Origin of the sequence: Nocardioides jejuensis (assembly GCF_004337475.1) — a bacterium.
Classification (GTDB): Bacteria; Actinomycetota; Actinomycetes; order Propionibacteriales; family Nocardioidaceae; genus Nocardioides; species Nocardioides jejuensis.
In genome coordinates this window covers 113,211-287,825 of record NZ_SJZJ01000001.1, presented here as the reverse complement: position 1 = coordinate 287,825, position 174,615 = coordinate 113,211, and the positions used below count along the sequence as shown (strand labels likewise).

General features: G+C 69.7%; 173 protein-coding genes and 2 tRNA genes (1 of these 175 cut by a window edge). 118 read left to right on the top strand and 57 right to left on the bottom strand.

Going from position 1 to position 174,615, the window contains the following annotated elements; genetic code table 11:
* From EPD65_RS01375 to EPD65_RS01365, 3 genes are all read left to right on the top strand, one after another.
* Positions 1-224: Nif3-like dinuclear metal center hexameric protein (locus EPD65_RS01375; protein ID WP_207891365.1), on the top strand; the 224-nt coding region annotated here is incomplete at its 5' end.
* Between the two features lie 38 nt (positions 225-262).
* Positions 263-1,003 (top strand): zinc ribbon domain-containing protein, encoded by a 741-nt coding sequence (locus EPD65_RS01370; protein ID WP_243640376.1) that lies wholly within the window; start codon positions 263-265, stop codon positions 1,001-1,003.
* A gap of 2 nt (positions 1,004-1,005) precedes the next feature.
* Positions 1,006-1,749: a histidine phosphatase family protein gene (locus EPD65_RS01365; protein WP_243640375.1), complete on the top strand. Its 744-nt coding sequence runs from the start codon at positions 1,006-1,008 to the stop codon at positions 1,747-1,749.
* A 172-nt stretch (positions 1,750-1,921) separates the two neighbouring features.
* Here EPD65_RS01365 and EPD65_RS01360 read toward each other — a convergent pair whose 3' ends face one another.
* The 5 genes from EPD65_RS01360 to EPD65_RS01335 all read right to left on the bottom strand — a co-directional run bounded on the left by EPD65_RS01360 (position 1,922) and on the right by EPD65_RS01335 (position 7,241).
* Positions 1,922-3,337, bottom strand: a complete 1,416-nt coding sequence (locus EPD65_RS01360; protein WP_131581175.1) for a DEAD/DEAH box helicase — start codon at positions 3,335-3,337, stop codon at positions 1,922-1,924.
* A gap of 238 nt (positions 3,338-3,575) precedes the next feature.
* Entirely contained in the window at positions 3,576-3,860 is a 285-nt protein-coding gene (locus EPD65_RS01350) for a hypothetical protein (protein ID WP_131581171.1), read from the bottom strand.
* Positions 3,861-3,983: 123 nt separating this feature from the next.
* A complete protein-coding gene (locus EPD65_RS01345) occupies positions 3,984-4,220 on the bottom strand; it encodes a DUF3107 domain-containing protein (RefSeq protein WP_243640373.1) in 237 nt (78 codons plus the stop codon).
* 36 nt (positions 4,221-4,256) lie between these two features.
* Positions 4,257-4,856, bottom strand: coding sequence for a TetR/AcrR family transcriptional regulator (locus EPD65_RS01340; RefSeq protein WP_131581220.1), 600 nt, complete (start codon positions 4,854-4,856; stop codon positions 4,257-4,259).
* A 123-nt stretch (positions 4,857-4,979) separates the two neighbouring features.
* Positions 4,980-7,241, bottom strand: a complete 2,262-nt coding sequence (locus tag EPD65_RS01335; RefSeq protein ID WP_131581169.1) for an immune inhibitor A domain-containing protein — start codon at positions 7,239-7,241, stop codon at positions 4,980-4,982.
* Positions 7,242-7,468: 227 nt separating this feature from the next.
* Between EPD65_RS01335 and moeZ the strand changes: the two genes are divergently transcribed.
* From moeZ to nudC, 5 genes are read left to right on the top strand one after another with little or no spacing between them, the layout of a single operon-like run.
* Positions 7,469-8,698: an adenylyltransferase/sulfurtransferase MoeZ gene (gene moeZ / locus EPD65_RS01330; protein WP_131581167.1), complete on the top strand. Its 1,230-nt coding sequence runs from the start codon at positions 7,469-7,471 to the stop codon at positions 8,696-8,698.
* 57 nt (positions 8,699-8,755) lie between these two features.
* Positions 8,756-9,598 carry a hypothetical protein gene (locus EPD65_RS01325; protein ID WP_207891364.1) on the top strand — a complete coding sequence of 281 codons (843 nt, stop codon included), beginning with the start codon at positions 8,756-8,758 and terminating at the stop codon, positions 9,596-9,598.
* A gap of 48 nt (positions 9,599-9,646) precedes the next feature.
* Positions 9,647-12,895, top strand: a complete 3,249-nt coding sequence (locus EPD65_RS01320) for an ATP-dependent helicase (RefSeq protein ID WP_243640372.1) — start codon at positions 9,647-9,649, stop codon at positions 12,893-12,895.
* Positions 12,895-16,086, top strand: a complete 3,192-nt coding sequence (locus EPD65_RS01315; protein WP_131581165.1) for an ATP-dependent helicase — start codon at positions 12,895-12,897, stop codon at positions 16,084-16,086. Before EPD65_RS01320 ends, EPD65_RS01315 begins: the two co-directional genes overlap by 1 nt.
* 22 nt (positions 16,087-16,108) lie before the next feature.
* Positions 16,109-17,026 carry an NAD(+) diphosphatase gene (nudC, locus tag EPD65_RS01310; protein WP_131581163.1) on the top strand — a complete coding sequence of 306 codons (918 nt, stop codon included), beginning with the start codon at positions 16,109-16,111 and terminating at the stop codon, positions 17,024-17,026.
* 9 nt (positions 17,027-17,035) lie between these two features.
* Here nudC and EPD65_RS01305 read toward each other — a convergent pair whose 3' ends face one another.
* Positions 17,036-17,278 (bottom strand): mycoredoxin, encoded by a 243-nt coding sequence (locus tag EPD65_RS01305; protein WP_131581161.1) that lies wholly within the window; start codon positions 17,276-17,278, stop codon positions 17,036-17,038.
* A 103-nt stretch (positions 17,279-17,381) separates the two neighbouring features.
* Here EPD65_RS01305 and EPD65_RS01300 point away from each other — a divergent pair, with 103 nt between their 5' ends.
* The 4 genes from EPD65_RS01300 to EPD65_RS16130 all read left to right on the top strand — a co-directional run bounded on the left by EPD65_RS01300 (position 17,382) and on the right by EPD65_RS16130 (position 20,364).
* The gene (locus tag EPD65_RS01300) at positions 17,382-19,421 is read left to right on the top strand and encodes an ATP-dependent DNA helicase UvrD2 (protein WP_131581159.1); all 2,040 of its coding nucleotides are present in this window, start codon (positions 17,382-17,384) and stop codon (positions 19,419-19,421) included.
* Between the two features lie 157 nt (positions 19,422-19,578).
* Positions 19,579-19,779, top strand: a complete 201-nt coding sequence (locus EPD65_RS01295) for a hypothetical protein (RefSeq protein ID WP_131581157.1) — start codon at positions 19,579-19,581, stop codon at positions 19,777-19,779.
* A 112-nt stretch (positions 19,780-19,891) separates the two neighbouring features.
* A complete protein-coding gene (locus EPD65_RS01290) occupies positions 19,892-20,173 on the top strand; it encodes a WhiB family transcriptional regulator (protein ID WP_131581155.1) in 282 nt (93 codons plus the stop codon).
* A gap of 53 nt (positions 20,174-20,226) precedes the next feature.
* Positions 20,227-20,364 (top strand): hypothetical protein, encoded by a 138-nt coding sequence (locus EPD65_RS16130; protein ID WP_165872838.1) that lies wholly within the window; start codon positions 20,227-20,229, stop codon positions 20,362-20,364.
* A 29-nt stretch (positions 20,365-20,393) separates the two neighbouring features.
* On the opposite strand, the gene EPD65_RS01285 is transcribed toward EPD65_RS16130, so the two are convergent.
* Together EPD65_RS01285 and EPD65_RS16125 are read right to left on the bottom strand one after the other, a co-directional pair.
* Positions 20,394-21,314, bottom strand: a complete 921-nt coding sequence (locus EPD65_RS01285) for a hypothetical protein (protein WP_131581153.1) — start codon at positions 21,312-21,314, stop codon at positions 20,394-20,396.
* 123 nt (positions 21,315-21,437) lie between these two features.
* A complete protein-coding gene (locus EPD65_RS16125; protein ID WP_165872837.1) occupies positions 21,438-21,596 on the bottom strand; it encodes a DUF5679 domain-containing protein in 159 nt (52 codons plus the stop codon).
* Between the two features lie 153 nt (positions 21,597-21,749).
* Here EPD65_RS16125 and EPD65_RS01280 point away from each other — a divergent pair, with 153 nt between their 5' ends.
* The 3 genes from EPD65_RS01280 (at position 21,750) to EPD65_RS01270 (ending at position 24,483) form a co-directional block, all read left to right on the top strand.
* Positions 21,750-22,553, top strand: a complete 804-nt coding sequence (locus EPD65_RS01280) for an enoyl-CoA hydratase/isomerase family protein (protein WP_131581151.1) — start codon at positions 21,750-21,752, stop codon at positions 22,551-22,553.
* Positions 22,554-22,875: 322 nt separating this feature from the next.
* The gene (locus EPD65_RS01275) at positions 22,876-23,928 is read left to right on the top strand and encodes a PHP domain-containing protein (protein WP_131581149.1); all 1,053 of its coding nucleotides are present in this window, start codon (positions 22,876-22,878) and stop codon (positions 23,926-23,928) included.
* 18 nt (positions 23,929-23,946) lie between these two features.
* The gene (locus EPD65_RS01270; RefSeq protein ID WP_131581147.1) at positions 23,947-24,483 is read left to right on the top strand and encodes a M48 metallopeptidase family protein; all 537 of its coding nucleotides are present in this window, start codon (positions 23,947-23,949) and stop codon (positions 24,481-24,483) included.
* Between the two features lie 16 nt (positions 24,484-24,499).
* On the opposite strand, the gene EPD65_RS01265 is transcribed toward EPD65_RS01270, so the two are convergent.
* Both EPD65_RS01265 and EPD65_RS01260 read right to left on the bottom strand, forming a co-directional pair.
* Positions 24,500-25,078, bottom strand: coding sequence for an NUDIX hydrolase (locus EPD65_RS01265; RefSeq protein ID WP_131581145.1), 579 nt, complete (start codon positions 25,076-25,078; stop codon positions 24,500-24,502).
* Positions 25,075-26,394: a zinc-dependent metalloprotease gene (locus EPD65_RS01260; RefSeq protein WP_131581143.1), complete on the bottom strand. Its 1,320-nt coding sequence runs from the start codon at positions 26,392-26,394 to the stop codon at positions 25,075-25,077. Before EPD65_RS01260 ends, EPD65_RS01265 begins: the two co-directional genes overlap by 4 nt.
* Before the next feature lie 23 nt (positions 26,395-26,417).
* Here EPD65_RS01260 and EPD65_RS01255 point away from each other — a divergent pair, with 23 nt between their 5' ends.
* The 5 genes from EPD65_RS01255 to EPD65_RS01235 are packed head-to-tail and all read left to right on the top strand — an operon-like array spanning position 26,418 to position 31,823.
* Complete coding sequence (locus EPD65_RS01255; RefSeq protein WP_131581141.1) at positions 26,418-26,906, top strand: molybdenum cofactor biosynthesis protein MoaE; 489 nt, start codon at positions 26,418-26,420, stop codon at positions 26,904-26,906.
* A gap of 17 nt (positions 26,907-26,923) precedes the next feature.
* Positions 26,924-27,160, top strand: a complete 237-nt coding sequence (locus tag EPD65_RS01250; protein ID WP_131581139.1) for a hypothetical protein — start codon at positions 26,924-26,926, stop codon at positions 27,158-27,160.
* Positions 27,153-28,298 (top strand): YlbL family protein, encoded by a 1,146-nt coding sequence (locus tag EPD65_RS01245; RefSeq protein ID WP_131581137.1) that lies wholly within the window; start codon positions 27,153-27,155, stop codon positions 28,296-28,298. Before EPD65_RS01250 ends, EPD65_RS01245 begins: the two co-directional genes overlap by 8 nt.
* Positions 28,282-28,827, top strand: a complete 546-nt coding sequence (locus EPD65_RS01240) for a PPA1309 family protein (RefSeq protein ID WP_131581135.1) — start codon at positions 28,282-28,284, stop codon at positions 28,825-28,827. The genes EPD65_RS01245 and EPD65_RS01240 overlap by 17 nt, the downstream gene beginning before the upstream one ends.
* Positions 28,824-31,823, top strand: coding sequence for a UPF0182 family membrane protein (locus EPD65_RS01235; RefSeq protein ID WP_131581133.1), 3,000 nt, complete (start codon positions 28,824-28,826; stop codon positions 31,821-31,823). The genes EPD65_RS01240 and EPD65_RS01235 overlap by 4 nt, the downstream gene beginning before the upstream one ends.
* Before the next feature lie 2 nt (positions 31,824-31,825).
* On the opposite strand, the gene eda is transcribed toward EPD65_RS01235, so the two are convergent.
* Both eda and EPD65_RS01225 read right to left on the bottom strand, forming a co-directional pair.
* Positions 31,826-32,473, bottom strand: a complete 648-nt coding sequence (gene eda / locus EPD65_RS01230) for a bifunctional 4-hydroxy-2-oxoglutarate aldolase/2-dehydro-3-deoxy-phosphogluconate aldolase (protein WP_131581131.1) — start codon at positions 32,471-32,473, stop codon at positions 31,826-31,828.
* Positions 32,474-32,500: 27 nt separating this feature from the next.
* On the bottom strand, positions 32,501-33,136 hold the full coding sequence (locus EPD65_RS01225; RefSeq protein ID WP_131581129.1) for a GDSL-type esterase/lipase family protein: 636 nt from the start codon (positions 33,134-33,136) through the stop codon (positions 32,501-32,503).
* Positions 33,137-33,216: 80 nt separating this feature from the next.
* Here EPD65_RS01225 and EPD65_RS01220 point away from each other — a divergent pair.
* From EPD65_RS01220 to EPD65_RS01175, 10 genes are all read left to right on the top strand, one after another.
* Positions 33,217-33,290: transfer RNA gene (locus EPD65_RS01220), tRNA-Met, on the top strand.
* 84 nt (positions 33,291-33,374) lie between these two features.
* On the top strand, positions 33,375-34,931 hold the full coding sequence (locus tag EPD65_RS01215) for an adenylate/guanylate cyclase domain-containing protein (RefSeq protein ID WP_165872836.1): 1,557 nt from the start codon (positions 33,375-33,377) through the stop codon (positions 34,929-34,931).
* Positions 34,932-35,125: 194 nt separating this feature from the next.
* Positions 35,126-35,458, top strand: a complete 333-nt coding sequence (locus EPD65_RS01210; RefSeq protein ID WP_131581125.1) for a type II secretion system protein — start codon at positions 35,126-35,128, stop codon at positions 35,456-35,458.
* 87 nt (positions 35,459-35,545) lie between these two features.
* Complete coding sequence (locus EPD65_RS01205; protein WP_131581123.1) at positions 35,546-36,646, top strand: type IV pilus twitching motility protein PilT; 1,101 nt, start codon at positions 35,546-35,548, stop codon at positions 36,644-36,646.
* A 3-nt stretch (positions 36,647-36,649) separates the two neighbouring features.
* Entirely contained in the window at positions 36,650-38,377 is a 1,728-nt protein-coding gene (locus EPD65_RS01200) for a GspE/PulE family protein (RefSeq protein WP_131581121.1), read from the top strand.
* 1 nt (position 38,378) lies between these two features.
* A complete protein-coding gene (locus EPD65_RS01195) occupies positions 38,379-39,584 on the top strand; it encodes a type II secretion system F family protein (protein ID WP_131581119.1) in 1,206 nt (401 codons plus the stop codon).
* A gap of 1 nt (position 39,585) precedes the next feature.
* A complete protein-coding gene (locus EPD65_RS01190; RefSeq protein ID WP_131581117.1) occupies positions 39,586-40,065 on the top strand; it encodes a type II secretion system protein in 480 nt (159 codons plus the stop codon).
* Positions 40,059-40,733 carry a PulJ/GspJ family protein gene (locus tag EPD65_RS01185; protein WP_131581115.1) on the top strand — a complete coding sequence of 225 codons (675 nt, stop codon included), beginning with the start codon at positions 40,059-40,061 and terminating at the stop codon, positions 40,731-40,733. Before EPD65_RS01190 ends, EPD65_RS01185 begins: the two co-directional genes overlap by 7 nt.
* The gene (locus EPD65_RS01180; protein WP_131581114.1) at positions 40,730-42,838 is read left to right on the top strand and encodes a hypothetical protein; all 2,109 of its coding nucleotides are present in this window, start codon (positions 40,730-40,732) and stop codon (positions 42,836-42,838) included. Before EPD65_RS01185 ends, EPD65_RS01180 begins: the two co-directional genes overlap by 4 nt.
* A complete protein-coding gene (locus EPD65_RS01175; RefSeq protein WP_131581112.1) occupies positions 42,835-43,623 on the top strand; it encodes a prepilin peptidase in 789 nt (262 codons plus the stop codon). Before EPD65_RS01180 ends, EPD65_RS01175 begins: the two co-directional genes overlap by 4 nt.
* 222 nt (positions 43,624-43,845) lie before the next feature.
* Here EPD65_RS01175 and EPD65_RS01170 read toward each other — a convergent pair whose 3' ends face one another.
* From EPD65_RS01170 to EPD65_RS01160, 3 genes are read right to left on the bottom strand one after another with little or no spacing between them, the layout of a single operon-like run.
* Entirely contained in the window at positions 43,846-45,090 is a 1,245-nt protein-coding gene (locus EPD65_RS01170) for a sugar ABC transporter permease (RefSeq protein ID WP_131581110.1), read from the bottom strand.
* Positions 45,087-45,890 (bottom strand): ATP-binding cassette domain-containing protein, encoded by an 804-nt coding sequence (locus EPD65_RS01165; RefSeq protein WP_243640371.1) that lies wholly within the window; start codon positions 45,888-45,890, stop codon positions 45,087-45,089. Before EPD65_RS01165 ends, EPD65_RS01170 begins: the two co-directional genes overlap by 4 nt.
* On the bottom strand, positions 45,887-46,960 hold the full coding sequence (locus EPD65_RS01160; RefSeq protein ID WP_131581106.1) for a sugar ABC transporter substrate-binding protein: 1,074 nt from the start codon (positions 46,958-46,960) through the stop codon (positions 45,887-45,889). Before EPD65_RS01160 ends, EPD65_RS01165 begins: the two co-directional genes overlap by 4 nt.
* A 179-nt stretch (positions 46,961-47,139) precedes the next feature.
* Between EPD65_RS01160 and EPD65_RS01155 the strand changes: the two genes are divergently transcribed.
* The 4 genes from EPD65_RS01155 (at position 47,140) to EPD65_RS01140 (ending at position 50,160) form a co-directional block, all read left to right on the top strand.
* On the top strand, positions 47,140-48,306 hold the full coding sequence (locus tag EPD65_RS01155; RefSeq protein ID WP_131581104.1) for an ROK family transcriptional regulator: 1,167 nt from the start codon (positions 47,140-47,142) through the stop codon (positions 48,304-48,306).
* Between the two features lie 37 nt (positions 48,307-48,343).
* Positions 48,344-48,535, top strand: coding sequence for a hypothetical protein (locus EPD65_RS01150; RefSeq protein WP_131581102.1), 192 nt, complete (start codon positions 48,344-48,346; stop codon positions 48,533-48,535).
* 29 nt (positions 48,536-48,564) lie between these two features.
* Positions 48,565-49,371, top strand: a complete 807-nt coding sequence (locus EPD65_RS01145; protein WP_131581100.1) for a DUF3152 domain-containing protein — start codon at positions 48,565-48,567, stop codon at positions 49,369-49,371.
* A gap of 105 nt (positions 49,372-49,476) precedes the next feature.
* Positions 49,477-50,160: a GTP cyclohydrolase II gene (locus tag EPD65_RS01140; protein ID WP_131581098.1), complete on the top strand. Its 684-nt coding sequence runs from the start codon at positions 49,477-49,479 to the stop codon at positions 50,158-50,160.
* A 13-nt stretch (positions 50,161-50,173) separates the two neighbouring features.
* Here the strand turns inward: EPD65_RS01140 and EPD65_RS01135 are convergent, their stop codons facing one another.
* Positions 50,174-51,100 (bottom strand): alpha/beta fold hydrolase, encoded by a 927-nt coding sequence (locus tag EPD65_RS01135; protein WP_165872835.1) that lies wholly within the window; start codon positions 51,098-51,100, stop codon positions 50,174-50,176.
* A 130-nt stretch (positions 51,101-51,230) separates the two neighbouring features.
* On the opposite strand from EPD65_RS01135, the gene EPD65_RS01130 reads away from it, so the two are divergent.
* A complete protein-coding gene (locus EPD65_RS01130) occupies positions 51,231-52,601 on the top strand; it encodes a DUF2252 family protein (RefSeq protein WP_131581094.1) in 1,371 nt (456 codons plus the stop codon).
* A gap of 30 nt (positions 52,602-52,631) precedes the next feature.
* On the opposite strand, the gene EPD65_RS01125 is transcribed toward EPD65_RS01130, so the two are convergent.
* On the bottom strand, positions 52,632-53,201 hold the full coding sequence (locus tag EPD65_RS01125) for a DinB family protein (RefSeq protein WP_131581092.1): 570 nt from the start codon (positions 53,199-53,201) through the stop codon (positions 52,632-52,634).
* A gap of 84 nt (positions 53,202-53,285) precedes the next feature.
* Entirely contained in the window at positions 53,286-54,623 is a 1,338-nt protein-coding gene (locus EPD65_RS01120) for an FAD-dependent oxidoreductase (RefSeq protein WP_131581090.1), read from the bottom strand.
* Between the two features lie 78 nt (positions 54,624-54,701).
* On the opposite strand from EPD65_RS01120, the gene EPD65_RS01115 reads away from it, so the two are divergent.
* From EPD65_RS01115 to EPD65_RS01090, 6 genes are all read left to right on the top strand, one after another.
* Positions 54,702-55,634, top strand: a complete 933-nt coding sequence (locus EPD65_RS01115) for a LysR family transcriptional regulator (protein ID WP_243640370.1) — start codon at positions 54,702-54,704, stop codon at positions 55,632-55,634.
* Between the two features lie 111 nt (positions 55,635-55,745).
* Positions 55,746-56,939, top strand: a complete 1,194-nt coding sequence (locus EPD65_RS01110; RefSeq protein ID WP_131581088.1) for a phospholipase D-like domain-containing protein — start codon at positions 55,746-55,748, stop codon at positions 56,937-56,939.
* Positions 56,940-57,127: 188 nt separating this feature from the next.
* A complete protein-coding gene (locus tag EPD65_RS01105) occupies positions 57,128-58,654 on the top strand; it encodes a Re/Si-specific NAD(P)(+) transhydrogenase subunit alpha (protein ID WP_131581086.1) in 1,527 nt (508 codons plus the stop codon).
* Positions 58,655-58,657: 3 nt separating this feature from the next.
* A complete protein-coding gene (gene pntB / locus EPD65_RS01100; RefSeq protein WP_131581084.1) occupies positions 58,658-60,073 on the top strand; it encodes a Re/Si-specific NAD(P)(+) transhydrogenase subunit beta in 1,416 nt (471 codons plus the stop codon).
* Between the two features lie 189 nt (positions 60,074-60,262).
* On the top strand, positions 60,263-61,522 hold the full coding sequence (locus EPD65_RS01095; protein ID WP_131581082.1) for a choice-of-anchor P family protein: 1,260 nt from the start codon (positions 60,263-60,265) through the stop codon (positions 61,520-61,522).
* A gap of 89 nt (positions 61,523-61,611) precedes the next feature.
* Positions 61,612-62,001 (top strand): hypothetical protein, encoded by a 390-nt coding sequence (locus EPD65_RS01090; RefSeq protein WP_131581080.1) that lies wholly within the window; start codon positions 61,612-61,614, stop codon positions 61,999-62,001.
* A 13-nt stretch (positions 62,002-62,014) separates the two neighbouring features.
* Here EPD65_RS01090 and EPD65_RS01085 read toward each other — a convergent pair whose 3' ends face one another.
* From EPD65_RS01085 to EPD65_RS01075, 3 genes are all read right to left on the bottom strand, one after another.
* Positions 62,015-63,565 (bottom strand): MXAN_6640 family putative metalloprotease, encoded by a 1,551-nt coding sequence (locus EPD65_RS01085; RefSeq protein ID WP_131581078.1) that lies wholly within the window; start codon positions 63,563-63,565, stop codon positions 62,015-62,017.
* A gap of 104 nt (positions 63,566-63,669) precedes the next feature.
* On the bottom strand, positions 63,670-65,238 hold the full coding sequence (locus tag EPD65_RS01080) for an MXAN_6640 family putative metalloprotease (protein ID WP_131581076.1): 1,569 nt from the start codon (positions 65,236-65,238) through the stop codon (positions 63,670-63,672).
* Positions 65,239-65,287: 49 nt separating this feature from the next.
* Entirely contained in the window at positions 65,288-65,686 is a 399-nt protein-coding gene (locus EPD65_RS01075; RefSeq protein WP_131581074.1) for an FAD synthase family protein, read from the bottom strand.
* A 105-nt stretch (positions 65,687-65,791) separates the two neighbouring features.
* Between EPD65_RS01075 and EPD65_RS01070 the strand changes: the two genes are divergently transcribed.
* From EPD65_RS01070 to EPD65_RS01040, 7 genes are read left to right on the top strand one after another with little or no spacing between them, the layout of a single operon-like run.
* Positions 65,792-66,829: an extracellular solute-binding protein gene (locus EPD65_RS01070; RefSeq protein ID WP_131581072.1), complete on the top strand. Its 1,038-nt coding sequence runs from the start codon at positions 65,792-65,794 to the stop codon at positions 66,827-66,829.
* 7 nt (positions 66,830-66,836) lie between these two features.
* On the top strand, positions 66,837-68,513 hold the full coding sequence (locus EPD65_RS01065; RefSeq protein WP_165872834.1) for an ABC transporter permease: 1,677 nt from the start codon (positions 66,837-66,839) through the stop codon (positions 68,511-68,513).
* Positions 68,513-69,607 carry an ABC transporter ATP-binding protein gene (locus EPD65_RS01060; protein WP_131581068.1) on the top strand — a complete coding sequence of 365 codons (1,095 nt, stop codon included), beginning with the start codon at positions 68,513-68,515 and terminating at the stop codon, positions 69,605-69,607. Before EPD65_RS01065 ends, EPD65_RS01060 begins: the two co-directional genes overlap by 1 nt.
* A gap of 13 nt (positions 69,608-69,620) precedes the next feature.
* The gene (locus EPD65_RS01055; RefSeq protein ID WP_243640369.1) at positions 69,621-70,904 is read left to right on the top strand and encodes a DUF445 domain-containing protein; all 1,284 of its coding nucleotides are present in this window, start codon (positions 69,621-69,623) and stop codon (positions 70,902-70,904) included.
* Between the two features lie 29 nt (positions 70,905-70,933).
* Entirely contained in the window at positions 70,934-71,308 is a 375-nt protein-coding gene (locus EPD65_RS01050) for a hypothetical protein (protein ID WP_131581066.1), read from the top strand.
* Positions 71,305-71,592 (top strand): RNA-binding S4 domain-containing protein, encoded by a 288-nt coding sequence (locus EPD65_RS01045; protein ID WP_131581065.1) that lies wholly within the window; start codon positions 71,305-71,307, stop codon positions 71,590-71,592. Before EPD65_RS01050 ends, EPD65_RS01045 begins: the two co-directional genes overlap by 4 nt.
* Before the next feature lie 15 nt (positions 71,593-71,607).
* Positions 71,608-71,979 (top strand): FKBP-type peptidyl-prolyl cis-trans isomerase, encoded by a 372-nt coding sequence (locus EPD65_RS01040; protein ID WP_131581064.1) that lies wholly within the window; start codon positions 71,608-71,610, stop codon positions 71,977-71,979.
* Positions 71,980-72,162: 183 nt separating this feature from the next.
* Here EPD65_RS01040 and EPD65_RS01035 read toward each other — a convergent pair whose 3' ends face one another.
* The 4 genes from EPD65_RS01035 to hisN form a co-directional block, all read right to left on the bottom strand.
* The gene (locus EPD65_RS01035; RefSeq protein ID WP_131581063.1) at positions 72,163-74,766 is read right to left on the bottom strand and encodes a DUF4153 domain-containing protein; all 2,604 of its coding nucleotides are present in this window, start codon (positions 74,764-74,766) and stop codon (positions 72,163-72,165) included.
* Positions 74,763-75,473 (bottom strand): response regulator transcription factor, encoded by a 711-nt coding sequence (locus EPD65_RS01030; RefSeq protein WP_131581062.1) that lies wholly within the window; start codon positions 75,471-75,473, stop codon positions 74,763-74,765. Before EPD65_RS01030 ends, EPD65_RS01035 begins: the two co-directional genes overlap by 4 nt.
* Positions 75,474-75,558: 85 nt before the next feature.
* Complete coding sequence (locus EPD65_RS01025; protein WP_131581061.1) at positions 75,559-75,990, bottom strand: CBS domain-containing protein; 432 nt, start codon at positions 75,988-75,990, stop codon at positions 75,559-75,561.
* A gap of 36 nt (positions 75,991-76,026) precedes the next feature.
* Positions 76,027-76,887: a histidinol-phosphatase gene (hisN, locus tag EPD65_RS01020; protein ID WP_131581060.1), complete on the bottom strand. Its 861-nt coding sequence runs from the start codon at positions 76,885-76,887 to the stop codon at positions 76,027-76,029.
* A gap of 90 nt (positions 76,888-76,977) precedes the next feature.
* On the opposite strand from hisN, the gene EPD65_RS01015 reads away from it, so the two are divergent.
* Positions 76,978-77,442, top strand: coding sequence for a DUF2231 domain-containing protein (locus tag EPD65_RS01015; protein ID WP_131581059.1), 465 nt, complete (start codon positions 76,978-76,980; stop codon positions 77,440-77,442).
* A gap of 10 nt (positions 77,443-77,452) precedes the next feature.
* On the opposite strand, the gene rsgA is transcribed toward EPD65_RS01015, so the two are convergent.
* From rsgA to EPD65_RS01000, 3 genes are read right to left on the bottom strand one after another with little or no spacing between them, the layout of a single operon-like run.
* Positions 77,453-78,448 (bottom strand): ribosome small subunit-dependent GTPase A, encoded by a 996-nt coding sequence (gene rsgA, locus EPD65_RS01010; protein WP_131581058.1) that lies wholly within the window; start codon positions 78,446-78,448, stop codon positions 77,453-77,455.
* Between the two features lie 10 nt (positions 78,449-78,458).
* Positions 78,459-79,721 (bottom strand): 3-phosphoshikimate 1-carboxyvinyltransferase, encoded by a 1,263-nt coding sequence (gene aroA, locus EPD65_RS01005; RefSeq protein WP_207891362.1) that lies wholly within the window; start codon positions 79,719-79,721, stop codon positions 78,459-78,461.
* 29 nt (positions 79,722-79,750) lie between these two features.
* Complete coding sequence (locus EPD65_RS01000; protein ID WP_131581057.1) at positions 79,751-81,667, bottom strand: sigma-70 family RNA polymerase sigma factor; 1,917 nt, start codon at positions 81,665-81,667, stop codon at positions 79,751-79,753.
* Positions 81,668-81,867: 200 nt separating this feature from the next.
* Here EPD65_RS01000 and EPD65_RS00995 point away from each other — a divergent pair, with 200 nt between their 5' ends.
* From EPD65_RS00995 to EPD65_RS16710, 6 genes are all read left to right on the top strand, one after another.
* Entirely contained in the window at positions 81,868-82,608 is a 741-nt protein-coding gene (locus EPD65_RS00995) for a hypothetical protein (RefSeq protein ID WP_131581056.1), read from the top strand.
* A gap of 98 nt (positions 82,609-82,706) precedes the next feature.
* The gene (locus EPD65_RS00990) at positions 82,707-83,429 is read left to right on the top strand and encodes an SOS response-associated peptidase (protein WP_131581055.1); all 723 of its coding nucleotides are present in this window, start codon (positions 82,707-82,709) and stop codon (positions 83,427-83,429) included.
* Between the two features lie 20 nt (positions 83,430-83,449).
* The gene (locus tag EPD65_RS00985; RefSeq protein ID WP_131581054.1) at positions 83,450-84,085 is read left to right on the top strand and encodes an alpha/beta hydrolase family protein; all 636 of its coding nucleotides are present in this window, start codon (positions 83,450-83,452) and stop codon (positions 84,083-84,085) included.
* Between the two features lie 106 nt (positions 84,086-84,191).
* Positions 84,192-84,803: a sigma-70 family RNA polymerase sigma factor gene (locus tag EPD65_RS00980; RefSeq protein WP_131581052.1), complete on the top strand. Its 612-nt coding sequence runs from the start codon at positions 84,192-84,194 to the stop codon at positions 84,801-84,803.
* The gene (gene rsrA, locus EPD65_RS00975) at positions 84,800-85,081 is read left to right on the top strand and encodes a mycothiol system anti-sigma-R factor (protein WP_131581050.1); all 282 of its coding nucleotides are present in this window, start codon (positions 84,800-84,802) and stop codon (positions 85,079-85,081) included. Before EPD65_RS00980 ends, rsrA begins: the two co-directional genes overlap by 4 nt.
* 77 nt (positions 85,082-85,158) lie before the next feature.
* On the top strand, positions 85,159-85,233 hold the full coding sequence (locus EPD65_RS16710; protein WP_369759046.1) for a 50S ribosomal protein bL37: 75 nt from the start codon (positions 85,159-85,161) through the stop codon (positions 85,231-85,233).
* A 71-nt stretch (positions 85,234-85,304) separates the two neighbouring features.
* Here the strand turns inward: EPD65_RS16710 and EPD65_RS00970 are convergent, their stop codons facing one another.
* The gene (locus tag EPD65_RS00970; protein WP_243640368.1) at positions 85,305-86,105 is read right to left on the bottom strand and encodes a DUF2785 domain-containing protein; all 801 of its coding nucleotides are present in this window, start codon (positions 86,103-86,105) and stop codon (positions 85,305-85,307) included.
* A gap of 76 nt (positions 86,106-86,181) precedes the next feature.
* Here EPD65_RS00970 and EPD65_RS00965 point away from each other — a divergent pair, with 76 nt between their 5' ends.
* Positions 86,182-87,684 (top strand): sensor histidine kinase, encoded by a 1,503-nt coding sequence (locus EPD65_RS00965; RefSeq protein ID WP_131581046.1) that lies wholly within the window; start codon positions 86,182-86,184, stop codon positions 87,682-87,684.
* Positions 87,685-87,702: 18 nt separating this feature from the next.
* On the opposite strand, the gene EPD65_RS00960 is transcribed toward EPD65_RS00965, so the two are convergent.
* Positions 87,703-87,954, bottom strand: coding sequence for a WhiB family transcriptional regulator (locus tag EPD65_RS00960; protein ID WP_107699106.1), 252 nt, complete (start codon positions 87,952-87,954; stop codon positions 87,703-87,705).
* A 182-nt stretch (positions 87,955-88,136) separates the two neighbouring features.
* On the opposite strand from EPD65_RS00960, the gene EPD65_RS00955 reads away from it, so the two are divergent.
* Complete coding sequence (locus EPD65_RS00955; protein ID WP_131581044.1) at positions 88,137-88,544, top strand: hypothetical protein; 408 nt, start codon at positions 88,137-88,139, stop codon at positions 88,542-88,544.
* Here the strand turns inward: EPD65_RS00955 and EPD65_RS00950 are convergent.
* Both EPD65_RS00950 and sodN read right to left on the bottom strand, forming a co-directional pair.
* A complete protein-coding gene (locus EPD65_RS00950) occupies positions 88,474-89,058 on the bottom strand; it encodes a sigma-70 family RNA polymerase sigma factor (RefSeq protein WP_131581042.1) in 585 nt (194 codons plus the stop codon). The two genes, EPD65_RS00955 and EPD65_RS00950, sit on opposite strands and share 71 nt — an antisense overlap.
* A gap of 145 nt (positions 89,059-89,203) precedes the next feature.
* Positions 89,204-89,596, bottom strand: a complete 393-nt coding sequence (sodN, locus tag EPD65_RS00945) for a superoxide dismutase, Ni (RefSeq protein ID WP_131581040.1) — start codon at positions 89,594-89,596, stop codon at positions 89,204-89,206.
* A gap of 54 nt (positions 89,597-89,650) precedes the next feature.
* Between sodN and EPD65_RS00940 the strand changes: the two genes are divergently transcribed.
* The 8 genes from EPD65_RS00940 (at position 89,651) to EPD65_RS00905 (ending at position 97,375) form a co-directional block, all read left to right on the top strand.
* Positions 89,651-90,007: a S24/S26 family peptidase gene (locus tag EPD65_RS00940; RefSeq protein WP_131581038.1), complete on the top strand. Its 357-nt coding sequence runs from the start codon at positions 89,651-89,653 to the stop codon at positions 90,005-90,007.
* A gap of 106 nt (positions 90,008-90,113) precedes the next feature.
* A complete protein-coding gene (locus EPD65_RS00935) occupies positions 90,114-91,301 on the top strand; it encodes an NAD(P)-dependent malic enzyme (RefSeq protein ID WP_131581036.1) in 1,188 nt (395 codons plus the stop codon).
* Positions 91,302-91,323: 22 nt separating this feature from the next.
* A complete protein-coding gene (locus EPD65_RS00930) occupies positions 91,324-92,292 on the top strand; it encodes a zinc-binding dehydrogenase (protein ID WP_131581034.1) in 969 nt (322 codons plus the stop codon).
* Positions 92,289-92,984 carry an SDR family oxidoreductase gene (locus EPD65_RS00925; protein ID WP_131581032.1) on the top strand — a complete coding sequence of 232 codons (696 nt, stop codon included), beginning with the start codon at positions 92,289-92,291 and terminating at the stop codon, positions 92,982-92,984. The genes EPD65_RS00930 and EPD65_RS00925 overlap by 4 nt, the downstream gene beginning before the upstream one ends.
* 170 nt (positions 92,985-93,154) lie before the next feature.
* A complete protein-coding gene (locus EPD65_RS00920; RefSeq protein ID WP_131581030.1) occupies positions 93,155-94,648 on the top strand; it encodes an MDR family MFS transporter in 1,494 nt (497 codons plus the stop codon).
* Positions 94,649-94,815: 167 nt separating this feature from the next.
* Positions 94,816-95,355, top strand: a complete 540-nt coding sequence (locus EPD65_RS00915) for a PadR family transcriptional regulator (RefSeq protein WP_131581028.1) — start codon at positions 94,816-94,818, stop codon at positions 95,353-95,355.
* Positions 95,352-96,014 (top strand): ABC transporter ATP-binding protein, encoded by a 663-nt coding sequence (locus tag EPD65_RS00910; protein ID WP_131581026.1) that lies wholly within the window; start codon positions 95,352-95,354, stop codon positions 96,012-96,014. Before EPD65_RS00915 ends, EPD65_RS00910 begins: the two co-directional genes overlap by 4 nt.
* Positions 96,011-97,375, top strand: coding sequence for an FtsX-like permease family protein (locus EPD65_RS00905; protein WP_131581024.1), 1,365 nt, complete (start codon positions 96,011-96,013; stop codon positions 97,373-97,375). The genes EPD65_RS00910 and EPD65_RS00905 overlap by 4 nt, the downstream gene beginning before the upstream one ends.
* Before the next feature lie 15 nt (positions 97,376-97,390).
* On the opposite strand, the gene EPD65_RS00900 is transcribed toward EPD65_RS00905, so the two are convergent.
* Positions 97,391-98,476 (bottom strand): alpha/beta hydrolase, encoded by a 1,086-nt coding sequence (locus EPD65_RS00900; protein WP_207891361.1) that lies wholly within the window; start codon positions 98,474-98,476, stop codon positions 97,391-97,393.
* Complete coding sequence (locus tag EPD65_RS00895; RefSeq protein ID WP_131581022.1) at positions 98,473-99,120, bottom strand: TetR family transcriptional regulator; 648 nt, start codon at positions 99,118-99,120, stop codon at positions 98,473-98,475. Before EPD65_RS00895 ends, EPD65_RS00900 begins: the two co-directional genes overlap by 4 nt.
* Before the next feature lie 155 nt (positions 99,121-99,275).
* Between EPD65_RS00895 and EPD65_RS00890 the strand changes: the two genes are divergently transcribed.
* The 3 genes from EPD65_RS00890 to EPD65_RS00880 are packed head-to-tail and all read left to right on the top strand — an operon-like array spanning position 99,276 to position 101,866.
* The gene (locus EPD65_RS00890; protein ID WP_243640367.1) at positions 99,276-100,388 is read left to right on the top strand and encodes a ferredoxin reductase; all 1,113 of its coding nucleotides are present in this window, start codon (positions 99,276-99,278) and stop codon (positions 100,386-100,388) included.
* A gap of 32 nt (positions 100,389-100,420) precedes the next feature.
* The gene (locus EPD65_RS00885) at positions 100,421-101,602 is read left to right on the top strand and encodes a fatty acid desaturase family protein (RefSeq protein WP_131581020.1); all 1,182 of its coding nucleotides are present in this window, start codon (positions 100,421-100,423) and stop codon (positions 101,600-101,602) included.
* A 48-nt stretch (positions 101,603-101,650) separates the two neighbouring features.
* Positions 101,651-101,866, top strand: coding sequence for a hypothetical protein (locus EPD65_RS00880; RefSeq protein ID WP_131581018.1), 216 nt, complete (start codon positions 101,651-101,653; stop codon positions 101,864-101,866).
* Positions 101,867-101,934: 68 nt separating this feature from the next.
* Here the strand turns inward: EPD65_RS00880 and EPD65_RS00875 are convergent, their stop codons facing one another.
* Together EPD65_RS00875 and EPD65_RS00870 are read right to left on the bottom strand one after the other, a co-directional pair.
* Positions 101,935-102,114, bottom strand: coding sequence for a DUF6104 family protein (locus EPD65_RS00875; RefSeq protein ID WP_131581016.1), 180 nt, complete (start codon positions 102,112-102,114; stop codon positions 101,935-101,937).
* An 80-nt stretch (positions 102,115-102,194) separates the two neighbouring features.
* The gene (locus EPD65_RS00870) at positions 102,195-105,863 is read right to left on the bottom strand and encodes a multifunctional oxoglutarate decarboxylase/oxoglutarate dehydrogenase thiamine pyrophosphate-binding subunit/dihydrolipoyllysine-residue succinyltransferase subunit (RefSeq protein ID WP_131581014.1); all 3,669 of its coding nucleotides are present in this window, start codon (positions 105,861-105,863) and stop codon (positions 102,195-102,197) included.
* A gap of 232 nt (positions 105,864-106,095) precedes the next feature.
* On the opposite strand from EPD65_RS00870, the gene EPD65_RS00865 reads away from it, so the two are divergent.
* On the top strand, positions 106,096-107,169 hold the full coding sequence (locus tag EPD65_RS00865; protein WP_131581012.1) for an acyltransferase family protein: 1,074 nt from the start codon (positions 106,096-106,098) through the stop codon (positions 107,167-107,169).
* Positions 107,170-107,220: 51 nt separating this feature from the next.
* On the opposite strand, the gene EPD65_RS00860 is transcribed toward EPD65_RS00865, so the two are convergent.
* Positions 107,221-107,293 (bottom strand) — tRNA-Arg (locus EPD65_RS00860).
* An 83-nt stretch (positions 107,294-107,376) separates the two neighbouring features.
* On the opposite strand from EPD65_RS00860, the gene argS reads away from it, so the two are divergent.
* From argS to thrB, 5 genes are read left to right on the top strand one after another with little or no spacing between them, the layout of a single operon-like run.
* Positions 107,377-109,068 (top strand): arginine--tRNA ligase, encoded by a 1,692-nt coding sequence (gene argS, locus EPD65_RS00855; RefSeq protein ID WP_131581010.1) that lies wholly within the window; start codon positions 107,377-107,379, stop codon positions 109,066-109,068.
* Positions 109,068-110,456, top strand: coding sequence for a diaminopimelate decarboxylase (gene lysA, locus EPD65_RS00850; protein ID WP_131581008.1), 1,389 nt, complete (start codon positions 109,068-109,070; stop codon positions 110,454-110,456). The genes argS and lysA overlap by 1 nt, the downstream gene beginning before the upstream one ends.
* A 47-nt stretch (positions 110,457-110,503) precedes the next feature.
* Complete coding sequence (locus EPD65_RS00845) at positions 110,504-111,790, top strand: homoserine dehydrogenase (protein ID WP_131581006.1); 1,287 nt, start codon at positions 110,504-110,506, stop codon at positions 111,788-111,790.
* On the top strand, positions 111,790-112,854 hold the full coding sequence (gene thrC / locus EPD65_RS00840) for a threonine synthase (protein WP_131581004.1): 1,065 nt from the start codon (positions 111,790-111,792) through the stop codon (positions 112,852-112,854). Before EPD65_RS00845 ends, thrC begins: the two co-directional genes overlap by 1 nt.
* Before the next feature lie 7 nt (positions 112,855-112,861).
* Positions 112,862-113,782 (top strand): homoserine kinase, encoded by a 921-nt coding sequence (gene thrB, locus EPD65_RS00835; protein WP_131581002.1) that lies wholly within the window; start codon positions 112,862-112,864, stop codon positions 113,780-113,782.
* 6 nt (positions 113,783-113,788) lie between these two features.
* Here the strand turns inward: thrB and EPD65_RS16120 are convergent, their stop codons facing one another.
* The gene (locus EPD65_RS16120) at positions 113,789-113,929 is read right to left on the bottom strand and encodes a hypothetical protein (RefSeq protein WP_165872833.1); all 141 of its coding nucleotides are present in this window, start codon (positions 113,927-113,929) and stop codon (positions 113,789-113,791) included.
* A 190-nt stretch (positions 113,930-114,119) separates the two neighbouring features.
* Here EPD65_RS16120 and EPD65_RS00830 point away from each other — a divergent pair, with 190 nt between their 5' ends.
* From EPD65_RS00830 to rho, 5 genes are all read left to right on the top strand, one after another.
* Positions 114,120-115,577, top strand: a complete 1,458-nt coding sequence (locus tag EPD65_RS00830; RefSeq protein WP_131581000.1) for a hypothetical protein — start codon at positions 114,120-114,122, stop codon at positions 115,575-115,577.
* 188 nt (positions 115,578-115,765) lie between these two features.
* A complete protein-coding gene (locus tag EPD65_RS00825) occupies positions 115,766-116,308 on the top strand; it encodes a DMP19 family protein (protein ID WP_165872832.1) in 543 nt (180 codons plus the stop codon).
* A gap of 171 nt (positions 116,309-116,479) precedes the next feature.
* Positions 116,480-117,268 (top strand): hypothetical protein, encoded by a 789-nt coding sequence (locus EPD65_RS00820; protein WP_131580996.1) that lies wholly within the window; start codon positions 116,480-116,482, stop codon positions 117,266-117,268.
* Positions 117,269-117,567: 299 nt separating this feature from the next.
* The gene (locus EPD65_RS00815) at positions 117,568-118,479 is read left to right on the top strand and encodes an ABC transporter (protein WP_131580994.1); all 912 of its coding nucleotides are present in this window, start codon (positions 117,568-117,570) and stop codon (positions 118,477-118,479) included.
* Between the two features lie 215 nt (positions 118,480-118,694).
* Positions 118,695-120,365 (top strand): transcription termination factor Rho, encoded by a 1,671-nt coding sequence (gene rho, locus EPD65_RS00810; RefSeq protein ID WP_243640366.1) that lies wholly within the window; start codon positions 118,695-118,697, stop codon positions 120,363-120,365.
* A 34-nt stretch (positions 120,366-120,399) separates the two neighbouring features.
* Here the strand turns inward: rho and EPD65_RS00805 are convergent, their stop codons facing one another.
* On the bottom strand, positions 120,400-121,107 hold the full coding sequence (locus EPD65_RS00805; RefSeq protein ID WP_131580992.1) for a FadR/GntR family transcriptional regulator: 708 nt from the start codon (positions 121,105-121,107) through the stop codon (positions 120,400-120,402).
* A 120-nt stretch (positions 121,108-121,227) separates the two neighbouring features.
* On the opposite strand from EPD65_RS00805, the gene EPD65_RS00800 reads away from it, so the two are divergent.
* The 19 genes from EPD65_RS00800 (at position 121,228) to EPD65_RS00715 (ending at position 136,432) form a co-directional block, all read left to right on the top strand.
* A complete protein-coding gene (locus EPD65_RS00800) occupies positions 121,228-121,770 on the top strand; it encodes a gluconokinase (RefSeq protein WP_243640365.1) in 543 nt (180 codons plus the stop codon).
* The gene (locus tag EPD65_RS00795) at positions 121,770-123,158 is read left to right on the top strand and encodes a GntT/GntP/DsdX family permease (RefSeq protein ID WP_131580990.1); all 1,389 of its coding nucleotides are present in this window, start codon (positions 121,770-121,772) and stop codon (positions 123,156-123,158) included. Before EPD65_RS00800 ends, EPD65_RS00795 begins: the two co-directional genes overlap by 1 nt.
* Before the next feature lie 110 nt (positions 123,159-123,268).
* Positions 123,269-123,475: a 50S ribosomal protein L31 gene (rpmE, locus tag EPD65_RS00790; RefSeq protein WP_131580988.1), complete on the top strand. Its 207-nt coding sequence runs from the start codon at positions 123,269-123,271 to the stop codon at positions 123,473-123,475.
* A gap of 90 nt (positions 123,476-123,565) precedes the next feature.
* Positions 123,566-124,636: a peptide chain release factor 1 gene (gene prfA, locus EPD65_RS00785; protein WP_131580986.1), complete on the top strand. Its 1,071-nt coding sequence runs from the start codon at positions 123,566-123,568 to the stop codon at positions 124,634-124,636.
* Positions 124,633-125,490 (top strand): peptide chain release factor N(5)-glutamine methyltransferase, encoded by an 858-nt coding sequence (prmC, locus tag EPD65_RS00780; protein WP_131580984.1) that lies wholly within the window; start codon positions 124,633-124,635, stop codon positions 125,488-125,490. The genes prfA and prmC overlap by 4 nt, the downstream gene beginning before the upstream one ends.
* Before the next feature lie 5 nt (positions 125,491-125,495).
* Entirely contained in the window at positions 125,496-126,170 is a 675-nt protein-coding gene (locus tag EPD65_RS00775; protein WP_243640364.1) for an L-threonylcarbamoyladenylate synthase, read from the top strand.
* Entirely contained in the window at positions 126,170-127,324 is a 1,155-nt protein-coding gene (locus EPD65_RS00770; RefSeq protein WP_131580980.1) for a glycosyltransferase family 4 protein, read from the top strand. The genes EPD65_RS00775 and EPD65_RS00770 overlap by 1 nt, the downstream gene beginning before the upstream one ends.
* On the top strand, positions 127,321-127,806 hold the full coding sequence (locus tag EPD65_RS00765) for a hypothetical protein (protein WP_131580978.1): 486 nt from the start codon (positions 127,321-127,323) through the stop codon (positions 127,804-127,806). Before EPD65_RS00770 ends, EPD65_RS00765 begins: the two co-directional genes overlap by 4 nt.
* Positions 127,803-128,069 (top strand): AtpZ/AtpI family protein, encoded by a 267-nt coding sequence (locus EPD65_RS16485; RefSeq protein ID WP_243640363.1) that lies wholly within the window; start codon positions 127,803-127,805, stop codon positions 128,067-128,069. Before EPD65_RS00765 ends, EPD65_RS16485 begins: the two co-directional genes overlap by 4 nt.
* Entirely contained in the window at positions 128,066-128,866 is an 801-nt protein-coding gene (atpB, locus tag EPD65_RS00760; RefSeq protein WP_243640362.1) for a F0F1 ATP synthase subunit A, read from the top strand. Before EPD65_RS16485 ends, atpB begins: the two co-directional genes overlap by 4 nt.
* A 90-nt stretch (positions 128,867-128,956) precedes the next feature.
* Positions 128,957-129,163 (top strand): ATP synthase F0 subunit C, encoded by a 207-nt coding sequence (locus tag EPD65_RS00755; RefSeq protein WP_131580974.1) that lies wholly within the window; start codon positions 128,957-128,959, stop codon positions 129,161-129,163.
* Between the two features lie 38 nt (positions 129,164-129,201).
* Positions 129,202-129,744 carry a F0F1 ATP synthase subunit B gene (locus tag EPD65_RS00750; protein WP_131580972.1) on the top strand — a complete coding sequence of 181 codons (543 nt, stop codon included), beginning with the start codon at positions 129,202-129,204 and terminating at the stop codon, positions 129,742-129,744.
* Positions 129,741-130,544 carry a F0F1 ATP synthase subunit delta gene (locus tag EPD65_RS00745; protein WP_131580970.1) on the top strand — a complete coding sequence of 268 codons (804 nt, stop codon included), beginning with the start codon at positions 129,741-129,743 and terminating at the stop codon, positions 130,542-130,544. Before EPD65_RS00750 ends, EPD65_RS00745 begins: the two co-directional genes overlap by 4 nt.
* 69 nt (positions 130,545-130,613) lie before the next feature.
* A complete protein-coding gene (gene atpA, locus EPD65_RS00740) occupies positions 130,614-132,254 on the top strand; it encodes a F0F1 ATP synthase subunit alpha (protein ID WP_131580968.1) in 1,641 nt (546 codons plus the stop codon).
* Between the two features lie 3 nt (positions 132,255-132,257).
* Positions 132,258-133,163 carry a F0F1 ATP synthase subunit gamma gene (locus EPD65_RS00735; protein ID WP_131580966.1) on the top strand — a complete coding sequence of 302 codons (906 nt, stop codon included), beginning with the start codon at positions 132,258-132,260 and terminating at the stop codon, positions 133,161-133,163.
* Between the two features lie 5 nt (positions 133,164-133,168).
* Entirely contained in the window at positions 133,169-134,626 is a 1,458-nt protein-coding gene (gene atpD / locus EPD65_RS00730) for a F0F1 ATP synthase subunit beta (RefSeq protein ID WP_131580964.1), read from the top strand.
* Positions 134,626-135,024, top strand: a complete 399-nt coding sequence (locus EPD65_RS00725; protein WP_131580962.1) for a F0F1 ATP synthase subunit epsilon — start codon at positions 134,626-134,628, stop codon at positions 135,022-135,024. The genes atpD and EPD65_RS00725 overlap by 1 nt, the downstream gene beginning before the upstream one ends.
* A 92-nt stretch (positions 135,025-135,116) precedes the next feature.
* Positions 135,117-135,554: a DUF2550 domain-containing protein gene (locus tag EPD65_RS00720; protein ID WP_131580960.1), complete on the top strand. Its 438-nt coding sequence runs from the start codon at positions 135,117-135,119 to the stop codon at positions 135,552-135,554.
* On the top strand, positions 135,554-136,432 hold the full coding sequence (locus EPD65_RS00715) for a catalase family peroxidase (RefSeq protein WP_131581197.1): 879 nt from the start codon (positions 135,554-135,556) through the stop codon (positions 136,430-136,432). The genes EPD65_RS00720 and EPD65_RS00715 overlap by 1 nt, the downstream gene beginning before the upstream one ends.
* Positions 136,433-136,436: 4 nt before the next feature.
* On the opposite strand, the gene EPD65_RS00710 is transcribed toward EPD65_RS00715, so the two are convergent.
* On the bottom strand, positions 136,437-137,030 hold the full coding sequence (locus tag EPD65_RS00710; RefSeq protein ID WP_131580958.1) for a cob(I)yrinic acid a,c-diamide adenosyltransferase: 594 nt from the start codon (positions 137,028-137,030) through the stop codon (positions 136,437-136,439).
* A gap of 66 nt (positions 137,031-137,096) precedes the next feature.
* Here EPD65_RS00710 and EPD65_RS00705 point away from each other — a divergent pair, with 66 nt between their 5' ends.
* The gene (locus EPD65_RS00705) at positions 137,097-137,474 is read left to right on the top strand and encodes an STAS domain-containing protein (RefSeq protein ID WP_165872831.1); all 378 of its coding nucleotides are present in this window, start codon (positions 137,097-137,099) and stop codon (positions 137,472-137,474) included.
* A gap of 18 nt (positions 137,475-137,492) precedes the next feature.
* A complete protein-coding gene (locus EPD65_RS00700; RefSeq protein ID WP_131580954.1) occupies positions 137,493-139,490 on the top strand; it encodes a protein meaA in 1,998 nt (665 codons plus the stop codon).
* Positions 139,491-139,553: 63 nt separating this feature from the next.
* Here the strand turns inward: EPD65_RS00700 and EPD65_RS00695 are convergent, their stop codons facing one another.
* From EPD65_RS00695 to EPD65_RS00685, 3 genes are read right to left on the bottom strand one after another with little or no spacing between them, the layout of a single operon-like run.
* A complete protein-coding gene (locus EPD65_RS00695) occupies positions 139,554-140,591 on the bottom strand; it encodes an ABC transporter substrate-binding protein (protein ID WP_131580952.1) in 1,038 nt (345 codons plus the stop codon).
* A 60-nt stretch (positions 140,592-140,651) separates the two neighbouring features.
* Entirely contained in the window at positions 140,652-141,536 is an 885-nt protein-coding gene (locus EPD65_RS00690) for an ABC transporter permease (RefSeq protein ID WP_243640361.1), read from the bottom strand.
* Complete coding sequence (locus tag EPD65_RS00685; RefSeq protein WP_131580950.1) at positions 141,526-142,341, bottom strand: ABC transporter ATP-binding protein; 816 nt, start codon at positions 142,339-142,341, stop codon at positions 141,526-141,528. Before EPD65_RS00685 ends, EPD65_RS00690 begins: the two co-directional genes overlap by 11 nt.
* A gap of 149 nt (positions 142,342-142,490) precedes the next feature.
* On the opposite strand from EPD65_RS00685, the gene EPD65_RS00680 reads away from it, so the two are divergent.
* The 4 genes from EPD65_RS00680 to EPD65_RS00665 all read left to right on the top strand — a co-directional run bounded on the left by EPD65_RS00680 (position 142,491) and on the right by EPD65_RS00665 (position 145,769).
* A complete protein-coding gene (locus tag EPD65_RS00680; RefSeq protein WP_207891360.1) occupies positions 142,491-144,062 on the top strand; it encodes a sensor histidine kinase in 1,572 nt (523 codons plus the stop codon).
* The gene (locus EPD65_RS00675; RefSeq protein WP_131580947.1) at positions 144,059-144,718 is read left to right on the top strand and encodes a response regulator; all 660 of its coding nucleotides are present in this window, start codon (positions 144,059-144,061) and stop codon (positions 144,716-144,718) included. The genes EPD65_RS00680 and EPD65_RS00675 overlap by 4 nt, the downstream gene beginning before the upstream one ends.
* A 69-nt stretch (positions 144,719-144,787) precedes the next feature.
* Positions 144,788-145,153, top strand: coding sequence for a hypothetical protein (locus tag EPD65_RS00670; RefSeq protein WP_131580945.1), 366 nt, complete (start codon positions 144,788-144,790; stop codon positions 145,151-145,153).
* 91 nt (positions 145,154-145,244) lie between these two features.
* On the top strand, positions 145,245-145,769 hold the full coding sequence (locus EPD65_RS00665; RefSeq protein ID WP_131580942.1) for a ferritin: 525 nt from the start codon (positions 145,245-145,247) through the stop codon (positions 145,767-145,769).
* Positions 145,770-145,797: 28 nt separating this feature from the next.
* Here EPD65_RS00665 and EPD65_RS00660 read toward each other — a convergent pair whose 3' ends face one another.
* Positions 145,798-146,322, bottom strand: a complete 525-nt coding sequence (locus EPD65_RS00660; RefSeq protein WP_243640360.1) for a DUF952 domain-containing protein — start codon at positions 146,320-146,322, stop codon at positions 145,798-145,800.
* A gap of 170 nt (positions 146,323-146,492) precedes the next feature.
* On the opposite strand from EPD65_RS00660, the gene EPD65_RS00655 reads away from it, so the two are divergent.
* A complete protein-coding gene (locus EPD65_RS00655) occupies positions 146,493-146,909 on the top strand; it encodes a pentapeptide repeat-containing protein (RefSeq protein WP_131580937.1) in 417 nt (138 codons plus the stop codon).
* Here EPD65_RS00655 and nucS read toward each other — a convergent pair.
* Entirely contained in the window at positions 146,906-147,604 is a 699-nt protein-coding gene (gene nucS, locus EPD65_RS00650; RefSeq protein WP_131580934.1) for an endonuclease NucS, read from the bottom strand. The two genes, EPD65_RS00655 and nucS, sit on opposite strands and share 4 nt — an antisense overlap.
* 99 nt (positions 147,605-147,703) lie before the next feature.
* Between nucS and EPD65_RS00645 the strand changes: the two genes are divergently transcribed.
* On the top strand, positions 147,704-148,786 hold the full coding sequence (locus tag EPD65_RS00645; RefSeq protein WP_131580932.1) for a 3-hydroxyacyl-CoA dehydrogenase family protein: 1,083 nt from the start codon (positions 147,704-147,706) through the stop codon (positions 148,784-148,786).
* A gap of 64 nt (positions 148,787-148,850) precedes the next feature.
* Here the strand turns inward: EPD65_RS00645 and EPD65_RS00640 are convergent, their stop codons facing one another.
* On the bottom strand, positions 148,851-149,585 hold the full coding sequence (locus EPD65_RS00640; RefSeq protein ID WP_131580929.1) for an MBL fold metallo-hydrolase: 735 nt from the start codon (positions 149,583-149,585) through the stop codon (positions 148,851-148,853).
* Positions 149,586-149,623: 38 nt separating this feature from the next.
* Here EPD65_RS00640 and EPD65_RS00635 point away from each other — a divergent pair, with 38 nt between their 5' ends.
* Positions 149,624-150,397, top strand: coding sequence for an alpha/beta fold hydrolase (locus EPD65_RS00635; RefSeq protein ID WP_207891359.1), 774 nt, complete (start codon positions 149,624-149,626; stop codon positions 150,395-150,397).
* Between the two features lie 24 nt (positions 150,398-150,421).
* Here the strand turns inward: EPD65_RS00635 and EPD65_RS00630 are convergent, their stop codons facing one another.
* Positions 150,422-150,964, bottom strand: a complete 543-nt coding sequence (locus EPD65_RS00630; protein ID WP_131580923.1) for a CGNR zinc finger domain-containing protein — start codon at positions 150,962-150,964, stop codon at positions 150,422-150,424.
* A 39-nt stretch (positions 150,965-151,003) separates the two neighbouring features.
* Here EPD65_RS00630 and EPD65_RS00625 point away from each other — a divergent pair, with 39 nt between their 5' ends.
* Complete coding sequence (locus tag EPD65_RS00625; RefSeq protein WP_207891358.1) at positions 151,004-151,966, top strand: DMT family transporter; 963 nt, start codon at positions 151,004-151,006, stop codon at positions 151,964-151,966.
* A gap of 6 nt (positions 151,967-151,972) precedes the next feature.
* Here EPD65_RS00625 and EPD65_RS00620 read toward each other — a convergent pair whose 3' ends face one another.
* From EPD65_RS00620 to EPD65_RS00585, 8 genes are all read right to left on the bottom strand, one after another.
* On the bottom strand, positions 151,973-153,046 hold the full coding sequence (locus EPD65_RS00620) for an AI-2E family transporter (protein ID WP_131580920.1): 1,074 nt from the start codon (positions 153,044-153,046) through the stop codon (positions 151,973-151,975).
* Between the two features lies 1 nt (position 153,047).
* Positions 153,048-154,244, bottom strand: coding sequence for a coiled-coil domain-containing protein (locus EPD65_RS00615; protein WP_131580918.1), 1,197 nt, complete (start codon positions 154,242-154,244; stop codon positions 153,048-153,050).
* The gene (locus EPD65_RS00610) at positions 154,180-155,568 is read right to left on the bottom strand and encodes an adenylate/guanylate cyclase domain-containing protein (RefSeq protein ID WP_165872830.1); all 1,389 of its coding nucleotides are present in this window, start codon (positions 155,566-155,568) and stop codon (positions 154,180-154,182) included. Before EPD65_RS00610 ends, EPD65_RS00615 begins: the two co-directional genes overlap by 65 nt.
* 19 nt (positions 155,569-155,587) lie before the next feature.
* A complete protein-coding gene (locus EPD65_RS00605; protein ID WP_131580913.1) occupies positions 155,588-156,952 on the bottom strand; it encodes a flavin monoamine oxidase family protein in 1,365 nt (454 codons plus the stop codon).
* Positions 156,953-156,957: 5 nt separating this feature from the next.
* The gene (locus tag EPD65_RS00600) at positions 156,958-158,022 is read right to left on the bottom strand and encodes an alpha/beta hydrolase (protein WP_131580911.1); all 1,065 of its coding nucleotides are present in this window, start codon (positions 158,020-158,022) and stop codon (positions 156,958-156,960) included.
* Positions 158,019-159,539 carry a flavin-containing monooxygenase gene (locus tag EPD65_RS00595; RefSeq protein WP_131580908.1) on the bottom strand — a complete coding sequence of 507 codons (1,521 nt, stop codon included), beginning with the start codon at positions 159,537-159,539 and terminating at the stop codon, positions 158,019-158,021. The genes EPD65_RS00600 and EPD65_RS00595 overlap by 4 nt, the downstream gene beginning before the upstream one ends.
* A 29-nt stretch (positions 159,540-159,568) precedes the next feature.
* Positions 159,569-159,967, bottom strand: coding sequence for a hotdog fold domain-containing protein (locus EPD65_RS00590; RefSeq protein ID WP_131580906.1), 399 nt, complete (start codon positions 159,965-159,967; stop codon positions 159,569-159,571).
* Positions 159,968-160,055: 88 nt separating this feature from the next.
* Positions 160,056-161,495, bottom strand: coding sequence for an APC family permease (locus EPD65_RS00585; protein WP_131580903.1), 1,440 nt, complete (start codon positions 161,493-161,495; stop codon positions 160,056-160,058).
* Between the two features lie 123 nt (positions 161,496-161,618).
* Between EPD65_RS00585 and EPD65_RS00580 the strand changes: the two genes are divergently transcribed.
* Genes EPD65_RS00580 through EPD65_RS00550 form a run of 7 tightly spaced genes read left to right on the top strand, consistent with a single transcriptional unit; the run spans position 161,619 to position 169,363 of the window.
* The gene (locus EPD65_RS00580; RefSeq protein ID WP_131580900.1) at positions 161,619-162,269 is read left to right on the top strand and encodes a hypothetical protein; all 651 of its coding nucleotides are present in this window, start codon (positions 161,619-161,621) and stop codon (positions 162,267-162,269) included.
* Positions 162,262-163,614 (top strand): glutamine synthetase family protein, encoded by a 1,353-nt coding sequence (locus EPD65_RS00575; protein ID WP_131580897.1) that lies wholly within the window; start codon positions 162,262-162,264, stop codon positions 163,612-163,614. The genes EPD65_RS00580 and EPD65_RS00575 overlap by 8 nt, the downstream gene beginning before the upstream one ends.
* Positions 163,614-164,420 carry a gamma-glutamyl-gamma-aminobutyrate hydrolase family protein gene (locus EPD65_RS00570; protein WP_131580895.1) on the top strand — a complete coding sequence of 269 codons (807 nt, stop codon included), beginning with the start codon at positions 163,614-163,616 and terminating at the stop codon, positions 164,418-164,420. Before EPD65_RS00575 ends, EPD65_RS00570 begins: the two co-directional genes overlap by 1 nt.
* Positions 164,417-166,006 carry an AMP-binding protein gene (locus tag EPD65_RS00565; RefSeq protein ID WP_131580892.1) on the top strand — a complete coding sequence of 530 codons (1,590 nt, stop codon included), beginning with the start codon at positions 164,417-164,419 and terminating at the stop codon, positions 166,004-166,006. The genes EPD65_RS00570 and EPD65_RS00565 overlap by 4 nt, the downstream gene beginning before the upstream one ends.
* Entirely contained in the window at positions 166,003-166,773 is a 771-nt protein-coding gene (locus EPD65_RS00560) for an enoyl-CoA hydratase/isomerase family protein (RefSeq protein WP_131580889.1), read from the top strand. Before EPD65_RS00565 ends, EPD65_RS00560 begins: the two co-directional genes overlap by 4 nt.
* Entirely contained in the window at positions 166,770-167,867 is a 1,098-nt protein-coding gene (locus EPD65_RS00555; RefSeq protein WP_131580886.1) for a Zn-dependent alcohol dehydrogenase, read from the top strand. Before EPD65_RS00560 ends, EPD65_RS00555 begins: the two co-directional genes overlap by 4 nt.
* 32 nt (positions 167,868-167,899) lie before the next feature.
* Positions 167,900-169,363 (top strand): aldehyde dehydrogenase family protein, encoded by a 1,464-nt coding sequence (locus EPD65_RS00550; RefSeq protein WP_131580884.1) that lies wholly within the window; start codon positions 167,900-167,902, stop codon positions 169,361-169,363.
* Positions 169,364-169,426: 63 nt separating this feature from the next.
* Here the strand turns inward: EPD65_RS00550 and EPD65_RS00545 are convergent, their stop codons facing one another.
* Positions 169,427-170,035, bottom strand: a complete 609-nt coding sequence (locus EPD65_RS00545; protein WP_131580881.1) for a TetR/AcrR family transcriptional regulator — start codon at positions 170,033-170,035, stop codon at positions 169,427-169,429.
* A 251-nt stretch (positions 170,036-170,286) separates the two neighbouring features.
* Here EPD65_RS00545 and EPD65_RS00540 point away from each other — a divergent pair, with 251 nt between their 5' ends.
* Genes EPD65_RS00540 through EPD65_RS00530 form a run of 3 tightly spaced genes read left to right on the top strand, consistent with a single transcriptional unit; the run spans position 170,287 to position 173,871 of the window.
* Positions 170,287-171,750, top strand: coding sequence for an MFS transporter (locus EPD65_RS00540; RefSeq protein WP_131580878.1), 1,464 nt, complete (start codon positions 170,287-170,289; stop codon positions 171,748-171,750).
* Between the two features lie 27 nt (positions 171,751-171,777).
* Positions 171,778-172,470, top strand: coding sequence for a transporter (locus EPD65_RS00535; RefSeq protein ID WP_131580875.1), 693 nt, complete (start codon positions 171,778-171,780; stop codon positions 172,468-172,470).
* 33 nt (positions 172,471-172,503) lie between these two features.
* Positions 172,504-173,871, top strand: a complete 1,368-nt coding sequence (locus EPD65_RS00530) for an NAD(P)/FAD-dependent oxidoreductase (protein WP_131580873.1) — start codon at positions 172,504-172,506, stop codon at positions 173,869-173,871.
* A 59-nt stretch (positions 173,872-173,930) separates the two neighbouring features.
* Here the strand turns inward: EPD65_RS00530 and ccrA are convergent, their stop codons facing one another.
* A protein-coding gene (gene ccrA, locus EPD65_RS00525) for a crotonyl-CoA carboxylase/reductase (RefSeq protein ID WP_131580871.1) crosses the window boundary here: on the bottom strand, positions 173,931-174,615 show its 3' portion. The gene runs 653 nt beyond the window's last position; the window shows 685 of its 1,338 coding nt (coding positions 654-1,338); its start codon lies off the right edge, out of view; the stop codon is at positions 173,931-173,933.

The window sequence follows — 174,615 nt, the reverse complement described above, 5'->3', positions numbered from 1 at the left end:
TCGCGGGCTCGGACGTCGACGTCTACGTGACCTCCGACCTCCGCCACCACCGCGCGGCGGAGTTCGTGGAGGCCGGCGGCCCTGCGCTCATCGATGTAGCCCACTGGGCAGCGGAGTGGACGTGGCTTCCGGTGGTCAGCGGCAAGCTGCAGGCGGCGTTGGGCGATACGGTGGAGACCCGCGTCAGCGCGATCCGCACGGATCCGTGGACTGCGCGGATCTGAGCTTCCCTCTCACAACTCAAACCCTGCAGGAGATTCCGGTGAAGGCCGACCCCGCCATCCAGGCCCAGCTTCTCGACGTCGCTGACCTCGACGCCCGCATCTCGCAGCTGACGCACCAGCTGAAGACGCTCCCCGAGATCGCCGAGCTCGCGACGCTCGCGGCGGAGGAGTCGGAGCGCACCAACCGGATGCGCGACGCGAAGATCCGCGTCGACGACCTGACCAAGGAGCAGAAGAAGGCGGACGCCGACGTCGAGCAGGTCAAGGCCCGCCGCGAGCGCGACCGGAGCCGGCTCGAGCAGGGCCTGATCACCGATCCCAAGCAGATCCAGGCGATGTCGCACGAGCTGGAGTCCCTCGAACGCCGCATCGGCGTCCTCGAGGACGAGGAGCTCGAGGTCATGGAGATGCTCGAGGCCGCTCAGATGGAGCTCACCAAGGCCGAGGCGGCTGTGGGTGAGTCGGTCGAGCAGCGCGAAGTGCTCGAGGCCCGCCGCCTGGAGAAGTCCGTCTCCGTCGAGCGCGAGCTCGATGGTGCGCAGCGTCGCCGTGCGGAGGCTGTCGTCGGTGTCGACGCGCCGCTGCTCGCCCTGTACGACCGGCTCCACGCGTCGCGCGGCATCGGCGCGGGCGCGCTGCGGGCCCGCACCTGCGGGGGCTGCCAGCTGACCCTCAACCCGGGCGACCTCGCCGAGCTGGCCAAGGCGCCGCTCGACGAGGTGCTGCGGTGCCCCGAGTGCGAGCGGATCCTGGTCCGCACCTCCGAGTCGGGCATCTGAGCGTGACCCAGGGGCAGACTGCCGGGCTCGACGGCTCGACCTCGTCCGCGCCGTCGCGCGGCTGGGGCCGTCCCGGCATGGCCCCGACCCGCATCGTCCTGGTCCGCCACGGCGAGACCGACCACACCACGGACAAGCGGTTCTCCGGCGGTCTGGCCTCGGCGAACCCGCCGCTCAACGAGCTCGGCCGCCGGCACGTGTGGGAGACGGCCGAGTGGCTCGCGACCGTCGGCGAGCAGGTCGACGTCGTCCTGTCCTCACCGGTACGCCGCACCCTGGAATCGGCGGAGATCGTCGCCGAGGTGCTCGGTCAGCGCGAGGTGCTGGTCGACGACGGCTTCGCCGAGATGGAGTTCGGCACCTGGGACGGGATGACCTTCCTGGAGGTCGCCGAGAAGTTCCCGGACGAGCTGAAGGCATGGTTCGGGGACCTCGACCACGCCCCGGGCGGGGGAGAGTCGTTCCGGACCGTGCAGGCACGCGTGCTCGCCGGTCTGGAGCGCGTCATCGAGGCCCACGCCGGCAAGACGGTCGTGCTGGTCAGCCACGTCACGCCGATCAAGACGCTGGTCGCCCAGGCGCTGGGCGCGCCCCTCGAGGCGCTCTACCGGATGGAGCTGCAGCCGGCGTCCGTCACGGTGCTGAGCTGGTTCCTCGGCGGGTCGGAGGGCGATGAGCTGATGGCCTCGATGCGGGTGTTCAACGCCACGCCCGGTGCGCACTGGGACGGCGCCTTCCCCCTCTGACGCCGGGAGGGCGGCGCGGGCGCGCGCCAAACTGTCAGATTGACAGTTTCGCCTGACGTGACACTTCCGTCCTGTCACGTGCTGCCAAAGTGTCAGATTGACAGTTTGGCAGCAGCACGAACGACGAAGGCCGCGCCCCCGGTGGGAGCGCGGCCTTCGTGTGCGGTCGGTATTACTCGGCGGCGGGAGCCGCAGCAGCGGCGCCCTGACCACCGGTGCCCGAGGGGCGACGGCGACGACGGTTGCGATTGCGGTTGGCCGACGGAGCCGCGGCCTCGCCCTCGGCAGCCGGCGTCGTGGCCGGTGCGGTGGCGGGGGCGGTCGTGCCGCCCTCGACCTTCTCGCCGCTGCGGGTACGCGTGCGGTTGCGGTTGCGGTTGCCCGCCGGACGGTCGCCGGAGCGCTCGCCCGCGGCGGAGCCACCGCGGCCGCCACCCTCGGTACGCGGCTTGCGCTCGACGGGCGCGGCAGCCTTGATGCGACCCTTCGTGCCCTCCGGGATGCCCTGGTCGTGGAAGAGGTGCGGCGAGGTGGAGTAGGTCTCCACCGGCTCGTCGAACGGCAGGTCGAGCTCCTTGTTGTGGAGCTTCCAGCGCTGCAGGTCGGCCCAGTCGACGAACGTGATCGCGGTGCCCGTGGCGCCGGCGCGACCGGTGCGGCCGATGCGGTGCACGTAGGTCTTGTGGTCCTCGGGGCAGGTGTAGTTGATGACGTGCGAGACGCCGCGGACGTCGATGCCGCGGGCGGCGACGTCGGTGGCGACGAGGATCTTGACCTTGTCCTCGCGGAACTTGTCCATCGCCTTCTCGCGGGCCACCTGCGCCATGTCGCCGTGCAGCGGCGAGGCGTTGAAACCACGCTCGGTGAGGTCGTCGGCGACACGCTGCGCCTGGCGCTTGGTGCGGGTGAAGACGACGACCTTGTCGACGTCGTCGGCCTGCAGGACGCGACCGATGATCTCCGGCTTGTCGAGGTCGTGGACCTGGTAGACGTACTGCGCGGTCGCCGGCACGGTCTGCTCGTCGGCGGCGGACTCGGCGCGGATGTTCATCGGGTGGCGCATGTGCATGCGGGCCAGGGTGATGATCGCGGACGGCATGGTGGCCGAGAAGAGCATCGTCTGGCGGGTCTCCGGGGTGCCGCGAAGCAGGCGCTCCACGTCGGGGAGGAAGCCGAGGTCGAGCATCTCGTCGGCCTCGTCGAGGACGAGCGCCTTGACGTGGGAGATGTCGAGGGCGCGCTTGTTCATCAGGTCGATGAGGCGGCCCGGGGTGCCGACGACGACGTCGACGCCGGACTGGAGGGCCTCGAGCTGGCCGTCGTAGCCCACGCCGCCGTAGACGGTGAGGACGCGGACACCGCGGTCGGAGCCGGCGAGCTCGAGGTCGTTGGAGACCTGGAGCGCGAGCTCACGGGTCGGAGCGACGACGAGCGCCTGCGGCTTGCCCTGCGCCATGCCGGCGTACGCCGGGTCGTCGACCGTCACGACGCGCTGGATGATCGGGATGCCGAACGCCAGGGTCTTGCCGGTGCCCGTGCGGGCCTGGCCGATCAGGTCGGTGCCCATCAGGGCGACCGAGAGGGTCATCTCCTGGATCGGGAAGGGCTCGATGATGTTCTTGCGCTCAAGGGCGTCACAGATCTCGGGCAGCACGCCGAGGTCGCGGAAAGTGGTCACGGTTTTCAGTTCTTCCGGTTGGGAGGTCGAGCGGCCGACTCCATTACCGGGTCAACCGCGCACATACGTGCGTGAGTCTACCGACAACGCCGACGCCCCCTGCATCGTCGGATGCAGGGGGCGTCGGGGACTGCTGAATGCGTGAGTGTCAGGCCCGCTTGCGGCCGGTGATACCGGCTGCGATGACGACCAGGACAGCAGCGACGACAACCTGCCAGAGGTGGCGCCACCAGTCGACGCCGTTCGTGCAGTTGTTCATGTCGGAGCAGTTGAAGATCGCGGCGTAGACATAGCTACCGATGAACATGCCGCCGATGCCGCAGACGACCGTCAGCCAGAGCGGGATGTTGTCACGGCCGCCCGGGGCAACGAGCTTGCCGAGGACGCCGAGGATGGTGCCGCCTACAAGCGCCGCGATGATGGTCCCGATCATTGAACGATCCTTTCGCCGGGGACTCGCCCCCGTTGGCGAGCCCTGCTGCCCGTCACATTGCCCTCATGTGGCTGAGGATGCAACGGCTTGCGACAGCGTGGCGTCAGCGACGCACCGGCTTGCTCAGGAGCGGAAGCCGACGTGCCCCGCGACGCCGCCACCGAAGTCGACGTACGCCAGGGTCGCGACCGGAACGACAACGCGGCGGCCCTTGCCGTCGGTGAGCGACAGGATGCCGCCGTCGGCGATCGCGTCGTTGACCAGCTTCTCGACCGCAGCCGCCGTCTCGGTGGTCTCGATGATGACCTCGCGAACGACGTTCTGGATACCGATCTTGACCTCCATGAGGTCCTCCTTCATCTGTGCTGCGTGAGCTGGTCTGCGTGTGGGGGTGTGTCAGTGGAGCGGGTAGCCGCCGATGCCGCGCCAGGCGAGGCCGGAGACGAGGGCGGTGGCCTGCTCGCGGGAGAGCGAGCCGGGGTCGTTGAGCCAGTAGCGGGCGCTGACCTGGCCCATGCCGACGAGGCCGACGGCGAGCAGGTGCGCGGCCTCGGCGGGGAGCCCGGTGTCCTCGGCGATGACCTCGGTGATGGCGGCCGCGCACTCGGTGGTGACACGCTCGACCTGCTCACGGACGGCCGGCTCGCTGGTCAGGTCGGACTCGAAGACCAGACGGAAGGCGCCGGTGTCGGCGGCGACGTAGTCGTAGAAGGCGGCCATGGTGCCGGCGACGCGGAGCTTGTTGTCCTGCGTGGAACGCAGCGCCTCGCGGGTGCGTTCGATGATCGCGTCGCAGGCGGACTCGAGGAGCGCGAGGTAGAGCTCGAGCTTGCCCGGGAAGTGCTGGTAGAGCACCGGCTTGGAGACGCCGGCCCGCGCGGCGATGTCGTCCATGGCGGCGGCGTGGTAGCCCTGCGCCGCGAAGACCTCGAGCGCCGAGTCCAGCAGCTGGGCCCGACGGGCATGACGCGGAAGCCGACCACCTCGGGGACGCATGTCCTCGATCTCCTCAGCCGTCACGACGACCCTCCCGTTCCCACGTTGTTGCTGCAGCCTACAAGCCGCGTGAGTGCGACGACGCAGGAGACGGGCGGGTCGTCCGGATGTGTGTCCGGCGGATCAGACCGCCGGGTTCTGGACCAGGACGGTGAGCGAGTCACCGCTCTGGCTCATCACCCTCGCCGAGACCCCCGAGCCCGGCAGCTTCGTCGAGCCCTGCGGGTTGGTCGGGTCGTAGTAGGCGTCCTCGCCGCTGTCCTTGAACGTCGAGATGCCTGCGTTGGCCGGCGCGCAGGCCGCGAGGGTCTGCACCTCGCCGCTCACGAGCTTCTGCTTGTGCAGGCAGGTCTCCGGCACCGGGGTCAGTCCGAACGTCGCGTCGAATGGCTGGCGACGGTTGCTCGGCTTGGTGCCGTCCGGGAATCGGAAGGCCTTGGGGTGGGCGTCGACCGGCAGCACCGCACCGTGGCCGGGCGCCGCGGAGGTGTTGTTGTTGGCGTAGGACAGGTCGACGTACCAGACCAGCATGCCTGGCTGGTCCTTGAAGAACTCGACCCAGTTCGGCCGGGTGACGCCCTCGGAGAAGTTGTACGGGCCCTCGGCCTGGGTCTTGTCGTAGCCGACGTACTGGCGGTTCTCGAGCCAGAAGTACTGCGGGCTCACCTTGCTGTCGGTGCCGGTCGACGCCGTCCAGCCCTTGACCGTCCAGCCGTTGTCGCCGCTCTCCGCGCCGTCGGTCAGGACGTTGGTGCCGTCAACAGCGACCGAGATCGTGTCGAGGAATGCGCCTGCCTCGTTGACGCCACCGTCCGTGGCGTACCGGAACCGGAAGAGGGTCGGCTGGCCGCCGGCCTGGTACGTCGCCGAGAGGGTCGTCCAGTCACTCGAGCCGGTCACGGGCGTGGCGGCGTCGTGCCAGGTCGCGCCGCCGTCCGTGGAGTACTCGGCGAACAGGTAGTCGTAGTCCTGCTCGATCTGGTACCAGGCCTGGGCCGAGACCGTCACCGTCTGACCGGCGGGGACCGACCGGGTCAGCGTCTGGTTGAGATTGTCGTCGCGACCGCTCCACCAGGCGTGCGTGCCCTCCGGGGGCGTGGTGTACGTCGTTGTGGTCTCCTTGTCGGGAAGGTTCACCTTGACGGCCTGGTCGCTCTCGTTCTTGGGCGTGGCGGGGTTGTCGTACTGGTGCTGCGACGGGCCGAGCTTGAAGCGGCCGGACTGTCCCGAGTTGACCGTCGAGTAGTCCAGCCAGCCGAGCTCCGCCTTCTCCTCGGGGCCCATCAGGCCCGGCGTCGTGCCGATGCCATCGGTGCCGCCGTGGTTGAGCCAGGAGCCGCCGCTCATCAGGGTCCAGAACGCCGTGGAGTTGTCGCCGCCCGCGGTGTCGTAGTAGTCGGGCAGGCCCAGGTCGTGGCCGAACTCGTGGGCGAAGACACCGAGGCCACCGTTCTCCGGCTCGACGGTGTAGTCACCGATCCACAGGCCCGTGTCACCGATCTGGGTGCCGCCGAGCAGGTTGCCCTGCGGGCCGGAGCGGCCGTAGCCCGTCGCGACGTACCAGCGGTGGGACCAGATGGCGTCCTCGCCGAGGGCGCCGCCACCCGCCTCCTCACCCTGGCCCGAGTGGATCGCCTGGAAGTGGTCGATGTAGCCGTCGGGCTCGTTGAAGTTGCCGTCGTTGTCGTGGTCGTAACGGTCCCACTGGTCGAACTGGGCCAGGTAGCTCTTGATGTCGGCGTCGCTCTTGCCGGCGGCCTTCTGCTGCGCATACCAGGAGTTGCCGGTGTCGGCGATGAACTGCCAGGCCCGCTTGTCGTCGTCGTTGGCGCCGTACGACGCGGCGGTGCCGGGCACGTCGACCCAGTCCTCGGTGGTCAGCGAGACGTCGTACTTTCCGGCGGAGAGCTGCTTGTAGTAATCGTGGAACGAGTCGCCGCTGCCCATGAACATGTCGTCGTAGTGCGCCTTGTTGTAGTCAGGCACCCACGTCGTGGAGTTGTCCTTGGTGCGGTCAGGCGCCGCGATGTTGTTGTGCGGGAAGTCGCTGAACTGGCCCAGGAAGGTCAGGATCTTGTCGGTCCGGTTGACCGGGAACTCGTAATACGTGCTCGCGCCGTTGCCCTTCTTGAGCTGGAGCGTCGCACCGCCGCCCTTGCGCGCCTTCGGGGTACCTCCGTTGCGGAGCGTGGCGAGCGCCTTGGCGCGCAGCTTGTCCTGCTTCTTCGTGAGCGGACCGGGACGGTTGTCGTTCTGCTGCGACGAGGCGGCGGGTGCGCCGCTCGAGGTGTCGGAGCCGGTGGTGGCGTGGGCTGCCGGGACGATCGCGGCGCTCAGCACGAGCGCTGTGGTCCCGGCCAGCAGACCTGGAGCGAACTTCTTCACGTGTGTGCCTTCCGAGGTGTTTGTCCGCCCCCGTCAGGCAAGGCGGGAGCAGCGGCGGGTTGCGCCTGCTGCGACTTTGGTCTGGGTCGCCTGTACTGTCCAGACATCTGCTGGTTGCGATTCGGTCACGGGACCGGCGCTCGCGGACCGTGGGGAACAATGGGTCCGTACGACGTGTTGGCCACATCCGCACGTCGCTGACGTTTTTTCGACCCGAGGAGCCTTGCGTGTCCATCCCCGCACTCGTGGAGCCGGCAGCTGAGCTGACCGTCGACGAGGTCCGCCGCTACAGCCGTCACCTGATCATCCCGGACGTCGGCATGATCGGTCAGAAGCGCCTGAAGAACGCCAAGGTCCTCGTGATCGGCGCGGGCGGCCTCGGCTCCCCGGCGCTCATGTACCTCGCGGCCGCCGGCGTCGGCACGATCGGCATCGTCGAGTTCGACGAGGTCGACGAGTCGAACCTGCAGCGCCAGATCATCCACGGCCAGTCCGACGTCGGCCGCCCGAAGGCGACCTCGGCTGCCGAGTCGGTCGCCGAGATCAACCCGCTGGTCAACGTCATCGTCCACGCCGAGCGTCTCGACAACGACAACGTCAACGAGATCTTCACGGGCTACGACCTGATCGTCGACGGCACCGACAACTTCGCGACGCGCTACATGGTCAACGACGCGGCGTACTTCCTGGGCATCCCGTACGTCTGGGGCTCGATCTACCGCTTCGACGGCCAGGCCTCCGTGTACGCCGCCGGCCTGCGCAACTCCGACGACCCGGTGATGCGCGAGGCTGCGGCCGAGGCGCCCTGCTACCGCTGCCTCTACCCCGAGCCGCCGCCGCCGGGCATGGTCCCGTCGTGCGCCGAGGGCGGCGTCCTGGGCGTGCTCTGCGCGAGCATCGGCTCGATCCAGGTCAACGAGGCCATCAAGATGCTGACCGGCATGGGCGACCCGCTCGTCGGCAAGCTGATGATCTACGACGCGCTCGAGATGGAGTACCGCAAGCTCAAGGTCCGTCGCGACCCGAACTGCGCGCTCTGCGGCGACAACGCCACGGTCACCGAGCTGATCGACTACGAGTCGTTCTGTGGTGCGGTCTCCGAGGAGGCGGCCGACGCTGCTGCCGGCTCGACGATCTCGGTCCACCAGCTCAAGCAGTGGATCGACGACCGCGACGACTTCGAGCTGATCGACGTGCGCGAGCAGGTCGAGTGGGACATCAACCGGATCCCCGGTGCCGTCCTGATCCCGAAGGGTGACTTCCTCAACGGCTCCGCGCTGGAGAAGATCCCGTCGGTCGACTCGGGCAAGCAGATCGTCCTGCACTGCAAGTCGGGCGTCCGCTCGGCCGAGGTGCTCGCGATCCTCAAGGGCGCGGGCTACTCCGACGCCGTGCACGTCGGCGGTGGCGTCGTGGCCTGGGTCAACCAGATCGACCCGTCGCAGCCGTCGTACTGATCGAGGACTGCAGCAAAGAACGCCGCGGAGGCGCGGCACGAGGGGTACTTTCTCCTCGTGCCGCGCCTTCGTCGTTTTGTCCTCCCTGTCCTGTTCGCCCTTGTTGCCTCCGGGGCGCAGGTGGGCGCGGCGGACGGCGCGTCGCGGTGGGCTCCGTCGTCGACGGCGGCGATCCATCCCGGCGTGCAGATGTTCACCGGCGATGCGCAGTGCACGGCGAACTTCGTCTTCACCGACGACGCGCACCGCGTCTATGTCGGCTACGCCGCCCACTGCGCGGGCACCGGCGACTCCAACGACATCAACGGCTGCACCACCCGCAGCCTGGCCATGGGCACCCCCGTCACCTTCGGCACCGGCGCGGGGCTCCTGACCTCGGGCACCACGACCGGTAGCGGGCGGCTGGTCTACAGCTCGTGGCACACGATGCAGGCCCGCCACGAGAAGAGTGCGATTCGCTGCGCCTACAACGACTTCGCGCTGGTCCGGGTCGACGCCGCCTCGGTCGGCAAGGTCAACCCGTCCATGCCGAAGACCGGTGGGCCCGTCGGCCTCGACACCGACGGCGTACCGGTCGGCAGCACGCTCTACACGTACGGCGCATCGAGCATGAAGCTCGGCGGCAACGGGTCGGCCCGCACCGCGCGCAAGACCGCGACCGAGGGAAGCGGCTGGGAGCACGTCGTACGCGGCGGCACCGGCATCCCGGGCGACTCCGGGTCGGGCTACCTCGGGCCGGACGGCCGGGCGGTCGGCGTCCTCTCCACGCTTGCCTTCGGGCTGTCGGGCACTAGCAACGGCGTCGGCGACCTGAGCCGCGAGCTCGCGTACGCCCAGGCGCACGCGGGGATCAGCGGCCTCCGCCTGGTCCCGGGCACGGTGCGTTTCCACACCTCGTGACGGCCTGCGCCGACGGATCTGTCGGTCGTGTCTGACAGGGTTGGTCCCGTGCTCGACACCGCGCCCACCTACCGTCTCGTGCCGCCGTCCACCGGTGGCCCGACGGTGCTGCTCGATGCGGCGCAGCAGCGCGTCGTCGACCACGCGAGCGGTCCGCTGCTCGTGCTCGCCGGCCCGGGCACGGGCAAGACCACCACACTCGTCGAAGCGATCGCGACGCGCATCGAGCGCGACGGCGTGCGGCCCGAGGCGATCCTGGCGCTGACCTTTTCGCGCAAGGCCGCCGAGCAGCTGCGTGACCGGGTGACGGCGCGCATCGGGCGCACGACGACCGCGACGATGTGCTCGACGTTCCACTCCTTCGCGTACGGCCTGATCCGGGCGTATGCCCCCAAGGAGCTCTACGACGCACCGCTGCGCCTGCTCTCCGCGCCCGAGCAGGACGTGGTCCTGCGCGAGCTGCTGGCCGACCACCCCGAGTCGGTGCAGTGGCCCGACGCGCTGCGCCGGGCGCTCGGCACGCGGGGCTTCGCCCGCGAGGTGCACGCGGTGCTCGGCAGGGCGCGCGAGAAGGGGCTCTCGCCCGACGAGCTCAGCGCGCTGGGCCGCGACCATGACCTGCCGGCGTTCGTCGCGGCAGGCGCCTTCCTCGAGCAGTACCTGACGATCCTCGACGCGCAGGGAGCGACCGACTACGCCGACCTGATCCGACGGGCTGCCCTCGAGGCACAGGCCCATCGCGCGGAGCTGCGTGAGCGCTTCACGCACGTCTTCGTCGACGAGTACCAGGACACCGACCCGGGCCAGGTCGCACTCCTGCAGGCGATCGCGGGTGACGGGCGGTCGCTGACCGTCGTCGGCGATCCGCACCAGTCGATCTACGCCTTCCGCGGTGCCGAGGTGCGAGGGATCCTCGAGTTCCCGACCGCCTTCCCGCAGGCTGATGGCTCGCCCGCGGAGGTGGTCGCGCTGGCCACGACGCGGCGCTTCGGCCCACGGCTCCTGCGAGCGAGCCAGGCGGTTGCCAGCCGGCTGTCGTTGCAGGGCACGATTCCGATGGAGGCACGCGAGGCCTTCCTCGCGCCGCGGGCCGTCGCGGGACCTTTCGGCGACGGTCTGGTCGAGGTCCGCACCTACGACACCGAGCGGGCGGAGGCCGAGCACCTCGCCGACCTGCTGCGGCGGGCACACCTCGAGGACGGCATCGGCTGGGACGAGATGGCCGTCCTGGTCCGCTCCGGCCGGTCCTCGATTCCTGCCCTGCGGCGTTCGCTCGCAGCCGCTGGCGTGCCGGTCGAGGTCGCCTCCGACGACCTCCCGCTCGTGCGTGACCCTGCGGTCCTCCCGCTGCTCGACGCGCTCCGTGCCGTCGTCCATCTCGACGACCAGGACCCCGAGTCGGTGGAGCACGTCGGCGCGGCGCGGGCGGAGGCCCTGCTGACCGGCCCGCTCGGTGGGCTCGACGCCGGTGATGCGCGTCGGCTCGCTCGCGTGCTGCGGGCCCGGGAGAAGGCGCTCGCAGCCGAGGCGGGCGTGCCGGCGCGACCCTCGCGCGAGCTGATCCGCCTCGCGGTCGTCGAGCCCGGCTTCCTCGTGGGGCTCACCGGGCCTGAGGCGACGCGCGCGCGTGCCCTGTCCGAGCTCCTGGTGGCCGCTCGGGCACAGACGGTTGCCGGCGCCACTGCCGAAGAGGTCCTCTGGACCCTGTGGGACGGCACGGGCTGGTCGGCCCGCCTGCGCCGCGGCGTCGAGGTGGGCGGCGGCTCGGCGCGCCGGGCACACCGCGACCTCGACGCGATCTGCGCCCTCTTCGAGGCGGCGGCCCGGGTCGAGGAGCAGCGCGACCACACCGGCGTCGCGACGTTCCTGGCGACCCTGGTTGCGCAGGAGCTTCCCGGCGACACGATGGCCGAGCGGGGCGTCCGCGGCGCCGCAGTGCGGCTGCTGACCGCCCACCGGTCGAAGGGCCTCGAGTGGCGCCTCGTCGTCGTGGCGCACGTCCAGGAGGACGGGTGGCCCGATCTGCGGCGCCGGTCGTCGCTGCTCGGCGCTGACCTGATCGGCGCGGACGCCTCGGGCGCTCCTGTGCTGCAGCCACCGGTCACGACCCGTGAGCTGCTCATGGAGGAGCGCCGGCTCTTCTACGTCGCCTGCACCCGTGCCCAGGAGCGGCTCGTCGTCACTGCGGTGAAGTCCAGCGACGACGACGGCGACCAGCCGTCCCGCTTCCTCTCTGATCTCTTCCCGCTCGACGTGGTCCGCGAGCGACGCGACAGCCTGCCGATCCACCACCTCGCGGGGCGGCCCCGGCGCCCGCTGTCGCTGGGCGGACTGGTTGCCGAGCTGCGTCGCACGGTCACTGATCCCGATCTGGCCGAGCCTCTTCGCGAGGCCGCTGCACGGCGCCTCGCGCGGCTCGCCGGCGACGGCATCGTGATCGCGGACCCGTCGAGCTGGTGGGGCACCCGGGCTGCGTCGTTCAGCGAGCAGCCGCTGCGGGCCACCGAGGAGCCCGTGCCGGTCTCGGCGAGCATGCTCGAGAGCATCCTGACCTGCCCGATGGCCTGGTTCCTCGAGCGTGAGGCGGGCGGTGCCGGAGCCGCTCACCAGTCCGCCAACCTGGGCCAGCTCGTGCATGCCGTCGCGGAGCGGGTGGCGACCGGTGACCTGGCGCCGGACCTCGGCGTTCTCATGGAGCACGTCGACGCGGTCTGGGGCCGGCTCGCGTTCCGCACGCCGTGGTCGTCGGCGCGCGAGCACGAGCGGGTCCGCGGCGCCCTGGTGAAGTTCCTGGCATGGCACTCCGGCAACCCGCGTGAGCTGCTGGGCACCGAGGCCCGTTTCTCCGCCGAGGTCGAGATCGCCGAGGGGGAGCGCGTCCGGCTGACCGGCTACGCCGACCGTCTCGAGCTCGACGCCGCAGGCCGGGTGGTCGTCGTCGACCTCAAGACCGGCCGCAGTAAGCCGACCGGCCCGGCGGTCGAGCGGCACACCCAGCTCGCGCTCTACCAGTACGCCGTCGACGCAGGCGCGATCGAGGGCGTCACCGCCGGCTCGGGCGGCGCCGAGCTGCTGCAGCTCGGTCTCGAGGACGGCCTGCCCGAGGCACAGGTGCAGCGCCAGACGCAGCACTCTGCTGACGGCCCGGAGCGGGCGCGTCTGCGTGACCAGCTCGCGCTCGCCGCCTCGCTGGTCCGCGCCGAGGAGTTTCCTGCGGTGATCGGCCCGCACTGCGAGCGGTGCGCGTTCACCGCGATCTGCCCGGCGAAGTCCGCAGGATCGGTGGTGACCCAGTGATGTCGATCGAGTCTCCCGAGGACCTCCAGCGCCTCATGCGCACCGACTACGCACCCAGCGCACAGCAGTGGCAGGCCATCTCGGCGCCGCTGGAGCCCGCCGTGGTCATCGCCGGTGCCGGATCGGGCAAGACCACGCTGATGGCGGCGCGCGTCGTCTACCTCGTCGCGTCCGGGCAGGTCCGGCGAGAGGAGGTGCTCGGCCTGACCTTCACCACCAAGGCCGCCGCGGAGCTCCGGGTCCGGATCCGCGAGGCACTCGAGCGGGCGGGCGTGATGGAGCCGAGCATTGGCGATGACGGTGAGCCGGAGGACGTGCTCGAGCCGACCGTCGCGACGTACAACGCCTATGCCTCGACGCTTCTCAGCGACCACGGGCTCCGGATCGGTCACGAGCCGGACACCCGGGTGATCACCGACGCCGCGCGCTACCAGCTCGGTGCACGCGTGGTCGACCGCTACACCGGCGACGTGCGGCTCCTGTCCGATCACCCGCCGACCGTCATCCAGGGTCTCCTCGCGCTGGACGGAGCCATGACCGAGCACCTCGTCAGCCCGGACGACGTGCGCCGCGTCGACGCACGTGCGCGCGAGGGATTCGGCGAGGCACACGCTCGGGCGAGCGCCGAGCTGGCGGACGGCAAGCGGGTCAAGACGCACGTCGATGCGCTGGCCGGGGTGCTCAACGTGATCGAACGTCGCGAGGAGATGCTCGGCCTCGTCGCGTCGTACCGGCGGCTCAAGCGCGACCTGGGCCTGATGGACTTCGCCGACCAGATCGAGTTCGGGGCGCGTCTCGCGGTCGAGCAGCCCGAGGTCGGCGAGATCGAGCGGGCGCGCTTCAAGGTGGTGCTCCTCGACGAGTACCAGGACACCTCCGTCGCGCAGGCGATCATGCTGAGCCGGATCTTCGGCGACGCCCACCCGGTGACCGCCGTCGGCGACCCCAACCAGGCCATCTACGGGTGGCGTGGCGCGTCCGTCTCCAACATCCTCAACTTCGCCGAGGCCTTCCCGGCGATCACCGGACCCTCCGGTGTCGCGGTGCACCCACTGACGGTCAACCGTCGGTCCGAGCGCCGGATCCTCGACGTCGCCAACGGCCTGGCGCAGCCGCTGCTCGAGAAGTTCGACCAGGTCGCACCGCTGGAGGCTCCGGAGAGCGCTGGCGACGGAGTGGTCGAGGCGCGCACCTTCGTGACGTACGCCGACGAGCTGGCGTGGCTCGCCACCGAGGTCGCCGCCGCCCACACGGGGGAGCGGCACGGGCTCTGGTCCGACATCGGCGTGCTGGTCCGTGACAACGCCCATGCGGCGGATGTCTTCGACGCGCTGACGACGGCCGGTGTCCCGGTGGAGATCGTCGGCCTCTCCGGCCTCCTGCGCCTGCCGGAGGTCGCGGAGATCGTGGCGACCCTCCACCTGCTCCACGACGTCACCGCCAACGCCGCTCTGCTCACGCTGCTCACCGGCCCGCGGTGGGCCATCGGTGCGCGCGACCTCAAGCTGCTCGGCCAGCGCGCGTCGGAGATTGCGGGGCGCGGCGGCCGCCAGGTTGCCGGTGGCATCGACGAGCAGCTGACCCAGATCGCCGACGGCGTCGACCCTGCCGAGGTCGCCTCGCTGGGCGATGCGCTCGACGATCCCGGCGAGCTGGCCTACAGCGTCGAGGCGCGGGAGCGGTTCGCGCTGCTCTCCGCCGAGCTCCGCGTGCTGCGGATGCACGCCAGCGACCCGCTGCTCGACGTCGTACGCCGGATCATCGACGCCTCAGGGGTCGACGTGGAGCTCGCGGCGGCCGTGAGCCCCGCCGCTGCCGCGCGGCGCGACAACCTCGATCTCTTCGTGAAGGCGGTTGCCGATTTCCAGGCGGTCGACGGCGACGTCTCGCTTGCCGCGCTGCTGGCCTACCTCACCGCGGAGGACGACCAGGGCAACGGCCTCGACGTCGCGACGCCGACCGAGGCCGACTCGGTCAAGCTGCTGACCGTCCACCGCTCCAAGGGCCTCGAGTGGGCCACCGTCTTCTGCGTGGGCGTCTGCGAGACCCGCTTCCCGTCCAACCGCTCCCGCACGCTGTGGACCTCCTCGCCGTCGGTGCTCCCCGCTGAGCTCCGTGGCGATGCGATCGACCAGCCGATGCTGGACGGCTGGGACAAGAAGGCGCTGGACACCTATCGCGAGGCCACCCGGGCGCACGGGGCGGAGGAGGAGCTCCGACTCGGCTACGTCGCCTTCACCCGCGCGGCCCGCCGCTTGGTGGTGAGCTCCTACCAATGGGGCACCCGCAAGACGGCGTACGGCCCGTCGGCGTACCAGCGGGTGGTGCGTGACGCGCTGGTCGCGTGGGGGCTCCCGCCGGAGGGCTGGCTGGACGTGCCTGCCAAGGGTGAGACCAACCCCCTCGACGAGATCGACCCGAGCGTCTCGTGGCCGTTGACCGGCGTCGGCCGCGAGGCACAGCTGCGCCGGGAGGCGGCCGCCCGCGTCCGCTCCGTCGACCTGACCTCGCCGGAGGAGGAGCTCGACCTCGTGCACGCATCGGTCGTCCAGGAGTGGGACGCCGAGCTCGAGCGGCTGATCGCGGAGGCGCATGCGGAGCGGTCGACCGAGATCTCCGTCCCGATGCCGTCGTCGCTGTCGGCGACCTCGCTGAGCAGGATGCGCGACGACGTCACCGCGTTCGCGCGCGACCTGGCGAGGCCGATGCCCCGCAAGCCGTCCGCTGCTGCCCGCTTCGGCACGCGCTTCCACGCGTGGGTGGAGGCGCGTTTCGGCCAGCAGCAGCTGATCGGCCTCGACGAGCTGCCGGGGGCGGGCGACGCCGAGATCGACGAGGCCGAGCTCCGGGAGCTGGTCGCTGCCTTCGAAGCAGGGGAGTTCGCCGAGCGTGTGCCGCTCGCGGTCGAGCCGCCGTTCGCGCTGGTCCTCGACGGTCAGGTCGTGCGCGGCCGGATCGACGCGGTCTACGCCGAGCCCGACGGTGGCTACCTCGTCGTCGACTGGAAGACCAGCAAAACCGAGACGGCAGACCCGCTCCAGCTGGCCGTCTACCGGCTCGCGTGGGCGGAGCTCACGGGGGTGCCGCTGGAGAGCGTCCGAGCGGCGTTCCACTACGTCCGGACCGGACGCACGGTCGTGCACGACGACCTGCCCGGTCGAGGTCAGCTCGAGGCGCTGCTCCGGCCGTGACCGGTGCTGCCATGATCGACACGTGAGCGACCAGACCGCACCCGCGCAGCCGAGCCTGACCAGCCACGACCGCCTCGGTCACCTGCGTGGCGACGCCGCCCGGCTCGGCGAGCTGTGGGCGGACCCGACGACCCGTGTCCTCGTCGTCAGCGGCGGCCTCATGCTCGGGCGCGACGACGCCCCCGCCTGGATGACGCCGGCCGAGGCCGACGCCCACGGCGAGGGGACCCGGATCCTGCTCGGCGACCAGGAGGGGGCGCATTACTTCGCCCTGCACGTCGGATGGCGCGACGATGCGCTCGCGTGGGTCGGCATGCGCGAGATCGGTCGCCACTTCCTCGTGGACGGCTGGGACACCCGCCTCGTCTTCCACGCGCTGGGCATGTCCGAGTGGCTCAGCCGTACGCGGTTCTGCGCCCGCTGCGGTGGGGCGCTTGAGCCGGAGCTCTCCGGTCATGTGCTGCGGTGCACGAGCTGCGCGCGCGAACACTTCCCGCGCATCGAGCCGGCCGTGATCATGCTGATCACCGACGGCGAGCCGGGCACGGCGGAGGAGCGGTGCCTGCTCGGCAGTGGCCTGAAGTGGGGGCCGACGCGCTTCTCCACGCTGGCCGGGTTCGCCGAGCCGGGGGAGTCGCTCGAGGACGCCGTACGCCGCGAGGTGCGCGAGGAGGCTGGCGTCGAGGTGGGCGAGGTGAGCTGGTTCGGCAGCCAGGCGTGGCCGTTCCCCAGCTCGCTGATGCTCGGCTTCTTCGGACGGGCGACCTCGACCGAGATCACCATCGATCCGGCCGAGATCGCGGACGCGCGCTGGTTCACCCGCGCCGAGCTGCGCGCCCAGGCGGAGTCCGGCGAGATCGCCCTGCCGGGCCGCGGCATCTCGATCTCGCGCAGCCTCATCGAGGCCTGGTACGGCGGTGAGCTGCCCGGCGAGTGGTGACCGGGTGGGTCAGTTGAGCTCGGCGATCTTGGCCTTCACCTGAGCGAGCGACGGGTTCGTGTGCGCCGAGCCGTCGGCGTACACGAGGGTGGGGACGGTCTGGTTGCCGCCGTTGACCTGCATGACGAGGAACGCCGCGTCCTCGTTCTTCTCGATGTCGACGACCTGGTAGGCGATGCCCTCGCGGTCGAGCTGGCTCTTGAGGCGGTGGCAGTAGCCGCACCACGTGGTGCTGTACATCGTCAGGCTCATCGGGTTCCTCGGTCGGCCGGGGGAGGGACGTGCGCTCAACGGTGCCACGCGCCCTGTGCATTCCCGGCATCGAGGTGTCGGTGGCCACGTCTAGGCTTCGGCCATGCTTCGACGCGACCTGCTTGACGGACTCGACCCCGAGCAGCGCCGCGTCGCCGAGGCCCTGCGCGGGCCGGTGCAGGTGCTCGCCGGTGCGGGCACCGGCAAGACCCGGGCGATCACGCACCGCATCGCCCACGGTGTGGCCGAGGGTGTCTACCAGCCGACCGAGGTCCTGGCGGTCACCTTCACCACGCGCGCGGCCGGCGAGATGCGCACGCGTCTGCGCGACCTCGGCGCCCCCGGCGTCCAGGCGCGCACCTTCCATGCCGCGGCGCTGCGCCAGCTGCGTTACTTCTGGCCGGCGATCCACGGCACGGAGCTGCCGCAGCTGACCGAGTCCAAGCTGGGCCTGATGGCCCAGGCCGTGCGCCGGCTCCGGATCGGTTCGGACCAGGGCATGCTGCGCGACCTGGCCAGCGAGATCGAGTGGGCCAAGGTCAGCAACGTCAGCCCGGACGACTACGCGACCGTCGCACCGCGACGCGGCCGCGAGGTCAACGGCGCCGACGCGACCACGGTGGCTCACGTCTACGGCTCCTACGAGGAGGTCAAGCGCGGTGCAGGGCGCATGGACATGGAGGACGTCCTGCTCCTGACTGCCGGTCTCCTCGCCGAGGACGAGCGCGTCGCCGCGCAGGTGCGCAGGCAGTACAAGTTCTTCGTCGTCGACGAGTTCCAGGACGTCTCTCCGCTGCAGTCGACCCTGCTGGACCTCTGGCTCGGCGGTCGTGACGAGATCTGCGTCGTCGGCGATCCTGCGCAGACCATCTACAGCTTCGCCGGCGCAGATGCCGACTTCCTGCGTCGCTTCCCGCAGCGCTTCGAGGGCACGACGAAGGTCGAGCTGGTCCGCAACTACCGCTCCACCCCCGAGGTGGTCGCGGCAGCCAACGGCCTGCTCGCCGGCACGAGCTCGCGGGGCGTCGACCTCCGCGCGCAGCGTCCGTCCGGTGCCTCCGTCCGCTACCTGGAGTACGACGACGAGGTCGCCGAGGCCGAGGCGGTCGCCGCCGAAATCGCGAAGCTGGTGGCCGATGGCACTCCGGTCAGCGAGATCGCGGTGCTCTTCCGCATCAACGCGCAGTCCGAGGCGTTCGAGGACGCGCTCGCTGCCCGCAACGTGCCCTACGTGATCCGTGGCGCCGCCCGCTTCTTCGACCGGCAGGAGGTGCGCCAGGCGATCACGCTGCTGCGCGGCACCGCACGTGCCGAGGGCGACCCCGACGACCTCGTCGGAGCCGTGACGGGCACGCTGGCCGGCCTCGGCTGGTCGCCGGAGCCGCCCACCGCGCGCGGTGCGGCACGTGACCGCTGGGAGTCTCTGCAGGCGCTTGTCTCGCAGGCGGAGGCCTACGCGGTCGATCACCCCGGCCGCCTCGGTGACTTCGTCGATGACCTGGACCGTCGCGCCTCCGAGCAGCACGCTCCGGTCGCCGGCGGCGTGACGCTCGCGACGATGCACGCGGCAAAGGGCCTCGAGTGGGATGCCGTCTTCGTGTGCGGCGTGCAGGAGGGCTCGCTGCCGATCACGTTCGCGAAGACGCCCACCGAGATCGAGGAGGAGCGCCGCCTCCTCTACGTCGGCCTGACCCGCGCCCGCCTGCACCTGCGCGTGAGCTGGGCGGCCGCGCGCAACCCTGGCCAGCGCCGCAGCCGCAAGCCCTCTCGCTTCCTCGACGGTCTGCGTCCCGAGTCCTCGTCGAGCTTCAACCGGCCGAGCGTCACCGGCGTCCGCCGTGCCCAGCACTGCCGGACGTGCGGCAAGCCGCTGTCGAGCGCGGGGGAGCGCAAGACCGGTCGTTGCGACGGCTGCCCCGCGGCGTACGACGAGGCGCTCTTCGACCGCCTCAAGGAGTGGCGCCTCGAGCGGGCGAGCGAGGCCAAGGTGCCGGCGTACGTCGTCTTCACCGACAAGACACTGGAGCTCATCGCGGAGCACCGTCCGGATGGCCCGGGCGCGCTGCTGCGCATCGCCGGCATCGGGGCCAAGAAGGCCGAGCAGTACGGCGAGGACGTCCTCGCCATCGTCTCCGGTTCCTGAACCGCAGCCCGGCCGCTGGCCGGTTGGCAGCATTTCGACGACATTCGTCAATAAATGGTTTGCCCATGACAACCAAGGCACGTTACGGTCGTCATCACGGACGACCGCAACGTCGTCCCGTCACATTCGCACCCGACACACCGAAGGAGGTGGACCCATGGAGATCACGACCACGATCACGACGGCGCCGTACGCCGTCGCCGCTGCCGACGCGCAGCCGCGCCTTGCCATGCCGTCCGCCGCTGCCTTCGGTGGCGCCCGCGTCTGGTCGGCCGTCAAGCGCAACCACAACCACAAGCACGTCGCCGTCGCCGGCAACGTCCCGGGTGTTCAGGTCTGGAGTCCACCTCACTGCTGAGTCAGTGCAGGCGCCCTCCAGGCCGCGGAACCCGAAACCCGGGATCCGCGGCCTTTTCGTTTCCCCAACCAATTCCGGACCCACCGGTCCACACCCCAGGAGGTGAACACAGATGACCACCAGCGTTCTCGAGCGCAGCATCGTTCAGCTGGCCACCGAAGGATTCCCGTGTCACGCGAATGACCCGGAGCTCTTCTTCGCAGAGCTGCCGAGCGATGTCGAGTACGCCAAGGCCCTCTGTCAGTCCTGCCCGATCCAGGCAGCCTGCCTGGCCGGCGCACTCGAGCGGCGTGAGCCGTGGGGCGTGTGGGGCGGTGAGCTCTTCCTCCAGGGAGTGGTCATCCCCCGCAAGCGGCCCCGTGGCCGTCCGCGCAAGGACGCGGTCGCGGCGTGACCCGCCCGACCGCGTCCACCCTCCCGAACCGATACCTGAACGGAGCACCCACGATGTACATCCAGACGGAGATCCTCGCGCGTGAGCTCATCGCCGCGCGCCTGGCTGAGGCCGAACGCATCCGTCGTCGCCGCAGGCTGGTCCGCGCTGCGTACGACGCGCGCCTCGCCCTCGGCCGCGTCGGTCGCTGACCGACGCTGCACGACCACATCCGGAGCCGTCACGCCGTCCTGCTGTTGCTGCTGCAACCACAGGCAGCGTGGCGGCTCCAGTGCGTGCGCGGGAAGGTCAGCGCCGCGTCGACGTCGATGACGGTCGACCAGGTCGCCGGCTCGAGCACGTCGGCCCAGCGGCTCAGGTCGCGCGCGAGGAACGCGACCGCGAGCGCCACGAGGTCCGCCGGCACGGGGGAGGGCAGGCCCCACAGGCCGCGTGGAGCGCCGACATGCTGCTCGATCACCAGCCCGTGCCGGGGGTCCTGCTCGGCGGCATGGGCGTCGATGCATCGCTGGCAGCAGGTCAGGCCCGGATGCACGAACGGCCCGACCCGCACGCGCCCCTCGCTGACCACGAGCGACACGTGCGGGACGTCGTCGCCGACGAGGCGATCGAGGACCGAGCGGTCGGGCTCGCCTGCGGACAGCACGACGACGACATCAGGGCGTCTGGCCGTCGCGACGGTGATCCCGCCGATCGCCAGCAGCTGCTCGAGGTGAGCCGCCGCCTCGGGCAGACCCTGGTCAGCGATGCCGACCGCCACAGCGAGCCGTGCTGCCAGGCGGGTCGCGGCGTCGTCGCCCGCCTCGGCGACGACTGCCGAACGGGCGGCTGCGGCAGCACCGCTCGTGCCGGCGAGGGCGCGGCACCACAGGTCGGCGTCCACGACGAGGTTGTGGGCGAGCAGGGCCGAGCAGGCGACGACCGCGACCGGCGGCAGGAAGGCCGGCGGCGCGGGTGGCCGGCCATCGTCGAGGCCGTGCAGGAGCATCCTCACCGCGGGATGGTCGGGGAGCACCACGGCGTCGGTCGGGGAGAGGCCCACCTGCAGCTCCGAGGCGGACCTGCGCACCACGCGTACGCCGGGGCGCAACGCTGCGCGGGCCGGGAAGCCCGGGTGGTGGGCCGGTTCAGTCGTCTCCATGACCCGCAGGTTGGCACGGGCAGCGGCGGGCCGTCGTACGTCCTCCACAGGGAAATGACACGACCCCCGGTCCGTGAGGACCGGGGGTCGAAGTCAGTGTGCGGCAGATGCCGCGCGCCGGACTCAGGCCTTGCCGAGGATCCGGTTCAGGTTGGTCGAGCAGACCGGGCAGACGGCCTTGGCCATCTTGGTGCCCTTCTCGTTGACACGGATCTCGCCCGTGGCCTCGCGCTTCTCCTTGCACTTCACGCAGTAGAACTCGCCGCTCCAGGTCTCAGCCATGACGGCCTCCTCATTCTTTTCATTCAGTCGTCACGGCGGGGAGGGTGGGGAAGCCCGCCGGGGTTGCACGCACCGAGATGTCCGCGCAGCCACCGTGACCCTAGACCACGGCTGAGCGTGAATGTGGGAGGCGCCACGCCGTAGGGTGCCGCCATGTCTTCTGCGTCCGAGACCCTCACCCACCTCCGGATCGAGCGTCCGTCCGACGGTGTCGTCCTGTTGACCCTCGACAACCCCGACCAGATGAACGCAATGTCTGACGAGATGACCGCGTCGTGGGCCGCTGCGATCGCATCGCTCAAGGCCGATGCTTCCGTCCGTTGCGTCGTGTTGACGGGTGCCGGCCGCGCGTTCTCCGCGGGAGGCAACACCACGTGGCTGGCCGAGAGCGGCGCCCTGCCGACGCCCGCCCTCCGCGATCAGATGCTCGGCTTCTACCGGACCTGGCTCGCGATTCGCGACCTCGAGGTCCCGACGATCGCGGCCGTCAACGGTGCTGCGGTTGGCGCCGGTCTCGGCATCGCGCTCGCCTGCGACATCCGGTACGCCGCCGCTGGCGCCAAGCTGGGTGCGTCGTTCGTCAAGCTGGGGCTGCACCCGGGCATGGGCATCTCCTACCTCCTGCCCGAGGTCGTCGGCGATGCCGCGGCGCGCGACCTCCTGCTGACCGGTCGGCTGGTCGACGCGGACGAGGCGCTGCGGCTGGGCCTGGTGTCCCGCGTGGTCGAGCGCGAGGGCTTCCTCGACGAGGTGCTCGCCACGGCCGCGCAGGTAGCCGCCAACGCGCCGCTCGCGACGCGCTACACGAAGGTCACTCTGCGCCGTCAGCGGACGTCGCTCGACGAGACGCTGCAGGTCGAGGCACTGGCGCAGCCGATCACCTTCGGCACCGAGGACCTGCAGGAAGGCATTGCGGCGGTCCAGGCGAAGCGGATGCCGGAGTTCACCGGGCGCTGACCCGCGCACTGACCCGGTCCTCACAACAGCGGAGGCCCCCGGAACCTCGCGCCTGCCGCGCCTGCCTTCCCCTTGCCTGCGCGGCGGCGGAGCCCGGGGGCCTCGCGTGGCTCCGACGCTAGGAGCGATGTGTGCGTGGGTCAACCGTTCGGTAAGGATCACTGCCCACACCCTGTGGACAAAGATGTGGACAACCTGTTGAGAGGATGCGATTGACTGTGGACCGGCTCGGGATGAGCCTGTGCACGACACGCACGGGCCGCGCCGTTCGCCCCGTCGCCACCAGCCGGAACGTCGTTCCCCAGCCTGTGGAGGAGAAGAAGTGAGCGCTCCGGAGCAGTACGCCGGCGGTCCGATCGCCGCGCTGCGGCGCATCGCCTTCCTCCTCGAGCGCGGCCGCGAGGACTCCTACAAGGTCAAGGCGTTCCGGTCGGCGGCCTCCACGCTGCTGCCGATGCCCTCCGACGAAGTGGCTGCCCTGGTGGCCGCCGGGACCCTGACCAAGCTGCCGGGCATCGGCGCCAGCTCGGCGAAGGTCATCGAGGCCGCGGTGCGTGGCGAGATGCCCGAGCGTCTCGCCGACCTCGAGGCGCGCCACGGCGGGCCGCTCGTCGCCGGGGGAGAGGCGTTGATGACCCAGATCCGCGGCGACCTGCACAGCCACTCGGACTGGTCCGACGGCGGATCGCCGATCGAGGAGATGGCGATCACCGCCATGGAGCTCGGTCGCGAGTACCAGGTGCTCACCGATCACTCGCCGCGGCTGCGGGTCGCCAACGGGCTGTCGGCGGAGCGGCTGGCCCGTCAGCTCGACGTCGTCGACGCGGTCAACGCGCATCTGGCGGGCACCTTCACCCTGCTCAAGGGCATCGAGGTCGACATCCTCGACGACGGCCGGCTCGACCAGACCGACGAGATGCTGGCGCGTCTCGACGTACGGGTGGCCAGCGTGCACTCCAAGCTGGCCATGGACCGCGACGCGATGACCCGGCGGATGGTCAACGCCGTGCGCAACCCGTTCACCAACGTCCTGGGTCATTGCACCGGGCGGCTGGTGACCGGCAACCGGGGGACGCGACCGCAGTCGACGTTCGACGCGCGGGTGGTGTTCGAGGCATGCGCCGAGGAGGGTGTCGCCGTCGAGATCAACGCCCGCCCCGAGCGCCGCGATCCGCCGACGAAGCTGCTTGAGCTGGCACGCGACATTGGCTGCGTCTTCTCCATCGACTCCGACGCCCACGCTCCCGGCCAGCTCGACTTCCTGGCGTACGGCGCCGAACGCGCGGAGGCCGCCGGGATCGACCCGGACCGGATCGTGACGACGTGGCCGGTCGACCGCCTGCTGGAGTGGGCTACGCCACGTTTTCGTCTCTGAGCGCTACTCTCCGGGTCCATGGGGACTCCCGAGGTCGAGGTACGCCGCTCCAAGCAGCGTCGTCGCACCATCGCTGCGCGCCTCGAGGGCAACCGGGTGATCGTGATGATCCCGTCGAGCCTGTCGAAGGCCCAGGAGAAGCTCGAAGTCGAGCGGATCGTGAAGCGGCTCCTCAGCCGCACGGAGCGCGCGAAGCGATCGACCGATGTCGACCTGATGAAGCGAGCGAAGCAGCTCTCCGACACCTACCTAGGCGGGCTCGCGAAGCCGGACTCAGTGCGCTGGGTCAGCAACCAGCGCTCCCGGTGGGGCTCGTGCACGCCGGGGGAACGCACGATCCGGCTCTCGGACCGCCTGCATGACATGCCGCGCTGGGTCGTCGACTACGTCCTCGTGCACGAGCTGGCGCACCTGATCGAGGCGGGGCACACCGACGAGTTCTGGGCGTGGGTGTCCAACTACCCGCAGGCCGAGAAGGCCAAGGGTTACCTCGAGGGCTACTCCGCGGGTGCCCGCCTCGAGCCCGATGGCGAGGACGACTCCGACATCGGCTGACCTGCACGCGTCGGGATCAGAAGCCGAGCCGGTCCTTCGCGAGGGCGACGAGCTCGATCATGTCCTGGTCCTCGGTAGGGAGCGCATCGGCCGGCCACCAACGGACGTCGAGCGACTCCTCGCTGACGGCATGCGCGGCGCCGGCCGGAGCGACCGCCACGAACCGAACGTCGAGGTGGTGCACGGTGCGCGTGGGGTCACCACCCGACTCGGCATCGGAGAGCGGCCCGCCACAGAACGGCACCGCGTGCTCCGAGAGCTGCACCGGCACCGGGTCCAGCGCGAGGTCGGAGAGCCCGGACTCCTCCCGCGCCTCACGCAGGGCAGCACCCGCGAGCGTGGCGTCGCCGTCCTCGCAATGCCCGCCGAACTGGAACCAGGCCTGCGCCTTCGCGTGCAGCGTCAGCAGCACCGACGAGCCGTCGGCCGAGATGACCAGCGTGGACGCCGTCAGGTGGTCCGGTCGGCACGAGCGGCCCATCGCATCGGGGCGGGCGGAGAGCACCTCGGCGTACCGCTGGCGGAGCTGCTCCTGGTCGTCCGTGGGCGCGACCCAGTCGGCGAGCACGCGGCTCGCGTCGGCGTGCAGGCTCACTCGTCCGACGGTCCGTCGAGGAGCTGCTGCAGCGCGGCGTCGAAGTCCTCGGGCGACATCTCCTCGGACGGCATGTCGAGGCCCTCGCGGAAGCCCAGCGGGTCGTCGAGGTCCTCGGCCGAGGGGAGCAGGTCCGGGTGCAGCCAGACGGCGTCACGGGCCTCGACACCCTGACGCGTACGCAGCGAACCCCACAGCGTCGAGGCGTCCCGCAGGCGGCGCGGCCGCAGCTCAAGGCCGACCAGGGCGGCGAACGTCTCCTCGGCGGGTCCGCCGGCGGCGCGGCGACGGCGTACGGCCTCGTGGAGCTTCGCGGCGGCGGGCATGCGCTGTGCCGTGGCCTGGCCGACGACCTCGTCGACCCAGCCCTCGACGAGCGCGAGGGTGGTCTCGAGGCGCACCAGGGCGGCCTCCTGCGCCGGGGTCTTGGACGGCGCAAAGAGCCCGCCCTCGAGGGCCGACTGGATCTCCTCCATGTTCGACGGGTCGAGCGACCGCATCTGCTCCTCGATGCCCGCCGTGTCGATCGTGATGCCGCGGCCGTAGTCGGCGACGGCGGTGAGCAGGTGCTCGCGGAGCCAGGGCACGTGCGCGAACAGCCGCTGGTGCGCGGCCTCGCGGAGAGCGAGGTAGAGCATGACGTCGTCGCGGGAGACGTCGAGGCCCTCCGCGAACGCCGTGATGTTGGTCGGCACGAGTGCTGCCCGACCGGTCGGGCCGAGCGGCAGGCCGATGTCGGAGGCGGTGAGGACCTCCGAGGCCAGTCCGCCGATGGCGGTGCCGATCTGGCTGCCGAACATCGCGCCGCCCATCTGGGTGAGCATGCCGAGGAACGGGCCCGCCATCGCGGCCGCTTCGGCCGGAAGCGCCTTGCCCATCGCCGCGACGACGTGCTCGGCAACCGGCTCCACCAGTCGCTGCCAGACCTCACGGGTCGACTCGATCCACTCGGCCCTGCTCCAGGCCGCCGTCGACGTCACGCCGCTGGAGAAGTCGGTGGCCTCGTCGAGCCACAGGTCAGCCAGACGCACCGCGTCGGCGACGGCGGTGACCTGCGCGGAATCGGGGGACGGGTCCGGCTCGGCCGCGACCGTACGCCGGGCGAGGTCGGTGGCGAGCTGCCAGTTCACCGGGCCCTCGAAGGGCTGCATCATCGCCTGGACCTGGCTGAACAGGGCGCTCAGGTCGGGCATGCCAGCGGCACCGCCCTGGCCCGCACCCTGTCCGAGGAACTGCCCGAGGATCTGCTCGAAAGGCGTGCCCTCGAAGGGGTTCTTCGGCTCGCCCTGATCGCCCGGGCCGGGAGTCTCACTCATGCGATCACGGTACCCTTCCGCGCATGACGGACGGACGTGAGAGGGGCGCCGTACGGCTCGTTGCGATCGAGGACACGCCGCTGGACGTCGTCGCTGTGATCGACGCGCTGGGCGATGACGCAGCAGGCGGTCTCAACCTCTTCATCGGCCGGGTCCGCGACCACGACCGCCGGGGCGGCTGCGGGCACGGCGACGGTGACGACGCGGCGTACGGCGACAGCCTGGCCGTCACGGGCCTCGACTACTCCGCCCACCCGACGGCGCTCGAGCGCCTGCGTGCGGTCTGCGAGCAGGTGGCCGACCGACACGACGTCCTGGCCCTGGCTGCTGTGCACCGCGTGGGGACGCTGGCGATCGGCGACATCGCCGTCATCGTGGCCACGGCGGCCGCGCACCGGGGCGAGTCGTTCGCTGCGACGCGCGACCTGATCGACACGCTCAAGGCCGAGGTCCCGATCTGGAAACACCAGCGCTTCGCCGACGGCTCGGATGAGTGGGTCGGCACCCCCTGACCCCGTAGGCTGCGACCGTGGACCTGGGAATCCTGTGGTGGCTGGCTCCGCCCGTCGTCGTCACGCTCGCTGCGATCGCGTGGGTCATGTGGGCTGGCAAGGGCGGCGGCAGCGTCGACCCCGAGGTCGCGGCCGAGCGGATGGCGCGGGCCCTGCGCAAGGAGCACCCGGGTCAGAAGGTGACCGGTCCGGCCGCCTCACGACCGCGCGATCGCAGCACCGGCATCGCGGTGCGGCCCTCGCGTGGTGAGTGAGGTCGTGGCGGATCCGGGTGACGAGGCCCGCGTCCACCATCGCGACTACGACCTCGTGACGCAGCGGATGAGCCGTCACACCGTCGCGACGCTCGTCGCGGCCGCGGTGACCGTGGTCGGTGCGGTGACGATGGCCGCCGTACCCCTTCCGTACGTGCGCTTCCAGCGCGGCACGACGGTCGACCTGCTGTCGGAGGTGCGCGGCACGGAGCGGATCCAGGTCGAGGGTCACAAGACCTACCCCGATGACGGCGAGCTGCGGATGACGACCATCCGGGCGACGCCGCCGAAGACCGGTGTACCCCTGCTGTCCGCGATGATCGCCTGGCTCTCCGAGGACGAGGCCGTGCGGCCCGCCGAGGACGTCTACGGTGCCTCGGACACGGCGGTGTCCGAGCAGAAGCAGTCCGCGGTGCAGATGTCGACGTCGCAGGACGTCGCGATCGCCGCGGCCTTGGAGCACCTCGGCATCAAGGTGCCGAGCGTGCCGGTGGTCGGCCCGATCTCGCCGGGCTACCCGGCCGACGGCGCGCTGGCCGAGCGCGACCGCTACGTCAGCATCGCCGGCCACCCGATCCGGGTCTGGGACGACGTCGTTCGGGTCATCTCGCACGCGACGCCGGACAAGCCGCTGACCTTCGTGGTCGAGCGCGACGGCAAGAAGCTCTCCGTGCCGGTCACGCCGCGCGTCGTCGACGGCCGGACCGTCATCGGGGTCCAGGCGGCGTTCGACTACAAGTTCCCGTTCAAGGTGACGATCAACCTGCCGGACCAGATCGGTGGCCCGAGCGCGGGGTTGATGTTCGCGCTCGCCATTGCGGACACGCTGACCCCGGGGTCGCTGACCGGCGGCGCGCACATCGCCGGCACCGGAGAGATGCTCAACGCCGAGGGACTCGTCGGCCCGATCGGCGGCATCCAGCAGAAGATCGTGGGCGCCCGCCAGGATGGTGCGTCGCTCTTCCTCGTGCCTGCCAGCAACTGCGACGAAGCCGTGACGGCTCACCCGGGCAGCATGCGGCTGGCCGCCGTCGCGACGCTCGACGACGCAGAAAAGACCGTCTCCCTGTACGCCGCGGACCACCGCGCCAAGCTCCCGACCTGCGAAGAGGTGCTCCAGCATGACCGAGCTCAGTGACCCCGCCTTCGACCCTGCCCTGGCGGCCGCCGTCGTCGAGATCGAGGAGCACGCCGCCGAGTCCGGATGGGACGGCCAGGCCCGGCTCTTCGCCCTCGTCGACACCCGTGCCCTCGTTGCGCGCGAGCCGGCGCTCGCCGCTGCCCTGGGCCTGGACGCGAGCGATGCCGACGGGTCGCTGACCCCGGTCGAGCAGGACCTCGAGCCGGGACAGCAGCTGGAGCAGGTGCTCGAGCAGATCGGCTGGCCGCCGGAGGTCGCGGGCTGCGCCGCCGTCGTGGAGCGTCTCGTCCTGCCGCCCGCCGTCGAGGGCCAGGTCCCCGAGGGCCTGGAGGAGGCCCAGGCGTTCGCCGCGGATCATCCCGATCGCCAGGAGGTGCGCATCGTCGCTGGCGTCACGCGCCACGGCGCTGCCTGGTGCACGCTCCGGCTCCGCGCCCACGACACCACCGACGACGTGATCGGTGGCATCAACCTCGTTCCCGCCCTGCTGGCGCTGCTTGGAGCGACGCTGGAGGATGAGGCATGAGCTCGATGTTCGGTGAGGGGTCCGGGTCCGCAGCCCCGGAGCCGGTGAGCCGGCCCGGCTGGGCCCGCGGCGTCCTGATCACTGCGGCGATCATGCTCGTGCTCTTCTTCGCGATGAGCGGCTTCACCAGCTTCTGGACCGAGAAGCTGTGGTTCTCCTCGACCGGCTTCAGCTCGGTCTTCAACCGGCTGATCCTGACGAAGATCGGGCTCTTCCTCGTCTTCGGTGGCGTCATGGCCGTTGTGGTGGCGGCCAACGTCGTCGTGGCGTACCGGCTGCGTCCGATGTTCCGTCCGGCGAGCGCCGAGCAGGTCGGGCTCGACCGCTATCGCCAGGCGATCGAGCCGGTGCGGTTCTGGGTGCTCGGCGGCCTGGCCCTGGTCACCGGTGGCTTCGCCGGCACTGCAGGCGCCGACTCGTGGCGGGACTACCTGCTGTGGCGCAACGGCGTCCCGTTCGGCAGCACGGATCCGTACTTCCACCGGGACAAGGGCTTCTACGTCTTCGACCTGCCGTGGCTGCACCACATCGTCAACTTCGCGATGGCCGTCTCGGTCGTCTCCCTGATCGTGGTGCTTGTCGTCCACTACCTCTATGGCGGCATCCGGCTGCAGGCCACGCGCGACCGGCTCTCCGGCCCTGCCGCTGCCCAGATCTCCGTGCTGCTGGGCCTCTTCGTGCTCGGCAAGGCGGCCGACTACTGGCTCGATCGCTACGACCTGCTCAGCGCCGGCGGCGGGATCGTCGACGGTGTCACCTACACCGACAACCACGCGGTGCTGCCGGCGAAGCTGATCCTGATGTCGATCGCGATCATCTGCGCGATCCTCTTCTTCGCGAACGTCGTCCAGCGCACGTGGCTGCTGCCGTCGGTCGGTCTCGCGCTGCTCGTCCTCTCGGCGATCCTGCTCGGCATGATCTGGCCGGGCGTCGTCCAGCAGTTCCAGGTGAAGCCGTCGCTGGGCGACAAGGAGCTGCCGTACATCGAGCGCAACATCAAGGCGACCCGCGAGGCCTATGCGATCGCGGACACTGACGTCAGCCAGTACACCGGCAAGAGCACGCTCAGCGCGGCCGATCAGCGCGCCGAGCTGGCCAACGTGCCGGGCATCCGGCTCGTCGACCCCCAGCTGATCCGCAAGGCCTTCGAGAACCAGCAGCAGTTGCGCCGCTACTACACCGTCGCGGACGTCCTCGACGTCGACCGCTACCAGGTCAACGGCAAGGAGCGCGACATCGTGCTCGGAGTCCGCGAGCTCGACCAGTCCGGCATCGCCGATGAGGCGAAGAACTGGCAGAACCTCCACACCGTCTACACGCACGGCTACGGCGTCCTCGCGGCGTACGGAAACCAGCGCGACGCGGACGGCAACGAGATCCCGCTGCCCGCAGACCCGGAGTGGGCGGGTGCCGGCGACGGTGACGCGTCGAGCGACCTGGCACCGAGCGGCTACCGCCCCCAGATCTACTTCGGCGAGAAGTCGCCGAACTACTCGATCGTCGGCCAGCCGAAGGGCTCGACCCGCTCGGTGGAGCTGGACCAGCCGACCAAGGGCGACAAGGACTCCACCAGCACGTACGACGGCAAGGCCGGCGTGCCGATCGGCAGCCTCTTCCACCAGATCCTCTACGCGTGGAAGTACGGCGACCAGAACATCGCCCTGTCGCAGCGGGTCAACGCGGACTCGAAGATCCTCTACGACCGCAACCCGCGCCGGATGGTGGAGAAGGTCGCGCCATGGCTCACGGTCGACAGCGACCCGTTCCCGGCGATCGTCGACGGCAAGGTGGTCTGGCTGCTCGACGGCTACACGACGACCGACGAGTACCCGTTGTCGCAGCGCGGCTCCTACAAGGACATGACCTCGGACTCGCTCGCGCCGTCGACGGAGTTCCGGACGCTGCCCACCGACGAGATCAACTACATGCGCAACGCGGTGAAGGCCACCGTCGACGCGTACGACGGCACGGTGACGCTCTACGAGTGGGACCAGAAGGACCCGATCCTCAAGGCCTGGCGCAAGGCGTTCCCCGGGACGGTCAAGGATCGTGCGGACATCCCGAAGGACCTGCTGGAGCACATGCGCTACCCGGAGGACTTCTGGAAGGTGCAGCGCTACCAGCTGGCGCGCTACCACGTCACCGACCCGACCACCTTCTTCAGCGGCAACGAGAAGTGGCAGGTGCCGAACGATCCGACGAGCCCGACGACGGCTGGTGCCGCGACGCAGCTGCAGCCGCCGTACCGGCTCTCCGTGCGTGATGAGGACGGCGGCTCGCCGGTCTTCTCGCTGACCACGACCTTCGTGCCGACGAAGAACCAGAACCTCGCGGCGTTCGCCTCGGTGGACGGCGATGCGTCACGTCCCGGCTACGGCAAGATCCACATCCTCGAGCTGCCTGCGAGCGGTCCGGTGCGCGGTCCGAGCCAGGTCGAGAGCGACTTCGCCTCGAACTCCTCGATCGCACGGCAGCTGCAGCAGTTCAACGTGTCCACCAACGTGCACAAGGTCTACGGCAACCTGTTGACCCTGCCGGTGGGTGACAGCCTGCTCTACGTCCAGCCGCTCTACACACAGCGCGCTGACGGCACGGGCAACTTCCCGGTGCTCAACTTCGTGCTGGTCTCGTTCGGCAACCGCTACGCGATTGCCAACACGATGTCCGAGGCCATCGCCGAGGTGCTGCGGGTCGACGGCGCAGCGACGTCCGGCGGCGACAAGGGCAAGCCGGGCAAGGGCACGGGGGGACTCGACGACCAGGTCCTGACGCTGCTGCAGCAGGCTGACCGCGAGTTCGGCAAGGCCAAGGCGGCGCTGAAGGACGGTGACCTGGCGGCGTACCAGAAGCACAACGATGCCGCCGAGCGCCTCGTCAACCGCGCGCTCGAGGCGTCGCGGGCCACGCCGAGCGCATCGGCGACGCCGACCGCCGTTCCGTCGGCCACGACTTCGCCCAGCCCGTCGGCGAAGCCGTCCGCCACGACGAAGGACTGACGTCAGGCGCTGACCGATTCCTGCAGGTAGCTCAGGGCGACGAGCAGGTCGATCGTGCGGCGGGCGCGGTCGGTGATCCCTGCCCAGTCGTGGGCACGGATCCGGTCGGCGGGGGCGATCCAGGTGCCACCGACGGCGCTGACGTTCGGCAGGGCGAGGTAGCGACCGGCGTTCGCGAGGCTGATGCCGCCGGTGGCGCAGAAGCGCAGGCTGGGCAGGGGGCCCGCGAGTGCACCGAGGTACGCCGGACCGCCGGATGCCTCGGCGGGGAAGAACCGGACCTCGGTCAGCCCGTGCTCGATCAGCTCCATCGCCTCGCCCGCGGTGGAGCAGCCGGCGAGGTAGGGGAGGCCGGTCTCGAGGATGCCCTCGACCAGCGTCGGCGTGGGTCCGGGGGAGGCGATGAACGAGGCACCCGCGGAAGCCGCCATGACCGCCTGGGTGGTGCGCGTGATCGTGCCGGCGCCGACGACGATCTCGGGGACCTCGGTCGCGATCCGCTCGATGCTGACGAGGGACTCGCGCGTCCGCGCTGCGACCTCGACGACGCCGATGCCGCCGTCGAGGAGGGCGCGCGCGACGTTGACGGCGCGGCTCGGGTCGTCGAGGACCACGGCGGGGATGACAGGACTGATCGACAGGATGCTCATGTGAGCACGGTCTCTCACTTTTGCGTTTTAATCAAGCAAAAGAGTGCTCATGTATGGACGCAATGTGTCGGCCCAGGCGACGTACCCCGCTGGAGTGAGGTGCAGGCTGTCTCGCGAGTAGTCCGGACGCATGGTCCCCTCCGCCGTCGCGAACGTCGGCCACAGGTCGACGTACGTCGCTCCGTGGCGCCCGGCCGAGGCGGCGTACCACTCGTTGAGGGTCTGCAGGTGCGTGCGGAAGTGGTTGGTGCGGGGGAGCAGGCTGTTGACCAGCAGTTGCGCGTCCGGGGCCAGAGTGCGGATCCGCGCCACGATCTCGTCGTGGCGCGCGGCGATGCCGCGCAGGTCGCGCAGCGCTCGCGGCCCATGCAGGTCGTTGGTGCCGATCATCAGGCTGACCGCGAGTGGAGCGTTGATCGCCTCGTCGAGCCGCTCGATCAGGTCGTACGTCGCCTCGCCGCCGATGCCGCGGTTCGTCGTGGGCAGGTCCGGGAAGAGGTCTGGCCAGAGACCGCCCTCCGTGATCGAGTCGCCGAGGAAGAGGACACGGCGCGGCGGCACGGGCACCGTGGCGAAGTGGCGACGTCGGGTTGCGCCCATCCGGTCCTTCACGACGGAGCGGACCATCGGGACGACGAGGCTGAACCGGCGGTCGGAGTTCATGCCTCATTGTGGGTCGCAGGGCGGTCGCCGGGGGCCGATTTGGTGCCTGACTGCCTGTCCCGTAAGGTTGTGTTCACCGACGCGGGGTGGAGCAGCTCGGTAGCTCGCTGGGCTCATAACCCAGAGGTCGCAGGTTCAAATCCTGTCCCCGCTACAAAGTGCGAAGGCCCGGACCATCTGGTCCGGGCCTTCTGCCATTTCCTCGCAGTGCGGGCTGCTCGCTGCGAGGATGACGCCCATGGTCCGTTCTCCCGCCTCCGCCCGCGACCGGCTCGTCCGGTGGCTCTACCGCCGGTGCGGGACGAAGGCCAGCTACTGGCTGGTGATGGCAGCGGCGCAGGGGACCAGCTCGGTGCTCGTCGCGGGTGTGACCGTGGCACTGCTCGCGACCTACTTCGACCCGCCGCTCGCCGAGGTGCTGCCGGTGGTCGTCGTCGGGGGCGCGCTCACCATCCTCTCCATCGGGTACGCCGCGCTGCGGACGCGGCCGCTGCTCGTCCGCTTCCAGGAGTGGCGGACCAAGGCAGAGCCCACCGACCGGGAGACGGCCGAGGTCTGGCACCTTGCCGCCACCAACACCTGGGCGACCTTCCGGCGGCACGCGGCACGGATCAACGTGCTGGCGGTCGTGCCCGCGACGGCCGTTGCCGCCTGGCGCTGGGACGCGGGTTGGGGCGGTGCAGCTGCGATGGCGCTGGCGTGCGCCGTTCCGGCGTACTACGGCACCGCGGTGAACTACTCGATCGGTGAGCTGCTGGCGCGGCCGATGCTCGACGAGATCGCCGAGCGGCTCCCCGACGACGTGGACTTCCGGCCGGGCGGCCTCTCGCTGGCCCGACGGTTCAAGCTCGCCGTGCCGGCGTACACCACCACCGCGTCGATGCTGACCGTCGGGTTGCTCGGTCATGCCGACGGAGCCCGCGCGCTGGCCATCACCACCGTGGTCGCCCTGGCGGTGGGCATCGGCCTGGCGCTCGAGCTGACCGTGCTGCTCGGTGATGCCGTGACCGGCCCCGTCCGGCGGATCCGTGTGCAGCTCGGCCGGGTGCGGAGCGGCGACTTCAGCGCGCGGACCCCTGTCGTGACCAGCGACGAGCTCGGGGAGCTGGCCCACGACGTCAACACGATGACCCACGGGCTCGCGGAGCGCGAGGAGATCCGGGCGGCGTTCGGCACGTACATGGATCGTGGTGTCGTCGACCTGATCCTGTCCGGCGAGGTGCCGCCCGAGGGCGTCGAGGTCACGGTCTCGATCCTCTTCTGCGACGTCCGCGGCTTCACGTCGTACGCCGAGCAGGCGACCGCTCCCGAGGTCATCGCGACGCTGAACGAGATGTTCGCCGCGATCGTCCCCGTGGTCGAGAAGCACGGCGGCCACGTCGACAAGTTCCTCGGCGACGGGATGCTCGCGGTCTTCGGCAGCCCGCGTCCGCTCGCCGACCATGCCGACCGTGCGGTCGAGGCGGCCTGCGAGATCGTGCGGGTCGTCGCTGACGGTCCCTCGGGCCTCACCGTGGCTGCCGGCGTCAACAGCGGCACGGTGGTCGCCGGCCCGCTCGGCGGTGCGGGGCGGCTCAACTTCAGCGTCATCGGTGACGCGGTCAACGTTGCCGCACGGGTCGAGGCTGCGACGCGTCAGACCGGCGACGACGTGCTGATCACCGACGCAACCCGCCGTCTCCTGGTGGGGGATCGCACGTTCGAGCCGCGCGGCGGGATGGCGCTCAAGGGCAAGGCGGAGCCCGTGGAGCTCTTCGCTCCGCGTGAGCTGAGCCGCGTGCCGGGCCGCACCTGAGCCTGCGCTGATCGACGGCCGGCGGGTGGCGGTCGTCGAATGTCTGGGGTTCCACCCCAGAGGGACTGGGGTTCTCCCCAGATCACAAGTGACTAGGGCCAATGAGGCCCCGAGGTCAGGCGGTCGGCAGTCCACTGGGTGTTGTCTCAAAGGACGTCTCGGGAACCCTCCCACTCCCGCAAAGGACCCCAGTCATGGCCAACTCCCTCACGGCCCGTCGCCGCGGCGACAACGGCTTCACGCTCATCGAGCTCCTGATTGTCATCGTCATTCTCGGCGTGCTCGCCGCGATCGTCGTCTTCTCCGTCCGCGGCATCGTCGACCGGGGTGACAAGGCCGCGTGCCAGGCGAACTACGAGTCGGCCCTGACCGCCGCGGAGGCCTACTACGCCAAGAACGGCACCGACGCCGCGACGTGGGGCGACCTGAAGCCGGGCTTCCTGCACAGCGACCCGAGCAACACCGGCAAGGCCAACATCGACGTCGGTGGCACGCCGGCTGCGCCCACCAAGGGCTCGTCCTGCTGAACCCTCGCAGGGGTCCGGAGGGTCGTCGCCAATCCCGGCGACCCTCCGCCCCTCGGTTTCCCACCCACTCCCACCTGCGAGGGCCACATGCACACCCACCTGAATGCCGTCGGCGACACGATCGATCGGCTGCTCGACGTCCTGTGGCAGCACCAGGGCACCGACCTCCTGCTGACCGTCGGCCTTCCGCCGATGATCCGGGTCGACGGAGCGCTCACGCCGATCCCGGACGCGCGGCCCCTCGAGTCCGAGGACACCGACGCCCTGCTCCGCGAGGTCCTCACCCCCGACCAGGTGAAGGTCTGGGACGAGCAGTACGAGTTTGACTTCTCCTTCTCCTGGCGTGAGCACGCCCGGATCCGCGGCAACGCCTTCACTCAGCGCGGTGTCACCGCGGTCGCGCTGCGCATGATCCCGCGCGCGATCCCGTCGCCCGACGACCTGGGCCTGCCGCAGGCACTGCGTGACTGCGCCCTCATGCACCAGGGCCTGATCCTGATGACCGGCCCCACCGGCTCCGGCAAGTCGACCACGTTGGCGTCGCTGATCGACCTCATCAACTCCAGGCGCGGCGCCCACATCATCACGGTCGAGGACCCCATCGAGTACGTCCACGACCACAAGCTCTCTGCCGTCAACCAGCGCGAGGTCGGCACCGACACCGACAACTTCCACGATGCGCTGCGCAGCGTGCTCCGCGAGGACCCCGATGTCCTGCTGGTTGGCGAGATGCGCGACCTCGAGTCCATCCAGTTCGCCCTGACGGTCGCCGAGACTGGCCACCTTGTCTTCGCGACGCTGCACACCAACGACACCGCACAGTCCCTCGCGCGTATGGTCGACGTCTTCCCCGCAGGCCAGCAGGAACAGATCCGGGTCCAGCTCGCTGCTGCGCTCAGCTGCGTGGTGTACCAGCGCCTGATCCCGCGCATCGGCGGCGGCATGGTCGCGGCGTACGAGGTCCTGACGGCGACTCCGGCCGTGCGCAACTTGATCAAGGAAGGCAAGACCCACCAACTGCGCAACTCGCTGGTCACCGGTGCCCAGGACGGCATGTGCACGCTGGAGACGTCTCTGTCGGCCCTCGTCCAGGCGGGAGTCGTCAGCGTCGAGGAGGCCGCTGCGAGGAGCCTGCACCCCAAGGAGATCGAGGTCCGGCCTCGGATCGTCCAGGCAGTCAGGTCGTGAGCCATGAAGTTCAAGGGCCGTCGGCCCGAGGCTGTGGCACCAGCCGCCTCGCCTGACGCGTACGACGAACGGATCGCCCACCTGCTGGTGGCAGCCGGCCGTATCGAGCCCTATCAGCTCGATGCGCTCCGGACCGGGGCGCCGGAGAGCCAGCTCGCGGCGGAACTGATGCGGGCCGGCGTCGTCACTGACGACGCACTGACCCGGCTGGTTGCGGAGAACTTCGGCTGTGAGACGACCGAGTTCCGCGAGGACCCGGATCCCGAGGCAGTCGTCCTGCTGTCCGCGGAACGCGCGCGTGAGCTCTGTGCCTTGCCGATCGCCGTTGAGGAGGACCAGGTCATGGTCGCGGTCCTCGACCCCTCTCCCGAGCACGTCGCCGTCGTGGCGGAGGCCGTCGGTCGGAACGTGCGGCCCGTCGTCGCGACCTACCGCGCGCTCTACCGGGCCCTCGACGCGGAGTACAAGGCGACCCGCGAGGTGGGAACCCACGTCCTCGCATTCGAGGCGCGCGACCAGCTGCGCAAGGACGCAGCGCAGGAAACTGCGTTGGTCAACGAGGACGCTCCCGTCGTGCAGGTCGTGCAGAAGGTGATCACGCAGGGCCTGCGGGACCGCGCCTCCGACATCCACATCGAGCCGGCGGGGGAGCGCGTCCGGGTGAGGTACCGCATCGACGGCGCGCTCAACGACGTCCTGGACCTTCCCGGGTCGATCGGCCCCGCGCTGGTCAGCCGTCTGAAGATCCTGGGCGGGATGAACATCGTTGAGCGACGCCGTCCTCAGGACGGTCAGATCTCGATGAACGTCGAGGGCCGCGAGGTCGACATCCGCGTCGCAACGACGGCGGTGATCGGCGGCGAGAAGGTGGTCATGCGCCTTCTTGACAAGAGCCGGCCGCTCTTCCAGCTGACCCAGCTGGGCATGCCAGACGACACCGCTGATCGCTTCCGCAGCCTGGTGCACCAGCCCTACGGGATGATCATCTGCGCGGGGCCGACGGGCGGTGGCAAGACGACCACGCTCTACGCCTCGCTCGGCGAGCTCGATACGGTCGACCGCAACATCATGACGATCGAGGACCCGGTCGAGTACACCTTCGACTCGATCAACCAGATCCAGATCAACGAGCAGGCGGGCATCACGTTCGCTGGCGGCCTCAAGTCGATCTTGCGCCAGGACCCTGACGTGATCCTCGTCGGTGAGATCCGTGACGTCGACACCGCTCGCATTGCCGTCCAGTCGGCGCTCACCGGCCACATGGTGCTCTCCTCGCTGCACGCGACCGAGGCGGTGTCTGCGCTCTACCGTCTCCTCGACATGGGGATCGAGGCCTTTCTCGTGGCGTCGTCGGTCAGTGCCGTGATGGCGCAGCGGCTCGTACGGCGCAGTTGCACCAGCTGCCTGGCGCCGTACCAGCCGACCGTCGAAGAGATGGGTTTCCTGCGCAGCTTCGGGGCACCGGAGCCGACCGACGGGTTCGTGCACGGGGTCGGGTGCCACCTCTGCGCCCACACCGGCTACCTCGAGCGCATCGGCGTCTACGAGTTGCTCACCGTGACCGACGAGGTCCGTGAACGGATCGTCGACCGCGTGCCGCACGACGAGATGCGGAAGCTAGCCCGGAGCGAGGGCATGCGGACATTGCAGGAGCAGGGCGCCCGGCTCGTCGCCGAGGGCATCACCACGCCCGCTGAGGTCATGCGTTCCATCTACGTGGCAGGAGTCTGAGATGCCGAAGTTCGCCTACGTCGGAGTCGATCTCGGTGGTGACCGGGTCAAGGGCACCCAGCGCGCCGCGTCTCGTGGCGACGCGGAGGTGGCGCTTTATCAGCAGGAGCTCCGTGACCTGCGCGTCACGGAGAAGAAGAGCGTGCTCAACTACGAGATCTCCGGACCGAGGATCAAGCGTGTCGAGGTCATGCACCTGTCGCGCCAGATCGCGGCGTTCCTCCGCGCAGGGCTGCCGATCCTGGAGGCGGTGCACACGATTGGTGCGGAGAGCGAGAACTCCTCTGTCCGGCGGATGATGAACGACATCGAAGACGGGCTTCGCTCCGGCGAACGGTTCTCCGACACGCTGGACCGCTTCCCGAGGGTCTTCCCGCCGTTCTATCGCGGAATCGTGCGGTCGGCTGAGCTGACCGGCGAGCTCGACTCTGTTCTCGCCCGTCTCTCGCGCTACATCGAGCGCGACCTGGAGGCCCGACGCAAGATCAAGTCGGCCCTCATGTACCCCGCGGTCGTCTCCGTCATGTCGATCGTGACCGTCGTCGTGCTGGCGGTCTACGTGCTTCCCAAGTTCCAGACCTTCTTCGAGGACCTCGACGCGAAGCTCCCGCTGCCGACCCGGATGCTCATGGCCTTCACCGCGTTCCTCGGTGACTGGTGGTGGGCCCTGCTCGGTGGCCTTGCTGTGCTGGTCCTGATCTACGTGGTCGCGACCCGGTTCCAGGCAGGCAAGTACGCACGCGACGCGTTCCTCCTGAAGGTGCCGGTCCTGGGCCAGACGATCCAGTACGCCCTCGTCGAGCGCTTCTGCCGTGTGCTCGCTTCGATGGTGAGTGCTGGCGTGAGCCTGACCGAGGCCCTGGGGGTGACGACCGACGCATTGCGCAACCGGGTCTTCGTGCGGCGGCTCGGCGAGGTGTCCCAGCAGATGCTCGAGGGGCAGGGGATCGCGGGTCCACTCGCGCGTACCCAGCTCTTTCCGGGTACTGCGACCTCGATGCTGCGGGTGGGCGAGGACACCGGTTCGCTCGACACCCAGCTCGAGGTCACTGCGGAGTACTACGAGGCCGAGCTCGACTACAAGATCGCCAAGCTGACTGCACTCTTCGAGCCGCTCGTGATCATCGTGATGGGCCTGATCGTGGGCTTCGTCGCCGTGGCACTGGTCTCGGCGATGTACGGCATCTTCAACCAGGTGGAGATCTGAGATGTCCGCCGCGGCACGAGACCCGGGAGGAGAAGGGGGCGAGACGCTCATCGAGCTGCTCGTCACGATCGTGATCCTTGGCCTCGCGGGTGTCGCGGTGATGGCGGGTCTCGAGCTCAGCGTGAAGACGTCCGACCTCGGACGCAAGCAGGCGAACGGCGGCAGCTATGTCCGCAGCCTGGCGGAGGCGATCCAGGACGCAGCCAACACGTCGGGCGGCTACAAGAGCTGTGCAGCCGCCAACGCCTATCTGAGCAGCGCGGTGAAGAACGCCGCTGGTCTGCCAGCCGGCTACACAGCCACCCAGACGGCCGCAGTCGTCTACAACGGGACGGCGTGGGCCTCCTGCGGGACGGACGACGGCAGTCAGCGTCTGACGCTCAACGTGACCAGTCCCGGGGCCGGCTCCCACCAGGCAAGCGAGTCCCTCACCGTGATCATCCGCAAGCCCTGCAGCGGGTCGCTGCCGAGCCCATGTTGAGCCCGCGCCGGGATGAGGACGGGTTCACCCTCATCGAGCTCGTGGTGACTGTGGCGATCCTCGGGATCATCGTGGTCGCCCTGATCGGGGTCGTCTTCGGCTACCTCCGGACCAGTAACGAGACCAGCACCCGACTCAACGAGTCGACGGACCAGCAGTTCGTCTCGGCGTACTGGCAGCAGGACGTCAGCAGCTTCGGCGTTCGGGGCAAGCCGAGCGGCGGCACGATTCCGACCTCCCAGGCTGTCTGGGAGGGAACGGCGCCCGGGTGCGCGCCCTCGTCGGGCGGCGCTCTGGTGATGTTCGCCTGGAACGACTTCAAGAGCGCCCCGACCGATGACAAGGACCAGGCCTGGGATGGAGCCAGTTCCAACAGGGCGACCTACTACACGAAGACGGTGGCCAACTCGAACGGCACGAGCCAGGTTCAGTTGTGGCGCAAGCGGTGCGGAGACACGACGAGCGACATCGTCGTGGCCCGTCACCTGACGGGTGTCCCTACGGTCACCTGCTACTCGAACGCGGGCGCCGCAACGGGCTGCACCGGCACCTCCCCGTACCCCGCGACGGTCCGGATCTCCATGGACGTGCAGGACCTCAGCCAGACGGTGCACGCCAGCACGGGTTACTCCAACCTCACGCTCACGGCCCAGCGGAGGCAGGGATGAAGCGCTCGACAGTTCGCCCGAACGACGAAGGAGCGATGCTCGTCTTCGCGATGATCATCGTCACGACGGTGTCGCTCGTGACCGGCGTCCTGCTCGCCAAGGGCTGGACCAACTTCGCGGCGACGTCGACCCTGCGCGACGTCGCCGGCCAGGCCTACGCCGGCGATGCGGCCGGCAAGGTCGCGGTGACCGACCTCGTTCAGGGGGCGAAGTCGAGCGTTCCGTCGTCGGTGGCCACCTACCCGAATGGAGCCGACGGCGCCGGCACCTGGGTCTACGACAACAACACCGACGGGACCGGATGCTTCGGCAAGAAGGCCTCCGACGGGACAGCGCTGGACACGATCACGCTGAAGTATGTCTACCCGAAGACCCAGAGCGGCGGCAGCGCATCGAAGTCCGCCACCGTGGTCTGCACTCCGGTGGCCGGCACCGGGATCTTCGGATCGGGCGGTGGGACGGTCGTGGTGGTGCCGGATGCCAGTGACGCGTTCGCTCGTGCACTGACCACCATGGGAACGGGAGCCTGCACCGCGCTGGTGTCTGGCGGGTCCTGCAACGATGGCATCACGCTCAAGGGCCTCGGATCAGGCACGGAGATCCCGGTCCGCGGAAGCATCCAGTCGAAGACCTTCGTCAACGTCACGGCCGGCACGCTCCGGACCAATGGCAAGGTCGTCGCCAACAGTTGCACCGGGTCGATCATCCCCTCGTGCACCGGCGGATTCGTCACGCCGACGGCTCCGGACTCACCCCTGTCGTCGGTGCCGACGTGGCAGAACCCTGCGACGCAGGGCTGCTCGTTCCAGCCGGGGTTCTACAACAACGGTGTGGCGCTCTCGACTGCGGTGAACTCCTGCGGGACGGCCACCTTTGCGAGCGGCAAGTACTACTTCGACTTCTCCGACAACCAGCCGTGGGACATCGCCACGACGGTGATCGGTGGCGTCTCCTCAGGTGGATCGTCGATCCCTGGTCGTTGCGTCAGCCCGATCAACAGCCCGTCGACGTCAGGAGTGCAGTTCGTCTTCGGCGGCAGCAGCTTTGTGCAGGTGGAGGACACCGCCCATGTCGAGCTCTGCGGTCCTTCGAACGGCGGCAAGGCGCCGCTGACGCTGTACCAGCAGCAAGCCGGGTCGACGCCTGGAACGCAGAACGTCGCGGGTGCTGCGTCCGCGAACGTCACGACGGTCACCGGTGGCAAGAACGATGCCTTCACCCCCAACCCCGCCAACGGTGCGAACGCCACCACGCTCACTGCTGCGTTGACGGCGACCGGCGCTCCGCTGAAGACGGATGACTGGAAGTCCACGAAGAACAACAACACCGGTGGGCTCGACCTGCAGAACTTCCCGGGATTGGCCGGTATCCCGGTTGGCTCGCTGATCACCTCGGCCAAACTGAAGGTGACCTATACGAACGGTCTGACTGTCGCGAACCCGAATGCGGCGTTCCAGGCGAGCGTGCAGGGCCAGGCGGGCACAGTCCAGGTGGCGCCGAGCGGCACCGACACCGACCTCACGACGCTGGTCAACGCCCAGTTCCTCGCCTCCGCGAGTGGATTCTCTGCTACCAACCCCAAGATCCAGCTCCGGATCAGCGACAGCAACAAGAACGACACCCTCAGCATCGACGCCGTGTCGCTCACCGTGTCCTGGGTCGAGCCGGCCCTGCGAGCCGCGACGACGTCGCAGACCTTCATCACCGACCACGGCGGCAACTTCCAGGGCGAGTTCGTGGTGCAGGGAGCGACGTACGCACCGAAGGGCTACATCACGCTCACGCCGGGCAGCTCGGCCAGCGCACTGGTCGCGTTCCGCTGGGGTGTCCTCGCCTGGGGCGTCAACTTCAAGTCGCAGCCCTCGCAGGTCTGGGGCTACCCGCTGATCTCGATCCCCGACCCGGCCCTCGGCCTCGGGTCCGCCGTCACCGCGGTCGACCTGAAGGTCTACCTGTGCGCCGGCAGCGGGCCCTGCTCCACCTCCGGGAATCCTGCGCTCTCCGCGCGGGTCCAGCTCACCGACGGCGTCGACTCCGATGGGATCGTCCATCCCGTCCCGGGCCAGCGGAAGGTCGAGATCCTGAGCTGGGCTGAGCAGCGATGACGGACGTGCTGCCGGCCGCGTGGGCGGCGTTCACTGGAGTGCTCGGGCTCCTCATCGGCTCCTTCCTCAACGTCGTCGCCTGGCGCGTGCCGCGGGGCGAGTCGATCGTCAGCCCGCCGAGCGCGTGCCCGGCGTGCGGCCACGCGATCCGGGCGCGTGACAACGTGCCGGTGCTCGGCTGGCTGCTGCTGCGGGGCCGCTGCCGCGACTGTCGTGCGCCGATCAGCGCGCGCTACCCGCTCGTCGAGCTCGGCACGGGCATCTTGTTCGCGGTGGTCGCGCTGCGGCTGGGGGACCGGCCGGCGCTGCTGCCGGCGTACCTCGCCTTCGCCGCGGGGGGAGTGGCGCTCGCCCTGATCGACCTCGACGTACGCCGGCTGCCGGACGTCATCGTCCTGCCGCTGTACGTCGTCCTCCCGGTGCTGCTCGCCGTCGACGGCGACCCGCATGCTCTCCTCCGGGCGGCGCTCGGGGGAGCGCTGCTCGGCGGGGTCTACCTCGTCATCGCCCTGGTGGCTCGCGGCGCGATGGGCTGGGGTGACGTGAAGCTGGCGGCGCCGGTGGGCGCGATGATGGGCTACCTGTCCTGGGGCACCCTGTTGGCCGGTGGCTTCGGGGCGTTCGTCATCGGAGCGGCCGTCGGCGTCGTCCTCATCGTCGCGAGTGGAGCGGGGCGCAAGACGGCGGTGCCGTTCGGGCCGTTCATGCTGGTGGGCGCAGTGGCCGCGATCCTGGGTGCGGGTGGGCTCGGGGATGCCTACCTGCGTGCCCTGGGCGCAGCCTGACACGACGAACGCCCCGCCCGGGGTTCCGGACGGGGCGTTCGTGCAGCGTGTGCGGTGTGGGCAGGGCGCGTCTGGCAAACCCCACGCCTGCTGCGCGGCCCCCGGCACGCGACCTGGCAGCGTTGTCGTCAGTCGCCGTGGCTCCGCCACGGCTCCCTCCTCCGCCTTGCCAGCCCACGCACCGGACACCGCTCGCGACGGCGACGGTTTGCCAGGCACGCCCTAGCCGCGACCGCTGCTGGTGCGTGCCTTGCGCGAGACCGAGTCGATCGCGATCGCGAGCAGGAGCACGGCGCCGGTGACCATGAAGCGCACCGACGAGTCGACGTTGAGCATGTTGAGACCGCTCTGGATCGACTGGAGCACGATGATCCCGAGCATCGCGGAGTACGCCGACCCGCGACCGCCGAAGAGGCTGGTGCCGCCGATGACCGCTGCCGCGATCGCCGTGAGGTTGGTGTCGGTGGTGCCGCTGGACTGCGAGACGGTGGTCAGGTTGCCGGCCATCATCAGGCCACCCAGCGCGGCGAGCGTGGAGCAACCGACGAAGACCGACAGGTAGACCCGGGTCACCTTGATGCCGGTGCGACGAGCGGCCTCCTCGTTGCCACCGACCGCGAAGATGTAGCGGCCCCAGCGGGTCTTGCGGAGCAGCAGGTCGAGTCCGACCACCAGCGCCGCGAAGAGCACCCAGAGGTAACCCCAGCCACGGTCGATGTTGAGGTACCAGGTGAGCCAGAGCAGTCCGACGAGCATCAGAGCGGCCTTGGCGATCACGACCGGAAGCCAGCTGTTGCTGAGCCCGGCAGCCGTGCGGCGTCGCCGGCTGACCAGGTGCGTCACGGCGTACGCAGCGACGATCAGGACGACGAGCGCGTAGGAGACCGACTCGGGCACGAAGTCGAAGCGGGCGAAGTTCACCAGGAACGAGTCGTCGGGCAGGTTGACGGTGCCGTTGGTGCCGAGCACGTAGAGCAGACCGCCCTGGAACGCGAGCAGGCCGGCGAGCGAGAACACGAAGCTCGGGACGCCGATCTTCGTGTACAGGAACGCGTAGGCGACGCCGATCAGGGCGCCCACCCCGATGCCCGCGAGCAGGCCGACGAGCATCGACTGCCCGTGGTCGACCACGAGGACCGCCATGCACGCCGCCGCGAAGCCGCTGACCGATCCGACCGACAGGTCGATCTCGCCGAGCAGCAGCACCAGCACGATGCCGAGCGCGATGATCCCGACGGGTGCGGCGAACTGCAGCATCGAGACCAGGTTGAACGACGACAGGAAGCGCGGCTCCTGCATGTAGAAGACCGTGCAGATCATGAGCAGTCCGAAGACGACCGGCAGCGAGCCGAGCTCGCCTCCCTTGAGCCGGTGCCAGAACGCCGTCGCGGTGGCGGCGAGGCCCTGGTTGTTGATCAGCCGTTCGTCCTGGAGGTCGGCGGCGACGGGGGAGAGGTCGGTGCTCACGAGGAGCCCTCCTTGCGGGACTGGCGGGCGGCGACGACGTTGTCCGACGCACCCGTGATGGCGGCGACGAGCTGCTCCGTGGTGACGTCCTCGACGTCGAACTCGGCAGCGTTGCGGCCTAGGCGGAGAACGACGATCCGGTCGGCGACAGCCTGCACGTCGGCCATGTTGTGGCTGATCAGGATGACGCCGAGGCCCTGGTCGCGGAGGCGCTCGACGAGGTTGAGCACCTCGGCCGTCTGGGCGACGCCGAGGGCAGCGGTCGGCTCATCGAGCATGACCACCTTGGGGCTGCCGACCAGCGAGCGGGCGATCGCCACGGTCTGGCGCTGACCGCCGGAGAGTCCGGCGATGGCGATGCGCACCGACGGGATCTTCGCGGAGAGGGAACGCAGCAGCCGCCACGCGTCCTTCTCCATCGAGACCTCGTCGATGAACGGGCCGGTGAGGTGCTCCTGTCCGAGGAACAGGTTGGCCACCACGTCGAGGTTGTCGCAGAGCGCGAGGTCCTGGAAGACGGTGGCGATGCCGAGCGACTGGGCCTGGCTGGGCGCGGTGATCCGGACCTTCTGGCCGGCGAGCTCCACCTCGCCCTCATCAGGGATGTAGACGCCGCTGATCACCTTGACCAGCGTCGACTTGCCGGCGCCGTTGTCACCGACGAGGGCGACCACCTCGCCGGCGGCCACCTCGAGGTGGACGTCGGTGAGGGCCTGGACGGCGCCGAAGCGCTTGTGGACCCCGGTGAGGGAGAGCACGGTCTCCCTCACCGGTGCCGCCGCGTGGAGGGCGGTGCTCACTGGAGGCCGGCCTCCGCGCATGCCTTCGCGAAGGCGGGGGTGCAGATCTGCGACGCCTTGTAGAAGCCGTCCTTGACGACCGTGTCCTTCACGTTGTCGGCCGACACGACGATCGGGTCGAAGATGAACGACTTCACGCCGTTGTAGTCGGTCGTCGTGCCGACGTCGGTGCCCTTGAGCAGGGCGACGGCGAGCTCGCCGGCCTGGTCTGCCTCGATCTTGATCGGCTTGTAGATCGTCATCGCCTGCTGGCCGGCGACGATGCGCTGGATCGCAGCGAGCTCCGCGTCCTGGCCGGTGATCGGGGGCAGCGCGTCGGCCTTCACGCCGGCGCCGGTCAGGGCGGCGACCACGCCACCCGCCTGGCCGTCGTTGGCGGCGTACACGCCCTGGATGGTGTTGGCGGGGAACTTGCTGAGCTGGTCGGTCACCCAGCGCTGGGCCTTGTCCGGGCTCCAGTCCGGGTTGTCGTACTCGGCGAGGACCTTCACGCCCGACGCCTTGTCGATGACGCTGTGTGCGCCCGCCTTGAACTGGGCCGCGTTGGGGTCGCTCGGGGCGCCGTTGGTCATCAGGATGTTGCCCTTGCCGCCCATGGCGTCGACGAGGGCCGTGGCCTGCATCTTGCCGACGGTCTCGTTGTCGAACGAGAGGTAGTAGTCGGCGCTGCCGATGAAGCGGTCGTAGGCGACGACCTTCGCGCCGGAGGTCTGGGCGCTCTTGACCATCGCGCCGGCACCGGCGCCGTTGACCGGGTCGAGCACGACGACCTTGGCGCCCTTGGAGATCGCGGTCTCCATCTGCTGGGCCTGCTTGGCCTCGTCCTGGTCGGCGTTGTAGTAGTCGACGGTGCAGTCGCTGCACAGGGAGGCGACCTTCGCCTCGAAGAGCGGCTTGTCGAACGCCTCGTAGCGCGTGGTCTTGGACTCGGGCAGGAGGAGGGCGATCGTGCCGCCGTCCTTCTTGCTGCCGCCGTTCTGGGCGTCGTTCGCGGCACACGCGGTGAAGGACGTCGCGCCGAACAGGAGGGCTGCGCCAAGTACGACGCCGCGGGTGATGGGTGCTGCCACGGGAAGCTCCTCGGGATGAGTAGGTGGTCAGCCTGACGGGGTGGATGACCTTCCCTGAGTGTGCTGCGTCACATACTTGTCGTCAAGAGGTGAACACAAATAAGTCTTTGAAAAGTCAAAAGTGCGAATAGCCTTCAACTCTTGACGCTCGCGGGGTGTGTGATCCAGAGTTCGGGGGCATGACCCCCTCGCGCTCGTCGTCACCGGCTCCGGGCTCGACCGCCGCCCTGCGGCCGGCCAACCAGCGCCGCATCGTCGAGCTGCTCCGCGCCCGCGGTGGGGAGTCGGTCACGCAGGCCGAGGCGGCCCGCGAGACGGGTCTGGCGGCGGCGACGGTGTCCAACATCGTGCGCGACCTGAGCGCGGCCGGCATCGTCGAGACCGAGCCCGGCAGTGGGCGCCGGGGCAGCGTCGTGCGCTTTGCCCGCACGGCCGGACTGGTGGCCTCCCTCGACTTCGGCCACAGCCACGTCGCGGCCGCGGTGGCTGATCTAGCGGGCGTCGTGCTCGCCGAGGCCGAGGCTCCGCTGCACGCCGACCATCCGTACGTCGAGGGGCTGGCGCTCGCCGGCGAGCTGCTCGACACGGCGCTCGCCGAGGCGGGGCACGACCGCTCCGACCTCCGGACCCTCTGTGTGGGGCTTCCCGCGCCGATCGAGGGCCGGGTCGTCCGGGCTTCGGCGATCCTTCCGGGATGGATCGGCGTCGACGCCGAAGCCGTCGTCGCCGAGGCGTTCGGCCTGCCCGTCCATGTCGAGAACGACGCCAACCTCGGCGCCTGGGCCGAGCACCGGGTCGGCGCCGCGCGTGGCTCCGACAACGTTGTCTTCGTGAAGTCCTCGTCCGGTGTCGGTGGCGGCCTGATCATCGACGGGCGGCTCTTCCGGGGTGCGCGCGGCATGGCCGGCGAGATCGGCCACCTGACCATCGACGACCAGGGCCCACTGTGTCGGTGTGGGAGTCGCGGCTGCCTCGAGGCGTACACGTCGACGGCCACGCTGGCGGCGATGTTCGCCGGGCAGGGGAGTGGCGTCGGCATGACCGAGCTGGTGGCAGCGGCACACGAGGGCAACGTCTCCGCGCGCCGGGTCTTCGAGGACGCCGGGCTCCACCTGGGTTGGGGCCTCGCCTCGATCGTCAACCTCGTCAACCCGGACGTGGTCGTGGTCGGTGGCGACCTGGCCCTCGCCGGCGACCTGGTCCTCGACGCGGCACGCGTCGGCCTGCGCCGGCACGCACTCGCGGACGCCGCTGACACTCCCGTCGTGGTCAGCGCCCTGGGCCGCCGCGCCTCGCTCGTCGGGGGTCTGCTCCTGGCTGCCGAGCGCACCGACGTCCTCGCCTGACGTCGGGCGGGTGCTGGCGGCTCGCTACCATCACGCCGTGGGTATGCGGATCTTCGGAGCGGGCTGCGGGCTCGTCCTCCTGGTGCTGGGCGGCGTGATGACGGCGATCGGGCTGGGCCTGCTCGGCGACGCCGGCAACGGTGCGAGCTGGTACGCCACGGTGGGCCCGGCGACCGCCGGCCTCGGCGTGGCCCTCGCGTGGGTCAGCGTCGCGCCCAAGCGCCACTGAGCGTCGCGGTCTCGTCCTAGACTCGCGGGATGCGGCGGCGCAGGGCAGGGGCGGGACGTCGTCGCGCCGCGCCCGTACGCCGGCGCCGCCTCTCGCGCGGTGCCGTCCTCCTGGGGCTTGTTGCCGCCCACGTCGGACTGATCGGCGGCGTGCAGCCCTTCCTGCCGTCGGACCGCGATGACCTCGCAGCCGTGGCTGCCGAGCAGCTCCTGCCCGAGCTGGCCGCCGCGGCTGCTGCTGACGTCCGCGCGGGCGTGCTGCCATCGCCTGGAGTCCGCCCGGTCATCGAGGCACTTGGGCCGGAGATCCCGCAGCGCGCCTCGGGCGCCTTCGTCGCCGCGCGGGCATCGGACGAGGCGGCGCCGCCGGGTGCGCTGACCTATCGCGTCGAGGTCGAGCGCGGCCTGCCGTACGACGCTGCAGCCTTCGCGCGGGCTGTCGACCGCACCCTTGGCGATCCGCGGAGCTGGGCTGCCCGGACCGGCCGGCCGATGGTGCGCGTCGGGGGATCGGCGGACCTGCGCATCGTCCTCGCCTCGCCCGGCACGACGGACGACCTGTGTGCGCCTCTCACGACCGAGGGTCAGGTCTCGTGCCGCAACGGTGACGACGTGGTGATCAACGCCGTCCGCTGGGCGCAGGGTGCGCCGAGCTACGGCGGCGACGTCGCGGCGTACCGGATCTATGTGGTCAACCACGAGGTCGGGCACGGTCTGGGGCACGGCCACGCGAGGTGTCCGGCGAAGGGCGATCCGGCGCCGGTGATGCTGCAACAGACACTGGGGCTGCACGGTTGCCGGGCCAACCCGTGGCCGACGGCGGCCGAGATCGACTGAGCCCGGCGGCGGTGATCGGAAAATTCGCTCACTCGTCCGGGAATAGCCCTCGTCGGACAGATGGTTGAAGCGTCATCCTTCTGTCTGCCCACGAGGGGAGCACCCATGACCACCGAGGCTCCGATCCTGCCTGACTGCCCGTCCCTGGCGATCCGCACGCGGGTCCGCGTCCCGCTGCGCTTTCCCGATGGCTACGAGACCGTCGCCGACGTCTTCACCTTCCGCGGCCTCGCCGACGGCAAGGAGCACCTGGCCCTGGGCCTGGGTGACTGGGAGGGCGCTGTGGCCCGTGGCCGGTCCGGCGGCGAGGCGCCCCTCGTGCGCCCCCACTCGGAGTGCCTGACGGGTGACGTCTTCGGGTCGCAGCGCTGTGACTGCGGTCCGCAGCTGCGTGAGGCCGTCGAGCGGATCGCGGAGGTCGGCGGCTTCCTGCTGTACCTGCGCCAGGAGGGTCGCGGCATCGGCCTCTACGCCAAGCTCGACGCCTACGCGCTGCAGGACGAGGGCCTCGACACGTACGCCGCGAACCGCGCGCTCGGCCGCGGCGAGGACGAGCGGGACTACACCGCTGCCGCCCAGATGCTCCGTGCGCTCGGCACGCCGCAGATCCGGCTGCTGAGCAACAACCCCGACAAGGCGGTGCAGCTCGACGCCTACGGCATCACCGTGATGGAGCAGGTGCGCACCGGCGTGCACCTGTCTGCGGCCAACGAGCGTTACCTGGTCGCCAAGCGGGACCACACCGCGCACACGCTGGACCTCGGCGAGGAGTTCGGCGAGTCCGCCTGAGCCGCGTCGGTACTCAGACGGCGGCGCTGCCGGCGTCGCGCCCGGCGAGGGCCGCGATCTCGGCAGCGATCTCCGTGGTGCGCTCGTACGGCAGCATGTGGCCGGCGCCCTTGTAGATCGTGAGGCTCGCGTGCGGGAGCGCCGCCGCGAGCGCGTGCGAGTGGGCGACCGGCGTGAGGACGTCGTGCGTGCCGCCCAGGATCGCGACGCGCGTCGTGCCGAGGGTGCGGAGCTCTGCCGACATGTCGTGGTCGACGAGGGCGTTCGCCAGCGCCGCCACCGTAGGCGGGTGGCTGCGGGCGACCTGGGCCGCCGTACGCCGACGACGTTCGGCCGTCGCCGCACCCGGCCCGAAGAGGCCGGTCCGCAGCGCCGGTGCGAGGACGGCCGGGAAGCGGGTCATCCGGCGCAGCGGCAGGTGGGTCGCCGGTCCGAGGACGTACGGCGCCACGCGCATCACCGGGCGGGTGATCGCGGACGGCAGCCCGAGGATGTCGCGGCCGATGCCCGCACCGGAGGTCGCGACGAGCGCCAGGCCGTCGATGCGCTCGAGCAGGTCGGGATGCCGGGCGGCAAAGGCGAGGACGACAGGACCGCCGAGCGAGTGGCCGGCGATGACCAGGCGACCGGTGGGAGCGGTGGCACGGATGACGTCCGCGAGATCGTCGGCGAGCTGGTCCAGCGTCGCGGCAGTGCGTCCGGCGTCGGAGCGACCGTGACCGCGCGCGTCGTACCGGACGACGCGGAGGGAGCGCGCCAGCAGGGGAGCGACGTCGTCCCAGGTGGTGTGGTCCTGCGTCCAGCCGTGGTGCAGGACGACGGTGGTTGTCGCGTCGGCCGGGCCGATCGTGCGGCAGGCGACGACGGTGCCGTCGGCCAGGGCCAGCGCGGACATGCCGGGTGCGCTGCCGTTGCGGCCGGAAAGTGCGGGGGACGTCATGCCGACGATGATGGCATGGACATGCTGTCCAAGGATCTGTCTGTGATGGACGTGACGCGTCGCCCATGTCTTCCCGCGCTGTCGTGTGGATGTCGCTTCCCCGTCATCTGTGGCCGGGAACCTTCCGCCCATGCGTCTCTCGACCCGCGCCCTTGCGTCCGCTGCCCTTTCCGTCGGTCTCGTCGCGACCGTCGCCTCGCCCGGCCATGCCGCGATCAACCTGACCCGCGACCCCGTCGCCTTCGTCTACGCGAAGGACCACGCGCTGTCGCTGCTCAATAGCCACGCGACCGACGACGACCTCGCCGCGCGGACGACGAAGCTGGCGTCGAGCCCGTGGGCCTTCTTCCGGGGCACCTCGCCGCTCTACTACCGCGACCTCGGTGAGCTGCCGGCGTCGGCGTACGCGACTGGGGGCAACGACGTCTGGATCATGGGCGACGCGCACCTGGAGAACTTCGGGGCGGACCGCGGCGCGGACAACACCGAGCAGTACGAGCTGACCGACACCGACGACGCGTGGCGCGGCTCGTGGACCTGGGAGCTGCGCCGCATGGCGGTCTCGATCGTCCTCGCCGAGCGCCAGCAGGGCCGCACGACGACGCAGATCACCACCGACCTCAACACCTTCGTCGCCGAGTACGAGCAGTGGATCTCGAACTTCCACGGCAACTCCTCCGAGCTGACCTACCGCCTGACCTCGTCGGGGACCTCGGACTACGACAACGCGCTGATCCAGAAGGCGAAGAACGACACCCGTCTGGACCTGCTGACGAAGTGGACCAAGCTCAACGGGAGCGGTGTCCGGGTCTTCGACACCGCCAACACGGATCTGGCCACGGTCGACTCGACGACGCGTACCAACATCACGAACGCCATCGCGGCGTACCGGACGACGGCGATCTCGCCGTTCACGACGTCGGAGGCGGTCGTCAAGGACGTCATCCGCCGCAAGAACGCCGGCACCGGCTCGCTCGGTCGCTTCCGCTGGTACGCGCTGCTCGAGGGCAAGACGACCGCGCAGGACGACGACCGGATCATGGAGCTCAAGCAGGAGGTCGACCCGGCCCCGAAGCAGCTCGCTCCCAATGCGACCACCTACACCGGCGGCGAGCGCCCGGCCCGCGCGCTGGAGTGGCTCTCGTACCAGTCGGACAACAAGGCCGGCTGGGCCTCCGTCGGCTCCGTGCCGGTCCTGGTCAAGGAGAAGTCCCCGTACGCCGAGGACGTGGCGATCACCGACCTGACATCCTCGACGATCTGGGACGACACGATCCGCGACGACGCGCGTCTGCTCGCCGCCGGCCAGTCCGCCGCGGACCAGGACCTCGCGGGCACCGGCGTGACCTACTCGGCCGACGCCGCGATCGACAACGCGATCACCTCGGTCTCCGGCCTGCAGTCGGAGACGCGCACGTTCGCCACGGACTACGCCGACCAGGTCACCCGCGACTGGCAGGCGTACCAGGCGGCGTACAACGCGCACCAGCCGCTCTACTGATCCTCCGGTGGCGAGGCAACCTTGCCGGGCTCAGGCGCCGTCGGCGAGCGCGGTCAGCTTCGCGACGTACGCCGGCCAGTCGACGCCGGCGGGGACGTTGCTGGAGGCAGCCCGCAGGCCAGCGGAGCCGTCGATCTCCTCGCGCAGGATGTCCGCGTGTCCGGCGTGCCGGGTCAGATCCGTGAGGACGTGCACCATCACCTGACCGAGCGTGACCGCGCGACGCTCTTCCGGCCACCACGGCACCTCGCCGGGAGCGTCCAGGGGGAGCGCCGCGATGGTCGCGTCGGCGGCCGCCCACACCCGGCGGTAGAGGTCCACGATCCCGGCCGACGACTCGGTCGCGAGTGCGTAGAAGTCCGCCTGTGGGTCGGTGTCGAAGGCCGACTCCTCGACCAGCTCGTCAGGCGCCGGGCACGGCCGGCCAAACGTGGCGCAGAAGTAGCCGGCCTCGACGTTCGCCATGTGCTTGACCAGGCCGAGCAGGTTGGTGCCTGTGGGAGTCCGGGGGAGGCGCAGCTCGCGCTCGGGCAGGCCTTCGAGCTTCCAGACCAGCGCCTCGCGGCTGGTCTGCAGGTAGCGGTGCAGGACGTCCTTCATGCCGGCCAGTCTTGCGCGCCAGCCGAAATGCGCAACGGCGGCCCGGATCAACCGGGCCGCCGTTGCAGATGACTCGGACCAGGATCAGCTCTGGCCGGCGTCGAGCATGCCCTCGCGGGTCGGGACCTTGACCCGGAGGCGCTCCTGGGCCTCGCCCAGCGCGATCTCGTGCTCGTTGAGCTTGAGCCAGTGCTCGTGGGTGAACACGTTGGCGCCACGCTCGGCGAAGAACGCGTCGACGGCCTCGTCGGAGCGCTGCGGCGCCGTCTCGGTCGTGAGCTCGAGCAGGTGGCCGACGGTCTCGGCGGCGTCGGACTTGGTGTGGCCGATGAGGCCGACCGGGCCGCGCTTGATCCAGCCGGTGGTGAAGACGCCGGGGATGTGGTTGCCCTCGAGGTCGAGGACCTTGCCGCCGTCGTTCGGGATGACCGCCTTGCGCTCGTCCCACGGGAGGCCCGGCAGCGCGTCGGACTTGTAGCCGATGGCGCGGTAGACCTGACCGACGGGCCACTCGGTGATCTCGCCGGTGCCCTCGACGGTGCCGTCGGCGTTGGGGGAGTGCGTGCGCTCGGTCTTGAACGCGACGACCTTGCCGTCGGCGTCGGTGACGACCTCGGCCGGCTGCTCCATGAAGTGCAGGTGGATGCGGTGCGGCTTGCCGACCTCGTCGCGACCCACCCAGTTGGCGAGGGTGTCGAGCACCATCTTCTGCGACTTGTGCTTGCCGATGTGCTCCATGCCGTCGGCGTCGACGTCGAAGCCCTCGGGGTGCACGACGACCTCGACGTTCGGCGAGTGGTTGAGCTCGCGCAGCTCCAGCGGCGAGAACTTCGCGTACGCCGGGCCGCGGCGCGAGAAGACGTGCACGTCGGTGATCTGCTTGGTCTTCAGGCCCTCGAAGACCTGCGCCGGGATGTCGGTCACGAGCATCTCGTCAGCGGTCTTCGCGAGGACGCGGGCGACGTCGAGCGCGACGTTGCCGACACCGAGGACGGCGACGCGGGTCGCGCCCTCGAAGTCCCACGTGGGGGCGTCGTCCGGGTGGGCGTCATACCAGGAGACGAAGTCGGCGGCGCCGATCGAGTGCTCCTCGCCGGGGATGCCGAGGTCGCGGTCGGACTTGGCACCGGTGGAGAAGATGACCGCGTCGTAGAACTCCTGGAGTTCCTCGAGCTTGACGTCGGTGCCGAAGTTGACGTTGCCGAGGAAGCGGATCTCCGGCTTGTCCAGCACGCGGTCGAGCGCCTTGATGATCTCCTTGATGCGCGGGTGGTCCGGCGCGACGCCGTAGCGCACGAGGCCGAACGGCGCGGGGAGGCGCTCGATGATGTCGACGGAGACATCGACGTCGGACTTGGTGAGGATGTCAGCGGCGTAGATGCCGGCCGGACCGCCACCCACCACAGCAACGCGAAGAGTCATGGGGCCAATTGTGAAGCCTGATCGCGGTTCGACAAAACGAGGTTGTGGTTGTGGGGTCACAAGGCTAACTTGTGGAACGTGTTGGGAAACCACGTTCCGGACCTCCGTGCGCTGGAATTGCTCGCCCTCGTGGGCCGCACAGGCAGCCTGAGCGCGGCCGCTGCTGAGACGGGAATCACACAACAGGCGGCCTCCTCCCGGATGCGTACGACGGAAGCGCTGGTGGGTGCGCCCCTCCTGAGTCGCAGCCGCAAGGGCTCCGCACTGACGCCGACAGGGGAGCTGGTCGTCCAGTGGTCGACCCGCGTGCTCGAGGCCGCGGCCGAGCTCGACGCGGGCCTGCAGGCGCTCCGCTCCGACCGTCGCGCACACCTGAGCGTTGCGGCCAGCCTGACCATTGCCGAGCACCTGCTGCCCGGCTGGCTGGTCGCCGTGCGCGACCAGCAGCGGCGTCGCGGGGTGCCGCCGACCGAGTTCGTGATGACGGCGACCAACAGCGAGCGCGTCGCCGCGCTCGTCGCTGCCGGCACGGTCGACCTGGGCTTCGTCGAGGGCCCGCAGCCGCCAGCCGGGCTCCAGCACCAGCTGGTCGGGGTCGACGAGCTCGTCGTGGTCGTCGCGCCCGATCACCCGTGGGCGCAGAAGTCGCGACGGATCCATGCGGTGACACTGGCCGCGACACCCCTCGTCGTACGCGAGGTCGGGTCGGGCACCCGGGAGGTCCTCGAGCGGGCGCTGTCCGGCTTGCCGGTGGCCGATCCGGCACTCGAACTGTCGAGTGCGGCCGCGGTGCGCGCCGCCGTCATGGCGGGCGCCGGCCCGGCGGCGTTGAGCTCGCACGCCGTGCGTGACGACCTGGCGTCCGGGCGACTGGTGGCGGTCTCCGTCAGCGGGCTCGACCTCAGCCGTCACCTCCACGCCGTGTGGACGGGTGGCCCGACGCCGCCCGCGGGGCCGGCCCGTGACCTGGTGCGGTGGGCCGCCGGACGCATGGGCTCCACCGGCGACTGAGCGGTGAGTGACCGCTACCTCACGGTGTGGTCAAACGGTCCGGTCGGGTTCACCCGGTGGTCGTGGCCTGTGGGGTGAGGTGTCATCGGCGCCCGAAACCGTGGTGCCACCATGAAGCGTCTGTGGATCGCCACCGCCCTGGCCCTGCTCGCCCCCATCGTCCTCGCCGCAGCGACGCAGGAGGTGCGCGACGAACGGGGACCTGATCTAGCGGTGTCGCCGGTCGCGGCCCCGGTCGCTGCCTCGCCGACCGTGCGGCTGCTCCACAACGACCCGACCACGGACCCGCACGCCATCTCCACCGCGATCGCCGACGACATCGACGGCGTACCGGCGGGCGAGCGCATCGACATTGCGACGTACTGGCTGGAGTCGCGCAGCATCGCCGACGCCCTGGTCCGGGCGCACCAGCGCGGGGCCGTCGTCCACCTGCGGGTCGACAGCAGCAGTCGATCCCGTACGCCGGAGGCCCACGACGTCGCCGTCGAGCTCGCGCGGACGCCGGGCGACGGCTCATGGCTGCATCGCGACAAGCACTTCGGGGGAGCGGACGAGGGAATCCTCCACGAGAAGACGTTTCGTTTCTCGCGGACGGGCGCCGACCGTGATGTCGTCATCACCGGCTCGTGGAACGCAGCCGACTCCTCCGACCTCCACACGTACGCCGCGATGTGGCGCGTCGCCGGGCACCCGGACGTCTACGACGCCTTCGCGACGGCCGAAGCCGACCACCGGGCCCGCATGCGCGGCCCGCACCCGGCGCGCTGGTTCCACGGCTCGGGGTGGGCGGCGTACTTCCTGCCCCTGTCGCACCACGCGGTGCCGGCCAATGCCGCGATCGACCCGGTCATGAAGATCCTGCGCGCGGTCCCGGCGGCGCCGACCACGCAGGTGCGGATCGCGATGTACTCGATGTGGGACACCCGTGCCGCCTGGATCTCCGCCGAGCTGGCCCGGATCAGCCGGGGTGGTGGCCACATCGTGATGGTCGCCGGGCCGACCGTCGACGCCGCTACCCGTGCGACTCTCCGTTCGGCGGGTGGCCGCGTCGTCAACGGCTGCTTCCCGGACGGCACCTTCGTGCACAGCAAGGACATGGCACTCCGGTACGTCGACCACGGGCGCACCGTCCGCTGGACCTGGGTGGGCTCCGACAACTGGACCTCGCGCGGCATGACGAGCGACCAGGCGGTGCTCGGCCTCGAGGGGATCGCACCGCAGCGACAGTTCATGACGGCGTACGCGCCGCTGGCGCGGCGTACCGACGGGCTCGACGGGAAGACCTGCGAGCCCCGCGACGACTGACCGCTGTCGCTCTGATCGGTGCGCGCCGAAGCGCGTACTTCGGGGTGCAAAACCTGTGACAGCAGACACGACGTCCCAGTAAGCGGCAACTCTCCCCGTGGGCCTGTGCGGTCGTTAGGATCGGCGCGCTACGGGTCCGGGGGCAACGCTGCCCCACGGGCCCGCATCCACAGTGAAACGGAGATCGCATGATCATCGGAGTCCTCAAGGAGGCCCAGGCGGGTGAGACGCGCGTTGCCGCGACTCCTGCCACGGTGGCCCAGCTCATCAAGCTCGGATACGACGTCGTGGTCGAGTCCGGTGCGGGTGAGCTTTCGAGCTTCGCCGACCCGGCGTACGTCGAGGCGGGCGCGACCATCGGTGACCCGCTGGGTGCGGACATCGTCTTCGGCGTCAACGCGCCGACGGTGGCGCAGCGTGACGGCCTGAAGGAGGGCGCGACGCTGGTCGCGATCCTCAACGCGCGTCTGGACGCGGAGATGGTCGCTGACCTGACCGCGCGCCCCATCACGGCGTTCGCGATGGAGACGGTGCCGCGCATCTCGCGTGCCCAGTCCCTCGACGTGCTGTCGTCGATGGCGAACATCGCCGGTTACCGCGCGGTCGTTGAGGCCTCGCACGCCTTCGGCCGCTTCTTCACCGGTCAGGTCACTGCCGCGGGCAAGGTCCCGCCGGCGAAGGTCCTGGTCGTGGGCGCCGGCGTTGCGGGTCTGGCGGCGATCGGCGCGGCGGGTTCGCTCGGCGCGATCGTCCGCGCGACCGACCCGCGTCCCGAGGTGGCGGACCAGGTCAAGTCGCTCGGTGGCGAGTACGTCTCCGTCTCCGACGACACCGAGGTCTCGACCACGGGCTACGCCAAGGAGATGGGCGACGACTACAAGGCGAAGGAGGCTGCCCTCTACGCCGAGCAGTGCAAGGACGTCGACATCATCATCACGACCGCGCTGATCCCGGGCCGCCCCGCGCCCCGCATCATCACCGCGGAGATGGTCGCCTCGATGAAGGCCGGCTCGGTCATCGTCGACATGGCTGCCCAGAACGGCGGCAACGTCGAGGGCACCGTCCCGGGCGAGAAGGTCCTGACCGCCAACGGCGTCACGATCATCGGTTACACCGACCTCGCGGGCCGTCTGCCTGCCCAGGCCTCGCAGCTCTACGGCCAGAACCTGGTCAACCTGATGAAGCTGATGACCCCGGGCAAGGACGGCCAGCTCGTCCTCGACTTCGACGACGTCGTCCAGCGCGGCATCACGGTCGTCCGCAACGGCGAGGGCACCTGGCCGCCGCCGGAGGTCGCCGTCTCGGCTGCCCCTGTGGCTGCTCCGGCCGCTCCGGTCGAGGTCAAGGAGCCGAAGGCTCCGATGGCGGCCGGCACGAAGGTCGGCATCGTGCTCGCCGCGATCGCCCTCTTCGGCCTGCTCAACGCCTACGCCCCGACCAACGAGCTGCGTACGCACTTCACCGTGCTGATGCTCTCGATCGTGATCGGCTACTACGTCATCGGCAAGGTCGCGCACGCGCTCCACACGCCGCTGATGTCCGTCACCAACGCCATCTCCGGCGTGGTGGTCGTGGGCGCCCTGCTCACGGTCGCGGCGGACGACACTGCGGTGCGGATCCTGTCCGCGGTCGCGATCCTGCTCGCGTCGATCAACGTCTTCGGCGGCTTCGCGGTGACGCGTCGCATGCTCCTGATGTTCAGCAAGGGGAACTGACCCATGACCATCGTTACCTTCACCCTTGCGGCGTACATCGTCGCGGCGCTGCTCTTCATCCTGTCCCTGGCAGGCCTGAGCAAGCACGAGTCCGCCAAGAGCGGCCTCACCTACGGCATGGCCGGCATGGCGGTCGCGCTGGTCGCGACCATCGTCGCGGTCATCGACGCCAGCGAGTACGTCGACAACCGTGGCCTGGCCATCGGTCTCATGCTCGGTGCGGTCGTGATCGGCGGTGCCATCGGTCTGTGGCGCGCGAAGATCGTCGAGATGACCGGCATGCCCGAGCTCATCGCCCTCCTGCACTCGTTCGTCGGTCTCGCGGCCGTCGCGATCGGCTGGAACGGCCACCTGCTCGGCTCCGAGGAGTCGCTGCCCAGCCTGGTCAACATCCACGAGGCCGAGGTCTCGATCGGCATCTTCATCGGTGCGGTCACCTTCACCGGCTCGATCGTCGCCAACCTCAAGCTGTCGGCGAAGATCTCCTCCTCGCCGCTCATGCTGCCGGGCAAGAACCTCATCAACATCGGCTCGCTCGTGCTCTTCGTGGTGCTCACGGCCGTCTACGTCGCCGTCGAGGACCACGACACCCAGACGATCCTGCTCGGTGCGCTCACCGCACTGGCGCTGCTCCTCGGCTGGCACCTGGTCGCCTCGATCGGCGGCGGTGACATGCCGGTCGTCGTGTCGATGCTCAACTCGTACTCCGGCTGGGCCGCGGCGGCGTCGGGCTTCCTGCTCAACAACGACCTGCTGATCGTCACCGGTGCCCTCGTCGGCTCCTCCGGTGCGTACCTGTCGTACATCATGTGCAAGGCGATGAACCGCTCGTTCATCTCCGTCATCGCCGGTGGTTTCGGTATCGAGGCCGGTCCGGCCGAGGACAAGGACTACGGCGAGCACCGCGAGATCGACGCCGAGGGTGTCGCCGAGCTGCTCAAGAACGCCTCCTCCGTGGTGATCACGCCGGGTTACGGCATGGCCGTTGCCCAGGCGCAGTACCCGGTCGCGTCGCTCACCGAGCAGCTGCGCCACAAGGGCATCAACGTCCGCTTCGGCATCCACCCGGTCGCCGGCCGCCTGCCGGGTCACATGAACGTGCTCCTGGCCGAGGCCAAGGTGCCGTACGACGTCGTGCTCGAGATGGACGAGATCAACGAGGACTTCCCGGAGACGGACGTCGTCCTGGTCATCGGCGCCAACGACACGGTCAACCCGGCCGCGTCCGAGGACCCGACGTCCCCGATCGCGGGCATGCCGGTCCTCGAGGTGTGGAACGCCAAGGACGTCATCGTCTTCAAGCGCTCCATGGCCTCGGGCTACGCCGGTGTGCAGAACCCGCTGTTCTTCCGCGAGAACTCGGCGATGCTCTTCGGTGACGCCAAGGACCGCGTCGAGGACATCCTCAAGCACCTCTGATCCACCGTCGGTCGAGCTCGTCGCGACCACACGAACGCCCCGGACCACCCAGTGGTCCGGGGCGTTTGGCATCTCCATTCCACGGGTGCAATACCGGGGTCTCCGGGGCGATTTGGCGAGTACGATTGAGGGAACATTGCACTTGGCAACTAGTGCTTTCCACTTTCTGTATCTCTTGGGATGGGGCCCATGTCCATCAAGCTTCGCTCTCTTCTCCTGCCGCTGGTGATCCTGCTGCCCGTCGCCGGCCTGCAGGCACCTGCCAACGCCGCGGACGCCAAGTGGGGCTATGTCGCCACTGCCGCGGGCACGACGATCAAGGCCGGTTCCGGCCTGGTCATCTCCAACCAGACGGCCCAGGCGGCCATCACCGGCACTGCGGTGCCCAACTCCTCGAAGCAGTCGGTCGCGACCGTCTCCGCGAGCGGCGTCGTCCGCACCGGCGTCGTCGAGACCGCTGCCACGGCGAAGGCCGTCACGGGCGGCACCGAGATCAAGTCGTGGGCCCGCACGGCCGGTGTCAACGTCCTCAACGGCCTGATCACCGCCGACGCTGTCGAGTCGAACCTGACGACGGTCGCCCACCCGGACGGCACGCTCTCCACGAGCGGCGGCACGCGCCTGGTCGGCATCAAGATTGCCGGCATCAACCTGCCCGTCGACATCCCGAAGAACTACACGGTGACGATCCCGAAGATCGCCACCGTGACGATCAACGCGTACGCCACGCACGCCAACGGCGGCGCGTCCGCCAGCCAGGGCTGGGCCCTCGGTGTGGCGCTGCTGCAGAGCCAGGGCTCTGTGCCGGCGGGTGCGACGATCATCGTCAACCCGATGTACCAGACCGTCATGCCGGCGACGCCGAGCGCGGCGGGTCTGACCGGTCAGGCGTATGGCACGAAGGCCTTCGCGAAGGTCGGCGACGGCATCACCGTGGAGGCTCCGGCGACCGCGGTCCTGCGCACCCCGCCGGGTGGCAGCAACGGCGCCACCCTGAAGAACACCACCGTGGGCGTCAACGTCCCCGGCATCCTCACCACGGGTGCGGTCGAGTCCACGAGCACCTCGTCGCGGTTTGGCACCAACGACCTCGACGCCGACGTCGTCAACACCAACGAGATCGCCCGGGTCAACATCCTTGCCGGTCTCGTGACGGCTGACGCCATCAAGGTGACGGCGCACAGCCGCCGCGTCGGTGGCACCTGCTCGGGCAACGCATCGATGACTCTGGTCAACCTCAAGGTGGCCGGCACGACCATCCCGCTCAACGTCGCGCCCAATACGACGATCAACGTGGCCAACATCGCCAAGGTTGTCGTCAACCAGCAGGTCCGTCAGGGCTGCGGCACGCTCGCCCGCGGTGTCCTGATCACGCTGCTCAGCCCGCAGGGTGACCTGCCGCTGGGTGCGCAGGTCGAGGTCGCCACGGCCACGACCGGGATCCTCTGATCCCGTCAGCTCCGCCTCACGAAAGCCCCCGGGTGCGAACCTGGGGGCTTTCGTGGTCCTCGTGGTCCTTGCGTGGCTAACCTCAGCCCATGGCTGACCTTCCGCTCGACCCCTTCGCCCTGCTCTCCAAGTCGCAGAAGCTCGCGGTCGACGCCGCCGCCGGAGCTCTGGACGCGCTCGTCACCATCGGCAAGACGGCGGCCCAGCCGGACGAGGCGGTCCGTCAGATCTCGGCCCTGGCGAACGCCGTCGGCGACCTCGCCTCGGCCAGCGTCCAGCCGCTGCAGGACTTCGTCGTGAAGCAGCGCGAGATCGCGGACACCATGGCCAGCCTCGCCTCCGTGCAGGCCGACCTCGCCGCGCTCGTCGAGTCGCTGGCGCACCGCCACGCCGCTGTCGTCCAGTCGCTGGAGAACCTGACGGCGCCGGTCTTCAGCCTGGTGATCCGCGAACCCGGCGCCACGCCCGCGGGGGAGTAGCGCCGGGGCGCGGTCAGCGCCAGATGTCGAAGCGGAAGTCGTAGACGTGGCCGTCCTGCCACCCGGACGCGTTGCCCAGGCTGACTCCCACGCGGCTGACCGACTTGCTGGAGAAGGGCATGCTCCGCACCAGCTTGTCGCCTCTGTTGAAGATCAACGGGCTGGTGCCGATGTGGCCGTCCTTGTAGACCACCATGACGTAGCCGGTGTTGTTGAGCGTCACGCGCGGGTCCGCGGTGAGGCGAAGCTTCCACGGGCCAGTCAGATGGGCGTCCGGCTTGATGGAGAAGTCGACTGCGGCCATGTGATCTGCTGAGGCCCACCACTTCCCGGTCGACTTCTTCGCGGTGCTGAGGGTCCAGTTCTTTGCCATCGTCGCGGCTGGGTAGAAGTCGTCCCCTTCGGACCAGTAGCGCCGGGGAGCCATCGAGGCGGCGAGGAACATCCTGAACTCGTTCAGGGCAGACGAGCCTGCCTCGTTGTAGGCCGTCTCCATGGAGCTGCGGGTGTTGTCTCCGCCTTGGCTGCCCGCGTTCTGCCAGATGTGCAGGACGGTGTCGGTCCCGAGCCTCTCCGTCGTCAGCTGCTGGTAGACCCAGTTGCCGTACTCGGTACCGCCGTTCTCAGTGTCGAGGGGGAGCCAGGGGTTCCGCATGGAGCTGTACTTCAGGGCGTGGGGATTGCCGTTGTCCGCGGGGTAGACCTGGTGTTCCATCCAGCTGGCCGTCGACTCCATGAGCCAGGGGCTCTCGTAGATGTCATAGCCGAACTGAATGAGGTGGAAGAACTCGTGGGCGATCGCCGTGCGAAGCGCAACAGCGGTGCCCGTGCCTGTGCCCGCGAGCTCGGCCATGTCGTTGTCGACCACCGCGAACCCGTCGTAGCCAAAATCGACGTAGCCCGCATCTTCCGCCGGCTCGGACGAGTTCTCGGGATAGGCGTAGCCGAGCGTCAGGTTGTCCGGGGTCGCGGTGTCGACCAGATAGAGGTCGACGAGGTCCTGGCCGCCATCCTCGGTGCCATCGCCGTCGGGCCGGTCATAGCCCATCGTCGTGACCTCGGCGTCCCATGACGTGGACATCGCCGCGACCGCGGCGTTGACGTAGCTCTGGGTGGCGCCGTTGTGGCTCGGTGCGCCGGAGTCGTCGGGCGTGCCGGACGGCACCCAGTGGACACAGAAGCGGTCGTTGCAGGACTGCTGGAGGGCCGCCGTCTCGGCGGTGTCGAGCGACCATGCGGACTCGGTCTGATCCGCACTGCCGCTGGCGCTGTCCGGGCGGGCAAAGAGTCCGTGCGCGGTCCTGCGGTCGGCGCTGTCAAGGCTGCTGTAGTGGCGCCTGAGGTTGAGAAGTGCGAGCGTTGCATCGGTCGGTCGGCCGTGCGCGCTGGGGGCGCGCTTCCCCATCAGGTCGAGGACGCGGTCGAGGGCCTTCTCGGCGGCGGGGGAGGACTGCGCGGGGACGCGGTGCTCCTTGGCCGAGGCCGGTGAACTCACCACGGCCGGGGTGAGGGCGACAGGCAGGAGCAGGGCGCCCAGCAGGGCCTGGGTGGAGCGGCGGCGCATGGAACATCCCGTCAGGGTCGGCGAGCGGAGCGCTCAGCCTAAGTGGGCATTGCCTGACATGCGGGGCGATTCCGGATATCTGTGCCGTACAGATACCTGAACGGTCAGCGCCAGATCGTGGCGCTGAAGTGCGTCTCGCGACCGTTGGCCGTGGAGCTGTTGCCGAGCGCGACGGAGATCCGGCTGACGGCCCCGACCGAGAAGGGGAAGCTCCGGACGAGCTTGCCGTCGGTCAGCGTGAGGGGTGCCTTGCCGACGTGGCCGTCCTTGTAGACCACGATCGCGTACGCCGTGCCGCTGTCGGCCGGTGCGGCGATGGTGAGCCGCATCTTCCAGTTGGCCGTCAGGCTGGCGTCGGGGGTCACCGAGAAGTCGGCGCTGGCCAGGTGGTCGACGCCGGCGGTCCAGGAGCCGGTTGACTTCGTCGCGGTGCTGAGCTTCCAGGTCTTGCCCATGATCGCGGCGGGGTAATAGGCAGCGCCCTCGGACCAGAACTCGGGGAACCGGGACGGGGCCATCGAGGCGCCCGTGAAGTTGAGGAACTCCTGGCGGAGCGAGGAGCCGCGGAGCTTCAAGGCGCTGTCCAGCGCGCTGCGCGGGTTGCGGCCCGCCGTCTTGCCGGCGGAGACCCAGACGTCACGGATGCTGTCGGTGCCGAACTGCTCGCTGATCAGCTCCGGGAAGACCCACGTGCCGTACTGCGCTCCGCTGTTCGCGAGGAAGGTGTCGAGCGGCTGGGAGCGGTGGCGCAGGGATCCGGACGGGATGAACTGCCGGTTGTCGTCGATGTCGTCGTAGACCTGCTCCTCCATCCAGGTCGCCGTCGCCTCCATCAGCCACGGGCTCTCGTACGAGTCGTACGCGAACTGCACGAGGTGGAAGAACTCGTGGGCGGCCGTCACCTGACGGGCCTCGTCCGGCGTGGTCGTCGTCGACGGGAACTGCTTCGTGCTGAAGTCGTTGTCGAGCACGAGGTAGCCGAAGCTCGCGTCGGTGCTCTGCTCGGGCACCGCGTATCCGTAGTTGTGGGCAGCCCCGGTGTCGGCCAGGTAGACGTCGAGCTTGTTCGTCGACCCCGTGCCACCCCGGATGCCGTCGGCCTTGGGAGCCAGGAAGCCGAGCTGCCCCGCGTCGGTGCCGGTCTCGGTTGTCCACACCGTCTTCAGGGTGTCGACCGTGGCCTGCACCGCGGCGTCCGTGCTGCGCTGGCTGCTCGCGTTGCCGGCCGCGTCCAGTGCGTCCGCGGGGACCCAGTGCACGCAGAAGTTGTTGACGCCCCACATGGTGGTGTCGGCGCAGGTGGACTTCGCGGCAGCGACCTCGCTGGTGTCCCAGTCGGCGTTGCTGTCCTGGTCCTCGGAGTACGTCGGGGAGCCCGGCTGGTCGGGCCGCGCAAAGAGGGCGTCGGCCTGGCGGCGGTCGCGCGGCGCCAGGTGGTCGCGCTGACCCATCAGCTTGACGAGCGCCATGGTGACGTCCGGCGCACCCGTCGTGGATCCCTGCGGAAGGGTTCCGGCCAGCAGGCCGTGCACCTTCTCCAGTGCCGCGAGGGCGTGGGGGGAGGAGTGTGACGGGGCACGGTCCTGCCCGGCGGCGTACGCCGGAGCGGCGACTGCAGGAGCCAATGCCACGGCCAGCGTGGTCGTGGCGAGGGCAGCGGTCAGGTGGTGCACGCGCATGAAGGGTCCCGAGAGCTCTGGAGGGCAGGCGGAGTTCGCCAGATTACGCGCCGGCCGAAATCTTCTCGATCAGCGCGGTGGTGGAGATGGCGGGGGTGCGGGGAAGGTAGACGACCTCGCAGATGTCCTTGAACTCGTCGAAGCGGCCCTCCCAGTCGTCGCCCATCACGAGGACGTCGGCGCCGAACTTGAGGATGTACTCCCGCTTGAGCTCGAGGCTCTCCTCGACGAAGACCTCGTCGACGGGCTTCAGTGCACCGACGATCGCGAGCCGCTCCGCCTCGGAGAAGACCGGGAGGCGATCCTTCTTGCGCATGTTGAGTGCGTCGGCAGAAACGCCCACGACGAGCCGGTCGCCGAGGGCCGCTGCCCGCTCGATGACGCGCAGGTGGCCGACGTGGAAGACGTCGAAGGTGCCGAAGGTGATGACGGTGCGGGACATGGGCGCGATTCTCCCATGGGGCGTGAGGAGCACCCATTTCGGCCACGCGTGGGCAGTGACGTAGTCCACGCCCGCGACAGGTAAGCCTTACCTTAGGATGACGCCATGCGCCGTACCTCTCGCTCTGTTGCCCTGCTCGCCACCGGCCTCGCGCTGGCCTCGGTCACGTCGGGCTGTTCCTTCCTCGGCCTGGGCTCGAAGCCGGCGGACCTGCAGGTCTACTCGGCTCGCCACTACGGCAGCGAGGCGGTCTTCAAGCAGTTCACCAAGGAGACCGGCATCACCGTCCAGTTCCTCGGTGGCGAGAACTCCGACCTGCTGCAGCGCATCAAGACCGAGGGCAAGAACTCGCCCGCCGACCTCTTCGTCACCGTCGACGCGGGCAACCTGTACGAGGCCGCCCGCGAGGGCCTGCTCCAGCCGGTCGACAACGCCCAGCTCGACGCGGAGATCCCCGCCGAGTACCGCGACAGCCAGAACCGCTGGTTCGGTCTCGTCTCGCGTGCCCGCACGGTGCTCTACAACCCGGACACGGTGAAGCCGTCCGAGTTCGATGCCAAGGAGACCTACGCGGGGCTCGCCGACCCGAAGTGGAAGGGCAAGCTCTGCATGCGCGACGAGAGCGAGGCCTACCAGGTCGCCCTCGTCGCCCACCTGATCAACCTCTACGGCAAGGCGAAGGCGACCGAGATCGTCAAGGGCTGGGTCGCCAACGACCCGCAGATCATGGCCAACGACAAGCTCCTCATCGAGGCCGTCGACGCCGGCACCTGCGACGTCGCGCTCGTCAACCACTACTACGTGGCCGGCGAGCTCGAGGACAACCCCGACCTCAACGTGAAGATCTACTGGGCCTCCCAGCAGGGCGCGGGCACGATGATCAACATCTCGGGCGCCGGTGTCGTCAAGACCAGTGACAACAAGAAGGACGCCGAGATCCTCCTCGAGTGGCTCGCCGACAAGACCGGTCAGGCCGCGATGGCGTCGGGCAACCACGAGTTCCCCGTCAACCCGGCTGTGAAGCCGGATGCCGAGGCGTCGCAGTTCGGCGCGTTCAAGCCTGCCCCGCTCCAGGCCGACGAGCTCGGTCAGCAGGAGAAGGCTGCCGTCGAGATCCTCGACGCCGCGGGCTACGGCCGCTGACACCCTGATGGCCCAGACCTTCGTCCCGACGATCGCCCAGCGGGCCTGGCGCATGCAGGCGCGTGGCCGCGCCCGCTGGTCGCTGGTCGTCGTGGTGGTGGCGCTGCTCGTCGCGGCACCGGTCGTGGCCATCCTGCTCGAGGTCAGCACCCACTGGCCCGACTCCCTGCCGTCGCAGCTGCCGCACATGGTGGCGACCACGCTCATGCTGATGGTTGCGGTCGGCACGGGCTCGCTCGCGCTGGGCGTCGGCCTGGCGTGGCTGGTCACCGCCTACACGTTCCCGCTGCGCAACGTCTTCGTGTGGCTGCTCGTGCTGCCGCTGGCCATGCCGGCGTACATCCTCGGCTTCGTCTTCCTCTCCACCTTCGACGCGGCCGGTCCGGTGCAGCAGTGGCTGCGCGGGCTGGGGCTGCACGTGCAGTTCTCCGTCGCCTCGCTCGCGGGCTGCGCAATCGTCATGTCGCTCACGCTCTACCCGTACGTCTACCTGCTGGCACGGGCCGCCTTCGCGGAGCAGGGCCGGGCGACGTACGACGCGGCGCGCACCCTCGGCGCGAGCCGTCGCCGGGCCTTCTTCGCGGTGCTGCTGCCCCTCGCGCGCCCCTCGCTCGCGGCCGGTCTGGCGCTGGTGATGATGGAGGTGCTGACGGACTTCGCGACCGTGCAGTACTTCAACGTGCAGACGGTCTCCTACGGCGCGTACATCGTCTGGAAGGGCAAGTACGACTTCGCTGCCGCGACGCAGCTCGCGTCGATGGTCATGCTCTTCGCTGCCGCCGTGATGGTGGGCGAGCGGCTGCTGCGGGGCCGTGCCCGGTTTACCCAGGGCGGTCGTGGCACCGGGCTGCAGGCGGTGCGGCTCGGTCCGGTGCGTGGCCTGCTGGCCTCGCTGCTGTGCCTCGGCGCGCTCGCCGTCGCCGTCTTCGTCCCGGTCGGGCGCCTGATCGGCTGGGCGCTGCAGCCCACCCACAAGACCGCCGAGGGCGTGTTCAGCGCCGACTTCGCGCAGGCGCTCTCCAACTCTCTCGTGATCGCCGTCCTGGCCGCTGTCACCTGTGTGGTCCTGGCGCTCCTCATCGGCCACGCGCTGCGGCTGGGCGGCGGCCGGATCGTCCGGGCCTGCGCCCAGCTCACCACCTTCGGGTACGCCGTCCCCGGTGCCGTCGTCGGCATCGGCACGCTGCTCGTGCTCAAGGCGCTCAACGACGGTGTCGAGGCGATCGGCGTGCCGGGCGGCCTCGGGCTGCTCGCCACCGGATCGGTCTTCGCGATCCTCTTCGCCTACGCGGTGCGGTTCCTCGGGCCGGCGTACCAGGCGGTGGATGCGTCGTACGCCAAGCTGTCGGTCTCGATCACGCAGGGTGCCCTGTCGCTCGGTGCCGGGCCCATGCGCGTGCTGCGCAAGGTCCACGCGCCGCTCGTGCGCCCCGGCATCGCCGTGGCAGCGGTCCTCGTCGCGATCGACGCGATCAAGGAGCTGCCGCTCGTGCTGATGCTGCGCCCGGTCGACTTCACCACGGTTTCGGTGTGGGTCTACTCTCTCGCGACGGAGAACCTCTGGAACCTCGCGGCCGGGCCCGCGCTGATCATCGTCGCCCTGTCGGTGATCCCGGTGTTCCTGCTCTTCCGCCAGGTGTGGTCGTCCGACCGCGCCGCCCGACGACGTCCCGAGGAGGCCTGATGAGCACCCCCGCCCTGGTCTTCGAGGACGTCTCCAAGAGCTACGGCCGGACGCCGGCGGCAGTCGGCCTCGACCTCAGCGTCGAGCGTGGCGAGATCATCACGCTGATCGGTCCGTCGGGCTGCGGCAAGTCGACCGCGCTGCGGCTGATGGCCGGCCTGGAGCGCCCTGACGGAGGCCGGATCCTGGTCGCCGACGAGGTCGTCGCTGGTCCGGGCACGTTCGTGCAGCCCGAGAAGCGCCGGGTCGGCATGGTCTTCCAGGACCACGCGCTCTTCCCGCACCTCAGCGTCGAGCGCAACGTGGCCTTCGGCCTCACCGGCCTGCCGCGCTCGGAGCGCCGGGCCCGGGTGCGCGAGGTACTGGAGCTGGTGCGCCTCGCGGACAAGGCGAAGCGTTACCCCCACGAGCTCTCCGGCGGCGAGCAGCAGCGCGTCGCCCTCGCGCGTGCGCTGGCTCCGCGCCCTGCCGTGGTGCTGCTCGACGAGCCGTTCTCCTCGCTCGACGAGAACCTCCGCGCCCAGGTCCGCGCCGAGCTGGTCGGCGTACTCCGCTCGACCGGCACCACCGCTGTCTTCGTGACCCACGACCAGACCGAGGCGCTCTCGATCGGTGACCGTGTGGTCGTCATGCAGGCCGGCCGGATCGAGCAGGCCGACACCCCGCAGCGGGTCTTCGAGCAGCCGGCGACGCGGTTCGTGGCGTCGTTCATGGGCGACGCGGACTTCCTGCCGGCGCACGTGCACAAGGCGCTGCTGACCTGCGAGATCGGCGTCGTCTCGACCGTCCCCGGGTGGGGGCGCGCGGACACCGACGTCGAGGTCGTCCTGCGGCCGCACGAGGTGGCGCTCACGCCGGCCCGCAACCGGTCGGGCGAGGGAGCCGAGGTGATCGCGGTCGAGTACCACGGCGCCTTCGTTCTCCACACCGTCCGCCTCGCGTCCGGGCGGACCCTGCGCTCGTGGCAGCAGCACGCCGTCCGCTACCCCGTGGGCACCCCTGTGGACGCCAGCGTGGTCGCCGGCGTGACGCCGACCCTGATGGTCGGCGACAACGCCGTCGTCGCGCCTCCGGTCGCTCCGCCGGTCTCCTGACACAATCGCCCGCGTGGACACGCTGACGCACCCCGCGAGCTCGCCCGCCCTGGCCGGCGCCGACTCGGCGGCCGATGCCGCCCGGCGTACGGCGCTCCGGCGGATGCGCGCCGTCGCCCTCTCGCTGCTGGTCTTCGCCGCTGTCGTGTACGCCGCGACGCTCGGCCGCGACGGTGTGCTCGGCTTCGTCAATGCCGGGGCCGAGGCGAGCATGGTCGGCGCGATGGCGGACTGGTTCGCCGTCACCGCGCTCTTCCGGCACCCACTCGGCCTGCCGATCCCGCACACGGCGCTGATCCCGAAGCGCAAGGACGAGCTCGGCCGCGGCCTCGAGGAGTTCGTGGGGGAGAACTTCCTCCAGGAGGCGATCATCCGTGACCGCGTCGCTTCGGCCGAGCTGAGCCGCCGGGTCGGCACGTGGGCGGTGGACCGGACCAACGCGCGCAAGGTCGTCGCCGAGACGATGGACGTCGCCGCGATCGCCCTGGGCAAGGTGCAGGACCACCACATCACCGACATCGTCGAGATGGCACTTGTTCCGCGGTTCCGGGAGGAGCCGATCTCGCCCATCCTCGGCACCTTCGTCACCGAGGCGGTGCGCGACGACCTGCACCACGGCCTGGTCGACCTCGCGCTCGAGGAGCTCCACGGCTGGCTGATCAACAACCCCGACACCTTCGCCGAGGTGCTGCTCGAACGCGCGCCGTGGTGGGCTCCCGATCGCCTCAACGAGCTGGTCACCGAGCGGCTCCACGTCGAGGCGATCCGGTGGCTCGGCGACATCCGCCAGGACCCGCGCCACCGCGCGCGCAAGGCACTCGACTCGATGCTGGCCCGCCTCGGCGATGACCTGCTGACCAACGAGTCGACCCAGCAGCGCGCCGAGGCGTTCAAGCTCCGCATGCTCGACCACCCGCAGTTCGCGACGACGACCATCTCGCTGTGGACCGCGTTCCGCAACGCGCTGGCCGGCGCCCTGCAGGACCCCGACGGTCCGCTCGCGCAGCGTCTCGAGGAGGAGGTCGTGGCGTTCGCGAAGCGGCTGCTCGCCGAGCCGGAGCTCCGCGCACGCCTCGACGGCTGGGCCGCGGACGCCGCCGTCTTCGCGGTCTCGCGCTACGGCTCCGAGCTCACGGCCGTCATCACCCACACCATCGAGAAGTGGGACGGCAAGGAGGCCTCTGACCGGATCGAGCTGCACGTCGGACGCGACCTCCAGTTCATCCGGATCAACGGCACGATCGTGGGCGGTCTGGTCGGCGTGATCATCCACGCACTGACCGTGCTCGTGCACTGAGCAGTCCGCGGCTGGGGGACAATGGACCCATGAGCAGCAACCTCCCCGAGCCTCAGAATGCTCAGCGGCCGCAGCAGCGCCGCCCGCGGCACCTGATGGATCCCAACGCCCTTCCCGTGCGCCAGTCGTCGTACGACGACGCGTCGGTGCGCCGCGTGCAGCGCTGGGTGATGACGGCCCTGATCGTGACCGTCGCGATGCTGCTGGCCGTCGGCTGGATCGCGATCGCGGGCACGATGGTCCACAAGACGCCCGGCAAGTGGGTCCTGCTCGGCAACGCCGCAGCGTTCGGCGTCGCCGGCGTCGCGGCGGCGCGGGTCATCCACGAGAAGTCGTGGCTCTCGCCCTGGCTGCTGCTCGGCTTCATCCCCTCCATCGCCGGCGCTGCGTGGGTGCTCGGATGAAGTTCGGACTGCGCCGCGGTGGCGCCGCCAAGGGGCCGGAGCCGGTCGATGTCGCGGTGCGCGAGGAGGTCATCCGGCTCGGCCAGTTCCTCAAGCTGGCCAACCTGATCGACACGGGCGCCGAGGCCAAGGAGGTCTGCCCAGCAGGCCTGGTGAAGGTCAACGGCGAGGTGGACACCCGCCGTGGCCGTCAACTGGTCGACGGCGATGTCGTCGAGCTGCGTGGTCAGGTGGCCCGCGTGGTCACCGGCGCCGACGACGTTCCGGACGACCTGCCCTGGTGATCTAGGGTTGTCGGCATGAGCCAGAAGCCTGACATCGAGTTCGTCGACCCCACGCAGACCTACACCGACCTCGTCATCACCGACCTCATCGAGGGTGACGGCGACGAGGCCGTCGCCGGCAAGAACGTCGCCGTCCACTACGTCGGTGTCGCGCTGTCGACCGGCGAGGAGTTCGACGCGTCGTACAACCGCGGTGCCGCATTCCAGTTCCCGCTCGGTGGCGGCCGCGTCATCGCTGGTTGGGACCAGGGCGTCCAGGGCATGAAGGTCGGCGGTCGCCGCCAGCTCGTCATCCCGCCGCACCTCGGCTACGGCAACCGCGACCTCGGCGTCATCAAGCCGAACGAGACCCTTATCTTCGTCGTCGACCTGCTCAAGGTCGGCTGACGACCTGACGGGCACCTGACTGCGTTGGCGTCGGTCGACGGCCCGCTCCGCTCAAAGGCCGCCTTCCCTCCGCCGCCTTGTCAGGCACTCCGTCAGGTCGTCAGCTTCGCTGACACCGCTGCAACAGCACGAGCGCCCGCTTCCCCTGGGGGAGGCGGGCGCTTCGTCGTTGTCGCAGGGATGTCAGGGGGCTGAGGCCAGGACCCCGTTGCACGCGGAGCCCGGACCGGACGCGGGCACGGTCAGGCCCGCGGCGGCCGAGGCGGCGCGGTGGCTGCCGAGGTTCCACTCCAGCCAGTCGCGCGGCTCGAGGACGTACGGCGGGTCGGCGTACGGATCGGCGAGGGCGCAGAGCCGCTCGTCACCGGAGAGCCGATCGACCAGCGTCGGCACCGCGTCGTCCGAGAGCCGCTGCAGATAGGTCCAGTCGACCTTGCCGGTCTGCTCGTACCGGTCGAGGTTGTGGCGCGCGATCCAGGCGTCAGGGTTCAGCAGCGCGAGACCGAGCAGCACGCTGGCGCCGGTGAGCAGGGCCGTCCGCGGCAGCCATGCAGCGCGCAGCCCGATGCCGGCCGCCATCACCGTGAGCACGAGGACGCCGAGCCATCCCTCGAAGACGTCGACCAGCAGGCGCAGGCGGCTGAAGCCGTAGGCATCCTGGTAGAGGTCCATCCGGTAGAGCGCCGACGCGACGACGACCAGGGTGGCCACGCAGAGCAGACCGAGTGAGCCACGCAGCCAGGTGCGGTCGGAGGCCGTCGCCACCGGGGCCTTGCGCGCCGCCGCCCAGACGACCAGCAGCGTGAGCACCGTGGCGAACGTGAGCTGCCCGAAGCCCTGGTGCACGTACTCGGCGTACGTCAGACCGGTGGTGCGCTGCAGGTAGTCGTGGCCGCCGAAGACGACGGTCGCCTGCGCGACGAGGAACGCGACGAAGACGGCGTCGACCAGCAGCACGGGGGCGAGCCACTCGAAGCGGTGCGCGACGGGCCGCGGGGTGGAAGAAGGACCCGCGATGTTCGGCGGGTTGAGCCCGAGGTACGTCGCCGCGAGGACAACGCCGCTCACGAAGAAGGCGAAGAAGACCCGCGGGATGACGGTGTCGAGACCGAGGTCCGGCACGAGCGCATCGGTCCACTCCGCGAAGACGGCATCGGCGCTGGCGAAGAGCACACCGAAGACCACGAGGCCGAGCACCGACCAGAGGACCGTGCGCGCGATGGCTGCGCCGTTGCCGACGCTGCCGAGCGCACCGAGGGTCCGCCCGAGCAGGGGCAGTCCACGGAGCCCCGCCAGCGGCCAGGAGATCCCCGCCAGGACGAACGCCGGCAGCGTGCGCCCGTGGGTGATGCCGGCGACGCAGAGCGCACCACCCGCGAGCAGGCACGGGACGATGATCCAGTCGGCATCACGCAGCATCGGGACGAGAGCGAGGGCCGCACACAGCGCCGCGCAGCCGAGCGTGAACGGCGTCCGGCGGTGCCGCGCGAAGGTGAGCACCGCGCCGCCAGCGGCCAGCAGGACGAGTGTCGTGCCGAGCCCGAAGTCGCGATCCGGGATGACCAGCGCGGCGAGGACTCCGACGGTGAGCGCGGCACCCAGTGCCTTGAGCTGGGGACCGAGCCCGTTCTCGGGCCAGAAGCGGCCGAAGAGGTCGTCGATCGTCGGGGACGGCGCCGCGACCGGGATCGGTGGTGCGGGGATGTTGGTCGGGCCTGTCGAGACCATCGTGACCTCCGGGGGTCGTGGGGAAAGGATGGGGCGCGGCGCGAGCGGCAGGTCGACGCGCACGAGCGCACCGGGGGTGCCGGCCGGGGGATCGACGAAGGCGATGGAGCCGCCGTGCAGGTCGGTCACCCACCGCGCGATGGCGAGGCCGAGGCCCGTGCCGCCACCGCCGCTGGTCGTGGGGTCGGTCAGGGTGCCGAAGCGTTCGAAGACGTGCTCGCGGTCGGCCGGTGCGATGCCGGGGCCGGCGTCCTGGACCTCGAGCCGCCACCCCTCGGCGACCGCGTACGCCGACACGGCGACGACCCCGCCCGCCGGGCTGTGCCGGACGGCGTTCTCGAGGAGGTTGGTGACGAGCTGGCGCAGGCGCTGCGGGTCTGCGGAGACGACCAGGTCGTCCGGTGAGGCCACGGTCATGGCGACCCCGCGCCCGGTGCTCGCGGTCGCTTCCTGGATCTCGGCGGCGACCTCGGTGAGCAGGGCCCCGACCGGCACCGGGGCGACCGTGAGCGGGGCCTTGCCGGCATCGACGCGGGCCAGGTCGAGCAGGTCGCCGGCGAGCGCCGAGAGGCGTTCGGCCTGGGCGAGGGCAGCCAGCAGGGCATCGGGCGTGGTGGGGACGACGCCGTCCGCGAGGTTCTCCAGCAGCGCGGTGAGGGCCGCGAGCGGCGTGCGCAGCTCGTGGCTGACGTTGGCGACCAGGTCGCGGCGCTGCCGGTCGACCGCGGCCAGGTCCGCGCTCATCCGGTTGAACGCCCGGGCGAGCTGGCCGACCTCGTCACTCGACGTGGCCGCCACCTGTACGGAGTAGTCGCCCGCCGTCATCCGGCGCGCTGCCTCGGTCATCTCGCGCAGCGGTGACGTCATGCCGACGGCCAGCAGCTGGGTCACGCCGAGAGCCAGCGCCAGCGTGACCGGCACACTGACCCAGGCCGCGACGCCCGCGTCGCGACCGAGCGAGACGACGAGGATCGCGACGAGCACGCTCGCCAGGATCAGCAGGCCGAGCTTCACCTTCACCGACCGGACGGCGTCGAGCATGCGGGGCACGGTGCTCATCGCGAGACCGCTTCGAGGGCGTAGCCGACGCCGTGCACGGTGCGCACACGCTCGGCGCCGATCTTGGCGCGCAGCGCCTTGACGTGGCTGTCGACGGTGCGGGTGCCGGAGGCGCCGGGCCAGCCCCACACGTCGGCGTAGAGCTTCTCGCGGGTGAGGACGGTGCCGGGCGCTGCCGCCAGGCAGACGAGCAGGTCGAACTCGGTGGGCGTCAGGTGCCGCTCCTCGTCGGTCACCCAGACCCGACGGGCGCCACCGTCGATCCGGAGGTCGCCGATCGTCGCAGCCTCCGCCGGCGCAGCGGCCAGGGCGGCAGCGCGCTCCACGCGGCGCAGCAGGACCGCGATGCGGGCCACCAGCTCACGCATGCGGAACGGCTTGGTCAGGTAGTCGTCGGCGCCGACCCCGAGGCCGACGAGCACGTCCTCCTCCGCGTCACGCGCCGTCAGCATCAGCACCGGCACGGGGCGCTGGGCCTGGATCCGGCGGCACACCTCGTGGCCGTCGAAGCCGGGCAGCATCACGTCGAGGACGACGAGCTCCGGCGCGTGCTCCTCGAACGCAGCCACGGCTCCCGGTCCGTCGTACGCGCGGACGACGTCGTAGCCCTCGGCGACCAGGCGATCGGTGACGGCCTGGTTGATCACCGGCTCGTCCTCGACGACGAGGACGCGGCGGGCCGTCAGCGGCAGGGGAGTGCTCGACATGTTCCGAGCGTAGGAGTCGGAAGGGTCGGGAGGTGCGCGCGACCTGTGAAGGAGTTGTGCAGGCTTGTGCCCGGGCTGTGACTGCTCAGGTCTGGTGCACGTAGTGGTCGAGCTGGTCGCGCTCGAACTGCAGCTGGTCGATCTTGTGCTTGACCAGGTCGCCGATGCTGACGATGCCGACGCACGCGGCTCCGTCACTCACCGGGATGTGCCGGAACCGGCCGTTGGTCATCACTTCGAGGACGTCGTCGAGGTCGTCGGTGGCGGCGCAGGTGCGCACGACGCTGGTCATGATCGCGGACACGACGTTGTTGATGACGGTGCCGTCGGTGTGCAGCCGACGCACCACGTCGCGCTCCGAGACGATGCCGGCGATCGTCGCGCCATCGGGGCTCACGACGACGGCGCCGATGTTGTGCGACGCGAGCAGCGCCAGCAGGTCACGGACGCCGGCATCCGGCGCGATGGTCACGACAGCCTGGTCTGGCTTGCCGCGGAGTACGTCGCTGATCTGCATCCGGTGCCTCCTCGCAGTGACCCCCGGATCCCCACGCTAGCCCTGCGGGCGGCGGCTGAACAGGGCGACGCTGCCGGGGGTGCGCTCGCTGTCGGGGTCGGTGTCGTCATCGACCGAGCCGAGGAACGCGAGCGCGGCGTCGTGCAGGTGGCCATTGGTGGCGACCGCGTTGCCACCCCACGGACCGTCCTGGCCGTCGAGGGAGGTGAACCGGCCACCGGCTTCGCGCACGATCACGTCGAGGGCCGCCATGTCGTAGAGCTCGAGCTCGGGCTCGGCCGCGATGTCGACGGCGCCCTCGGCGACCATCATGTAGCTCCAGAAGTCGCCGTACGCGCGGGTGCGCCACACGCGCCGCGAGAGCGACATGAAGTCCTCGAGCTGGCCGCGCTCCTCCCAGCCCGCGAGCGAGCTGTAGGAGAACGAGGCGTCCTCGAGTCGGCGTACGTCGGAGGTGTGGATCTGCGTCGCCTTCATCAGGTTGCGGCCCGTGTAGGCACCCTGGCCCTTGGCCGCCCACCAGCGACGCTGGAGCAGCGGTGCGGAGACGACGGACAGGACGATCTCACCATCCACCTCGAGGGCGATCAGCGTGGCCCAGACGGGGACGCCGCGGACGAAGTTCTTGGTGCCGTCGATCGGGTCGATGATCCACCGGCGCTGGCTGTGACCGCTGGAGCCCTGCTCCTCGCCGACGATGGCGTCGCGGCTGCGCGCGCGGGACAGGGTGCGGCGGATCGACTCCTCGACGGCCTGGTCGGCGTCGCTGACCGGGGTCAGGTCGGGCTTGCTCATGACGTGGAGGTCGAGCGCCTTGAACCGGTCCTGCGTGATCGAGTCGGCGTCATCGGCGAGCACGTGCGCGAGGCGCAGGTCGTCGGTGTAGTCGTCAGCCATGGCTACAGGTTATGGGGTCGTCGTCACAGGCCCGCGACGTGTGCCCGCCAGTCAGGCTTTTGTCAGGAAACGGCGGATACGGTGCATCACGTGACGATCTCCGGAATCCCGCTGCATCCCCTCGTCGTGCACGCCGCTGTCGTGTTCGCGCCGACCGCTGCCCTCGCCGCTCTGGCGTACGCCGTCGTGCCCGGTGGCCGAGCCTGGCTGCGTCATGCCGCTGCGCTGGTGGCCGTCGTCGCTGCTGCTTCCGTGCAGCTGGCCGCGATGACGGGCGATACTCTCGCCTCCACCCTCGGGGGCACGAACCCGCTGGTCCAGGACCACGAGGCGTGGGCCGGTCGCCTGCAGGCCGCGACCTGGGTGCTCGCCGGGATCGCCGTCGTCGCGTGGTGGGCGCTGCCGGTCCGCACCGTGCGTGCCGGGCAGGGCGGGGCGCTGCTGGGCAAGGCGGTCGTCGTGTTGCTGCCGCTGGCGGCGGTCGCGGTGCTCGCTCTTGTCGTGATGACGGGGCACTCGGGCGCGGAGGCGGTCTGGAAGGGCGTCGGGGCCTAGCAGGTCTGGCTCAGTAGTCGGTCGACTCGCGCGAGGCGAGGAGGCGGCGGAACGACTCGACGCGCTCGGCGTCGGCCTCACCCGCAGCGATCGCCTCGTCGAGCCCGCACTCGGGCTCGCCGGTGCCGTGCGTGCAGCCGCGCGGGCAGTCCTCGGTCATCTCGTCGAGGTCGGGGAACGCCTCGATCAGCATCGACGGCTCGACGTGCGCGAGACCGAACGACCGGATGCCCGGGGTGTCGATGATCCAGCCGGCTTGGTCGGGAAGCTCGAGCAGGTAGGCACTCGTCGAGGTGTGCCGGCCGCGGCCGGTCACCGCGTTGACGTGGCCGACCTCGCGGTGTGCCTCGGGCACCAGCGCGTTGACCAGCGTCGACTTGCCGACGCCGGAGTGGCCGACGAGCACGCTGGTGTGGCCCTCGAGGATCTCGCGGACCGCCGCGAGCTCGGCGCCTCGCTGGGTCACGACGTACGGCACCCCGAGGGAGCGGTACGTCGACAGCAGCGTCTCCGGGTCCCGCAGGTCGGCCTTGGTCAGGCAGAGCACCGGCTTCATGCCGCTCGCGTACGCAGCGACCAGCGCGCGGTCGATCAGCCGCGGCCGCGGCTCGGGGTCGGCGAGGGCGGTGACGACGACCAGCTGGTCGGCGTTCGCCACGATGATCCGCTCGACCGGGTCGTCGTCATCGGCCGTACGCCGCAGCGTGGTCTCGCGCTTGTGCACCTCGACGATGCGGGCCATCGTGCCGTCGTCGCCCGAGACGTCGCCGACGATGCGGACGCGGTCGCCGACCACGACGCCCTTGCGGCCCAGGGGCCGGGCCTTCATCGCGTAGATCAGGCGTCCGTCGTGCAGCAGCGTGAACCGGCCGCGGTCCACCGTCACGACCAGCGCGTCGACCGCGTCGTCGTACGTCGGACGGTCCTTGGTGCGTGGCTTGGTACGACGTCGCGGGCGCTCGTAGTGCTCGTGATCGTGCTCGGTGTACCGCTGCCGTCCGCTCATCGCGCGCCCGTCAAAGGAGCCCGGACCAGAAGTCCGCGAAGTCGGGGAAGGTCTTGGACGTGGTGCCGACGTTCTCGACGAGGACGCCGTCGACCGCGGCGCCGATGATCACGCCGGCATGGGCCATGCGGTGGTCGGCGTAGGTGTGGAAGACGCCGGCGCGCAGGGGAGCGGGGCGGATCTCGAGCCCGTCCTGCAGCTCGGTGACGTCGGCGCCGAGGGCGTTGAGCTCCGTGGCGAGCGCGGTGAGGCGGTCGGTCTCGTGCCCGCGGATGTGCTCGATGCCGGTCAGGCGCGACGGCGTGACGGCGAGTGCACAGAGCGCGGCGATCGCGGGTGCGAGCTCGCCGACGTCGTGGAGGTCGAGGTCGACTCCCTGCAGCTCGGCCGGCCCCTGGACCGTGAGGCCCGCGGCGTCGAGGGAGACGGTGCAGCCCATGTCGGCCAGGATCTGCCGGAGCGCATCGCCGGCCTGCGTGGTGCGGAGCGGCCAGTCGCGGACGGTCACCGATCCACCCGAGACCGCGGCCAGGGCCAGGAAGGGTGCGGCGTTGGAGAGGTCGGGCTCGATCGCAAGGTCCACGGGCGCGACGCGACCCGGGGCCACGGTCCAGCGGTCGGCTTCGGAGTCGTCGACCGCGACGCCCTGCGAGCGGAGCATCTCGACGGTCATCTCGATGTGGGGGAGCGACGGCACGGGTGCGCCGACGTGGCGCACGTCGACGCCGTTGTCGTAGCGCGCGCCAGCGAGCAGCAGGGCGCTGATGAACTGCGACGACTTCGACGCGTCGACCGTGACCTGGCCGCCCGCCACCGCGCCGGTGCCGCGGACGGTGAACGGCAGCCGGTCGCCCTCGGAGATGTCGATGCCGAGGGCGCGGAGCGCAGCGAGGATCTCGCCGACGGGCCGGTTACGCATGTGCTCGTCACCGTCGAACGCGATCGCACCGGTGGACAGCGCAGCCACCGGCGGGACGAAGCGCATCACGGTGCCGGCCAGTCCGCAGTCGACGGCCGCGTCGCGGTCGAAGGCGCCGGGCGTCACGGTCCAGTCGTCACCGGAGGTGTCGACAGCAGCGCCGATCGCGGTCAGCGCGGCAGCCATCAGCAGGGTGTCGCGCGACCGCAGGGCCCGGCGTACGACGGAGGGGCCGTCCGCGATCGCGGCGAGCAGCAGTGCACGGTTGGTGAGCGACTTCGATCCGGGGAGCGAGACCGTCACGTCGACGGGTGCGAGTGCGCGCGGTGCAGGCCAGGGATCGAGGATCGTCACGGGCAGAAGGGTATCGACCCGGGAGCGGGTCACTGCGGCCAGTCGTTGTTGGACGGGTTGCTGTCCTCCGCCGCGTAACCGGCCGTGGTCGGGTCGCCGTCGACCTCGATGTGGAACGTCGGCTCACCGCTCAGTGGTCCCTTGTGCACATCGAAGTCGTAGCTGCCGTTGCTGATCCCGCTGCACTGGTAGAGCCCGCCGGGGAAGTTGATGTCCGTGCACCCGGCGGGAATCGCGTCGAAGGTGCCGGCGATGCTCACGGTGAGGGTGCCGGTGAATCCGGTCGGCAGGCCGGCCACGACGGCGGTCCACTTGCCGGAGTTGCCGTGCTCGTCGGCGGTGACCGACACGTCGTACGGCGTCGGCGGCGGAGGCGGTGCCGGCTGCAGGTGGATCGTCGTGGAGTTGTCACTCGGGTCCGGGTCGTGGATGCCGCTGGACGGGACCAGCGTGATGACCAGGTCGTGCGCGACGTCGTCGGTGACGGTCGCGGTCAGGACGAGGTGGGGCTGCGCCTGCGTCAGCGTGCAGTCAGCCACCGAGCAGGACACGTCCACGCCAGGCGTGGAGGTCGACGTGGTCGCGGCGAGGTACTGCCGGGACGCCAGGCGTGGGCTCGCCGCCGTTGTCGGCTCGCTCCAGGTGACGGCCACGGACTCGCCGGCCGGGATCCCGGACACCGTGATGTCCACCGTCGAGGTCCCCGACGCGTCCGGAGCGCTGACCGTGGGCGACGTCGTGAACGTGACGTTGGTCGGCGTGGGCGTCGGTGTCGGTGTCGGTGTCGGCGTGGGGGTCGGGGTCGGCGTGGGAGTCGGCGTGGGAGTCGGTGTCGGCGTGGGCGTCGGCGTTGCCGTGGGAGTCGGAGCGGTCGTCGACGGGGTACTGCGCGGCGTGCTCGAGGCGGGCGTCGAGCTGGGCGGCGTCGCGGACGGAGCATCCGTGGACGCGGGCGGCTGCGCGGACGACGTGGCAACCGGCGGCTTGGCGTCGGCCTGCGGCGGGGCGGGCTTGTCGCCACCGGACTGCAACGCGAAGACCGTCGCTGCAGCGACCACGCCGGCCGCGACGACACCCGCGGCGGCGGCCGTTGCCGGGCCGTTGGAGCTGATCCCGTCCTTGACCCGGTCGAAGAGGAGGACGACGGCGCCCTTGGTCGCTGCACCGGCCGTCGCGAGGTACGCCGCACCCGCACTGCCCAGGAGCAGCGGTGCGAGGAGGGCAGCCAGGTTGTTGTTGACCTCGCTGAGCTCGAGGTAGATCGCCATGCACTTGCGGCACTCGTCGATGTGCTTCTCGACCTTGCCGGCGTCACGGTTGCTGATGCCCTTGCGGATGTAGCCGCCGAGGTGCTGGTGCGTCCACGCGCAGGCGTCGTCGTCGACATCGAGGGCGTGCGAGTTGAGGAACGCCTGGCGCAGGCCCTCGCGGGCCCGATAGGCGAGGGCGGAGACCGAGTTGGGCGTCATGCCGAGCAGTGCGGCGACCTCGGCCGGCTTCTGCCCCTCGACCTCGGTGTGCCACAGGACCGCCTGCCAGCGCTCCGGAAGCGAGGCGAACGCCTTGGCCGCCGCGGCGCTCTCGAAGCCCTCGACAGCCGTGTCGCGGAACGGGACGCCCGGGTCGAACGCCTCCATGTCGTCCGTCGAGTGCAGCCGCGAGTTTGCCCGGATCTTGTCGACGTGGAGGCGGCGGATCGCCGTCAGGAGGTACGCGCGAAAGGCGACGTCGGGACCGCCGCCGCCCTGGAGCACGCGGAGCACCTTCGCGAACGCATCGGAGACCAGGTCGTCGGCATCCGCGGCGCCGACCAGCTGGCGCGCGAGCCGTCGTGCCGCCTCGACGTGGCGCTCGAAGAGCGGACCGTACGCGGCAAGGTCGCCGCCACGGACGGCCGAGATCAGCTCGGCATCGCCCGTTTCCTGCAGCGTCAAGGTGTCGGTCACGTGTACTCAACGATCGAAGTGCGGATGTATGACGCCACCAATCCTATGTGGCGGGAGCCCTCCGCGGGATTTTCTCGAAATTGGTTTCCGAAACCGCGTCATGAAGGGCCGAACACCCCGTTTCACCGGTGTTCGAGGCCCGCATGACGGGGGCGGGCCTCGCATGACTTCAGTGGAGCAAGACACAGAGGGGAGCAACCGTGGGACTTCTGACGACACGTCGACGTGGTCACACGGACGGTCCCGAGGCAGGCCGGGAGCTGTCCGAGCAGGTGCGCGCAGGTTTGCCGCGCCGGTTCGAGGCTATCGGGGAGGTCCTGGCCTCGGGATCGCGCTCTCTCGAGGCGTACGACGTCGTCGGTCGCCGTCTGGCGCAGGACGGCGCGGCGCTCGACGAGGTGCTCGACGCGCTCCGCCAGACGACGCAGGCCGTGCTCGGCACGGACCCGTCGTTCGACGCCGTTCGTGCGATCACTGTCGCGTGGAGCGAGGGCACGCTCGCCTATCTCCACCAGATCTCCTGCGAGGACCCGCTCACGGGTCTCGCCAGCCTGGCCCACGTGCGCAGCCGGCTCGCCGAGCTCTATCGCGCCGCGGCGCGCAGTGGTGGCGATGTCTCCCAGCAGCACGCCTTGGTCGTGATCGACCTTCCCGAGACCGTCGAGTCCCTCGCTGCTCCGGACTCCGGCTTCTCCCGCACCCTGCGTCTGGCCCGCGTGGGTCAGTCGACGGGCACCGTCTTCAACGGCGCGGAGACGATCGGGCGCCTCGGCGCCCGCCGTGTCGTCGCTGTCGTCGAGCGCGACCCGGTTCTCGGACGCCGGGTCGCGCTCGTACGCACGCTCCTGTCCACCGCCGACTTCCCGACCCGCGTCTGGATCGAGGGGCTTCCCGGCTCCGACGAGGTCGCGGCCCTGTTGCTGGACGAGCTCGCCCGCTAGGGCACCCACACCTGTCTCTGGGTGACTCGGACCGGCCGCACCTGACGGGGGGATGCGGCCGGTCTGAGCCGTTTCCGGAGCGTCGTATCGTCAGCGTCATGTGTGGTCGCTATGCCTCCTCCCGGCGCCCGGATGAGCTGATCGACGAGTTCGACGCGGTCGCCCACGTCGACGAGGAGATCGCTGCCTCGTGGAACGTCGCGCCCACCGACCCGGTCTACGCGGTGATGGAGCGACCGAAGGACGACGAACGCCAGCTCCGCGCCGTTCGCTGGGGGCTGGTGCCGTCCTGGGCCAAGGAGCGTTCCATCGGCAGCCGGATGATCAACGCACGCCTGGAGACCCTGGCGGAGAAGCCGGCGTTCCGCCGCGCCCTCGCCGTACGCCGCTGCCTGGTGCCTGCTGACGGCTACTACGAGTGGTACCCCACCGCGGAGCTCGACGCGAAGGGCAAGCCGAAGAAGCAGCCCTTCTTCATCCGCCCTGCCGACGGGGGAGTGCTCCCGATGGCCGGGCTCTACGAGATCTGGCGCGACCCGGCTCTGGCGGAGGACGACCCCGCCCGCTTCCTGTGGACCTGCACGGTGATCACGACCGAGGCCACCGACGACGTCGGGATGATCCACGACCGGATGCCGCTGATGGTCGAGCGCGACCGGTGGGACGAGTGGCTCGACCCGGCTGCTCCGGGGGCGGACCTGCTCGGACTGCTCGAGCCCGCCGCTCCGGGGCGCCTGACGGCCTACCCCGTCTCGACGGCCGTCGGCAACGTGCGCATCAACGGGCCGGAGCTCGTGGAGCCGCTTCCCCTGCAGGCCTGAACGACAGGCATGATGGTCGCGTGAGCGAGAGTCGCACGTACGAGACCCCGGGCGGGCCGGCGCGACTCGTCGCCCATCGCGCCAAGCGCCCGATCGCCACGCTGCTGCTGAGCCACGGCGCCGGTGGCGGCATCGATGCCCATGACCTGGTCGCCCTCGCCGGTCACCTGCCCGGGCAGGGGATCAGCGTGCTGCTGCTCGAGCAGCCGTGGCGGGTCGCCGGCCGCAAGATCGCGGGTACGCCGGCGTCGCTCGACGTCGCGCTCCGCTCGGTGGCCGACCAGATCCGTCCCCGGAACCCGCTCGTGGTCGGAGGTCGCTCGGCGGGTGCCCGTTCGGCCGCTCGGTGCGCGCGCGAGCTCGGTGCGAGCGGATGCCTGGCGCTGTCGTTTCCTCTGCACCCTCCCGGCAAGCCGGAGAAGTCACGGGTCGAGGAGCTGGTGGGCACGCGGGTGTCGACCCTGGTGATCCAGGGCGAGCGCGACCCGTTCGGGCGGCCCGACGAGTTCCCGGACGGCACCGAGATGGCCGTCGTCCCGGCGGCTGACCACTCCTTCAAGGTGCCGAAGTCGGGCCCGCTGACCCAGGACGATGCGCTCGCCGTCGTGGTGGAGGCGACCCTGGAGTGGGTCGTGCGCGAGGTCGCACGGAGCTGACGGAAGAAAACGGACGCCTGGTCCGTTGAGCATCGACGTGAACGCCGTACTCCATCGCCCGCTGGCTGCCGTAGAGCCTGCCAGCGCTGATCTATTCTGGGGAGCGATGACTGACGTGGTTCCTGACAACGAGACCGAGGCCGAGCGTTCGCTGCGCTTCGAGCGCGACGCCCTGCCCTTCCTCGACCAGCTCTACTCGGCGGCCCTGCGCATGACGCGCAACCCGGCTGACGCGGAGGACCTGGTCCAGGAGACGTTCGCGAAGGCGTTCGCGGCGTTCCACCAGTTCAAGCCGGGGACCAACCTCAAGGCCTGGCTGTACCGGATCCTGACGAACACCTTCATCAACAGCTACCGCAAGAAGCAGCGGGAGCCGAAGCAGTCGATGTCCGAGGACGTGGAGGACTGGCAGCTCGCGCGTGCCGAGTCGCACACGTCGTCCGGGCTGAAGTCCGCTGAGCACGAGGCGCTCGAGCACCTCCCCGACTCCCAGGTCAAGGACGCGCTGCAGCGTCTGCCCGAGGAGTTCCGTCTGGCTGTCTACCTCGCCGACGTCGAGGGATTCCCGTACAAGGAGATCGCGGAGATCATGGACACTCCGATCGGCACCGTGATGTCGCGACTGCACCGCGGTCGCCGTCAGCTGCGCACCCTCCTCGAGGACTACGTCCGCGAGAACGACATGTTCGGTCTGAGCCGCGAGGAGGTCGTGTCGTGAGCGCACCCGACCAGCAGGGACAGCACCGGAGCGAGGACTGTGCCGACTACCTCGAGCGCATCGTCTTCTTCCTCGACAACGAGCTCGACGAGGCCGACTGCAGCGCGGTCCGCCACCACCTCGACGAGTGCGGACCCTGTCTGAAGAAGTACGACCTCGAGCGCACCGTGAAGCAGGTCGTCGCGCGGTCCTGTCACGAGTCGGCCCCGGAGGGGCTTCGGGCCCGTGTCCTCGTGCAGCTGCGCGAGGTCCAGGTCCGTATCACCACCACCGACTGACCACCCGGTCGGCCTGAATTCGACCCAGGCGCAGTCGTCTGGGAGGATGAGCCGTTCCGCGATCGAGGAGGATCCCCATGGGCAAGACTGGCCGCAAGCGCCGCGCTCGCAAGAAGAAGGGCGCGAACCACGGCAAGCGCCCCAACGCCTGAGTCCCGTACTCAGCGCAAGCGCCCGAACCCCCGAGCCTCAGGCTCCGGGGGTTCGTCGCATTTCAGGCCCGCTAGCGCGCGGGGCGCAGCTCCGGCGTCGTCTCGCGCAGCGCCTCGACGATGACCAGCAGCAGGTCGGATCGGACGGCCGGGCGCACGGGGCCGTGCGCGACCTGCAGGTAGAGCGCGCGCAGGAACGACTGGGTGTTGAACGCCCGGCAGGCGACCGCGCCTTCGGGGTCCACAGCAACGGCGCCGTTGGCCAGGCGAGCGACCCACGGCTCGAGCAGGCCGAGCGGGACGAGGTCACGCGTCAGGACGGCGACGGTGGCGCGCGCCAGCCGGTCCGGCTCGCCGGTGACGAGCCGGTGGCCGGTGGGCAGCAGCAGCCGGTCGGCGATCACGTCGAGCAGCACGGTCATCTCCGGGAGGCCGAAGTGGACCGAGCGGGCCAGATCGGCGATCGCGTCCGCGCCGTGGGCGATCGCCATCGCGGGTCCCTTGCCGTCCACGTGGCCGCGCAGGTCGCGCTCACGGACCAGCCAGGTGGCCACCCGGTCGCCCCAGAGCAGGAGCTGCTGCGCGGTGAGCAAGCCCGTCGCGTTGTCGCGGGCGATGCAGTCAGCGAGCACCTTCGCCGACCAGCTGCGCCGGAAGACCGTGTCGGTGTCGGACTGGCCCAGCCCGACCTCCAGACCGGTGGCCATGCCGTCGCCCAGACCCACCAGGACGTCGTCGTACGCCCCCTCGGCGATCCAGCCCGCAAGGGGCCGATAGGCCTGCTGCGAGCGGACCCGGGCGTCGGTGCTCCCGAGCATCCGGGTGAGTTCGGCGGTCAGGTCGTCCAGCGGGCGATCTGTCGGCAGCGGCATGGTTTCCATCGTGCCAGCCGGTACCGACACCGTGCGAATTGGCTTCCGGGACTATCGGGGGCCGTACTCTCGGGCCATGCCGACCCTGGACGAGATTGCCCGTGCCCACACGGATCTCGACACCGACGAGCTGGCCTGGCTCCATCTGCTGATCGCCGACTGGCAGATCGTCGCTGACCTCTCCTTCGCCGACCTCGTGCTGTGGCTCCCGGACCGTGAGGGACGCGGCTTCTGGGCGGGAGCCCAGCAGCGGCCGACCACCGGGCCCACGGCGCTGCTGGACGACGTGGCCGGCACCTTCGTCCCGACGGGGCGCCGCAAGCTGCTGGACACGGCGTACGAGACCGGGCGGCTGACGCGTGAGGGCGGGGACCCCGAGTGGGTCTACGACGTCCCGGTGCGGGTGGAGACGATCCCGGTGCGTCAGGGCGACCGCGTGCTCGCGGTCATCGCCCGCAACACCAACCTGCTCGGCGTACGCACGCCGTCGCACCTCGAGCTGACCTACACGCAGACGGCCAGCGAGCTGACCCGGATGATCACCCGCGGCGCCTTTCCGGTGCCCGGCCAGCGCAGCGACCACGCCGACACTCCTCGGGTCGGTGACGGCTTCATCCGCCTCGACACCGGGGGCCGGGTCAGCTACGCCTCGCCCAACGCGCTCTCGGTCTACCGCCGGCTCGGTCACGCCGGCGACCTCGTCGGCCAGCAGCTTGCGGAGCTGACGCGCAGCCTCGTGCCTCCGCGCGACCGGCCCGACGAGGAGACGCTGAGCGCCGTTCTGGGCGGGCTGGTCGCGCGCGACACCGAGGTCGCCTCCGAAGGTGTGGCGCTGATCCTGCGCTCGCTCCCGCTCAAGCCCGAGGGCGTGGCGGTCGGGGGAGTGATCCTGGTCCGCGACGTCACCGACCTCCGCAGGCGCGACCGCGAGCTGGTCACCAAGGACGCCACGATCCGCGAGATCCACCACCGCGTGAAGAACAACCTGCAGACCGTCGCCGCGCTCCTGCGTCTCCAGGCCCGTCGCATGGGCAATGACGACGCGCGGCTCGCCCTCGAGGAGGCCGTACGCCGCGTGGGCTCGATCGCGCTGGTCCACGAGACGCTGAGCCACACCGACGAGGAGCACGTCGCGTTCGACGAGATCGCCGATCGCCTGGGCCGCATGGTGGCCGACGTCGGCGGGATCGGCCACGCCGTCGCCGTACGCCGGGAAGGCAGCTTCGGCGTCCTCAACTCCGACATCGCCACCCCGCTCGCGATGGTGCTCACCGAGCTGCTGCAGAACGCCGTCGAGCACGGCTACCGGCAGCTCGCGGTGCCCGAGACCGATCGGGTCGGACGGATCGGCATCCAGGCGCGCCGACTCGTCGGCCGTCTCCACGTGATCGTCGAGGACGACGGGGTGGGTCTGCCGGAGGGTTTCGACCCGGACCAGTCGACGAGCCTGGGGCTGTCGATCGTGCGGACGCTCGTCGAGTCCGAGCTCGACGGTCAGCTCACGATGGGGGCCGCACACGCGACAGCGACCGGCACGCGCGTCGAGATCGACGTACCGGTCGCTCAGCGGCTCGGGTGAGCCGACGTACTGCTGTCCTCAGGCGGTGCGCACGCGGGCGCGGGCGTTGCGGCGCTTGAGCGCGCGACGCTCGTCCTCGCTGAGTCCACCCCAGACACCGTGGTCCTGACCCGCCTCGAGTGCCCAGGCGAGGCACTGCTCGCGAACGTCGCAGCGACGGCACACCTGCTTGGCCTCCTCGATCTGGAGGATGGCGGGGCCGGTGTTGCCGATCGGGAAGAACAGCTCCGGGTCCTCGTCGAGGCAGGCAGATTCGTGACGCCAATCCACGGCTGGGTGTACTCCCTTTGGTTGCTGGGGTGGGCGCGATGGCCTCGGTGGAGGCATTGTCGCGCAGAAAAGATGAGGTGGCCTCGTGAATTCTTTCACGAACGCACACGCAAGGTTGGCAAGAGTTCCATCTGACGACAACCCCTAGCGGCCGTCACTTTGGTCACAAGTAGATTGAGACCGTGTCGATTCCCGCCGAAAACCCTGTCGCGCCGCGCCCTTTGACCGTCGCGGCGCTGGTCGTCCTGCTCGAGGCCGTCTGCTTCTTTGGCCTTGCGATCGCCCAGGCCGTCACCTTTGACAGCGCCCGATCGGCGCTCGGCTGGACGACCATCGCGTTCTTCGCGCTGTGGGGGCTGATGCTCGCCGTGTGCGGCATGGCGCTGCGCCGGAGCAGGTCCTGGGCACGCAGCCCGATCGTGATGGCACAGCTCGTGCAGCTGGGTCTGGCCTACAACTTCGCGACGGACGCGCACTCCGACCGGACCGACCACGTCGTCGCGTGGCTGCTGGCCGCCGTCACGCTGGTCGTGCTCGTGGGCGTGTTTCACCGGAAGTCGATCCACCACCTGGCTGCCGTCGAGGGCTGACCGGCCCTCCACCAAGCCGTCGCCGCAGCCGGGCCAGTGCCTGCGCCTGCACCCGTGAGACCTGCGGCTGGCTGATGCCGAGCTGCGCGGCCACGGCGTCCTGCGTCAGGCCGTCGAGGTAGCGGAGCGTCACGACCGCACGCTCGAGCGCGGGGAGCTGCTCGAGCTGGGGGAGCAGCATCAGTCGCAGCTCCACGTCGTCGTACGCCGGATCGGCGTGGCCAGGCGTCGCCCCTTCGTCGAGCTCGTCGACGTGGGGCTGGGGCGCCTCGCGTGGCGCCCGGATCAGGCTGCAGCGGTCGCGCAGGTGGTGGCGGATGCCGCCGACCACGGTCGGCACGGCGTACGCCGCGAACGGCACGCCCCGCTCGGCGTCGTAGCGCCGCGCGGCATGGAGCAGCGCGAGCCGCCCGGCCTGGACCAGGTCGTCGTGGGGCTCGCCCCAGCCGCGGAACCGGCGGGCGCAGCGGTCGACGAGGGCGAGGTGCTCGAGCACGAGGGCGTCGGTGTCCATGTGTCCATCAGACGCCGATCACCGGATCGTCGCGAACGGTCCTCCACAGGCTGCCGCCCCGACGGATGAAATGCGGAAGGACCCGCCTCCCCGAAGGGAAGCGGGTCCGCCGCATGCGATCCGGACGAGCAAGCTCGCCGGCCGCTCAGGCCTTCTTGGTCTCCCAGAAGATGCCGGCGATCTCGTCGATCTTGGCGAGGAGCTCGTCGGCAACGGCCGCGTCGAGCGTGCCCTTCGTGCCGCCGGCGCCCGCGAGCTTCGTGGCCTCGTTGATGAGGGTGTGGAGCTGCGGGTACTTCTCGAAGTGCGGCGCCTTGAAGTAGTCGGTCCACAGCACCCAGAGGTGCTCCTTGACCAGGGTGGAGCGCTGCTCCTTGATGACGATGGCGCGGGTACGGAAGTCCGGGTCGTCGGAGTCGTTGACCTTGGCGATGAGCGCCTTGATCGACTCGGCCTCGATGCGGGCCTGGGCGGGGTCGTAGACGCCGCAGGGGAGGTCGCAGTGGGCCTGGGCCTCGACGGTGGGGGCGAACAGCATGCTCGACAGCTCCTTCGTGGGGGTCACGTGTGTGTGGCTGCGACACTACTCCCCATGCGAGGACGTCGATGGGGCTGGGCCATCGTCCGCGGACGATCCATGGAGCCGGGGCTCCGTGACGGCGACCGTCTTCTAGTCCGTTGGGGCCGTACGCCGCGTGAGGGCGACGTCGTCCTGGCCCGGTTCGTCGACGGCACGCTGGCCGTCAAGCGCGCTGCCGAGCGGCGTACGACGAGGACGGGCGCGCCCGGCTGGTGGCTGCTGAGCGACAACGCTGCCGAGGGCGTCGACTCACGACACCGAGGTGTCGTGCCGGAGGAGGACGTCCTGGCTGTCGCGCGGGCACTCGTGGGCAGGTGCCGGATGCGTCACATTCCGCACGCGGCCGTGGAGGAGAACGCTCCCTTGTGAAAGGATGCTGGCGAGGGTGAACCCCTGTCTGGCTGCTCCGCGACACACCATTCGCGTTCGAGCGGCACTCCCGATCCTTCCGAACGCCCCGAAAGTCTTGCCGAAAATGTCTGAGCTCGAGACCGCTGCCCACCCGTTCGCTGGTGACCCGGTGTTCGACCTCCACGTAGGCGGCAAGATGGCGATCCAGTCGTCGGTGGAGTTGGCTGGCGCTGATGAGCTGTCGCTCGCGTACACCCCCGGTGTTGCCCGCGTCTGCACCGCGATCGCCGAGAACCCCGACCTGACCCAGCACTACACGTGGGTCCCCAACACCGTCGCCGTCATCACGGACGGCACCGCTGTCCTGGGCCTCGGTGACATCGGCCCGGCCGCGGCCATGCCGGTCATGGAGGGCAAGGCGATCCTCTTCAAGCAGTTCGGTGGCGTCGACGGCATCCCGATCTGCCTGGACACCACGGACACCGAGGAGATCATCGAGACGGTCGTGCGCCTGGCGCCGTCGTTCGGTGGCATCAACCTCGAGGACATCTCGGCGCCGCGGTGCTTCGAGATCGAGGACCGCCTCAAGGAGCGCCTCGACATCCCCGTCTTCCACGACGACCAGCACGGCACGGCCGTCGTCGCGCTCGCCGCGCTCAAGAACGCTCTGAAGCTCACCGGCCGCACGCCCGAGCAGACCCGTGTGGTCATCTCCGGTGCGGGCGCCGCGGGCGTCGCGATCGCGAAGATCCTGATCGTCGCCGGCATCACCGACATCGCCGTCACCGACCGTCGCGGCGTCGTCAGCTCGGACCGCTCCGACCTGACCCCGGTCAAGAAGCAGCTCGCCGAGATCACCGCGGACCGCAACGGTCGCAAGGGCACGCTCGCCGACGCGATGGACGGCGCTGACGTCTACCTCGGCGTCTCCGGCGGCACCGTGCCGGAGGAGGTCGTCGCGACGATGGCCGACGACGCGATCATCTTCGCGATGGCCAACCCGACTCCCGAGGTGCACCCGGACGTCGCGCACAAGTACGCCCGCGTCGTCGCGACCGGTCGCTCGGACTTCCCGAACCAGATCAACAACGTCCTGGCGTTCCCGGGCATCTTCCGTGGTGCGTTCGACGTCCGCGCGACCGCCATCACCGAGGGCATGAAGCTCGCGGCTGCCGAGGCGCTCGCCGCTCTCGTCGGCGACGCGCTCGCGGAGGACATGGTCATCCCGGGTCCGTTCGACCCGCGCGTGGGTCCCGCCGTCTCCGCCGCCGTGGCCGAGGCCGCGCGTCGGGACGGCGTCGCTCGCTCCTGATCTGACTCGGTAGGTTTGGCGCATGTTCGCCGTCTACGCCGAGTCGTTCAACGCTGAGTCCCCGCTCGACAGCCTCGTGGTGGGGGAGCGCCCCGATCCGGTGGCGCCGGATGGCTGGACGACGGTCACGGTCAAGGCTGCGAGCCTCAACCACCACGACCTCTGGTCGCTGAAGGGTGTCGGCCTCAAGGCGGACCGCCTGCCGATGATCCTCGGCTGCGATGCAGCGGGCTACGACGAGGACGGCAACGAGGTCGTCGTACACGCCGTCATCAGCTCGCCTGACTGGACCGGCGACGAGACCTTCGACCCGAAGCGTTCGCTGCTCTCCGAGCTGCACCAGGGCACCTTCGCGGACAAGGTGATCGTGCCGCGCCGCAACGTCGTCCCGAAGCCGAAGTCGATGAGCTTCGAAGAGGCCGCCTGTCTGCCGACCGCCTGGCTCACGGCGTACCGGATGCTCTTCACGCAGGGTGGACTCAAGGCCGGCGACTCCGTGCTCGTGCAGGGCGCTGGCGGCGGCGTGGCGACGGCCTGCATCGTGCTCGCGCGCGCGGCGGGGCTCAAGGTCTACGCGACGAGTCGCGACGAGGCGAAGCGCGCCAAGGCCCTCGAGATCGGTGCCCACGAGATCTTCGGGTCCAACGAGAGGCTGCCGGTCAAGGTCGACGCCGTCATGGAGACCATCGGGCGGGCGACGTGGGAGCACTCGATCCGTTCGCTGCGCCCCGGCGGCAAGCTCGTGACCTCGGGCAACACCTCCGGCCCGAATCTCGACAACGCGATGCTGCCCCACATCTTCTTCCTCCAGCTGCAGGTCATCGGCTCGACGATGGGCACCCGGAGCGAGCTGGCGTCGCTGGTCCAGATGCTCGACGCCACCGGCCTGAAGCCGCTCATCGACCACACGGTGCCGATGGAGCAGGCGCGCGACGCGTTCGCCGCCCTCCACGCTGGCGACGTCTTCGGCAAGATCATCCTGACCCGATGAGTCACGTCCACCTGATCACCGGCGCTGGCTCCGGCATCGGCGCAGCGGTCGCCTCCGCCCTCCAGGCGCGCGGTGACGAGCTCATCCTCCTGGCCCGCTCCCAGCCGCGCGCCCACGAGCTCCAGCAGCAGTACGACGGCGCGCGCGTCGTGGTCGCCGACCTCGCCGACCCTGCTTCGCTGGCCCATGCCCTGACGGGCGCGAACCTGCCTCCGCACCTTGACTCCGTGCTGCACGTCGCGGGCGTCGTCGACCTCGCACCGGCACATGACCTGGTCTATGACGAGGTGCGCGCCCAGGTCGACGTCAACCTGGTCGCACCGATGGTGCTCACGCAGTTCTGTCTCCCGGCACTCCGGGCGGCGCGCGGCACCGTGGTCTTCGTCAACAGCGGCGCCGGGCTCAACGCCCACCCGACCTGGGGCGCGTACGCCGCGACGAAGTTCGGCCTCCGCGGCTTCGCGGACGCGCTCCGCGGTGAGGAAGTCGCGCACGGGGTACGGGTGACCAGTGTCTTCCCGGGGCGCACGGCAACGCCGATGCAGGAGAAGGTCCACGACCAGGAGGGCGCCGACTACAGCGCCGAGCGCTGGATCCAGCCGGAGACCGTGGCTGCGACCATCCTCTCCGTGCTGGACCTGCCGCGCGATGCGGCGATGCCCGAGGTGAGCGTCCGCCCCGGCGTTCGCTGAGGTTTCGTCCCTCCCGGGAATTGATTGGCGTTCACACGGGTTGGGCAACGAGAATTCACTCCGACGCGTCCCCACCTGACCGGGCGTTGTCGGATCTCCGGGGTCTCGTTCGTGGAGTACATGAACGGGCGGTCACCAGGCCACCCCGCGCCCTCCCCGAAAGGCCTCCCATGTCTGCGTCCCAGGACATCGACGTCGCCGTCGTTGCGACTGACGACTCACCCGATGCACCCTTCACGACGCCGCTCGTCGTGAAGCTCCTCGTTGCGGCCACCTTCGTGGTGATCCTCAACGAGACCACGATGATCAACGCGCTGCCGAGCCTCATGCGTGACTTCGGCATCGACGAGCGCACGAGCCAGTGGGTCAACACGGTCTTCATGTTGACGATGGCGTCGGTCATCCCGCTCACCGGCTGGTTCCTCCAGCGGGTCACCACGAAGACCGCGTTCACGGTTGCCATGGCGACCTTCTGTACGGGCACCCTGCTGGGCATGCTCGCGCCGTCGTACGCCGTGCTGCTGGTCGCGCGGTCCATCCAGGGCGCCGGCACCGCGGTGATGATGCCGCTGCTCATGACCACCGTCATGACGGTCATCCCGATGGCCCACCGCGGTCGCGTGATGGGCAACATGATGATGGCGATCTCGGTCGCCCCGGCGCTCGGCCCGACCACGTCCGGTCTGCTGCTCGAGCTCGGTCCGTGGCGCCTGATCTTCGCCACGATCCTGCCGCTCGCAATCGTCATGGGCGTTGTGGGCCGTCGTCTCGTCGAGAACATCGGTGAGCCGAAGGCCGGCCCGGTCAGCTGGCTGAGCGTCCTGCTCGCCGGTGGCGGCTTCGCCAACCTGGTCTACGGCCTCAGCAACTTCGGTGCGGGCACGCTGGCCAAGCCGGTCGCGTTCACCATCGTGGGCGTGCTGCTCGTCGGCGCGTTCGTCGCCTACCAGATCGTCCTCCAGGGCCGCGGCGCTCCGCTGCTCGACCTGCGTACCCTGCGGATCCGGACCTTCGCCACGGCGGTGCTGCTGATGTGCGCGGCCTTCATGGCGTTCTTCGGCGCGATGGTGCTCCTGCCGCTCTACCTGCAGAACTACCGGGGGCTCAGCACCCTCCAGACCGGCCTGCTGGTCATGCCGGGTGGTCTGGCGATGGGCCTGCTCGGCCCGCGGGTCGGCAGGGTCTTCGACCGCGTCGGGACCCGGCCGCTGGTGATCCCGGGCGCTGCCGGTCTGGTGACGGCTCTCGTGGTCCTGTCCCAGGTGATCGACCTGAGCACGCCGTTCTGGCTGATCGTGGTGCTCCACGTTGCGCTGATGAGCTGCCTGGCCTGCGTCTTCACGCCGGTCTTCACGCTCGGCCTGGGCGCGCTGCCGCCCGAGCTCTACTCGCACGGCAGCTCGCTGCTCGGCACGCTGCAGCAGGTCGCCGGTGCGGCCGGCATGGCGCTGTTGATCGCGATCCTTCAGTCGCGCGGCGACGCGATCGTGGCGCGTGACCACCTGACCGAGCTGATCCCGGGGGTGTTGCCGCCGACGGCGTTCGTCGGCGGCCTCGACTGGGCGCTGCTGACCGGTGCCTGCTTCGGCGTCGTCGTCTTCCTGATGGCACTGCTGCTCCCGGCGCGTACGCAGAACGCGGCAGGAGCCCCCGCCGCGCACTGACCGCACATCCACGAAGGCCTCCCGCACCCCCGTGTCGGGAGGCCTTCGTCGTGCCGGGACGATCCTTGTCGGCGCGGTGCCCCGTGTCCTGCGTCGATCTACTCAGGTCCACCGACTCGGTTCAAGACTATTCACTCAGTGTATTCACAGTGTGTATAGTCGCCGACGTGAGCATCTCGCATGTCCTTCTGGGGGTCCTGAGCAGTGGGCCCGCCCACGGCTACGACCTCAAACGTGAACACGACATCCGCTTTCCGGGTGCCAAGGAGCTGCCGTACGGGCAGGTGTACGCCGCGCTGCAGCGGCTCGAGCGCGACGGGCTCGTCGAGGTGGCGGAGACCGTCCGCGACGGTGGTCCCGAGCGGACCGTCTACGCACTGACGGAGTCCGGCCGTGCCGAGCTGGACACGTGGCTGGCCAGTCCCGAGAGCGCGGGCCCGTATCCCGCCGACGAGCTGGTGCGGAAGGCGGTGACTGCGCTCCGCACGGGGGTCGACGCGCGGTCCTTCCTCGCGCGCCAGCGGGAGGTGCACCTCGCCCGGCTCCGTGAGCTCCTCGCTGCGCAGGACGCCACGACCGATCCGGCCGGCCGCGCAGCGATCGACCACGCGGTCTTTCACCTCGACGCGGACCTGCGGTGGCTCGAGGCCGCCGAGGGGCGCCTGAATGCACCGTCCAGCTCGAACCACCAGGGGGACCCGTCATGACCGATCAGCTCATCTCAGCGCGCGCCGTGCGCAAGGCCTACGGACGTACCGAGGCGCTCCGCGGTGTCAGCCTGGACATCTCGGCGGGGGAGAAGCTCGCGATCACGGGCCCCTCCGGTAGCGGCAAGTCGACGTTGTTGCTCTCGCTCGCGGGCATCCTGCGCCCGGAAGCCGGCGAGATCAGCTACGACGGACGTCGCCTGGACGATCTCTCCGAGGCCGAGCGGACTCGCCTGCGTCGCCGTGAGTTCGGCGTCGTGCTGCAGTTCGGCCAGCTCGTGCCCGAGCTCACCGCGGTCGAGAACGTCGCCCTGCCGCTGATGCTCGAGCGGCACGCCCGCGCGTCCGCCGACCGGATCGCGCGAGGCTGGCTGGAGCGCCTCGACGCCGGAGCCCTTGCCGACGTCGTACCGGGGGAGCTCTCCGGCGGTGAGGCACAGCGCGTCGCGCTGGCCCGCGCGCTGGTCACCTCGCCACGCGTCATCTTCGCCGACGAGCCGACGGGCGCGTTGGACACCGTTGCCGGCGAGCAGGTGCTCGTCGCGCTCTACGACGCTGCGAAGGAGACGGGAGCCGCCATCGTCATGGTGACGCACGACAACCGGGTGGCGGCGCGTGCCGACCGCGAGGTGCGCATGCTCGACGGGACGATCGCATGATCGGCCTGGGCTGGCGGCTCGCGCTCGCGGCGGGTCAGGGGCGCGCGATGCTCCTCGCCGGCTGCACCGCCATCGTGTGCGGTCTGCTCCTCGTCACCCAGACGATCGCGATGCTTCCGCAGTATCCCGACGAGAGCCTGTACAGCGTCGTCGCCGACGCCGGCACACGCGGCGGATTCGCCTTCGGCGCGGCGATGCTCTCCGTCCCGGCGTTGCTGCTCCTCTTCCAGGCCGTACGGCTCGGGACGTCGGCCCGCGAGCGTCGGCTCGCCGCGCTGCGGCTGGCCGGAGCCACCCCCGGAGAGGTACGCCGCATCGGTGCGGTCGAGGTCGGCGTACCGGCCGCTGTGGGAGCCGTCGCAGGCATCGGTGTCTTCCTGCTCCTCCGCCTCTTCTTCGGTGGCGTGTCCATGCGTGGCTGCTGTGAGGAGGGTGTGACGTTCTACAGTGCGGGCGTGCGGTTCGTGCCGACCAGCGTGACGCCGGCCTGGTGGCAGTTCGCCCTGACGGTGGTCCTGGTCGCGGGGCTCGGCGTCGTCGTGGGGCTGGCGGCTGATCGCCGGGTCGTCGTCTCGCCGCTGGGTCTGACGCGGCGCCACGACCCGCGCCCGCCACGCCCGTGGGGCGTCGTCCTGTTGCTGGGTGGGGTGATGGCCGGGGCGGCCATGCTCGTCTTCTGGCGCGACTCCGACGTGGTCGATGTCGCGGCGCCGCTCGTGGCGATCGTCCTCCTCGTCGGAGGGCTGGTCAGCCTGGCTCCTTGGACCGCCTACGTCATCGGTCGGCGGGTGGCGCGCCGTGCGCGGACCGGTCCGGTGCTGCTCGCGGCCCGGCGTCTCGCGTCGGACCCACGCCCGGCAGGCCGCGCGGCGGCTGCGGTCGGGGGAATCGGCCTGGTCGCAGGCGGTTCCGCGGCGATGGTGGCCGGCATTCTCGATGACGTCCAGCCCGAGGACCGCGGGTACTACCTGGGGGCGATCGGACTCGTCGGCGTGGCCTTGCTTATCTCGCTGGTTGCCGTGGTGGGTTCGCTCGCCGTCCACTCGGTCGAGTCCCTCCTGGATGGCAAGCGCTCCGTGGCATCGCTGGCGGCGCTCGGTGGCAGCAGCGAGCTGGTCGCTCGTGCACAGCGCGCCGAGATCGGCCTGGTCGCCGTGCCCATGGGCGTCGGTGGCACGCTCCTCGGCGCAGTGCTCCTCGGCGCGGCACTCGCGGGCATCACGCTGCTCTGGCTGCTGGCTACCGTGGCGGCGGTGCTGGTCATGGCCGCTCTCGTCTGGGCGGCCATCGGGCTGGCGCTGCTGCTGACCGGCCCCTGGCTGCGTGCGGCCACCGATCCGGGCAACCTGCGCACGGCCTGACGCGGGGGGAGTCGCTCAGACCTCGTCGAGGAACGCGTCGAGGTGCGTCCACGCCAGCTGGGCAGCCTGCGGGCCGGCGACGAGACCGAGGTGGGAGAGGCCGTCGGCGGCGACGTACCGCGCGCCGGGGACGGAGCGCGTGCCTGCCTCGACCGCAGGGCCGGGGCCGATCGCGTCGGTGCGGCTGCCGATGAAGAGCACGCGCGTGCGGATCGAGGAGAGGCGCACCGCGCGGCCGTGCGTGAGGTGCACGGTGCCGGTCGCGAGCTCGTTGCGGGTCAGCAGGCGGGTGTGGACCTGGTGGTAGAAGCGGCCCGGGTAGCCCGGCATCGCGTTGATGAAGTTGTCGATCGCGGTGGTGCGGGCGAGGGTCTCGCGGTCGAGGATGTTCTGCGCGAGGAAGAGCGGCTTCTTCAGCTCGCGGATCGGCGCCATCGCCCGGAAGCTGAGGCGGGTCACCTGGCGGGGGACACCACCCATCAGGCCCGTGCCGAACGTCATCACGTTGGAGCCCAGCACGTTGTCGAGGTAGCGCAGGATCTGCACCGCCGGGATCAGCCGGTAGTCGATCGGCGTGCCGAAGGCCGTGATGGACGCGATCGGCAGGGTCGGGTGCGCCGCGGCGGTCAGCAGGCTGCAGGTGCCGCCGAGCGACCAGGCGACGACGTCGACCGGGGCGCCGTCGTGCTCCTCCGAGACGCGGCGGATCGCGGCCGGGATGATGTCGTCGATGAACGCCTCGAAGCCCATGTGGCGGTCCGCGAACGTCATGTCGCCGTAGTCGACGACGTACGTCGCGTGGCCCCGGGAGACGAGGTGCGCTGCGAGGCTCTGGCCGGGGCGCAGGTCGTAGCAGTTGGTCGACACGGCCTGCGGTGGGACGAGCAGCACCGGCCGCGCCTTGGTGTGCGGCTTGCTGCTGAGGTACCGACGAAGCTGACGGTGCGGCTCGTCGACGAGCACGTGCTGCGGCATGCCGGCGTACTGCTCGATGCCCTCACCGAACGGCGAGATCGCCCACGCGTTGCGCGCGGCGGCCGCGAGGGTGGCCAGGGGAGAGGCGGCCCGCTCGTCGGGAATGGCGGGCAGGGTGCTGGTCACTTGCTGGAGTCCCATCGGAGTGCGCCGACCAGCACGATGTGCAGCTGGCGGCGGGCGGTGTCGGCGATGCGCCGGGTGTCGGCGGCACTGGTGGCGCGGCTGAGCTCCTCGACGTGGGAGAGCATCGCGTTGACCAGGAGGTTGGAGAGAACGGCGAGGTCGCTGGCGGACCAGGCCCGCGTGAACGGCAGGTGGGCGAGGTCGGTCGCGAGCTCGCGCTCCACCAGCTCGAGCTGATGGCGTACGGCGTCGCGCACCGCGGCCGGGCCGGCGAGCCGCTCGCGCGCGATGAAGCGCAGCTGACGGTCGCTCTGGCGTGCGTGGGCGACGACGGCATCGATCGACTTGTCGGCGATGGAGACGGCGAGGTCCCACTCGGAGTCGGTCTCCTCCGGGATCGCCCGTGCGTCGCGCAGGAGGGCGCGCAGCGCATCGAACGCCTCGGTCACCAGGCTCAGGCCGAGCTCGTCGATGCTGGCGAAGTGGCGGTAGAAGGCCGTCGGCACGATGCCGATCTCCTTGGCCACCTGGCGCAGCGAGAGGGCGGCGAGGCCGCCGTCCTCGGCGAGGGTCAGCGCAGCGTCGAGGATCGCACGCCGTGTGCGTTCCTTCTGCTCCGTCCGGGAGACCCCTGCGCTGCTCATGACGGAATTGTAACGCGAGTGAACGCGTGTTCACTGAAAGTGTGCGGCGTCACGCCGAATCAGGTTGACCTATGGGTCCCGGGGCGGAGATAGTTTCGGTGAACAGCCGTTCACCGAAGAAACGAGTGTTCACCCAAACTTTGAAAGGAGCCGCCATGTCCCGCATGCAGGTGCTGACCTCCTCCCGGATGGGTCGCCGCTTCCTGGACTCGTCCTTTGCTGCCGCGCTCGCGACCCCGCACAGCGTCGACCGCTACGTCGAGATGATCGACCCGCTCTGGTCCCGTACCGAGACCCGGGCCGAGGTGACCGATGTCGAGCGCAAGACCGCCGACAGCGTCACCCTCACGCTTCGTCCGAACGCCACCTGGGCCGGTTTCAAGGCCGGCCAGTTCGTCAAGCTCTCCGTCGAGATCGACGGCATCCGTCGTACGCGTTGCTACTCGCCGGCGAACTCGCAGTTCCGCCGCGACGGCAAGATCGAGCTGACCATCAAGGTCGACCCGAACGGCCTCGTGTCGCCCTGGCTCCTGGCCAATGCGACGCCCGGCATGATCGTCCAGATCTCGCCCGCGCAGGGTGAGTTCCACATCCCGCTGCCGCACCCGCGCAGCATCCTGCTGATCAGCGGCGGCTCCGGCATCACCCCGGTGATGTCGATGCTGCGCACGCTGACCGACCGTGCCTACATCGGCAAGGTCACCTTCCTGCACTACGCGTTCACGCCTGACGACGTGATCTACCGCGAGGAGCTCGAGGAGATCCAGGCGAAGTACGAGGGCGTCCGGATCATCCGGGCCTACACCAACTCGGACGAGGGCGACCTGCAGGGCTTCTTCAGCCGCGAGCACCTCGTCGCGGCCGACAAGCACTTCGCCGAGGCCGAGACGTTCCTCTGCGGCCCGATGCCGCTCATGGACGGCGTCCGTGCCGTCTTCGAGGCCGAAGGCATCTCCGACCGGCTCCACCTGGAGCAGTTCGCTGCCCCGACCCGCACCGTGCCGACCGATGAGGCCACCGGCGAGCTGGTCTTCGCCGCCTCGGGCGAGAAGGCCGACAACAACGGTCAGACGATCCTCGAGCAGGCCGAGGCCGCCGGGCTCAACCCGGACTACGGCTGCCGCATCGGCATCTGCAACGCCTGCGTCAGCACGAAGCTCACGGGCATCACGCGCAACGTCCTGACTGGCGACCTCAACACCGACAACGACGTCAACATCAAGCCGTGCATCTCGGCTCCGTGTGGCGACGTCTCCATCGACCTCTGACCTCTCAGAACCAACCTCACCAAGGAGTTCTCATGAGCACCACGACCACCCAGAAGCACAAGCTGGCGCCCGAGCAGATCGAGGCGTTCGGCAAGGAACTCGACGACCTGCGCGCCCGCATCGTCGCCGACCTCGGCGAGAAGGACGCGGCGTACATCCGCGACATCGTCGCCAAGCAGAAGAAGCTCGAGGTCGCGGGCCGCGCGCTGCTGTGGGCCGGCTGGTTCCCGCCGGCGTGGCTCGCCGGCGTCACCGCCCTCTCCCTGTCGAAGATCATCGACAACATGGAGATCGGCCACAACGTGATGCACGGCCAGTACGACTTCATGAACGACCCGGAGTTCACCGCCAAGAACTTCGACTGGGACAACACGATCCACGCCGACAGCTGGCTGTACACGCACAACTACGTGCACCACACGTTCACCAACATCGTCGGCAAGGACCACGACGCCACCGGCTACGGCGTCATCCGGGTCACCGACGAGCAGCCGTGGCACCCGATCTGGCTGCTCAACCCGATCTTCTGCGGCACGCTGCAGGTGCTCTTCCAGTGGGGCACCGCGATCCAGGAGCTCGAGTCCGAGAAGTTCTTCGCGGGCGAGAAGACCTGGGAGGAGATGAAGCCGGGCCTGCGTCGCTTCCGGGCCAAGGCCGGCAAGCAGGCGCTGAAGGACTACGTCCTCTTCCCGCTGCTCTCGGGCCCCGGTGCTCCGTTCACCTTCGTGGGCAACATGGCCGCCAACCTGGTCCGCAACCTCTGGTCGTCGTCGGTCATCTGGTGTGGCCACTTCCCGGAGGGTGCCGAGACGTTCTCCATCGAGGAGACCGAGGACGAGTCGCACGCCCAGTGGTACTACCGCCAGATCCTTGGCTCGGCGAACTTCACCGGCAGCCACGTCGTCGACGTGCTCTCGGGCAACCTGAGCTACCAGATCGAGCACCACCTCTTCCCGGACATCCCGGCGTACCGCTACAAGGAGATCGCCGTCGAGGTGAAGGCGCTCTGCGAGAAGTACGGCGTCCGCTACAACGAGGCGCCGATGGCGAAGCAGCTGTGGAGCGTCTGGAAGCAGGTCTTCCAGCTCTCGCTTCCCGACAGCACCTACACCGAGGGTCCGCTGGCGGGTCTCCGGGAGATCGTCACCTTCCCGTTCCGGAAGAAGCAGCCCACGGCTGGCAACGACGGCCTCCAGGTCGTCGCCGCCGCCTGAGAGCGTGCTCACGTTGCCGTCTGCTGACCGACACCCGAGACTGAAGCCATGAGCAATCTCAGCAGGGCCGAGATCCGCAAGGACCAGGTCCAGGACTCCATCGAGGCCGCGACCCACGCGGCCGGCCAGGTCTCCAACATCGTGATCACAGCGGTCGGCGACGTGGTCAAGGCGGTCGGCGGTTTCGCCACGGATCTCTTCGAGATCCGCGAGGCGGCCCGCAAGGCCCGCACCGACATGGGCGTCGACAACGACGACGACTGATCCACCCAGCAACAACAGCGGCCCCGCACCAACTGGTGCGGGGCCGCTGTGCGTGTCAGGGGGAGTGGTCACTCGTCGTCAGGGTCGTCGAGGCGCGCGAGCCAGGTCGCGAAGCGCTCCACTGCGGTCTCGAACTCGGGGAAGGTGTCGACGAACGCCTGGAGCTGGTCGCCCAGCCACTCCAGGGTGACCTCTTCGTCGCCCCGACGCTTCTGGAGTTCCTCGATGCCGCGGTCGGTGAAGTACATGGCCCCATTCTGGCAGGTGGCGAGTCCCGGAAATGGCGAAGGCCCCCGGCGCGATGCCGGGGGCCTTCGTCGTACGTCGATCAGGAGAAGGCGCGCGCCAGGAGCTCGGCGTTCTCGACCTGGTGGCGCTTGGCCGTGCCGACCGCGGTGGTCGACGACGCCGGGCGAGTGACCGCCTGGACGGGCCGACCGAGCTCCGGGACGATGTTCAGCGCGAACGTCGGCCACGGGCCCTGGTTGAACGGCTCGTCCTGCACCCACTTGACCGTGGCGTTGGGGTACTTCGCCAGCTCGGCCGCGATCTCGGCGGTCGGCCACGGGTATAGCTGCTCGACGCGGACGATGGCGACGTCCTCGCGGGCCTGCTTCTGGCGCTCGACCACGAGGTCCCAGGTGAGGCGGCCGGAGACCAGCAGCACCGTGGTGACCTTGGCGGCGTCGACGCTGTCGTCGCCGATGACCGGGCGGAACTCGCCGGAGGTGAAGTCGGACGGCAGCGACGCGGCTTCCTTGCGCTTCAGCATCGACTTCGGCGTGAAGATGATGAGCGGCTTGTGCTCACCGCCGAGCGAGTGCTTGCGGAGCAGGTGGAAGTGCGACGCGGGCGTCGACGGCTGGGCGACGACCATGGCCTCGTCCGCGCAGAGCGTCAGGAAGCGCTCGATGCGGGCGGAGGAGTGGTCGGCACCCTGACCCTCGTAGCCGTGGGGGAGAAGCATGACCACGCCGGAGTCCTGGCCCCACTTGGTCTTGCCCGAGGAGATGTACTCGTCGATGACCGACTGGGCGCCGTTGACGAAGTCACCGAACTGCGCCTCCCACAGGACGAGGGCGTCCGGGCGGGCGACGGAGTAGCCGTACTCGAAGCCGAGGGCGGCGTACTCGGAGAGCAGCGAGTCGTAGACGAAGAACTTCGCCTGGTCCTCGGTGAGGTTGGACAGCGGCGTCCACTCGTCGGCGTTCGTCCGGTCGATGATCGTCGCGAAGCGCTGCACGAAGGTGCCACGACGCGAGTCCTGACCGGCCAGGCGGACCGGGCGGCCCTCCATGAGCAGCGAGCCGAAGGCGAGGATCTCGCCGGTGCCCCAGTCGATCGGGCCGTCGGTGATCGAGGCGGCGCGACGCTGCAGCTGCGGCATCACCTTCGGGTGGACGGTGAAGCCCTCCGGCGGGGTGATGTAGGCGTCGGAGATCCGCTTGAGCACCTCGGCCGAGACGGCCGTGGTGCCGCCACCGAGCTTCTCCGGGTAGTCCGGGACGGTCGTCCACTGGTCCGGCTTGGCGTCGGCCTCGCGGACCTCGGTGAAGACCCGCTCCAGCAGCGCCTGGTAGTTGCGCAGGACCTCCTCGGCCTCCTCGATCGTGATGTCGCCACGACCGATGAGGGACTCGGTGTAGAGCTTGCGCACGGAGCGCTTCTGCTCGATGAGGTCGTACATGAGCGGCTGGGTGTACGACGGGTCGTCACCCTCGTTGTGACCGCGGCGGCGGTAGCAGACGAGGTCGATGACGACGTCCTTGTTGAACGCCTGGCGGTACTCGAAGGCGAGGCGGGCGACGCGGATGCACGCCTCCGGGTCGTCGCCGTTGACGTGGAAGATCGGCGCCTGGACCATGCGGGCCACGTCGGTGCAGTAGAGCGTCGAGCGCGACGAGCCGGGGGAGGTGGTGAAGCCGACCTGGTTGTTGATGACCAGGTGGACCGAACCGCCGGTGCGGTAGCCACGGAGCTGCGACAGGTTGAGCGTCTCGGCGACAACACCCTGGCCGGCGAACGCGGCGTCACCGTGGACCAGCAGGGGGAGGACCGGGAACTCGTTGCCGCGGTTCAGCACGTCCTGCTTGGCGCGGGCGATACCGGTCACGACCGGGTCGACCGTCTCGAGGTGCGACGGGTTGGCCGCGACCGAGACCTTGATCTTGTCGCCGGAGCCGGCGACGAACTCGCCCTCGGCACCGAGGTGGTACTTCACGTCGCCCGAGCCCTGGACCGTGCGCGGGTCGATGTTGCCCTCGAACTCGCGGAAGATCTGGTTGTAGGACTTGCCGACGATGTTGGCCAGCACGTTGAGGCGACCACGGTGGGCCATGCCGATGCAGACCTCGTCGAGGCCGGCCTGGGCGGCAGCCTCGGCGATCTCGTCGATGACCGCGACAGCGGTCTCGCCGCCCTCGAGGGAGAAGCGCTTCTGGCCGACGAACTTCGTCTGCAGGAAGGTCTCGAACGCCTCGGCCTGGTTGAGCTTCTCCAGGATCCGGAGCTGCTCCTCGCGGGTCTCCTTGTCGTACGGCTTCTCGACGCGCTCCTGGATCCAGCGACGCTGCTCCGGGTCGATGATGTGCATGTACTCGACGCCGGTGGTGCGGCAGTACGAGTCGCGCAGGATGCCGAGGATCTGGCGCAGCTGCATGAAGCGACGACCCTCGCCACCGAACGAGCCGGTCGCGAACTCGCGGTCGAGGTCCCACAGGGTCAGGCCGTGCGACTCGATCTCGAGGTCGGGGTGGCTGCGCTGCTTGTACTCGAGCGGGTCCGTGTCGGCCATCAGGTGACCGCGCACGCGGTAGGCGTGGATCAGCTCGAGGATGCGGGCCTGCTTGGAGATCTCGTCGTCGTGCGAGTGCGAGATGTCGTTGGCCCAGCGGATCGGCTGGTAGGGGATGCGCAGCGAGCGGAAGATCTCGTCGTAGAAGCCGTCCTCGCCGAGGAGCAGCTGGTGCACCTTGCGCAGGAACTCGCCCGACTGGGCACCCTGGATGACGCGGTGGTCGTACGTCGAGGTCATCGTCATGATGCGCGAGACCGCGTTGCGGTTGACCGTCTCGGGCGAGGCGCCCTGGAACTCCGGCGGCAGCTCCATCGAGCCGACGCCGACGATGGCGGCCTGGCCCTGCATGAGGCGCGGGACGGAGTTGTTGGTGCCGATGCCGCCGACGTTCGTCAGGGACACGGTGGTGCCCTGGTAGTCGTCCATGCCCAGCTTGTTGTTCTTGGCCTTCTTGACGATCTCCTCGTACGCCGTCCAGAACTGCGCGAAGTCCATGGACTCGCAGCCCTTGATCGACGGGGCGACCAGCTGGCGCGTGCCGTCAGGCTTCTGCTGGTCGATCGCCAGACCGAGGTTGATGTGCGCGGGGGTGACCATCGTCGGCTTGCCGTCGACCACGGCGTACGTGTTGTTGTACTCCGGGTTGGCCTTGATCGCCTTGATGATCGCGTAGCCGATGAGGTGGGTGAAGGAGACCTTGCCACCGCGGGCGCGCTTGAGGTGGTTGTTGATGACGGTGCGGTTGTCCCAGAGCAGCTTGACCGGGATGTTGCGCACGGACGTCGCGGTCGGGACCGCGAGCGAGATGTCCATGTTCTTGGCCGTGGCCAGCGGGATGCCCTTGAGCTGCTGGAACGACGGCTCGTCGTTCGCCGCGGCGGGCGCAGCCGGCTTCGGGTCGCGCGGGGCCGGGTTGGACGTGCCCTTCGCGGGCTCGACGGCCTTGGTGTTGTCCGGACGCGGCTTGGCGACCGGGATGGGCGCGGTCACCGGCGCGGCAGCAGCCGGAGCGGCGGCGACCGGGGCAGCAGCCACGGGCGCGGCGGCCGGGGCGGCAACGGCCGAACCGTTGCGCGCGGCGAAGTAGGCGGTCCACTCAGGTCCGACGCTCGACGGGTCCTTCTTGTACTGCTCGAACATCTCGTCGACGAGCCATTCGTTGGCTCCGAAGTCGGAGAGCGGGTTGTTCTGTTCGGCCACGGCTAGTTTCGCCTCTTCCGGTGCGGCTCATACGGGTAACGACAACGTTGGCAAGGCTAGACCCACATGGGTCGAAATGTGGTGGGTGGGGCACCCGTTTCGGACACCGGATGACGAGGCCCACATGCCTCACGCCCTCACGCCTCTCCGGCGCCTCTCGATCGCGGTGCTGAATCCCTTTGCCACACGGGTGAAACGTGGCCCGACGCGGGCCGGCCGGTAGCCTGCGTCGGTGACCAGTGCCCTGACGACGACACCCGCCACGGGGCGTCGTTCCCGCCTCCGCGGGCTCGACGGGCTCCGGTTCCTGGCCGCCGCGGTCGTGGTCGGCTACCACTACACCGGCATCGACACCGGCTACTGGGACCAGCCGCCGTCGACGGTCTTCCCGACGCTGAACAACGTGACCCGCTACGGGTTCCTCGGCGTCGAGCTGTTCTTCGTCATCTCCGGCTTCGTCATCCTGATGACCGCCTGGGGCCGTTCGCTGCCGGGCTTTGTCGCCTCCCGCGTGGCGCGCCTCTACCCGGCGTACTGGGTGGCGGTGCTGGTCACCGTGGGGCTGCAGGTCGTGTGGACCGGTGGTCGCCAGCTCGGCTGGTTCGACGACCTGACCAACCTCACGATGGCCCAGGAAGGCTTCGGCATCGCCTCGGTCCAGGGCGCCTTCTGGACCCTCTGGGTCGAGCTGAAGTTCTACCTGCTCGCAGCGCTCCTGCTGCTGGTCGGTTTCACGCCACGGAGGATCGTCGCCTTCGCCGTGCTGTGGCCGCTCGTCGGTGAGGTCTTCCGCCTCGCGCAGTGGTCGTTCCTCGAGGATCTCTTCATCGTCGAGTACGCGCCGTACTTCGGTGTCGGGATGCTGCTCTTCCTGATCCACCGCGAAGGTGGCACTGCCCTGCGGTGGGCCGCCATGGTCGTCACCGGCCTCCTCTGCGTCGAGCAGACCGTCCGTCACGCCCCGATCGGGACCCGGGTCGTCGGCGTCGAGATCTCACCCGTGGTCTGTGCGGTCGTGGTCGTCGCGATGATCGCCTCGGTCTGGCTGGTCGCCGACGGGCCGCTGCGGCACGTCGACTGGCGCTGGCTCTCCGTCGTCGGTGCCCTGACCTACCCGCTCTACCTCGTGCACGGGCAGTTCGGGTTCGCCGTCATCGACACCCTGCACGGACATCTCAGCCCGTACGCCGTGCTGGCGGTCGCCGTCGCGCTCGCTCTCACCCTCGCGGTGGCACTGCACTACCTCGTCGAACGCCGCTGGCACGACCGGCTGCGCGACGGCGTCCTGCGGCTGCTGCGCGGCTGACGCGACGTACGAAAAAGGCCCGTATCGACGTCGATACGGGCCTTTTCTCTGTGCCCTCGGCAGGATTCGAACCTGCGGCACCCGGTACCGGAAACCGGTGCTCTATCCCCTGAGCTACGAAGGCATGCACTGTGACCAGCGCGATAACAGACAGTACCGGCTGATATCGGTGCGGAGGAAACCGACCCCCACGGATACGCTTCGCCGGTGACTCCTGAGCAGCTCTCCGCCACGATCGTCGACGTCCTGCAGGCCCTCGTGGCCGACGGCGCCCTTGCCCTGCCCGAGGGTGCTCCCGCGACCGTGGCGGTCGAGCGCCCGCGCCAGAAGGAGCACGGCGACTACGCCACCAACGTGGCCCTGCAGCTCGCGAAGAAGGCCGGCACCAACCCGCGCGCCCTCGCCGAGCTGATCAAGGCGGGCCTCGAGGCCTCCGACGGCATCAAGCAGGTCGACATCGCCGGCCCGGGCTTCCTCAACATCCACGTCGAGGCGGGTGCCCAGGGCGAGGTCGCCGCGGCGATCGTCGCGGCCGGTGCTGCGTACGGTCGTCTCGACGCACTCGCGGGGCAGAAGATCAACGTCGAGTTCATCTCCGCCAACCCGACGGGACCGCTGCACCTCGGGCACACGCGCTGGGCCGTGCTCGGCGACGCGATCGGCCGCGTCCTGTCGGCAGCCGGTGCCGAGGTGACGCGCGAGTTCTACATCAACGACCGCGGCGTCCAGATGAACAACTTCGCGAAGTCGATCATCGCCTCCGCCCTCGGGCTGGAGAAGCCCGAGGACGGCTACGCCGGTGACTACATCGACGACCTGGCCAAGGCTGTCGAGGCCGAGCAGCCCGGCATCTTCGCCATCGCCGACGAGGCTGAGCGCCTCACCGCGGTCCGCGCGGTGGGCTACGCCCTGCAGCTCAAGGAGCAGCAGGACCAGCTCGACTCCTTCAACACCCACTTCGACGTGTGGTTCAGCGAGCTCTCGCTCCACGAGGAGGGGCAGGAGTCCGGCGGCGTGCCCAACACGCTGGCGAAGCTGAAGGAGCTGGGCCACGTCTTCGAGGACGGCGGCGCCCTCTGGATGCGCACGACCGACTTCGGCGACGACAAGGACCGTGTCCTCATCAAGAGCGACGGCGAGCTGACCTACTTCGCCTCGGACACGGCGTACTACCTCAACAAGCGGGCGCGCGGCTTCGACCACTGCATCTACCTGCTCGGCGCCGACCACCACGGCTACGTCGGGCGCCTCAAGGCGATGGCGGCCTGCGTCGGCGACGACCCCGAGCAGACGCTGAACGTGCTGATCGGCCAGCTCGTGAAGATCCTGCGCGACGGCCAGGAGCTCAAGCTCTCCAAGCGCGCCGGCACGATCGTCACGCTCAACGAGCTCGCCGAGGAGATCGGCGTCGACGCGCTGCGCTACTCGCTCGCGCGCTACCCGGCCGACAGCCCGCTCGTGCTCGACGTCGCGGAGATCACGAAGGCCTCCAACGACAACCCCGTCTACTACGTGCAGTACGCCCACGCGCGCACCTGCCGCATGATCGCGAACGCCGGGGACCTGGGCATGTCACTCGCCGCCGCGCTGGCGGACTTCGACCCGGCGCTGCTCTCGCACGAGCGGGACGGCGACCTGCTGCGCGCCCTCGCTGCGTACCCGGGCGTCGTCGCGAGCGCCGCCGACCTGCGCGAGCCGCACCGCATCGCGCGCTACCTCGAGGACACTGCCTCGACCTTCAACAAGTGGTACGACACCAAGGAGTGCCGCATGCTCCCGCAGGGCGACGAGCCGGTCAGCGCGGCCAACAACGCGCGTCTCGTGCTCGTGCACGCCATGCAGACGGTGCTGCGCAACGGCCTCGACCTGCTGGGCGTCTCGGCCCCGGAGCGTATGTGATGGCGGGCCGGGTCCCGCCGGGCGACTTCGCCGGCACCTCGCCGGTCTGGCTCCGCCAGCCCGAGGACGTCAACGCGCTCATCCCGGTGCTGTGGTCGAAGACCGCGCGCAAGGACGACTCCGGTGTGCTGCAAATCGGCGGGATCGCGATTCCGGACCTCGTCGCCGACGTCAACACCCCGGCGTACGTGCTGGACGAGGAGGACTTCCGCTCGCGGGCGCGTGCCTTCCGTGACGGCTTCGCCGGCTACGACGTCTACTACGCCGGCAAGGCGTTCCTCTCGGTCGCGGTGGCGAAGTGGGTCGCGGAGGAGGGGCTCTGCCTCGACGTCTGCTCCAACGGCGAGCTCTCGGTGGCACTGCGTGCGGGCGTCGACCCGAAGCGGATCGGCTACCACGGCAACAACAAGACCCCGATGGAGCTGCGTCGCGCGGTCGTGGCCGGAGTGGGCCGGATCATCGTCGACTCGTACGCCGAGATCGAGCGTCTCGCGGCCATCGTCGCCGAGCTCGGTGTGGTCCAGGGCGTGATGGTCCGGGTGACCGCCGGTGTGGAGGCGCACACCCACGAGTTCATCGCGACGGCTCACGAGGACCAGAAGTTCGGCTTCTCGATCTCGTCGGGTGACGGGTTCGCGGCTGCCCAGGCGGTCATCGAGGCTCCGGGCCTCGACCTTCGTGGCCTGCACAGCCACATCGGTTCGCAGATCTTCGACACCTCCGGCTGGGAGGTGGCCGCGCGTCGTGTCCTCGGACTCCACGCGGAGATCGGGCGCGAGCTCGGCCACGTCATGCCCGAGATGGACCTCGGTGGCGGGTTCGGCATCGCCTACACGACCCAGGACGACCCGGCCGATCCCGCGGATCTGGCCCGTCAGATCACGGACATCGTCGCGCGTGAGTGCGCCGCGCTGCAGTTCCCGGTGCCGCACCTGTCGATCGAGCCGGGCCGCGCGATCGTGGGGTCGTCGATGTGCACGGTCTACACGGTCGGCACCGTCAAGCAGGTCACCCTGGACGGCGGCGCCACGCGCACCTACGTCTCGGTCGACGGCGGCATGAGCGACAACATCCGCCCGGCCCTCTACGACGCCGACTACTCCTGCACGCTGGTCTCGCGCGCCTCGTCGGCCGAGCCCACCCTGGCCCGCGTCGTCGGCAAGCACTGCGAGTCGGGCGACATCGTGGTCAAGCACGAGTTCCTGCCCGGTGACATCGCTCCCGGTGACCTCGTCGCCGTTCCCGGCACGGGTGCCTACGGCCGTTCGATGGCGTCCAACTACAACCACGCCCTGCGTCCGCCGGTCGTGGCGGTGCGCGACGGCGAGGCACGCGTGATCGTGCGTCGCGAGACCGAGGACGACCTGCTCGCGACCGATCTCGGCTAGCGTCGCGGGGGCCGGGGGAGCGGCGTACGACGGATAGGCTTCGCGGTGTGAACAGTCCGCTCAAGGTTGCCGTCCTCGGCTGTGGCTCCGTCGGTTCGCAGGTGGTCCGCCTGCTCCAGGAGCAGTCCGACGACCTCGCGGCGCGCATCGGCGCGCCGATCGAGCTCGCCGGTGTGGCCGTCCGTCGCCTCGACGCCCCGCGCGAGGTCGAGCTCCCCGACGAGCTCCTGACGACGGACGCGATCGGACTGGTCACGCGTGGCGACATCGACCTCGTCGTCGAGGTGATCGGCGGCATCGAGCCGGCCCGCTCGCTGATCCTGGCTGCGCTTGAGAACGGCGCCTCGGTGGTCACCGCCAACAAGGCGCTGCTCGCGGAGGACGGCCCGACCCTCTACGAGGCGGCCGACAAGGCTGGCCGCGACCTCTACTTCGAGGCGGCGGTCGCGGGCGCGATCCCGATCCTCCGTCCGCTGCGCGAGTCGCTCGCCGGTGACAAGGTCACCCGCGTGCTCGGCATCGTCAACGGCACCACGAACTTCATCCTCGACAAGATGGACACCTCGGGGGCCGGCTTCGCCGATGCGCTCTCCGAGGCGCAGGACCTGGGCTACGCCGAGGCGGACCCGACCGCCGATGTCGAGGGCTTCGATGCTGCGGCGAAGGCCGCGATCCTCGCGTCACTGGCCTTCCACACCCGCGTGACCGCTGCCGATGTGTACCGCGAGGGCATCTCCGAGGTCACCGCCGCCGACGTCGCGTCCGCGCGCGACATGGGTTCGGTCGTCAAGCTGCTCGCGATCTGCGAGCTGCGCGACGGCGCCGTCTCGGCCCGCGTCCACCCGGCGATGATCCCCGCGTCGCACCCGCTGGCCTCCGTCCGCGGCGCCTACAACGCGGTCTTCGTCGAGTCCGAGGCCGCCGGCCAGCTGATGTTCTACGGCCCGGGCGCCGGTGGTTCGCCGACCGCGTCCGCTGTCCTCGGTGACCTCGTCACCGTTGCCCGCAACAAGCTCGCGGGCACCCGCGGCGCCGGCGAGTCGGCGTACGCCGCCCGGGAGCTGCTGCCGATGGGCGAGACCGTGACCAGCTACCACGTGCAGCTTGACGTCGACGACCGCGCGGGCGTGCTCGCTGCGGTCGCCAACGCGTTCGCTGACCAGGGTGTGTCGATCCAGACCGTGCGTCAGGAGGGTCGCGGCGCCGACGCCCAGCTCGTGGTCGTCTCGCACCCCGCTACCGACGCTGCGCTCGCGGCGACCGTCGACCACCTGCGCAACATGGACATCGTGCGCGACGTCACCTCGGTGATGCGCGTGGAAGGAGCCGAGTGATGGCCCACCAGTGGAAGGGCGTGATCGAGGAGTACCGCGAGCTCCTCGACATCCCGCAGGACACCCCGGCCGTCACCCTCCGCGAGGGCGGGACGCCGCTGGTCCACTCCGACTGGCTCTCCGGGCTGACCGGTGGCGACGTCTGGCTCAAGGTCGAGGGCAACAACCCGACCGGATCGTTCAAGGACCGCGGCATGACCGTGGCCCTCTCGGTCGCCGTGCACCAGGGCGCCCAGGCCGTTGTCTGCGCCTCGACGGGCAACACCTCGGCCGCCATGGCCGCGTACGCCGCCAAGGCCGGTGTCACTCCGATCGTCCTCGTGCCCGAGGGCAAGATCTCCGCCGGCAAGATGGCCCAGGCAGTGCTCCACGGCTCGCTGGTGATCCAGGTCCGCGGCAACTTCGACGACTGCCTGCGCATGGCGCGCGAGATGGCGGAGAAGTACCCCGTCGCGCTGGTCAACTCGGTCAACCCGCACCGACTCGAGGGCCAGAAGACCGCTGCCTTCGAGATCGTCGACTTCCTCGGCGACGCGCCTGACTTCCACCTGCTGCCGGTCGGCAACGCCGGCAACATCTCGGCGTACTGGCTCGGCTACACGCAGTACTTCGACTCCGGTCGCTCGACGAAGAAGCCCGTCATGCGCGGCTTCCAGGCTGCCGGTGCCGCTCCGCTGGTGCACGGTGCGCCGGTCGACGAGCCCGAGACGCTGGCGACCGCTATCCGCATCGGCAACCCGGCCTCCTGGGACCTCGCGATGAACGCTGCCAAGGAGTCCGAGGGCCGCTTTGCCGCGCGCACCGACGAGCAGATCCTGGCCGCCCAGCGCGCCCTGGCCGCCAACGACGGCGTCTTCGTCGAGCCGGCCTCTGCGGCCGGTGTCGCCGGTCTGCTCGGTGAGCTCGAGGCGGGGGAGACGTACGCCGGCAAGACCGTCGTCATCACCGTGACCGGTCACGGCCTCAAGGACACCATCACCGCCCTCGCCGGCTTCGGTGAGGTCGTGGAGACCGTCGTGGACGCCGACGTCGACGCTGCTGCGTCGGCCGCCGGTCTGGCCTGACACTCCGATGGCTCTCGTCAGCGGCACCGTCCGGGTCAGCGTCCCGGCGACCTCGGCCAACCTCGGCCCCGGCTTCGACGCGCTCGGTCTCGCGCTGACGATGCGCGACCGGCTCTCCGCCTCGGTGCTGCCGGCCGGGCTGGTCATCGAGGTCACCGGTGTCGGCGCCGACTCGGTGCCGCGCGATTCCTCGCACCTGGTCGTGCGCTGCATCAACCGGGCGCTCGCCGAGCTCGGCGAGGAGCCGGTCGGCCTGCCCGACTCGGCCGTCGGCCTCAAGCTGACCTGCGACAACGTCATCCCGCACGCGCGCGGCCTCGGCTCGTCGTCCGCCGCGATCGTGGCCGGCCTCGCGCTGGGCCGCGGCCTCGTCGTCGGTGGCGACATGCTGATGACCGACGACGAGCTCTTCTCGCTCGCGGCCGAGATCGAGGGCCATCCCGACAACGTCGCCCCCGCGGCGTACGGCGGCTTCGTGATCGCCGGCCACGAGGGTGAGACCTTCTACGCCGCCGAGTCGCCGGTCGACCCGTCGATCTCCGTGGTCGTCTTCGTGCCGTCGACGCCGGTCGAGACCAAGGTGGCCCGGGGGCTGCTGCCCGCCACCGTCCCGCACGCGGAGGCCGCCGCCAACGCGGGTCGTGCCGCGCTGCTCGTCGCCGCGCTCGCCGGTCAGCCGTCGCTGCTGCTGTGGGCGACCCGCGACTGGCTGCACCAGGACTACCGCGAGCCGGCCATGCCGGAGTCGCTCGCCCTCGTGCGCGCGCTGCGTGCCGACGGACTTGCCGCGATCGTCTCGGGCGCGGGCCCGACGGTGCTGGCCTTCGCCGCCTCGAAGGCGGACCGCCAGGCCCTCGTCTCCCGTACGCCGGAGGGCTGGGTCTCCTACCCGCTCGACGTCGACCACAACGGTGTCGTCGTCTCCTGACCCTGGTCACTTCGGCCCGAGCGGGATCGCGACGAGCCGCCGGAAGTGGATCTTCTGGTCGAAGCGTCCGCTGAGGCACCAGCGGCAGAAGTAGTCGGGATCGTCGTCCTTGAACGTGCCGTCGGTGTCGTAGGTCGGGTAGGTCAACGTGACCTTGAAGTCGGTGATCGCGCGGCACCGGCGCCGACAGGAACGGGGCGCTGCAGGGTGGTGACCCACAGGCCGGGAAATGGGAGTGGCCTGTGGACGAAAACTGGGCTCTGACCTGCGGAAACTTCTCCACATCCCGTGGTGGCAGTGGTTCCCATCCGTCCGCAATGAGCGTAAAATCGAAGACATGTTCGACATCTCGGGTTCGACATCGACCGACCTGTCGCGGAGCGATCTCCTCGACACGGTCGGAGTGCTGACGCGCACGCAGCGTCGGGTCGAGGTCGAGGTGCTCAGGTCAGCGGCGCAGTGGGCGGTGCTCAACGGTGAGCGCCCGATGACGCGTGAGGAGCGCCGGGCGGCCGGTGTCCGCGTTCGGGAGTACGGCGGCCCCGGCACCCCGCGGGTGGCCGTCAATGCCGGCGCCGAGCTCGGCGTACGGCTCGAGGCGACGACGTGGACGGGCGACCAGATGATCGCTGACGTCCTCGACCTCCAGCATCGTCACCCGCAGCTGTGGGCTCGCGTCGAGGCCTGCGAGGTCCGCGCGTCCTATGCCACCTACGTCGTGCGCAAGACCCGGGAGCTCTCCCTCGTCGCTGCGCGCTACGTCGATGAGCGCGTGGTCGAGTCCGCGGACGGTCGGCTGCCGTGGACGCGTTTCATGGATCTCGTCGAGGCAGCCATTGCTGCAGCCGACCCCGAGCTCGCTGAGGAGCGGGAGCGCAAGGCGGCGAAGGCCGAGTTCGCGCGGGCCTCGCGTGACACCACCCACGGGATGCGTTCCTTCTGGCTGCGCACCGACCCCGCTGGTGTCGCTCGCCTTGAAGCGACCGTCGCGTTCCTCGCCACCGTGCTGGCTGAGCTGGGCTGTGAAGGTGACCTCGATCAGCGCCGTGCTGCGGCGATGGTTCTGCTCGCCAACCCGGCCCAGGCCACCGCGTTGCTCGCGCGCTACGCCGCCTGGAAGCAGGGGAGCGCGGCGTCGGATGGCGCCGAGCCTTCGCACGGGGAGTCGATATCGGCAGAGGACCTCGTGCGGGGTGCCGTCGCGCTCTTCGCTCGCTTCGGCGGCACCGTCGACGGCACAAAGCCGACCTTCGACTGGGCGAAGCTGCTGCCCGCGATCACCCTCTTCGTGCACGTGTACGCCGGCCGGCTCACCCGCGAGGCCGGTCTGGACGAAACCGGGACGACGGGCATGGCCCGCATCGAAGGCGTCGGCCTCGTGACCGAAGGCTGGATCCGCGATCGCCTGGGTCCCCGCGCGAAGGTCACCGTCCGGCCGGTCATCGACCTCGACGGCCAGGCGCCGGTCGATGCGTGGGAAATCCCGGACCGACATAGGCAGGCCGTGCGCCTCATGACGCCGGCCGACGCATTCCCGTGGTCCACCGCTTCGACGAACTCCGACGGCGGTTGGTCCGGCATGCAGATCGACCACACCGAGGCCTGGAGGCCCGACGCTGGTCCGGGCCAGTCACGCATCGGCAACTACGGACCGCTCACCCAGCGCCACCACAACCTCAAGACGCACGCCGGCTGGCAGGTGAAGCAACCGTTCGCCGGCATCTACGTCTGGCGCGACCCCGAGGGTGCTTTCTTCCTCGTCGACCACACCGGCACCCGAAGGATTGGCAGTTGACCAAGCGCCCGCGCATGCCGATGTGCGCGCGTGCGGGGAGTCGCAAATGCGAAAGGACGCGCCAGAACGCGGCAGGCCAGCGGGCGTGTCGAGTCGCAGATGCGCCTCCCCGCACGTGCCCGCTCGCGCGGACATGCCGCGGTTAGTTCGGTGTTGGCGAGAGTCGGGCGGCGCGGTCGATGACCTGCTTGGATGACCAGATGCGCGTGGTCGCGGCCCTCTCGATGACTGCTGTCCTCTCGGTGACGGCGTGCTCAGGAAGCGGGAAATCCCAGCAGACCCCTAGCGACAGCACGCCAACGGCAGCGTCGATCGATAGCGTCACGCCCATGCCAACAGATGACGCCTGGGATCTATACGAGCGTCTGGGAGACGGAGATCGTTCAGCTCTCTCAACGAGACAGCAGGCTGTCTTCGCGATCTGCGATCTGCGCCAAGAGGTTAACTCCGGCGGGTTTGACTCCTATTTCCGCTCCTGGGGAGGCGACACCGCACAGGTCGCTCTAGTCGCCCTGCCTGAGGCGCTTGGAGATTCTTGGGCGGCACTGCTGCAAGAGGCCATGCGGACACTTGGGCCGCAGTATCCGGCGGACGCGGACGCGCGCTCTGACCTACTTGAAGACCGCGACGTGATCGCTGAACTGAACGAGTTGGACTCCCGGCTTTACGAACTTGAAGAGGCGACCGATGCGGACGATCGCGTGAACGCATACCTGGCTGCGGCGCCGTAGAAGCGCCCGACATCGCCGCGCGGGCGCGGCGCAGGACCCGAGTCGCTGCGCAGGAACGCCCGCTCATGCCGCGTTTGGTCCGCGCTCGCGCGCTCCGGCCGATTCCGTCTCCTTGGTGCCTCTTGCAGCGCTAGCGTTCAGGCAACACGGTCGCCGGGATACGGAGTTGCAGTGGCCCACAAGTCTGAAGCGCGCAGGTCGACATGGCGCGATGGGCTGTTGGGTGTTTCTGCTGGCACGGCACTGGCCGCAGTTAACCTTCTCCACTTCTCCTCGAAGCACGCCTTCGTGCGCCCTGGAACCTGGCCGCGCGTCTTGTTCGTCCTCGCGGCCGGCGCTCTAGCCCTGGCGGCGTGGCACAAGTGGCTGAAGGGTCAGCCGACCGACAAGCGGGGGCATTCGTTCATCCCCTTGGCAATGCCGTTGCTCGTCTCCGCCAGCCTCTATCTTGCGGCAGCGCTGATCATTTCCCACCTGCGCTCCGAGCCAGTGCCGATGAACCTCGGAGCCGAACTCGCCGGCCGCGCGCAGGTACAGCCTGGGAAGGGTGATCCCGTCGTGGACCTCGCCAACGCCGTGATCAGCTCACAACTCGAGTCCAACCAGGACGTTGAAACGCACTACAAGCTGTACGCGGGCGCGTCGAAATCTGCCGATTATGTCGGCGCCATGACCATGTCGGCCTACCGCAACACCGCCCTAGCTGACGGGCTGGCAGATGACTACGACGATCGCATCACTCAACGCTTGCTCGGCGAGGCAATCAACGTAGATGCAGGCGAGTCGCTAAAAGGTGTTCGTGGCCACTTTCGATGCGGCGAAGGCAGTGGGGCCAAAGGCAAGTTCATTACCTGCGTGTTTGCGCACGGCGTTAGTGCGGCAGTCATCACGATGCCAACCACCGAACCGAACCCGCGGGATCTGGCCAGGAGAATGATCCTCGACCTGCTAGAAAGATGATCGCTTCTGCAATCCTGACCCGCCCGGATCTGCCGCGCTTCCGTGACGTCGAGTCGAAAGCGGCCCGCCAAGCCGTAGTCCAAGAGCACCTACCAACACGGGTGGACCCTCCGATGTCTCGGAGGTCGTCGGAAGTGCCAGGTCGGCGCTGTTGGAGTCGCCCAATGGGTATGACTAGTTCCCGGGCTCCATTCCGCCCGATCAAGTGCGTCTCATCGAAGACTGATCCCCGAGTGACGACGTACGAAGATACGTCTTCCTCGACCGGAACGACGCACCGCGCCTAGGCTGCGCCCACCATGTCGAACACTCCGCGTCTCGCGTCCGTGATCCATCTGCGGTCGGCGCTGCCCGCACCGATCCAGCACGCCGTGCCGGCCGCGGTCACCGCGCCGATCGCCACGACGACCAGCAAGGTCCTCAAGGCAGCGCTCTTCCCGGTGCGTGCGGCGGTGGCGTTCGGCCACGCCAGCATCGGGGTGTCCCAGCTCGTCCAGCCCGGGGGACCGGTGCGGCTCCTGCACCTGATGAGCGCGGTCACGGCGGAGGATCGGCCGCTGGGACAGGCGCTGCAGAACGGCGGGGTGGTCGACCGGGTCCTCGACGAGCAGGGCGTGCTGTCGCGCCTGTCGCAGCCGGACGGCGTTCTCGACCGGCTGATCGCTGCCGACGGCTTCGTCGACCGGGTGCTGGCCAAGGACGGCGCGATCGAGCGGCTGATCGCGCCCGGTGGATTCGTCGAGCGGCTTCTCTCGGACAACGGTCTGGTGGACCGGCTGCTGGCGACCGGCGGCACCGTCGATCGGCTGATCGCTCCCGGAGGCGCCCTGGACCGGATCCTCGCCATCGACGGACCGGTCGAGCGACTGCTCGCCGAGGAGGGCGCGGTCGAGCGGCTCCTCGAGCCCGACGGCGTGGTCGACCGGCTGGTCGCGCGCGGGGGAGTGCTCGAGCAGGTCGTCGCTGACGGTGGTCTGCTCGACCGCGTCGGAGGCCTGATCGACAACGTCGACCGCCTCGCCCCGGTCCTCAGCTCGCTCGAGCGGGTCGTCAACGGCATCGACCAGTCGGTGCAGCGCCTTGAGGGCGACCTCGACGGACTGTCAGCGGCCATCGCGCCGCTAAGCGCCATCGCCGGCCGCGTGCCGGGTACCCGCAAGCGGGTTGCGGCCAAGCCGACCGAGGCGCCGCAGCTGCCTGCGGCGGAGTGACGCAGCGTTCGTCTGGCGGTCCGCCCACGCACTGGAAACCACCGGTGTTACTGTGGCAACGCGTCCCTGATCTGCGGGGCGCCCCGCCCGCCGGCCGCTGAGGCCGAGGGCATCCTCTCCGCCGTTCGACGGCGCCGACCGGCGCCTGCGTGCGACGGAATCACCTCACGACGCCGCCTCTGAGTGCGGCGCCCGACGTGTGGGAAGGACCTCACGTGACCGAATCACCCGAAGCCAAGCCCGCCAAGAAGACGGCGCAGAAGAAGCCCGCCGGTCTCAACGGCATGCTCCTCGCCGACCTCAAGGCGATGGCTGGCGCCCTCTCGATCCCCGGCGCGAGCTCGATGAAGAAGGCCGACCTCGTCGCCGCCATCCAGGGCGCCGGTACGCCGAAGAGCGAGGCCTCCGCGCCCGCTCGCGAGCGTGCCCCCCAGGCCGCCAAGGCCGAAGGCCAGCTCGAGACCAACGCCGAGACCAAGCCCGCTTCCGAGCAGCAGGAGTCCGACGGCGAGCAGGCCGAGCAGGCTCCGACGCGCAACCGCCGCAACCGGAACCGCAACCGCAACGCCGAAGACCAGACGCAGGGCGACAGCGCTCAGCCCGCGCAGGACGGCGACACCCCGGACGCAAAGCCCGCGGACCAGCCCGAGCAGGGCGGTCGGCAGCAGAACCAGAACCAGCGCCAGCAGGGCGGCCAGCAGGGCCAGCAGCAGCGGCAGCAGAACCAGGGCGGCCAGCAGAACCAGCAGCAGCGCCAGCAGAACCAGGGCCAGCAGAACCAGGGCCAGCAGAACCAGCAGCAGGGCGACGACGCGGACGGCGAGGGCGCCAACCGCCGTCGCCGGGGTCGCGAGCGTGACCGCAGTGCCCGTGGCCGCAACGAGCCCGACACCACGATCCTCGAGGACGACGTCCTGGTGCCGGCTGCCGGCATCCTCGACGTGCTCGACAACTACGCGTTCGTCCGGACCAGTGGCTACCTGCCCGGCGCCGACGATGTCTACGTGAGCCTCAGCCTGGTCCGCAAGCTCGGCCTGCGCCGTGGCGACGCGATCGTCGGCCAGGTGCGCCAGCCCCGCGAGGGCGAGCGCAAGGAGAAGTTCAACCCGATGGTCCGCATCGACTCCGTCAACGGCGTCGACCCCGAGACGGCCAAGGACCGGGTCGTCTTCGAGAAGCTCACGCCGCTGCACCCGACCGAGCGCCTGCGCATCGAGACCGACGGCGGCACGGCGCTGGGCAAGGCGATCGACACCGCTGCGCCCGTCGGCAAGGGCCAGCGGGGCCTGATCGTCAGCCCGCCAAAGGCCGGCAAGACGACCGTCCTCCAGACGATGTCCGGCGCGATCACCACCAACAACCCCGAGTGCCACCTCATGGTCGTCCTCATCGACGAGCGCCCCGAGGAGGTCACCGACTTCCAGCGCAGCGTCAAGGGCGAGGTCATCGCCAGCACGTTCGACCGTCCGGCCAGCGACCACACGATCGTCGCCGAGCTCGCCATCGAGCGCGCCAAGCGCCTCGTCGAGCTCGGTCACGACGTCGTCGTACTCCTGGACGGCATCACGCGCCTGGGTCGTGCCTACAACCTGGCCATCCCGCCGTCAGGTCGTCTTCTGTCCGGCGGCGTCGACGCGGCTGCGCTCTACCCGCCGAAGAAGTTCTTCGGCGCAGCCCGCAACATCGAGAACGGCGGCTCGCTGACGATCCTCGCGACCGCGCTGGTCGAGTCGGGGTCGAAGACCGACGAGGTCATCCTCGAGGAGTTCGCCGGCACGGCGAACATGGAGCTCCGGCTCCGTCGCGACCCGGACGCCACGGAGTTCCCCGCGGTCGACGTCGCGGCCTCCGGCACGCGCCACCGCGAGCTGCTGCAGTCCCTCTGACGGGTACGCCGCGTGGGCCGTGGCCGCGCCTGCCTCACTCGGGCAGGTCGGCCATGGCCTGCGCGGACTCGTCGATGATCGCGCGCATTGCCTGCTCCGCGCGTGCCGGATCCCCGGTCCGCACGGCGCGCGCGACCGCATCGTGCAGCGCGATCGCCTCCGGCTTGGGGTGGTGCGGCATCAGGTCGTGATGCGTGCGCCCCTCGAGCACCCCGGCAACCATCTCGCCGAGCGAGGCGAGCATCTCGTTGCCGCTCGCTTCGAGCAGGGTCCGGTGGAAGCGCTGGTCGCTCGCCAGGAACTCCTCGAGCGCCCCGCTGGTGCCGTGGATCTCCATGTCGCGCACGGCGTCGCCGAGGGCGCGGCTCTGCTCCGGCGTCGCCCGGGTGGCCGCGAGGCGCGCTGCCACGGGCTCGATGCCCAGGCGCAGCTCGGAGAGCGAGAGCAGTTGCGCGACCCGGTCCTCGCCGGCCAGGCGCCAGCGGATCACCTGCGGGTCGAAGACGTTCCAGTCTCCCCGCTCGCGGACAGTCAGGCCCACGCGACGCCGTGAAGCGATCAGCCCCATCGACTCCAGGACCCGGACCGCCTCGCGCGCCACGCTGCGCGACACGGCGTACTCCTGACCGATCGAGTCGAGCGTGAGCACGGTGCCGGGGGCCAGCTGACCTGCGGCGATGGCGGCACCGAGGGCGTCGAGCACGGAGCCGTGCAGTGCGGGGGCGCCGGGGGAGCGGGTCATGGAGACAGCGTGGCACGCAGGAGCCGGCCGCGAAAGAGCAGATTTATTTGAACAACCTCTTGTCAAAGGTCATACCTTTGAGATCTGATGTGAGCACCGCCACATCGTGAGGAAGCAGTGATGACAGGTCAGCAGTCCCAGCCGCTCGTCGTGGTCATGGGTGTCTCCGGATCAGGGAAGACGACCGTGGGTGCCGCACTCAGTCAGCGTCTCCGGGTGCCGTTCGCCGATGCGGACGACCTCCACCCCGCGGCCAACATCGTGAAGATGGCCTCCGGTCACGCGCTCGACGACCACGACCGGTGGCCCTGGCTCGAGAAGATCGGCACCTGGCTGCACGAGCACGAGCTGTCCGGCGGTGTCATGACCTGCTCGGCGCTCAAGCGTCGCTACCGCGACCAGCTGCGCCACCACGTGCATCGCGTCGAGTTCGTGCACCTGCACGGCACGCGGGAGGTCATCGCGGCGCGCCAGGCCGGTCGCCCGGGGCACTTCATGCCGTCCTCGCTGCTCACCTCGCAGTTCGCGACCCTCGAGCCCCTCGCTCCCGACGAGCGGGGCCTCGTGCTCGACGTCGCCCTCCCGGTCGACGACCTCGTCCAGCAGTACGTCGACGCGCATCGCGTCCCCGACAAGAAGTTTTCAGAGAAGAAGGAGATCTGATGTCCGCGCTCGTCCTGCCCCTGGCGACGACCCCACTGATCGATCCGGTCGCACCGGGATGGCAGCTCGTCACCGCTGCCCTCACCGCGATCGCGCTGATCGTCGTGCTGATCATGGGGCTGAAGCTCCACCCGTTCCTCGCCCTGATCGCCGGTGGCCTGACGGTCGGCATCGTCTCCGGAGTCCCGATCGAGGCCGTCCTGGCCAGCTTCACCACGGGCTTCGGCACCACTGCCGCGGGAGTCGGCATCCTGATCGCGCTCGGTGCGATGTTCGCCAAGCTCCTGGCTGACTCCGGCGGCGCGGACCAGATCGTCGACACGATCGTCGGTCATGCCTCGCCGCGCATGCTGCCGTGGGCCATGGCACTCGTCGGCGCGATCATCGGCCTGCCGATGTTCTTCGAGATCGGGCTCGTCCTGCTGATGCCGGTGATCTATCTGGTCGCCCGACGCTCGCAGCTGTCGCTGGTGACCGTCGGTATCCCCGCGCTCGCCGGCCTCTCGGCCATGCACGGCCTCGTCCCGCCGCACCCGGGTCCGCTCGTCGCGATCTCCGCCCTCGGCGCCGACCTGGGCACCACCCTGATGTTCGGCGTGCTCGTGGCCGTCCCGACCGTGGTGGTCGCCGGTCCGCTCTTCGGTCGCCTCGCCGGTCGCTGGGTCGTCGTTCCGGCTCCCACCCGCTTCGACGCGGACGAGGCTGCCGCGGCGGCCCGCCGTCCGGCGTTCGGCGTGACGATGGCGACGGTCCTGCTGCCGGTCACGCTGATGATGGCCAAGGCGATCGCGGACATCACCGTCGACGACGCCACCGACCTCACCCGCCGCACGCTCGACATCCTCGGTACGCCGCTGGTCGCGCTGCTGATCGCGGTCGTCGTCGCGATGTTCACCTTCGGCCGTGGCGCCGGCATGGGGCGCGCCGAGGTGGGCAAGGTCGTCGAGGGTGCCCTGCCGGCGATCGCGGGCATCCTGCTCATCGTCTCCGCCGGCGGTGGCTTCAAGCAGGTGCTCGTCGACACCGGCATCGGCACGATGCTCGCCGACTGGGCCACCGGAGCGAACGTCTCCGTCCTGCTCCTCGCGTGGGTCCTCGCGGTGCTGATCCGTCTGGCCACCGGCTCGGCGACCGTCGCCACGATCACGGCGAGCTCGCTCATGGTCGGTCTTGTCGACGGCCTGTCGTCGGGGGAGACCTCCCTGGTCGTCCTCGCCATCGGCGCCGGCTCGGTCTTCTTCTCGCACGTCAACGACGCCGGGTTCTGGCTGGTCAAGGAGTACTTCGGGCTCTCCGTCGGCCAGACGCTGCGGTCGTGGTCGGCGATGGAGACCGTCCTGTCGGTCACCGGTCTGCTCATGGTCCTGCTGCTCGGCGTGGTGGTCTGACGCCCGGTTTGGTCCCCGCTTGGCCGAGGTGGCAGAATTGCCCGCTGGTCCCGGTTCACGCACGTCCATCCGGACGGGCGACCCGGAGCCCTTGAATCCCAGGAGAAGTTGTGAAGAAGGACATTCACCCCGAGTACGTCGTCACCGACGTCACCTGCACCTGCGGCGCGTCGTTCCAGACCCGCAGCACGCTGACCTCGGGCAAGATCCACTCGGACGTGTGCTCGCAGTGCCACCCGTTCTACACGGGCAAGCAGAAGATCCTCGACACCGGCGGTCGCGTCGCGAAGTTCGAGGCTCGCTACGGCAAGAAGTAGCAGCTTCCGAGCGCCGGCCCCCGCATTCGTGCGGGCGGCCGGCGCTCGTCATTTCGCCTCGTCTCGAGACCCAAGCCGCAGGAGTACGCCGTGTTCGACGCCGTAGAGGGATTCGCTGCCGAGCATGCTCGGCTCGAGCAGCAGCTCGCCGACCCCGCGACCCACGCCGACCAGGCCCTCGCCAAGCGCCTCAACCAGCGGTACGCCGAGCTGTCGGCCATCGTCCGCACGTGGCGGGAGTGGCAGCAGCTCGGTGACGACATCGACGCGGCGCGCGAGCTGGCGGCCGAGGACCCGGAGTTCGCCGCCGAGGCGGAGGCAGCTGCGTCGCGCCGTGACCAGGTCGCCGAGAAGCTCCGGCAGCTGCTCGTCCCGCGCGACCCCAACGACGGCAAGGACGCGATCCTCGAGGTGAAGTCGGGCGAGGGCGGTGAGGAGTCGGCGCTCTTCGCGGGCGACCTGCTCCGGATGTACACCCGCTACGCCGAGCGCCACGGGTGGTCCGTCCAGATCCTCGACGCCAACGAGTCCGACCTGGGCGGCTACAAGTCCGTCACGGCCGTGGTGAAGGCGAAGGGCACGCCCGAGCCGGGCGAGGCCCCGTATGCGCTGCTCAAGTTCGAGGGCGGCGTCCACCGCGTCCAGCGTGTCCCCGCCACCGAGTCGGCCGGCCGGATCCACACCAGCGCCGCCGGCGTACTCGTGATGCCGGAGGCTGAGCAGGTCGACGTCGAGATCAACGACAACGACCTGCGCATCGACGTCTTCCGCAGCTCGGGCCCCGGCGGCCAGAGCGTCAACACCACCGACTCCGCCGTGCGCATCACGCACGTGCCGACGGGCATCGTCGCGTCCTGCCAGAACGAGAAGTCGCAGCTGCAGAACAAGGAGTCGGCGATGCGGATCCTGCGCGCCCGACTGCTCGCCGTCGCGGAGGAGCAGGCGGCGAGCGAGGCCAGCGCCGCCCGCAAGAGCCAGATCCGCACCGTGGACCGCTCCGAGCGGATCCGCACCTACAACTTCCCGGAGAACCGGATCTCCGACCATCGCACGGGCTACAAGGCGTACAACCTCGACACCGTCCTCGACGGCGAGCTGGGCCCGGTGCTGGAGAGCTGTGTTCAGGCCGACCTGCAGAGCCGGCTGGAGGAGCTCGGATGACCCGGATCCGCGCCACGCTCGCCGAGGCCGCTCGCCGGCTTGCCGAGGCCGGCGTCGAATCGCCGGAGTCCGACGCGCGCCTCTTGATCGCCCACGTGCTCCAGGTCGACCCGGCCGAGGTCCAGCTCCTCGACATCCGTGGCCGCGAGATGTCTGCAGGGGAGTGGGATGCCCTCGACGATCTGCTGCACCGGCGCCAGAGCCGCGAGCCGCTCCAGCACCTCACAGGCGTTGCGTACTTCCGGCACGTCAGCCTCCAGGTCGGTCCGGGTGTCTTCACCCCGCGACCGGAGACCGAGCTGCTGGCCGGCTGGGCGATCGAGCATGCTGCGCTGGCAGGGGAGCGCCCGGTGGTCGTCGACCTGTGCACGGGATCGGGCGCGATCGCGAAGTCGATCAAGGACGAGCTGCCCGACGCCGAGGTCCACGCCGTCGAGCTCGACGAACCGGCGCACGCCTGGGCCAGTCGCAACCTGGCCGGCACGGGCGTCGACCTGCGTCAGGGCGATGCGTTCGCGGCGTTCGCGGAGCTGGCCGGCACGGTCGACGTGGTCGTCTGCAATCCGCCGTACATCCCGCTCGAGGCGTGGGAGTCCGTCGCCGTCGAGGCGCGCGACCACGACCCGCACCTGGCGCTCTTCTCCGGCGACGACGGCCTCGACGCGATGCGTCTCCTCGAGGCTCACGCGGCCGTGCTGCTGAAGCCCGGGGGAGTCGTGGGTGCCGAGCACGCCGACGTGCAGGGCGAGTCGGCTCCTGCCGTCTTTGCAGCGACCGGCCGCTGGCGTGAGGTCCGCGATCATGTCGACATGGCAGGACGTGCGCGCTACCTGACGGCGCGACTGGCACGATGACCCCCGTGAAGCGTTTCCCGGTCACCGACCCAGCCGAGCGCGAGGAGGCCCTCGAGGCCGCCACCCTCGCCGTACGCCGCGGTGAGCTCGTCGTCCTTCCCACCGACACCGTCTACGGCATCGGGGCCGACGCCTTCGACCCCGCCGCCGTACGCCGCCTGCTCGCGGCCAAGGGCCGTGGCCGCGAGATGCCCCCGCCGGTCCTGATCGGCGCGGCGTCGACGATCGACGCGCTCGCCATCGGCGTTCCGCAGTGGGTGCGTGCGCTCACCGAGGAGTTCTGGCCCGGCGCCCTGACCGTCGTCCTCCGCCAGCAGCAGTCGCTGCAGTGGGACCTCGGTGACACGCGGGGCACCGTCGCGGTGCGGATGCCGGACGACGAGGTGGCGATCGCGCTGCTGGAGCGCACCGGTCCACTCGCGGTCAGCTCGGCCAACCTCACCGGCCACCCGGCCGCCACCGACGCGGACGCCGCCGAGGAGATGCTCGGCAGCGAGATCACCGTCCTCCTCGATGGCGGCCCCTCGGCGGGCACGACGCCCAGCACGATCATCGACGCGACCGACCCAGAGCGCCCGCGGGTGCTGCGCCTGGGCGCCCTCAGCCTCGAGCAGCTCAACGCCGTCACCGGCCCGCTCGGAATCACCATCCCCGCCGACGACGCCGTCGACGAGGGCTGATGCGCGAGTACCTCGTCGTCTTCCTGGTCGCCGGATCGGTGACCTACCTGTTGACCGTCATCGCCCGCGAGATCGCGCTCCGCACCGGCGCCGTCGCCCAGGTCCGCAGCCGCGACATGCACGTCATCCCGATCCCGTACTTCGGGGGAGTGGCGATGCTCGGCGGTCTCGTGGCGGCGTACCTCGTGGCCCGGCACCTGCCGTTCCTCAGCGCCAAGGACCCTGGCAACGTCTTCCACGACGCCGGCGTGGTCCTCGCCGGAGGCGCACTGATCTGCGCGATCGGCGTCCTCGACGACCTTCTCGAGCTCGACGCGCTGACCAAGCTCGGCGGCCAGGTCGTGGCGGCCGGCCTGCTGATCCTGTTCGGCGTCACCTACCGGTTCTTCCCGCTCCCGGGCATCGGCCAGTTCGCGCTTCCGCCGGATCTCGCCTCGCTGCTGACGGTCGTGACGGTGGTCGCGACGGTCAACGCGGTGAACTTCGTCGATGGCCTCGACGGCCTCGCCGCCGGGGTGGTCGGCATCGGTGCGAGCGCGTTCCTGCTCTTCTGCTACCAGCTCTCGTACCTCAACGGTCAGGTGCTGGCCTCGACTGCTGCCCTGCTCTGTGCCGCGCTGGCCGGCGCCTGCGCCGGGTTCCTCCCGCACAACTTCCACCCGGCACGCCTCTTCATGGGCGACAGCGGATCGATGCTGCTGGGGCTCGTCCTCGCGGCCTCTGCGCTGACCCTGACCGGCCAGTTCCCGGCGGAGGCGCTGACGCGTGGCGGTGACGGCGCGGATGCCAGCCTGTTGCCGACGCTGCTGCCCGTGCTGCTGCCGCTGTCGATCCTGATCGTCCCCTTCGCCGATCTGGTGCTCGCGGTGATCCGGCGTACGCGGCGGGGGCAGATGTTCTACCACCCGGACAAGCAGCACCTGCACCACCGGATGCTGGAGATCGGCCACTCCCACCGACGCGCCGTGATGATCATCTGGCTCTGGGCTGCACTCGTCGGCTACGGCATGGTGCTCGCGGGCCTCTACTCCGGACCGATCGTCTTCGCCCTGCTGGCGATCTGGTTCGTCATCACCGTCTTCCTGACCTTCGCGGTCCCGCGCGTGCACCTGCCGCACCGGCCCGAGTCCGACCGAGAGGTACCCCTTCCGTGAGCGCCACCGACCCGACCGATGACGCTGACCTCGAGACGCGCCAGGCGGTCTCGCAGGCGCTCGTCCCGATGATCTTCGCGAGCGCCTTCGCCGTGGTGGCGGTGGGCGTCCTCGCGGTCATCGCCGCCGCGACGACGGGGGACCGCGCGCTGGCGGGAGCACTCGTCGGTGGTCTTGCCGTGCTCGCCGTGCTCCTGCTCGGAGTGGCCACCCTCGCCCTCGTCGTACGCGTCATCCCGGAGGCGAGCCTGCTCGTCGCGATGGTCATGTACGTCGCCCAGGTCGCCGTCCTGTTCGCGCTGTACGTGCGCTATCAGCAGGACGCGGCGATGCGTCACGATCTGTCCGCTCCGTGGCTCGCGGGCGGCATCGCCGCGGCCACGATCGCGTGGGTTGCCGGGCAGGTCCTGGGTGCGTGGCGGGCCCGACACGATACGACCGGTGTTCACGACCTCACGCAGGTGAGCGAGGACGGCTCATGACTGGTAGTGTCCGGCCCGCGATGCCTCGCACAGAAGAAGAACAGCAGCCACAGGGAGACCCGTGGCTCGCTTTCGGGTACCTCGTGTCCGGAGTGGCGCTGTACGGAATTCTGGGCTGGCTCGCTGACCGATGGCTGGGGACGAGTTTCCTGGTCGTCGTCGGGATCCTCTTCGGGGCGACTCTCGGCATCTACATGACTTTCAAGCGGTTCGGTGCACACGCAGCCGAGACCGAGCAGAGCCACGGCAAGGAGACAGAGTGAGCCTCACCGCGACTATTGCGGCCGCCACGATCAAGGCGGGGGACGAGTTCCACGCGCCGAGCGCCGGCATCTTCGACCTGCCGTCGATCGCTGACTCGGGCATCACCAAGTCGATGGTCCTCGTGACCTTCTCGGCCGTGCTGATCCTGGGCTTCATGATCGCCTCGTCGCGCAAGGCCTCGGTCGTGCCGGGCCGCCTGCAGTTCGCGGGCGAGATGGTCTACGGCTTCGTGCGCAACACGATCGCCCGTGAGGCGATCGGCTCCGAGAAGTTCATGAAGTTCGTGCCGTTCCTCTTCTCGCTCTTCCTGTTCATCATCGTGAACAACTACTACGGCATCATCCCGCTGGTGCAGCTGCCGTCCTTCGGCCGCATCGGCTACATCGTGCCGCTCGCCGCGCTCGCCTGGCTCGTCTTCATCGGCGCCGGCATCAAGAAGCACGGCTTCTTCGGCTTCCTCAAGCACGCGACCGTGCCGCACGGCGTCCCGAGCTGGATCCTGGTCCTGCTCGTCCCGCTCGAGTTCCTCTCGAACATCATCGTGCGCCCGTTCACGCTCACGCTGCGTCTCTTCGGCAACATGTTCGCCGGCCACCTGCTGCTCGCGCTCTTCGCCGGCGGTGGCGCCTTCCTCCTGCAGGACGGCAACATCGTCCACGGCGGAGTCGGAATCCTGGCCTTCGTGATGGGCATCGCCGTCAGCTTCCTCGAGCTGATCGTGATGTTCCTGCAGGCCTACGTCTTCACGCTGCTCGCTGCGATGTACATCGGCGAGGCCATCGCCGACGAGCACTGAGCCGACGAAGACCTGCAGCACCCGTAGTACCCCCTCAAGTTTCGCCAAAGCGCGACGTGACCGCCACGTCGCAGACGAAAGGAAAAAGCCATGACTGGCTCCCTCAACCTCATCGGTCTCGGCCTCTCCGCCATCGGCCCGGGCGTTGCCATCGGTCTGATCTTCGCTGCGCTCATCGGCGGCATCGCTCGTCAGCCTGAGGCTGCCGGCACGCTGTTCGGCCGCGCCATCCTCGGCTTCGTTCTCGCTGAGGCGCTCTTCATCATCACCCTCGCCATCGCGTTCGTCCTTAAGTGACCCTCGGCCGGTCCGAGCGGTTCGACTAAGGAGACAGCATGATCAGCAACGTCGTCATCGCGATGGAGGCTGCCGCCGAGGAGCACAACCCGCTGATGCCGGCCGTGCCCGAGATCATCCTCGGCACGATCGTCTTCGCGATCATCCTCATCGGCATCTGGAAGTTCGTCGTTCCGAACTTCGAGAAGGCCTACGCCGAGCGCACGCAGGCGATCGAGGGCGGCTTGGCCGCTGCCGAGACCAAGCAGGCCGAGGCCGACGCCAAGCTCGCCGAGCTCGAGAAGCAGCTCGCGGACGCCCGCCACGAGGCGGCGCGCATCCGTGAGGAGGCGCGCGAGCAGGGTGCGGCCATCGTCGCCGAGATGCGCGAGCAGGCTCAGACCGAGGCCACGCGCATCGTCGAGCACGGCAAGACGCAGATCGAGGCGGAGCGCCAGCAGGCCGTCACCTCGCTGCGTGCCGAGGTCGGCGCCCTCGCGACCGGTCTCGCCGGCCGCATCGTCGGCGAGAGCCTTGAGGACGAGGCTCGCCAGAGCCGCGTCGTCGAGCGCTTCCTGTCCGAGCTGGAGGGCGCGAAGTGACCGTCCCTGGTATCCGGGGCGCCTCCGCTGAGGCTCTGGCCACCCTCTCCAGCCAGCTGGAGGGGGCGGCCGACGCCACCGTGGGAGCCGAGCTCTTCTCGGTTGCCGCGGTGCTGCGGTCCGAGCCGGCCCTGCGCCGCATCGCGGCGGACGTGTCCGTCGCGGCGGAGGCCAAGGCCGGTCTCGCGCAGCAGGTCTTCGGCAGTCACGTCGGCGCCACCACGCTCGGCCTGGTCAGCACGGCCTTCGGCCAGCGCTGGACGGCCGCGCGCGACATCGCGGACGTGCTCGAGCACCTCGGTGCCGTCGCGACCGTGACGTCGACCGGTGCTGACGCCGGCCGACTGGCTGACGAGCTCTTCGCCTTCGCCAACGCGGTCAAGGGAAGCCCCGAGCTCCGGGAGGCACTTGCCGACCCGAGCCGCTCGCTGGCCGACCGCAACGGTCTGGTCCGCAGCCTCCTCGAGGGCAAGGCCCTTCCGGCCACGATCACCCTGGCGGAGCAGTCGCTGAGCGGTTCGCACCGCACGGTGGACGCCGCGCTCTCGGCGTACCAGAAGGTCGTCGCGGACGTGCAGGGCAAGGGGGTCGCGGTCGTCCGTGTGGCGCGCCCGCTCCAGCCCACCGACGCCGAGCGTCTCGCCGCTGCCCTCACCCGGCAGTACGGCAAGGAGATCCACCTGAACGTCGTCGTCGACCCCGAGGTCGTGGGCGGCATCAAGGTCGAGATCGGTGACGAGGTCATCGACGGCACCGTCTCCACGCGCCTCGACGACGCTGGCCGTCGTCTCGCCGGCTGACCCCCAGCGGTCGACCAGCCCGGCACCCAGAACTTTTTCGAGCAGCACACCAAGAGTGAGGAAGACCAAATGACGGAGCTGTCCATCCGTCCGGACGAGATCCGGGACGCCCTGCAGCGCTTCGTGTCCGACTACAAGCCGGAGACCGCGTCCCGCGAAGAGGTCGGCACCGTGGCCGAGGCCGGCGACGGCATCGCCCGCATCAGCGGCCTCCCGTCGGCCATGGCCAACGAGCTGCTCGAGTTCGAAGACGGCACGCTCGGCCTCGCGCTGAACCTCGACACCCGCGAGATCGGTGCCGTTGTCCTCGGTGAGTTCGACAAGATCGAAGAGGGCCAGACGGTCCGTCGCACCGGCGACATCCTCTCCGTCCCCGTCGGCGAGGGTTACCTCGGCCGCGTGGTCGACCCGCTCGGCAAGCCGATCGACGGCCTTGGCGAGATCACCGGCATCGAGGGTCGTCGTTCCCTCGAGATCCCGGCCGCCGGCGTCATGGACCGCAAGTCGGTCCACGAGCCGCTCGCGACCGGCATCAAGGCCATCGACTCGATGACCCCGATCGGCCGTGGCCAGCGTCAGCTGATCATCGGTGACCGCGCCACCGGCAAGACCACGGTCGCGATCGACACGATCATCAACCAGAAGGCTGCCTGGGCGACCGGCGACCCGGAGAAGCAGGTCCGCTGCATCTACGTCGCCATCGGCCAGAAGGGTTCGACCATCGCCTCCGTGCGTGGCGCCCTCGAGGAGGCCGGCGCGCTCGAGTACACCACCATCGTCGCCGCCCCGGCGTCCGACTCGGCTGGTTTCAAGTACCTCGCGCCGTACACCGGCTCCGCCATCGGTCAGCACTGGATGTACCAGGGCAAGCACGTCCTCATCGTTTTCGATGACCTGACGAAGCAGGCCGAGGCCTACCGCGCCGTCTCCCTCCTCCTCCGTCGCCCGCCGGGCCGCGAGGCGTACCCGGGTGACGTCTTCTACCTCCACTCCCGCCTGCTGGAGCGTTGCGCGAAGCTCTCCGACGCGCTCGGCGCCGGCTCGATGACGGGTCTCCCGATCATCGAGACCAAGGCCAACGACGTCTCGGCGTTCATCCCGACCAACGTCATCTCCATCACCGACGGCCAGATCTTCCTGCAGTCGGACCTGTTCGCGGCCAACCAGCGCCCGGCCATCGACGTCGGTGTCTCGGTCTCGCGTGTTGGTGGCGCGGCCATGACCAAGGCGCTCAAGGCCGTCACCGGCTCGCTCAAGGTCGACTTGGCGCAGTTCCGCGCCATGGAGGCGTTCGCCATGTTCGCCTCGGACCTCGACGCCGCGTCGAAGCAGCAGCTGGCCCGTGGCCAGAAGCTGATGGCGCTGCTCAAGCAGCCGGCGTACTCGCCGTACTCGGTGCAGGACATGACGGTCTCCCTCTGGCTGGGCACGTCGGGTCGCCTCGACCACGTCCCGACCGAGGACGTCATCCGCTTCGAGCAGGAGTTCCTGGACTACCTGCGTCGCTCGCAGGCGGGCATCCTGGCCGGCATCGCCGAGACGCTGAAGTTCGAGGACTCGACCGAGACCCAGCTGGTCGCGGCGTACGACGAGTTCCTCAAGCAGTTCGAGACCTCCGCCGGTGGCTCCGCCGCCGTCAAGGCTCAGGCTGAGGCGCTCGAGGACGAGGCCGTCGCCCAGGAGCAGATCGTCAAGCAGAAGAAGGCCTGATCCATGGCCGTCTCGCTGCGTGAGTACCGCGCGAAGATCAAGTCGACGCAGTCGATGAAGAAGATCACGCGCGCCATGGAGCTCATCGCTGCGTCCCGCATCATCAAGGCGCAGCAGCGGGCGCAGGCCGCTGAGCCGTACGCCCGGGAGCTGACCCGCGCGGTCAGCGCGGTGGCCACGTTCTCCAACGTGGACCACCCGCTGACCCGCGAGACCACTGACGCTGGCCGCGCGGCCATCCTCGTGGTGGCCAGCGACCGGGGTCTGGCCGGCGCGTACGCCTCGAACGCCATCAAGGAGGCGGAGCGTCTCGCCGAGAAGCTTCGCGCCGAGGGCAAGGACGTGGCGCTGTACGTGTCCGGTCGCAAGGCCGAGGCGTACTACAAGTTCCGCAACCGTCCGGTGGTCCAGGCGTGGACCGGCTTCTCCGACCAGCCGACGTACGACGTCTGCAAGGAGATCGCCGACACCCTCATCGCGGAGTTCCTCGAGGACACGCACGGTGTTGACGAGGTCCACCTCGTCTTCACGCGGTTCGTGTCGATGCTGACGCAGGCGCCCACGGCGCTGCGTCTGCTCCCGCTAGAGGTCGTCGAGGGCACCGAGGCTCCGGCGGACAACGAGCTGCTTCCGCTCTACGAGTTCGAGCCGTCGGCCTCCGACGTGCTGGACGCGCTTCTCCCGAAGTACGTCACGAGCCGCGTCTACCACGCCCACCTGCAGGCTGCCGCTTCCGAGCTGGCGGCCCGTCAGAAGGCGATGAAGTCGGCCACGGACAACGCCGAAGAGCTCATCAAGAAGTACACCCGAATTGCCAACCAGGCCCGTCAGGCCGGCATTACCCAGGAAATCAGCGAGATCGTCGGTGGCGTCAACGCCCTTGCCGACGCGACCGCCGGGAGTGAGTGAGAGACATGACTGCCATTGTTGAAGAGACGATCGCGCCGGCCTCCGGAGCTGTCGGTCGCGTCGCCCGCGTCATCGGCCCGGTCGTTGACGTCGAGTTCCCGGCTGACCAGATGCCGGCGATCTACAACGCGCTGAAGGTCGACCTTCAGACGCCGGACGGCTCGAAGGCCGAGCTCACGCTCGAGGTGTCGCTGCACATCGGCGACGGCCTGGTCCGTGCCATCTCGATGAAGTCCACCGACGGTCTGGTCCGTGGCGCCCAGGTGCGCGACACCGGCGACTCGATCTCCGTCCCGGTTGGTGACATCACGCTGGGTCACGTCTACGACGCGACCGGCAACGTCCTCAACCTCGAGGACGGCGAGGAGTACAACCCGACCGAGCGCTGGGGCATCCACCGCAAGGCTCCGGCCTTCGACCAGCTCGAGTCGAAGACCACGATGTTCGAGACCGGCATCAAGGTCATCGACCTGCTCACGCCGTACGTCACCGGTGGCAAGATCGGCCTGTTCGGTGGTGCCGGTGTCGGCAAGACCGTCCTCATCCAGGAGATGATCGCGCGTGTGGCCAAGAACCACGGCGGTGTCTCCGTGTTCGCCGGTGTCGGCGAGCGCACCCGTGAGGGCAACGACCTCATCCACGAGATGAAGGACGCTGGCGTCTTCGACAAGGTCGCCCTTGTCTTCGGCCAGATGGACGAGCCGCCGGGCACGCGTCTTCGCGTCGCCCTCTCGGCGCTGACGATGGCGGAGTACTTCCGCGACGTCCAGAAGCAGGACGTGCTCCTCTTCGTCGACAACGTCTTCCGCTTCACGCAGGCCGGTTCCGAGGTCTCCACGCTGCTCGGCCGCATGCCGTCCGCCGTTGGTTACCAGCCGAACCTCGCCGACGAGATGGGTCAGCTCCAGGAGCGCATCACCTCGACGCGTGGTCACTCGATCACCTCGATGCAGGCGATCTACGTCCCCGCTGACGACTACACCGACCCCGCGCCGGCCACGACGTTCGCCCACCTGGACGCCACGACCGAGCTCTCGCGTGAGATCGCCTCGCTGGGTATCTACCCGGCCGTGGACCCGCTCACGTCGACGTCGCGCATCCTCGACCCGCAGTACGTGGGCCAGGAGCACTACGACTGCGCGATCCGCGTGAAGCAGATCCTGCAGCGCAACAAGGAGCTCCAGGACATCATCGCGATCCTCGGTGTCGACGAGCTGTCGGAGGAGGACAAGACGGTCGTGCACCGCGCCCGTCGCATCCAGCGCTTCCTCTCGCAGAACACCTACGTCGCCAAGCAGTTCACCGGCATCGAGGGCTCGACGGTTCCGCTCGCGGAGACCATCGAGGCGTTCAACAAGATCTGCGACGGCGAGTACGACCACGTCGCGGAGCAGGCCTTCTTCATGTGCGGCGGCCTCGACGACGTCGACGCCAAGTGGGCCGAGATCCAGGCGAGCCTCTGATGGCTACCGACAAGCTCCTCACGGTCTCGCTGGTAGCAGCGGACCGCGTCGTGTGGGAGGGCGAGGCCACCATGGTCATCGCCCGCACCACCGAGGGCGACGTCGGCATCCTGCCGAACCACGCTCCGCTGCTCTCCCTGATGGTGGACGGTGTCGTCGACATCCGTACGCCGCAGGGCGAGACGTGGGTCGCGGCCGTCGACGCGGGCTTCCTGTCCGTCGCCGACAACCGGGTCTCGATCCTCTCGGAGCACGCGGAGATGTCGCACGAGATCGACCTCGAGAAGGCGCGTCACGACCTCGAGCGGGCACTGGCTGCCGGCGAGGACAACGGCTCGGCGACCGAGGCGGTCCGCAAGGCCGAGGCCCGCATCCGCGCTGTGGAGAAGGCTTCTTGACGACTGTCTGAACCCAGTTGATCCGACCCCGGTCGGGTGGCGCTATCGTTTGCGCCACCGGACCGGGGTCGGGCACATTTCAGGAGGCTGCATTGGCGGTATGGGAGTGGGGCGTCGAGGCCCTCGTCGCGGCGCTTGTGCTGCTGGTCCTCCTGGCAGTCGCCCTCGTCGTACGCCGACGCTGGATCGCGCGCGACGGCGGGACGTTCGAGCTCTCCTACCGCATGCGCTCGGTCACGCCTGGTCGGGGCTGGGTGCTCGGCATCGGTCGCTACTCCGGCGAGGAGCTGGAGTGGTTCCGGATCTTCTCGCTGTCGCCCAAGCCGCGGCTTCGGTGGCACCGCAAGACCCTCGCGTACGTCGGACGGCGCGACCCCGAGGGCATCGAGACGATGTCGCTCTACCCCGACCACGTCGTCGTACGGTGCGAGACACCTGACGGCCCGGTCGAGTTCGCGATGAGTGGTCCCTCGCTCACCGGGTTCCAGTCGTGGGCCGAGTCCGGCCCCCCAGGAGCGGAGATCCGCTGATGATCACACCTGCCGAGGCCATCGACCGGATCAACGGCGTCTTCGGGCGCCACCCCGGTTACCGGGCGCTGCACGCGAAGGGCCGGTTCTACACGGCGACCTTCACGCCGACGGCCGAGGCAGGCCGCCTCGGCCGTGCCCTGCACCTGCAGGCACCGGTGCCCGTCTGGGTGCGCTTCTCCAACGGCGGCGGGCATCCGGGGGTCGGGGACAACGCCCCTGATGTCCGTGGCATCGGGGTCTCCTTCCGGCTTCCCGACGGCACCGCGACGGACCTCCTGGGTCAGACCGCCCCGCGATTCCCGGTGCGTACGCCCGAGGACTTCATCGCCCTCGTCGAGCACAGCAAGCCGCACCAGCTGCCTGGGTTCATGGCCCGCCACCGCTCGGCGATCAAGCCGCTGCTGGCCAACGTGAAGGCGAAGGCAGTCGTGCCGCCGTACTCGTACGCCGAGGCGACGTACTACCCGGTGCACGCCTACCGCTGGATCGCCCCCGACGGATCGCAGAGCTGGGTGCGCTACGTCTTCGAGCCGCAGGCGACCAAGGATCAGCGCCCGTCGAAGCCGAAGGGCAAGGACCGGCTGGCCGAGGAGCTGCGCGCGCGGCTGGGCCAGGCGCCGGTGCGCTTCACGCTCCGCGTGACCGTGGCTGCCGACGGCGACGACCCGCACGACCCGATGTCGGTCTGGGTCGGCGCCCACACCTTCGATGCGGGCACGCTCGAGGTCACCGGTCTGGACCCGGAGCGTGAGACCGGGGGAGAGGTCGTCGTCTTCGATCCGACGCGGGTCGTCGACGGCATCGAGCTCTCCGACGACCCGATCCTGCGCTACCGCGCGGCCGCCTACTCCGAGTCGGTCTCCCGCCGGATCTGAGCGGTCACTTCTGGCCCCGCTCGCCCCCGGGAACCCAGAGCACGTCGCCCTGCGCCTTGTTGGCGTGGCGGGCGAAGATGAAGAGCAGGTCGCTCAGGCGGTTGAGGTACGTGATCGCGAGGATGTTCATCGTCTCCCCGTGCTCCGCGTACGCCGCCCAGCCGGCCCGCTCCGCCCGGCGTACGACGGTGCGCGCGACGTGGAGGTGCGCGGCAGCGATCGTGCCGCCGTTGAGGATGAAAGAGCGGAGGTTCTCCAGCTCCTCGTTGTACTGGTCGCACCAGCCCTCGAGCCGGTCGATGTAGGCCTGCTCGACCCGGAGCTGGGGGTAGGGCGGGTTCTCGACGACCGGCGTGCCGAGGTCGGCGCCGACGTCGAAGAGGTCGTTCTGGATGTGCACCAGGATCTTCTGGACGCCAGGGTCGATGTCCCCGTCGGTGCCCGCATGGGCCAGCGCGACGCCGATGAACGCGTTGGCCTCGTCGACGTCGGCGTACGCATGCAACCGAAGGTCGTTCTTCGACGTCTCACTCATGTCGGCGAGCCGCGTGGTGCCGGCATCGCCGGTGCGCGTGTAGATGCGGGTGAGGTTGACCATGTCGGTGAGCCTACTTACTGGGAGACGGGGTGCGGGTGCAGCATGGTGGTGGAGGCGAGACACGAGATGGATGAGGTCGGCGACGAGGTTCTGGAGCTCTCGGGCTCGCTCGACGCGCGCTCCACGCCGGAGATGCGGACGGCCCTGCAGCGGCTCCTCGACGTGCCGGGGCGCGTGGTGGTGCTGGACCTCGGTGCGGTGACGTCTGCCGACGTCGTGGCGCTGCGGGTGATCGCAGCGGCGAGTCGCTTGTCCGCGCTGCGTGGGGGACGCGTCGTACTCCGGGGAGTGCCGGATGCGGTCCGGCGCCTGCTGACGGTCTCGCGCCTTGCCCGGCTCGTCGAGATCGAGCGGATACCGGGGTCGTTCGCCGTCCCGGAGCAGCGGGGTTCCGCAGATGTCATCAGTGCCACACGTCCAGCCGGTGACCAGCGCCACTCGTAACGAATAGGGTGGGCAGTTATGAGCCAGAAGGACAAGCCCTGGGTGATGCGCACGTACGCCGGTCACTCGACCGCCGCCGCGTCGAACGCGCTGTACCGCACCAACCTTGCGAAGGGTCAGACCGGTCTGTCGGTGGCCTTCGACCTCCCCACGCAGACGGGTTATGACCCCGATTCGCCGCTCTCGCGCGGTGAGGTCGGCAAGGTCGGCGTGCCGGTCATGCACATGGGCGAGATGCGTCGTCTCTTCCAGGACATCCCGCTCACGGAGATGAACACCTCCATGACCATCAACGCGACGGCCATGTGGCTGCTCGCGATGTACCAGGTCGCCGCGGAGGAGCAGAACCCCGGCGTCGACCCGGCCGTGGTCGCGGGCCAGCTCGCCGGCACCACGCAGAACGACATCATCAAGGAGTACCTGTCGCGCGGCACGTATGTGTTCCCGCCGCAGCACTCCCTGCGCCTGATCAGCGACATGATCGCCTACACGGTCAACAACATCCCGAAGTGGAACCCGATCAACATCTGCAGCTACCACCTGCAGGAGGCCGGCGCGACGCCGGTGCAGGAGATCGCCTACGCCCTGACCACCGCCATCGCGGTGCTCGACGCGGTCAAGGCCGCGGGCCAGGTGTCCGACGAGGACTTCGAGAAGACCGTCGGCCGTATCTCCTTCTTCGTCAACGCGGGCGTCCGCTTCGTCGAGGAGACCTGCAAGATGCGGGCCTTCACCCGCATGTGGGACGAGATCACCCGTGAGCGCTACGGCGTCCAGGACGAGAAGATGCGCCGCTTCCGCTACGGCGTGCAGGTCAACTCGCTCGGCCTGACCGAGGCGCAGCCGGAGAACAACGTCCAGCGCATCGTCCTCGAGATGCTGGGTGTCTCCCTCTCCAAGAACGCCCGTGCCCGCGCCATCCAGCTCCCCGCGTGGAACGAGGCCCTCGGCCTGCCGCGTCCGTGGGACCAGCAGTGGTCGCTCCGCCTCCAGCAGGTCCTCGCGTTCGAGTCCGACCTGCTCGAGTACGGCGACATCTTCGACGGCTCCGTCGTCATCGAGGCCAAGGTCAACGAGCTCATCGAGGGCGCGAAGGCCGAGATGGACCGCGTGCAGGCGATGGGCGGCGCGATCCCGGCCGTCGAGTCCGGCTACATGAAGTCCGCGCTCGTCTCGTCGCACGCGGCCCGCCGCGCGAAGATCGAGGCCGGCGAGGAGATCATCGTCGGCGTCAACAAGTTCGAGACCACCGAGCCGTCGCCGCTGACCGCCAACCTCGACGAGGCGATCATGACCGCCGACCCGAAGGCGGAGGAGGCGGCGATCGCCTCCCTCGAGGCCTGGAAGGCCGGCCGCGACGAGGCGGCTGTCGCCGAGGCGCTCGCGAACCTCGCCGCCACCGCCAAGACCGACGAGAACCTCATGCAGGCCACGCTGGCTGCGGCCCGCGCCGGTGCCACCACCGGTGAGTGGGCGGCGACGCTGCGCGAGGTCTTCGGCGAGTTCCGCGCCCCCACCGGTGTCTCCGGCGCCGTCGGCGTCCAGGAGGCCGGCGAGGCGCTCACCGCCGTTCGCCAGCGCGTCGCGCAGACCGGTGAGGAGCTGGGCGGCCGCCTGCGCTTCCTCGTCGGCAAGCCGGGCCTGGACGGTCACTCCAACGGTGCCGAGCAGGTCGCCGTTCGGGCCCGCGACGCCGGCTTCGAGGTCGTCTATCAGGGCATCCGCCTGACGCCCGAGCAGATCGTTGCCGCCGCCGTCGCCGAGGACGTCCACGTCGTCGGCCTGTCGATCCTCTCCGGCTCGCACATGGAGCTGGTCCCGGTCGTCATCGAGGGCCTCAAGGCTGCGGGCGCCGGTGACATCCCGGTGATCGTCGGCGGCATCATCCCAGAGTCCGACGGCAAGAAGCTCATCGAGCTCGGTGCCGCGGCGGTCTACACGCCGAAGGACTTCAGCCTCACCGAGATCATGGACGACGTCGTCTCCGTGATCCGCAAGGCCAACGACCTGGCCTGATCCATCAGCAGTACGCCGAACGGCCCCCGGGTTTTCCCGGGGGCCGTTCGTGTTGGCCGCTGCTTACTTCGCGGCCTCGGCGAACTTCGTCGTGTAGGTCTTGCTCAGGTCGATCTCGTCCTTGTGGGCGATGACGTCCGGGTTCGAGGTGCTCAGCACATCGAAGACGGTCTCGGGGCCACCATCGGGCATGACGCCGTCGGCGGTGAACATGCCCATCGAGTCGCCGATGGCCTTCGTGTACAGGGCGGCGTCGTCTCCGGCGTAGTCGCTCGGCATCTTCGCGGCGATGTCGGCGGCCGAGTGGGTCGAGACCCAGCCGAGCGTCTTCACGAACGCGTCGACGACCTTCTGCACGGTCTTCGGATTCTTCGCGACGTAGTCGCAGTCCATGTAGAGGCTGGCTGCGGGGTAGAGGCCGCCCAGGGCCTTCTTCGTGCCCTCCTCCGTGCGCATGTCAGCGAGGACCGTGCCGAGGTGCTGCTTCTCCATGACCGCGATCGTCGGGTCGGTGGTCATGCCCGCGTCGATGCCATGGTTCTGCAGGGCAGAGATGAACTCCGAGCCAGCGCCGGCCGCGACGGTCGTGTACTGGTCGGTGGAGATGCCGGCCTTCTTCGCGAGGTACTGCGTGAGGTAGTCGGTCGAGGAGCCGGGGGAGGTGACGCCCAGCTTCTTGCCCTTCAGGTCATCGGTGCTGGTGACCTTGGCGTCCTTGCTCACGACCTCGGCCTCGCCGGGGACCTTGGCCAGCTGTACGACGCTCTCGACGCACTTGCCCTTGGTCTGCAGCGTGAGCGAGTGGTCGTAGAAGCCGACAACGGCATCGACCTGGCCGGCAAGGAGCATCGTCTCGGCGTCCGCGCCGGAGGGCTCGTCCTTGAGGGAGACGTCCACGCCGGAGTCCTTGAAATAGCCGAGCTGCTCGGTGAGCTTGGCCGGGAGGTAGATGACCTTGTCGATGCCGCCGACCATGATGGTCATCTTCGGGTGAGCGGCGCTGTCGGCGCTGCTGGTGGAGCGGCCACAGGCGGCGAGGCTGGTGGTGGCCGTCAGGGCGACGAGGGCGGTGGCGGCGAGGCGCCGGGTGGTGGTGGACATGGGTGTTCCTGTCTCTTGGGGTGCTGCGACGGGGTGGAGGTGCTGGCGCTGATGGCGGGGTCAGAGCCCGGAGGCGCCTGAGGCGACCGGCGGACGCCAGGCCGTGAGCCGGTGCTCGAGCTTGGTGAGCAACCATTCGGCGACGAGGGCCATGGCGGTGACGACGAGCATTCCGGCGTACACGCCGGCGGAGTCGAAGTTGTTCTTCGAGTGCGCGATCAGGAGGCCGACACCGCGGTCGGCTCCGATGAACTCGCCGACGATGGCGCCGATCAGTGCGAAGCCGAAGGCGACGTGCATGCTCGCGAGGATCCAGGAGGTCGCGCTGGGAAGAACGATCGTGCGCAGGAGCTGCCAGCGGCTCGCGCCGAGGATCCGGGCGTTGTCGACGAGGACCCGGTCGACCTCACGGGCGCCCTGGAAGGCGTTGAAGAAGACCGCGAAGAAGACGAGGACGAACGCCGTGGCGACCTTCGACGGCAGGCCGAAGCCGAACCAGATGACGAAGAGTGCGGCGAGCACGATGCGGGGGATCGCGTTGGCGCCCTTGATGAACGGCGCGAGGACGTCGGCGAGGAAGGTGCTCCGGCCGAGGAGAACGCCGAGCACGACGCCGCCGACCACACCGGTGATGAAGCCCAGCACGGCTTCCTCGAGGGTGACGCCCATGTTCTCCCAGATGGAGCCCAGGGACGTGCCGTCGGTGAACCAGATGACGAGCTTGTCCCAGATCTTCGAGGGCTGGGAGTAGAAGAACGGGTCGATGATCGTGCGGGCACACAGCTCCCAGGAGCCCAGCCAGAGCACGATGAGCGCGGCGCGGGCGCCGAGCACCTTCCACGCGAAGGGCTTGCGGCTGCGGATCCGCTTGGTTGCTGCCGGTGTTGCGGGGACACGCGAGTCGACCTCGACTGCGGCCACCTCAAGGCTGATGTCATGCGACACGGGAGGCTCCTCGGGCTCGGGTGATCTCGACCTCTTCGCGGAGGCTGTCCCAGACCGAGCGGTAGAGCTCGGTGAACTCCGGCGTCAGCCGGATCTCCTCGACCTTGCGGGGACGCTCGAGGTCGACGGGGACGATGGACTTGATGGTCGCCGGGCCGGCGGTCATCACGACGACGCGATCGGCCAGCGCGATCGCCTCGGTCAGGTCGTGGGTCACGAAGACCACCGCAGCACCGGTGCCCGACCACAGGTCGAGCAGTTGGTCCTGCATGAACTCGCGGGTCTGGACGTCGAGTGCGCCGAACGGCTCGTCCATGAGCAGCAGCGACGGCTCGCCGATCAACGTCTGCGCCATCGCGACGCGCTTGCGCATGCCGCCGGAGAGCTGGTGCGGGTACCGGTCCTCGAAGCCGGCGAGGCCCACGCGGTTGATCCAGTCGCGGGCACGGTCGTGAGCCTCGGCCTTCTTGACGCCGTTGTAGCGCAGGCCGATGGCGACGTTGTCGAGGACGTTCTTCCAGGGGAGGACGGCGTCGGACTGGAACATGTAGCCGACGCCGTTCGGGATACCGTCCACGGCTGTGCCGTGGACCTGGACGGTGCCACGGGTCGCCGGCTCGAGGCCGGAGACGAGCGACAGGGTCGTGGACTTGCCACAGCCGGTCGGGCCGACGATGGTCACGAACTCGCCGGCAGCGACATCGAGTGTGACGTCGGTGATCGCCGTGAACGGCGTACCGGTCTTGGTCGCGAACATCTTGGTCGCGCCGCGCAGCTGGATCGCGGGTTGGGTGCTCTGGGTCATGTCGCGGGACGCTACGAGTGCGTGATGGCCGTCACAATCCTTGTGCTGCTTGCGGCTCCATTGCGCACAAACAACTTTGTGTGCATTCTGCTCACGTGATGATGAAAGGGCCTCGTGGCGGCAGGGAGCTCACCCTCGGCACCCGGACGGTGCTGGTCGTCGTCGCGCTTCTGGGCCTCGTTGTGCTGGCCGGCATCGCCACCGCGACGCTCGTGCTCCGCAATGACCTGACCAGCCAGTACGAGCAGAGGGCGCTTGCTGTGGCCCGTTCCGTCGCGCAGGAGCCGGGGCTCGCGGATAGGGTCCTGAAGGGCGATCCGTCGCCGTCAGGCCCGGTTCAGGTTGCAGCCGAGCGAGTCCGCGAAGCCACCGGCGCGCTGTACGTCGTCGTCACGGACGATCGAGGAATCCGGTACAGCCATCCCGATCGCACGCGCATCGGCAAGAAGGTGAGCACCAGTCCGGACGAGGCCTTGGCTGGCCGCGAGGTAGTCACCGTCGAACGCGGCACCCTCGGCACCTCGGCCCGCGGCAAGGTGCCGCTGCGCACCACGGACGGACGAATCGTCGGTGAGGTCAGCGTCGGCATCAGTACTGACCGGATCGCAGCGGCGACGCGTCATCTTGCGCTCGCTCTCGGGGTCCTCGCGCTGGTTCCGCTGGGCCTCGGCTTGTTCGGTGCGATCACGCTCGGGCGGCGCCTGTCGCGGCGCACCCTCGGACTGAGTCCTCGACAGTTGGCGGACATGGTGAGGGAACATGAAGCGGTGCTCCGGGGCGTGCGCGACGGGGTGATCGGTCTGGATCCCCGGGGTCGCGTCACCGTCACGAACCCCGAAGCTGATCGGCTGATCGGCTACGAGCTCGAGCGGGGTGACTCGGTGGCCTCCGGAGCGGATCCAGGATTGAGTCGCCTCCTCACGCAGGAGCCTGCGCCCGACGGCGAGCTGTCGCTGGTGGGAGACCAGGTCGTGCTCGCTACTCGTCTGGCGGTACGCCGGGACGGGCGCGACCTCGGGCAGGTGCTGATCCTGCGGGACCGTTCGGACCTCGACACTCTGGCGCGGGAGCTGGAAGCCACCCGGGCACTCACGGACGCCCTGCGCGCGCAGGCGCACGAACACGCGAACCGCCTGCACGGTCTCGCTGGCCTGCTGCACCTCGGGCGGCTCGACGAGGCGCGCGACTACCTCGACGAGCTCACGGAGGCCCGCACCTGGGTGCCCGGGCTCAGGGATCCGTACCTCGCGGGACTGGTTGCGGCAAAGTCAGCCAAGGCGTCAGAGGCAGGCGTCGCGCTCACGGTTGCCGAGGAGACATGGGTGGACGGTGACCTGGCACGCCCGCTCGAGGCGGTGACGGTTGTGGCGAACCTGCTGGACAACGCGATCCGGGCAGCGGCCGCCGGGTCGCGACGGCCCCGCGGCGTCGTGATCACCCTGCTCGGCACCGGTACCGATCTGCTCGTCCATGTCGCTGACACTGGCGACGGTGTGGCTGCGGAGGCGGCCGCCTTGGTCTTCGACCACGGCTTCACGACGCGCTCGGGTGACCGCTCAGGTCACGGGATTGGCCTGTCGCTGGCACGCCACACCGCACGGTCCGGCGGGGGAGACGTCGTGTTGCGAGACCCCGGCGGCGACCACGGTGGCGCCGTGTTCGAGGCCACCTTGCGTGCGGCCCTGACCCCGACCGTCAACGAGTCCTGGAGGGATGCATGATCAAGGTCCTCGTCGTTGACGACGACTTCCGTGTTGCCCGGGTGCACGCCGATCTGGTGGGCCGTGTCGAGGGCGTCGAGGTAGCGGGCATGGCCCACACGGCTGCGCAGGCGCTCGAGCTTGCAGTCGAGCACAGGCCGGACCTGGTCCTGCTCGACGAGCACCTGCCGGATGAACGCGGTTCTCACCTGATACGGAGGCTGGACGCCGCGGTGATCATGGTGACTGCCGATGGTGATGCCGATGCCATACGGCGCGCTGTTGCCGGGGGAGCCGTTGCGGTCATCCTGAAGCCCTTCCCGCCCAACGCCCTGCTGAGCCGTGTGGCCGCGTTCGTGCGGTTCCGTCGCGCGCTCGAAGGTGCGGCGACACTCGACCAGGCTCAGGTGGACCAGGTCCTGGGGCTGCTGCACGCTGGCGGCGCGGCGGCGCCGCCAGCGAAGGGAAGGTCCTCGGTGACGGCTGAGGCGATCCGGTCGGCGCTCGAGTCGTCCGAGGATGCCCTGACGGCAGCCGGTGTTGCCGCGTCGATTGGCGTTTCGCGAGCGACGGCGCAGCGCTATCTCAGCGATCTCGTTCAATCCGGCCGCGTCGAGCTGACGTTGCGCTACGGCGTGACCGGCCGGCCGGAGCATCGCTACGCCTGGCGAGGCTGATCAGCAAGCTTCTGTGAAGCACGCCACGATTCAGGTGAGGCTTGCCTAACTCGGTGTTACCGTTCTGCCATGGGAAAGAAGCGGGCGAAGCAGACGCACAAGGAGCTCAAGCAGCTCCGTGCCGAGCTGAAGCGCGTCCGCCGCGAGCTCGCCGACCTGCGCTCCGATCTCCGCTCGGATCTCCGCTCCGGCGTCGACACCACCGTCATACCGCTGGAGAAGGGGACGGGACCGGTCGAGGTCGAGACCGTCTGCGCGCCGAAGTCCCTGCTGCCCAAGACCGAGTGCTGCGGGAGCAAGGAGCGCTGCACGCGCTGCCCGATCATGATGCTCAAGCAGGGGACGCTGCCGGAAGGCATGACCGTCAAGCACCGCAAGCTGGTCGGCGCCGACGGCAAGAAGGTCTCCAAGAAGGCCCTGCGCCGCGTCGCCTGACGCACGGACCAAGGCAGGCCTGCCTTCGTTGCATGTCCCGGGCAAGTCGCTAGGTTTGCCGGACCACGTCGTACCCCCGAGGAGCACCACCATGGCCGCCCAGCGCTTCGTCGAGCAGCTCAACGCCCAGATCGGCAACGAGCTCGCTGCCCACAACCAGTACCTCGCCTGCGCGATCTGGTACGACGCCCAGACGATGCCGCAGATGGCCGCGTTCTTCTACGCGCAGGCGCTCGAGGAGCGCGAGCACGCGATGATGATGGTGCAGTACCTCCTCGACGCCGACGCCGAGGTGACGATCCCGGCCCTGCCCGGCACAACGGCTGACTTCGCCGACGTCGTTGCTCCGCTCGCGCTTGCGCTCGACCAGGAGAAGCGCGTCACTGCGCAGATCAACGAGCTGACCCGCATCGCCCGCGACGAGGTCGACTTCGCCTCGGAGCAGTTCATGGGCTGGTTCATCAAGGAGCAGGTCGAGGAGCAGGCGACCATCGGCGCGTTGCTCACGATTGCCGAGCGCAACCGCGACTCCGTCCACAACCTCGAGGACTTCGTGGCCCGCGAGCAGGGTGGCGAGGGTGCCGACCCGACGGCTCCGCGCGCTGCCGGTGCCTGAGTTCGGCGCCTGAGGTCAGCGCCTGAGGTCAGCGCCGCATGATCGGGCGGTAGAGCACCGTCGCGAGCACCGCGCCTGCGAAGAGGGTCGCGAGGGCGGCAACGAACGCCTGCCCGTCGCCGGTCTGGCTGCGCACCACGGCGTGCACGACGACCGCCGCGACCATGCTGAGGAGCGCCCACCCCATCCGGTAGGCGGCCTCGCCCAGGAAGAGCCGGAAGAACGACGCGCTCGGCTCCGCGGTGGAGGTGAGTGGACGTGCCTCAACGACGGCTGCCGGGTTGAGCGGGCCGTAGATGTGGGGGTAGCTGTCGTCTCCGACCGGATCCTCACGCCACGGTGACGTCAGCTTGTCGGTGTCGATGACGAGCAGCACCAGCGGCTGTCGTACGTCGGCGTAGTAGCGCTCGCGGACGGCTTCCCACTGGTCCTCGCGGGAGGCGTGGAGGAACCCCTCGTCGTCGAGCGTCTTGTCGAGCGTCGACCAGGCGTAGGCACCGGCCTGCTTCGCGGCCTCCCAGCGCGAACGCTCGGCGATGTGGAAGATCAGCACGGCGCTGATCCTCTCATCCGCCCCGCGGCCCGGCCTCAGGGGCCAATTCCCACAGCAAGCTGCCGCAACACGCCGGAGGCCGCGGCGTGTCGGGCCTTGCTGTTGTGGCAATTGGCCCTCGGCCCTCGGATCGGCACCTGACGACTCGTCGGCCTGCGAAACTGTCATGCATGGATCTGTCGGCACGCGAGCGTTGGGAGCAGCTGTCCGGCAGCAGAGTCCGCCTGGCCTCGTTCGCCGGCGCTGACCTGACCTCCGTGGTCGCGAAGGGCTGGTTCGATCGCGTGGACTTCGGCGGAGCAGACCTTCGCATGGCGACGTTGGGCGCGACGTTCAAGATGTGCACGTTCGTTGGCGCGAACCTCCGCGGGGCCGACCTCCGCGGCGCGGCCTTCGCCGGCTGCGACCTGAGGGGAGTGGACCTGCGTGACGCGGACCTTCGCGGCGCGAGGTTCTCGTATGTAAACACCGGGGCTGAGAACGGCCGGACGGATCTGACCGGCGCGTTGCTCGCAGGTGCCAACCTTGAAGGCGCGACGTTCGAACGGGTCGTGGGGTACGAAGATGCCCCGTCGTCTGCGGACTAGAAGAGCCGGTCGGTGGGGTCGTCGAGTCCGCGGAGCGCGTTGTAGTCGACGACGGCGCACTGGATGCCGCGGTCCTCGGCGAGCACGCGGGCCTGCGGCTTGATCTCCTGCGCCGCGAAGATGCCGCGTACGCCGCCCTTGGTGGTCAGGAGCGGGTCGCGGTTGAGCAGCTCGAGGTAGCGCGTCAGCTGCTCGACGCCGTCGATCTCGCCTCGGCGCTTGATCTCGACGGCGACCGACTGTCCGCCCGCGTCACGGCACATCAGGTCGACCGGTCCGATGGCGGTGGGGTACTCCCGGCGTACGAGCGTGAGGCCGTCGGCCAGCGTGCCGGGGTGCTCGGCCAGGAGCTCCTGCAGGTGCTTCTCGACGCCGTCCTTCTGCAGGCCGGGGTCGATGCCGAGATCGTGGGAGGAGTCGTGGTGGATCTCCTCGAGGAGGATCCGGAGCGTGTCGGGCTGCCCCTTGGACGGTGCCTTCGACGTGACGATCCACTCGATCTGGCCCTCGTCGGTCGCGCCCTCGCGGACCGAGCACGGCGGGCTCATCCAGTTGAGCGGCTTGTAGGAGCCGCCGTCGCTGTGGACCAGCACCGATCCGTCCGACTTCAGCATCAGGACTCGGGTGGCCATCGGCAGGTGCGCCGACAGGCGACCCGCGTAGTCGACCTGGCAACGCGCAACGACGATCCTCACGCGCCGAGGGTAGTTCAACCTACCCGACGTACGCCGCGGGCCTGCTCACGCTCCGGGCGCGGGTACGCCGGATCCCGCCGCCGTGGAAAGATCGCGCGCATGACCGACCTGACCAACGAGCAGATCGCCGACACGCTGATCCTGCCGTACCTCAACCACGCCATCCGCATGTTCGAGGCGGGATACGCCTCCGCCGTCGACATCGACAACGGCATGATCTACGGCTGCGGCTACCCGAAGGGCCCGATGACGGTCGCCCAGGAGCGCGGCATCTTCACCCCGGCCGACGGCGCGGCCGACGCGGCTGCCGCCGAGTTCAAGATCGAGATCAACAAGGTCGGTGTCGTCGGCACCGGCACGATGGCCTCCGGCATGATCCAGGTCTTCGCCCAGGCCGGCTACGACGTCGTCTACGTGGGCCGTGGCCAGGACAAGCTCGACGGTGTCGTCTCCTTCATCGACAAGGGCCTGTCCAAGCTCGTCGAGAAGGGCCGCCTCACCGAGGATGCCAAGTCCGACGTCCTGGGCCGCCTGATCGGCTCGACCGAGCGTGAGGCGCTCGCCGACGTCGACATCGTCGTCGAGGCCATCGCCGAGGACCTCGCGATCAAGACCGAGCTCTACAAGGACCTCGACCGGATCTGCAAGCCGGGCGCGATCCTCGCGACCACGACGTCGTCGATGCCGATCACCAAGCTGGGCGAGGCCACGAGCCGCCCCGAGTCCGTCATCGGCATGCACTTCTTCAACCCGGCCACGATCCTCAAGCTGGTCGAGGTCGTCACGACCGAGGCCACCAGCGCCGACGTCGCCGAGACCGTGCTCGCCCTCTGCGCGAACATCAAGAAGGTCGCCGTCTCCTGTGGTGACCGCTCGGGCTTCATCGTCAACTGCCTCCTCTTCCCGTACCTCAACGACGCGGTGAAGCTGCTCGAGTCGGGTCAGGCCTCCATGGAGGAGATCGACGCCGCGATCAAGGAGCAGACCGGCTTCCCGATGGGTCCGTTCGCGCTGCTCGACCTCGTCGGCAACGACGTCTCGCTCGCCATCGAGAAGGAGCTCTTCGAGACCTTCGGCGCCGAGGCCCCGGAGTTCGAGCCGGCCGCGACGCTGATCGCCAAGGTCGAGGCGGGCGAGCTCGGCCGCAAGACCAAGAAGGGCTTCTACGACTACTCGGCCTGAGCCAGTCACTGAACCCTGACGCGGCGTCGACCTTCGGGTCGGCGCCGCGTCTGCTTTCTCAGCCTCAGGCCCGCGCCAGCTCCACCGCGTCGCGGACCGACCCGCGCCACAGCGGCCCGTGGCCGGGCAGCACCGCATCGGCGTCGAGCGCGGTGAGCGCGTCGAGGCCGCGGGCGACCTCGTCCGGCGCATGGCTGAAGAAGCCCGGCAGCAGGTGCGGTCGACGTACGCCGGTCACGGGGTGTCCGGTCACCAGCGCGTCACCGGTGGCGACGGCCCCCGCACCCCCGAAGTGGTACGCCGTGTGGCCGCTCGTGTGCCCGGGCGTCGGGACCGCGACGGGCCGGCCGGGGAGGTCCAGGGGAGTGCCCGATGCCACGGCCGTGACGTCCGAGATGGCGACGTCGCGGGTCGCGCCGACGGCGAGGATGCGGAGCGACCAGAGCAGCACACGCGGGTTCCACGCGCGCAGCAGGACGTCCTTCTCGGTCGCCTGCTGGAGGAACTCGCGCTTGGCGTGCGGCACCTCGTCGGCGCCTGTCAGCACGGGAGCGGTCAGGCCACTCCACGCGATGCCGCCGATGTGGTCGACGTGGGCATGCGTGACGAGGACGGCAGCGACGTCGTCCATCGTCCGGCCGATCCGGTCGAGCGACTCGCGGACCCGGCACGCATCGCCGGGATAGCCGGCGTCGACGAGCGTGACCTGCCCGTCCTCCTCGGCGAGGATCCAGTTGACCAGTCCGGTCGAGGCGAGGTGCAGGCCGTCGGCGACTTGCGTGACGGTGAGGCGGGGCATGGGCCGACGCTACTGCGGATGGTGGGAGACTGCAGCCCGTGTCACTCCACACCACGTCGTACGGCGAGTCCGGCAGCCGGGTCGTCTTCTGTCACGGTCTCTTCGGGCAGGGCCGCAACTGGACCCAGCACGCGCGGGCGCTCGCGGCCCGTCACCGGGTGCTGCTCGTCGACATGCCCAACCACGGGCGTTCGCCGTGGAGCGACCGGATGGACTACGTCTGGATGGCCGACCAGGTCGCCGAGCTGCTCGATCCCGCGGACCCGGTTGCCCTCGTCGGACACTCGATGGGTGCCAAGGCGTCGATGATCCTGGCGCTGCGGCACCCGGAGCTGGTCGAGCGGCTGATGGTCGTCGACATGGCGCCGGTCGCCTATGCCAACGGCTCGGGATTCCGTGGCTACATCGACGCGATGCTGGGTGCTGACCTCGCCCCGGGTGCCTCCCGCGAGGACGCCGACGCCGCGCTGCGCGACGCCGTGCCGGACACGGGTGTCCGCTCGTTCCTCCTGCAGAACCTTCGTCGTACGCCGGAGGGCTGGGCGTGGCAGCCCAACCTCGCACTGCTGCGCGACGAGCTCGGCACGATCTCGGGCTGGCCCGCCGAGGCAGTCGCCGGCCTCCCGCCGTACGCCGGGCCCGTGCTGTGGGTCGGTGGGGCGGACTCGGGCTATGTGAAGGACGAGTACGCGCCGGCGATGGAGGCGCTCTTCCCGCGCGTGCGCAAGGTGATGATCAAGGGCGCGGGGCACTGGGTGCACTCCGAGCAGCCGGAGGTCTTCCGCGAGGTCCTCCAGCGCTTCGTCGGCTGACTCGGCTGACTCAGCGGCGCCGCGTCAGGACTGGCGCGCCCGGTACGCCGCGACCGCGGCGCGGTTGCCGCACGTGGTCGAGCAGAACCGCCGGGACCGGTTGCGCGACAGGTCCAGGACGATGCCCTCGCACTGCTCGTCGGCGCAGACGGCCAGTCGGCTCAGCTCGTCGGAGCGGATCAGGTCGATCAGCGCCATGGCGGTTTCGACGCGCATCTGCACGGGCACGTGGGCGTCGGTCGGCACGGCGTGCACGTGCCAGTCGAGGGCGTCGTGGCGGACCAGCTGGGGGAGTGCGCCGGCCTCGGAGAGCCAGGCGTTGACCGTCTCTGCGGCCTCGTCGCGCGGCGACGTGAGCAGGTCGCGCAGGGGCGCGCGCAGTGCCTGCACCTCGCCCAGCAGCTCCGTCGTCGCGCGCGGTGCGAAGTTGTAGGAGTGCTCGCGGAAGAACTCGTCGAGGTCATCTGTCGTCGAGAGCCGGTCGCTGTCGCGCGGGCTCGAGAAGAGGCTGTTGACCAGCGCGGTGGCGGCCTTCAGGTTCATCTCGGTGTCATGGGCGAAAAGCACTTTGACAGGCTACCGAAGAGCCGCCTACCGTCATGTGTCATGCTGGGAATGACTCATGACATGCGTCGAGGGCTGCTCTGGTCCGTCGTGGCGGCGGCGACCTTCGGGTTCTCCGGCACGTTGGCCCGTCCGCTGCTCGACACTGGCTGGTCTCCGGCGGCAGTCGTGTTGTGCCGTGTCATCGTGGCCTCGCTCGTGCTGCTTCCCCTGACGCTGCGGGCACTGCGCGGTCGGTGGTCGCTGCTGCGGAGCGAGGCGCGCCTGGTCGCGGCGTACGGCGTCGTGGTGGTGGCGTTCACCCAGTTCTCGTACTACAGCGCGGTCGCGCACATGGACGTGGCCGTCGCGCTGCTGATCGAGTACACCGCGCCCGTGCTCGTCCTCGTCTGGCTCTGGCTCCGCCACGGTCAGCGACCGACCGTCCTCACGGCGGCTGGCGGTGGCGTGGCCCTCGTCGGCCTGCTCTTCGTGCTCGACGTCTTCTCGGGCAGCAACGACGTCAGCATGGCCGGGGTGATCTGGGCCCTCGCGGCGATGGTCGGCTGCGCCGTCTACTTCATCGCCTCGGCACAGCACACCGAGCTCCCGCCGGTGGCGCTCGCGGGGACAGGGTTCGTGCTCGGCGCCGCGATCCTGGCCGTCCTCGGGTGGACCGGGGTGCTCGAGATGCACGCAACCACCACGCCGGTGCACTTCCGGGAGCTCGAGGCGCCGTTCTGGGTGCCGCTGGTCCTGGTCGGCGTCGTCGCGACGGCGATCGCCTACCTGTCGGGCATCAATGGCTCGCGGCTGCTCGGATCGCGTCTCGCGTCGTTCGTGGCGCTGCTCGAGGTGGTTGCTGCGCTCCACACGGCATGGATCCTGCTCGGACAGGAGCCGCACCTGGTCCAGGGGCTCGGTGGGGTCGGCATCCTCGCAGGCGTCGTCCTCGTGAAGCTCGGGGAGCCGGAGGAGATCGTGGCGATCAGCGAGGAGCCGGCGATACCGCCGGTTGCGGCCTGAGCCGGGTCAGGCGGCGTCCTGCCGCTTGATCACGATCTCGCGCAGGAGCAGCAGGATCGCGGCGGCCGTCGGGATCGCCAGCATCGCGCCGACCACGCCGAGGAGCGCGGCGCCGATGAGGGCCGCGATGACCGTGACCGAACCGGGCACGTTGACCGAGCGCTTCATGACCTTGGGGTAGATCACGTAGTTCTCGACCTGCTGGTAGACGATGTAGAAGATCGCGCAGGCGATGCCGATCCGCACGTCGGTCGCGAAGCCGATCGCGGTGACGACCACGGCGCCGATCGTCGCGCCGATCATGGGGATCACGTCGAGCAGGGCGACCGTGAACGCCAGCGCCACGGCGTACTGACCCAGGCCGATGGCGAACAGGAAGATCAGCGAGCTGATGCCGGCGCAGAGCGCGACGACGAAGGCGCCGGAGACGTAGCCGCCGACACTGGTGAAGATCCGGTCTCCGAGCTCGGCGACGCGCGCGCGACGCGACGCCGGCGCGAGCTCGTAGAGCGCCGCCTTCGTCGAGTCGATGGAGGCGAGGAAGTAGAGCGTCAGGACGATGACGATGAAGGCGTTGCCGAGTGCGGAGAGCACGGCCAGGCCGAAACCGAGGACGCCGCCGAACAGCTGCTTCCCGAGGTCGCCGTTCTGGATGTACTCCTTCGCCTTCTCGATCAGCCCGAACTCGTCGTTCCACTTCTGGATCTGACGGTTGTGCTGCAGTTGGTCGAGCCAGCCGGGCGCGTGCTTGGTGATCAGGGCGACCTGGTCGCCGATGACCGGCACGATCGCCGAGACGAAGAGGGCGAGGACCCCGATGACCAGCGAGATGACGATCAGCAGCGCCCAGTGACGCCGCAGGCTGCGGCCGCGGATCCGGCGGCGCGTGATCCAGGTGACCGCGGGGTTGAGGCCGGCAGCGAGGAAGAGCGAGACCGCGATCAGGACCAGGATGTGGCCGACGGCCAGCACCTGGCTGCACAGCCAGAACGCCGTGAGCGCGCCGAGGGCTCCGAAGAAACCGAGGTAGAACGGGCCGTGGGAGAGCGCCGAGCCGCCCGGCTTCTGCGGAGCCGCCACGTCACTCCTCGCCGAAACCGGCGACGACGTCGCGGAGCTGCGCGAGCTGCGCGACGATCGCGTCGCGGCGCTTGCCGAGGCGGGCGACCTCGTTGCGGACGTCAGTGAGCTCGCGCTCCGCCTCGGCCTGGCCGGAGGCGGTGAGGTTCTCGGCCTGCGAGCGGGCGGACGCGACGATCTGCTCGGCCTCGCGACGGGCGCGGACCAGCAGGGCGTCGGACTCCGTCTGGGCCTGCTGACGCTGGGCGTTGGCCTGGGCGATCGCCTCGCCGGCGCGCTTCTCGGCGGCGGTGGAGCGGTCCTCGGCCTCCTTGACGAGACGGTTGGTCTCGGCGAGGGCGGTCGAGTGGTGGTCGGCGGCCTCCTTGGCGAGGCGCTCCTTCTCCACGGCGAGGGTGCGGCGGGCCTCCTGGACCTCGCGGTCGGCAGCGGCCCGGGCCTTCTCGGCCTCGCGCTGCGCGGACGTGCGGAGCTCGGCGGTCTCCTGCTGGGCGGCCAGGCGGTGCTGGTCGGCCTCGCGCTGCGCGGACGCGCGGTGGTCGGCGGCCTCGCTGCGCGCGAGGGTCCGCTCCTGCTCGGCGTCAGCCAGGATCCGGGTGCGCTGCTCGTCGAGCTCCTTGAGCTGTACGACGCGCATGTCCTCGGCCTCGCGGGTCGCCTCGGCGCGGATCGCCTTGGCGTCCTTGGTGGCCTGCGACCGGATGTCGGTGGCCTCGGCGACGGCGGCGTTGCGGATGTCGTCGGCCTCCTCCTCGGCGAGGCGGAGCAGCTCGTTGGCGCGGCCGCCGAGGCTGGCGTACGTCGGGGCCTCGGTCTCGGAGAGCTTGGCCTCGAGGGCCTTCAGCTGCTTCTCGAGCTCGATGACGCGCTTCTCGCTCTCGCCCAGGCTGCTGCCCAGGCCGGCCTTCTCGCTCACCAGCTGGCGCAGCAGGCTGTCGACCGCCGGGACGTCGTAGCCGCGGCGCACGACGGGAAGGGCCGGGAGCGTCGCGGGGCGTGCCGGAGCCGCCGGAGAGGGCGAAGCGGGCGCCGAGGCGGCCGGCGCGGCGGGGCGTGCAGGTGCAGACGGCGCAGGCGCGCTGGGCTGGGCGGAACCCGCCTTCACGACAGGAATCACCTGCGTGCGCTCCACGTCACCCGAGTTGGCAGCCTTGGGGGCCGCGTCCTGACCGAAGATCGAGAGGCTGTCGTCGCTCATGGGGACAGTCTGCCGGTTCAGGACAAGGCGGCGTACGCCGACGCTCCGGGTGGGATGGGGAGCCTTTCACCCCAACGTGACGGTCGTCTCCGCGGTTGTCCCCAGGTCCGAGGAGGAAGTACGTCGGGACCACACCCTTGCCCTTGACCTCCGTCAGGTGCGGCCCGCTGAAGTCGTAGCGATCGGCCAGCAGGTCATGCGTGTCCGCGGAGACGTGGATGCGCCCGGCCCGGCCATGGGCCTCCATGCGGCTCGCCGTGTTGACTGCGTCTCCCCAGAGGTCGAAGGCGAACGTCCGGCGTCCGATGACCCCGGCGACGACGGGGCCGGAGCTGATCCCGATCCGCAGCGCGAGGTCGGCGGGCCACGAGGAGGCCAGGTCGGCGGCTTCGCGCTGCATGGCCAGCGCCAGAGCCACCGCGCGAGCGGCATGGTCCGTGGAGGGTCGGATGCCGGCCACCGCCATGTACGCGTCGCCGATCGTCTTGATCTTCTCCATCCCGTGGACCGCGCAGAGGTCGTCGAAGCGGCCGAAGAGGAGGTCGAGGAGGCGGACCACCTCGGCGGCGGGCAGGGACGCGGCGAGGGGCGTGAAGCCGACGATGTCTGCGAAGAGGACGGTCACGTCGTCGTACGTGTCGGCGATCGGCAGGGGGCTCGTCGCGAGACGCCGCGCGACGTCCTCGGGGATGACCGTGTGCAGCAGCCGCTCGGATCGCCTGCGCTCGGCGGCCAGTGCGCGGTGCGCCAGGAAGGTGCGCCGGCGGGAGCGTTCGAGAGCGAGGGCGATCGTCACGTCGAGCACGCTGAACGCCGTGAAGCACATCAGGTTCAGGACGAGGGAGTGGCTCACGCCGGGGTGGGCGAGGACGAGGACGACGAGGGCCGGTGGCAGGGCGAGCGCCGTCGCGACGAGCGCGGACACGAACCGCACGCGCGCGACCCCGACCAGGGCCAGCAACAGCAGGATCGAGCTGAACGCGGCATCGTCGGGGGAGATGCGCGTCAGCGTGGCGGTGGCCGAGGCACCCCAGGAGTAGAGGACCACCACGCTCACGATCACGAGCTGGATGTGTCGCGCGACGTTCCGCCACCAGGTCGTGACCACCGCAACCGCAACGAGGGCGGCGCACCCCGCGGCGAGGACTGCCATGACTACCGCACGGCCACCGCTCAGCAGGACGTCGAAGGTCAGGAACGGGGCGCTCATGACGAGCGCCAGGAGTACGCAGGCACGCCCGCGGGCGACAGCGGCACGGTTGTCGGCCTCGAGGAAGGCCCGTTCCTCCGCAGGATCACGGAAGGACAGGGGGAGCTTCCTCATGGCCGACAACCGCTGCCGGTCATGACCGCAGGCTCGCCATGACGCGGTGGGCTGCCTGCTCGCCCGACGCTGCCGCATCGGCCAGCGACGGCATGTCGAGCGCGTAGTCGCCAGCGAGGTGAACCGGGCCGAGGGGCTGCTTGAGCGTCTCGAGCGAGGCACGGCCGTCGGGTCCCCAGAACGGAACGACCCGCGGGTGACGACGGAGGATGCCCGCGTCGACCTTGCCCTCGAGCTCCGGGTAGACCTCGAGGAGGTCCGCGGTGAACCGGGCGACGATCTCCTCGTCGGTGAGCTCGAAGAGCCGGTCCGCCTCCGCGCCGCCCGCGAAGCAGGCCAGCGCACCGCCCGGCTTGCGCGGGCCGCGGCGTACGGCGGCGGCGTGGTTGAAGATCGCCTGGAAGGAGCGACCCGGGGTCGACACCGCGAGGTAGTCGTCCCATCGCTGGGGCGCGCCTTCCTCGTGGGTGAAGAAGCCCACGACGACGTAGCGGCCGTAGTGAATCGACTCGAGCGCCGTCCGGTACTCCGCAGGCAGCCCGGGCATGATCTTGACCGCGATGTCGGCCGGCACGGCCACGATGGCCCGCTGCGCACGGATCCGGACCGGGCCGTCGGCGTCCTGGTAGTCGACGACGACTCCGTCGTCCGTCCACTCCACCGTGTGCACGGGGGAGCTGAGCCGGATCTTGTCGCCCAGGTCCTCGGCGAGGATGTCGGTCAGCGTCTGGTTGCCGCCCTGGGGCAGGGTCAGGTTGGGCACCTTCTCCGGGTCAGTGAGCAGGATGCCCATGGAGAAGACGAACTGACGCGCAGCGGTCTCCTCCGGCTCGCAGCCCATCCACTGTCCCGACCACGAGCGGACCATCTCGTGCGTGAGCTCGGAGCTGACGCCCTTGAGGACGAAGTCGGCGCGCCGGCGGTCGAGCTTGGCGCGGACGCGGTTGGCCCAGCGGTTCGTCTCGCTCATCTCGAGGAAGGGGACGTTGGCGAGGATCCGGGTGCCGACGACGGCCAGGCCGTAGCGGTCGCGCCAGGTCATCTTCGACGTGAACATCAGGGCGAACGGGTTGGACGTGTCCACCTGCTTGCCGCCGAGGTGGAGCGCGACGGACTTGCCCTCCAGCGTGCCGAGCGGGACCTCGTGGCGGTGGAGCGCGTCGATCAGCGGACCGGTGCCCTCCGTGAACTGGGTGCCGACGTTGATCCAGTAGTCGCCCTGGCGGACCGTGTCGACACGGCCTCCGGCGCGATCGCTCGCCTCGAGGACGACGACGTCACGGCCGTTGAGCGTCGTCGCGGCCATCAGGCCGGCCATGCCGGCGCCGATGACGACGGCCTCGTGGGTCTCCTCGCGGATCTTCCCCTTGGCTGACCTGGCCATGATGCTCAGCTCGCCTTCGTGGTGGTTGTGTGAGGCGTGCGGTCGAACGCGTCGGAGATTGAGGCGACGAGCCGTTCGGTCCCCTTCCGACAGCTCGGGCTGACGGCGGTGTAGGAGAGGTAGCCGTGGACCAGGCCGGGCTCGAGGTCGACCTGGGTCGGCACTCCGGCCTCGAGCAGCGCCGTCGCGTAGTCGAGACCGTCATCGCGCAGCGGGTCGAAGCCCGCCAGGTTGAGGATGGCCGGCGGCAGTCCTGCCAGGGAGGACGCCCGGTACGGCGAGACGCGCGGGTCGGCCGGGTTGGTCCCTGCCGGCAGGTAGTTCTGGACGAACCACGCGACCTGCTTGGCGGAGAGGGCGGGGGAGCCCGCGAACTCGTCCTGGGAGGGCCGGTGCTCGACGAGGTCGGTCACCGGCTGGATCAGGACCTGGAGCATCGGCCGGACCGTGTCGTCGCGGACCTGCTGGCAGAGGACGGCGGCCATGTTGCCGCCGGCACTCTCGCCCGCGACGGCGATGCGGTGCGGGGCCACACCCCACGCGGCGGCGTGCTCGACGACGTACCGCCAGGCCTCGACCGCGTCGTCCTGGGCCGCCGGGAACGGCGCCTCTGGGGCGAGCCGGTACTCGACCGACACGACGTCCGCGCCGGTGCCGTGCGCCAGCATCCGTGCGGGAGCCGTGTAGCTGGCGCGGCTGCCGATCACGAAGCCGCCACCGTGGAAGAAGAGGATCAGCCCGCGCTCCGGCGTACCGGTGCTGTAGCGGGTGAGCTGCACGGCGTCGGAGACGACGATCTCCTCCTCGACGGCACAGGGCTGGATCCGGGCCGCGAAGAGTGCGAGGTCCCGCTCGGTCGTCTCGCGGGCCTCCACGGGTGGGAGGTCGCTGTAGTCGGGGCCTGACTCGCCGAGCTTCATCAGCAGCGCCAGGTCGGCTGGCATCGTGTCGCCTGCGGCGTTGGTGGCCGGCTTGGCCAGCAGGCGCTGGAGGCCGGCCGGCAGGCGGCTCAGGAAGACCAGGAGGGCTCGCTGGAACCGCTGGCCCAGGGTGAACTTCTGCTCGCTCATGACGCCGCCTCCACGCTGACCAGGCGCGGCGCCGTCGCCGTGCGCTTCGCGAAGTGGATGTCGTCGTGGACCAGCCGTCCCTTGAAGAGCCGGTTGTCCTTCACGAACGTGGTGTGCATCTGCCACGGCAGTCCGGTGCCCTGACGGGGGAGGTCTGCCTGCGCGCGCTGCATGTAGCCGGCCGAGAGGTCGAAGAGCGGCGTGGTCGGCATGCCCTCGGGGGCGACCGGCAGTGCGATGTCGTAGCCCTTGCGGTCCATCTCCCGGATGACCTCAATGGCGAGGCGCGCGACGTTGCGGATCCGCAGCGTCCAGGTGGCCTTCGTGAAGCCGAGCATCATCGCCCAGTTCGGCACGCCGGAGATGAGCGAGCCTCGGTAGAGGACGGAGTCGGAGACCTTGACCGGGGTGCCGTCCACGGTCGGCTGGATGCCGCCGAGCATCTGCATGACCAGGCCGGTCGCGGTGACGATGATGTCGGCCTCCAGCGTCCTGCCGGACTTCAGGAGGATCCCCTTCTCGGTGAACCGCTCGACCTGGTCGGTCACGACATCGGCGTCGTGCTCGCGGATCGCCTGGAAGAAGTCACCGTCGGGGGTCGCACAGAGGCGCTGGTCCCACGGGCTGTACGGCGGGGCGAAGTGGGTGTCGACGTCGAAGCCGGGCAGCTCCTTGGCGGTCAGGCTGCGCAGCAGCTTGCGCCCGAAGTTCGGGAACTTCACCAGGACGGAGACCAGGAAGTGGTCGCGCCAGATGTTCTTGAACCGGGTGAGGCGGTAGCCGAGCTTCTTGCCGAAGACGGCCAGGAAGAACTGCGCGATCTTGTCCACGCGGGGCATCGACGCCACGTAGCTCGGCGTGCGCTGGAGCATGGTGACGTGGGCAGCCGCGCCCTCGCCGTTCAGCATCGCGGGGAGCATCGTGACTGCCGTCGCGCCGCTGCCGATGATCACCACGCGCTTGCCGCTGTAGTCGTAGTCCTCGGGCCAGTGCTGAGGGTGGAGGATGTCGCCCTGGAAGTCGTCGCGACCCTCGAAGCGGGGCTCGAAGCCCTCGTCGTACTTGTAGTAGCCGGTACCGCTGAAGACGAACCCGGCGCGGATGGTCTTCTGGGTCTCGGTGCCCGCCTCGTCGGTCACGGTGACCTGGAGCGTCCAGAGCGCGTCCTCGCTCGACCAGTCGGCCGCCGTGACCCGGTGCCCGAGGCGAAGGATCTTGTCGAGACCGAACTCCTCGACCGTCTCCTGGATGTAGCCGCGGATCAGGTCGCCGCCAGCGATCGCCTCCTTGTGCAGCCACGGCTTGAAGTCGTAGCCGTAGGTGTGCACGGAGTCGTCGGAGCGGATGCCCGGGTAGCGGAAGAGATCCCACGTGCCACCGACCGCGGCACGGGCCTCGAGCAGGAGGAACTCCTTGCCGGGGAACGCCTCGGTCAGGTGCTTGGCCACGCCGATGCCGGAGAGGCCGGCACCGATGACGACGATGTCGGCGTACTCCGTTGCGATGGTCTGGTTCATTGCTGCACTTCCTTCTCAGTTGTGCTGGATCAGCGGTGGTGGGCGAGGCCGGAGCGCTCGTCAGACGTGGAGGAGGGGATGACGCCCGTGCCGCGGGCGCGGGTGGCGACGATCGGCTCGGCGAGGATCTCGGCACGGCCGGAGTCGTCGAGGGAGCGGGCGATGATCCGGAGCTCGAAGTCGATGGTCCGGCTGCGGTTGCCCTTGCTGGCGAGGCGCGCCTCGGTCTCGATGACGTCGCCGCCCCGGACCGGCTCGAGGAACTCGACCGACGCGTAGCCGGCGAAGAGGCTCTCGTGGCCGTCCATCGCGATCGCCAGGTGGGTGCCGGCGTCGCCGAAGAGCTTCAGGCTGAACGCACCGTCGACCAGGTTGCCGGCGTAGTGCGCGTCGGAGTAGGCGACGTAGCGCTGGTGGATGACGTTCACGACGATCCTTATCGGTCAAATGATTAAGTCGTACGACTGAGTATCAGCCAACCCTCTGACCGGGTCAAGGGGTTGGCATGACGTCGTGTCAGGAAAGGTCGCGACTCGCGGAGCGGAGTCGGCCGCGCATGCCGACGCCCCACGCCAGGCCGACGACCCAGGCGGCGGCGACCAGTCCGAGCAGGAGCGTCGCGATGGGACGCGATCCGATGAGCAGTTCGAAGTTGTGCACCACCAGGACGAGGATCGCGGCGAGGCTCGCCGACGCGATACCGGGCGCGATGGTCCCCTTCCAGGCCGACACGAGACCGCGGCTGCGCCGGAAGTGCACGACCACTGCGACCGAGGTGAGGGTCAGCAGCAGGATCAGGCCGAGCGTGCCTGCGCCGCCGAGCCAGGCATAGATCTCGAGCACGGGATCGAGGCGGAAGAGTGCGAGTGCGGTGAGAGCGGCCGACACGACGAGGGAGGTGATCACCGATGCGACGTACGGCGAGCCGTGCCGCGGGTGGGCGGTGCCGAAGCGCGCGGGCAGGGCGCCCTGGCGGGCGAGCGTGAAGAGGTAGCGCGAGACGACGTTGTGGGCGGTGAGCACGCAGGCGAAGAAGCTGGTCGCGAGCAGCACCTGGATCGCGTCGTGCGCGAACGTCGAGACGTAGGTCGCCGTCAGGTCGGGCGTGAACGCCTGGGGGTCGGCCCCGGCGAGCGCCACCACATCGCCGGTGCCGGCACCGACGATGACTGCCCAGGCAGTGAAGGCGTAGAGGCCACCGATGAGCAGGACTGCGGCGTACGTCGCGCGGGGGATGGTCACGTCGGGATTGCGGGCCTCGGAGCGGAAGACGGCCGTGGCCTCGAAGCCGATGAAGCCGAAGATCGCGAACATGACGCCGGTGCCCACGGCGCCCGTGGTGAACGAGTCCCAGGTGAACGGCTTCGCCGAGAGGCCGTGCTCGCCGCCGCGCGCGACGATCGCGAGGTCGAGCACGGCGACGATGAGGACCTCGGCGACGAGGAGGGCTCCGAGGACCTTGGCGCTCATCTCGATGTTGCGGTAGCCGAGGAAGGCAATCGCGAGCAGACAGGCGCCCGACAGTGACCACCACGGAAGGTCGATGCCGGCGAGGGTCGCCAGCGCGCTCTCGGCGGCTGCGCCGAGGTAGGCGGAGACCGAGACGAGCAGCAAGCTGTAGGTGGCGATCGCCAGTGCTGCGGCGCCGAAGCCAGCGACGGTGCCCAGGCCCTTCTGGACGTAGGAGTAGAACGCGCCGGCGTCCTTGACCTCGGGTGTCATCGCCGAGAACCCGATGGTGAAGAGCATGAGGATCGCGCCCACCACGACGAAGTCGAGTGGAACGCCGAGCCCGTTGCCGACCGCCAGCATGATCGGGATCAGGCCGGCGACCACGGTCAGGGGAGCGGCCATTGCCACCACCATGAAGACGATCTGGGGCACGCCGAGCGTGCCGACCAGTCCGGCGCCCGCCTCCCTGGGCGGTGGTGCAAGAGGGGCCTGCTGCTGGGTCATGACGTCTCTCCGCTCGCTGGATCCCGGGGGATCGGGTTGTTTGAAGGAGAACCTTGTCAAATGACTGAGTCATATGACAAGGTTTTGGAAATCAAGCTTGCTCCGGGCTGAAAGGGACGACGGATGACCGAGACCACGACACTCCTCGCGAGGGAGGGCGCCGCGTTGGCCATCGCGATCGAGGACGACGCGACGCCGTTCGTCCGCCAGATCGCGCAGGCGCTGCGCCGGGCCGCCCGGACCGGGCACGCGGTCGAGGTGCTGGGCGGCGCTGCCGGCGCCGTCGCCGTCCGCTCCCACGACACGCCGCAGGCGGCGACGATCACCCTCGGGGAGGGCACGGTCGAGGTCGCGAGCGGCGTACGCGTCGTCCCCGACGCCACCGTCGTCGTCGACGTGCACGCCCGCTTCGCCTCTGTGCAGGAGGTGGAGGGCGACGGCGTTCTCGCGGCTGCGGCGCTCAGCGCCCTTCAGCCCCCGCTGCCGCACTGGCGCGAGGCCGCCGCGAGCTTCTGGAACGAGACGCGCGAGATCGCGGGGATCCCGGACGTGCTCGTGGTCGATGCCGTCGGACCGGATGGCATCGAGCACGGACGCTTCGGCGTCGGTGCCACCGAGTACCTCCTGGCCGGCCCTGCCGACCTCCTCGCCGGCATCTTCACGGGCGCCGACGACCTCCCCGCCGCCCTGGCCGCCGGAGTGCAGGTCAAGGGCACGTTGTCCCAGCTCTCCGTCATGACGGCCGCTTCCTGGAAGGTGCGTTTCGATGTCTGACCTGACCCAGCCCACGCGCGGCGCAACCGCCATCCGCCTCGAGGCGACCAACCACGAGGGCAGCCTGCTCGGCAAGAACGTGACGCCGGCGAAGTTCGCCTCCGGCAAGGACTCCGGCTTCGCCTTCGCCGACATCCTCTTCGCGATCGACCTCAACAACGAGATCGTCCTGGGCGATGCGTTCCCCGACTGGCGCGGCAACCTCTACGACATCCAGATGGTCCCGGACATGTCCACGCTCGTGGAGTGGAAGCCGGGTCTCGACTCCGTCATCGGCGACTACTGGCTCAAGGACGGCCGACCGGTCCCGATCTGTCCGCGCAACATGGTGCGCGGCCTCCTCGAGAAGCTCGCCGCTCATGGCTACACCGCGACGGCCGCCGTCGAGATCGAGGCGACCCTCTTCGAGGAGTCGGTCCATGAGGCGCGGGCCCGTGGCTACCGCGACCTGACGCCGCTCGGCGGCAGCACCGGCGCGACGTACCACCTCGCGCGGTCGAAGGACTGGATCGACTACATGGAGGCGGTCGTCGCTCGCCTCGACGAGCTCGGCATCACCTGGGAGGCGTGGACTGACGAGGCCGCTCCCGGCCAGACCGAGCTCAACCTTGCGCCGACCGACCCGCTCCGCCTCTGTGACGGCTGGGCGCGGACGCGTCAGGTGATGCGTGAGGTCGCCTTCGAGCTGGGTCACACCGTCTCGTTCATGGCCAAGCCCACCGCGGGCTTCGGCCAGGGTGCGCACATCAACCTCTCGCTCCAGAAGGACGGGGTGAACCAGTTCTTCGCGGAGGACGGTCCCTCGGCGCTGATGGAGCGGGCCGTCGCCGGGCTGCTCGCCACGATGGAGGGCGCGACCTCGGTCGTGATGCCGCAGATCACGTCGTACAGGCGCCTCGTGGACCTCACCGGCCCGCCGACCACCGTGACCTGGGGCGTCAACAACAAGACCGCTGCCGTGCGCGCGATCACCGGGCACCCGAAGTACTCGCGGCTCGAGTACCGCCTGCCGGGCTCGGACGTGAACCCCTACTTCGCCCTCGCGGTGGTGCTCGCCGGCGTGCTCGCCGGTATCGAGAAGGAGCTCGAGCCGCCCGCGCAGGTGTCCGACATGGCGTGGTGCCTGCCCGACGACGGTGTCGTGAAGCGGATCCCCGACACGATGTCCAAGGCCGGCGCCGCCCTGGATGCCGACCCGCTCCTGCGCGAGTACCTCGGCGACGAGTTCGTCGACTTCTGGGTCGCGTCCCGCCGCTGGGAGTGGATGGAGTTCCACACCAAGGGTGGCGACCCGTTCGCCGAGCTCTCCGCGTGGGAGTCAACGCGCTACTTCGAGTTCCCGTGATGGGTGCTCGCCAGGCTCCGGACCGGCGGCCCCTGATCGGCATCACCGGCCGCCGGTTCCGGCTCTCCCTCATCGACGGCGCCGATCCGAGGTACGGCGACCGGTGCATCGACACGTCGCTCTCCGACTTCGCCTCCCGTATCGCGGGTGCAGGGGGAGTGCCGGTCACCCTGTCGTACGACGCGGAGGCGACGGCTGCGTGCGAGTGGCTCTCGGGCGTCGTGATCGCAGGCGGCCAGGACGTCCACCCCGCGTGCTGGGGCGGCGACACCTCCGTCGTACGCGACATCGACCCCCGCACCAACACGCAGGTGCACGACGTGGACCGCGACGCCTACGAGATCGCCCTGGTGCGGGCCGCCCTCGAGCGCGGTATCCCCGTGCTGGGCGTCTGTCGCGGCCTCCAGGTGCTCAACGTCGCCCTCGGCGGCACCCTGGTGGCTGACCTCCCCGAGGGGCCCGTGAGCCACCTGTCGTCCGCGACCGCGCCGACTGACGGCACGGCCGACCACGTCGTGACCTTCGCGGCGGGGTCGCTCGCCCGCAGCCTCTTCGGTGAGCAGGCCCAGACCAACTCGTGGCACCACCAGGCCGTCGACGTCTGCGGCACTGGTCTGCTCGTGACCGGCCGCGCGGGCGACGGCGTCGTCGAGGCGGTGGAGCTCCCCGGAGCACCGGTCCTCGGCGTCCAGTGGCACCCGGAGTGGATGGCCAGCGACGACCCGGCGATGAGCTGGATCGTGCGAGCTGCGACCGAGCACCTGACCAGCGGCACCGATACCGAGATGCAGAGGAGCATGCAGTGACTCCGGCAGTGAAGCCCGACCAGGCGGCAGACACCCCCACCATCCCGACGCTCACGGCACTGCTCGCCCAGCGGGCGGTGGATGCTGCGGACGGGGAGTTCCTCCGCTTCGGCGACGGGTCGTGGACCTTCGCCGAAGTCGACGCCTGGACCTCACGGCTGGCGCGCCGGCTGATCGAGCTCGACGGCATCGAGCCCGGTGACCGCGTCGCGATCATGCTGCCGAACGTCGTGCACTGGCCGGTGACCTGGCTCGCCGCGCAGAAGGCCGGCGCGGTCGTCGTGCCGGTCAACTCGTCCTACCAGCGCGCGGACCTCGACTTCGTCCTGCGCGACTCGGGAGCGCGTGTGGTCGTCACCGATGAAGACCACACTGCGCTCGTCGGCAGCGTCCTCGCCGGGGAGCCGGGGCTCGAAGGGGTCCGGATCCTCGATGTCGCCGACGACGGGTCGGAAGCCTTTGCGGACCTCGCCCCCGACGTCGCCGTCGAGGCCACGACGCTTGCGAACCTGCAGTACACCTCCGGCACGACCGGCTTCCCCAAGGCATGCATGCTCACCCAGGACTACTGGGTCCGGCTGGGCTGGTTGTGCGCTGCGGCGACCGGCCTCGGTGACGACGACGTGCTGATCACCTCCCAGCCGTTCTCCTACATGGACCCGCAATGGAACGTCGCGCTCGCCCTCACCGTGGGCGCGCCGCTGGTTATGCTCCCGCGCTTCTCCGCCTCGACCTTCATCGCCGACGTACGCCGCCACCGGGCGACGTTCTTCTATGTCCTCGGCTCCATGCCGACGCTGCTCTTCAAGCAACCGCACTCGGCCGAGGACCGTGACAACGACGTCCGCATGGTCTTCTGCTCGGGCATCCCGACAGGCCTGCATGCCCAGCTCGAGGAGCGGTGGGGTGCCCCGTGGCGCGAGATCTACGGGATGACCGAGACAGGCGTCGACCTCTACACGTCGTTCGAGGAGACCACCACGGTCGGTAGCGGGAGCCTGGGCCATCCCGTGGCCAGCAAGAAGGCCCGCATCGTCGACCCCGCCGGCCACGAGGTGGCAGCAGGGGAGCCCGGCGAGCTGGTCGTCTCCGGCGTACCGATGATGAGCGGCTACTGGAACCGGCCGGAGGCCACCGCCGAGGTGCTGCGCGACGGCTGGCTCCACACGGGCGACGTCGCCGTCCGTCGCCCCGAAGGCGGCATCCAGCTGGTGGGTCGGATCAAGGACATGGTCCGTCGTGGCGGCGAGAACGTGGCCTGCGTCGAGGTCGAGGCCGTCCTCGAGCGCGACGAGCGCGTCGTCGGCGCTGCCGTCGTCGCCGAGCCCGACGCGGTGCTCGGCGAGGAGGTGAAGGCGTTCCTCCAGCTCGCCCCCGGGGTGCCGGCAGATCGCGAGACCGCGCGCAGCATCCTCGACGAGGCTGCCATCCAGCTCGCCCGCTTCAAGGTGCCGCGCTATGTCGAGTTCGTTGCTGACTTCCCACGCACGCCCTCCGAGCGGGTGGCGAAGCCCGCCCTCAAGGCGCGGGCGAAGCAGCAGCCGGGCACCACGCACGACTTCGCCGTACGGAGGGTGCAGCCATGACCGCACCCGCCACAGGCGGACACCTGGACGTCGACATCCGTGAGGGCGTCGCCGTGCTGACCCTGCGGCGCCCGGAGAAGCTCAACGCGATGGACGTCGCCACGCGCCTGCGCCTGGCAGAGGTCATCCGCGAGCTCGGCGTGGGGGAGACCGTGCGTGGCATCGTGCTCACCGGTGAGGGGCGGGCGTTCTCGGCCGGCGAGGACCTTTCCGCCCCGCCGACGACCGAGGCGGAGTTCCACGAGGCTTTCGCGAGCTTCCACGACATCACCCGCGCGATCCTCGAGACGCGCGTGCCGGTGATCGCTGCCGTCAACGGCATCGCGGTCGGCGGGGCCTCCGAGATCACCTTGTGCTGCGACGCCCGGATAGGGACGCCGGCGACCGTCTATTACCAGCCGGAGAACGGCCGCGGCATCACCATCTCCAACGCCTCGAGCTTCCTGCTCCGGCGCCTGGTGGGCAACCACGCGACCCACATCGTCCTCGGATCCCCGCGCGTCACTGCCGACGAGGCGCTCCGTATTGGCCTGGTCGACGAGCTCGTCGAGCCGGACGCCCTCGTCGACCGCGCCATCCAGACGGTCCGGGCATGGACGCCGGACGGCAACACCACCGCCCTCCACCTCACCCTGCTGCGTCCCCTCCTCGAGGAGATCGAGGCGGCCTTCGCCCGCGAGGACATCGCGGCCCAGGCGTCGTGGGACAGCGGCGTGCTCACCGCCGGCATCGCCGGCTTCTGGACAACCAAGGAGACAACAGGATGATCGAGACCACCGCGGCGGTCCTCACCGCCGTCAACAAGCCGCTCGAGCTGACCACCATCCGGGTCGACGATCCGGAACCGCACGAGGTGCGCATTGCGGTCAGCAGCGTGGGCCTGTGCCACAGCGACCTCCACTACATGACCGGCACCGTGCCCACCGAGCTTCCGGTCGTCGTCGGCCACGAGGTGGCCGGCGTCGTCGAGGCGGTGGGGTCGGAGGTGACGTCACTCCAGGTGGGTGACCGGGTCACCGGGGCGCTGACGCCTTCCTGTGGCCGCTGCGTCAACTGCGAGGCGGGGCACTCGACGCAGTGCCTCCGGCTCGACGACGTACGCCGGAGGCAGCGGCCCGCCTTCGAGACCCTGGACGGCAGGCCCATCGAGCGGCTCGCCTCAGTGGGTGCGTTCTCGCAGCACATCCTGATGCGTGACAACGCCGTGGTGAAGCTCCCCGACGACGTCCCGCTGCACGTGGGGTGCTTGCTCTCCTGCTGCATCGTGACCGGTGTCGGCGCCGTCTTCCGCGGTGCCCAGGTGCGGCCCGGCAGCACGGTCGCGGTCATCGGCTGCGGCGGTGTCGGCTCCGCGATCATTCAGGGTGCCCGGCTGGCTGGCGCCTCGGCGATCGTCGCCATCGACCTCGACGAGGACCGCCTCAAGGCGGCCCTCACCTACGGCGCCACCCACGTGATCAACGGCGGAGAGGGCGACACCGTAGAGGAGCTTCATCGCCTGCTCGGTGACGGCGTCGACTATGCGTTCGAGGCGGTCGGCTCGGCACGCACCGCACAGACGGCACTCGCCCTCGCACGCGCGACGGGCACGGCGTGCCTCGTGGGGATCGCGCCCATGGGCACGGAGCTCAGTGTGCCGGCCCTCGACTTCTTCTTCCAGGAGAAGCGCCTCATCGGCTCCTACATGGGTTCGGGGCAGGCACGCGAGGACATCGCCCAGTTCGCCCGGCTCTACCAGCAGGGCCGCCTGCTGCTGGACGAGATGGTCACGCGGGTCATCCCGTTCGCCGAGATCAACGAGGGCTTCGAGCTCATGAAGTCCGGCGACGTGACCCGCATCGTCGTCGACCTCCAGTCCTGACCGCCCACCCCCGCCCGAAGAGGTGACCTGCCATGACCAGCCCCGACAACACGTTGCCGCAGCCGGTGAACTACATCGCCGACGAGTGGAGCGACTGCGCAGTCGTCGATGATTCCTGGAACGTCGACCCCAACACCCTCGAGCCGATTCACCGAACCGTCACGACGACGCCGGACGACCTCGAGCGAGCGCTGCGGCACGCCGAGGCGTCGTACGACGTCGGCCGCTGGGACGAGGACGCGCGGCGCGAGCGAGCCGAGGTCCTGGAGCGCGTCGCGACGCTGCTCGAGGCCCGAACCGAGGAGATCGCGCGGACGGACTCGCTCACGAGTGGCACGCCGATCAGCTCCACGCGCACGGTGGCGTCGTTCCTGCCGTACCGGATCCGCGCGACGGCGTCCGACCTCGTGGCCATCCCCCGGGTCACCGCGCTGGCGGCAGGTGGACGCGACGTGCGCCGCTACAAGGTGCCGTGGGGGCCGGCAGCGATCCTCACGCCATGGAACGGGCCGAGCTTCATCCCGGCGGCGAAGGTCGTCAGCGCCATCGCGGCCGGCTGCCCGGTGATCCTGAAGCCGTCCGAGCACGCACCCGCGAGTGCGCAGATCGTCGCCGAGTGCTTCGTCGAGGCGGGGCTCCCGAGCGGGGCCCTGCAGCTGGTCCACGGCACGGGTGAGGTAGGCGCGCGGCTGACCTCCGACCCACGGGTCAAGGTCGTCTCGTTCACGGGTGGGCCAGGAGCCGGCCGCGCCATCGCGCGCGCCGGCATCGAGGACTTCAAGGTCCTGCAGCTCGAGCTCGGCGGAAACAACCCGGTGATCGTGCTCGAGGACGCCGACATCGACGTCACCGCCGACGGCATCCTCGAGGGCATGACGAAGATCAATGGCCAGTGGTGTGAGGGACCGGGCAAGGTGCTCGCGCCACGTGCTTTGGTGGAGCCGCTCGTCGAGGCGCTCACCGAGCGGCTGTCGAAGGTCGTCGTGGGGCACTCGCTGGACGAGGCATCCGAGGTGGGACCGATCTCCAACCGACCGCACTTCGCCACCCTGCAGGGTCGGATCGAGGGGCTGTGGGAGCTCGGAGCGACGATCCACCGGCCGGCGCAGCTGCCGGACCTCAGCGGCCTCTTCATGTCGCCCACCCTCGCCGTCGGCGCAGACCCGGAGAAGGCGACCGCCGAGCTGTTCGGTCCGCTGGTCTCCCTGCACCCCGTCGACTCCGAGGACGAGGCACTGCGCATCGCGAACGCGAGTCCCTCCGGTCTGGACGCCTACGTCTTCGGCGCCGACACCGACCGCGCGATCGAGGTCGGCTCGCGGATCATCGCGGGAGAGGTGCGCGTCAACGGTGCGAAGATCGCCGACCTCGGCGACGACTCGGCGCAGAGCTTCTGGGGTCCCTCAGGCATCGGTGGCCACGGCTCCGTGGAGTCCGTGCGGGTGTTCTGCGGTGACCGCGTCGTGGGGGTGGACTCGCCGGACCTGCCGATCTGACAGCACACGTGAGACGGGGTGGCGGTCCCTGCCGCCACCCCCGTCGAACGTCGTGGCGGGTTCTCAGCTGGCGGCGGGGAGCGGGGCGAGCCGGGTGGCCAGCCAGGTGTCGAAGACGGTGGTGGTGACGTCGATCTGGGCCTCGGCCGCGGCGCGGTCGCCATAGGTCAGCCAGTTGACTCCGAACCCGTCGGACAGCGTGCCGATGACGTACGCGATCTCGTCGATGGTCTCGGGCTGGACCGGGTTGCTCGCTGAGGCATCCGTGAGGGCCCGCCGGACGGAGGCGACGGCCTCGTCGAAGACAGCGATGCCACGATCCTCGTGCTGCCGGCGCGCCCAGCTGATCAGCTCGAAGGAGGCGGCGGCGAACGAGGGGGAGTCGACGTAGTACTGCATGACGCCGCGGAGGATCTCGCGGGCCGTCTCCGCGAGTGTCGAGTGGGCGTCGCTCTTCCTGATGACGTCGCTGTACGTCGTGGCGGCGTACGCGAAGACGTCGGAGAAGAGCGCCTCCTTCGAGTCGTAGCAGTAGTGGAGCATCGCCAGGTTCGCGTTCGCCTGCTCGGCGATCTTCCGCGTGGTCGCGCCGTCGATGCCGTGGGCGGCGATCACCTCTACCGCGGCGTGGATGAAGTCGTTGCGCCGCTGGGCGGCGGGGATGCGTGCCATGGGGTGCCCTCCGAGCTTGCGCGCCCTGACTTGGACGCTTGATCAAGTCAATCAAACCCTAGCAGCGGGATGGCAGGGAAGGCCGATTGCCGCACCGCTTCCAGATTTCTTAGTCAAACATCTTGATCGTATGACTAACTTCGGCTTACGGTGAGAGCCGGGTCACAGGAATGCGCCACCAGCGCACCGGACCGACTGTCCACACCGGACCGGGACGCCCGTCCCGACCGCAGAGAAATCGGAGTAGCCAGATGACCGGGATCCACCCGTCGGTAGGGCTCGAGGCCACGGCCTCGACGCGCCCCGCCCCGAGCAAGGGGCTGCTGATCGCCATCGCGGCCCTCATGATCACGCTGACGAACGCGGTCATCTTCGTGCTGCCGCCACTGTTGCCTGTGATCCAGTCGCAGTACGGCCTCGCGACCGTGGCCGAGACGACGTGGCTCTACACGGCACTGACCCTCGGCGGCGGCGCCGGCTTCATCCTGCTGCCGCGGCTCGCGGACCTGTACGGCGACCGCAACGCCTCCGTGGTCTCGGCAGCCTTCCTCACCCTCGGTGCTCTCGTGCCCGCTATCGGCGACTCGTACCCGACCTTGCTCGTGGGCTGCATCCTGATGGGCTTCGGAGGTGCCGCACAGCTCCTCCCGCTCGGCTTCCTGCGCCGCAACCTCGGTGAGGACGGCATCACCATCGGTGTCGCCGTGCTGGTCATCGCGACCGGCCTCGGCATCGTCGCCGGCATGATCGGCGGTGGCTTCATCGTGCAGACGCTGTCGCTGCGCGACTTCTTCATCATCCTGACGGGAGTCTGCGCGGTCACCACCGTCGTGGCCTTCATCGCGATCCCGCACCTCCCGCCGGCCGAGCGCGCTGGCCGCATCGGCATCCTCGGGACGGTCTGGATGATCGGCTGGGTCGCTGCCATCCTCCTCACGCTGACCCAGGGTCTCGTCTGGGGCAACGGCGCGCTGATCCCGCTCGTCCTCGGCATCGTCGGCGGCATCGCGTGGGTCCGCGCCGAGCGCCGCTCCTCCTCGGCGGTCTTCGACGTCGCCCTGATGAAGTCGCCGCTGGTCACCGCCTCGTGTATCTGCATCGCCCTCTTCGCCGCGGTGAACTCGGCGTTCCTCCTGCTCCTGTCCACCTATGTGCAGATCATCCCCGAGCTGCTCCGCCCCCACGATGCCTACGGCCTGGGCCTCAGTGCCCTGCAGACCGGCTGGCTGATGGTGCCGTTCGCGGTCACCTTCCTGATCGGCGGCGCGGCTGTCGACCGGCCCGTCTCCCAGGGCAAGGGCGTGCCGGTCTTCCTCGTCGGCGCCCTGATCAGCACCGCCGGCCTCGCCTGGCTCGCCATCGCCCACGACCACCAGTGGCAGTACCTCGTCGGTGCTGCCGTGATGGGCCTTGGCTGCAGCATCGGCTACGCGGCCGGTTTCACGATGGTCCAGCTGGCCGTGCCGGAGGAGAAGGCTGGCATGGCTGCCGGCGTGGCTGGCACGTACATGGCCGTTGGCTTCGCCTTCGGTACGGCGCTGGTCAGCGCCGCCCTCAGCGCCCAGCTGGTCCCGGTGCCGAGCCTCGGCCTCGAGGTCGCTGCCAAGGGCCTTTACGGAACCGGCTACTGGCTCGCCGCCGTCCTCTCCGTCCTCGCCGCGGTGACCGTGCTGGTCTCCCGTGCCCGCAGCCGCCGACGCCTCGTCGCCGCCTGAGTCCCTCCCACTACGAAGGAACCTGACATGAAAGAGCTTCTCTTCCTCGTCGCCGATCTGTTCATGATCTTCGCCGGCTTCCGCTACGGCTGGCGCTTCATTCGTGAGCACCACAACTATCTGCTGGGCCTGGAATGGTTCTGTGTGGCGACCTCGGGGACCAACTTCCTGGTGTGGACGCTGCTTGGCGGTCCGCTCCACGGCCCCCTTTACGAGATCGCGTTCTTCTTCGACGCCTTCTCGCGCGGGGTCGGCATCACGCTGATCGCGGTCCTGGGTCTGATGCGCGTGACCCACCGCTACGTGGCGAGCCTGCCCGTCGAGATCGGCTCCTTCGCGCTCGCCGTGGTTATCGGCGTGTACCTCGGTCAGTTCAAGGACGAACACCACCTGTACGTCGGCCCCGCCACCTTCTATGTCGTCGTGAACGCGCTGGCCACGGTGTTCTTCGTGTACTTCTCGTGGCGCCTGTGGAAGATCCGCGCGACCTCTGCCGCTGCGTTCACCGGCGTCGCAACCCTGGCGGCTGTGGTCGTCGCGTGGACGTACAACTTCTTCCCCTTCCCGGACGACGAGTACCGGACGGGGTTCTACATCTTCGCTCTGACGGTCTGGGGACTTCAGGAACTCGCGTACTTCCGCGGCTACAAGGCCCTGCACGACCACAACGTCGCTCGCGGACTTGAGCCGGCATCCGCGGCTCAGGCAGTCCACGCCTGAGCACCAGCTGCTCAACACTCCAGGAGGAACACCATGAAGACCGACAACGTCACCTACTGCACCTTCAGTGGCTGGGTCGACCCGCCCCGCGATCTCCAGCCCGCCCTCACCGGCGAGCAGGACTGCCAGGTCGTGGTGATCGGAGGCGGCATCAACGGGATGTCGACTGCGCTGCGCCTGGCGGAGCGCGGGCAGGACGTGGTCCTCCTCGAGGCGGAGTTCTGCGGACACGGCTCCAGCTCGCGCAACGCTGGTCAGCTCGCCGGCGCGCCTGGCGGTGACCTCCAGCTGCTCAACCTGCTGTCGCGCAAGAAGATGCCGGGGATGATGCGGCTGGCGGAGCACGCTGCGCGGCATGTCGAGGAGTTCATCGCGAAGCACGACATCGACTGCGAGTACGAGGCGACCGGCAACGCCTTCGCCGCCGTCTCGCGTGGCCAGATGGGACGCGTACGCCGCGTGGCGAAGATCGTCACCCGGGCCGGTGGCCACGTCCAGGTCGGCACCTCGGCCGAGCTCGGCATCCCGCGCGGCTTCGTCGGCGGCATGCGCGAGGTCATCGGCGGTCGGATGAACCCCGGGAAGTTCACGCTCGGCATGCGCCGGGTGCTGCTCGGGACGCCGTCGCGCGTCTTCGAGCAGACGAAGGTCACCGGCGTCCGCCGCGAGGCGGGCCAGGTCGTCGTCACCACGCCGCAGGGCACGGTGCGCGCGGACCACGTCGTGCTGGCGACCAACGCCTTCGCGGGGGAGTGGGACATCACCCCGAAGCACCTCTCCGTGCCGATCTACGTCATGGAGGTCGAGACCGAGCCGATCGACCCGGCGCGCATCGCCGCCCTCGGGTGGACGAGCGGCATGGGTCTGGTCACCCAGCACGCGATCATGGAGAACTACCGGCTGACCCCGCGCAACACGATCGTCTTCGGCGTACGTCGGCTGGAGCGGGGCACGAGCTATCCGCTCCCCGCCGAGAAGGTCCCGGACCGGGGCATCGTCGAGGAGCTGGCCCGGGCCTTCGAGACCCGGTTCCCCTCGCTCGCGGACGTCGCCATCGAGCGTGCCTGGGGTGGCTGGATCGCGATCACTTCGTCGTGGCTCCCGCTGGCAGGTCAGATCGGGGACGACATCCACTACTCGATCGCCTGTAATGGTCACGGCCTCGCCCAGGCGCCGTACGTCGGCACGATGATCGCCGACCACATCGTCGACGGTGTACGCCACGCGGACCTGCAGACCCTGTGGCAGGCGAAGCCGAAGTTCCCCCGGCCGATGATGATGGGCCGACCCGGCCTCCGCACCATCTGGGCCATCGACCGATTCAACGACAGCATCAACGGGAGCCGCCGCAACGCTCGACGAGGCGCGGCCGTCGTACAGGAGACGTTGCAGCACGCGTGATGCCGGAACGACGAACGCCCCCGCCGGTGACCGGCGGGGGCGTTCGCTGCGTTCTGCGATCAGATGCCGCGGAACAGGTTGATCTTGTCGAGGTGCTTGGCGCGGAGCTCCTCGTTCTTCACGCCGAGGCCCTCCTCCGGGGCGAGGGCGAGAACGCCGACCTTGCCCTGGTGCTTGTTGTGGTGCACGTCGAGCGCGGCCTGGCCGACCTCGTCGAGGGAGTAGACCTTCGACAGGGTCGGGTGGATCTTGCCCTGCGCGATGAGGCGGTTGGCCTCCCACGACTCGCGGTAGTTGGCGAAGTGCGAGGAGATGATCTTCTTGAGGTTCATCCACAGGTAGCGGTTGTCGTACTCGTGCATGTAGCCCGAGGTCGAGGCGCAGGTGGTGATGGTGCCGCCCTTGCGGGTGACGAAGACCGACGCACCGAAGGTCTCGCGGCCCGGGTGCTCGAAGACGATGTCGATGTCCTCGCCGCCGGTGAGCTCACGGATGGCCGCGCCGAAGCGCTTCCACTCGCGCGGGTCCTGCTTGGTGCCCTCCTCGTTCCAGAACTTCGGAGCGAGCTCGGAGCGGTTGATGATCATCTCCGCACCCATGTTGCGGACGATCTGGGCCTTCTCCTCGTTGGAGACGACACAGACCGGGTTGGCGCCACCGTTGAGGGCGTACTGCGTGGCGAAGCCACCGAGACCACCAGAGGCGCCCCAGATCAGGACGTTGTCGCCCTGCTTCATGCCGCCG

What these genes read in the sequence shown, in the direction of transcription:
- EPD65_RS01360 (WP_131581175.1), bottom strand. Translation starts at nt 3,337, where the DNA reads ATGACCCTCTCGGTCGCCCTGATGGGCACCGACCTGATCGGCCAGGCC.
- EPD65_RS01350 (WP_131581171.1), bottom strand. Translation starts at nt 3,860, where the DNA reads ATGATCGGGACCATCATCGCGGCGCTTGTAGGCGGCACCATCCTCGGC.
- EPD65_RS01345 (WP_243640373.1), bottom strand. Translation starts at nt 4,220, where the DNA reads ATGAAGGAGGACCTCATGGAGGTCAAGATCGGTATCCAGAACGTCGTT.
- EPD65_RS01340 (WP_131581220.1), bottom strand. Translation starts at nt 4,856, where the DNA reads ATGCGTCCCCGAGGTGGTCGGCTTCCGCGTCATGCCCGTCGGGCCCAG.
- EPD65_RS01315 (WP_131581165.1), top strand. Translation starts at nt 12,895, where the DNA reads ATGTCGATCGAGTCTCCCGAGGACCTCCAGCGCCTCATGCGCACCGAC.
- EPD65_RS01305 (WP_131581161.1), bottom strand. Translation starts at nt 17,278, where the DNA reads ATGAGCCTGACGATGTACAGCACCACGTGGTGCGGCTACTGCCACCGC.
- EPD65_RS01300 (WP_131581159.1), top strand. Translation starts at nt 17,382, where the DNA reads ATGCTTCGACGCGACCTGCTTGACGGACTCGACCCCGAGCAGCGCCGC.
- EPD65_RS01295 (WP_131581157.1), top strand. Translation starts at nt 19,579, where the DNA reads ATGGAGATCACGACCACGATCACGACGGCGCCGTACGCCGTCGCCGCT.
- EPD65_RS01290 (WP_131581155.1), top strand. Translation starts at nt 19,892, where the DNA reads ATGACCACCAGCGTTCTCGAGCGCAGCATCGTTCAGCTGGCCACCGAA.
- EPD65_RS16130 (WP_165872838.1), top strand. Translation starts at nt 20,227, where the DNA reads ATGTACATCCAGACGGAGATCCTCGCGCGTGAGCTCATCGCCGCGCGC.
- EPD65_RS01285 (WP_131581153.1), bottom strand. Translation starts at nt 21,314, where the DNA reads ATGGAGACGACTGAACCGGCCCACCACCCGGGCTTCCCGGCCCGCGCA.
- EPD65_RS16125 (WP_165872837.1), bottom strand. Translation starts at nt 21,596, where the DNA reads ATGGCTGAGACCTGGAGCGGCGAGTTCTACTGCGTGAAGTGCAAGGAG.
- EPD65_RS01280 (WP_131581151.1), top strand. Translation starts at nt 21,750, where the DNA reads ATGTCTTCTGCGTCCGAGACCCTCACCCACCTCCGGATCGAGCGTCCG.
- EPD65_RS01270 (WP_131581147.1), top strand. Translation starts at nt 23,947, where the DNA reads ATGGGGACTCCCGAGGTCGAGGTACGCCGCTCCAAGCAGCGTCGTCGC.
- EPD65_RS01260 (WP_131581143.1), bottom strand. Translation starts at nt 26,394, where the DNA reads ATGAGTGAGACTCCCGGCCCGGGCGATCAGGGCGAGCCGAAGAACCCC.
- EPD65_RS01255 (WP_131581141.1), top strand. Translation starts at nt 26,418, where the DNA reads ATGACGGACGGACGTGAGAGGGGCGCCGTACGGCTCGTTGCGATCGAG.
- EPD65_RS01240 (WP_131581135.1), top strand. Translation starts at nt 28,282, where the DNA reads ATGACCGAGCTCAGTGACCCCGCCTTCGACCCTGCCCTGGCGGCCGCC.
- EPD65_RS01235 (WP_131581133.1), top strand. Translation starts at nt 28,824, where the DNA reads ATGAGCTCGATGTTCGGTGAGGGGTCCGGGTCCGCAGCCCCGGAGCCG.
- eda (WP_131581131.1), bottom strand. Translation starts at nt 32,473, where the DNA reads ATGAGCATCCTGTCGATCAGTCCTGTCATCCCCGCCGTGGTCCTCGAC.
- EPD65_RS01225 (WP_131581129.1), bottom strand. Translation starts at nt 33,136, where the DNA reads ATGAACTCCGACCGCCGGTTCAGCCTCGTCGTCCCGATGGTCCGCTCC.
- EPD65_RS01215 (WP_165872836.1), top strand. Translation starts at nt 33,375, where the DNA reads ATGGTCCGTTCTCCCGCCTCCGCCCGCGACCGGCTCGTCCGGTGGCTC.
- EPD65_RS01210 (WP_131581125.1), top strand. Translation starts at nt 35,126, where the DNA reads ATGGCCAACTCCCTCACGGCCCGTCGCCGCGGCGACAACGGCTTCACG.
- EPD65_RS01205 (WP_131581123.1), top strand. Translation starts at nt 35,546, where the DNA reads ATGCACACCCACCTGAATGCCGTCGGCGACACGATCGATCGGCTGCTC.
- EPD65_RS01200 (WP_131581121.1), top strand. Translation starts at nt 36,650, where the DNA reads ATGAAGTTCAAGGGCCGTCGGCCCGAGGCTGTGGCACCAGCCGCCTCG.
- EPD65_RS01195 (WP_131581119.1), top strand. Translation starts at nt 38,379, where the DNA reads ATGCCGAAGTTCGCCTACGTCGGAGTCGATCTCGGTGGTGACCGGGTC.
- EPD65_RS01190 (WP_131581117.1), top strand. Translation starts at nt 39,586, where the DNA reads ATGTCCGCCGCGGCACGAGACCCGGGAGGAGAAGGGGGCGAGACGCTC.
- EPD65_RS01185 (WP_131581115.1), top strand. Translation starts at nt 40,059, where the DNA reads ATGTTGAGCCCGCGCCGGGATGAGGACGGGTTCACCCTCATCGAGCTC.
- EPD65_RS01180 (WP_131581114.1), top strand. Translation starts at nt 40,730, where the DNA reads ATGAAGCGCTCGACAGTTCGCCCGAACGACGAAGGAGCGATGCTCGTC.
- EPD65_RS01175 (WP_131581112.1), top strand. Translation starts at nt 42,835, where the DNA reads ATGACGGACGTGCTGCCGGCCGCGTGGGCGGCGTTCACTGGAGTGCTC.
- EPD65_RS01155 (WP_131581104.1), top strand. Translation starts at nt 47,140, where the DNA reads ATGACCCCCTCGCGCTCGTCGTCACCGGCTCCGGGCTCGACCGCCGCC.
- EPD65_RS01145 (WP_131581100.1), top strand. Translation starts at nt 48,565, where the DNA reads ATGCGGCGGCGCAGGGCAGGGGCGGGACGTCGTCGCGCCGCGCCCGTA.
- EPD65_RS01140 (WP_131581098.1), top strand. Translation starts at nt 49,477, where the DNA reads ATGACCACCGAGGCTCCGATCCTGCCTGACTGCCCGTCCCTGGCGATC.
- EPD65_RS01135 (WP_165872835.1), bottom strand. Translation starts at nt 51,100, where the DNA reads ATGACGTCCCCCGCACTTTCCGGCCGCAACGGCAGCGCACCCGGCATG.
- EPD65_RS01130 (WP_131581094.1), top strand. Translation starts at nt 51,231, where the DNA reads ATGCGTCTCTCGACCCGCGCCCTTGCGTCCGCTGCCCTTTCCGTCGGT.
- EPD65_RS01125 (WP_131581092.1), bottom strand. Translation starts at nt 53,201, where the DNA reads ATGAAGGACGTCCTGCACCGCTACCTGCAGACCAGCCGCGAGGCGCTG.
- EPD65_RS01120 (WP_131581090.1), bottom strand. Translation starts at nt 54,623, where the DNA reads ATGACTCTTCGCGTTGCTGTGGTGGGTGGCGGTCCGGCCGGCATCTAC.
- EPD65_RS01110 (WP_131581088.1), top strand. Translation starts at nt 55,746, where the DNA reads ATGAAGCGTCTGTGGATCGCCACCGCCCTGGCCCTGCTCGCCCCCATC.
- EPD65_RS01105 (WP_131581086.1), top strand. Translation starts at nt 57,128, where the DNA reads ATGATCATCGGAGTCCTCAAGGAGGCCCAGGCGGGTGAGACGCGCGTT.
- pntB (WP_131581084.1), top strand. Translation starts at nt 58,658, where the DNA reads ATGACCATCGTTACCTTCACCCTTGCGGCGTACATCGTCGCGGCGCTG.
- EPD65_RS01095 (WP_131581082.1), top strand. Translation starts at nt 60,263, where the DNA reads ATGTCCATCAAGCTTCGCTCTCTTCTCCTGCCGCTGGTGATCCTGCTG.
- EPD65_RS01090 (WP_131581080.1), top strand. Translation starts at nt 61,612, where the DNA reads ATGGCTGACCTTCCGCTCGACCCCTTCGCCCTGCTCTCCAAGTCGCAG.
- EPD65_RS01085 (WP_131581078.1), bottom strand. Translation starts at nt 63,565, where the DNA reads ATGCGCCGCCGCTCCACCCAGGCCCTGCTGGGCGCCCTGCTCCTGCCT.
- EPD65_RS01075 (WP_131581074.1), bottom strand. Translation starts at nt 65,686, where the DNA reads ATGTCCCGCACCGTCATCACCTTCGGCACCTTCGACGTCTTCCACGTC.
- EPD65_RS01070 (WP_131581072.1), top strand. Translation starts at nt 65,792, where the DNA reads ATGCGCCGTACCTCTCGCTCTGTTGCCCTGCTCGCCACCGGCCTCGCG.
- EPD65_RS01065 (WP_165872834.1), top strand. Translation starts at nt 66,837, where the DNA reads ATGGCCCAGACCTTCGTCCCGACGATCGCCCAGCGGGCCTGGCGCATG.
- EPD65_RS01060 (WP_131581068.1), top strand. Translation starts at nt 68,513, where the DNA reads ATGAGCACCCCCGCCCTGGTCTTCGAGGACGTCTCCAAGAGCTACGGC.
- EPD65_RS01050 (WP_131581066.1), top strand. Translation starts at nt 70,934, where the DNA reads ATGAGCAGCAACCTCCCCGAGCCTCAGAATGCTCAGCGGCCGCAGCAG.
- EPD65_RS01045 (WP_131581065.1), top strand. Translation starts at nt 71,305, where the DNA reads ATGAAGTTCGGACTGCGCCGCGGTGGCGCCGCCAAGGGGCCGGAGCCG.
- EPD65_RS01040 (WP_131581064.1), top strand. Translation starts at nt 71,608, where the DNA reads ATGAGCCAGAAGCCTGACATCGAGTTCGTCGACCCCACGCAGACCTAC.
- EPD65_RS01035 (WP_131581063.1), bottom strand. Translation starts at nt 74,766, where the DNA reads ATGAGCACCGTGCCCCGCATGCTCGACGCCGTCCGGTCGGTGAAGGTG.
- EPD65_RS01030 (WP_131581062.1), bottom strand. Translation starts at nt 75,473, where the DNA reads ATGTCGAGCACTCCCCTGCCGCTGACGGCCCGCCGCGTCCTCGTCGTC.
- EPD65_RS01025 (WP_131581061.1), bottom strand. Translation starts at nt 75,990, where the DNA reads ATGCAGATCAGCGACGTACTCCGCGGCAAGCCAGACCAGGCTGTCGTG.
- hisN (WP_131581060.1), bottom strand. Translation starts at nt 76,887, where the DNA reads ATGGCTGACGACTACACCGACGACCTGCGCCTCGCGCACGTGCTCGCC.
- rsgA (WP_131581058.1), bottom strand. Translation starts at nt 78,448, where the DNA reads ATGAGCGGACGGCAGCGGTACACCGAGCACGATCACGAGCACTACGAG.
- EPD65_RS00990 (WP_131581055.1), top strand. Translation starts at nt 82,707, where the DNA reads ATGTGTGGTCGCTATGCCTCCTCCCGGCGCCCGGATGAGCTGATCGAC.
- EPD65_RS00980 (WP_131581052.1), top strand. Translation starts at nt 84,192, where the DNA reads ATGACTGACGTGGTTCCTGACAACGAGACCGAGGCCGAGCGTTCGCTG.
- EPD65_RS00970 (WP_243640368.1), bottom strand. Translation starts at nt 86,105, where the DNA reads ATGCCGCTGCCGACAGATCGCCCGCTGGACGACCTGACCGCCGAACTC.
- EPD65_RS00965 (WP_131581046.1), top strand. Translation starts at nt 86,182, where the DNA reads ATGCCGACCCTGGACGAGATTGCCCGTGCCCACACGGATCTCGACACC.
- EPD65_RS00950 (WP_131581042.1), bottom strand. Translation starts at nt 89,058, where the DNA reads ATGGACACCGACGCCCTCGTGCTCGAGCACCTCGCCCTCGTCGACCGC.
- sodN (WP_131581040.1), bottom strand. Translation starts at nt 89,596, where the DNA reads ATGCTGTTCGCCCCCACCGTCGAGGCCCAGGCCCACTGCGACCTCCCC.
- EPD65_RS00940 (WP_131581038.1), top strand. Translation starts at nt 89,651, where the DNA reads ATGCGAGGACGTCGATGGGGCTGGGCCATCGTCCGCGGACGATCCATG.
- EPD65_RS00935 (WP_131581036.1), top strand. Translation starts at nt 90,114, where the DNA reads ATGTCTGAGCTCGAGACCGCTGCCCACCCGTTCGCTGGTGACCCGGTG.
- EPD65_RS00930 (WP_131581034.1), top strand. Translation starts at nt 91,324, where the DNA reads ATGTTCGCCGTCTACGCCGAGTCGTTCAACGCTGAGTCCCCGCTCGAC.
- EPD65_RS00925 (WP_131581032.1), top strand. Translation starts at nt 92,289, where the DNA reads ATGAGTCACGTCCACCTGATCACCGGCGCTGGCTCCGGCATCGGCGCA.
- EPD65_RS00920 (WP_131581030.1), top strand. Translation starts at nt 93,155, where the DNA reads ATGTCTGCGTCCCAGGACATCGACGTCGCCGTCGTTGCGACTGACGAC.
- EPD65_RS00910 (WP_131581026.1), top strand. Translation starts at nt 95,352, where the DNA reads ATGACCGATCAGCTCATCTCAGCGCGCGCCGTGCGCAAGGCCTACGGA.
- EPD65_RS00905 (WP_131581024.1), top strand. Translation starts at nt 96,011, where the DNA reads ATGATCGGCCTGGGCTGGCGGCTCGCGCTCGCGGCGGGTCAGGGGCGC.
- EPD65_RS00895 (WP_131581022.1), bottom strand. Translation starts at nt 99,120, where the DNA reads ATGAGCAGCGCAGGGGTCTCCCGGACGGAGCAGAAGGAACGCACACGG.
- EPD65_RS00890 (WP_243640367.1), top strand. Translation starts at nt 99,276, where the DNA reads ATGTCCCGCATGCAGGTGCTGACCTCCTCCCGGATGGGTCGCCGCTTC.
- EPD65_RS00885 (WP_131581020.1), top strand. Translation starts at nt 100,421, where the DNA reads ATGAGCACCACGACCACCCAGAAGCACAAGCTGGCGCCCGAGCAGATC.
- EPD65_RS00880 (WP_131581018.1), top strand. Translation starts at nt 101,651, where the DNA reads ATGAGCAATCTCAGCAGGGCCGAGATCCGCAAGGACCAGGTCCAGGAC.
- EPD65_RS00875 (WP_131581016.1), bottom strand. Translation starts at nt 102,114, where the DNA reads ATGTACTTCACCGACCGCGGCATCGAGGAACTCCAGAAGCGTCGGGGC.
- lysA (WP_131581008.1), top strand. Translation starts at nt 109,068, where the DNA reads ATGGCGGGCCGGGTCCCGCCGGGCGACTTCGCCGGCACCTCGCCGGTC.
- thrC (WP_131581004.1), top strand. Translation starts at nt 111,790, where the DNA reads ATGGCCCACCAGTGGAAGGGCGTGATCGAGGAGTACCGCGAGCTCCTC.
- thrB (WP_131581002.1), top strand. Translation starts at nt 112,862, where the DNA reads ATGGCTCTCGTCAGCGGCACCGTCCGGGTCAGCGTCCCGGCGACCTCG.
- EPD65_RS00830 (WP_131581000.1), top strand. Translation starts at nt 114,120, where the DNA reads ATGTTCGACATCTCGGGTTCGACATCGACCGACCTGTCGCGGAGCGAT.
- EPD65_RS00815 (WP_131580994.1), top strand. Translation starts at nt 117,568, where the DNA reads ATGTCGAACACTCCGCGTCTCGCGTCCGTGATCCATCTGCGGTCGGCG.
- EPD65_RS00805 (WP_131580992.1), bottom strand. Translation starts at nt 121,107, where the DNA reads ATGACCCGCTCCCCCGGCGCCCCCGCACTGCACGGCTCCGTGCTCGAC.
- EPD65_RS00800 (WP_243640365.1), top strand. Translation starts at nt 121,228, where the DNA reads ATGACAGGTCAGCAGTCCCAGCCGCTCGTCGTGGTCATGGGTGTCTCC.
- EPD65_RS00795 (WP_131580990.1), top strand. Translation starts at nt 121,770, where the DNA reads ATGTCCGCGCTCGTCCTGCCCCTGGCGACGACCCCACTGATCGATCCG.
- prmC (WP_131580984.1), top strand. Translation starts at nt 124,633, where the DNA reads ATGACCCGGATCCGCGCCACGCTCGCCGAGGCCGCTCGCCGGCTTGCC.
- EPD65_RS00770 (WP_131580980.1), top strand. Translation starts at nt 126,170, where the DNA reads ATGCGCGAGTACCTCGTCGTCTTCCTGGTCGCCGGATCGGTGACCTAC.
- EPD65_RS16485 (WP_243640363.1), top strand. Translation starts at nt 127,803, where the DNA reads ATGACTGGTAGTGTCCGGCCCGCGATGCCTCGCACAGAAGAAGAACAG.
- EPD65_RS00755 (WP_131580974.1), top strand. Translation starts at nt 128,957, where the DNA reads ATGACTGGCTCCCTCAACCTCATCGGTCTCGGCCTCTCCGCCATCGGC.
- EPD65_RS00750 (WP_131580972.1), top strand. Translation starts at nt 129,202, where the DNA reads ATGATCAGCAACGTCGTCATCGCGATGGAGGCTGCCGCCGAGGAGCAC.
- atpA (WP_131580968.1), top strand. Translation starts at nt 130,614, where the DNA reads ATGACGGAGCTGTCCATCCGTCCGGACGAGATCCGGGACGCCCTGCAG.
- EPD65_RS00735 (WP_131580966.1), top strand. Translation starts at nt 132,258, where the DNA reads ATGGCCGTCTCGCTGCGTGAGTACCGCGCGAAGATCAAGTCGACGCAG.
- atpD (WP_131580964.1), top strand. Translation starts at nt 133,169, where the DNA reads ATGACTGCCATTGTTGAAGAGACGATCGCGCCGGCCTCCGGAGCTGTC.
- EPD65_RS00725 (WP_131580962.1), top strand. Translation starts at nt 134,626, where the DNA reads ATGGCTACCGACAAGCTCCTCACGGTCTCGCTGGTAGCAGCGGACCGC.
- EPD65_RS00715 (WP_131581197.1), top strand. Translation starts at nt 135,554, where the DNA reads ATGATCACACCTGCCGAGGCCATCGACCGGATCAACGGCGTCTTCGGG.
- EPD65_RS00710 (WP_131580958.1), bottom strand. Translation starts at nt 137,030, where the DNA reads ATGGTCAACCTCACCCGCATCTACACGCGCACCGGCGATGCCGGCACC.
- EPD65_RS00705 (WP_165872831.1), top strand. Translation starts at nt 137,097, where the DNA reads ATGGATGAGGTCGGCGACGAGGTTCTGGAGCTCTCGGGCTCGCTCGAC.
- EPD65_RS00700 (WP_131580954.1), top strand. Translation starts at nt 137,493, where the DNA reads ATGAGCCAGAAGGACAAGCCCTGGGTGATGCGCACGTACGCCGGTCAC.
- EPD65_RS00695 (WP_131580952.1), bottom strand. Translation starts at nt 140,591, where the DNA reads ATGTCCACCACCACCCGGCGCCTCGCCGCCACCGCCCTCGTCGCCCTG.
- EPD65_RS00685 (WP_131580950.1), bottom strand. Translation starts at nt 142,341, where the DNA reads ATGACCCAGAGCACCCAACCCGCGATCCAGCTGCGCGGCGCGACCAAG.
- EPD65_RS00675 (WP_131580947.1), top strand. Translation starts at nt 144,059, where the DNA reads ATGATCAAGGTCCTCGTCGTTGACGACGACTTCCGTGTTGCCCGGGTG.
- EPD65_RS00670 (WP_131580945.1), top strand. Translation starts at nt 144,788, where the DNA reads ATGGGAAAGAAGCGGGCGAAGCAGACGCACAAGGAGCTCAAGCAGCTC.
- EPD65_RS00665 (WP_131580942.1), top strand. Translation starts at nt 145,245, where the DNA reads ATGGCCGCCCAGCGCTTCGTCGAGCAGCTCAACGCCCAGATCGGCAAC.
- EPD65_RS00655 (WP_131580937.1), top strand. Translation starts at nt 146,493, where the DNA reads ATGGATCTGTCGGCACGCGAGCGTTGGGAGCAGCTGTCCGGCAGCAGA.
- EPD65_RS00645 (WP_131580932.1), top strand. Translation starts at nt 147,704, where the DNA reads ATGACCGACCTGACCAACGAGCAGATCGCCGACACGCTGATCCTGCCG.
- EPD65_RS00640 (WP_131580929.1), bottom strand. Translation starts at nt 149,585, where the DNA reads ATGCCCCGCCTCACCGTCACGCAAGTCGCCGACGGCCTGCACCTCGCC.
- EPD65_RS00625 (WP_207891358.1), top strand. Translation starts at nt 151,004, where the DNA reads ATGCTGGGAATGACTCATGACATGCGTCGAGGGCTGCTCTGGTCCGTC.
- EPD65_RS00615 (WP_131580918.1), bottom strand. Translation starts at nt 154,244, where the DNA reads ATGAGCGACGACAGCCTCTCGATCTTCGGTCAGGACGCGGCCCCCAAG.
- EPD65_RS00610 (WP_165872830.1), bottom strand. Translation starts at nt 155,568, where the DNA reads ATGAGGAAGCTCCCCCTGTCCTTCCGTGATCCTGCGGAGGAACGGGCC.
- EPD65_RS00605 (WP_131580913.1), bottom strand. Translation starts at nt 156,952, where the DNA reads ATGGCCAGGTCAGCCAAGGGGAAGATCCGCGAGGAGACCCACGAGGCC.
- EPD65_RS00600 (WP_131580911.1), bottom strand. Translation starts at nt 158,022, where the DNA reads ATGAGCGAGCAGAAGTTCACCCTGGGCCAGCGGTTCCAGCGAGCCCTC.
- EPD65_RS00595 (WP_131580908.1), bottom strand. Translation starts at nt 159,539, where the DNA reads ATGAACCAGACCATCGCAACGGAGTACGCCGACATCGTCGTCATCGGT.
- EPD65_RS00585 (WP_131580903.1), bottom strand. Translation starts at nt 161,495, where the DNA reads ATGACCCAGCAGCAGGCCCCTCTTGCACCACCGCCCAGGGAGGCGGGC.
- EPD65_RS00580 (WP_131580900.1), top strand. Translation starts at nt 161,619, where the DNA reads ATGACCGAGACCACGACACTCCTCGCGAGGGAGGGCGCCGCGTTGGCC.
- EPD65_RS00575 (WP_131580897.1), top strand. Translation starts at nt 162,262, where the DNA reads ATGTCTGACCTGACCCAGCCCACGCGCGGCGCAACCGCCATCCGCCTC.
- EPD65_RS00570 (WP_131580895.1), top strand. Translation starts at nt 163,614, where the DNA reads ATGGGTGCTCGCCAGGCTCCGGACCGGCGGCCCCTGATCGGCATCACC.
- EPD65_RS00560 (WP_131580889.1), top strand. Translation starts at nt 166,003, where the DNA reads ATGACCGCACCCGCCACAGGCGGACACCTGGACGTCGACATCCGTGAG.
- EPD65_RS00555 (WP_131580886.1), top strand. Translation starts at nt 166,770, where the DNA reads ATGATCGAGACCACCGCGGCGGTCCTCACCGCCGTCAACAAGCCGCTC.
- EPD65_RS00550 (WP_131580884.1), top strand. Translation starts at nt 167,900, where the DNA reads ATGACCAGCCCCGACAACACGTTGCCGCAGCCGGTGAACTACATCGCC.
- EPD65_RS00545 (WP_131580881.1), bottom strand. Translation starts at nt 170,035, where the DNA reads ATGGCACGCATCCCCGCCGCCCAGCGGCGCAACGACTTCATCCACGCC.
- EPD65_RS00540 (WP_131580878.1), top strand. Translation starts at nt 170,287, where the DNA reads ATGACCGGGATCCACCCGTCGGTAGGGCTCGAGGCCACGGCCTCGACG.
- EPD65_RS00535 (WP_131580875.1), top strand. Translation starts at nt 171,778, where the DNA reads ATGAAAGAGCTTCTCTTCCTCGTCGCCGATCTGTTCATGATCTTCGCC.
- EPD65_RS00530 (WP_131580873.1), top strand. Translation starts at nt 172,504, where the DNA reads ATGAAGACCGACAACGTCACCTACTGCACCTTCAGTGGCTGGGTCGAC.